Genomic DNA, 230,002 nt, shown 5'->3' on the forward strand with positions numbered 1-230,002 from the left:
GATGACCTTGTCCCGGGGCAGCATCTCCCCGATCCAGACGACCGGGGCCGCCCCCGCCCCGCGCTCCTCCCGGAGCTGGTCCACCAGGCCGATGACCTCCTGCTCGATCTGCGGGGTGTCCGGAGCCCCCGCCAGCAGCACGATCTGGACGTCGTGGTCCACCGCCCGCAGGGCACGCAGCAGGTAGGGCAGCCCCTTCTGGCGGGTGATCCGCCCCAGGAAGACGACCGTACGGCCCTGGGGGTCCAGCCCTCTCTCCCGCACGAAGGCGGCCGCCGCGTCCGAGGTGTCGCGCTGCCACAGGGAGGAGTCGATGCCGTTGTGCACCACGTGCACCTTCGCCGGGTCGACGGAGGGGTATGCGGCCAGGATGTCCTTGCGCATGCCCGCCGAGACGGCGATGATCCCGGCCGCCCCCTCGTAGGAGACCTTCTCCGCCATGGACGAGATGCCGTAGCCGCCGCCGAGCTGCTCGGCCTTCCAGGGACGCAGCGGCTCCAGGGAATGGGCGCTCACGACGTGCGGGATGCCCGCCAGCAGGCCGCCGAGGTGCCCGCCCAGGTTGGCGTACCAGGTGTGGGAGTGCACGAGGTCCGCACCGCCAGCGGCCACGTCCCGGGCCATGAGCAGGTCCACCCCGAGCGTGCGCAGCGCACCGTTCGCCTCCTCGAGGCCGGGCGGCACGGCATACCCCACCGTGCCCTCCTCCTGCACGGGGTCGTCGAAGGCGCGGACCTGCACCTCGACCCCGTCGGCAGCGCGCAGGGCGCGGGTCAGCTCGGCCACGTGCACCCCCGCCCCGCCGTAGATGTGGGGAGGGTACTCACGGGTCAGGATGTCGATGCGCACGGCTCCAACCTAGACCTGGCCCCGGGTCGGCACCACCTCTCGCCAGGAGGTCAGCGCTCTACTAGGTTGGTGTCATGGCAGCGCAGCGCGGTTCTCGTCTGAAGGTCCTGGCCATCGTCCTGGCCGGCGGCGAGGGGAAACGGCTGATGCCGCTCACCGCCGACCGGGCCAAGCCGGCCGTCCCCTTCGGCGGCATCTACCGGCTCATCGACTTCGCCCTGAGCAACATCGTCAACTCCGGCTTCCTCAAGATCGTCGTGCTGACGCAGTACAAGTCGCACAGCCTGGACGCCCACATCACCAAGACCTGGCGGATGTCCACGCTGCTCGGCAACTACGTCGCCCCCGTCCCGGCCCAGCAGCGCCTCGGCAAGCACTGGTTCTCCGGGTCCGCCGACGCGATCTACCAGAGCCTCAACCTCGTCCACGACGAGAGGCCCGACATCGTCGTGGTCGTGGGCGCCGACCACGTCTACCGCATGGACTTCGCGCAGATGGTCGACCAGCACATCGCCACCGGTGCGGCCTGCACCGTCGCGGCCATCCGGCAGCCGATCAGCCTGGCCGACCAGTTCGGCGTCATCGACGTCGACCCCGAGGACCCCCGCCGCATCCGTGACTTCCTGGAGAAGCCGAACGACCCGCAGGGGCTGCCCGACGCCCCGGACGAGGTCCTCGCGTCGATGGGCAACTACGTCTTCACCGCGTCCGCGCTGGAGGAGGCCGTCCGGGCCGACGCTCAGGATGAGGGGTCCAAGCACGACATGGGCGGCGACATCGTGCCGTCCTTCGTCCGTCAGCAGGACGCCTGGGTCTACGACTTCAAGGACAACGACATCCCCGGCTCGACGGACCGGGACCGGGGCTACTGGCGCGACGTCGGGACGATCGACTCCTACTACGACTCGCACATGGACCTCGTGTCGGTCCACCCGGTCTTCAACCTCTACAACGAGGCCTGGCCGATCTACACCAACTACGGCCCGCACCCGCCCGCAAAGTTCGTGCACGGCTCCGGGGACCGCATCGGCCACGCCGTGAACTCCGCCGTCTCCCCCGGCTCGGTCATCTCCGGTTCGACGGTGTCGGACTCGGTGCTCTCGCCCAGGGTCAAGGTGCACAGCTTCAGCCACGTGACCCGCTCGGTGCTCATGGACCGGGTGGAGATCGGGCGGTCCTGCCAGATCCACCGCGCGATCATCGACAAGGGCGTCTTCGTGCCCGCCGGCGTGCACATCGGCGTCGACCACGAGGCCGACCGGGCGCGCGGCTTCACCGTGACCGACTCCGGCATCGTCGTCGTCGGCAAGGGCACCGTCATCGAGGGCTGACCCCCACCCCGACCCCCTCGCCCCCCTCGACCGGCCGCCCCGTCTGGTTACCCCTACCCCCACCAACCGCGTCGTGTGGTTGCCGTCAGCGCGACTGACCGCGTCGTGTGGTTGCCGTCAGCGCGACCGACCGCGTCGCGTGGTTGCCGTCAGAAACCGGTGGCGTGGTAGCCGCCGTCCACGTGCACGATCTCGCCCGTGGTCGCCGGGAACCAGTCGGACAGCAGCGCCACGCAGGCCTGGGCCGCGGGCACCGCGTCCTTGACGTCCCACCCCAGCGGCGCGTGCTCCCCCCACCGGGCGAACTGCTCGAAGTCGGGGATCGACTTGGCCGCGGTGGTGGCGATGGGCCCGGCGGAGACGAGGTTGGACCGGATCCCGTGCGGGCCGAGGTCGCGGGCCAGGTAGCGGCTGGTCGCCTCGAAGGCGGCCTTGGCCACGCCCATCCAGTCGTACATCGGCCAGGCGTACTGCGCGTCGAAGGTGAGGCCCACCACGCTGCCACCCTGCCCCATCCGCGGCAGGCAGGCCGCGGCGAGCGCCTTGAGGGAGTACGCGCTCACGTGCACCGCCGTGGCCACGTCCTCCCACGGGGCCTGCATGAAGTCGAAGGCGCCCTTCGGGGCGAACCCGATGGAGTGCAGGACCCCGTCGAGGTGGTCGACGTGCTCCCCCAGCCGGTCGGCCAGGGTGTCCAGGTGCTCGGTGTCGGTGACGTCGAGCTCGATCACCGGGGCCGGCTGCGGCAGCCGCTTGGCGATGGTCTGGGTGATCCTGAAGGTCCGGCCGAACGAGGTCAGCACGACCGTCGCGCCCTGCTCCTGCGCCAGGCGCGCGACGTGGAAGGCGATGGAGCTGTCCATGAGGACACCGGTGATGAGGATCTTCTTGCCGTCGAGGAGCATGGGAGGACTCTAGTGCGTGCCTGCTCGCGGACGGCGGAGGCTGCCGGGCTGCGCCGCGCCGCCGGCCCCCGCCCTGGGTGACCGGACGCCCGGTCGGGTCAGTGCCCCATACCGAGGCCGCCGTCGACGGGGATGACGGCGCCGGAGACGTAGGCGGCCTCCGGGCTGGCGAGGAAGCGCACCACGCCCGCCACCTCCTCCGCCGTCGCGAAGCGACCGGCTGGGATGCCGGCCAGGTATGTCGTGCGCAGGTCGTCGGACAGCTGCTCGGTCATCTCGGTCTCGATGAAGCCGGGGGCGACGACGTTGGCGGTGATGCCCCGGCCGCCGAGCTCGCGGGTGATCGACCGGGCCAGCCCGACGAGGGCCGCCTTGGACGCGGCGTAGTTGGTCTGGCCCGCCGAGCCGTAGAGGCCCACGACGGAGGAGATGAGGATGATGCGGCCCTTCCGTGCCCGGATCATGCCCTTGGAGGCCCGGCGCGCGCAGCGGAAGGCCCCGGTGAGGTTGGTGTCGAGGACCGTCTCGAAGTCCTCGTCGCTCATCCGCATGAGCAGGGTGTCCTTGGTGATGCCGGCGTTGGCCACGAGCACCTCGACCGGGCGGCCCAGGATCGCCTCGGCCTCGTCGAAGGCGCGGTCCACGCTCGCGGAGTCGGTGACGTCGCACCGCACGCCCTGCAGACCTTCGGGGGGCTCACCGCTGCGGTGGGTGACGACGACGTCGTGGCCGTCCTGGCGGAAGGCCCGTGCGATGGCCAGGCCGATGCCGCGGTTGCCGCCGGTGACCAGCACGGACAGGGGCGTGGTGGTGGGGTGCGTCTCGCTCACCGCCCCACCGTAGCCGTATCGTGGGGAGGTGCCCACCCACCAGTCCCGCGCGCCGCGGCGCGCCGCGCAGGCGGTGACCGACGCCCGCGCCTCGGTGGAGGAGGACCGGTCCCGGCGGATGCGCCACTACCTCATGGCCATGGGGGTGCGCACCCTGTCCTTCCCGGTGGCCGTCTGGGCCTTCGTGCAGGAGTACTACGTCCTCGCCGGCGTGATGGCGGTCCTGGCCACGATCCTGCCGTCCTTCGCCGTGATGATCGCCAACGCGGCCGACCGCAGGCGGGCACCGGCGAGCGCCGAGGTCCGCTCGCCCGTCCAGGGGCTCGGGCCCTCGACCTCCGCCCCCGCCCCGGCACCGGAGCCGGGGCCTGCGGGCACGGAGGTGGCCCCCGGCTCCGTCGTGATCCCGGGCTCCGTGGTGATCCCCGGCACCGTCGTCCGCCCCGGTGCGCCGACGCCCGAGGCCGGACCCGCCCCGACGCCGGACGAGGACGGTCCCGCCCGGAGGGTCGTGACGGCGGGCTCGACGCCGTCCCTCGTCTGCAGCGCCAAGGGGTGCCGGGCCGTGCCCGAGCACGCCGTGGTGTGGCGCAACCCGCGGCTGCACACCCCCGAGCGCCGTAAGGTGTGGCTGGCCTGCGACGAGCACCGCGACCACCTCCGCGACTTCGTGCAGGTCCGTGGCTTCCTGCTCGAGGTCGTCCCCGTGGCCGACCTGGACGGCGACGGCGAGGACGACCGTGGGTGAGGCCGGGACCTGGCAGGTGCTGCGGCGGCCCCGGTGGCTCCTCTACCTCCTGCTGGCGGCGGTCTTCGCAGCGGTCACCCTCGGGCTGGGGCTGTGGCAGCTGGACCGGCACGAGGGCAAGGTGGAGCGGCGCCAGCTCGTCGAGGCGAACTACTTCGAGGACCCTCGACCCCTGGTTGAGGTGCTTCCCCGGGATGCGACGCTCGCCCCGTCCGCGGAGTGGACGCACGTGAGCGCCCGCGGCACCTACCGCCCCGAGCAGCAGCTGCTGGTGCGCAACCGCCCCTACCAGCGTGTCTACGGCTACGAGGTGCTCGTCCCCCTCGTCCTGGACGACGGCCGGGTCCTGGTCGTCGACCGGGGGTGGGTGCGGAACGCCGCGACCGCAGCCGAGGAGCCGGAGGTCGCGCCTCCACCTCAAGGACAGGTCGAGGTGACCGGCTGGCTCCGCCCCTCGGAGCCGGACCTGGGTCGGGACCTGCCCGCCGGACAGCTGGCCTCCGTCGACCTTCCCCGCGCCGAGCTGGCGGTTGGTGGCCCGGTGGTCGGTGCGTACCTCGTGCTCGGCGCCGAGGACCCCTCACCGGAGCAGGCCCCGGCGCTCCTGCCCGCCCCGGACACCCGCCTGGGCTCGCACTTCGCCTACGCGATCCAGTGGTGGCTGACCGTTCCCGTCGGGTTCGTGCTCGTCCTGGTCATGGCCCGGCGCGAGGCCCAGGACGAGGCGGCCGCCCGCGGCGAGGTCGTCCCCGCCCGGCAGGCCCGGGCCAGGAAGACCCGCATCTGGGACGAGGAGGATGCCTGAGCGACCTGTGCACCTCGACGGGACGTGTGCGCGGGGTATGGCGCGTCAGTGGCGGAACTGGGTGTCGTGCAGCGCGCGGTACAGCCCGCCCGCCGCGAGCAGCTCCTCGTGCGTCCCGCGCTGGACGACGCGTCCCCGGTCGAGCACGAGGATCTGGTCGGCGTCCCGCACGGTCGACAGGCGATGGGCGATGACGAGCGAGGTGCGCCCGGCCAGGGCGGAGTCGAGGGCGCGCTGCACCGCGGCCTCCGAGCCGCTGTCCAGGTGGGCGGTGGCCTCGTCGAGCACCACGACCGCGGGTGACTTCAGCAGCAGCCGGGCGATCGCCAGCCGCTGCTTCTCCCCGCCGGACAGGCGGTGGCCGCGGTCACCGACGACCGTGTCCAGCCCCGCCGGCAGCTGACGCACGAGGTCGGCGATCTGGGCCCCCTCGAGGGCCGCCCACACCTCGTCCTCGGTGGCACCGGGCCGGGCGTAGACGAGGTTGGCGCGCACGGTGTCGTTGAACATGTGCGCCTCCTGGGTCACCACGCCCACCGTGTCGCGCAGCGAGTCGAAGGTCGCCTCCCGCAGGTCGACACCCCCGATCCGCACCTGCCCCTCGGTGGGGTCGTAGAGCCGGGACACGAGCGCCGTGAGGGTGGTCTTTCCGGCCCCGGAGGGACCCACGAGCGCCGTCATCGTGCCGGGCGGCACGACGGCGCTGATCCCGCCGAGCACCGCGTGGCCGTCGGCGACCTCGGCCTCGGGCCGCTGCTCCAGGGAGGCCAGCGACACCTCCTGGGCGGCGGGGTAGGAGAAGCTCACGTCGCGCAGCTCGACCTCGACGGGACCGGACGGGAGGTCGCGGGCCGCGTTCGACTCCGCCACCAGCGGCTGCAGGTCGAGCAGCTCGAAGATCCGCTCGAAGCTGACGAGCGCGGTCATGATGTCGACCCGGACGTTGGACAGAGCGGTGAGGGGTGCGTAGAGCTGGGAGAGCAGCGCCGCCATGGCGACGAGCTCCCCGATGGTCAACTCCCCGCTGATCGCCATCAGCCCGCCCAGCCCGTAGACCAGGGCCGTCGCCAGGGCGGCGACCAGCCCGAGCCCGGCGAGGAAGATGACGCGGTTGACGGCGATCGCGACGCCGGCGTCCCGGACGCCCCGGGCCCGGTCGCCGTACTCCTGCTGTTCCTGGACCGGCCGTCCGAAGAGCCGCACCAGCAGCGCCCCGGCGACGTTGAAGCGCTCGGTCGTGCGGCTCTGCATGTCGGCGTTGAGGCTCATCTGCCGGCGGGTGAGGTCGGACAGGCGGGCCCCCATGAGCCGGGCGGGGACGAGGAAGAGGGGCAGGAGCAGGAGCGCCAGCAGGGTGATCTGCCAGCTCATGGAGACGAGCGCGGCGACGACCAGGACAATCTGGACGATGTTGCCGACCAGCCCGGACAGCACCGACGTGAAGGCCGTCTGGGCCCCGATGACGTCGGAGTTGAGCCGCGAGACCAGGGCTCCGGTCTGGGCCCGGGTGAAGAAGGCGATCGGCTGGCGCAGGACGTGCGCGAAGACCTCGCGCCGCAGGTTGAGGATGAGGCCCTCCCCGATCCGGGCGCTCACCCACCGGCTGAGCACGGTCGTCAGGGAGCTCGCCACCGCGAGCACCGCCACGACCGCACCGAGGGTGATGACCACCTCGCGGTCCCCCGGGGTGACACCGTCGTCGATGATCCGCCGCAGCAGCAGGGGCACGGCCACGCTCATCAACCCGCCGAGGACGGCGAGCGCCAGGTAGCCGGCGATCTCCGGCACGAAGGGCCGGCCGTAGGCCGTCACCCGTCGGGCGGTCTCCCGCCCCACCTTGTGCGAGCGCACCGAGGGGTCCTTGGCGAAGCTGCGCACGCTCCCGCCGCGGGCCATGCCGTGCATCGTCATCCGGAAAGCTCCTCTCCGGCGCCCGGGGGCGCCCGGTGGCCGGGGTCAGGCCAGGGCGATCAGGTCCTGGTAGTCGCGGCCCCACAGGTCCTCGACCCCGTCGGGCAGCAGCAGCACCCGCTCGGGCTCCAGGGCGCTCACCGCTCCCTCGTCGTGGCTGACGAGCACGACCGCTCCCTCGTAGGAGCGCAGGGCCGCCAGCACTTCTTCCCGGGAGGCCGGGTCGAGGTTGTTGGTGGGCTCGTCCAGGAGCAGGACGTTGGCGGCCGAGACCACGAGGATGGCCAGGGCGAGCCTCGTCTTCTCCCCGCCGGAGAGCACACCCGCCGGCTTGTCCACGTCGTCACCGCTGAAGAGGAAGGACCCGAGCACCTTGCGTGTCTCGGTCTCGTCCAGGTCGGGCGCGGCGCTCTTCATGTTCTCCAGGACCGACCGGGTCACGTCCAGGGTCTCGTGCTCCTGCGCGTAGTAGCCGAGCTTGAGCCCGTGCCCCGGGACGACCTCACCGGTGTCCGGTCGGTCGATCCCCGCGAGCAGCCGCAGCAGCGTGGTCTTCCCGGCCCCGTTGAGGCCGAGCACCACGACCTTCGATCCCCGGTCGACCGCCAGGTCGACGTCGGTGAAGATCTCCAGGGAGCCGTAGGAGCGCGACAGCCCCTCCGCCGTCAGCGGGGTGCGGCCGCACGGCGCGGGGGTGGGGAAGCGCAGCTTGGCCACCTTGTCGGCCTGCCGCTCCCCCTCCAGCCCCGCCAGCATCCGTTCGGCACGGCGCGCCATGTTCTGCGCCGCCACGGCCTTGGTCGCCTTGGCCCGCATCTTGTCGGCCTGCGCCAGCAGGGCGGCCGCCTTCTTCTCGGTGTTAGCGCGCTCCCGGTGCCGCCGGCGCTCGTCGGCCTCCCGCTGGACGAGGTAGCTGCGCCACCCCATGTTGTAGATGTCCATGACCTGACGGTTGGCGTCGAGGTAGAACACCTTGTTGACGACGGTCTCGATGAGGTCCACGTCGTGCGAGATGATCATCAGACCACCGGCGTAGCCGCGCAGGTGCTCCCGCAGCCAGACCACGGAGTCGGCGTCCAGGTGGTTGGTGGGCTCGTCCAGCAGCAGCGTGTCGGCCCCGCTGAAGAGGATGCGGGCCAGCTCGATCCGTCGCCGCTGCCCGCCGGAGAGGGTATGCAGCGGCTGGGCGAGCACCCGGTCCGGCAGCCCCAGGCTCGAGGCGATCGAGGCGGCCTCGCTCTCTGCGGCATACCCCCCGCGCGAGGTGAACTCAGCCTCCAGCCGGGAGTAGCGGCGCATCGCCTTCTCGCGTGCCTCCCCCTCCTGGGTCGCCATCGCCTCCTCCGCGGCCCGCATGCCGCGGATGACCTCGTCCAAGCCGCGGGCGGACAGGATCCGGTCGCGGCCCAGGACCTCCAGGTCCCCGGTCCGGGGGTCCTGCGGGAGGTAGCCGATCTGTCCGGTGCGCCCGATCGTCCCGCCGCTCGGCTGACCCTCGCCGGCCAGGATCTTGGTCAGCGTCGTCTTCCCCGCGCCGTTGCGCCCCACCAGGCCGACCCGGTCACCGGCGCCGACGCGGAAGGTGACGTCCTCCATGAGCAACCGGGACCCGACGCGGATCTCGACGGCGCTGGCGGTGATCACGGGTGGCTCCTCCTGGGCGCTCGGGCAGCCCGGACCGGGGCTGCGGGGGAAGGGGGGTGGGACGGCACGCCGGACCGGCGGGTGCACGGTGGTGGGCGGATGACTAGTCTACGCGCTAGACCCCCGGTCACCCGACCGGCGCGGACGCACGCACCAGCGGAGGCATCCATGACGTTCAGGGAGAACGCCAACATCGGCGGCGGCAGGGCCCGTCGCGGTGGCGGCGGAGGCGGCGGCATGGCCGTCGGGGGCGGCATCGGCGCGCTCCTGCTGGCGCTGCTGGTCATGCTCTTCGGCGGCGACCCGGGACAGGTCCTCCAGCCCCAGTCGCAGGGGCAGGACTCCTCGGCCCAGAACGTGGACCTGGCCGAGTGCCGCACCGGGGCCGACGCCAACGAGAACGTCGATTGCCGGATGAAGGGCGGGATGGCCTCGCTGGAGACATACTGGACCGAGGTCTACCCCCGTGCGGCCCCGGCCACCGCCATCCTCTTCTCGGGCGGCGTCAACACCCAGTGCGGCCAGGCCAGCAGCGCCGTCGGACCCTTCTACTGCCCGCTCGACCGGCAGATCTACCTGGACACCAGCTTCTTCCAGCAGCTCGAGGGCCAGCTCGGCGCCGAGGGCGGCTCGCTGGGCGAGCTTTACGTCCTGGCGCACGAGTACGGCCACCACATCCAGAACTACACCGGGGCGCTGCAGGCCTCCCAGCAGTCCCGGCAGGGCGAGGAGTCCGGCGCGGTGCGGGTGGAGCTGCAGGCCGACTGCTTCGCCGGCGCCTGGGTCGGTCACGTCGCCCAGGGCGAGGACGCCCTCCTCGAGCCGCCCACCGAGGAGCAGATCCGCTCCGCCCTGTCGGCCGCCGCGGCCGTGGGTGACGACTCGATCCAGGAGCGTATGCAGGGCCAGGTCACCCCGCACACGTGGACCCACGGCTCCTCCGAGCAGCGGATGGGGTGGTTCATGCGCGGCTACCAGTCGGCGGACGCCAACCAATGCGACGTGCTCAACGCCGCGAGCGTGGACGACTACTGAGCCGCCCGCCACATCGTCGCAGCCGCCGTCCGGTCCGACCGGGCGGCGGCTTCGTCGTGCCGGGTGGTCGCCCGGCCGACGGAGGTGACCGGGATCACACAGGTCCCGCCCCGAGGGGCGGAATGGGCACCCATAACCCGGTGTTGCGACATACCGTGGCTCGCTGTGCGGTCACACCCGACCACGGGGGGACCGACGACGCTGCCCCCGCCCCCACGTCAACGAAAGGGTGCTCCTCGTGCTCTCCAGACTCCCCCGGGTCTCCTTCGGGACCCAGGTGCTCATCGGGCTCGTGCTCGGCGTCGCGCTCGGCCTCGTGGCGCGGGCCACCGGCGCCAGCGCCGACAACCCGACCTGGCTCTCCGAGACCCTGCGCATCATCGGGTCCTCGTTCGTGACCCTGCTGCGCACCATCGTGCCGCCCCTGGTCTTCCTGGCCATCGTGTCCTCGATCGCCAACCTGCGGGAGGTGACCAACGCCGCCCGCCTCGCCTGGCAGACGCTGCTGTGGTTCGCGATCACCGCGCTGATCTCGGTGGGCATCGGCATCGCCACCGGTCTTCTCCTGGACCCGGCCCGCGGCGCCGGTGTCACCGCCGCCGACGCGGCCGAGCCCTCGCGCACCGGCGGCTGGCTCGACTTCCTCACGGGCATCATCCCCGCCAACGCGCTCGGCCTGTCGGCCAGCGCGAACGACGCCGGCGTCAACCTGTCGTTCAACGTCCTGCAGATCCTCATCGTGGCGATCGCCGTCGGGATCGCCGTCGTCAAGGTCGGCGACGCGGCCGAGCCCTTCCTCACCTTCAGCCGCTCCGCGCTCAGCGTGGTGCAGAAGGTCCTGTGGTGGATCATCCTGCTCGCCCCGCTCGCGACCGTCGGTCTGCTCGGGAACGCCATCGTGGCCTACGGCTGGGACACGCTCGGCTCCCTGGGCCGCTTCACCCTGGCGATCTACGTGGGCCTGTTGCTCGTGATCGGCGTGCTCTACCCCGTGCTGCTGCGCGTGCACGGCCTGTCGGTCCGGCAGTTCTTCTCCGGCGCCTGGCCCGCCATCCAGCTGGCCTTCGTCTCGCGGTCCTCCATCGGCACGATGCCGGTCACCCAGGCGGTCACGGAGCGCAACCTCGGCGTCCCCCGCGCGTACTCCTCCTTCGCCGTCCCGCTGGGCGCGACCACCAAGATGGACGGGTGCGCCGCGATCTACCCGGCGATCGCCGCGATCTTCGTCGCGCAGTTCTTCGGGGTCCAGCTGGGCCTCACCGAGTACCTCCTCATCGCCTTCGTGGCGGTCATCGGCTCGGCCGCCACGGCGGGCGTCACCGGGGCTACCGTCATGCTCACCCTCACGCTGTCCACCCTGGGCCTGCCGCTCGAGGGCGTCGGTCTGCTCCTGGCGGTCGACCCGATCCTCGACATGGGCCGCACCGCCACCAACGTGGCCGGCCAGGCACTCATCCCCACGATCGTGGCCAAGCGCGAGGGCATCCTGGACCGGGCCGCCTACGACGCAGCGCGCCGTGGCCTGCCCTGGGCGACCGAGACCCCGGTCGCCCCGGAGGAGCGCCCCGCCCGGGACGCGGAGACCGGAGCCGACACCTCGCCGCCGCGTCAGAACCAGCCGGAGCCGGCTCGCTGAGCCCGAGGCTGAGCCCGACGCCCCCGGCCTGACCGGGACGCGTCAAGGACGCGGCGCCGCCCCCTTCCCGGGGACTGCGCCGCGTCCTTCGGCGTTGTGCACGCGGACCCGGACCGCCCGCCCGCGGCGCACCGCCTCCTCCAGGACGGACCGTCGGGGGTCGGCGAGGTCCGGCAGCTCCCGTCGCGGCAGGTCCGGCACCCGCCGGCGAGGCCCGTGGCCGAGCCCGGCCAGGGCCTGAGCGGTCAGGGAGGGGTCACCTCCCACCACCAGGGCCGCCACCGGCCCGGCCCGGCCCTCCCCCTCCTGCAGCACCCGGACGGCGTGGCCCACGAGCGCGCCGACGAGCTCGTCGGCCTGGTTGGCGCGCCGGCGGGCGAAGCGCTGCTGGCTCCAGCCGCCCGCGGCGGTGCGCGACTGGACGTGACGCGTGCCCACCTTGGAGGCGAGGAGCTCGCCACCGCCCGAGCTGACGGCCACGGCATACCCGCCCCGTCGGACCAGCAGGGTCAGCACCGGGCCGGGTGGTCGCACCCAGGCCGCGGCGGCCGACAGGTCGGGCGGCCGGTCGGCCCCCGAGGGCGAGGCCCAGCCCTGAAGACGGGCCCAGGAGCCGTCGGCGGCCGACAGCAGGTACGCCGACGGGGAGCCTCCCTGGCCCTCGGCGTCGGCGAGCGACCAGGTGACCTCCCCGTGGGAGGTGGTGAACCGCGCGACCCAGCCGGCGATACGCTCGGGGGCGACCTCGACCGGCCGGGGTGCGGTCATCGGCGGGCGGCGGCCGGGAGGCCGCTGCTCAGACGTTGAAGCCGAGGGCGCGCAGCTGCTCACGCCCGTCGTCGGTGATCTTGTCCGGGCCCCACGGCGGCATCCAGACCCAGTTGATGCGGTGGCTGGCCACCAGCCCCTCCAGGGTCTGGGCGATCTGGTCCTCGATGACGTCCGTGAGCGGGCACGCCGCCGAGGTCAGGGTCATGTCGATGACGGCGTGGGACGCGGCGTCGACGGTCACGCCGTAGACGAGCCCGAGGTCCACGACGTTGATGCCGAGCTCGGGGTCGACGACGTCACGCAAGGCCTCCTCGATGTCGGCCACGTTGGGCGGGGTGGTCGTGGTCATCATGCCTCCAGGTGAGATGGTCGGTCAGTGGTCGGGCTGGGTGCTGGCGGCCGAGAGATGTCGACCCCGGCACGGGCCAGGGCGTCCAGGTAGGCCCCCCAGGGCAGGAGGGCGCACTTGATACGCGCAGGATATTTCGCGACGCCGGCGAAGGCGACCGCGTCCCCGACCTGCTCGGGGTCACCGGGGTCCGCGCCCTTGCTGGTGAGCATGGCGTGCACGTGGCGGTAGGTCTGCAGGGTGCTGGCCACGGGGTGCCCCAGGGACTCCTCCGCGAGCACCGAGGCGGCGGCGACCGAGATGGAGCACCCGAGCGCGTCGTAGGACACGTCCTCCAGGACGGCGTCCGCCCCGCTGCCGAGGACCCGGACCCGCAGGCTGATCTCGTCGCCGCAGGTCGGGTTGACGTGGTTGACCTCGACGTCGTAGGGCTCTCGCAGCCCCGCGTGCTGGGGGTGCCGCGCGTGGTCGAGGATGAGCTCGCCGTACAGGTCCATCAGTGCTCCCTCTCCCTCACGCGCTCATCCCGAAGATCTGCGGCACACGGTCCAGCGCGGCGACGAAGGCGTCGATCTCCTCCGGGGAGGTGTAGACCGCGAAGCTCGCCCGGGTCGAGGCCGGCACCCGCAGCCGCCGGTGCAGCGGCCAGGCGCAGTGGTGCCCGGTCCGCACCGCGACGCCCGAGTCGTCCAGGACCTGGCCGACGTCGTGGGGGTGGACCCCGTCGACGACGAAGCTGACACAGCCCACCCGCTCGGTGGAGTCGGTCGGCCCGAGGACCCGCACCCAGGGGCGCTCGGCCAGCAGGTCGAGGGTATGCCGCACCAGCGCCTGGTCGTGCGCGTGCACCCGCTCCAGGCCGCCCTCGACGCCCGACAGGTAGTCCAGGGCCGCGGCCAGCCCGACGGCCTGGGCGGCCATCGGCACGCCCGCCTCGAACTTCTGGGGTGGCGGCGCCCAGGTGGATCCCTCCATGCGGACGACCTCGATCATCGACCCGCCCGTGAGGAACGGCGGCATGGCCTCCAGCAGCTCACGGCGGGCCCACAGGACCCCCACGCCGGAGGGGCCAAGCGTCTTGTGACCGGTGAGGACCAGCGCGTCGACCCCGGACCCGGGTGCGGTGAGCGGGCTCAGGTCGAGGTGCGGGGCCGACTGGCAGGCGTCCACGAGGACGAGCGCGCCGACGGCCCGCGCCGCGCGGACGACCGGGGAGTCGGGCCCCAGGTCGTTCAGGGTGCCCAGGACGTTCGAGACGTGGGTGAGCGAGACGACCTTCGTGCGGGCCGTGACGACCTCGCCGGGGTCCTCCAGGTGGCCGTCGTCGGTCACGCCGATCCAGCGCAGCGTCGCCCCGGTGCGACGGCACAGCTCCTGCCAGGGCACGAGGTTGGCGTGGTGCTCCATCTCGGTCACCACGACCTCGTCGCCCGGCCGCAGCCGCAGGCGGTCGGCCCAGGCCGGGTCTGCGCCGTCCATCGCCCCGGGCGCCGCGGCGTTGGAGAAGGCGTACGCCAGCAGGTTGAGCCCCTCGGTGCCGTTCTTGGTGAAGACGACCTCGTCGGCCGGGGCGCCGAGGAAGCGTGCCACGCCGGCACGGGCCCCCTCGAAGGCCTCGGTCGCCTCCTCGGCGAGCTGGTGCGCCCCGCGGTGCACGGCGGCGTTGTGCTGCTCGTAGAAGGCCCGCTCGGCCTCCAGCACCATCCGCGGCTTCTGCGAGGTCGCCCCGCTGTCGAGGTAGACGAGCGGACGGCCCCGGCGCACCGTGCGCCCCAGGATGGGGAAGTCCCCGCGCAGGCGCGCGAGCTGCTCCCCTCCCAGCGGGGGCGCGGCGGGGGGCCGGCCGGACGTCATACCTCGTCCTCCCGTGACCGCGATCAGAGGGCCGGGGTGAGGAACCGGTCGTAGCCCTCGGCCTCGAGGCGGTCGGCCAGCTCGCGGCCGCCGGACTCGGCGACCCGGCCCGCGACGAAGACGTGCACGAAGTCGGGCTGGATGTAGCGCAGGATCCGGGTGTAGTGGGTGATGAGCATCACGCCGAGGTCGGTGTTGGCCTTGACCCGGTTGACCCCCTCGGACACGACCTTGAGCGCGTCGATGTCCAGACCGGAGTCGGTCTCGTCCAGGATGGCGATCTTGGGCTGGAGGAGCTCCAGCTGCAGGATCTCGTGGCGCTTCTTCTCGCCGCCGGAGAAGCCCTCGTTGACGTTGCGCTCGGCGAAGGAGGAGTCCATCTTCAGCGCGTCCATGGCGCCCTTGACGTCCTTGACCCAGTGCCGCAGCTTGGGCGCCTCGCCGTCGATGGCGGTCTTGGCGGTCCGCAGGAAGTTGGACACGGACACGCCCGGCACCTCGACGGGGTACTGCATCGCCAGGAAGAGCCCGGCCTGCGCCCGCTCGTCGACGCCCATGTCCAGGACGTTCTCGCCGTCGAGGAGGACCTCGCCACCGGTGACGGTGTACTTGGGGTGGCCGGCGATGGCGTAGGCGAGCGTGGACTTGCCGGAGCCGTTCGGGCCCATGATGGCGTGCGTCTCGCCGGAGTTGATGGTCAGGTCGACGCCGCGCAGGATCTCCTTGGCGGTGTCGTCGGTCTCGACGCTGACCTGGAGGTTCTTGATCTCAAGGGTGGTCATGCTTGCTCCTTCGTGAGCAGGGTTGTCAAGGGTGTGGGGGTGCCGGTCAGCCGGCGAGCGTGACGTAGACGTCGTCGCCCTCGAGGGTGACGGTGTGGACCTGGACGGGCTGGGTCGCCGGCAGCTGCCGGGGCTGGCCCGTCCGCATGTCGAACTGGGACCCGTGCAGCCAGCACTCGATGAGGTCGCCCTCGACCTCGCCCTCGGCGAGGCTGACGTTGGCGTGCGTGCAGGTGTCGTCGAAGGCATGGATCTCACCGGCGGAGTCCCGCGCGATGGTGACCCGTCGTCCCTCGATCTCGGCGACGGCCGCCCCGACGCGGGGCAGGTCGTCCACCGAGCACACCCGGACGGCCTGGCTGACCTGCACGGGCTCGCTCATGCCTGGCCCTCGGGGAGGGTCACGCCGTCGCCGGGCTCCCCCATGGTGAGGCTGAGCTCGTCGTCGATGGCGACCATGAGCCGCTCCACGACCTCGGGGACGCCGATCTTGGCGATGATGTCGGCGAAGAAGCCGCGCACGACCAGCCGCTTGGCCTCGTCCTGACCGATGCCGCGCGACATCAGGTAGAACAGCTGCTCGTCGTCGAAGCGTCCGGTCGAGCTCGCGTGGCCGGCACCGGCGATCTGGCCGGTCTCGATCTCCAGGTTGGGCACCGAGTCGGCGCGCGCACCGTCGGTGAGCACCAGGTTGCGGTTGAGCTCGTAGGTCTCGATGTCCTCGGCCTCCTTGCGGATGAGGACGTCACCGACCCACACCGTGCGGGCGCTGTCGCCCTGCAGCGCGCCCTTGTAGGTGACCAGCGAGGTGCACCGGGGGGCGTTGTGGTCGACGAACGAGCGGTGCTCGAGGTGCTGGCCGGCGTCGGCGAAGTAGACCCCGAGGAGGGTGGCGTCGCCACCGGGGCCCGCGTAGCGGACGTTGGAGTTCATCCGCACGATGCCGCCGCCCAGGCTGACGGCGATGTGCTTGTAGGTGCCGTCCCGGCCCACGAGGGCCTCGTGCTGGCCCAGGTGCACCGCGTCGTCCTCCCAGCGCTGCAGACTGACGACGGTCAGCTCGGCGCCGTCCCCGACGATGACCTCGAGGTTGCCGGTGTGCTGCACGCTGCCGGTGTGGTCCAGGATGACCAGGGCCTTGCTGTGGGTGCCGGCCTCCAGGACGTAGTGGGCGTTGCTGCGTCGTCCCGCGCCACGGCCCTGCACGCTCACGCGCACCGGACCGTCCAGCTCGGCGTCCGCCGGGATCCGCACGTGGAGGGCCTCGGGGGTGTTGCTGCTGGCGACGGCCGCGCCGCGGTCCTCCGGGACCAGGACGGTGCCGCGGGGGGCCTGGCCCGGGGCGAGGGTGCCGACCTCCACGCCCGACGGGGCCTGCACGTCATACCCGGCTGCGGCGTCGCCCGGCTGGTCGTCGGTGGGGGCGTCGGACAGGACGCCGCCGAGCCGGTCGACGGGGGTGAACCGCCACTCCTCCTCGCGACCGGTCGGGACGGGGAAGGTCTCGACGTCGAAGGAGCGGTGGCGTGCGGCCCGGGACTCGTCCGGGATCCGGTGGTCGCCACCGATCTGGGCCTGGGGGTCCTGGTGCGTCTTGCTCTCGTCGATCAGAAGCGACATCAGCCGACGGCTCCTTCCATCTGCAGCTCGATGAGGCGGTTGAGCTCGAGGGCGTACTCCATGGGCAGCTCGCGGGCGATGGGCTCGACGAACCCGCGCACGATCATCGCCATGGCCTCGGTCTCGGACAGGCCTCGGGACATGAGGTAGAACATCTGGTCCTCGGACACCTTGGAGACGGTCGCCTCGTGACCCATCTGGACGTCGTCCTCGCGGACGTCGACGTAGGGGTAGGTGTCGGAGCGGGAGATCTGGTCGACGAGCAGGGCGTCGCACACCACCGAGGACTTGCTGTGGTGGGCGCCCTCGTTGATCTGGACCAGGCCGCGGTAGGACGAGCGGCCGCCGCCCCGGGCCACCGACTTGCTCACGATGGTCGAGGAGGTGTGGGGCGCGGCGTGGACCATCTTGGAGCCGGCGTCCTGGTGCTGGCCCTCGCCCGCGAAGGCGACAGAGAGGGTCTCACCCTTGGAGTGCTCGCCGAGCAGGAAGACGGCGGGGTACTTCATCGTCACCTTGGACCCGATGTTGCCGTCGATCCACTCCATGGTCGCGCCCTCGTCGCAGGTCGCGCGCTTGGTGACCAGGTTGTAGACGTTGTTCGACCAGTTCTGGATCGTCGTGTAGCGGACGCGTGCGTCCTTCTTGACGATGATCTCGACGACCGCCGAGTGCAGGCTGTCGGTCTTGTAGATCGGGGCGGTGCAGCCCTCGACGTAGTGCACCGAGGAGCCCTCGTCGGCGATGATGAGCGTGCGCTCGAACTGGCCCATGTTCTCGGTGTTGATGCGGAAGTAGGCCTGCAGCGGGATGTCGACGTGGACACCCTTGGGCACGTAGATGAACGAGCCGCCGGACCACACCGCCGTGTTCAGCGCGGAGAACTTGTTGTCACCGGCCGGGATGACCGAGCCGAAGTACTCCCGGAAGAGCTCCTCGTGCTCGCGCAGCGCGGTGTCGGTGTCCAGGAAGAGGACACCCTTCTCCTCCAGGTCCTCGCGGATCTGGTGGTAGACGACCTCGGACTCGTACTGCGCGGCGACGCCGGCGACGAGCCGCTGCTTCTCCGCCTCGGGGATGCCCAGGCGGTCGTAGGTGTTCTTGATGTCCTCGGGCAGGTCCTCCCAGCTGGTGGCCTGCTTCTCGGTGGACCGCACGAAGTACTTGATGTTGTCGAAGTCGATCTCCGACAGGTCGGCGCCCCAGTGCGGCATCGGCTTCTTGCCGAACAGGCGCAGGGCCTTCAGCCGCTGCTCCAGCATCCAGGCCGGCTCGTTCTTCAGCCCGGAGATGCCGCGGACGACCTCCTCGGACAGGCCGCGCCGCGCCGTGGCTCCGGCCAGGTCGCTGTCGGCCCAGCCGTACTCGTACTTCCCCAGGTCTTTCAGGCCTGGGTTGAGCTCCTCGATGTTGGTGCTCATCTCACGTCCTCTCGGCGAGCGTGCAGGGTGGTGGAAGGATCGGTCGGAACGGGGTGGTAGGGGCGCGGCGGGGCCGCCGCCTCCTGGTCGGGCGTCGGCGGGCCCGTGCCGAACGCGCCCGTAGGAACATACGTGGTGCACACGTGCTCGCCACCGGCGAGGGTGGCCAGCCGCTGGACGTGCACGCCCAGGACCCGGGAGATCACGTCGGTCTCGGCGTCGCAGAACTGACGGAACTCGGTCGCCACGGACCGGACGGGGCAGTGCCCCTGGCACAGCTGCAGGCCGGCCAGCCCGGTGCCCAGCCCGACGGGGCGGGTGGAGGCGGCGAACCCCTCCTCGGACAGGGCGCGGGCGAGGGCCGCGGCCCGGGTGTCCAGGTCGTCGACCCCGCTCTCGGCGACGGCCGCGTCCACGGCGACGCGCAACCGCTCCTCGAGCGCGGCCATCTGGTGCTCCGCGAAGCTCTCGACCGCCTGCTCCCCCGCGTGGTCGGCCAGGAAGTGCAGGGCCGCGGTTGCCACGTCGTCGTAGTGCGTCTGGAACTGGTCCTGCCCCAGCGAGGTGAGCACGTAGGCGCGGGCGGGGCGACCCCGGCCCCGGCGGGCGCCCGGGGCGGGCTCGTGCGCGGCGATGAGGCCGGCGTCCTCGAGCGCGTCCAGGTGCGGCGCACCGCCGCGGCGGTCAGCCCGAGGTCCTTGGCCAGGGCCGACGCGCTGATCGGGCCCTGGGCCCCCACGGCCAGACGGACCCGGTCGCGGGTCCGCGACTCGGTGTGCACGTCTGAGATATTCACCATGCCATTGTGACGTATATGTGAGCCCGAATCAAAGCCACACGCGGGGCGACCGGGGTCACACCGACGTGCCGCCGCGGGTGCCCGGTCCCGCCCCGGACCGACCCACCTCCGGCGCGTCCTAGACTGGTGGACCGTGACCACCCCCGCGCTGCGCATGACCGACGTGACCCGTCGGTTCGGCGCCACCGAGGCCCTGCGTGGCCTCTCGTGGACGGCGCGGGCGGGAGAGGTCACCTGCGTCCTCGGACCCAACGGCGCCGGCAAGACCACGGCCGTGGAGGTCGCGACCGGCCTGCAGGCCCCGGACGGCGGCACGGTGCGCGTCCTCGGGACGGACCCGTGGCACGCGCCGGCCGGGCACCGGGCCCGGGTCGGGGTCATGCTGCAGGACGGCGGGCTCCCCCAGGCCGTGCGCCCCGGCCAGCTCCTCTCGCACCTGGCCCGGTTCTGGGCCGATCCCGCCGACGTCCCGGCGCTGGTCACCCGGCTCGGCATCGACGCCTTCCTGGGCACCCCGGTCCGACGGCTGTCCGGCGGGCAGCGCCAGCGCGTGGCGCTCGCCGCCGCCCTCGTGGGCCGGCCGGACGTCGTCTTCCTCGACGAGCCCACCGCGGGCCTGGACCCCCACGCCCGCCGCGAGGTGCACGCCCTCATCCGGGAGGTCGCCGACGCGGGTGCCGCGACCGTCGTGACCTCGCACTCCTTCGAGGAGGCCGAGCGCCTGGCCGACCGCGTCGTCGTCATCGTCGGCGGCCGCGTCGCTGCGGAGGGGACGGTGACCGAGGTGGCCGGTGGCCGGGGGCTCGAGGACGCCTACTTCGCCCTCACCGACGGGGTGGCGCGATGAGCGCCCCGGCCTCCCCCGTCGTCCGGGTGCTCGCCCAGGCCAGGTTCGAGGCCGCCGGTCTGCTCCGGCACGGCGAGCAGCTCATCGTCTCGATGGTGCTGCCCCTGCTGGCCCTGGTCGGGCTGGCGCTGGTCCCCTACCCGGAGCTGGCGGTCGGCCCCTTCGCCGGCGAGGACCGGGTCGACGTGCTCGCCCCGGGGGTCCTCGCGCTCGCCGTGATGTCCACGGCCTTCACCGGGCAGGCGATCCTGCTCGCCTTCGAGCGACGCTGGGGCGTCCTGCGGCTGCTCGGCACCACCCCGCTCGGCCGGGGCGGGCTGCTCACCGCCAAGTCCCTGTCGGTCCTGGTGGTCATCGCCGTCCAGCTCGCCGTCGTCGGTGCCGTCGCGGCCGTCCTGGGCTGGCGGCCCGACCCGGCAGGGATCCTCCCCGCCCTGCTCGCCGTCGTCCTGGGCGCCGTCACCTTCACCGCCCTGGCGGCCTGCGTGGGCGGGGCCCTGCGCGCCGAGGCCACGCTCGCGGTGGCCAACCTGGTCTGGGTGCTCCTGGCCGCCGGAGGCGGTGTCCTGCTGCCCGCCGGCACCTTCCCGGAGCCGGTCGCGAGCGTGGTGGCCCTGCTCCCGTCCGCCGCGCTGGGCGACCTGCTGCGCGCCGCCCTCGTGCAGGGCACCTTGGCCTGGGGTCCGTTGCTCGTGCTGGCGGTATGGGGCGGCCTCGCCCTCGCCCTGGCCCGCCGGCTCCTGCGCTGGTCGGACTGACGTCTCCCGGACTGCGCCCCGCCCGACGCGGCGCGGCGCCAGGCCGCCGGTGGCGGCGGTCAGGAGCGCGTCAGCGCGGAGGTCAGGAGCGCGTCAGGGCGGCGGGCGCCTGACCCGGGGCCAGCGGCTCGTCCGGGACCGGGGCGGAGACGACATACATCTTCTCGACCGCCATGGTGGCCACCGCCGCCAGCGCGGCGGCCCCGGCCATGTGCAGACCGACCGCGAGCTCGGGCACGCCGTTGAAGAACTGGTAGTAGCCGATGAGCGCCTGGACGACGACGAGGGCGGCGAGCACGCCCAGGATCCGCCGCAGCGGGCCCGGCCAGCGGCGGGCGAGGCTGAGGCCCAGCGCGACCGCGGTGGCGGCGACCAGCACGTAGACGGGCACGACGTGCGCCCGGGTGATGAGGTAGGGGTCGAAGGTCAGGCGCGTCACCTCGCCCGCGTCGCCGGAGTGCGGGCCCGTCCCGGTGACCAGCGTGCCCAGGTAGATCGCGAGCGCGGTCGAGACAGCGAGCACCGGGGCGAGCGCGCGGGCCCACCGGCGGTCCGTCCCGCCCATCCGGCCCGGCCGCTCCGCCTGCGCGACGCTCGGCAACGACGCCCGCCTGGTGCGGTTGACCAGGACCGCTGCCAGCGCCACGAGCACCGCCGAGATGACGAAGTGAATCCCCACGACCCACGGGTTGAGGCCGGTACGCACCGTGATCCCGCCGATGACGGCCTGCACGATGATCCCCAGGCCGATCGCCCCCGCGATCAGCACGAAACCGGGGTGGCGACGCCGCGAGCGCCAGACCGCCAGGGCCGTGAGCACCGCGATGATGACCAGCAGGAAGGTGAGCAGGCGGTTTCCGAACTCGATGACGCCGTGCAGGCCCATCTCGGGCGTGTTCGTCCAGGACTCGTCCGTGCACCGCGGCCACGTGGGGCAGCCCAGGCCGCTGCCCGTGAGCCGCACCGCGCCCCCGGTGACGATGAGCAGGGCGTTGGCGAGCACGGAGGCCCAGGCCGTGACCCGCACCCAGCCGTTCACCTCCGTCGGCAGCAGGAAGGTCGTGAGCCGGCGTCCCGCGGAGGGCTGCGCTGGTGCTGGGGTCATGTCTCCTCGGGGCGGCGTGCGCCGGTCACAGGGGCAGCGGGTAGAAGAGCAGGGGGTCGACGGCGACGCCCAGGAAGAGCAGGGTGAGGTAGCTGATCGAGTAGTGGAACAGCCTCATGGCCCCCAGCGCCTTGCCGGTCTCCCCGGCGCGGGCACGGGCCAGCAGCCGGTGCGACTCGAGGATGAAGACGGCCCCGGAGACGACGGCCACCACGCTGTAGAGCCAGCCCATCGGGGCCACCGGGATGAGCCCCAGGGAGGCCAGCACCGTCACCCAGGAGTAGACGACGATCTGGCGCCCCACCGCCGTGTCCTCGGCGACGACGGGCAGCATCGGGACGCCCGCGGCGGCGTAGTCCTCCCGGAACCGCATGGACAGCGGCCAGTAGTGCGGCGGGGTCCAGAAGAAGACGACGAGGAAGAGGATGAGGGCCGCCCAGGACAGCGAGTCGGTGACCGCCGACCAGCCGATGAGCACCGGCATGCAGCCAGCGACCCCGCCCCAGACGATGTTCTGGCTGGTGCGGCGCTTGAGGATCATCGTGTAGAAGACGACGTAGAGCGCGATGGCGCCCAGCGCCAGCCAGGCGGACAGCCAGTTGACGAGCAGCCCCAGCCACAGCACCGCGGCGATCCCGGCAGCACGACGCCGAAGACCACGGCCTGGCGCGGGGAGATCGTCCCCGTCACCAGGGGCCGGTTGGAGGTGCGCTGCATGTGCGCGTCGATGTCCCGGTCCAGCCAGCAGTTGAGCACGTTGGCGGACGCGGCGGCCAGCGTGCGCCCACCAGCGTGGCCACGATGAGCCACACGGCGGGGATGCCGCGCTCGGCGAGGAACATCACCGGGAAGGTCGTGACCAGCAGCAGCTCGATGATGCGGGGCTTGGTCAGGGCGACGTAGTCGCGGAGCACGTCCTTCCAGCCGCGGTGCGCTGGAGGGGAGCCCACCGGTCCTGCGTCCGCTGCGTCGAGCGTGGGCGCGGGTCGGGAGGGGTCACGGTGTCCTTCGGGCGGTGCGGTGGGCTGGGCAGGATGCTCCCCCGATGGTACTCGCTCCGCCCGCGCCCCCCGGACCGGCGCCGGCTCCCCCGTCGCGAGGCAACAGTTGGCGCTCGACGGGTCCGGCCGGGGCGGACGCACTAAGGTCGGGTATGCCGTGCCACGCCCTGGCGCGGAACCCGAGACCGTCCGCACCTCAGGAGAGAACGTGAGCGATTCCACGACCACCTACACCGCGGGCCGGGCCTCGAGCCTGAGCCGCCCGGTCGCCGAGAAGGTCGGGTGGACCGACGCGGACGTCCGGGCCGTCGACACGGCGCGGGTGCTGGCGGCCGACGCGGTCGAGAACGTCGGCAACGGCCACCCCGGGACCGCGATGAGCCTGGCCCCGCTGGCCTACCTGCTCTACCAGAACGTCATGGTCCACGACCCAGCCGACCCCCACTGGCTGGGCCGCGACCGGTTCGTCCTGTCGGCGGGACACTCCAGCCTCACGCAGTACGTCCAGCTCTACCTCAACGGCTACGGCCTGGAGCTGTCGGACCTCCGGGCGCTGCGGACCTGGGGCAGCGCCACCCCCGGCCACCCCGAGGTGCACCACACCACCGGCGTCGAGATCACCACCGGGCCGCTGGGCTCGGGCATGGCCTCCGCCGTGGGCATGGCGATGGCGCAGCGTCGCCAGCGCGGCCTCCTGGACCCGGACGCCGCCCCGGGTGAGTCCCCCTTCGACCACCACGTCTGGGTCATCGCCTCCGACGGCGACATCATGGAGGGCGTCACCTCCGAGGCGTCCTCGCTGGCGGGTCACCAGGAGCTGTCCAACCTCACGGTCGTCTACGACCAGAACTTCATCTCCATCGAGGACGACACCGACATCTCCTTCAGCGAGGACGTCGCCAAGCGCTACGAGGCCTACGGCTGGCACGTCGAGACGATCGACTGGCGCGGCAGCGCGGGCTCGGCCGGCGAGGCGACCGAGGACGTCGAGGGGGTGGAGCAGCGCGAGGGCGCCTACGTCGAGGACGTCGACGCCCTGCACGCCGCGCTGCAGGCCTCGCGGGAGCGCACCGACAGGCCCACCCTGATCGTGCTCCGCACGATCATCGCCTGGCCGGCTCCCGAGGCCCAGGACACCGGCGCCTCGCACGGGTCCGCGCTGGTGCCGACGAGGTCGCTGCGACCAAGAAGCTGCTCGGCTTCGACCCGGAGCAGACCTTCCCGGAGGAGCAGGAGGTGCTCGACCACGTCCGCGCGGTGCGCGACCGGGGCCGGGAGGCGCACGAGGCGTGGCAGCAGCGCTACGACGCCTGGCGCGAGGCGAACCCCGACGGGGCCGCGCTGCTCGACCGGCTCCGCGACAAGACCCTGCCCGAGGGTCTGGACCAGGCGATCCCGTCCTTCGAGGCCGACGAGAAGGGGATGGCGACCCGCAAGGCGTCCGGCGAGGTGCTGACCGCGCTGGCGCCCGTCATGCCCGAGCTGTGGGGCGGCTCCGCCGACCTGGCCGGGTCCAACAACACCACGATGAAGGGCGAGCCGAGCTTCGTGCCCGCCGCGAAGGCGACGGAGATGTTCCCGGGCCACGAGTACGGCCGCACCCTGCACTTCGGCATCCGTGAGCACGCGATGGGCATGATCCTCAACGGGATCGCCCTGGAGGGCCTGACCCGGCCCTACGGCGGCACCTTCCTCGTCTTCTCCGACTACATGCGGCCCGCCGTGCGGCTCGCCTCGGTGCAGCAGCTGCCGGTCGTCTACGTCTGGACCCACGACAGCATCGGGCTGGGCGAGGACGGCCCGACCCACCAGCCGGTCGAGCACCTGGCCGCGCTGCGCGCCATACCCGGTCTGGACGTCGTGCGTCCCGCGGACGCCAACGAGACCGCCGTCGCCTGGCGCACCATCCTGGAGACGGTCGACCACCCCTCGGCGCTGGCCCTGACCCGGCAGAACGTCCCGACCTTCGACCGGGGCGAGGGAGGTATGGCGTCCGCCGAGGGCGTCGCGCGCGGCGCCTACGTGCTGGCCGAGGCCGAGGGCGGTCGCCCCGAGGTGATCCTCGTCGGGACCGGCTCGGAGGTCCAGCTCGCCGTGCGGGCGAGGGCGACGCTGCAGGCCGAGGGTGTCCCGACCCGGGTCGTGTCCATGCCCTGCCGCGAGTGGTTCGACGCCCAGGACGCGGCCTACCAGGAGGAGGTCCTGCCCGCCGACGTCCGCGCCCGGGTGTCGGTGGAGGCCGGCATCGCCATGGGGTGGCGCGAGGTGGTCGGCGACGCCGGCCGCAGCATCAGCATCGAGCACTTCGGTGCCTCCGCCGACTACGAGCGGCTCTACCAGGAGTTCGGCATCACCGCCGAGGCCGTTGTCGCCGCCGCCCGGGAGTCGCTCGCCGCGGCCAAGGGCGACCGGCCCCCGGGCAGGGCGTGCCGGAGGAGCCGGAGGGCGAGGAGAGCACCCTGGGTGACGCCGGCGAGGGCGGCACCCGGTCCACCGACGAGACGCAGCAGTGAGCCAGGAAGCCAAGGAGACCCAGATGAACGACAGCAAGCCGACCCAGGCCCCCACCGAGGGCGCCACCGCCGACCGGTCCGCCACCCGCACGACCCTGCACGAGCTGGCCGAGGCCGGCGTCTCGGTCTGGCTGGACGACCTGAACCGGCCGATGATCACCGACGGCGACCTCCAGGGCTACATCGACCGGGGTGTCCTGGGCGTGACCACCAACCCGACGATCTTCGCCGCCGCGCTGTCCGAGGGCGAGGCGTACGGGACACAGGTGGCCTCCCTCGCCGCCGAGGGCGCCGACGTCGACGCAGCGGTCTTCGCGCTGACGACCCAGGACGTGAGCGACGCCTGCGACATCTTCCTGCCGGTCTACGAGGCCACCGGCGGCCAGGACGGTCGCGTCTCCATCGAGGTCGACCCGCGCCTGGCCAAGGACACCGCCGGCACCGTCGAGATGGCCAAGCAGCTGTGGGCGCAGATCGACCGCCCCAACCTGCTCATCAAGATCCCGGCCACCGTCGAGGGGCTCCCGGCGATCAGCCAGGTGCTGGCCGAGGGGATCAGCGTCAACGTGACGCTCATCTTCAGCCTGGACCGCTACCGCGGGGTGATGAACGCCTACCTGACCGGGCTGGAGCAGGCCCGTGAGCACGGCCGGGACCTGAGCTCGATCCGCTCGGTCGCGAGCTTCTTCGTCTCCCGGGTCGACGGCGAGATCGACCAGCAGCTGGAGAAGATCGGCACCGACGAGGCCCTGTCCCTGCGCGGCAAGGCCGGACTGGCCAACGCACGCCTGGCCTACCAGGCGTTCCAGGAGGTCTTCTCCACCCCCCGCTGGGCCAACCTGGCCGACGACGGGGCGCACGTGCAGCGGCCGCTGTGGGCCTCGACCGGCGTGAAGAACCCGGACTACCCCGACACCCTCTACGTCACCGAGCTCGTCGCCCCGGACACCGTCAACACGATGCCGGCCAAGACGCTCGATGCGACGGTCGACCACGGCGAGATCACCGGTGACACCGTGACCGGTTCCTACGCCGAGGCCCAGCAGGTGCTGGACGACCTGGAGCGGGCCGGCGTGTCCTACACCGACGTGGTGGACCTGCTCGAGACCGAGGGCGTCGACAAGTTCGAGAAGTCCTGGGGCGAGCTGCTGGGCACCGTGCAGGAGGAGCTCAACAAGGCCGGCGGCTCTGCCGGCCCCACGGGGGCCGGCGCGTGAGCTCGTTGCTGGTCACGGCCGTCGGCGCCGCGGCGGACGCGGTCGAGGCCCACCTGCCGACGCTCGTGGAGGAGTCCTTCGCCTCCCGTCTCTTCGCCCAGGACCCGACCCTGTGGGGGCCGGAGGCGCAGGAGGAGGCCTCGGTCCGGCTCTCGTGGGTCGGTCTCCCGCGCAGCTCGCGCCCGCTGGTGGGTGAGGTCGAGGCGCTGGGCGAGCAGCTGCGCGAGCGCGGGGTCTCTCGCATCGTCCTGTGCGGCATGGGCGGCTCCTCGCTGGCCCCCGAGGTCATCTGCGCCACGGCCGGCGTGCCGCTGGTGGTGCTCGACAGCTCCGACCCCGCCATGGTCCGCTCCGTGCTGGAGGAGGACCTGGCGCGGACGGCCGTGGTGGTCTCGTCGAAGTCGGGATCGACCCTGGAGACCGACAGCCAGCGACGGGCCTTCGTGCAGGCCTTCACCGACGCGGGCATCGACCCGACCGAGCGCGTCGTCATCGTGACCGACCCCGGGAGCCCGTTGGACGAGCAGTCCCGCGCGGACGGCTACCGGGTCGTCAACGCCGACCCGGACGTCGGTGGACGCTACTCCGCCCTCACCGCCTTCGGGCTGGTGCCCTCCGGCCTGGCCGGTGTCGACGTGGGCGCGCTGCTGGACGAGGCCGAGGAGGTCGCCGACCTGCTGGCCGAGGACGACGGGGCCAACCCGGGCCTGCGCCTCGGGGCGGCCCTCGGCGGCACCGAGCCGCTGCGGGACAAGCTGCTGTTCACCGACGCCGGGTCCGGCATCGTCGGCCTGGCCGACTGGGCCGAGCAGCTCATCGCGGAGTCCACGGGCAAGAGCGGCACCGGGGTGCTGCCCGTGGTCGTCCCGGCGGGGACCGACCCCCTGGACGGCCTGTCCGACCCCTCGGACTGCACCGTCGTGGTGCTGGCCGGCGACGACGACGAGGAGGACGACGGACCGTCCGCCACGGACACCCGGGCCACGGGCGCGGCGGCCGGGTCGGAGGTGACGGTCTCCGGGTCGCTCGGCGCGCAGCTGCTGCTCTGGGAGGTCGCGACCGCCGTGGCCGGGCGGCTGCTCGGCATCAACCCCTTCGACCAGCCGGACGTCGAGAGCGCCAAGGACGCGGCGCGGCGCATCATGGCCTCGGGGGCCGGCGCGTCCGACGACCCGGACGCGGTCGAGGGCGCGGCGGAGATCCGTGCGCTCGGCGGCCCGTGGCTCCCGGACGGCACCGCCACGCTGCGGGGTGCGGTCGACGCCCTGCTGGAGCAGGTGGACCCGCACCGGGGCTATCTGGCGGTCATGGCCTACCTGGACCGGATCGCCCACGCCGACCTGGCGGACGTCCAGGCCGACCTGGTCGACCGGACCGGGCGACCGGTGACCTTCGGCTGGGGCCCGCGCTTCCTGCACTCCACCGGGCAGTACCACAAGGGCGGCCCCGCCCAGGGCGTCTACCTGCAGGTCACCGCGACGGCCGACGAGGACCTCCCGGTCCCGGGCAAGGACTTCACCTTCGGCGAGTTCATCGCCGCCCAGGCCGCCGGGGACGCCTCCGTCCTCGCTGACCACGACCGCCCCGTCCTGCGCGTGCACCTGACCGACCTGTCCGCAGGCCTGAGCCAGCTGCGCTCCGTCCTCGGCCGCTGAACCCCCCCCCCCCCCCCTGCAACCGGACGCGCGTTCCTGACATTTTTCCACAGGTATGGCGTCGCCCAGCCTGTGGACAACCGTCACGAACGCGCGTCCGGTGTGGCAGGAACGCGCGTCCGGTGTGGCAGGAACGCGCGTCCGGTTGTCGAGGGGGGCTCAGGAGGTCGGGGTGGCGGTGCCGCCGCCGACGCCGCGGGCGCGCATCGACGCCAGGGCCTCGTCGAGCAGGGCCTCGCCGTCCTGCGGGCTGCGCCGCTCCTTGACGTAGGCCAGGTGGGTCTTGTACGGCTCGTTGCGCAACGGCTGGGGCGGGTTGTCACGGTCCTGCCCGGCGGGCAGGCCGCAGCGCGGGCAGTCCCAGACGTCCGGCACCTGGATCTCGTCGTCCTGGGCGAAGCTGGGTCGGGTCTCGTGGCCCCGGCCGCACCAGTAGCTCACGACGATCCGGGGTGCGGTCTCCCCCCGCTCGCTCTCCCCCATCGGCCCGGAGCCCACACGGCTGCCACGGATCGCGTTGGTCCCGACCATCGTTCCTCCTCGAGCTGGAGCCCGCCCCGGGCCGTCCCCCCGGGTCGGGCAGCGGCCGGCACGGAAGGCTTCCCTACGGTGCTCGGGTCAGCCTAACCCGGCTGCGACCTGCGGGGCGAGAGCGACTCAGGAGAATCGCAGCAGCACGCCCAGGGCCACGACGACGCTCCCCCAGATGACCGCCATCGCGACGGTGATGCGGTTGAGGTTGCGCTCGGCGATCGAGGACCCGCCGAGGCTGCTGCTCATACCCCCGCCGAACATGTCCGACATCCCTCCACCCTTGCCCTTGTGCATGAGGATGAGGAGCACGAGGAAGAGGCTGGTGATGACCAGCAGCCCATTGAGGAACCAGCGCACGTACTCCACGCGGCACACAACCTTGTCGTCGATCGTCGGGGGAAGGGGTTCGCCCCGGACCCGTGAGGATCCGGGGCGATGGACAGCCTAACCCAGCACCGGCCGGGGGCCGAAGCGCGCCGGGTCAGGCCGTGCCGTGGTGCTGCTGGAAGCGGCAGATCGCCACGAAGTCGTCCACGCTCAGCGACGCCCCTCCCACGAGGGCGCCGTCGACGTCCTCCTGGGCCATGAGCTCGGCCACGTTGCCCGGCTTCACCGAGCCCCCGTAGAGCACGCGCAGACCGCCGGCCACCTCGTCGCCGACGAGGTCGGAGACGGTGGTGCGGACGGCCCGGCAGACCTCCTGGGCGTCCTCGGCGGTCGCGACCTCACCGGTCCCGATCGCCCAGACCGGCTCGTAGGCGACGACCACGCGCGCCACCTGCTCGCCCTCCAGACCCTCGAGCGCCGCGCGGAGCTGACCCACGACGTGCTCGACGTGCTGGCCGGCCTGCCGCACCTCCAGCGGCTCGCCCACGCACAGGATCGGCGTGAGGTCGTGCCGGAGCGCGGCGCGGACCTTGGCCCCGACCAGCTCGTCGGACTCGGCGTGGTACTCCCGCCGCTCGCTGTGCCCGACGACCACGTAGGAGCAGCCCAGCTTGGCCAGGAAGGCCCCGGAGATCTCCCCGGTGTAGGCCCCGTCGTCGTGCTGGGACAGGTCCTGCCCGCCGTAGCCGAGCTCCAGCTTGTCGCCCTGCACCAGGGTCTGCACCGACCGCAGGTCGGTGAACGGCGGCAGGACGACCACCTCGACGGCGGCGAAGTCGTGCCGCTTGTCCCGCAGGGCCCAGTCGAGCTTCTGGACCAGGTGGGTCGCCTGGAGGTGGTCCAGGTTCATCTTCCAGTTCCCCGCCATCAACGGCGTGCGCGGGGTGACCTTGACGGTTGCCATCAGTCCTCCAGCACCTGGAGTCCGGGAAGGTCCTTGCCCTCGAGATACTCCAGGCTCGCCCCGCCTCCGGTGGAGATGTGCCCGAAGTCGTCGTCGGCATAGCCGAACTCGCGCACCGCCGCGGCGCTGTCGCCGCCGCCCACGACGGTCATCGCGCCGTCGCGGGTGCGCTGGACCAGCGCCTCGGCCACCGCCCGGGTCCCGGCGGCGTAGGGCGCCATCTCGAAGGCGCCCATGGGGCCGTTCCAGAAGACGGTGCGGGCGTCGGCCAGCTGGTCGACGAAGAAAGCGGCGGAGTCGGGACCGATGTCCAGACCCATCATGTCCGCCGGTATGCCGTCCGCCGGCACCACCTCGTGGCGCGCCTCGGCGGAGAAGGCGTCCGCGACCACGATGTCGGTCGGGAGCACGATCTCGACCCCGCGCTCGGCCGCCGCCTCCAGGTAGCCGCGGACCGTGTCGACCTGGTCCTCCTCCAGCAGGCTGGTGCCCACCTCGTGGCCCTGGGCCCTGAGGAAGGTGAAGACCATGCCACCGCCGACGAGCAGCCGGTCGGCGACGGACAGAAGCGACTCGATGACGCCCAGCTTGTCGCTCACCTTGGCCCCGCCGAGGATGACGACGTAGGGACGCTGGGGGTCCTCGCGCAACTGGCGCATCACCTCAACCTCGGATCGCACCAGGCCCCCGGCGGCATGCGGCAGCAGCCGGGCGACGTCGTAGACCGAGGCCTGCGCGCGGTGGACCACGCCGAAACCGTCGGAGACGAAGGCGTCGGCCAGACCGGCCAGCTGCCGGGCGAAGTCGGCCCGCTCCTCGTCGGTCTTGGCGGTCTCCCCGGGGTGGAAGCGCAGGTTCTCCAGCAGGACGACGTCACCGTCGGACATCGCCCGGACGGCAGACGTCGCGCGCTCGCCGACGGTCTCCTCGACGAAGGTGACCTCCTTGCCGAGCAGCTCGGAGAGCCGCTGGGCGACGGGGGCCAGGGAGTAGCGCGCCTCGGGCGCACCCTTGGGACGACCCAGGTGGGCGGTCACGACCACCCGGGCCCCCGCCTCGGCGAGCTCGGTGATCGTGGGGACCGAGGCGCGCACCCGGCCGTCGTCGGTGATGCTCGAGCCGTCCAGCGGCACGTTGAGGTCGGACCGGACCAGGACGGTGCGCCCCGACAGGCCGCCGAGCTGCTCGCTCAGCTGCTCGATCGTCCGCATCAGAGCTTCTCGCCCACCAGGGTGGTGAGGTCGACCAGGCGGCAGGAGTAGCCCCACTCGTTGTCGTACCACCCGACGACCTTCACCTGGTCGCCGATCACCTTGGTCAGGCCGGCGTCGAAGATGCAGGAGTGCGGGTCGGTCTCGATGTCCTTGGAGACGATCGGGTCCTCGGTGTACTTGAGGATGCCCTTCAGGGGGCCTTCGGCGGCCTTGCGCACCGCGGCGTTGACCTCCTCGACCGTCACCTCGCGGCCCGCCTGGAAGGTGAGGTCGGTGGCGGAGCCGGTCGGGGTCGGGACCCGCAGCGCGTACCCGTCGAACTTCCCCTTGAGCTCGGGCAGCACCAGGGCGACGGCCTGGGCGGCACCGGTCTTGGTCGGGACGATGTTGAGGGCGGCGGCGCGGGCGCGGCGCAGGTCCGAGTGCGGGCCGTCCTGGAGGTTCTGGTCCGCGGTGTAGGCGTGGATGGTGGTCATCAGACCCTTGACGATCTCGAACTCCTCGTGCAGCACCTTGGCCATGGGCGCGAGGCAGTTGGTGGTGCAGGAGGCGTTGGAGATGATGGTGTGCGCCTGGGGGTCGTAGTCGCCGTCGTTGACGCCCATGACGACCGTGAAGTCCTCGTTCTTGGCCGGCGCGGAGATGATGACCTTCTTGGCTCCGGCCTCGATGTGCGCCCGGGCCTTGGTCGCGTCCGTGAAGATGCCCGTGGACTCGATGACGACGTCCGCGCCGAGCTCGCCCCAGGGCAGGGCTGCGGGGTCCTTCTCGGCGAAGGCCTTGACGGCCTTGCCGTCCACGGTGATCTCGGTCTCGCTGGAGCTGACCTCCCCCTCCAGGCGGCCCAGGATCGAGTCGTACTTCAGCAGGTGGGCCAGCGTGGCGTTGTCGGTGAGGTCGTTCACCCCCACGATCTCGATGTCGGCGCCGGAGGCCAGCACGGCCCGCATGAAGTTGCGGCCGATGCGCCCGAAACCGTTGATACCAACACGAACGGTCATGTCAGACAACCTTCCCTGGTGGGTGCGGCGCCCCGGTTGGGCACCGCGCAGAAGACTTCCTCGTCTGCGTCCCAACCTACCGAACCGGCCGGGGTCCGGGCGCGTCGGGGCCGGTCGCTCAGTCGTCGAACATGTCGGGCGTGAGGCTCGCCTCGGTCCCGTCGATCCCCAGCTCCTCGGCGCGCTTGTCGGCCATGGCGAGCAGCCGCCGGATCCGGCCGGCGACGGCGTCCTTGGTCATCGGCGGGTCGGCGAGCTGACCCAGCTCCTCCAGGCTCGCCTGCTTGTGCTGGACCCTCAACTCGCCGGCGACCCGCAGGTGCTCGGGGACCTCGTCGGCCAGGATCTCCAGGGCGCGCTCGACGCGGGCACCGGCCGCCACCGCGGCGCGGGCGGAGCGGCGCAGGTTGGCGTCGTCGAAGTTGGCCAGCCGGTTCGCGGTGGCCCGCACCTCCCGGCGCATCCGGCGCTCCTCCCAGGCCAGGACGGCGTCGTGCGCCCCGAGCCGCGTCAGCATCGCTCCGATGGCGTCGCCGTCCCGGATGACCACGCGGTCCACCCCGCGCACCTCCCGCGCCTTGGACTGGATCCCGAGCCGTCGCGCGGCGCCGACGAGCGCCAGGGCCGCCTCGGGGCCCGGGCAGGTCACCTCCAGGGCGGAGGACCGGCCGGGCTCGGTGATGGACCCGTGCGCCAGGAAGGCGCCGCGCCAGGCGGCCTCGGCGTCGCAGACCGCCGCCCCGACCAGCGGGGGGGCAGGCCCCGGACCGGGCGGCCCCGGTGGTCGATGAGCCCGGTCTGGCGGGCGAGCGACTCACCGTCGGAGGTGGCGCGCACGACATACCGGGTGTGCTTGCGCAGCCCGCCCGGGCTCATGACGATCACCTCGCTGGAGGAGCCGTAGACCTCGGCCATGAAGGCCCGCAGGCGGCGCGCGCTCTGCGCGGTGTCGAGCTCGGCCTCGATGACGATGCGTCCTCCGACGATGTGCAGTCCGCCGGCGAAGCGCAGCATCGTGGAGACTTCCGCCTTGCGGCAGCACGTCCTGCCGACCGGGAGCCGACTGAGCTCGTCCTTGACCTTCGCCGTCATCGCCACCGCGCTCATCCTCCTGGTCCGCTCCGGCCTGGGCTCGCGGGACGCCTCCCCTAGGCCCGCGTCCGGCAGGCTACCCTGCGCCGGTCGGGACGGGGACGGTCATCCGTGGCTCCCGGCCATGATGTCCCGGTATGCCGCGGCGAGCCGCAGCGTGTCGTGCTGGCCGGGTCTGCGCACGGTCCCCACGGGGGTCACGAGGAGCTGGCCCCCGACCGTGGCGACCGCGGCCTCCAGCGCCGCGCGGTCGGCGGCGGTCCGCAGGACGTGCGGGTCCACGACGACGTGGTCGAGGCGCAGCCCGGGTGCGTGGGCGGCCACGGCCGCGACGTGGTCGGCCACGGTGTAGCCGCTGGCCTCGTCGTCGGTCAGGCTCACGTTGAGGGTGAGGATGCGGGAGGCCGGGGTGTCCCGCAGGGCCTGCAGCAGGTCGGGCACCAGCAGGTGCGGCATCACGGAGGTGAACCAGGAGCCCGGGCCGAGGACGACGAAGTCGGCGAGCTTGATCGACTCCAGCGCCTCGGGGGTCGCGGGCGGGTCCTGGGGCACGAGCTGGACCGAGGAGACGCGCCCGGGGTGGGAGGCGACCGAGGACTGCCCGCGGACGGTCACCTCGACCGGGCCGTCCGTGCCGTCCTCGAGCATGACCGCCTCGATCGACAGGGGGACGGTGGACATGGGCACGACCCGGCCGCGGGTGTTCAGCAGCCTCCCCACCAGGTCCAGGCCGCGCACCTCCTGACCCTCCGGCAGCAGGTCCCACAGCGCCACGATGAGCAGGTTGCCCAGGGCGTGCCCGGCGAGCTCGCCCTCCCCCCGGAAGCGGTGCTGGAGCACGGCGGACCACTGGTGACCCCATGCGGTGTCCTCGCACAGCGCGGCCAGGGCCATCCGCAGGTCGCCCGGGGGCAGGATGTCGAACTGCCGACGCAGGCGTCCGCTGGACCCCCCGTCGTCGGCCACCGTGACCACGGCCGTGATGGCCTCCGTGATGTGCCGCAGCGCCTGGAGGGAGGCCGACAGCCCGTGCCCCCCCCCAGCGCCACGACGCGCGGGGCGCTCACTCCCGCCCCAGGTCCCGGTGGAAGGTGGTGAGCTGGACGCCCGCCTCCTCGAGGTCCTCCAGCCGGCGGGTGAGCTCCTCGGCGGTCGCCACCGAGCGGTGCTTGCCACCAGTGCACCCGACCGCGACGGTGACGTAGCGCCGCCCCTCCTGGAGGTAGCCGCTCACCGCGGTGCGCAGCATCTGCTCGGCGTGGTCGAGGTAGGTGCCGGTGCGTTCCTGCCCCAGGACGAAGTCGCGCACCTGCGGGTCGCGTCCGGTGAAGTCGCGCAGCTCGGGGATCCAGTAAGGGTTGGGCAGGAAGCGCAGGTCGAGGACGACGTCGGCGTCGAGCGGGATGCCGTACTTGTAGCCGAAGGAGACGATGGCGAGACGCAGCTGCACCCGCGCGTCGGTGTTGAGCAGCGCGTCGATCTTGGCGCTGAGCTGGTGGACGTTGTCGTTCGTGGTGTCGATGACGACGTCCGCCGACGAGCGCAGGTCCGCGAGCATCCGGCGCTCGCGGCGGATGCCGTCCAGCAGGAGCCCCTCGCCCTGGAGCGGGTGCGGCCGGCGGACCGACTCGAAGCGCCGCACCAGGGACTCGTCGGAGGAGTCGACGAAGATGATGCGCGGTCGCAGGCCACCACCGGCCAGCTCCTCCAGCGCCCGGTCGAGCTCCCGGGTGAAGTCGCGGGTCCGGACGTCCACGATCGCCGCGATCTTCTGCCGGGCCGGGTCGTCGGCGGTCAGCCGCATGAGCTCGGGGATGAGGGCCGGCGGCAGGTTGTCCACGACGTACCAGCCGCGGTCCTCGATCACCCGGCCGGCGGTGGTGCGGCCGGCCCCGGACATGCCGGTGATGATGGCCACGTGGCCGGACCGGTCCGGGCCGGCCGGCTCCGGAGGGCCCTGCGGCGCCCCGCCGGCGGGAGGTGTCGTCACGCGTGCTCCGTCCGTCCACGGGGGGTGCCGCCCGGTCGGGACGGCCGGGTCAGTCGAGCACCTCGCCCGTGCTCAGGTTAACCGCCGGGGTGGTCTCCTCGCCCCCGAGGCGCTCCACCAGCACCTCTGCCAGGGCCGGGCCGACCCCCGGCACCTCCTGGAGCTCCTCGACCGTGGCCGCCCGCACCGACCTGACCGAGCCGAAGTGCCGCAGGAGAGCCTGCTGACGGGCCGGGCCCAGGCCGGGTATGCCGTCCAGCGCGCTGGTCGTCATGCTGCGGGAGCGACGCTGCCGGTGGAAGGCGTTCGCGAAACGGTGGGCCTCGTCCCGAACCCGCTGCAGGAGGTAGAGCGCCTCGCTCGTGCGCGGGAGGACGACGGGGAACTCCTCGTCCGGCAGCCAGACCTCCTCCAGCCGCTTGGCGAGCCCGACGACGGCGACGTCGTTGACACCCACCTGCAGCAGGGCGGCCTGCGCGGCCCTGACCTGGGGCTGCCCGCCGTCGACGACCACGAGGTTGGGCGGGTAGGCGAACTTCGCCGGCCGGCTGTCGTCCTGCCCGGCCGGCGGGGCGTCGACGAGGTGCCGGAAGCGCCGGGTCAGGACCTCGTGCATGGCGGCGGTGTCGTCCGCCGTGCCCTGCCGGACGATGAACCGCCGGTACTCCCCCTTGCGGGCCAGCCCGTCCTCGAAGACCACCATGGACCCGACGACGTCGCTGCCCTGCACGTGGCTGATGTCGAAGGACTCGATCCGCAGCGGCGCCTCCTCCAGACCCAGCACCTCCTGCAGCTCCTGCAGCGCCTGGGAGCGCAGGGTGAGGTCGCCGGAGCGAGCCACCTTGTGGCGGGCCAGCGCCTGCTCGGCGTTGCGGTGCACGGTCTCGGCGAGCGTGCGTTTGTCGCCGCGCTGCGGCACGCGCACCCGGACCCGCGAGCCGCGCAGGCCGCTGAGCCACTCCTCGACGTCCTCAACGTCCGTGGGCAGGACCGGCACGAGGACCTCGCGCGGGACGTCGTCGCCGTGCTCGCCGCCGTAGACCTGCTGGAGCAGGTGCTGCACGATCGAGCCCAGGTCCTCCGCGCCCTTCTCGCTCACCCATCCCCGCTGCCCCCGCACGCGGCCTCCCCGCACCAGGAAGACCTGGACGGCCACCTCGAGCTCGTCGTCGGCGAGCGCGTAGACGTCGGCGTCGGTGGCGTCCGGCAGCACGACGGCGGACCGCTCCAGCGCCCGGGTCAGCGCCCCCACGTCGTCGCGCAGGCGCGCCGCCGTCTCGAAGTCGAGCGCGGTCGCGGCGGCCCGCATCTCCCGCTCGAGCCGACGCACGAAACGCTGGGTGTCACCGGCCATGAAGTCGCAGAAGTCCTGGGCGATCTCCCGGTGCTCCTCGGGGCTGACCCGTCCCACGCATGGTGCCGAGCACTTGTCGATGTACCCCAGCAGGCACGGCCGGCCCACCTGCCCGGCGCGCCGGAAGACGCCGTTGCTGCAGGTGCGCAGCGGGAAGACCCGCAGCAGGGTGTCCAGGGTCTCGCGGATGGCCCACGCGTGCGTGTACGGCCCGAAGTAGCGGGTGCCCGGCCGCTTGCGGCCGCGCATCACCTGCGCCCGGGGGAACTCCTCCCCCATCGTCACCGCCAGGTAGGGGTAGGACTTGTCGTCGCGGTACTTGACGTTGAAGCGGGGGTCGAACTCCTTGATCCAGGAGTACTCGAGCTGCAGGGCCTCGACCTCGTTGCGGACGACGGTCCACTCCACACTCGCCCCGGTGGTGACCATCTGCCGGGTGCGGGGGTGCAGCGCCCCGAGGTCCTGGAAGTAGGACGTGAGCCGGGGCCGGAGGCTGCGTGCCTTGCCGACGTAGATGACGCGCCCGTGCTGGTCCCGGAAACGGTAGACCCCCGGGTCGGTCGGGATCTGGCCGGGAGCCGGACGGTAGGTGGCCGGGTCAGCCACGGATCACGAGGTCGGCGCCCTCGACGCTGACGGGCAGCACGGTGAGGCCCGACGTCGCCGGGCCGGAGACGACCTCCCCGGTCGCGGGGTCGAAGGCGCTGTTGTGGCAGGGGCAGACCAGCTCTCCGTCCGGGCCGAGGGAGGAGGTCTGGCACCCCTGGTGCGGGCAGGTCGCGTCGAAGGCGGTGAACGAGCCCTCCTGCGGCTGGCTGACGATGACGTCCGCGCCCCGGTAGTAGGTCGAGCCCCCGACGGGCGTGTCCACCGCGGGCACCCGCACCGAGCCGTCGCCCGCCGTCTCGGCGCTCCTGGTGTCCTCGCCGCCGCAGGCCGAGACCAGGCCGGTGGCGCCGACGCCGCACCCTCCTCCCAGGACGGCGCGACGGGTCACGTCGCGGTGGGCCGGGGCGACGGGGCGGGGGCGGCTCATGCGGTCGACCTCCTGTTGACCTCGAGGACCGGGGCCAGGAAGCGACCGGTGTAGCTCTGGGTGGTGGCGGCCACGTGCTCGGGCGTGCCCTCCACGACGACGGTCCCTCCGCCGCGCCCACCCTCGGGGCCCATGTCGATGATCCAGTCGGCCGACTTGATCACGTCGAGGTTGTGCTCGATGACGAGCACGGTGTTGCCCTTGTCCACCAGCCCCTGCAGGACGCCGAGCAGGCGGCTGATGTCCTCGAAGTGCAGGCCGGTGGTCGGCTCGTCGAGCACGTAGATCGTCCGGCCGGTCGACCTCTTCTGCAGCTCCGCGGCGAGCTTGACCCGCTGGGCCTCGCCGCCGGACAAGGTGGTGGCCGGCTGGCCCAGCCGCACGTAGCCCAGGCCGACCTGGTTGAGGGTGGTCAGGTGGCGGCTGATGACGGGCACGGCGGAGAAGAACTCGGCGGCCTCCTCGATCGGCATGTCGAGGACGTCGGCGATGGTGCGGCCCTTGAAGTGCACCTCCAGGGTCTCGCGGTTGTAGCGGCGCCCGTGGCACACCTCGCAGGGCACGTAGACGTCCGGCAGGAAGTTCATCTCGATCTTCAGCGTCCCGTCGCCCGAGCAGGCCTCGCACCGGCCGCCCTTGACGTTGAAGGAGAACCGGCCCGGCTGGTAGCCGCGCACCTTGGCCTCGGTGGTGCCGGCGAACAGCTTGCGGATGTGGTCGAAGAGCCCGGTGTAGGTGGCGGGGTTGCTGCGCGGGGTGCGCCCGATGGGGCTCTGGTCGACGTGGACCACCTTGTCCAGGTGCTCCAGCCCCTCCACCTTGCGGTGCCGGCCGGGCACGCGCCGGGCGCCGTTGAGCTGGTTGGCCAGGACCTGGTAGAGGATGTCGTTGACGAGGGTCGACTTGCCTGACCCGGAAACGCCCGTGACCGCCACGAGGTTGCCCAGCGGGAAGCTGACGTCCAGGCCCTGCAGGTTGTGCTCACGGGCCCCCTTCACCGTGACCCGGCGGCCGTCCTGGGGGCGGCGGCGCTCCGGGACGGGGATCGCCTTGCGCCCGGACAGGTAGGCCCCGGTGAGGGAGGTCGGGTGGGTCAGCAGGTCGGCGACCGATCCGCTGTGGACCACCTCGCCACCGTGCTCACCGGCCCCGGGGCCGATGTCGACGACCCAGTCGGCGGTGGCGATGGTGTCCTCGTCGTGCTCGACGACGATGAGGGTGTTGCCCAGGTCCCGCAGCCGGGTCAGCGTCTCGATGAGCCGGTGGTTGTCCCGCTGGTGCAGCCCGATGCTGGGCTCGTCGAGGACGTAGAGCACCCCCACCAGGCCGGACCCGATCTGGGTGGCCAGCCGGATGCGCTGGGCCTCCCCGCCGGAGAGCGTGCCGGCGGGGCGGTCCAGGGACAGGTAGTCGAGACCGACGTCGAGGAGGAACCCCAGACGGGCCGCGATCTCGCGCTGCACCTGCGCCGCGATGGCCGCCTCCCGCTCGCTCAGCTCCACCTCCGACAGGAAGGCCAGGCACTGGTCGATCGGCAGGTTGCACACGTCGGCGATGTTGCGCCCGCCCACGAGGATCGCCAGGATCTCGGGCTTGAGCCGGGCCCCCTTGCACACGGGGCAGGGCACCTCCCGCATGTAGCCCTCGTAGCGCTCCCGGCTGCTCTCCGACTCGGTCTCTGAGTGCTTGCGCTTGACGTAGGGAATGACTCCCTCAAAGCCCGTGGAATAGCTCCGCTCGCGGCCGAAGCGGTTGCGGTAGCGGACGTGGACCTTGTGCTTGTAGCCGTGCAGGATGGCGTCCTTGGCGCGGCCGGGCAGGCTCCCCCACGGCACGTCCATCCGGAAGTCGAGGTCCTCGGCCAGCCCGCCGAGCACCCGCAGGAAGTAGTCGCTGAGACCCGAGGCGGTCGACCAGGGGACGAGCGCGCCGCCCAGGATGCTCTGGTCCTCCCGCACGACGAGCTCGGGGTCGACCTCCAGCTCCACCCCGATCCCCGTGCACTCCGGGCAGGCGCCGAACGGGCTGTTGAAGGAGAAGCTGCGCGGCTCGACCTCGTCGATCGTGAGCGGGTGGTCGTTGGGGCAGGCCATCCGCTCGGAGAAGCGACGCTCCCGGGGCAGCGGCTCGCCGTCGGCCCCCTGCGGGTGGGGCCGGCCCCCCTCGGCCGCCCCGTCCGGCTGCGCCGGGACGTCCACGAACTCGACGACCACGATGCCGCCGGCCAGGGCCAGGGCCGTCTCCACCGAGTCGGTCAGCCGGCGGGCGTAGGACCGGTCGACGGTGGCCTCGCCGTCCTCACCGGTCTCGCCGGCCTTGCTCACGAGCCGGTCCACGACCACCTCGATGCTGTGCTTCACCTGCTTGAGCAGGGTGGGCGGGTCGCTCAGCTGGACCAGCTCGCCGTCCACCCTCGCCCGGGCGAACCCCTTGGACTGGAGCTCGGCGAAGAGGTCGACGAACTCCCCCTTGCGGCCCCGGACCACGGGCGCGAGCAGCTGGTAGCGGGTGCCCGGGGGCAGCTCCAGCATCTGGTCCACGATCTGCTGGGGCGTCTGGCGACCCACCGCCTCGCCGCAGACGGGGCAGTGGGGCCGGCCCACCCGGGCGAAGAGGAGGCGGAGGTAGTCGTAGACCTCGGTGATGGTCCCGACGGTCGAGCGAGGGTTGCGGTTGGTCGACTTCTGGTCGATCGAGACCGCCGGCGACAGCCCCTCGATGAAGTCCACGTCCGGCTTGTCCATCTGGCCGAGGAACATCCGGGCGTAGGCGGACAGCGACTCGACGTAGCGACGCTGACCCTCGGCGAAGATGGTGTCGAAGGCCAGGGAGGACTTGCCGGACCCCGACAGGCCGGTGAAGACGACGAGCGCGTCGCGCGGGATGTCCACGGAGACGTTGCGGAGGTTGTGCTCGCGGGCCCCCTGGACGAAGAGCCGGTCGTGGCGGGGCGCCGGAGGGACGGGGGCGACGGACGGAGACTGCACACCTCCACTGTAAGTGGCGCCGCCGACACACCCGGCCGCGAACAGGCTTCCGCACAGCGGCATGCATAGGTATGCTGCACCCCACATATTTCCTCGCCCGGGTCGCCGATGCCCCGTGCACCCGTCCGGCGACCTCCCCCGGTGAGCCCTGTCCAGATCGGTGATCCCATGACCGAGACCACCACCCGACCCTGGTCCCCGCTGCGCCCCGTCCCCGGCGCCACCCCCCAGGGCCTCTACGACGGACGCCACGAGCACGACGCCTGCGGGGTGGCCTTCGTCGCGACCCTGGACGGGGTTCCCCGGCACTCGACGGTGGCCCAGGCGCTCACGGCGCTGGCCAACCTCGACCACCGCGGCGCCGTCGGTGCCGAGGAGAACACCGGCGACGGCGCAGGCATCCTCACCCAGATCCCGGACGGCTTCCTCCGGTCGGTGCTCCCCTTCGAGCTCCCGGCCCCGGGGCGGTATGCGGTGGGCATCGTCTTCCTCCCGGGCGACGGCTCGGCGGACGCGGTGGCCGAGGAGATCGAGCAGATCGTGACGCGCTGCGGCCTGCGGGTGCTGGGCTGGCGCGAGGTGCCCGTCGTCAGCGACATGGTCGGGCCCACGGCGCTGGCGGTGATGCCGGTCATGCGGCAGCTCGTCGTGGCCGCGGGCGAGGCGGCTCCGGACGAGGAGGGGCTCGTGCTGGAGCGCCGGGTCTGGTGGTGCCGCAAGCAGATCGAGCGCCGCACCGCGGCCTACCCCTGCTCGCTGTCCACCCGGACCATCACCTACAAGGGGATGCTCACCACCGAGCAGCTGCCCCGATACTTCCCCGACCTGCTGGACGAGCGCTACGCCAGCGCCCTGGCGGTCGTGCACTCGCGGTTCTCGACCAACACCTTCCCCTCCTGGCCGCTGGCCCACCCCTACCGGCTCGTGGCCCACAACGGGGAGATCAACACCGTCAAGGGCAACCGCAACTGGATGAACGCCCGGGAGTCCGCGCTGCGCAGCGACCTCTTCCCCGGGGACCTGGCGGAGACCTTCCCCATCTGCACCCCCGACGCCAGCGACTCCGCGACCTTCGACGAGGTGCTGGAGCTGCTGCACCTCGGCGGGCGCTCGCTCCCGCACGCGGTCCTCATGATGATCCCGGAGGCGTGGGAGAACAACCCCGCGATGGACCCGCGGCGACGGGCCTTCTACGAGTACCACTCCCAGCTCATGGAGCCGTGGGACGGCCCGGCCAACCTGGTCTTCACCGACGGGACCCGGGTCGGGGCGGTCCTCGACCGCAACGGCCTGCGGCCCTCCCGCTACTGGGTCACCGCCGACGGGCTGGTCGTCCTGGGGTCCGAGACCGGGCTGCTGGACCTGCCCGCGGACCGGGTGGTCCGCAAGGGCCGGGTCGCCCCGGGACGGATGTTCCTCGTCGACCTCGAGCTGGGGCGGATCGTGGAGGACGAGGAGATCAAGGGTGAGCTGGCCTCCCGCCGGCCCTACCAGGAGTGGCTCGACACCCATCTCGTCCACATGAGCGACCTGCCCGAGCAGGTGCACGTGCGGCACACCCACGCCTCGGTGACGCGGCGCCAGCAGATCTTCGGCTACACCGAGGAGGAGCTGCGCATCATCCTGGCCCCCATGGCCCAGACGGGCATCGAGCCGATCGGCGCGATGGGCACGGACACCCCGATCGCGGTCCTCTCCGACCGCCCGCGCCTGCTGTTCGACTACTTCGTCGAGGCGTTCGCCCAGGTCACCAACCCCCCGCTCGACGCCATCCGGGAGGAGATCGTCACCTCGCTGGCCGGCTCCACCGGGCCGGAGCCCAACCTGCTCGCGGAGACCCCGGAGCACGCCCGGCAGGTGGTGCTCCCCTTCCCCGTCCTCGACAACGACCAGCTGGCGCAGCTGCGACGGATCAACCTCGAGGGTCAGCACCCGGACTTCGCCCCGGTGGTCGTGCGAGGCCTCTACCGCGTCGACGGTGGTGCCCCGGCCCTCGAGCGACGGCTCGAGGAGATCTGCGCCGAGGTCGACGAGGCCGTCGCCCGAGGCGCCTTCTTCGTCGTCCTGTCCGACCGGCACACCGACCGCGAGCACGCCCCCATCCCCTCCCTGCTGCTCACCAGCGCGGTCCACCACCACCTGGTCCGCAACCACACCCGCACCCGGGTCGGTCTGCTCGTCGAGGCCGGTGACGTGCGGGAGACCCACCACGTCGCGACCCTCGTCGCCTACGGGGCGGCCGCCGTCAACCCCTACCTCGCCATGGAGACCGTGGAGCACCTGTGCACCGCGGGCCAGGTCCTGGACGGCCTGGACCCCGACGTCGCGATCGCCCACCTCATCAAGGCGCTCGGCAAGGGCGTCCTGAAGGTCATGTCGAAGATGGGCATCTCGACCATCGCGTCCTACCGCGGGTCCCAGACCTTCGAGGCGGTCGGGCTGTCACGGGAGCTCGTGGACCGGTGGTTCACCGGCACGACGAGCCAGATCGACGGCGTGGGCCTGGACGTGATCGCCGAGGAGGTGGCCCGCCGGCACGCCCGCGCCTACCCCCTGTCCGGGATCCCGCCCTACCACCGCGAGCTCGAGGTGGGCGGGGAGTACCAGTGGCGGCGTGAGGGACCGCCCCACCTCTTCAGCCCCGAGGCCGTCTTCCGGCTGCAGCACGCCACCAGGGAGGGGCGCTACGACGTCTTCCGGCAGTACACCGACCTCGTCGACGACCAGTCCGAGAGCCTGAAGACGCTGCGCGGGCTCTTCGCCCTGCGACCCGACCGGGAGCCGGTGAGCATCGACGAGGTCGAGCCGGTCAGCGCGATCGTCAGGCGCTTCGCCACCGGCGCCATGTCCTACGGGTCGATCTCCCAGGAGGCGCACGAGACGCTCGCCGTGGCCATGAACCGGCTGGGCGGCAAGTCCAACACCGGCGAGGGCGGTGAGGACGTCGACCGGCTCCTGGACCCGGCACGACGCTCGGCGATCAAGCAGGTCGCCTCGGGCCGTTTCGGCGTCACCTCCGCCTACCTCGTCCACGCCGAGGACATCCAGATCAAGATGGCCCAGGGCGCCAAGCCCGGCGAGGGCGGCCAGCTGCCCCCGGGCAAGGTCTACCCGTGGGTGGCCCGCACCCGGCACTCGACGCCGGGGGTGGGGCTCATCTCGCCCCCGCCGCACCACGACATCTACTCCATCGAGGACATCAAGCAGCTCATCCACGACCTCAAGAACGCCAACCCCCGGGCCCGCATCCACGTCAAGCTCGTCAGCCAGGTGGGCGTCGGCACGGTCGCTGCGGGGGTCGCCAAGGCCAAGTCCGACGTCGTCCTGATCTCCGGGCACGACGGGGGCACCGGGGCCAGCCCGCTCACCTCGCTCAAGCACGCCGGCACGCCTTGGGAGCTCGGGCTCGCGGAGACCCAGCAGACCCTGCTGCTCAACGGGCTGCGCGACCGCATCGTGGTCCAGTGCGACGGACAGCTCAAGACCGGGCGGGACGTCCTGGTCGCCGCCCTGCTCGGTGCCGAGGAGTTCGGCTCTCGCGACCGCCCCCCTCGTCGTCTCGGCTGCGTCATGATGCGTGTCTGCCACCTCGACACCTGCCCGGTGGGCGTCGCGACCAGAACCCGAGCTGCGCGAGCGCTACACCGGAAGGCCGAGTTCGTCATCACCTTCTTCGAGTTCATCGCCCAGCAGGTGCGCGAGCTGCTCGCCGGGCTGGGTTACCGGAGCCTGGACGAGGTGGTGGGGACGCACCGACCTGCTCGACACCAGCGCGGCGGTGTCCCACTGGAAGGCGACGGTCTGGACCTGCGCCGATCCTGCACCGCCCGGACCTGCCGGAGGGCACGTCACTGCGGTCCACCACCACCCAGGACCACGGGCTCGACGTGGCCCTGGACAACGAGCTGGTGGCGCTGGCCGCACCCGCCCTGACGGACGGCACCCCGGTGCGTGCCACCGTGCCCATCACCAACGTCAACCGCACGGTGGGCACGCTCCTGGGCCACCACGTCACCGTGGCCGCAGGGCCCGACGGGCTCGCGGACGGCACGATCGACCTCACCCTCACCGGATCGGCCGGACAGTCCCTCGGTGCCTTCCTCCCCCGCGGCGTCACCCTGCGCCTGGTCGGGGACGCGAACGACTTCGTCGGCAAGGGCCTCTCGGGCGGCCGGATCGTCGTGGTCCCGCCGCAGGACGCCCCCTTCGAGGCCGCGGACCAGGTCATCGCCGGCAACGTCATCTGCTACGGCGCGACGTCCGGCCAGGTCAACCTGCGCGGCACGGTGGGCGAGCGCTTCTGCGTCCGCAACTCCGGCGCCACCGCCGTCGTCGAGGGCGTCGGCGACCACGCGCTCGAGTACATGACCGGGGGCAGGGCGCTCATCCTGGGACCCACCGGCCGCAACGTCGGGGCAGGGATGTCGGGAGGGACCGCCTTCGTGCTCGATCTCGACAGCTCCCGGCTCAACCCCCTGGCCACCTCGTCCGGTGACCTGCACCTCGCCCCGCTGCGGGAGACCGAGCACCGTGACGAGGTGCACCGGCTGCTCGAGGAGCACCTGGAGCTCACTGGCAGCCCGGTGGCCCGCGACCTGCTGGCCGACCCCGGATGGGTCGACCGGTTCACCGTCATCACCCCCCGCCAGTACGCCAGCGTGCTGCGCATCCGCGCCGAGGCCGAGGCCCGCGGCGACGACCCAACGGCCCGCACGCCTGGTCGCTCATCCTGGAGGACTCCCATGGCTGACCCGCACGGCTTCCTGACCCACCGCGAGCGGGAGAACCGGCCCAGCCGCCCCGTCCCGGTCCGCATCCGCGACTGGAAGGAGGTGCACGACGAGCAGGACACCAAGGTGCTCCAGCGCCAGGCGAGCCGCTGCATGGACTGCGGCATCCCGTTCTGCCACCAGGGGTGCCCGCTGGGCAACCTCATCCCGGAGTGGAACGACCACACCCGGCGCGCCAACTTCGCCGACGCCATCGAGCGGTTGCACGCCACCAACAACTTCCCGGAGTTCACCGGGCGCCTCTGTCCCGCGCCCTGCGAGACGGCCTGCGTCCTGGGCATCAACCAGCCGCCGGTGACGATCAAGCAGATCGAGGTCTCCATCATCGACCGGGCCTTCTCCAACGGCCGGGTCACGCCGCAGGAGCCGGAGTGGCTGTCCGGGCGGACGGTGGCCGTCGTGGGCTCCGGCCCCGCCGGGCTCGCCGCGGCCCAGCAGCTGGGACGCGCCGGTCACACGGTCGTGGTCTACGAGCGGTCCGACGCGGTCGGCGGGCTGGCGCTACGGCATACCGGAGTTCAAGATGGAGAAGGCGGTGCTGGACCGCCGGCTGGTCCAGCTGCGCGGGGAGGGCATCCGCTTCCGGACCGGTGTCACCGTCGGCGGCGACGGACCGGACGACCTGTCGCTGGCCGAGCTGCGCGAGCGCTTCGACGCCGTGGTCCTGGCGACCGGGTCCACCGTGCCCCGCACCCTGCAGGTGCCCGGGGCGCACCTGGACGGTGTGCACCCCGCCATGGACTACCTGGTCCCGGCGAACAAGGAGGCCCTGGGCGGACCCCGCGGGCTGGACGCCGAGGGCAAGGACGTGGTCATCATCGGGGGTGGGGACACCGGCGCGGACTGCCTGGGCACCGCCCACCGCCAGGGTGCGCGCTCCGTGCTCCAGCTCGAAATCATGCCCACGCCCCCGTCGGAGCGGCCGCAGCACCAGCCCTGGCCCACCTACCCCATGCTCTACAAGGTCACCGAGGCGCACGAGGAGGGGGGCGAGCGCACCTACGGCGTCTCGACGGTCGAGGTGCTCGGGGACGACGAGGGACGGGTGCGGGCCCTCACGATGGTCGAGGGCGCCTTCGTGGACGGCCGCTTCGTGCCGACCGAGGGCACCGAGCGGGAGATCCCCGCCCAGCTGGTCCTGCTGGCCATGGGCTTCGTCGGCCCGGACGAGTCGGCGGCCCCGGCGGAGGCGTTGCCTCGCACCAGGGCGAACACCTACGAGCGGGACGCGTCCTTCGCCACCCCGTTGGAGGGGGTCTTCGCCGCCGGTGACTGCGGGCGGGGCCAGTCGCTCATCGTGTGGGCGATCGCCGAGGGCCGGGCGTGCGCCGCCGCCGTCGACCGCTTCCTCACCGGGTCCACCACCCTGCCGGCCCCCGTCCGGCCGACCGACCGCGCCCTGACGGTCTGAGACCGTGCGGGTCCGGGACCTCCGGGCGGTCGTCCGCGACCGGTCCCTAGACTCGGGGCCATGACCAGCAGCGACCCCGCCGCCCCGGGCGCCCCGGGCGACCCCGCCGGGCACGTCTCCCCCGGAGGACCTGCCTGGATCCTGCCCTTGCCAGGGGCCGTCGTGCGGAAGTTCAGCGTCTCGGACATGGACAACAACGTCTACCTGCTCACCTGCGGGGCGACCTCCGAGCACCTGCTCGTCGACGCGGCCGACGATGCCGACCGCATCCTGGCCGAGCTCGACCTCGCGGGGGCGGCCTGGGTCAGGTGGTGACCACGCACCGCCACTGGGACCACTCCCGGGCCCTCGAGGAGGTCGTCCGGCGCACCGGTGCCGCACCCTCGCCGGTGACGCCGACGCCGACGAGCTGCCGGTGCCGACCGGCACCAGGCTGACGCAGGGCGACACCGTGCAGGTGGGACGTCTGACCCTGGACGTTCTCGCCCTGCGGGGGCACACACCGGGCTCGGTCGCGCTCGCCCTCACGGTGCCGGACCACCCCGTCGTGCTTCTCACGGGCGACAGCCTCTTCCCCGGCGGGCCGGGCAGGACGGGTGGCGCGGAGGACTTCGCCAGCCTCATGGACGACCTCGAGAAGCGGGTCTTCGCGGTCTACGACGACGCCACGCTGGTCCTGCCCGGGCACGGTGACAACACGACCCTGGGGGCCGAGCGTCCCCAGCTGGCCGGCTGGCGTGAGCGGGGCTGGTGACCGGCCCCTCCGCCCCGGCCGCTCCGCCCCGGGTGCACCCGGTCGTCCTGGTCCTGCTGGCCGTCGTCTCGGTCCAGTTCGGGGGCGCCCTCGCGGCGACCCTGCTCCCGCTCGTCGGGGTCTTCGGCTCCGTGGCGCTCCGCCTGGGCCTGGCCGCGGCGATCCTGTGGCTCGCGGTCCGACCGCGGCTGCGGGGGCGGACCCGGCAGGACTGGGCGGTGGTGAGTCTCTTCGCCCTGGCGCTGACCGCGATGAACCTCAGCTTCTACGGCAGCCTGAACCCGGCTGCCGATCGGGGTCGCCGTCACCATCGAATTCCTGGACCCCTCGCCCTGGCCGCCGTCCTGTCCCGCCGGGGCGGGACCTGCTCGCGGTGGCGGCGGCCCTCGTCGGGGTACTGCTCATCTCCCAGGCCCTCACCACCCCCTGGGCCGAGCTGGACCTGGTCGGATCGGTCGGCGGCCACCGCCGGTGCCTGCTGGGCTGCCTACATCGTCCTGAGCCGGCGCACCGGGGCCCGGTTCTCCGGCTGGACGGGATCGCGATCTGCATGGCGATGGGCGCCGTCGTGACCCTCCCGCTGGGCCTGCTCACCGCGGGGTCCGCCTGTGGTCGCCGGACGCGCTGGCGCGCGGGCTGGGATCGCCCTGCTCAGCTCCGCGATCCCCTACAGCCTGGAGCTCATGGCGCTGCGCCACCCTCACCTCGGGAACCTTCGGCGTGCTCCTCAGCCTGGAGCCCGCAGCCGCGGCGCTGGCCGGGCTCCTCGTGCTGGGTCAGGTCCTCGAGCCGCTGCAGCTGGCCGGTATGACGCTCGTCGTCGTCGCCAGCATCCTGGTGCTGGCCGACCGTCCCGGCGGGCAGCGCCGGCCTGACCCCGGTCAGTCCCCCTCGCGCGGTCGCGGATCGACGGGCCCGTGCCCTCCGGCGCGCTGTCCTGCACCTCGTGGTCCCGCTTCGGGTGGTAGTCGTGGATGGAGACCTCGTCGAGGTTGAGGTTGGCCTTGTCGTAGTCCTCGGCCGCGCTCCCGCTGACCTCCGGCAGGCCCTTCCTCCGGTCGCTGGCCGTCTTGAGCAGGCTCGCCACCGCGGTGACCCCGAGGATGACGACGATCGCGCCGAGCGAGAACCAGATGGGGATGTCCCAGACCGGGACGTGCTCCCCCCCGTTGATGAAGGGCAGCTCGTTCTCGTGCAGGGCGTGCAGGATGAGCTTGACGCCGATGAAGGCCAGGAGCACGGCCAGCCCCAACCCGAGGAAGACCAGCCGCTTGAGCAGGTCGCCGAGCAGGAAGTAGAGCTGACGCAGGCCCATGAGGGCGAAGACGTTGGCCATGAGGACGAGGTACGGCTCCTGCGTCAGGCCGAAGATCGCCGGGATGGAGTCGAGGGCGAAGAGCAGGTCCGTGGTGCCGAGCGCCAGGATGACGATGAACATCGGGGTGAGGACCTTCTTGCCGTTCTCCACCACCCGCAGCTTCGTGCCGCCGTCCCAGGACTGGGTGACGGGGAACCGCTTCTCGACGGCCCGCAGCAGGGCGTTCTCCTCGAACTCCTCCTCACCCTCCTCGTCGTGGCCGAGGTTCTCCTTGGCCAGCTTGACGGCGGTGTAGATGAGGAAGGCGCCGAAGAGGTAGAACACCCACGACCACTGGTTGATCGCGGCCGCCCCGACGAGGATGAAGATCGCCCGCATGACCAGGGCCATGACGATGCCCACCATCAGCGCGAACTGCTGGTACTTCCGAGGCACGCCGAACTTGGCCATGATGATGAGGAAGATGAACAGGTTGTCGATGGACAACGAGTACTCGGTCAGCCATCCGGCGAAGAACTCACCGGCCAGCTGGCCGCCGGCCGCGACGAGGACCCCGAGCCCGAAGAGGACGGCCAGGCTGACGTAGATCGTCAGCGCCACCGTCACCTCCTTGCGGGAGGGCTCGTGGGGGCGACGACCCAGCACCAGCAGGTCGAAGGCGAAGATCACAGTGATGATGAGCAGGGTCGTGATCCAGACCCAGCCGGGGACGTCCATGCAGAACTTTCACTTTCGCTAGCCGGACACGTGCGCCGCCGTCCGTGCGGGGACGCAGCAGGCGGGGGCTGCCCCCCTCGTCGATGAACCTCACCATGATGCCACGTCAGCCGGTGGCCTCCCGCATCTGGCGCAGCTCCTTCTTCAGGTCCGAGATCTCGTCGCGCAGCCGGGCCGCCAGCTCGAAGTGCAGGTCGGTCGCGGCCTGGTGCATCTGCTCGGTGAGCTCGTGGATCAGGGTCGCGAGCTCGGTGGCCGGCATGTCGTCGCTCACCCGCCGCTGACCGGCAGGAAGACCGGCGGCGACCGCGGCACCGGCGCCCCGACCCCGGCCCTTGCCGCGGGACTGCGACCGGCCGCTGCCCATCAACGCCTCGGTGTCGGCATCCTCCCGCTCCAGCAGGTCGGTGATGTCCGCGATGCGCTTGCGCAGCGGTGTGGGGTCGATGCCGTGCTCCCGGTTGTAGGCCAGCTGCTTGTCCCTGCGGCGGTTGGTCTCCTCGATGGCCGCATCCATGGAAGGGGTGACGGTGTCGGCATACATGTGCACCTGGCCGGAGACGTTGCGGGCCGCTCGGCCGATGGTCTGGACCAGCGACCTGGTGGAGCGCAGGAAGCCCTCCTTGTCGGCGTCCAGGATGCTGACCAGCGAGACCTCGGGAAGGTCCAGGCCCTCCCGCAGCAGGTTGATGCCGACCAGGACGTCGTACTCCCCCAGGCGCAGCTCCCGGAGCAGCTCCACCCGGCGCAGCGTGTCGACCTCCGAGTGCAGGTAGCGCACCCGCACCCCCTTGTCGAGCAGGTAGTCGGTGAGGTCCTCGGCCATCTTCTTGGTGAGGGTGGTCACCAGCACCCGCTCGTCGCGGGCCGTGCGCAGCCCGATCTCGTGCAGCAGGTCGTCGATCTGGCCCCGGGTCGGCTTGAGCACGATCTCGGGGTCCACCAGCCCGGTCGGGCGGATGATCTGCTCGACCACCCCGTCGGCCTTGGCCATCTCGTAGTCTCCCGGCGTCGCCGACAGGTAGACGGTCTGCCCGATCCGCTCCAGGAACTCCTCCCACTTCAGCGGCCGGTTGTCCATCGCGCTGGGGAGCCGGAAGCCGTGCTCGACGAGGGTCCGCTTGCGTGACATGTCCCCTTCGTACATGGCGCCGATCTGCGGCACCGTGACGTGGGACTCGTCGAGCACGAGCAGGAAGTCCTCGGGGAAGTAGTCGAGCAGGCAGTGGGGGGCCGTCCCGGGGCCCCGCCCGTCGATGTGCCGCGAGTAGTTCTCGATCCCGGAGCAGGAGCCGACCTGGCGCATCATCTCGATGTCGTAGGTCGTGCGCATCCGCAGGCGCTGGGCCTCGAGCAGCTTGCCCTGCCGCTCGAAGGTCTCCAGCTGGGCGGCCAGCTCCGCCTCGATGCCCCCGATCGCCCGCTCCATCCGCTCCGGACCGGCCACGTAGTGCGAGGCAGGAAAGACATACATCTCCTGCTCCTCGCGGACGATCTCACCGGTCACGGGGTGCAGGGTGTAAAGGCGGTCTACCTCGTCCCCGAAGAGCTCGATCCGCACGGCCAGCTCCTCGTACTGCGGGATGATCTCGACCGTGTCGCCCCGGACCCGGAACGTGCCGCGGGTGAACGACATGTCGTTCCGGGTGTACTGCATGGTCACGAACTGGCGCAGCAGCTGGTCACGGTCGACCACGTCCCCGACGCGCAGCTTGACCATCCGGTCGACGTACTCCTGGGGGGTGCCCAGGCCGTAGATGCAGGACACGGAGGCGACCACGACCACGTCCCTGCGGGTGAGGAGGCTGTTGGTCGCCGAGTGCCGCAGCCGCTCCACCTCGTCGTTGATCGAGGAGTCCTTCTCGATGTAGGTGTCGGTCTGCGGGACGTAGGCCTCGGGCTGGTAGTAGTCGTAGTAGCTCACGAAGTACTCGACCGCGTTGTGCGGCAGGAGCTCGCGGAACTCGTTGGCCAGCTGGGCGGCGAGCGTCTTGTTGGGCGCCATCACCAGGGTGGGGCGCTGCACCTGCTCGATGAGCCAGGCGGTCGTCGCCGATTTGCCGGTGCCGGTGGCACCGAGCAGGACGAGGTCCTCCTCGCCGGCGTTGATCCGCCGGGCCAGCTCGGCGATCGCGGCGGGCTGGTCCCCGCTGGGGCGGAAGTCCGACTCGACGCGGAACGGCGCGACCGTGCGCTGGAGGTCGGTGACTGGTCTCATACCCCCACGCTAACGCCGCAGACCCACAGACCCTTCCCGTCGCTCAGGGCCGACCGGCAGGCGACGTCCCCGGCGGGAGCAGGCCCTGGTCGTGCGCCAGGTCGGCCCAGGCCCGGGCCAGGGCGGGCGGCAGACCGTCGGCCTGCGCCGCCTCCCGCAGCGCGGCGAGCTGCTCAGGGAGCAGACGGAAGGACGGCGCCGACCGGCCGGCCACCAGGGCCATCGCCTGGCCGCGACGGGCCACGCCGGCCATGTCCCTCAGAGAACGCTCGACCAGGGGGTCCACCAGGTGGCGCTGCTCCGCCGACCAGACCCCCCGGGCCAGGGCGAGCACCTCGCGGTTGCTGGTGCGGTCGTCGGCCATCCGGGCCAGCGCCCGCTCCTTGGCCTCGGGCGTGGGCCGGGCCGCCTCGGCCGAGAGCAGGGCCAGCCGCCCCGCGGCCGAGGGGTCCGCGGCGGCCTCCGCCGCCGCCAGCTCCCCGACGTCGGACCCCAGCTCGGCCAGCCGCAGGATCACCTCCCAGCGGTGCGCCTGCGACAGCGGCCCGTGCCCGGCCCCGTCCGCCAGCCACGACCGCAGCAGGGCGGTGTCGTGCAGGGTCGAGACCGCCGCCCCGGTCGCCGTCTGCACCAGGGCCTCCGGCACTCCGGGCCGCCGCAGCAGTGTCAGCGCCACCTGGCCGATGCGCTCCGCGAGCGGCGGCACCTGCGTGGGCAGGCCCACCTGGTGCACGGCCTGGACGGCTCTGGCCAGGACGAGGTCGGGGATGATCTCGGAGGTCTCCCCGGGCAGGTGCCGCTCCAGCGCCGTGACGAGGTCCGGCACCGGCAGGCGCCCCCGTGAGGTCAGCTCCAGGACGGTGGCCCAGAGGACGGCCCGGGGGTGCTCACCCGGCACGGCGCCGAGCACCTCCAGGGCGGTGGCCAGCCCGGCAGGGTCCAGCTCGACGCGGGCGAAGGTGTCACCGTTGCTGTTGGGCAGGACGAGGTCGGCCTCCGGGAGCCCCAGCGTCGGAGCCTCCGGGGACAGGTCGACCACCTCCTCCCACGCCTCGTCGACCACCGGGGCACCGGCGTCCCCGGCGGGCGGGCGCACGGCATACCCCTGCACGCGGAGCCGGTGGGGGCGCTCCCCCGCCAGCTCGAGCGCGGGCCCGGGCCCGTCGCGGCGCACCCGCAGGGTGTCGACCCCCGTGGTGCGCAGCCACCGGTCGGCCCACGCCGTCACGTCGCGGTCGGTCACCGCCTGCAGGCACCCGACCAGGTCACCCAGCTCGGCGGTGCCGAACCGCGCCCGCGTCAGGTGGGCGTTGACACCGGCCAGGAAGGTCTCGTCCCCCAGCCAGAAGGACAGCTGCCGCAGGGCCGAGTTGCCCTTGGCGTAGGAGATCGAGTCGAAGTTCGAGAACGCCGAGTCGACGTCCGGCACGTCCTCGGCGCGCGGCGCCACCGGATGGGTGGAGGGCCGGTCGTCGGCGGCGTACCCCCCGGCCTTGCGACCGAGGTCGAACTCCGCCAGCGAGCCGGGCGCGGCGCCCACCTCCCCGGCCACCCGGAAGCCCAGGAGGTCGGCGAAGGACTCGTTCAGCCAGGTGTCCTCCCACCAGCGGAAGGTGACCAGGTCGCCGAACCACATGTGCGCCATCTCGTGGGCGATCGTCATCGACCGGCGCCGGGCCAGCGCCCTCGGCGTGGTGCCGGCAGGCAGCAGCTCGTCGCGGTACGTGACGCACCCGGGCGTCTCCATCGCCCCCCAGTTGTGCCCGGGCACGAAGACCTGGTCGTAGGAGTCGAAGGCGTAGGGCTCGTCGAACCGCGCGGTGTACCAGTCGAAGGCGCCCTCGGTCACCGCACGCAACCCGGGCAGGTCGCGGTCCAGGTCGTCCGCGAGGGAGGCGCGGGCGTGCCACCCGAAGGGCAGTCCGGCGTGCTCCCAGGTGCGCGACGCCCACGGCCCGGCGCAGACCGTCACGAGGTAGGTGGACAGACGGGGCGTGGTGGCGAAGGTCCAGGTGGCCGCACCCCCGTCCGGGTCGGGTCGTCCCTCCGGTCGCCCGTTGGACAGGACGGTCCACCCCTCCCGCGCCGTCACCGACACGGTGAAGGGCGCCTTGAGGTCGGGCTGGTCGAAGCACGCGAAGACCCGCCGGTTGACGTCCATGCCGCCGTAGCAGCCGAGGTAGACCTCCCCGTCCGCCGGGTCCTCGAACCGGTGCATGCCGTCCCCGTCGGTCACGTAGGGCAGCCGGGCCGTGACGACCGCCGTGCTCCGGTGACGCAGCGAGGGCAGCACCACCCGGTCGTCCCGGTGCACCTCGGCGGGGTCGAGCACGACCCCGTCCAGGACGACCTCGACCTCGAGCGCGTGCTGCAGGTCCAGGAAGGTGCTCTCCCCCGGGACCGCGGTGAAGGTCACGGTCGTCGTGGCGGTGAGGTCGTGGTCCCTCGTCAGGTCCAGGTGGAGGGCGTAGGCCTCCACCTCCTGCACGACGCGGGAACGCTCACGGGCCTGGGCAAGGGTCAGGGACGGCACGAGCACCGACCCTACGGGACGCCAGGAGGGGCACGACACCGTGGTGTCGTGCCCCTCCTGGCGATCACGGCGCGGGAGCGCCGGTCACCGTCCGCTCAGTTGCCGGTGAGCTTCTCGCGCAGCGCGGCGAGCGCCTCGTCCGAGGCGAGCGTGCCGGCGGCCTCGTCACCCTCGGAGGAGTAGCTCGCGGTCGCCGGGGCGACCTCGACGCCGACGGTGGAGTCGGCCTCCTCGGCGGCCTCGACCTGAGCCTTGTGGGCCTCCCAGCGGGAGTGGGCGTCGGCGTACTCCTTCTCCCACTTCTCCCGCTGCGTCTCGAAGCCCTCGAGCCACTCGTTGGTCTCGGGGTCGAAGCCCTCGGGGTACTTGTAGTTGCCCTGCTCGTCGTACTCCGCCGCCATGCCGTACAGCGTGGGGTCGAACTCGGCGGTGACGGCCTCGTTCGCCTGCTTCAGCGACAGGGAGATCCGGCGACGGTCCAGGTCGATGTCGATGACCTTGACGAAGACCTCACCCCCGACGGTGACGATCTGCTCCGGCAGCTCCACGTGACGCTCGGCGAGCTCGGAGATGTGGACCAGGCCCTCGATGCCGTCCTCGACGCGCACGAACGCACCGAAGGGGACCAGCTTGGTGACCTTGCCCGGCACGACCTGGCCGATGGCGTGGGTGCGGGCGAAGGTCTGCCACGGGTCCTCCAGCGTCGCCTTGAGCGACAGGGAGACACGCTCGCGGTCCATGTCGACGTCCAGGACCTCGACGGTGACCTCGTCGCCGACCTCGACGACCTCACCCGGGTGGTCGATGTGCTTCCACGACAGCTCGGAGACGTGCACCAGGCCGTCCACGCCGCCACCGAGGTCCACGAAGGCGCCGAAGTTGACGATGCTGCTGACGACGCCGGAGCGGACCTGACCCTTCTGCAGCTCCTTGAGGAAGGTGGTGCGGACCTCGGACTGGGTCTGCTCGAGCCAGGCGCGGCGGGACAGGACCACGTTGTTGCGGTTCTTGTCCAGCTCGATGATCTTGGCCTCGATCTGCTTGCCGACGTAGGGCTGCAGGTCGCGGACGCGACGCATCTCGACGAGGGAGGCCGGCAGGAAGCCGCGCAGGCCGATGTCGAGGATGAGGCCGCCCTTGACGACCTCGATGACGGTGCCGGTGACGACGCCGTCCTCCTCCTTGACCTTCTCGATCGAGCCCCAGGCGCGCTCGTACTGCGCGCGCTTCTTGGACAGGATCAGGCGGCCCTCCTTGTCCTCCTTCTGGAGGACCAGGGCCTCGACCTCGTCGCCGACCGAGACAACCTCGGAGGGGTCGACGTCGTGCTTGATGGCCAGCTCGCGCGAGGGGATGACGCCCTCGGTCTTGTAGCCGATGTCGAGCAGGACCTCGTCGCGGTCGACCTTGACGATGACCCCCTCGACGATGTCGCCGTCGTTGAAGTTCTTGATCGTCGCGTCGATCGCTGCGAGCAGCTCCTCCTCAGACCCGATGTCGTTGACAGCGATCTGGGAGATGGCCTTGTCGGCCGTGGTGGCAGTCATGTAGTAGGGGCTCCGATTGTGGACAAAGAGTATGGACGAGTGGTGGACTGTGCTTGCCCGTCACCGCGAGGAACCCGCCCCTGTCCAGGGGCACGGCACAGCGCACGCGACGCGCCGAATCAGCCTACCGGCGCGGGCGGACCAGGTCAAAGCCGGCCCGGGTCGCCGCGTGCGGCAGACTCGCGACGTGAGCACTCCTCCCCCGCCGTCCCCGGACCGCGTCTCCCGCCGGGTCGCCGACCACGACGAGACGGTCCGTGCCGACCGCGCCTGGTGGGACGCCGAGGCCGAGGGCTACTACCGCGACCACGGGCCGTTCCTCGGTGACGAAGACCTGGTCTGGGGGCCGGAGGGGTGGACCGAGGCCCAGCTGGGGCTGCTGGGGCCGGTGGCGGGGCGCGACGTCCTGGAGGTGGGTGCCGGTGCGGCCCAGGGCGGCCGGTGGTGCGCCTCCGCGGGGGCGCAGGTGCTCTCGACCGACCTGTCGGCGGGGATGCTGCGCGTGGCCCGCCGGGTGGACGCAGCCGCAGACGGGGGGTCCGGACGCACCGGCGGCCCGGCCTACGTGCAGTGCGACGGCGCCCGCCTGCCCCTGGCCGACGCGTCCTTCGACCTCGTCTTCACCGCCCACGGGGTGCTGGCCTTCGTCCCCGACGCGACCGCCTGCCTCTCCGAGTGGGCCCGGGTGCTCCGTCCGGGCGGACGGTGCGTCTTCTCCCTCCCCCACCCCTTCCGCTGGTGCCTGCCCGACGTCCCCACGGAGGCGGGGCTGGTGGTGCGCCACTCCTACTACGACCGGCGGGCCTACGTCGAGGAGACCTCGGACGGGCGGGCCACGTATGCCGAGCACCACCGGACCGTCGGCGACCTCGTCCGGTCGGTCGTGGGGGCGGGGCTCCGGCTGGTCGACCTCGTCGAACCCGAGTGGCCCCCGGGCCGGCAGCACGTATGGGGCGGATGGAGCCCGGTGCGGGGCGAGCTGGTGCCCGGCACCGCCGTCCTGGTCTGCGAACGACCTCAAGGTCACGATCTGGACACGGTCCCGCCGCCCTCTCCGTGGAGCCTCTGAGCGTCCTTTATGCTCACCCCAGCCATGTGGCCCCCCGGTCGCATGAACTCTCACCCGTGATCCAGGCTGGAGGAGCAGTGCCGCCCACCACCCCCTACCGGGAGCGCCGCCGCGTCCGGAGCCCCCTGCATGTCCTGGGGCTCCTGCTGGCGACGCTCTTCGCCTTCCAGGTGCTCGCCCCGGCAGCCTCGCTGGCCCAGGCCCCGGACGATCCGTCACAGGTCAACGTCGAGGAGCACGACCAGAACATCGCGGTCAACCTCCGCTACGACAACGAGCCGGTGGAGGGCGTGCGCATCGTGGTCTCCGGTGGCGACTACGAGGCCGAGGCGACCACCAACGACCGTGGTCAGGCCCGCATCGGCGTGCCCACCACCGACCCCTACGAGGTGCTCGTCGACGAGGAGACCCTGCCCGAGGGTGTGACCGTCACCGGTGACAACCCCATCACGGTCACCTACGGGTCCCAGTTCTTCCAGCCGGCCAACTTCTTCCTGGGTGAGGGTGAGCGCCAGACCACGGGGATGCTCGCCCAGTTCACCGAGCGGCTCATGAACGGCATCAACTTCGGCCTCATGCTGGCGCTGGCCTCGATCGGACTGTCGTTGATCTTCGGCACCACCGGGCTCACCAACTTCGCCCACGCCGAGATGGTCACCTTCGGCGCGGTGATGGCCTGGTTCCTCGGCGTGCAGCTCGGCCTGCCGATCTGGATCGCCATCATCCTGGCCGTCGCCCTCAGCGGGGTGCTCGGCCTGGCGGTCGACGCCTCGATCTGGCGGCCGCTGCGACGCCGTGGGCTGGGGCTGGTCCAGCTGATGATCCTCACCATCGGTCTGTCGCTCGCCGGACGCTACGTCTTCCAGCTCTTCATCGGTGGCGGCACCGAGCAGCTGCCCGGTGCCGGCGGGACCCGCCACCAGATCATCGGCCCCATCCGGCTCAGCACGGTGGACATGGTGAGCATGGGCATCAGCCTGGTCGTCCTCGGCCTGGTCGCCTTCTGGCTGCTGCGGACCCGCACCGGCAAGGCCACCCGCGCGGTCGCCGACAACCGCTCCCTGGCCTCGGCCAGCGGCATCGACGTCGAGGCCGTCACCCGCATCGTCTGGGTCGCCGGCGGCGCGCTGGCCGGTCTCTCCGGCATCCTGTGGGCCTACTTCCGCCCGGGCATCAAGTGGGACATGGGTGTGCAGATCCTGCTGCTCATCTTCGCGGCCGTCGTCCTGGGCGGGCTGGGCACGGCCTTCGGCGCCCTCGTGGGCGCCCTGGCGATCGGCATCCTCGTCGAGGTGTCCACCCTGTGGATCCCCTCCGACATCAAGTACGTCGGTGCCCTCGGCGTCCTCATCCTCATCCTCCTCGTCCGGCCGCAGGGGCTCCTCGGCCGACGTGAACGCATCGGTTAACGAAGGGACCCGCGATGGACTGGGGTCAGATCCTCAACAACACGGCGAGCTTCATGCTCTCGCCGGAGACCATCGGCTTCATGCTGGCCGCCATCGGGCTGTCGATCCACTTCGGGTACGCCGGCCTGCTCAACTTCGGCATGGCCGGGTTCATGGCCATCGGCGCCTACAGCTACGCCATCTCGATCCTCAGCTTCGGCCTGCCGTGGTGGGTCGCGATCCTGGTGAGCATGGTCGCCGCCGTGGTCTTCGCCATGATCCTGGGGATCCCGACGCTGCGACTGCGGGGCGACTACCTCGCGATCGTCACGATCGCGGCGGCCGAGATCGTCCGGCTGCTCTTCCAGACCCAGCTCTTCGACCGGTGGACCAACTCCGCCGACGGTCTCGGCGGCTACCACACGGGCTTCCGCGGGGCCAACCCGCTGCCCGACGGCACCTACGGGCTCGGGCCGTGGACCTACAACGAGACCGGCTGGTGGATCCGCCTCTTCGGGCTGCTGCTGGTGGCCGTCGCGGTCGTCTTCACCTGGCTGCTCATGCGCAGCCCGTGGGGCCGCGTGCTCAAGGGCATCCGGGAGGACGAGGACGCCGTGCGCTCGCTGGGCAAGAACGTCTTCCTCTACAAGATGCAGGCACTCATCATCGGCGGGGTCTTCGGGGCCCTGGGAGGCGTGGTCATCGCGCTGCCCTCCGCGGTCATCCCGCAGTACTACCTGCCCAGCCTGACCTTCTTCGTCTGGACCGCCCTCCTGCTCGGTGGTGCGGCCACGATCCTGGGGCCGGTCCTGGGCGCGGTCCTCTACTGGGCGCTCATGGCCTTCCTGGCCGGCGTCCTGCCGGCCCTGGCCAACGAGGGATGGCTACCCCTCAGCTCGAGCCAGGCCGGCAACGCGCGGTTCATCGTCGCGGGCGTGGCGCTGATGCTCCTCGTGGCCTTCCGGCCCCAGGGCATCCTCGGCAACAAGAAGGAGATGACCTTTGTCAAGTGACCAGCGCAGCAGCGACGCCGACGAAGACACCGGTGTCGAGACCCTGGAGGTCGTCCCGACGCACGAGACGCACATCGACCACGACCTGGCCACCGGGCCGGCCGTCCCGGGCGTCTCCAAGAAGGACCCGATCCTGGTCGCCGACCACATCTCGCGCAGCTTCGGCGGCGTCAAGGCGGTCGACGTCGACCACCTGGAGATCCCCCGCAACGCCATCACGGCCCTCATCGGCCCCAACGGTGCCGGCAAGACGACCCTGTTCAACCTGCTGTCGGGCTTCGACCAGCCGGACAGCGGCGAGTGGTCCTTCAACGGACGCTCGCTCGCCGGGGTCCCCGCCTGGAAGGCCGCGCGTCGTGGTCAGGTGCGGACCTTCCAGCTGACCAAGGTGCTGCAGAAGCTGACGGTCCTCGACAGCATGAAGCTGGGCGCGACGGGCCAGACCGGCGAGCGCATGCTCGCCAGCATCTTCCCCTTCCTGTGGCGTGCCCAGGAGAAGAAGATCGAGGCGCGGGCCCTCGAGCTGCTGACGAAGTTCAAGCTCTACGACAAGCGCCAGGACTACTCCGCCAGCCTCTCGGGCGGGCAGCGCAAGCTGCTGGAGATGGCGCGGGCCCTCATGACCGACCCGGAGTTCGTGCTGCTCGACGAGCCGATGGCCGGCGTCAACCCCGCCCTGGTCCAGTCCCTGCTGGACCACGTCATCGACCTCAAGAGCGAGGGGATGACCGTGCTCTTCGTCGAGCACGACATGCACATGGTCCGGCACATCGCCGACTGGGTCGTCGTCATGGCCGAGGGCCGGATCGTCGCCGAGGGGCCGCCGAAGGACGTCATGCAGGACCCCGCCGTCATCGACGCCTACCTGGGCAGCCACCTGGACGACGACCTGGGTGTCATCACGGGCCGGTACGACCAGGAGGGCCAGCGCATCTCATGAGCACCGCAGAGACCACCCCCACGACCGAGCGTGGCTCGGACCCCCGGGGCCGTTCGCTCGTCGTCGACGTCCACGACGTCACGGCGGGCTACCTCCCGGGATCGACATCCTCACCGACACCAACCTGCAGGCCTACGACGGTGAGCTCATCGGCATCATCGGGCCCAACGGGGCGGGCAAGTCGACCCTGCTCAAGGCGATCTTCGGCCTGGTCACCGTTCGTTCGGGCACCATCACCCTGCGCGGGGACGACATCACCAACCTCAAGGCCAACAAGCTGGTGGCCAAGGGCGTCGGCCTCGTCCCCAGACCGAGAACGTCTTCCCCACGCTCACCATCCGGGAGAACCTGGAGATGGGGGCCTACCAGCGCCCGTCCCAGCTCCAGGACGGGTTGGACTTCGTGGTCGACATCTTCCCGGCCCTCCGGGACCGCATGAACCAGGTCGCAGGATCGCTGAGCGGGGGCGAGCGGCAGATGGTCGCGATGTCCCGGGCCCTCATGATGCGCCCCGAGGTCCTCCTGCTGGACGAGCCCTCCGCGGGCCTGTCCCCCGTGCGCCAGGACGACGCGTTCATGCGGGTCTCCTCGATCAACCAGGCCGGTGTGACGGTGATCATGGTCGAGCAGAACGCCCGCCGCTGCCTGCAGATCTGCGACCGCGCCTACGTCCTGGACCAGGGCCGCGACGCGCACACGGGCACCGGCCGTGAGCTGCTGGGCGACGAGAAGGTGATCGGGCTCTACCTCGGCACGCTCGGCCAGGACGCCGGCTGAGCCTCGCGCGCGAGAAGAGCTCGAGCACGAGGAAGGCCCCCGGGACGATCGTCCCGGGGGCCTTCCTGCGTGGCCTTGCCGGGCCACCCGGTGAGGTGGCCCGGCTCGACGTCAGTTCTGACGGACCAGCTTGTTCTCGCCGTCGTACTCGAAGATGCCGATGGTCGCCTCGGTCGGGTCACCGTTCTCGTCGAACGAGATGGGGCCGGAGGGACCGTCGTAGTCCACGACCTCGCCGTCGATGATGGCCTGGGCCGCGTCGGCGAAGGTGTCGTACTTGTCGCCGCCGCCGGAGCCACCGGAGACCTCCTGCATCTTGGCGGCCATGTCCGGACCCTCGACCGAGTTCGCGGCCAGGGCGGCCAGCGCGGCCAGGATCACCGCGTCGTAGGACTCGGCGGCGTAGTTCCAGTTCGCCAGCTCCTCGTTGCCCGCCGCGGTCCAGACCTCGTTGAGCTGGTCGCGGAAGTCGTCGCCCAGGTCGGGGCCGGGCTGGGTGCCCTTGGAGCCCTCGAGCAGGCCCGGGTCGAAGTCCTCGCTGTAGTCGGCGATGTTGCCGTCGACGAAGTACAGGCTGCTGGTGTCGAACCCGGCGGCGTCCAGCGCCGGCAGGATGGTCTTGACCTCCTCGAAGGTGATGAGGACGATCGCGTCCGGGTTCTGCGCCATGACCGAACTGATCTGCGCGTCGAAGGTCGTGTCGCCGGCGTTGTAGGACTCGCTGGCCACCACGGTGCCGTTGGCCGCCTCGAAGGTCTCGGTGAGGACCCGCTCCAGGCCGGTGCCGTAGGCGTCGTTGAGGTAGATGATCCCCAGGTTGGCCACGCCGTCCTGCGCGATGAGGTTGCCGAGCACCTCGCCCTGGAGCAGGTCCGAGGGCGCGGTGCGCCAGTAGAGGTTGTCGTCCTCCCAGTCGGTGAAGTCCGGGGAGGTGTTGGCCGGGGAGATCATCAGACGCTCGGCGGCCACCACGTCGTCGATGAACAGCTTGGACACGCCCGAGGACGCGGCACCGACGATGACGTTGTTGCCGGCGTTGAGCAGCTGCGGGACGGTGGTCGCGTAGGCGCGGTTGTCCGGGTCGCCGGAGTCACCCAGGGTGACCTCGACGGTGATCCCCAGGTCGGCGTCGTTGATGTGCTTCTCGGCGAGCAGCACGCCCGCCTCCTCCGGGGGGCCGAGGAAGGCCAGCGACCCGGTCTGCGGCAGCACGGTGCCGACCTTCAGCGTCAGGTCGCGCTCGCCGGCCTCGCCGGTGGACTGCGCCTCGGTCTCGCCGGCGTCGTCGCCGTCGGCAGGGGCATCTCCTCCGTCGCCGCAGGCCGCCAGCATCAGGGTGGCAGCAGCAACGGCGGCGATCCCACGGGCGGTCACGGACGCTCGAGAGCGAAGAGAGGTTGGGCTCATGGTGCTCCTCGTGTCGGGATGTGGCGGCGACTGTGCCGCCACGGGTGCACTGAACCTAGGTCGGGGCACCGGGTTAGACAAGGGTGACGTGCGTGATCGTGTCCGATCGTTCCCACATCGTTATCAAGGGCGGCGCCGCGTCAGTGTGCGGCCTCGTGCCAGGTGCGTCCGAGACCGACACTGACGTCCAGAGGCACCGAGAGGTCGGCGGCCGCGCCCATCTGCTCCCGCAGCAGGGTCTCCACCTGCCCCCGCTCCCCCGGGGCGATCTCGAGCACCAGCTCGTCGTGGACCTGCAGCAGCATGCGCGAGGCGAGCCCCTGCTCCCGCAGGGCCTCCTCGGTCCGCAGCATGGCCACCTTGATCAGGTCGGCCGCGGAGCCCTGGATCGGGGCGTTGAGAGCCATCCGCTCGGCCATCTCGCGGCGCTGGCGGTTGTCGCTCAGCAGGTCGGGGAGGTGCCGACGGCGTCCCAGGATCGTCTCTGTGAAACCGGTCCTGCGGGCCTCGGCCACGACGTCCCGGAGGTAGTCACGCACGCCGCCGAAGCGCTCGAAGTACTCCTCCATGAGGCCCTTGGCCTCCCCCGTGGAGATGCCCAGCTGCTTGGACAGCCCGAAAGCGGACAGGCCGTAGGCGAGGCCGTAGCTCATCGCCTTGACCTTGGAGCGCATCTCGGGGGTGACCTCCTCCGGGGACACCCCGAAGACGCGGGAGCCGACGAAGCGGTGAAGGTCCTCCCCGCTGCGGAAGGCCTCGATGAGCCCCTCGTCGCCGGACAGGTGCGCCATGATCCGCATCTCGATCTGGCTGTAGTCGGCGGACATGAGGCAGTCGTAGTCGATCCCGGCGGACGGGTCGCGGCCCACGACGAAGATCTCCCGGATCCGGCGTCCCTCCTCGGTCCGGATCGGGATGTTCTGGAGGTTGGGCTCGGTCGAGCTGAGCCGTCCGGTGGCGGCGATCGTCTGCTGGTAGGTGGTGTGGATCCGGCCGTCGTCGGCCACCGACCTGATCAGGCCCTCGGCCGTGACCCGCAGCCGGGCCGTGTCCCGGTGGCGCAGGACCGCCTCCAGGAAAGGATGCTCGGTCTGAGCGTAGAGCCCGACGAGCGCGTCGGCGTCCGTGGTGTAGCCCGTCTTGGTCCGCCTGGTCTTGGGCAGACCGAGCGTCTCGAACAGGACCACCTGGAGCTGCTTGGGCGAGCCGAGGTTGATGCTGTCGTCGCCGATCGCGTCCCAGGCGTCCTGCTGGGCCCGCTCCATGGCGTCGGCGAACTGCGCCTCCAGCCCCTGCAGGCCGGGCAGGTCGACCGCGATGCCGGCCTGCTCCATCCTGCGGAGCACCCCGACCAGGGGCAGCTCGACCTCCCGGAGGAGTCGCTGCTCGTGATCGTCGTCCAGCTCCTCGTCCAGGGCCACCGACAGGTCGTGGACGGCGCGCGCGTGCACCATGGCGGCGCGGGCGGCCGAGCGCCGCGCCTCGGCGGCCGCGTCGACCTCGTCCCCGAAGCCGAGCTCGAGCTGCCCCTCCGACGCCTCGTCGTCCTCCTCCAGGCGCAGCTCCCGGCGCAGGTAGCGCAGGGACAGGTCCGCCAGGTCGTAGGAGCGCTGGTCGGGACGGGCGAGGTAGGCGGCCAGTGCGGTGTCGCTCACCAGGCCGGCGACCCGCAGGCCCCGGGTCTCCAGCGAGGCCGTCTGGGCCTTGGCGTCGTGCAGGACCTTTCCCCGGTCGGCGTCGGCCAACCAGCCCGCCAGCACCTGCTCGTCCTGCGGGTCGATCGTGGTCAGGTCCAGGTAGGCGGCCTGCGCGGCACCGGCCAGGCCGAGACCGGTCGCCTCCCCCTCCCCCGCGGCGGTGCGCGGCGCGGCCTGGACGACCAGGGCCGTGCGCGTCCCCGGGCCCGCGTGCTCCGCCAGCCAGTCCCGCAGCGCCCCGGGTGCGAGCTCGGCGCCCTCGACCTCGATGCCCTCCTCGGCCTCGGTCTCGGCCGACTCCAGGGTCGCGAAGAGCCGCTCGCGCAGGACGCGGAACTCCAGGCCGTCGAAGACGCGGTGCACCTCCTCCCGGTCCCAGCCCCGGGCCTCGAGGTCGGCCACCGTGACCGGCAGCGGCACGTCGGCCACCAGCTGGTTGAGCTTGCGGTTGCGCAGCACCTGGTCGAGGTGGTCGCGGAAGGCCTGCCCCGCCTTGCCCGTCAGCTGGTCCGCCGCCGCCACGATGCCGGTGAGGTCCCCGTGCTGGGCCAGCCACTTCGCCGCGGTCTTGGGCCCCACGCCGGGCACCCCCGGCAGGTTGTCCGAGCTCTCCCCCACCATGGCGGCGAGGTCGCTGTAGCGGTCGGGCCGCACGAGGTACTTCTCCTCCACCTTCTCCGGGGTCATCCGCCAGGTCTCGGAGACACCCCGCACGGGGTAGAGGAGCAGGGTGCGCTGGTCGACCAGCTGCAGGGCGTCGCGGTCACCGGAGAGGATGACCACCTCCATCCCCTCCTCGCGCGCCTGGGTGGTCAGCGTGGCGATGATGTCGTCGGCCTCGTAGCCCTCCACCTCGACATGGGTGATGCGCAGGGCGTCCAGCACCTGCTTGACCAGGTCGACCTGGCCGGCGAACTCGCTGGGGGTCACCGCCCGACCCGCCTTGTACTCGGCGTACTCCTGGGTCCGGAAGGTCTGGCGGGAGACGTCGAAGGCGACGCCCACGTGGGTCGGCGCCTCGTCGCGCAGCACGTTGATGAGCATCGAGGTGAACCCGTAGACGGCGTTGGTGCTCTGACCCGTCGTCGTCGAGAAGTTCTCGACCGGCAGCGCGTAGAACGCGCGGTAGGCCAACGAGTGTCCGTCCAGGAGAAGCAGTCGACTCACGCATGGCAGCCTATGTCCCATGACCGACGCACCGCGCCCCGCCTCTCCCGACCTGCCGTTCCGGACCGAGGGCACCCTGGTGGACCGGATGGGCATCGAGTTCCTCGAGCTCGGTGCCGGGCGGACGGTGGCCCGGATGCCCGTCGCCGGCAACACCCAGCCCTACGGGTTGCTGCACGGCGGCGCGTCCGCCGCCCTGGCGGAGACCGTGGGATCGGTGGCCGCCGCCCTGCACGCCGGTGCCGACCGGGTGGCGGTGGGGGTCGACCTCAACGCCACCCACCACCGGGGGGTCCGGTCCGGCCACGTCATCGGCGAGGCGACCGCCCTGTCCCTGGGCAGGTCCGTGGCCGCCTTCGAGATCGTCGTCCGCGACGACGAGGGCGCGCGGGTGTGCAGCGCCCGGCTGACCTGCGTGCTGCGCGACCGCGCCCCCGGCACCTGAGCACCTGCCCGCACACCCGCGACCCGGCGGGGCGGGCGCTCCGGGCACCACATACCCTCCCCTGCATGGACGGACCGGTCCCGGGCGCGGGCACCCTCATCAACGTCGTCGCCGTGACCGCCGGCGCCCTCATCGGCATCCTCGCCGGCAACCGGCTGCCGGACCGTGTGCGGGACGTCGTCACCAGCTGTCTCGGACTGGTGACCCTGCTCATGGCCATCCTGTCCGCCCTGGACGTCACCGCCCCCGAGCTCGAGGCTGCCGTGGGTCGCGGGGCCCCCATCCTCGTGGTCCTGGCAGCCCTGCTCCTGGGTGGCATCGTGGGGGCTTACCTGCGGATCGAGGAACGGCTGGAGGCCCTCGCCGGCGTGGTGCAGCGTCAGGTCGGGAGGCTGGTCCGTGACCGTGGCGCCGCGCACGGCAGCGCCCACGAGGCCCGGGAACGGTTCATCGAGGGGTGGCTGACCGCATCCCTGCTCTTCTGCGTCGGGCCGCTGACGATCCTGGGGTCGTTGTCCGACGGCCTGGGGCGTGGCATCGACCAGCTGGTGCTGAAGTCGGCGCTGGACTTCTTCGCCGCCATCGCCTTCGCCTCGACCTTCGGGATCGGGGTGCTCCTGTCCGCCGTGTCGGTGGCCGTCGTCCAGGGCGCGCTCACGCTGGTCGGGGTGACCCTGGGCTCGGTGGTCCCGGACGCGCACGTCGCCGCCCTCACCGCCACCGGGGGGCTGCTGCTCGTGGGCATCGCCTTCCGGCTGCTGGGCATCAAGCAGGTGCCCGTCGGTGACCTGCTGCCGGCACTGCTGCTCGCACCGCTCCTGGTCAGCCTGGTCTCGGCGCTGCGGTGAGGCCTACTTCTCCTTCTTGCCGGGCATGCCGGCGATGACGGCGTCCGCCACCTCGCGCATCGACAGCCGACGGTCCATCGCGGCCTTCTGGATCCACCGGAAGGCGTCGGCCTCGGACAGCTTGAGCTGGGTCATGAGCAGGCCCTTGGCACGGTCGACCCGCTTGCGCGTCTCGAACCGCTCGCCCAGGTCCGCGACCTCGGCCTCCAACGCCTTCCGCTCGGCCCAGCGCGCCCGGGCGATGTCGATCGCCGGGAGGACGTCGGCGCTGCTGAAAGGCTTCACCACGTAGGACATGACACCGGCGTCGCGCGCCCGCTCGACGAGGTTCTTGTCGCTGAACGCGGTGAGCATGACGACCGGGGCGAGGGCGTCGCGACCGATCTGCTCGGCCGCCGAGATGCCGTCCATGCCGGGCATCTTGATGTCCATCACCACCAGGTCAGGCTCGGTCTCCCGGGCCAGGGCCACCGCCTGCTCGCCGTCGCCGGCCTGGCCGACGATCTGGTGCCCGGCCTCGGTGAGCATCTCGGCCAGGTCCATCCGGATCAGGGCCTCGTCCTCGGCCAGCAGGATGCGCAGCCCACCCTCGGGGGCCTCGGCCCCGGCGTGGTGGTCCGGAGCCTCGCCCGTCGCCGCGGGAGCGGGCCCGGAGCCCGACCCGGCCGGTGGTGCCGGCCGGGGTGCCGCGCCGTCCTGGGTCGGCTCGGACCCGGGGGCCCCCTCGACGGGTATGGTGCTCCGCTCGTCTGCCTCGATCACGTCGCTCACCCTATCCCGAACGGGCCTCGGGGCGACAGCGGTCCCCACGCCGGTCAGGGTGGTGGTGCCGGGAGCGGGACTTGAACCCGCACGCCCTCGCGGGCAGAGCATTTTGAGTGCCCCGTGTCTGCCATTCCACCACCCCGGCGGGGACGCGGGCCGGGCCCGCGCTGGTCGAACCGGGACAGCATACCCGGCCCCGGTGCGACCACCTGCTCAGACCAGCGGCTCCTCGACATAGGCGGGCACGTTGCCGACGATGGGGTCGCCGACCCGGTGCAGACGCAGCGCGTTGGTCGTGCCGGACACCCCGGGCGGGGAACCGGCGACGATGACGACCAGGTCGCCCTTGACGCACCGTTCCTCGCGCAGGAGGGCGTCCTCGACCTGCTGGACCATCTGGTCGGTGTGCCAGACGAAGGGGACGAGGAAGGTCTCCACCCCCCACGTCAGGGCCAAGCGGGAACGGGTGGACTGCTCGGTGGTGAAGGCCAGCATCGGGGTGCGGGGGCGGACCCGGGCCATCCGGGTGGTCGTGTCACCGGACTGGGTGAAGGTCACGAGGTACTTGACCTGGTCCTCCAGGGCGTCGGCCAGCGTGATCGCCGCCCGGGTCACCGCCCCCCCGGGGGTGCGGGGCTTGGTCGCGATCGGCGCGATGCGGTGCAGCGCGTGCTCCTCCGTGCTCTCGATGATGGTCGCCATCGTCTCCACGGCCCGGATCGGCCAGGCACCCACCGAGGTCTCGCCCGAGAGCATGATGGCGTCGGCCCCGTCCAGCACGGCGTTGGCGCAGTCGCTGGCCTCGGCCCGCGTGGGGCGGGGGTTCTCCACCATCGACTCGAGCACCTGGGTGGCCACGATGACGGGCTTGGCCTTCTCCCGGCACAGCTGGATGGCGTCCTTCTGCACCAGCGGGACCTGCTCCAGGGGCAGCTCGACCCCCAGGTCGCCGCGGGCGACCATGATCCCGTCGAAGGCGTCGACGATCTCCGCGAGGTTCTCCACGGCCTGGGGCTTCTCGATCTTGGCGATGACCGGCAGCCGACGGCCCTCCTCGTCCATGATCCGGTGGACGCCCTCGATGTCCTTGCCGCTGCGGACGAAGGACAGGGCCACGAAGTCGGCGCCGGAGCGGACGGCCCACCGCAGGTCGTCCTCGTCCTTGTCGGACATGGCGGGCACGCTGACCGCCGCGCCGGGCAGGTTGATCCCCTTGTGGTTGGAGACCAGCCCTCCGACCTCCACCTCGGTGACGACGTCGGTGTCGGTGACCTGCGTGGCCCGCAGAAGGACCTTGCCGTCGTCGATGAGGAGCTGGTCGCCGACCTTCACGTCGCCCGGGAGCCCGTGGTAGGTGGTGCCAACCTCCGCCTGACCGCCGGCGACGTCCCGGTTGCTGATGGTGAAGATGTCGCCGGGGGCCAGGGTGACCGGGCCCGAGGCGAAGGCCGCGGTGCGGATCTTGGGGCCCTGCAGGTCGACGAGCACGGCGACCGCACGACCGGCCTGGTCACTGGCCTCCCGCACGCGCAGGTAACGCTCGTAGTGCTCCTCGTGGGAGCCGTGGGACAGGTTGAGCCGGGCGACATCCATGCCGGCGTGGACCAGGGCCTCGATCTGTTCGGAGGAGTCGGTCGCAGGACCGAGGGTGCAGACGATCTTGGCTCGACGCATGGGTCAAGCGTAAGGGAGTCTCAGGAGTGGTTGGCGATCACGGCGTCCAGCGTGGAGGCGTCCTCCATCAGCCCCTGCATCTCCTGGTCGCTGATCTGCGTGCCGTCGACGAACAGCCGCGGGGTGCCGCTGACCCCGTCGCGGTTGGCCCGCTCCTGCATGGCGTCGACGTAGCCGTCGTGCGGCCGGTCCGTCACGCACCGGTCGAAGCTCGACAGGTCCTCGCCCGAGATGCCGGCCTGCTCGCCGATCGCCACCAGCTCCTCGTCGGTCCAGCCACCGCCCTCCTCCGGCTGGGCGGCGTACATCCCCTGGTAGAAGGGCAGGAAGGCCCCGGCGTCGTCGGCGCAGAGGGCGGCGTTCGCGGCGCGCGCGGAGTTCTCCCCCTGGATGCGCCCGTCGAGGAAGGACATGAGCGTCACGGTGAGGTTGACCTCATCGGCCGAGACCAGCTCGTCGACGGCGCCCCCGATGGAGTTCTCCAGGACGCCGCACCACGGGCACTGAGGGTCCCCGTACACGTGCAGCTGGGGCACGTCGGCGTCGGTGCCCGGCCCTATGCTGACCCCGCCGCCGTCCGGCAGCGCGTTGGCGGACCCGGTGGCGACCGAGTCATCGGCCCCCCGGGTCGCCGCCCAGAACACCAGGGCCCCGATGAGGGCCACCACGAGCACGACGACACCGCCGATCAGCACGCCGGGCGGGCCCTTGCTGGACACCGGCTTGATCTCGGGGGCGGGGGGACGGGGCATGTCAGCGACCTCTCGTGAGCAGCTGGTCCAGCGACCAGGGGGTGCGGGGACGGACGGTGAGCCAGACCGCCAGGGCGAGGAAGAGGACGTCCCGGACGATCGAGGTGACGTAGGTGGTGTCCTCCGGGTCGACCGGCCCACCGGTGCCGAAGCACCCGCAGTCGATGGCCAGGCCTCGGGCCCAGGCGGACACGATCCCCGCCACGAAGACGAGCATGAGCACCCCGGTGAGGGCAGCCGCCGAACGGGTGAGCAGGCCCAGGATCAGCAGGACGCCGAGCGCAACCTCCGCCACGGGCAGGAGGATCCCGATCGCGCGCGACACCTCGTAGCCGAAGAGCTCATAGGCCAGGACGTTCTGGATCGAGGCGGTGCGGTCCAGCAGCTTGGGCACGCCGGCGGCGATCATCACCCCGCCGAGGGCGAGGCGGGCCAGCAGCCCGACCCAGTCGGCGCCGTGCCGCCGGGACGTGCCGCGGTGGTCCCCGACCTGCTCCCGCTGAGCCGGCTCCGCCACGGCGGGACGCCGGGCCGTTCCGCGGTCATCGACGCCGCACCCCGGCGGCCAGCTCCCGGGTGAGGGCTCGCAGACCCTCCAGGGAAGGGTCGGCGGTGAGCGCCCGGACCAGGGCGGAGCCGACGATGACCCCGTCCGCGAACCGGGCGACCTGGGCGGCCTGGTCACCGGTGCTCACGCCCAGCCCCACGGCCAGCGGCAGGTCGGTCACCGCCCGGGTCCGCTCGACGAGGACCTGGGCGCTGTCACCCACGCTCTCGCGCACGCCGGTCACCCCCATCGTGGAGGCGACGTAGACGAACCCGCGGCACGCGCCGGTGGTCATCGCCAGCCGCTCGGTCGTCGAGCTGGGGGCGACCAGGAAGATCGGGGACAGACCCTGGTCCTGCGCCGCCGTGATCCAGGCCGCGGCCTCGTCCGGGACGAGGTCGGGGGTGATCATCCCCGCGCCGCCGGCGGCCGCCAGGTCGGCGGCGAAGCGGTCGGGGCCGTAGCGCAGCACGGGGTTCCAGTAGCCCATGACGACGGGCACCGCTCCGGCCTCCTGCACGGCCTGCACCACGTCGAAGACCTGGGGCAGGCGGAAACCGGCCGCCAGGGCCGCGCTCGCCGCCTGCTCCACCACCGGACCGTCCATGAGCGGGTCGGTGTAGGGGACGCCCACCTCGACCACGTCGGCCCCCTCCTCGGCGAGCGCGCGGACCGCCGCCCGGGAGGTCTCGAGGTCGGGATAGCCGGCCGGCAGGTAGCAGATCAGCGCGGCCCGCTCCTGCGCCCGAGCCCGGGCGAAGACCTCCTCGAGCGCGTTCACCAGCCGCTCCCCTCGGCCTCGGCGACCGGCTCGGAGGCCTTGAGCTCCTCCGCCTCCACCAGCTCCTGGCCGTCGACGAGGCCGAACCAGCGGGCCGCCGTGTCCACGTCCTTGTCCCCCCGGCCGGACAGGTTGACGAGCACGACCGGCATCCGGTCGGTCGCCGACGCGGCGAGCGAGCGGCCCACCCGCAGGGCCCCGGCGAGGGCGTGCGCGCTCTCGATGGCAGGGATGATGCCCTCGGTGCGGCAGAGCAGGGCGAAGGCCTCCATGGCCTCGGCGTCGGTGACCGGCTCGTAGGTGGCCCGTCCGCTGTCGTGCAGGAAGGCGTGCTCGGGACCCACCGAGGGGTAGTCCAGCCCGGCGGAGACCGAGTGGGTCTCCAGGGTCTGTCCGTCCTCGTCCTGCAGGACGTAGGTGGCGGCCCCGTGCAGGACGCCCGGGACACCCCCGGAGAAGCGGGCGGAGTGCCGCCCGGAGGCGACCCCCTCGCCGCCGGCCTCGAAGCCCCACAGCGCCACCGTCTCGTCCTCGCGGAAGGCGTGGAAGATCCCCATGGCGTTGGACCCGCCACCCACGCAGGCGCAGACGGCGTCGGGCAGCCCGCCGGTGACGGCCAGGACCTGCTCCCGCGCCTCCTGGCCGATGACGGCGTGGAAGTCGCGGACCATCGTGGGGAAGGGGTGGGGACCGGTGACCGTCCCCAGCAGGTAGTGGGTGTGGTCGACGTTCGTCACCCAGTCGCGCATGGCCTCGTTGATGGCGTCCTTGAGGGTCGCGCTCCCGGTGGCCACGGGGACGACCTCCGCACCCAGGAGCCGCATCCGGGCCACGTTGAGCGCCTGGCGACGGGTGTCGACCTCGCCCATGTAGACCGTGCAGTCGAGCCCGAGCAGCGCGGCCGCCGTCGCGGTGGCCACACCGTGCTGGCCGGCGCCGGTCTCGGCGATCACCCGCTTCTTGCCCATGCGGGCCGTGAGCAGCGCCTGGCCGAGGACGTTGTTGATCTTGTGGGAGCCGGTGTGGTTGAGGTCCTCCCGCTTGAGGAAGACGCGTGCGCCGCCCGCGTGCTCGGCGAAGCGGGGCACCTCGGTCAGCGGGCTGGGCCGTCCGGTGTAGTCGCGCTGGAGACGGTCGAGCTCGGCGAGGAAGTCGGGGTCGGTCATGGCCTTCCCCCACGCCTCCTCGAGCTCCTCCAGCGCCGCGACGAGCGCCTCGGGGACGTAGCGGCCGCCGAAGCCGCCGAACCGGCCGGCCGGGGACGTGGTGGACGTCATACGGAGGGTCCTCCTTCGTGGTTCCGGCGCACGCCGGAGCCGTGCTGGCCCGACCCGTGCAGGGCCGGGTGCGTCCCGGCCGCGATGAGCTCGGCGACCGCCTCGCGCGGCGAGGCCCCGGTGACCAGCGCCTCGCCGACGAGGACGGCGTTGGCGCCGGCCTCGGCGTAGCGCATGGCGTCCAGCGGCCCCCGGACCCCGGACTCGGCGACGGCGACGCGGTCGTCGGGGACCTGCGGAGCCAGCCGGGCGAAGGTGTCGCGGTCGACCTCGAGCGTGCGCAGGTCGCGGTTGTTGACGCCGATGATCCGGGCCCCGGCCCCGACGGCCCGCGCGAGCTCCTCCTCGTCGTGCACCTCGACCAGCGCGTGCATCCCCAGCGACTCGACCCGCTCCAGCAGCCCCTGCAGGACGTCCTGGGCCAGGGCGGCCACGATGAGCAGGACCAGGTCGGCCCCGTGCGCCCGGGCCTCCCACACCTGGTAAGGATCGACGACGAAGTCCTTGCGCAGCAGCGGCACGTCGACCCGGGCCCGCACGGCGTCGAGGTCCGCGAGCGACCCCCCGAAGCGTCGCCGCTCGGTGAGGACGCTGATGACGCTGGCCCCTCCTGCGGCGTAGTCGGCGGCCAGGGCGGCCGGGTCGGCGTTGGCCGCGAGCGCGCCCTTGGAGGGACTGCTGCGCTTGACCTCGGCGATGACGTGAAGGCCGGGACGCCCCGTCAGCGCGGCCAGCCCGTCACGGGGGGACGGGGCCCGGAGGGCCTGCTCCCTGACGGTCTCCAGCGGCACGCCGGCTCGTCGCTGCGCGAGGTCCTCGCGCACCCCCTCGATGATCTCGTCCAGCACGGTGCTCACCCGGCAAGCCTAAGCCGCGTGCACGGGTGGTCCGTCCCGTGGGGTGGCGAGCCGGGGTGCTCCCGTCGCCCGGGGCCGACCCGGAGCGGCGCGGGCTCGCGTGACCCTCGCCCCTCAGTCGGTCGCCTCGGTGCGCTGGCCGCCGCGGGCGCCGGCGGGGGGCGTGATGGGGTGCCCCGTGCGGGCCGGCTCGTCCCCGCCCTGGCTCGCGCGATCCATGAGGTACCACACCAGGGCGCCGACGACGAAGGCCCCCAGCCCGACGTAGAGCAGGAGCTCCGGGCCGAAGAAGACGCCCCAGCAGGCCACGGCCGCCGCGACGAGCATGATGGCCGTCCCGGTCCAGGCGGCCCTGCTGTGGCCGTGGTTGTCGTGCTGCTCCATCACGCGCTCCTCGTGGATCTGCTCGTCGGTCTGTCCTGGCGGCGCACCTCAGGTCGGCGCCCTGCCGGACATTGTGCCAGCCCGGGCGGGCGGGGACATCTCACCCCGCCTGCTGCGCCGCCCAGGATTCGTGCATCCGGCTGTAGACACCGCCGGCCCCGACGAGGTCGCGGTGGTGACCGAGCTCGACGATACGGCCCCGGTCCACGACGACCACCAGGTCCGCGGCCTCGGCGGTGGACAGCCGGTGCGCGATGGCGACCGACGTGCGCCCGCTGGTCAGGCCCTCCAGCGCCCGCTGGACGCGCACCTCGGTGGCGGGGTCCACCGCGCTCGTCGCCTCGTCGAGCACGAGCAGGTCCGGGTCGGCGAGGTAGGCGCGGGCGATGGCGACCAGCTGCCGCTCCCCCGCCGACATCGACTCGCCGCGCTGCCCCACCTTGGTGGCGAGCCCGTGCGGCAGGCCGTCCACCCAGGCGTCCAGCCCGAGCTCGGTGATGGCCAGGCGGATGTCCTCGTCGCTGGCCTCAGGCTTGCCGAACCTGATGTTGGTCATCAGATCGGCGTCGAAGAGGAAGCCCTCCTGCGGCACCAGCACCATCCGTCGACGCAGGCTCGAGAAGGGGATGCGGCGCACGTCGGTGCCGTCGAGGAGCACCCGCCCCCGACTGGGGTCCATGAGGCGGGTGAGCAGCTTGGCCAGGGTGGTCTTGCCGGAGCCGGTCTCGCCGACGACCGCCACCCGGGTGTGCGGCTCGATGTGCAGGTCGACGTCGCGCAGGACGGGCTCGCCGCCCGGGTAGGAGAACCAGACGCCCTCGAAGTCGACGGTGATGGGCCCCCGGTCCTGGTCCACGCCGTCCTCCCCCGGGTCGGACACGTCGGCGGGCGTGTCGATGACCCCGATGACCCGCCGCCAGCCGGCCACGGCGTTCTGCAGCTCGTTGAGGATCTCGGTGGCCATGAGCACGGGCTGGGTGAAGAGGTTGACCAGGAAGAGGAAGGCGAGCAGCTGGCCCAGCGTCAGCTCGCCCCGGGCGGCCAGGACGGTCCCGACGACGAGGACCACGGCCGTGGTGATGCCCGCGAACGCCTGCCCCGAGACGAAGGCCATGACCGAGCGCACCTGGGCCCGCACGGCCGAGCGGCGGTGGTCCTCGATGGCCCGGTCGATGCGGGCCGCCGTGCGCTCCTCCACACCGAAGGCGCGGATCGTCGTCGCCCCCACGATCGACTCGCTGATGGCACCGAGCATGTCGCCCACGCGGGTCCGGACGGCGCCGTAGGCGCGGCCCAGCATCGGCTGGAAGCGGCGGACCAGCACGGCCAGCGGCACCAGGCACAGGTACACCACCAGGGCCAGGACCGGGCTGTAGACCAGCATGAGGATGGTCGCCAGCATGATCTGCGCCGTGCTGATGAGCAGCATCAGGCCGCCGAACTGCACGAACATCGAGATGGTGTCCACGTCGCTGGTCACCCGGGAGACCAGGGCCCCCCGGCGCTCCGTGCTCTGGGTGAGCATCGACAGGTCGTGGATGTGGCGGAAGGCCTTCATCCTCAGGGTGGCCAGCCCGGACTCGGCCGCCGTGAACAGCCGGATGTTGACGGCGTATTGCGCGAAGGAGGTGATGAGGACCACGCCCGCCGCGAGCGCGATGGCCCGCACGACGAAGCCGACGTCGGGGCCCCCGTCGGCCATGATCCCGTTGTCGGTGGTCTGCTGGACGACGAAGGGGATGACGACCCGGCCCAGGGTGGCCAGGACCGCCAGGCCGGCGGTGAGCCACAGCCCCCTGGACAGCTCCGGGGAGAGCTGGAAGCCCCGGCGCAGGGTCGCCAGCGTCCCCAGGTCGCTCTGGGCCTCGATCCGGCTGCTGGCCTGCTCGTGCGGGGTGCTCACGGGGTCTCCTCCTCGTGCCGCGCCACGACGGCTCGGTCCGCGGCGTCCCGCGCGTAGGCCTGGACCAGGTCGCCGTATCCCCCGCACCGGGAGAGCAGCTCGGCGTGGGTGCCCTGGTCGACGACCCGGCCCTGCTCCACGTAGACGATGTGGTCGGCGAGCATGATGGTGGCGAGCCGGTAGGCGACGACCAGGACGGTCATCCCCTCCCGGGTCTCCCGGAGGCCGGTGAGGATGGCCTGCTCGACCGTGGGGTCGACCGCGCTGGTGGCGTCGTCGAGGACGAGCAGGCGGGGGCGCCGCCAGATCGCCCGGGCCAGGGAGACCCGCTGCCGCTGCCCGCCGGACAGGCTGCCGCCCCGCTCGCCGATGACGGTGTCGAGACCGTCCGGCAGGGCACGGACGAAGGCGTCGGCCTGCGCCACGCGCAGCGACTCCCACACGCTCGCGTCGGTGGCGTCCTCGCCCAGGGTGACGTTGCCCCGGACGGTGTCGTCGAACATGAAGGTCTGCTGCGCCACGAGGGTGGCCACCCCGGGGATCTCGCCCCGGGCCAGCTCGGGGGCCCGGACACCGTCGATGGTCACCGTCCCGGAGTCCGGGTCGACGAGCCGCAGGGCCACGTTGGCCAGGGTGGTCTTGCCCGAGCCCGTCGGTCCGACCAGGGCCGTCGTCGTGCCGGCCGGCACCTCCAGGGTCACACCCCGGATGGTGGGCCGGTCCTCCCCCGCGTGGGTGTAGACCACGTCGGTGAGCCGCGACGCGGCGGGCTCCTCCCGTGGAGGGAGGGTCCGGTCGCCGTACGGCATACCCCCGGAGGCCCGCAGCACGTGCTGCACGCGGTCGAAGCCGACCACCGAGCGCGGGAGCTCGGCGAGCACCCACCCCAGGGCGCGGACGGGGAAGGCGAGGATGGAGAAGAGGTAGGCCATCTGCACGACCTCGGCCGCGCCGAGCTCCCCGCGCGAGACCTGCCAGGTGCCCGCACCGAGCACGGCGAGGGTTCCCAGGGTCGGGATGCCCTCGATGACCGGCTCGAAGGTCCCCCGGGTCCGCCCCACCTCGATGAGGGCGTCCCGCAGCTCGTGGGTGCGCACGCGGAAACGCTCGGCCTCCTCGTCCTCGCGCCCCATCGCCTTGACGACCATGCCCGCCTCGAAGGACTCGTGGGCCACCTCGGCGACCTCGGCCCGCAGCTGCTGGGCCTTGGTGATGCGGGGGGACATGAAGCGCTGGAAGACGAGGTTGGCCGCGAACAGGCCCGGGAAGACGAGCAGCCCGATGAAGGCCAGGAAGGGGTCGACCAGGACCATCATCACCCCGGCGATGACGAGCATGACGATGACCCCGATCGCCATCGGCAGGGGGTTGAACACCTGCCAGGTGGCCTCGACGTCGGCGTGCGCGTTGGACAGCAGCTGACCCGACGGGTGCGCGTGGTGCCAGGAGAGGGGGAGCCTGAGGTACTGCCGGGTGACGTCCCGGCGGTAGCGGGCCTGCAGGTTGAAGCCGGCGATGGTGGCCCAGACCCGGCGCAGGATGACGCCGACGACGTTGACGGCCAGGACGCCCAGCAGGACCCCCAGGATCGTCCACAGCCCGACGGCCTCGACCCGCCGCGCGGCGACGGCCGGCGCGATCACGCCGTCGGTGACCCACCCGATCGCCCACGCCGTGCCCACGGTGGCACCGGCCCACAGGACGGACCCGACCACCGCCACGACGACCGGCCGTGGCTCGGCCTTCATGCCGCCCCAGATGACGCCCAGCCCGCGACGCAGCACGGCGCGGGTGGGGGCCGGACGGGGGACGGGCGGACTGGTCGTGGACATCGTGAGGTCGGCCTCCGGGGTCGCGGGTGGGGGTGGCTGACCCCGGTGGCAGACGACGTCCGATCATAGGGTCCCCGCACCAGTCTCCCACGGCCGGCCTGCCGCCCGGCCGTCGAGGAGGCCCCCGCCGCGTGGTGAGATAGGTGCATGTCCTCCCCCGCCGCCCCGCTCCGCCAGCTCATCGCCGAGACCGCGACCCGCCTGGGCCCGGACGCTCCCACGCTGTGCGACCCGTGGGACGTGCGCGCGCTGCTCGCCCACCTGGTCGTGCGCGAGTCCCGCCCCGACGCCCTGCCGGGGATCGGTCTCCCGGTGCCGGCGCTGCAACGGCACACCGCGTCGGTGCAGGAGTCGGTGGCCGCGGGGAGCTTCCCCCGGCTGGTCGCGACGTTCGGCGCCGGCCCGGCGCCCTGGTGGCCGACCCGGCTGCCCGTGCTGGACGGTCTGGTCAACACCGCCGAGCTGGCCGTCCACCTCGAGGACATGGTGCGGGCGCAGCCGGGCTGGGAGCCCACCGAGCTCCCGCCGGAGGTCCAGGCGGCCCTGTGGCGCACGCTGCGCGGCGCCGGCCGGATGCTCTACGCCTCGGCACCCACCGGGGTGGTGGCGGTGGCCGAGGGACACGGGCGGGTCGCCCTGCGCCGTCCCCCGGGTGAGTCCGGCACGGTCGTGCTGCGCGGCACCCCCCTGGAGCTGCTGCTCCACGCATTCGGCCGGGACGGTGTGGCCCGGGTGACCGTGGAGGGCGAGGAGGAGGACGTCGCCGCGCTGGCGGCCCACCGGCGCGGCGCCTGAGGGTATGCCGTCCTCCGCCCGACGCGGTCCGGCGCGGCCCTTCGTGCTGGCGCTGGACGGGCGCAGCGGGGCGGGCAAGACCGAGCTCGCGGCGCGGCTGTCGGCCGAGCTCGCGCTCCGGGACCGTCGGTGCGTGGTGGTCCACCTCGACGACCTCTACCCGGGGTGGGACGGCCTGGCCGACGCCCTCCCCGGACTCTGCTCGGACGTGCTCGGCCCGCTGCGGGCGGGGAGCCCGGGACGGTACCGGTCCTGGGACTGGCACGCCGGACGACCGGGACCGGTCCGGACGGTCCGGCCCGCCCCGGTGGTGCTGGTCGAGGGCGTCGGCGCCGGGGCGGTGCCCTGCGCGGACCTGGTCGACCTGCGCGTGTGGCTCGAGGTCGAGGAGGAGGTGCGCCGGCGGCGGGCCCTGGAACGTGACGGCGACGTCCTCGCCCCCCACTGGCAGGACTGGGCGGCCCAGGAGGAGCGGCTCTTCGCCCGTCGGGGCGGGCGGGACCGTGCCGACGTGGTGCTGCGGGACGGGGGGCCGGTGGCGGTGACCACCCTGGCCGCCCGGGTGGACCGGGAGGCGGGCCCGGCGCGAGAAGGGCCCGGGACTCCCCCCGGGGAGGATCAGCCCAGGCCCCCGGGGCTCTCCTGACGGGAGGAGTGGTGCTGGATGAGGGCCGCGAGGCGGGCCGCGTCGCGACGGGCCCGCTCACCGTCGGCCCGCTGGATCGCCATCACGGCGACCTCCTCGGTATCGGTCAGCTCCAGCACCGCCCACGGCCCACCCTGCGCGAAGCCGACCCGGAGGATCTGCGACCACTCGAGGTCCCGGCTCCGCACGAGGTTGACCACCCGCAGCCCCTGCGGCGAGGGGAGGGCACGGATCAGGGCGTACCTCCAGAGGAACCCGCCCATCACCAGGCCGACGAGGAAGATGAGGACGCGGTTGAGCGTGTCCAGCTCCGCGGGGGCGTTGATGTGGGCCGGGGCCAGGATCGCGACGAGGCCGAAGACGAGGACCGAGAGCACCGCCATGACCCGACCCACCCAGGCCCCGACGACGGGGCGGAAGGGGGCGTAGGGCTCCGGAGGGCGCGGCGCGCGCTGCTGCTCGCTCACCGGACCAGGGTACGTGCCCCGTCCTCCGGGGCGGGCCCGGCCCCGGTGATCGAGGGCTCGGCCTCCTCGTCCCGGGCCGCCCTGCGCCAGACGACGAATCCCCACAGGACGAAGGCGCCGTAGACGGCGTACAGGACGGCCGACGGGTAGTAGCCCGAGCTCCACAGCAGGGGCACCCCCACGATGTCGACGGCGATCCAGACCAACCAGAAGTCGACCCAGCCCCGGGCCATCGCGAAGGTGGCGAGGATCGAGCCGACGAAGATCCAGGCGTCGGTCCAGTAGTACCACCGCGGGGCCGGCCAGCCGGCGCCCACCTGGGCGAAGATCCACTGGCACAGCACGAGCAGGACGAGGGCGAGCAGCAGGTAGAGGGCCCGCTCCCGGCCGGTCGCCCACCGGGGCGTGATGGCCGGCGCCCCGTGCTCGCGGTGCCGCCGCGAGCGGTTCCACCGCCACCAGCCGTAGACGCTGGTGGCGATGAAGAAGACCTGGCGCGAGGCCTGTCCGAAGAGGCTGTGCTCCTGCGGGTTGGAGAACCACACCCCCATGAAGACGGTGAAGAGCAGGGCGTTGCCGATGATGCCCACCGGCCAGGCCCAGACGGTGCGTCGCATGCCGAGGACGGCCGAGGCCAGCCCGAAGGCGTTGCCGACCACCTCCCGCCACGCGATGGTGTGGCCGGCCACGGTGAGCTCGGCGTAGAAGATGTCGTTCCAGACGTCCACGTCCGTCCTTCCGGATCAGGACGAGACGGGGGACCCCCGCTCGTCGGGTGCGGGCGCCGTGGTCGTGCTGCGGCCGGGTCGCGGACTGTCACCGCCGGCTCGGACTTTCACCCACCCCGGAGCACGTGTGCACCCACGAGGGTACTCCTCCCGCGGCGATCAGCCGCAGCGGTGGCGCGCGGCGATGCTCCGCAGCTCGGCGATGCGCCCGGCGACGTCGTCGGCGCCGTAGACCGCCGACCCGGCGACGAAGACGTCGGCCCCCGCCTCGACGCACTGCCCGATGGTGTCGGCCGACACGCCGCCGTCCACCTGGACCCAGATCTCCCCTCCCCGCCGTCGCACCGCCTCGCGCACCGCCCGCACCTTCGGCATCTGGTCGGCCATGAAGGATTGACCACCGAAACCCGGCTCCACGGTCATGACGAGCACCATGTCCACCTCGTCCAGCAGCTCCTCGTAGGGCTCGAAGGGGGTGCCCGGCTTGAGGGCGATGGCGGCGCGGGCACCCTCGGCACGGATGGCCCGGGCCACCGCCACGGGGTCGCCCGCCGCCTCGACGTGGAAGGTCACCGACCGGGCTCCTGCCTCGGCGTACCCCGGCGCCCAGCGCTCCGGCTCGGCGATCATGAGGTGCGCGTCGATGGGCACCGGGCTCACCCGGGCGAGCGCCTCCACGACCGGTCGACCCAGGGTCAGGTTGGGCACGAAGTGGTTGTCCATGACGTCCACGTGCGCCCAGTCGGCGCTCTCGATGGCCCGCAGCTCGGCCTCCAGGTTGGCGAAGTCCGCGGCCAGGATCGACGGGCTGATCTGCAGCTGGGAGGTCATGGTGGCCAGCCTAACGAGCGTCGACCGGCCTGCTCCTGCGCCTCACCGGCGGCGCAGGAGGGCGACGAACATGCCGTCGGTGCCGTGGCGGTGGGGCCACAGCTGGGCCCACGGCTCGGCGTCGGTGCCACCGGTCCCGGTCAGCGGGGCCCCCTCGCGGTCCCGCAGCAGCGGCCGGACGTCGACCAGCTCGACGTCGTCGCGACGCCTGAGGGTGTCGCGCACCACCAGCTGGGTCTCGGCCAGGTGCGGCGAGCAGGTGGCGTAGGCGACCAGACCCCCCACCCGGGTGGCGTCGAGGGCGGAGGCCAGGAGGTCCCGCTGGAGCGGACCGAGCGTGGTGAGGTCGCTGGGCGAGCGCCGCCAGCGAGCCTCGGGTCGACGACGCAGGGCACCCAGCCCGGTGCAGGGGGCGTCGACGAGGACGCGGTCGTAGCCGCCCGGCTCGTCCCTCCCCACCTCGCGGCCGTCACCCACGCTGATCTCGACCCGCGCCCCCGCCCGCAGCGCCTCCGCCACGGTGTGCCGCACCAGCTCGGCACGGTGGGGACTGACCTCGTTGGCGCGCAGGCCGGCGCCGCGCTGCAGCGCCACCGCGGCCAGCAGACCGGCCTTGCCCCCCGGGCCGGCGCACAGGTCCAGCCACCGCTCGTCCCGGCCCGGCAGGGGGGTCTGCGCGAGGGCGAGGGTGAGCAGCTGGGAGCCGGCGTCCTGCACGGCGGCTCCGCCCTCGCGCACGGCTGCGAGACGGCCCGGGTCCCCCTGGGCGAGGGTCCAGGCCGTCGGGGCCAGCGGCGAGGGCTCGGCCCCGGCACGCAGGAGATCGTCCTCCGCCACCAGACCGGGCCGGGCGGCTAGGGTCAGCGGGCCGGGGGCGTTGTGGGCCGCGAGCAGGTCGGGCAGCTCGGACTCCGGTATGCCGCCGGCCAGCAGGGACCCGCGCAGGGCCCGCACCACCCAGACCGGGTGGGAGTGCTCCGCCGCGAGGCGCTCCAGGGGGTCGCTGAGACCCTCGGTGACCCGGTCGACCCACGCCTGGCGGTCCTGCTCGCTCACCCGGCGCAGCACGGCGTTGACGAAGCCTCCCGCGCCCTGGCTGACGTGCTGGCGGGCCAGGGCGACGGTGGCGCTCACCGCCGCGTGGGCCGGCACCCGCATCCCCAGCAGCTGGTGGACACCCAGGCGCATCACGTCGCGCACCGGCGGGTCGATCCGGTCGACGGGGCGGTCGGCCGCCACCGCGATCACGCGGTCGTAGAGTCCCTGCATCCGCAGCGTGCCGTAGGTCAGCTCGGTGGCGAAGGCGGCGTCGCGCCCGGCGACCTGGGCCCGGCGCAGCGCGGCGGGCAGCTCGAGGTTGGCGAACGCCTCCTGGGTCTCCACCGCCCGCAGCACCTGGAAGGCCACCTCCCGGGCCGGGTCCCCGCTGCGCTGACGCTGCGCGGGCGCCTGGGCCGAGCGGCGACGAGGCCCACGCCGGGACCGGTCCGGTCCGCTCCCGCGACGCTCCTCACCGGGTCGCTCAGCCATCGAACCGCTCCCCCGTCCCCGGTCGCACACCACGGGCCCAGTCCGCCGCCGCCATCTCCCTGCGGCCGTGGGGCTGCACACGGTCCAGCCGCACCGCACCGCCACCCGTGCCCACGAGCACGTCCTGCCGTCCGGCCAGGAGCTCACCTGGGGCCAGCTCCCGGTCGGACGGCGCGGGGGTCGGGCGCACCGGGCCCAGCTTGAGCCGCTCACCGCGCCAGGTCGTCCAGGCGCCCGGGGCCGGCGTGCAGGCCCGCACGAGCCGGTCGACGGCGTAGGACGGGCGGGCCCAGTCGACCCGCGCGTCGTCCACCCCCAGCTTCGGGGCGAGGCTGACCCCGTCCGCCGGCTGCGGCTCGGGGACGAGCATCCCCTGCTCGAGCCCGTCCATCGTCGCCACGAGCAGGTCCGCCCCGGCCAGCGCCAGGCGGTCCAGGAGGGCACCGCTGGTGTCCTCCGGGCGGATGGGCTCGGTGAGCCGACCCAGGACCGGGCCGGTGTCCAGCCCCTGCTCGAGTCGGAAGGTCACCGCTCCGGTGATGTCGTCGCCCGCGCGCACCGCGTGCTGGACGGGCGCCGCCCCGCGCCAGGCGGGCAGCAGCGAGAAGTGCAGGTTGACCCAGCCGTGCGCCGGCAGGGCGAGCAGGTGCGGGGGGACGAGAAGGCCGTAGGCGACGACCGCGCACGCGTCCGGCCCCCACTCCCGCAGGCGGTCGGCCATCTCGTCCCCGCGCAGGGTGTCCGGAGTCAGCACGGGCAGACCCGCCTGCTCGGCGACGCCACGGACCGGTGAGGGGCGCAGGGCACGCCCCCGCCCGGCCCTCGCGTCCGGCCGGGTCAGCACGCCGACGACCTCGTGCCGGGACGCGAGCAGCGCCCGCAGGCTCGGCACCGCCGCCTCCGGTGTCCCCGCGAAGACGACCCTCACCGCATACCTCCGACCCTCACCGGACGATCCTCACACACCGACCGGGCAGGTCCGCACCGTCCGACCCGCGGGCCGGGTCGCGTCGGCCCACGGCCACCCGACCTGCTCAGCGCCGGTCGGTGTCCGGCTCCCCGGCCTCCTCGGGTGAGACCTCGTCGTGCGCGGTGTAGGCGCTGTGGAAGGCACCCGCGTCGGTGTGCAGCTCCACGACCTCCTCGCCCTGCTCGCGCAGCAGCTCGTGGCGCTCGCGGCGGCGCCGGGCCTGCTCGATCGGGTCGGGGACGGGCGCGGCGGCGATGAGACGCTGGGTGTACTCCTCCCGGGGGTCCTCCATGATCTGGGCCCGCGGTCCGGCCTCGACGACCTTGCCGTTCTGCAGCACGACCACCTGGTGGGCGAGCAGGTCGATGACGGCCAGGTCGTGGGAGATGAAGAGGCAGGCGAAGCCGAACTGCTCCTGCAGGTCCGCGAAGATGCGCAGGACACGGGCCTGCACGGAGACGTCCAGCGCGGAGGTGGGCTCGTCGGCGACCAGCAGCTCGGGGTCCAGGACCAGCGCCCGGGCGACGGAGATGCGCTGACGCTGGCCGCCGGAGACCTCGTGGGGGTAGCGGTTGTAGACCTCGCGGGGCAGTTCGACGGCGTCCAGCAGCTCGTAGACCTTGTTCTCCCGGGCCTTGCGGTCACCGACCTTGTGCACCACCATCGGCTCGGCGATGCAGTCGCCGATCGGCAGGCGGGGGTTGAGCGAGGCCGCCGGGTCCTGGAAGATGACGCCGATGCGCTTGCGCAGCGCCTTCTTCTCGGCCCGCGACATCGAGGTCATGTCCTGGCCCAGGAGCCGGAACTCGCCGCCGGCGGCCGGGATGAGCCCGAGGGCGCAGCGCCCGATGGTCGACTTGCCCGAGCCGGATTCCCCGACCAGGCCGACGATCTCGCCCTGCCGCACCTGGAAGCTCACGTCGTCGACCGCCCGGAACGGCGGCTTGCCCAGGCGTTGGTACTCGATGACGAGGTTCTTCAGGTCGATGGCCAGGGGGGCGTCCGCGGCGACGTCCTCCTTGACGTGTATGCCCATCTGACCCCGGCCGTGACCCATGCGCGGCACCGAGTCGAGGAGCATCCGGGTGTAGTCGTGCTGGGGTCGGAGCAGGACCTCCTCCACGGTGCCGCGCTCGACGATCTCACCCTTGAACATCACGGCCACACGGTCCGCCATGTCGGCGACGACACCCATGTTGTGGGTGATGAGCAGGATGCCCGTGTTGAGCTTGTCCTTGAGGGAGCGCAGCAGGTCCAGGATGTCGGCCTGGACCGTGACGTCCAGGGCTGTGGTCGGCTCGTCGGCGATGATGACCTTGGGGTCGCAGCTGATGGCGATGGCGATGACCACACGCTGACGCTGACCGCCGGACAGCTCGTGCGGGTACTTCTTCATCTGCCGCTCGGGCTCGGGGATGCCGACCATGGTGAGCAGCTCGACGGCCCGGTCCCAGGCGGCCTGGCCGCGGGCGACGCCGTGCAGCTCCATGGACTCCATCATCTGGGTGGCGATGGTCAGCACCGGGTTGAGCGCGGTCATCGGCTCCTGGAAGACCATGGCGATGTCGTTGCCGCGCAGTCGACGCATGCTCGCCTCGGGAAGCCGGCCCACCTCCTTCCCGGCCACGTCCACCAGGCCACCGATGGTGGCGTTGCTCGGCAGCAGCCGCATCGCGGTCATCGAGGTGACCGACTTGCCCGACCCGGACTCGCCCACGAGGGCGACGACCTCCCCCGGTCGCACCCGCAGGTCCACGCCCTTGACCGCGTGGACGCTGCCGAACTCGGTCCGGAACCGGACGTCGACGTCGCTGAAGGCGAGGACGACCTCCTCCCCCTCGGTGGGGGTCCCGGACCCGGAGAAGGTGGGGCCGTCGTAGTTCTCGGTCGTGGTCGTCATCAGTCAGCAGTCCTGTTCTGACGGGGGTCGAAGGCGTCCCGGAGGCCGTCGCCCAGGAAGTTCACGGCCAGGGCGATGGCGAGGATCATCATGCCGGGCCACCAGAAGAGCCAGGGACGGGTGAGGAAGGCGTTCTGATAGGTCGAGATCAGCAGCCCCAGGGAGGTGTCGGGGGCCTTGACGCCCCAGCCCAGGAAGGACAGCGCCGACTCGGTGAGGATGGTCGCGGCGATCGCCAGCGTCGCGCTGACGATGATGGTCCCGATCGTGTTGGGCAGGATGTGCTTGAAGATGATCCGGCCGGAGTTGGTGCCGATCGCCTCCGCGGCGGTGACGAACTCCCGCTCCCGCAGGGAGAGCACCTCGCCCCGGACCAGGCGTGCCAGGCCGGTCCACCCGATCACGCTCAGCAGCAGCGCCAGCGACCAGATGCCACCGCCGGACATCTGCCCGAGGACTGCGGCCAGGACCAGGGCCGGGATGACGATGAACAGGTCGGTGACCCGCATGAGGATCGCCTCGACCCAGCCGCGGTAGAACCCGGCGATGGCGCCGATGAGGGTGCCGATGATCGTGGAGAGGATGCCGACGGTGAAGGCCACCACGAGGGAGCGCTGCGTGCCCCGCATGGTGAGCGCGAAGTAGTCCTTGCCGATGGTGTCCTGGCCGAACGGGTGCTCGCCCACCTGGAAGGGCCACAGCCGCAGCGTGGGTCGGCCACCGTCGACCTGGGGGTTCATCTGGGTGAAGTTCTTGTCCCACCAACCGGGGATGATGCCGTAGCCGATGGAGGTGAAGGCCATGACGGTGATGAAGACCAGCGCCGCCAGGGAGATCATGGCCCCCTTGTGCCGGAAGAACCGGCGGCGGACAAGCTGGCCCTGGGAGTAGGACTTCTGCGAGAGGTCGATCTGCTTCTCGACGGAGTACTTCTGCTGCAGGTCCCGGGGCGACCCGAGGTCCTCGGGGCGCTCGCCGTCGGGGCGGTTCTGGTCGGTCATCGGATGCTCCTGGGGGCGACGTGGTTCGTCAGGGCGACGGGCAGGGTCAGCATGCGCGTCACCTCCGGATCCGCGGGTCGAGGAAGGCGTAGGCGATGTCCGCCAGCATGTTCATCATCACCGCGGCGCCGCCGGCCACGAGGTAGTACCCCATGACCGGGTTGGGGTCGACGGTGTTCAGGCCCTGTGCGAACATCGCCCCCAGCCCCTTCCAGCCGAAGATGGTCTCGGTGATGACCGCGCCGCCCAGCAGGCTGGCGAAGTCGAAGGCCACGATCGTGGTGATCGGGATGAGCGCGTTGCGCAGGGCGTGCTTGGTGTAGACGACACGGTCCGACAGACCCTTGGAGCGGGCGGTGCGGATGTAGTCCTGGTTGATCGTCTCCAGCATCGAGGCACGGGTGTAGCGGCTGTAGGCCGCGATCGAGATGATGGTCAGGACGATCGTCGGCAGGATCAGCTGGATCCCCCAGTTGTAGATGTTCTCCCAGAAGGTGCCCGTGAACCGGGCGGGGTCGATCCGGGTGTCACCGATCGTGGCGATCTGCCGTCCGGGGGTGAGCTCGAGGAAGCCGCTCCAGGCCCGCAGCAGGTAGTCCATGAAGGCGAAGAACCCCAGACCCAACCCGGTCATGGCGGTCACCCACATGGCGATCTTGCGCTCGAAGCCCCCCATGAGCCAGCCGATGGCGCCCGACACGACGACCGTCGTCAGGGCCAGCCCCAGGACGACCCACCAGCTGGACGGGTTCTCCATGAGCGGCCGGGTGACGAAGTAGCCGACGATCCCCACCGCGATGGTGATGAGCCCGGCATACATGATCTTGCGGTTCTGCAGGCCCACGGTCATGACCAGCATGAAGGCCAGGGCCACGAGACCCCCGACGATGATCAGCGGGAGCCCGAGCGCGGGGCGCTGCCACCAGTTGACCGAGTCGAAGTAGTAGACGGCGCCGAAGACGACCAGGAAGGTGACCAGGAAGGTGAGGGCCTGCCGTCGGATCGGTCCACCCAGGACGGAGGTGACCAGGATCGCGAAGACCAGACCCACGGCCGCGATCATCACCAGCGAGAGGTTCGGGTCGGCCATCCAGCGGTTGAAGCGGATCGCGCCGTACTCCTTGAGCAGCACGGCCGCCCAGAAGACGGGCAGGGAGTAGAAGAGGAAGGCGAGGAAGGTGATCCCGTAGTCGAACCCGGAGTACTGCCGGATCGCGGACAGGATGCCCAGGGTGATGCCGATGAAGAGGGCCAGGAAGGTCGCCAGCGTGACCAGTCGCAGGCTCGCGCCGGCCGACTGGATCAGCATGTTGTTGACCGAGCTGCCGCTCATCGTGGTGCCGAGGTCGCACTGCAGGACCAGGCACTTGCTGGCCCCGGTGAGCCAGCCCAGGTAGCGCTGCCACCAGGGGACGTCGAGGTTCATGATCTCGGCACGCGCCTCCATGAGCTGCTCGCGGTTGCGGGCGTTGCTCTCGCGGAGGTCCTCGAGCGGGTCGCCGGAGTTGATCGTGGCGACGTAGAGCACGAAGGATCCGAGCAGCAGGATCAGGCCTGAGACGGCGATCCTGCGGATGATGAACTGGAGCACGGGTTGACCTTCCTGAGGGGTCACGGCGGTGTGACCGGCTAACGGGGACTCTAGCCCGCGTGGGCCGGCCTGACCATGCGCGCAGCGGTGGTGTCGCAGCAGGGCGTAGGGGGTGGGCGGGGCACGCGCCGGGACGACACTGTCCCGGGCACGCGCGACGGGGCGGGAGGGCGCTGGGCCCTCCCGCCCCGGTGCGTGGGTGCCACGGTCAGGGTGAGGTGATCACCGGTCGACCGGGCGGTGGAGCATCAGCTGCTGCGGACCCACTGCTCGGCGTTCCACGACACACCGGTCTGGACCGCGGTGTCGCGGACGTTCTCCAGCGTGGCGTCGTAGCCGACCATGCTCGGGTGGGCGAACAGCGGGATGCCGTACAGGTTGTCCCACAGGAGCTTCTCGATGATCTTCACCTGCTCCAGGTGGACCTCCGGGTCCACGGAGGAGGCGAGGGTCTCCCAGGCTGCGTCGACCTCAGCGTTGCTGAAGCCACCGTAGTTCTGGTTGCCGTCGGTCTCGTAGATGCCCTTGCCGGACGCGATCTGGCCCGAGCCGGCCCAGGCGAACAGCGCGACCTCCCAGTCGCCGACCTCGAGCGGGCCGCCGGCCTGGAAGAAGGTGGAGTCGCCGGCGTCGACGATGTTGAAGCCGACCTCGTCGCAGGAGGCCTTGATCGCGGCGACCTCCTCGGTGCGGCGCTGGTTGGGGGCCGAGTAGCCGATGCGGATCTCGACGCCCTCCTCCAGACCGGCCTCGGCGAACTTGGCCTTCGCCTCCTCGATGTTGACCTCGTCGTAGCGACCGTCGTAGGCGGCCTCCACGACCTCGTCGTAGTCGGGCATGAAGGGGAACTTCTCGCGGAGGTTGAGGACCTCGGCGTTCTCGTTGATCGGCTTGATCAGCGAGTCGACGATGCCCTGACGCGGCACGCACAGGGCGAACGCCTCGCGGGCGGCCAGGCCGCCTGCGTCCTCGGCGAAGGGGCTGCCCTCGCCGAAGTTGTAGTCGAGGTGCTCCCACGTCATCGCGTCACCGGTCTCGATCGCGATGCTGTCACCGGCGTTCTCAAGCTGCTGCTTGGTGTCGACGGTGGCCTGCGGGTCGATGACGTTGATGTCGCCGTTGAGCAGACCCTGGACGTGCGTCTCGGGAGCCGCGAAGCGGAACATCAGGTTGCCGGTGGCCGGCGGCGGGCCCCAGAAGGTCTCGTTCGGGACCAGCGTGAGCTGGGTGCCGGACTGCCAGGAGGCGCCCTCGAGCGTGTAGGGGCCCGAGGAGGGGACGAGGGACTCGTCCTCGACCTGGAAGTTCGGGAACAGCCAGCCCTCGTTCCAGAACTGCGCCACGCCGTTGACGGTCTCGCCGTCACCGTCGAGGATCGCCTGGGCGAGCTCGTCGCCGGTGAGGCCGGCCTGCTCGGCGGCCACGTGCGAGGGCAGCGCGCCGCTGACGGCGATCTCCCAGTCCGGGTAGGGCTCGTCGTAGGTGACGGTGAAGGTCTTGCCGCTCGGGTCCGCCTCCGGCGGCTGGGTCACGTAGGTGCTCCAGTCGCTGACGGGGTTGAACTCGCCGGTGTTCTCGGCCTCCTCCTCGCCCTCGGCCGGGGCGGAGGTGGCGGACGCGTCGTCGCCACCGGCCTCGGCACCGAAGAGGTAGTCGGGGTTGGTCGACGCCCAGGTGAGCAGGTAGTCGTTGGCGGTGATCGGCGTCCCGTCGGACCAGGTGGCCTCGTCGGAGATGGTGTACTCGACGGTCAGCGGCTCGTCCGAGGTCTTCTCGTAGGAACCGAACCACTCGTTCGGGTAGACCGTACCGTCGGTGCCCCAGTACCAGAAGCCCGAGGACAGCTGGTTGTTGACGACGGCGTTGTAGGTCGAGTTGGTGCCGGCGGTGTCACCGTTGTAGGCGTTGTACTCCTCCGCGCCGCTGGAGAAGGACACGGTGTCGGAGTTGGTGGTGATGTCACCCAGGTCAGCCTTGGCGGTGTCGCCGGAGGCGGTCCCCTCGTCGTCGCCAGCGCCCGTGGTCTCACCGGCGTCGTCGCCGGCGGCCGCGGTGTCGTCCGCGCTGTCGTCCGCAGCATCGTCAGCAGCGGAGTCCGCCGTGGGGGTCTCGGTGTCGTCAGCGGTGTCCGACGTGCAGCCGGCCAGCGCCAGGGCACCGGCCGCCACGACAGCCATGGTCGCGCGCCTGATCTTCAATGTTCCTCCTAGTGGACGGTCGCCGTCCGGATGGGGCCAATGTTGGCCCGCACCCTTGTTCACGGTCGGCGAACCTGGGGGTTGCGTGTCGAAGATAGGCAGACGAACCCCCTCGACGCCACTCGCGGGACCAAACGGTGACTGGATCGTTACGTATTTGAGACTTCGTCGAGGGCCCGCGCGGACACGGCCCGCGGTGGGTCTCAGGCCGTCGCGTCCACGTCGTCGAGGGCGATCCGGACGGCGTCGCGGGCCTTCCGCGCGCTGCGCGCCGCGCGGACCACGTGGACCGCCGCGGCGAGGGAGGACGGCGCCTGCGGGGACTCGCGGACCGTGGCGCTCGCGCGGCCACCGGCGCCCTTCCCGTCCGTGAGGTCCTCCCGGATGCCGACGAGGTCGTGGCCGGCCGCGGACAGCTCCTGCGCCGCCTCGGTCACACCCTGCGGGGGACCGGTGAGCGTGGCGTAGCGCCGGGCCGGCGGCAGCCCGAGCTGGGTGCGTTCCCCCAGCTCCCGCGTCGCCAGCCAGGCCGGGTCCCACCTCACGAGGGCCTCGACCGCGGGGAGCCCTGCGTGCGGAGGCACCCCGCACAGCACCACGGGCGGGCCGTCCCCCCGCCCGGAGCCGACCGGGGAGGCGGCCAGCGCCGCTGCCGCGCACCACCGCCGCAGGGCCTCGGCCTGGGCGTCGATGCTGGCCCGCTCGAGCAGGCGCCACCCGTCCAGGAGGGCCACCGCGGCATACCCCGACCGGCACCAGGGCTCCGCCCCCGGGGTGGCGACGACCAGGGACGGCTCCGGCCCGACCTCCGCCAGGACGCGGTCACCGCCCGAGGTGCGCACCAGCACCCCGGGGAAGGCCCGCCCGAGCTCCTCGGCCGTGCGCCGCTCCCCCACCCCGGTGGCCCGGCGCCGCCGCGACCCGCAGCGGGCGCACGGGAGGTCGACGGGGGCGGCCACGCCGCACCACCGGCAGCGGGCCAGGGCTCCCGCTGCCGGTGCGCCCGTCGGGCCGCCGCAGGCCGGGCACGGCACGGGGGCCCGGCAGTCCTGGCACGCGAGCGCCACGACATACCCCTGCCGCGGCACCTGCACCAGCACGGGTCCGTGCTGGAGACCCTCCTTCAGGGCGCGCCACGCCAGGGTGGGGATGCGCGCGGTGCGGGCGCCCTCGTCCCGCGCCTCCTGCCACCCCTCGCCGGCCACGGTGACCGCCGGGGTCGCGGAACGCACGGTGGCCGGGGCGGCCGCGACGGACGCGACGAGACCCTCCCGCACCCACCCCTGGACGACGACGCTGCGGGTGAACCCGCCCAGCAGCAGGGCCGCGCGCTCGTGGGCAGCGCGCACCCGGAGGATCTCGCGGACGTGGGGGTAGGGCGCCCGGGGCTCCTGGTGCAGGTCGTCCCCCTCGTCCCAGCAGACGAGCAGACCCAGGTCCTGGACGGGGGCGAAGGAGGCCGACCGGGTGCCGACCACCACCCGCGCGTGTCCCCGCAGGACGCGGAGGAAGGCGGTGTAACGGGCCTCCGGCCCCAGGTCTGCGGTGAGCTGCACGACGGTGTCCGCGCCGACGGCGGCGACGACCGGCTCGAGGACGCGCTGCACGTCCCGGTGATCGGGCACCACGACCAGGGCCCCCCGACCCGCACCGACCGCTGCGCCCACGGCCTGCGCCACGGCGTCCGGCCAGTCCCGCCCCGGGGGCCGGCCCGGCAGGGCGAGCCAGGAGGCGGCCGGGGAGGAGCCGGACGCCACCCGGCGCAGGAACGCGGCCCCGGCGGGATAGTCGGCCCACGCAGCAGCCGGAGCCAGGCCGGCCGGAGCCACGCCGGCCGGAGCCACGCCGAGCGGCCCCGGCCCGACCGGTCCCGGGTCCTGCCGGGGTCGCTCCTGAGCACGCGGAGGCACCGACCGCTCAGCCCGCGCGTGACGCGGGGGGACGGCAAGGCGCAGGACGTCGGCGGCGGTGCCGCCGTAGTGGTCGGCCACCCGTCGGATCTCGGCGGCCACCTGCGGGCTGAGGACGGGCTCTGGGCTGACGACCGTGCGCAACGGCGACAACCGCCCGGTGTGGTCGGCCTCGCCCACGCGCTCCAGGACGACACCGTCACGGTCCCGGCCCGCGAGCCGGACCCGCACCCGCGCACCCGGGCGGGCGTCGTCGGCCAGCTCGGCGGGGACCAGGTAGTCGAAGGGACGGTCGAGGTGGGCCAGGGGGGTCTCCACCAGCACCCGGGCGACCGGCTGCTCCGGCGCCACCTCCATGTCGGCGGCCGGCGAGGCGGGCCGGCGCCGGACACCCTCGGGCTCCGGGACCAGCGCCAGCTGCTCGCTCATCGCGGTCGGGGTCAGACCGCGGCCCGCAGCTCGTCCACCCGGTCCAGGCGCTCCCAGGTGAAGGCGTCCTCGACCCCCGGCGCCTGCGTCCGACCGAAGTGGCCGTAGGCGGCCGTGGGCCGGTAGATCGGCCGGAGCAGGTCCAGCTCGGCCACGATGGCCGCCGGACGAAGGTCGAAGACCGTGGTCACGGCCTGCTGGATGCGGTCGACGGGCACGGTCTCGGTGCCGAAGGTCTCGACGTAGAGGCCCACCGGCTGCGCGGTGCCGATGGCGTAGGCCACCTGGATCTCGCAGCGCCTCGCCAGCCCGGCGGCGACGACGTGCTTGGCGACGCGGCGCATGGCGTACGCGGCGGACCGGTCCACCTTGGAGGGGTCCTTGCCCGAGAACGCGCCTCCCCCGTGCCGCGCCATCCCGCCGTAGGTGTCGACGATGATCTTGCGCCCGGTCAGCCCGGCGTCCCCCATGGGTCCGCCGATGGTGAAGATGCCGGTGGGGTTGACCAGCATCCGGTAGCCCTCGGTCTGCAGCTCCAGACCCGCCTCCCGGGCCTCCGCGAGGACCGGGGCGATGACCCGCTCGCGGATGTCCGGCGAGAGCTGGTCGCTCAGGGAGATGTCGGCGGCGTGCTGGGTGGACAGGACCACGGTGTCCAGCCGCACGGCCCGGTCGCCCTCGTAGGCGATGGTCACCTGGGTCTTGCCGTCCGGCCGCAGGTAGTCCAGCTCCCCGCTCTTGCGGACGGCGGTCAGCCGCTCGGCCAGGCGGTGGGCCAGGAAGATCGGCAGCGGCATGAGGTCGGGCGTGTCGTCGCACGCGTAGCCGAACATGAGGCCCTGGTCACCGGCGCCCTGCTGGTCCAGGGGGTCGGCCTGCTCCGCCCCGCGGCTGGCGACCGCGTCGTCCACGCCGGTCGCGATGTCGGCGGACTGGTCACCGATGGAGACCTCCACGCCGCAGGTGCGCCCGTCGAACCCCTTGTGGGAATTGTCGTAGCCGATCTCCAGGATCGTCTCGCGCACGATCTGCGGGATGTTGGCGTACCCCTCCGTCCGGACCTCCCCGGCGACGTGCACCAGCCCGGTCGTCACCAGCGTCTCGACCGCGACCCGCGAGTGCGGGTCCTGGCGCAGCAGGTCGTCGAGGATGGCGTCGGAGATCTGATCGCAGATCTTGTCGGGGTGTCCCTCGGTGACGGACTCGGACGTGAACAGGCGGGCCATGCGGTCTCCCTCGCGGTGGGCAGCGGCTGCTGGCTGACGCTGGGCAGTCTATGCCGGGCCGCCGACACGCCCCGGGGCCCGGTCGGGGGTCAGTCGGCCGTCCCCCGGTCGGCGAGGGCCGGGACCACGACGTCCCAGACGGCCCCGGCCACCACGTCCTTGCCGACCGGCCCCACCGTGCGCACCTCGTCGCTGCCGGGCACGAGCAGGTGCACCGTGCTCTCGTCCTGGCCGAAGGTCTTGCCCACCCCGACCTCGTTGGCGACGAGCAGGTCGCACCCCTTGCGGGCCAGCTTGGCCCGGGCGTGGTGGACGACGTCCCCCGACTCGTCCCCCGTCTCCGCCGCGAAGCCGACGATGTAGGGCGAAGCGGCCCCGGCGCGGTCCGCGACGAGGCCGGCGAGGATGTCGGGGTTGCGCACCAGCTCGATCGTGGGGGCGCTCCGGTCATCCTCGCCGTGCGTCTTCTTGATCTTGGAGGAGGCGTAGCGGGCCGGCCGGAAGTCGGCGACCGCGGCCGTCATGACGACCACGTCCGTCCACTCCGCCACGGCGGCCCGGACCGCCTCCTGCAGCTCCAGGGCGGTCTCGACGGGCACGACCCGGCACCCCGCCGGCGGGGGGAGGGTCACGTTCGCGCTCACGAGGGTGACCTCGGCGCCCCGCGCCACGGCGGCGGCGGCCACGGCATACCCCTGCTTGCCGGAGGAACGGTTGCCCAGGAAGCGGACCGGGTCCAGCGGCTCACGCGTGCCGCCGGCCGACACCACCACCCGGCGTCCGGCCAGGTCGCCGGCGCTCGCCCCCGGCCGGATCCGGCGCCGCGCCGAGCCGGGCCCGGTCCGGGAGTGCGCGGCCAGGGCCTGCGCCACGATGTCCTCCGGGTCGGGCAGCCGCCCCGGACCGCTGTCCTTGCCCGTGAGACGGCCGGAGGCCGGCTCGACCACGGTCACGCCCCGCCCGCGCAGCATCTCGACGTTGGCGACGGTCGCGGGGTGGGACCACATCTCGGTGTGCATGGCCGGCGCCAGGACCACCGGGCAGCGCGCCGTGAGCAGGGTGTTGGTGAGCAGGTCGTCGGCCAGGCCGTGGGCGGCCCTGGCCAGCAGGTCCGCGGTGGCGGGGGCGACGAGCACGAGGTCGGCCTCCTGGCCCAGGCGCACGTGCCGGACCTCGGGCACGCCGTCGAAGACGTCGGCCGACACCGGCCGCCCGCTGAGCGCCTCCCACGTCGGGGCCCCGACGAACCGCAGCGCGGCGGCCGTGGGCACCACGGTCACCTCGTGCCCGGCCTCGGTGAGCAGCCGCAGGACCGAGCAGGCCTTGTAGGCCGCGATGCCGCCGGCCACACCCAGGACGACGCGCACCGGGCCCGGACCCGTCAGCTCTCGGGGGAGCTGGTATGCAACTTGCCCTGGTCGATCTCGTGCAGGGCGATGGACAGCGGCTTGTCGGTGGCGTCGGCCTCGACGAGAGGCCCGACGTACTCGAGCAGCCCCTCGGACAGCTGGGCGTAGTAGGCGTTGATCTGGCGGGCCCGCTTGGCGGCGTAGATCACCAGGGCGTACTTGGAGTCCGCGCGCTCCAGCAGGGAGTCGATCGGCGGGTTGGTGATGCCGTCGGGGTGGGCGATGGTGCCGGTCACGTGATGCCTCAGTCCTTCTCGGGGGTGGGGTCAACCATCCATGATACGAGTTCCTCGGCCGCCCTGGCGACATCGTCGTTGACGATGCTGTGGTCGAACTCGCCGCGGGCCGCCAGCTCGGCGCGGGCCGTGCCGAGCCGGGCCGCCCGTTCCTCCTCGTCCTCGGTCCCCCGGCCCACCAGCCGCTGCACGAGCTCCTCCCACGACGGGGGCTCGAGGAAGACGAAGCGTGCCTCCGGCATCGCCTCCCGGACCTGCCGGGCCCCCTGCAGGTCGATCTCGAGCAGGGCCGGCCGGCCCTCGTCGAGGACCTGCTCGACGGGGGTCCTGGGCGTGCCGTACCGGGCGCGGCCGTGCACGACCGCCCACTCGAGCAGCTGGCCCTCCCGCTCGAGCCGGTCGAACTCCCGGTCGTCGACGAAAAAGTAGTGCTGGCCCTCGACCTCCCCGGGACGGGGCGGACGGGTGGTCACGGAGACGGACAGCCAGACCTCGGGGTGGTGCTGCCGCACGTAGCTGGCGACGGTCCCCTTGCCCACGGCCGTGGGCCCCGCCAGCACGACCAGACGACGCCGGCCGGCCGTCGAGGACGACCCGGGCGCCGCGTGCGCGCTCAGCGGTCGCCGAACCGGTCGAGGAGCTGGGCCACCTGGTTGGCCCCCAGCCCGCGCACGCGGCGGCTCTCGGAGATGCCGATCTCCTCCATGACCTGCCGGGCCCGCACCCGACCGACGCCCGGCAGCGACTCGAGCAGGGCCGAGACCTTCATCTTGCCGACGACGTCGTTCTCCTTGCCCTCGGCGATGACCTCCTTGAGGGAGCCCTCGGCGTTCTTCAGCCGGTTCTTCACCGCGGCACGCTCGCGGCGTGCGGCCGCGGCCTTGGCGAGCGCGTCGGCCCGCTGCTCAGGTGTCAGCTCAGGAAGTGCCACGATCCGTCTCCTCCTACGTCCGATGGGCAGGAATCCCTGCCACCAGCGAACCTATCCACACCGACGGGTCCCTGCCAACCCGTCCCTGCGCCCCCGGGTCAGTTCCGGCGGGCGATCGGCCCGGGACCGTCCGGCGCGAGCGCCGAGCGCAGCCGGTCGGCCCACCGCGTGGCGGCCTGCCGCAGGGCGGCGACGTCGGGCCCGGCGGCCAGGACCCCCCGGCTGACCGGCACCAGGAGACGGTCCGTCACCCCGGCGAACGTGCGGGCGACGTCGTGCTCGTCCGCCCCCTGGGCGCCGACCCCCGGGGTGAGCAAGGGCGCCCCCGCGCCGACCAGGTCCAGCCCGAGCTCCGCCGGGGGCCGGGGCAGCGTGGCGCCCATGACCAGGCCGACGGATCCGCACGGGAGGACCCCCGCGTTGTCCAGGGCGACCTGCTCGACGATGCGCGCCGCCACGGAGGGGGTCCCGGCCAGCTGGACCTCCGCCCCCTCGGGGTTGGACGTCATCCCCAGCACCCAGACCCCCCGGCCCGTGCTGACCGCCAGGTCGATCGCCGGACGCAGGGAGCCGTACCCCAGGTAGGGGCTCAGCGTCACCGAGTCCGCGGCCAGGGGGGACCCCTCGCCGAGGTACGCCTGCGCATACCCGTCCATGGTCGAGCCGATGTCGCCGCGCTTCACGTCCAGCACCGTCAGCAGGCCCCGCTCCCGGCACCCCGCGAGGACCTCCTCCAGGACGGCCACGCCCGCCGCGCCGTGGCGCTCGTAGAAGGCCGACTGCGGCTTGACCGCGGCGCAGCGACCGGCCACGGCGTCGATCACCCTGAGGCTGAAGGTCCGCACGCCCTCCGCGGTGTCCGGCAGCCCCCAGTCGGCGAGCAGGTGGGCATGCGGGTCCAGCCCGACGCACAGCGGGCCCCGATCGGTGGTCGCCGCCAGCAACCTGGCTCCGAAGGGTGGGGGGGTCGTGCTCACGGTGGCTCCTCAGCGTCCGGTCGGGTCGGGTCGGGGTGGTGGCGGGTCGCCGGCGAGCGCGTCGCGGACGGTCCACAGCAGGGTCGGGTCGGCCCAGAGCGCCGTGCCCAGCTGGACGGCGGCCGCGCCCTCCGCCAGGGCCGCCCGGGCGGACCCCACGTCGTGCACGCCACCCGCGGCGACGACCGGCACGGGGGGCCACCGCCGCTCGGCGGCCGCCGCGCTCAGCCTGCGCACCCCGGCCCGGGACACCGCCGCGGTCGAGGGCCCGGACCACCACCGCCCCTCCCCCAGCCGCACCGAGCCGCACACCACGACCGCCCCCGCCCCGCCGGCCACGGCACCGCGGGCCGCTGCGACCAGGTCCGGCTGGAGAGCGGACAGGCGCGCCAGCAGCAGCAGGTCGCGCGGCGTCGTCTCCCGCACCCGGGCCAGGCACTTCAGGGCCGTCTGGTCGTCCGCCCCGCGCAGGTCGACCTCCACGGCCCCGAGGGCGTCCGCGTCCAGGCTGCGCCGCACCTGCCCGACGACGTCCGCCAGCTCGCCCGAGGTCCGGCCCCGGACGGCCAGGACGGCGTGCAGCCCCCGGGTCCCGCACCAGCGCAGCAGGTCGAGCGCCTCGGGGACGGCATACCCGGGGTGGTCGGGGTGCTCCACCCCGCCGACCCCCGTCGCGTGCACGAGCGGCACCGGCTCGGGCACGCCCGCCACCACGGGCCCGAGGGTGAGGGGTATGTCGTGCAGCGGGCCGAACCGCAGGAGCCCCCGGGGGTCGCTGACGGCCCCCGGCGCGAGCCAGACGAGGGGAAGCGGCTCACCGCGCTGCACGACGCGCCTCCGACCGGGCCGAGAGCAGCCACTCCCCGGGGAGGACCGGACCCTCCAGGCAGGGCCGGACCCGCCGGGCCCCCGCGGCGTCGTCGACCACCACGTCGCAGCACCCGCACACGCCGGTCCCGCAGACCGGACCGGTGTCGGGGTCGAGGGCGGTGACGCGCACGACACGGCCCCGGGGGGCGGAGAGGCTGGCCACGACCCGCACGAGGTCGCGCGGACCGGCGGCCAGCACCAGCGCCGGGTCCGTGCCCGGGTCGTCCAGCCGGGCGGACAGCTCCGTGGGGAGGTCCTCGGGCCGGGTGAGGACCACCGATGCGGCCTGCCGCCGCAGGCCGCCCGGGTCCAGGTGACGGTCCGGGTCGCCCGCGCTGAGCAGGACGTGCACGGCGCAGCCCCGCTCGCGCAGCAGGGAGACCAGCCAGCGCACCGGGGCCGCCGACCGCTCGTGCGCCACCACGAGCGCCGAGACCGGCCGGCTCGGCAGCGGGAAGCCTCGTCCCAGCGGCCCCAGGAGGCGCACCTCCTCCCCCACCTGGTGGGCGTCCATCGCGACGACCAGCTGGACGGTGGTGCCGTGGACGGGGTCGGAGACCACCTCGGCCAGCCAGTGCACCGCGGGCAGCACCGAGCCGCGCGCCGGGTCGGCGGGGAGGACGACGAGCTGGCCCGGCCGCGCCCGGTCCCAGCCGGGCGCGGACGGGACCGTCAGGCTCACCACGTCGTAGGAGCCGAGGGCACGGACCGCACTCACCACCGCCTGCACGGCCGGGCCGGGGGTCACGGGGTCAGCCTCCGGGCGCGGTGTCGCCGCCCTCACCGGCGGGGGGACGCCCGTAGAGGTCCAGGGCCCGGGCGTGCTCCTGCAGGCTGGCCACCTCGAGCCGGCCCGCGCGCATCGCCTCGATGCCCAGCACCGCCACCGACAGCTGCTGCACCGTGGTGATGATCGGCTTGTCCATCGACGTGGTCGCCGCCCGGATGGCGTAACCGTCGGCACGGGCGTCCCGGCCGGACGGGGTGTTGATGACCATGTCGACCTCCCCGGCGGTGATGCGGTCCACGACGGTCGGCGCGTGCCCCTCGGCACCGGCGGGCGCACCACGCTGGCTCACCTTGCGCACCACCTCGGCGGTGATGCCGTTGCGCCGCAGCACGTCCGCGGTGCCCGCGGTGGCCATGACGGTGAACCCCAGGTCGACCAGGCGCTTGACCGGGAAGATCATCGAGCGCTTGTCCCGGTTGGCGACGGAGACGAAGACGGTGCCCTCGGTGGGCAGGCTGGAGCCCGCCCGGAGCTGGCTCTTGGCGAAGGCCGCACCGAAGCTCGCGTCGATGCCCATGACCTCACCGGTCGACCGCATCTCCGGACCCAGGATGGAGTCGATCGCCTGGCCCGTCTGGGTGCGGAAGCGACGGAACGGCAGGATCGCCTCCTTGACGGAGAACGGCGCGTCGCCGGGCATGGCGCCACCGTCCACGTGACGGGGCAGCAGCCCCTCGTCCCGCAGCTGGGCGATGGAGGTGCCGAGCATGACGCGAGCGGCCGCGCTGGCCAGCGGCACGCCGGTCGCCTTCGCGACGAAGGGCACCGTCCGGCTGGCCCGGGGGTTGGCCTCCAGGACGTAGAGGACGTCCTGGGCGAGGGCGAACTGCACGTTGATCAGGCCGCGGACGCCGATCGCCTCGGCGAGGGCCCGGGTGGCCTCGCGGACCGCCTCCAGCTCCGATCGCCCCAGCGTGAAGGGTGGGAGCACGCAGGCGGAGTCGCCGGAGTGGATCCCTGCCTCCTCGATGTGCTCCATGATGCCGCCGACGTAGAGGTCGGTGCCGTCGTAGAGGGCGTCGACGTCGATCTCGACCGCGGTGTCCAGGAAGCGGTCGACCAGCACCGGGTGCTCCGGGGCCGAGCGGGTGGCCCGGCCGACGTAGGCGGCGAGGGTCTCGTCGTCGTAGACGATCTCCATACCCCTGCCCCCCAGCACGTAGGAGGGGCGGACCAGGACGGGGTAGCCGATCTCGCGCGCCACCTCCAGGGCGTCCTCGACGGAGTATGCGGTGCCGTGGCGCGGGGCGACCAGCCCCGTCTCGTGCAGGATCCGGCCGAACGCCCCCCGGTCCTCGGCCAGGTGAATCGCCTCCGGGGAGGTCCCGACCACGGGCACACCCTCGGCCTTGAGCGCGGCGGCCAGCCCCAGCGGGGTCTGGCCGCCCAGCTGCACGATGACGCCCGCCACCGGGCCGGCCCGGCGCTCGGCGTGCACCACCTCGAGGACGTCCTCCAGGGTCAGCGGCTCGAAGTAGAGACGGCTCGAGGTGTCGTAGTCGGTGGACACCGTCTCGGGGTTGCAGTTGACCATCACCGTGTCGAAGCCGTGCTCGCGCAGCGTGAGCGAGGCGTGGACGCAGGAGTAGTCGAACTCGATGCCCTGCCCGATGCGGTTGGGCCCCGAGCCCAGGATGAGGACAGCCGGTCGCTCCCGGGGGGCGACCTCGGTCTCCTCGTCGTAGGAGGAGTAGTGGTAGGGGGTCAGCGCGACGAACTCCCCGGCGCAGGTGTCGACCGTCTTGTACACGGGCCGCACCCCGAGAGCCTGCCGCACCCCGCGGACCACCGCCTCGGTGAGACCGGTGAGCTCGGCGAGCTGGGCGTCGGAGAAGCCGTGCCGCTTGGCCAGCCGCAGCAGCTCGGGCGTCAGCCGGCCGCCGGAGGCCGCCCGCGCCTGGCCGCGCACCTGCTCGGCGATCGTGTTGAGCAGGACGATCTGGTCCAGGAACCACGGGTCGATCCGGGTGTGCTCGTGCGCCTCCTCGACGCTGACCCCGCCGCGCAGCGCCTGCTGGACGAGCACGAGCCGACCGTCGGTGGGCGTGGCGGCCTGCTCGATGAGCGCCCGCGCCATCTCGGCGTTGGGCCGCTCGTCCTCCCGCCAGTGGAAGCTGGTGTGCGACGCCTCGGTCGAGCGCAGCGCCTTCTGCAGGGCCTCGGTGAAGTTGCGGCCCAGCGCCATCGCCTCCCCTACCGACTTCATGGTCGTCGTCAGCGTCGGGTCGGCGGCCGGGAACTTCTCGAAGGCGAAGCGGGGGACCTTGACCACGACGTAGTCCAGCGTCGGCTCGAAGCTGGCCGGGGTCCCGCCGGTGATGTCGTTGGGGACCTCGTCGAGGGTGTACCCCAGGGCCATCTTGGCGGCGATCTTGGCGATCGGGAAGCCGGTGGCCTTCGAGGCCAGGGCCGAGGAGCGGGAGACCCGCGGGTTCATCTCGATGACGATGACCCGACCGTCGGCGGGGTTGACGGCGAACTGGATGTTGCACCCGCCGGTGTCGACCCCGACCTCGCGGATCACGGCGATCCCGATGTCCCGCAGCTCCTGGTATTCCCGGTCGGTGAGGGTCATCGCGGGCGCCACGGTGATGGAGTCGCCGGTGTGGACACCCATGGGGTCGAGGTTCTCGATGGAGCACACGACCACCACGTTGTCGGCCCGGTCGCGCATCACCTCCAGCTCGTACTCCTTCCAGCCCATGATCGACTCCTCGAGCAGCACCTCGGTCGTCGGGCTGTCCTGCAGGCCGGCCCCGGCGATGCGCCGCAGGCTCTCCTCGTCGTGGGCAAAGCCGGAGCCCAGCCCGCCCATGGTGAAGGAGGGCCGGACGACGACGGGGTACCCCAGCTCCTCCGCGGCGGCGAGGACCTCGTCCATCGTGTGGCACACCGCCGACCGGGCCACCTCCGCCCCGCAGCGCTCCACGACGCCCTTGAACAGCTGCCGGTCCTCGCCGAGCTGGATCGCCTCCACGTTGGCGCCGATGAGCGGGCAGCCGTACCTCTCCAGGACACCCGCCTCGTGCAGGGCGATCGCGGTGTTGAGCGCGGTCTGGCCGCCCAGGGTCGCCAGCACGGCGTCCGGCCGCTCCTTGGCGATGATGGCCTCGACGATCTCCGGGGTGATCGGCTCCACGTACGTGGCGTCGGCCACCCCCGGGTCGGTCATGATCGTCGCGGGGTTGGAGTTGACCAGGATGACGCGCACCCCCTCCTCGCGCAGCACCCGGCACGCCTGGGTGCCCGAGTAGTCGAACTCCGCGGCCTGACCGATGACGATCGGCCCGGAGCCGATGACCAGGACGCTGTCGATGTCCTTGCGCCTGGGCACGCTCAGGCCTCCTTGGTGTTCTGGGCGTCCTCGAGGAGGGCGACGAAGCGGTCGAAGAGGTACTCGGCGTCGTGCGGACCGGCCGCGGCCTCGGGGTGGTACTGCACGCTGAACGCGGGCACGTCCTGGCAGCTGAGGCCCTCGACGACGTCGTCGTTGAGGGCGATGTGGGAGCAGCGCACCGGGCCGTAGGGCGTCGGGGCGGGGTCCTGGGTGGCGACCCCCTCCGGCCAGGCGATCGCGAAGCCGTGGTTGTGGCTGGTCACCTCGACCTTGCCGGTCTCCCGGTCCAGGACGGGCTGGTTGATGCCGCGGTGGCCGAAGGTGAGCTTGTAGGTCTCCAGCCCCAGCGCACGGCCGAGCAGCTGGTTGCCGAAGCAGATGCCGAAGAACGGTATGCGGCGCTCCAGCACCGTGCGCAACAGGTCGACCTCGTGGTCGGCCGTGGCCGGGTCACCCGGGCCGTTGGAGAAGAAGACCCCGTCCGGCTCCCGGGAGGCGAGCTCCTCGAAGGTCGTCGTGCTCGGCAGGACGTGCACCTCGATGCCGCGCCGGGCCATCAGCGCCGGCGTCATCCCCTTGATGCCGAGGTCGAGCGCCGCGACGCGGAAGCGGGTCGGGACGCCCTCGGGCGGGGACACGACGTACGGCTCGGCGGTGGTGACCTCGGCGGCCAGGGCGGCGCCGGTCATCGTCGGCGAGTCCCGCACCACCCCGAGCAGCTCCTCGACGGGGCGAGCGGCGTCGTCCCCGGAGAAGATGCCCACGCGCATGGCACCCTCGTCGCGCAGGTGTCGGGTGAGGGCGCGGGTGTCCACACCGCTGATCCCCACCACGCCGGCCGCCCGCAGGGCCTCGCCCAGGTCGCCCTGGGACCGCCAGTTGGACGGCCGCAGGGCCGGGTCGCGGACGACGAAGCCCGCCACCCAGATGCGGGAGCTCTCCATGTCGGTGGCGTTGACCCCGGTGTTGCCGATGTGCGGCGCCGTCATGACCACGACCTGCCGGTGGTAGGAGGGGTCGGTGAGGGTCTCCTGGTAGCCCGTCATCCCGGTGCTGAACACGGCCTCGCCCACGGTCCGGCCCACCGCGCCGTAGGCCTCGCCGCGGAAGGTGCGGCCGTCCTCGAGGACCAGGACCGCCGGCCGGGGAGCGGGGATCGTGCCGTCCACGCTCATGCCTCGCCACCCCAGACCAGACCCTCGCGGGCCGTGACGCGCCCTCGCAGGAGCGTCAGGTGCGGGGCCCCCACCAGCTCACGGCCGTGCCAGGGGTTGTTGCGGGACAAGGACTTGGACAGGGCGCGGTCCACGGTTCCCTTCCGGGTGGGGTCGACGAGGGTGAGGTTGGCGGGCGCACCGGGGGTGATCCCCTGGCCCTGGGTGGAGAGCCGGGCGATGCGGGCGGGTGCGGTCGACATCACGCGGGCCACGTCGGCCCAGCCCATCCGGCCCGGCTGGACCATGAGGGTGGACACGACGCCGAGGGCCGTCTCCAGGCCGAGCATCCCGAAGGCGGCGTCGACGAAGGCGTGCTCCTTGTCCTGCCGGGCGTGGGGGGCGTGGTCGGTCGCGACGATGTCGATGGTGCCGTCGGCCAGCGCTTCCTGGAGGACCAGCGCGTCCTCCGTGGGCCGCAGCGGCGGGTTGACCTTGAAGGTCGGGTCGTAGCCGGCGAGCAGGTCCTGGGTGAGCATGAGGTGGTGGGGCGTCACCTCGGCGGTGACGTCGATCCCCTGCTTCTTGGCCCACCGGACCACCTCGACGCTGCCGGCCGTCGAGACGTGGGCGATGTGGACCCGCGACCCGGTGTGGCGGGCCAGCATGACGTCCCGGGCGACGACGACCTCCTCGGCGACCGCCGGCCAGCCGGGCAGCCCGAGCCGGCCGGAGAGCTCCCCCTCGTGGCAGCAGGCGGTGCCGTCGGCCAGGCGCGGGTCCTGGGCGTGCTGGGACACGACGCCGTCGAAGGCCTTGACGTACTCGAGCGCGCGGCGCATGAGGCGCGCGTCGTGCACGCAGCGTCCGTCGTCGGAGAAGACGGTGACCCGGGCGCGGGACCGGTGCATGAGGCCCAGCTCGGCCAGCTCCTCCCCCGCCAGGCCCTTGGTGACCGCCCCCACGGGGTGCACGTCGACGTACCCCGCCCGGCGTCCCAGGTCGAGCACCGTCTCGGCGATCTCGGCGGTGTCGGTGACCGGCGAGGTGTTGGCCATCGCGAGGACCGCGGTGAAACCGCCCGCGGCCGCGGCCTGCGAGCCGCTCTCGACCGTCTCGGCGTCCTCGCGACCCGGCTCGCGCAGGTGGGTGTGCAGGTCGACCAGGCCGGGCAGCAGCACCAGACCCTCGGCGTGCAGGGTGCCGGTGCCGGTGGGGGCGTCGTCCCGGGCCTGCGTCCCCACGGCGGCGATGCGGCCGTCGACCAGCAGGACGTCCTGGGTGCCCTCACCGAGCACGTCGGCGCCGCGGATGAGCAGGGGCGGGGTGGTGGTCCGTTTCACTGGGCGTTCCCTTCCCCGGCGAGCAGGTGGTAGAGGATGGACATCCGCACGGCGACCCCGGCGCTCACCTGGTCGAGCACCAGCGACCGGGCCGCGTCCGCGGCGTCCGCGGAGATCTCCAGACCCCGGTTCATGGGGCCGGGGTGGGCGATGACGGCGTGGGCGGGCAGCCGGGCCAGCCGGCCGGAGGTGAGGCCGTAGGTGACGGCATACTCCTTGGCCGTCGGGAAGTAGCCGCCGCTCATCCGCTCCCGCTGCACGCGGAGCATCATCACGGCGTCCACCGTGGGCAGGACCGCGTCGAGGTCGTAGGAGACGGCGAACCCGTCGGCCGCCGCCCAGGAGGCGATGCCGCTGGGCATGAGGGTCGGCGGGGCCACGACGGTGACGGCGGCCCCCAGCTTGCGCAGGCAGAGCAGGTTGGAGCGCAGCACCCGGGAGTGCGTGAGGTCGCCGACGATGGCCACGTGCCGGTCGGTCAGCTCCCCCAGCGCCCGCCGCAGGGAGTAGGCGTCCAGGAGCGCCTGGGAGGGGTGCTCGTGGGTGCCGTCCCCGGCGTTGACGATCGAGCAGTCGACCCACTGGGCGATCTGCTGCGGGGCGCCGCTGGCGGGGTGGCGGACGATCATCATGTCCACCCCCATGGCGGCGATCGTCAGGACCGTGTCGCGCAAGCTCTCACCTTTGGACACCGACGTCCCCTTGCCGGTGAGGTTGATCGTGTCGGCGCTCATCCACTTGCCCGCGATCTCGAAGCTGCTGCGGGTGCGGGTCGAGTCCTCGAAGAAGAAGTTGATGATGGTGCGACCCCGCAGGGTGGGGAGCTTCTTGACGTCCCGGTCCTGGACCTCGTGCATGGAGACCGCGGTGTCGAGGATCGAGGTGATCTCCTGCGCGCTGAGGTCGGCGATCGACAGCAGGTGCTTCACCGGCCCTCCTCCGGGGCCGGGCCGGCGATGCGCACGCCCTCGGCTCCTCCGTCGCTCTCGCCGAGCTGCACCATGACGCGCTCGCTGTGCGAGGTCGGCAGGTTCTTGCCCACGTAGTCGGCCCGGATCGGCAGCTCGCGGTGGCCCCGGTCGACGAGCACGGCCAGCCGCACGGCACGGGGGCGGCCCAGGTCGGCGAGCGCGTCCAGCGCGCTGCGGACCGTGCGCCCGGAGTAGAGGACGTCGTCCACGAGGACCACGACCCGGTCGTCGATGCCCGGGGCGGGGATGAGGGTGGGCTCCACGGCCCGCGTGGGCTGGGTGCGCAGGTCGTCCCGGTACATCGTGACGTCCAGCGAGCCGACGGGGACGTCGACGCCCTCCACCTCGTGCAGCGTCCGCGCGAGCCGTCTGGCCAGCGGGGCCCCCCGGGTCGGTATGCCGAGCAGCACGAGACCGTCGGGGCCCTTGTTGCCCTCGAGGATCTCGTGCGCGATGCGCCGCAGCGCCCTGCTGATGTCGTCGCCGGTCAGGACCTCCCGACCGGTCCCGGGCTGCGGATGGGCAGCGCTCACGTCCGTCTCCTTCCCCGCCTCACAGGACGGTGGTTAAAGGATGGTGCTCGGGCGCCACTGTACTCCAGCCGTCCCGACCCTCCGCACGACCCTGGGGCGGATCGACTACCGTCGAGAGCGTGAGCCTCCTGCCGGGCGTGGGCGTCCTGCGCGGCTACCAGCGGTCCTGGTGGCGACCCGACCTGATGGCGGGCCTCACGGTCGGCGCGATGCTCATCCCCCAGTCGATGGCCTACGCCGAGCTGGCCGGGCTCCCGCCCCAGTACGGCTTCTACGCCGTCCTCGGACCGCTGCTGCTCTACCCTCTCGTCGGCACCAGCCGGCACCTCGGCGTCGGGCCCGAGCCGGGCACGGCCATCCTGGCCGCCACCGGCGTGGGCGTGCTGGCCGCCGGGGACCCGGGCCGCTACCTCACCCTGATGGCCGCCCTCGCCCTCGTGGTCGGGGCCCTGGCGGTCCTCGGCTCGGTGGCCCGGCTGGGGTTCATCGCCTCCGTCCTGTCCACGCCGGTGCTGGTGGGATACATCACCGGTGTGGGGCTCACCCTCCTGTCCAGCCAGATCGCCGCGTTCACCGGGGTGCCCGTCGAGGCGGACCGCTTCCTCCCCAGGATCGGCGAGCTGCTGCAGGGTCTGGGGTCGGTCCACCTGCCCACGCTGGCCGTGGGCGTCCTGTCCCTCGCGGTGGTCCTCGGGCTGCGGCGGGTCGCGCCGCGGGTGCCCGGTGCGCTGGTCGCCGTGGGCGTCGCCACCCTGCTGGTGTGGCTGCTGCCGTCGGCCGGGGTGCCGGTGGTCGGCGCCGTCCCCGAGGGTCTCCCCGCGCCGGTCCTGCCCGACGTCACCGTCGCCGACCTGACGGCGCTGCTCCCGGTCGCGGCGGGCGTCCTGCTGGTGGGCTTCACCGACAACGTGCTCACCGCCCGGTCGATCGCGACCCGCCAGGGCTACCGCATCGACCCCAACCAGGAGCTGCTCGCCCTGGGGGTGACCAACCTGTCCGCCGGCGCCCTGCAGGGCTTCCCCGTCTCCTCCAGCGCCAGCCGCACCGCGGTCCCGGCCGCGCTGGGCAGCCGCACCCAGGCCGTCTCCCTCGTCGCCCTCGCCCTGGTCGTCGCCACCCTGCTGGTCCTGGGCCCCGCACTGGCGCTCATCCCCCGGGCCGCCCTGGCCGCCGTGATCGTGGCCGCCGCGATCGCCATCATCGACCTGCCGGGCTACCGCGCCCTGTGGCGGGTCAGCCGCCCCGAGGCCCTGCTGGCGGTGGCGGCCGCCCTGGGGGTGGTCCTCGTGGACGTCCTGGTCGGGGTCCTGGTGGCGGTGGCGCTGTCCGTCCTGGTCGCGCTGGCCCGGATGGCCAGGCCGCACGACGCGGTGCTCGGCGACCAGCCGGAGCTGGACGGCTGGGTGGAGGTGGACGCCTACCCCGGGGCCCGGGTCGAGCCGGGGCTGCTCGTCTACCGCTTCGACGCCCCGCTGTTCTTCCTCAACGTCGACCGGTTCCGCAGCCGGGTCCTCGACACGCTCGAGCACAACCCCGGTCAGGAGGAATGGCTGGTGCTCGACTTCGAGGGGGTGGGCGGTCTGGACGCCACGGCGCTGGCCGGGCTGGCCGAGCTGGTCGACACGCTGCCGGAGCGCGGGATCGAGCGGATCGCCGTGGCCAGGGCCAACGCCGGGGTCGTGGACCGCCTCCGGCGGGTCGCGCTGCTCGCGCCCGAGGGGCCGCTGCACCACTACCCCACGATCAACGCGGCCGTCCGGGACTTCCGGGCCAGCCGTGGCCCCGGCTGACCGCTGGGCTCAGACGAGGGTGGCCTTCACCTCGGAGACCCGCCCCAGCATGCCGTTGACGAACTTCGGGGAGTCGTCGGTCGACATCGACTCCACCAGCGCGATGGCCTCGGAGATGGCGACCTGGTCGGGGACCTCGTCGTTCCAGACGATCTCCCAGGTGCCCAGCCGGAGGGCGGCCCGGTCCACCGCCGCCATCCGCTCCAGTGTCCAGCCCTGGGAGTAGGTGGTCAGCGTCTCGTTGATCTCGCCCCAGTGGGCCAGGACACCCCGGACCAGCTCCACGGCATACTCCGGCAGCGGGTGCTGGGTGGTGGGTGCCGCCAGGCGCTGCTCGAGCAGGTCACCGACGTTGACGCCGCGCTGCTCGGCCTCGAAGAGCAGCTCCAGGGCACGCTTGCGTGCCTTGGTGCGTGCGGGCACGTCAGCTCACGCGGCCGAGGTAGGACCCGTCACGGGTGTCGACCTTGACCTTGGTGCCGGCCTCGAGGAACAGGGGGACCTGGATCTCGGCCCCCGTCTCGACGGTCGCCGGCTTGGTGCCGCCGGTGGAACGGTCACCCTGGAGCCCGGGCTCGGTGTGGGTGATCTCCAGCACGACCGAGGGGGGCAGCTCGACGTAGAGGACCTGGCCCTCGTGCTGGGCGATCATCGCCCGGCCGTTCTCGAGGAGGTACCGGGAGGCGTCTCCCATCACCTCGGCGCTCACCGGCACCTGCTCGTAGGTCTTCTCGTCCATGAAGATGTAGTCGGCGCCGTCGTTGTACAGGTACTGGTAGTCCGACCGGTCGACCGTCGCGGTCTCCACCTTGGTGCCGGCGTTGAAGGTCTTGTCGACGATCTTGCCGGAGAGGACGTTCTTCAGCTTGGTGCGCACGAAGGCCGGGCCCTTGCCGGGCTTGACGTGCTGGAACTCCAGCACCTGCCACAGACCGTGGTCCATCGCCAGGACCATGCCGTTCTTCAGGTCGTTCGTCGTTGCCACAGCGTGCTTCCTTCGCGGGTCGGGAGAGTGGTCGGGGGGCAGACCGGGGCGGACACGGCCTGAACCCGGGCAAGTCTACCGGTGCCGGGGCGTCCTCCCGGCACCGTCTGCGCCCACCCCGGGGCCGCGGAGCGGTCAGCGCAGGGCGTCGTAGGCCGCCCGGAGCTCCTCCTCGGCCGGGCCCTCCAGCCGTCCCGGCCGGGCGAGCCCCTCGAGGACCACGAACCTCAGCGTCGAGCCCCGCGTCTTCTTGTCCCGGCCCATGGCGACCCGCAGCTCCGGCCACCGGCCACCGGGGTAGGCCGTGGGCAGGCCCACGGCCGACAGCACCCGGCGGTGCCGGGCCAGCAGGTCCTCGTCGATGAGGCCTCGTCCGGAGGCCAGCTCGGCCACGTAGACCATCCCTACGGCGACGGCGTCCCCGTGCCGCCAGGTGTACCCCTCGACCTGCTCGACCGCGTGGGCGAAGGTGTGCCCGTAGTTGAGGATCTCCCGCAGCGAGGACTCCCTCAGGTCGGCGGCCACCACCTCGGCCTTGACCCCCACCGCCCGGACGACGAGCTCGACCGCCAGGTCGGGGTGGGCGACCGGGTCCACGGCGGCGGCCGGGTCGGCCTCCACGAGGTCGAGGATGACCGGGTCGGCGACGAACCCGCACTTGATCACCTCGGCGAGGCCTGAGACGTAGTCGGCGCGCGGCATACCGGAGAACCAGGAGGGGTCGCACAGCACGGCGGCCGGGGGGTGGAAGGCGCCCACGAGGTTCTTGCCCTCCGCGGTGTTGATGCCGGTCTTGCCACCGACCGCGGCGTCCACCACCCCGAGCAGCGACGTCGGCAGGTGCACGACCTCCACCCCCCGCAGCCAGGTGGCCGCCGCGAAGCCGGCCAGGTCGGTGGTCGCCCCGCCCCCGACGCCCACGACGAGGTCGTCCCGGGTGAAGCCCTCCCGTCCCAGCCGGTTCCAGAGCCCGGTGAGCACCTCGGCCGTCTTGGCGTCCTCGGCGTCCGGCACGACCACGCGCACCGGGTCGGCCCCGGTGTCGCGGAGCGTCCGCTCGGCCTCGTCGGCCACGGCCTCCCGGCCGGGCTGCACGACGAGCAGCACCCGTCGGCCCTCCCGGCCGTGGCGTGCCAGCAGTCCTGCCGCCCCGGCACCCACGTGCACCGGGTAGGGGGCCGCTCCCCCCACCTGCACCGTGCGCGTCGCCGCGGTCACAGGGCCGCCGCGATCTCGTCGGCGATCTCCTCGGGGGTGCGCCCCCCGGTGGCCACCCGCAGGGTCGCCAGCGACTCGTAGGTCGGCCGACGGGCGTCCATCAGCCGGGTCCAGGAGGCGCGGGGGTTGACCAGGAGCAGGGGACGGGAGGCGTCGAAGCCGACCCGTCGCGAGGCGTCGGCGATGGTGACGTCCAGGAAGACCACGGTGTGGCCCTCCTCGCGGAGCGCGCGGGCGACCGCCTCCTGCATCACCGCTCCCCCGCCGAGGGCCACCACCCCGGTCTCCTCGCGCAGCGCGCGCAGCACCTCCTCCCGCTCCAGCCGCCGGAACGCCTCCTCGCCGTCCTGGACGAAGATGTCGCTGATGGACCGACCCGTCGCGCTCTCGACGGCCCGGTCCGTGTCGTGGAGGGTGAGGCCCAGACGCTCGGCGAGCAGCCCGCCGACCGTCGTCTTGCCGGCCCCCGGCGGGCCGACGAGCACCGCCCGCGGGCGGCTCACCGGTGGCCCCCGCCGGACGGGGGGCCCTCGGGGTCCACCGTGGCGGGGGCGGCCTCGGTGAACGAGCCGGCCTCGGTGGCGGGGGTGCGCAGGTGCTCACCGACGGCCGCGAGGTAGGCCGCGTGGTTGCGGGCCACCTCCGGCACGGAGTCCCCGCCGAACTTCTCCAGCACCGCGTCGGCGAGCACGAGCGCGACCATCGCCTCCGCCACCACGCCGGCCGCGGGGACGGCGCACACGTCCGAGCTCTGGTGGATCGCGGTGGCCGCCTCGCCGCTGGTCGTGTCGACCGTGCGCAGCGCCCTGGGCACCGTGGAGATGGGCTTCATCGCCGCGCGCACCCTGAGCACCTCACCGGTCGACATGCCGCCCTCGGTCCCGCCGCTGCGCAGGGCCGCGCGGCGGATGAGACCGTCGTCACCCCGGTCGAGCTCGTCGTGGGCCCGGCTGCCCCGGCGGGCCGCCGTGCGGAAGCCCTCGCCGACCTCGACCCCCTTGATCGCCTGGATGCCCATGAGCGCGGCAGCCAGCCGCGCGTCCAGACGACGGTCCCAGTGCACGTGCGAGCCCAGGCCCGGCGGCAGGCCGTAGGCGAGCACCTCCACGACACCACCCACCGTGTCGCCGTCCGCCCGGGCGGCGTCGATCTCGGCCACCATCGCGGCCGAGAGGCTGGGGTCCAGGGTCCGCACCGGGTCGGCGTCGACGCGCCCCACGTCGTCGGGGCGCGGCAGCGAGACCGGGTCGGGGGCGTCGTCGTCCCAGGACGGCACCCCGGCCCGCCCGATGCTCACGGTGTGGGAGACCAGGCGAGCGCCGACCGTCTGCTCCAGGAAGGCCGCGGCGACGGCGCCCAGCGCCACCCGTGCGGCGGTCTCGCGCGCCGAGGCCCGCTCCAGGACGGGTCGGGCCTCGTCGAAGCCGTACTTGGTCATGCCGACGAGGTCGGCGTGCCCGGGCCGGGGCCGGGTGAGCGGTCGGTTGCGGGCCAGCTCCTGGGGCGCGCCCACGTCGTCGGCCCGACGCAGGGCCGCGTCCTCCACGGGCTCGGGGGCCATCACCGCCTGCCACTTCGGCCACTCGGTGTTCTCGATCTGCAGGGCCAGCGGGGAGCCGAGGGTGAGCCCGTGCCGCAGGCCTCCCAGGAAGTGCAGCCGGTCGGCCTCAAAGGACATGCGGGCCCCCCGTCCGTGCCCGAGCCGGCGGCGGGCCAGGGCGGCCTCGACGTCGGCCCGCTCCACCCGGACGCCGGCGGGCAGGCCCTCCAGGACGGCCGTCAGGGCGGGGCCGTGCGACTCGCCCGCGGTCAACCAACGCAGCATGACCCCAGATCCTCCCACGCCCGGCGCCCCGGGCCGACCGGTGGGGTGCCGGCCCTCACCCCAGGCCGGGCATGAGCGAGGGCCCCAGCAGCAGGCCGAGCAGGGCCCCGACCATCATCGGCGGGCCGTAGGCGAAGTGACCCTTCCAGCTGACCCGGCGACCCACCAGGAGGGCGAGGCCGAAGAGGCCACCCACGAGGAAACCTCCGTAGATCCCCAGCACCACCTCGGGCCAGCCGAACCAGCCGAGCGCCCCGCCGAGGACGACGGCCAGCTTGACGTCCCCCAGGCCGAGCGCCAGCGACCCCCGGGCCAGCGACACGAGGGCGATGAGCAGGTAGAGCCCACCGGCCCCGACGGCTCCGAGCAGCGCCCGCACCAGGGGCTGGGGGCCGCCGCCGACGAGCGCCGCCAGCAGCAGGCCTGCGCCCAGCGTGCCCATCGTGGGCCACATGATCCGGTCCGGGAGCCGGTGCACGTCGAAGTCCATCGCGGCGAGGCAGACGGCCGCCAGCGACACGACCGCCAGGGTCGCCGTGAGCACCGCCGCCACCGCGGCCCCCGGCACCGCGGGGTCCTCGACGAACCAGATACGGTGCACCAGCAGCCCCACGACGACCCCCAGGGTGGGCGGCACCCACCACCGACGCCCTGGGTAGGGCTCCTCGACCTCGTCCGGCTTGCGGTAGGTGGTCTGCTCCAGCCAGCGAGCCACCGGGATGCCGAGCAGGGCGGTGACCACGCCGACGACGACCGGCACGTACGTCCCGTTCACCCTGCCTCCTCCTCCAGGGCCGCCGCGAGCGCGGTCGACATCTCCCGCACCGGAGCCGGGCACCCGGTCATGAGCTCGACCTGCCGGGCCGCCTGGTGCAGCAGCATGGTCGTTCCCCTCACGGCGACGACCCTACCCGCCGTGGCGGACGCGACCGCGTCGGCCAACGGGGTCGGCCAGGGGGAGTAGACGACGTCGAGCACGACCGGCGGGCGGTCGCCACCGGGGGTGAGGTCGGGTGCCGGTGCACCGGCGGGGAGAGTGCCGACGACGACGTCGGCCCGCTCCCGGTCCAGCGGTATGCCGTCCGCGAGCGCCCGGACGTGGAACCGCGGCCCCGAGGGCTCGCCGGCGAGCCGGGCCAGGAGCTCCCGGGTGGCGGGCCGGACCGCGTCGCGCACCAGCAGGTCGATCTCCCCGGCACCGAGGCGGCGCAGGGCCAGGACCGCCGACCGTGCGGTCGCCCCTCCCCCAAGGACCACGGCCCGCCGCACCTGGCCCGCACCGGCCTGCTCGAGCGCGACGGCGAGGCCGTGGACGTCGGTGTTGTCGGCATACCAGCCGCCGTCCCGCCGCAGGAGGGTGTTGGCCGCACCGGCGAGCTCCGCCTCGCTGCTGGCCCGGTCGGCGAGGACGAGCGCCTCCTCCTTGCCCGGCATGGTGACCGAGAGCCCGACCCACTCGGGGCCGAGCCCGGCGACGTGCCGGGCAAGCGCGCCGGCCGGCACCTCCTCGCGACCGTAGCGCCACCCCGTCAGGCCGAGCGCCGCGTAGGCCGCGCCGTGCAGGACCGGGGACAGCGAGTGGGCCATCGGCGACCCCACGACCCCGGCCCGTCGGCCCGTGGGGACCGGCCGGCTCAGCACTGGTCGGGGTTCTCCTGGCACCACTGCTGGAACAGGGCGACGTTCTCCTGGTGCCCGGCGAAGTCGGTGGCGAACCGTGTCTCCCCGGTCGAGGGGTCGACGGTGACGAAGTAGAGCCAGTCGCCGGGCTCGGGGTTCAGGACCGCGCGGATCGCCTCCTCGCCCGGGCTGTTGATGGGGCCGGCCGGCAGCCCGGGGTAGGCGTAGGTGTTGTGGGGGTCGTCGTTGGCACGCTGCTCGTCCGTGGTGCCGGCCAGCCCGCGCTCCTGGTAGATGAAGTGGACCGTGGAGTCCATCTGCAGGTAGCCGTTGGTCTCCGGGTTGGGGTCCAGGCGGTTCTCGACGACCCGGGCCACCTTGGGCAGGTCCTCGGAGAAGGCACCCTCACCCTGGACGATGCTGGCCTTGATGATGACCTCGCGCAGCTCGGGGCCGTCGGACAGACCGAGCTGCTCGTAGGTGCGCAGACCGGTGTCGATGAGCGTCTGCAGCTGCTGCTGGGGGGTGGTGTCCGGGCCGAACTCGTAGGTGCTGGGGTAGAGGAAGCCCTCGAGCTCCCCCTCGGCCGCGTCGGGCAGGTCGAGCGTGGCCGGGTCGACGGCCTCGTAGTCGGCGACGTCGTGGCCCGTGGCCTCGGCGAGCACGGCGAAGGTCTCGGCGACCCACAGGCCCTCCCGGACGGTGACGCCGTTGATCTCGCGGTAGTTGCCGTCGAGCAGCCGGGCCAGGGCCGCGGAGGCGCTCATCTGGTTGGCCATCCGGTAGGTGCCAGGCTGGATCGACGCGCCCGCCGGGTCCGCGGCCAGGGCCGCGGTGAAGGCGGACGCGGAGGCCACGACGTCCTCCTGCGCCAGCAGCTCGGCGATCTGCCCGCCGGCCGCCCCTTGGGGGATCTCGATCAGGATCTCGCCGGTGCCCGAGCCCTCGTAGTCCGCGGCGCTCGGCTCCGAGGAGCCGATGGACAGGTCGGGCAGCAGCGAGCTCACGGCACCGAAGGAGTAGATGCCGCCCACGACGACCGCGGCGGTGGCCAGCAGCAGGGCGAGGACCTTGAGCACCGGGTTGCGGCGCTGCCGGCGCCGGGGACGGAAGGTCTCGTGGACCGGCGCGGGCTCGAGCATCTCGTCCGCGAGGGAGGCGTCGTGCTCCCGCACGCCGCGCAGGCCGAGCACGTCGTCGTCGTAGTGCGCCCCCGCGCCGCGGACGTCGTGCTCGTCCCAGTCGTCGTGGGGTGGCTGACTCATGTGCCGTCCTTCGTGTCCGGGCCCGCGGACCGGGCAGTCCTGGGCTTCCTGGCCTTCAACGGCTCGCCGGGGCGGCGGCCGGCACTACGGGCCTCGAGGGCTCCCTGGAGGATAAGGGTGGCGGCCGCCTGATCGACGATGCCACGCTGGTCCCGGCCGCGGACGCCGCTGTCGCGCAGCGACCGGTGGGCGTCGACGGTGGTGAGCCGCTCGTCCCACAGGCGGACCGGCACCTCCAGGCGCCTCTGCAGCGTCCGAGCGTACCGTCGGGCCCGGCCCGCCGCCACACCCTCCTCCCCGGACAGGCTGCGCGGCAGGCCCACCACGACGCCGACGGCACCCCGCTCGACCACCTCGCGGACGATCCGGTCCAGGTCGGTCCCGTCCTGTTCGTCCCGCGCCAGGGTGGCCACGGGGAGGGCGAGCACGCCCCCGGGGTCGGACGCGGCCAGGCCCACGCGGACCTCACCCACGTCCACCCCCAGCAGCACGCCGCCCTCGTCCCCGGACGGCCCGTCCTGGGTCGTCACCGGCCCAGCGAGGCCTCGACCCGGGCCAGCGCCTCCCCCGTACGTGACGGGTCCTGCCCACCGCCCTGCGCGAGGTCCGCCTTGCCGCCGCCCCCTCCGCCGAGGGTCTCGGCCGCCACCTTGACCAGCGCGCCGGCCTGGATGCCTCGGCCTCGCGCCGCCTCGTTCGTCGCGACCACCACCGCGGGTCGTCCGTCCTTGACCCCGGTGAGGGCGACGACGACCGGGCGGTCGGTCCCGAGCCGTGCACGCAGGTCGGTGACCAGGCGTCGCAGGTCGTCCGCCGCCACGCCCTCGCCCAGGTCGTGGCCCAGGTAGGTCGTGCCGGAGACGTCCCGGGCGTGCTCGGTCAGCCCGGAGGCCGACGCCAGCACCTGCGCCGCCCGGGCCTGGGCGATCTCCCGCTCGGCCTCCTTCAGGCGGGTGACGAGCTGGGAGACCCGGTCGGGCAGCTCGTCGGGGCGCACCTTGAGGCTGTCCGTGAGCTGGTTGACGATGACGTTCTCCCGCGCGAGGTGCTGGTAGGCGTCCGCACCCACCAGGGCCTCGACGCGGCGGACACCGGAGCCGATGGAGGACTCACCCATGATCTTGACCAGGGACAGCTGGGCGGAGTTCAGCACGTGGGTGCCGCCGCACAGCTCCAGGCTCCACGGCCCTCCCACCGAGACCACCCGGACCACGTCGGGGTAGCGCTCGCCGAAGAGCGCCATGGCCCCCATCTCGCGCGCCTGGGCGAAGGGCATCTCGGCCGCGCTGACCTGGAGGTCGGCCATGAGGCGTTCGTTGATGCGCTCCTCCACGGCCCGGAGCTCGTCCGCGTCCAGCCCGCGGGTGGCCCGGAAGTCGAAGCGCAACCGGCCCGGGGCGTTCTCCGAGCCCGCCTGGGTCGCCGAGTCACCGAGCGCCTCGCGCAGCACCTTGTGCACGATGTGGGTGGCGGTGTGGGCCCGGGAGACCGCTGCGCGCCGGACGACGTCGATCGTCGCGTGCGCGGTGTCGCCGGCGGCGACCATGCCCTCGACCAGACGGCCGCGGTGCACGGTCAGCCCCGGCACGGGACGCTGGACGTCAGTCACCTGGAAGACACCGCCACCGCCCAGCCGGATGGTGCCGTGGTCGGCGAGCTGCCCGCCGGCCTCGGCGTAGAAGGGGGTGGTGCGGAGCACGAGCTCGAGCTCGGTGCCCTCCTCGGCGGCGCCCCCGCCGGGGTGCTCGACGCGGTCCACCTCCTCGCCACCGGAGACCACCGCCAGGACGGGTGACTCCCCCTCGGTCCGGTCGTAGCCCGTGAACTCCACGGCTCCCCCGAGCCGGTCGGCGATCGCCCGGTACGACGTGGCGCCGGCGTGACCTAGCTTCTTGGCCCGGGCGTCGGCCTTGGCGCGCTCACGCTGCTGGGTCATGAGCGAGCGGAAGCCCGCCTCGTCCACCTGCAGACCCTGCTCGGCCGCCATCTCCAGGGTGAGGTCGATGGGGAAGCCGTAGGTGTCGTGCAGGGCGAAGGCCTCCGCCCCGGCCAGGGTGCGCGACCCGGTCGAGCGCGCCTTCGCCACCGCGGTGTCCAGGATCGTGGTGCCGCTGGCCAGGGTGCGACGGAAGGCGTCCTCCTCGGTGTAGGCCACCTCGCTGATCCGCGACCAGTCACGCTCGAGCTCGGGGTAGGAGGCGGCCATGACGTCCTTGCTCACCGGCAGCAGGTCGGGCAGCGCGGCCCGGGAGGGGTCGACACCGAGCAGTCGCATCGACCGCACGGCCCGCCGGAGCAGGCGTCGCAGGACGTACCCGCGGCCCTCGTTGCCCGGGACCACCCCGTCCCCCATGAGCATGAGGCCGGAGCGCACGTGGTCGGCGACGACGCGGAACCGGACGTCGTCCTCCTCGGAGACGCCGTAGCTGCGGCCGGTGAGGTCCTCGGCGCGCTCGATGACGGGATACACCTCGTCGATCTCGTAGAGGTTGTCCACACCCTGGAGCAGGTAGGCCACCCGCTCCAGGCCCATGCCCGTGTCGATGTTCTTGCGGGGCAGCTCCGAGGCGATGTCGAAGTCGGTCTTGGACCGGACCGCGGACAGCTCCTCCTGCATGAAGACGAGGTTCCAGATCTCCAGGAAGCGGTCCTCGTCGACCACCGGACCACCGTCCGGGCCGTGCTCCGGGCCGCGGTCGACGTAGATCTCGCTGCACGGCCCGCCCGGACCGGGCACCCCCATCGACCAGTAGTTGTCCTCGTGGCCCCGTCGCTGGATGCGCTCGCGGGGCAGGCCCGCCACCCGGTGCCACAGGTCCGCCGCCTCGTCGTCCCCGTCGAGGACCGTGACCCAGATCGTGTCGGGATCGAACCCGAGGAAACCCTCGTCCTGGTTGCCGGTCACCAGCTCCCAGGCGTAGCCGATCGCCCCCTCCTTGAAGTAGTCGCCGAAGGAGAAGTTGCCGTTCATCTGGAAGAACGTGCCGTGCCGGGTCGTCCTGCCGACCTCCTCGATGTCGAGGGTCCGCACACACTTCTGGACGCTCGTCGCCCGATCCCACGGAGGCGTCTGCTGCCCCAGGAAGTACGGCTTGAACGGGACCATGCCGGCGTTGACGAACAGGAGGTTGGGGTCGTCGTAGACCAGCGGGGCGCTCGGCACCACCGCGTGACCCCGGCTCTCGAAGAACGACAGCCAGCGGCGACGGATCTCGGCGGTTTCCATGATCTCCTCGAAGAACGGTGCAGGGGGAGGCGCGCCGACGGCGGGGCGGCCACCGACCAAGTCTAGTCGCTGCTGCTCATCGCTCCCTGCGCCCCCGGACGAGGCGTCGCAGCTCGGCCCAGCGCGGTCCGAGGCGCTCCTCCCAGCCCCGCCCGGTCGGGCGGTAGTAGTCCACGTCCGCCTCGAGCAGGTCGTCGGGGAGGAACTGCTGGCTCCCCACCCCCGCCGGCTCGTCGTGGCTGTACCGGTAGCCCGCGCCGTGACCCAGCCGCTCGGCTCCCGCATACCCCGTCCCCCGCAGGTGGGGCGGGACCGGACCGCCCCGGCCGGCCCGCACGTCGGCGATGGCGGCGTTCACCGCCACGTAGACGGCGTTCGACTTCGGGGCCAGGGCATTGTGCACGACCGCCTGGGCCAGGATGATGCGCGCCTCCGGCATGCCGATCTGGGCCACGGCGTGCATGGCCGCCACCGCGGTCTGGAGGGCGGTGGGATCGCCGAGCCCGACGTCCTCCGAGGCCGCGATGACGATCCGGCGGGCGATGAAGCGAGGGTCCTCCCCCGCCTCGAGCTGCCGGGCGAGGTAGTGCAGCGCGGCATCCACGTCCGATCCGCGCATCGACTTGATGAAGGCGCTCGCCACGTCGTAGTGCTGGTCACCGGCCCGGTCGTAGCGGACCGCGGCGTGGGCCACCGCCTGCTCCACGTGCTGCAGCCGGATCGGGATGACCTCACCCTCCCGGCCCGCCGCCCGCTCGTCGGTCGCCACCCCCGCCGCGGCCTCCAGCGTCGTCAGGGCCCGCCGGGCGTCGCCGCCCGCCATCCGCACGACGTGCTCCCTCGCCTCCTCCTCCAGCGTGAACTCCCCGGCCAGACCACGCTCGTCCACCAGGGCCCGTTCGACCACGCCGCGGACGTCATCGTCGTCCAGCGAGGTGAGCGTGACCAGGACCGACCTGGACAGCAGGGGGGCGATGACGGAGAACGACGGGTTCTCGGTCGTGGCGGCCACGAGGATGACCAACCGGTTCTCGACCCCCGGGAGCAGGGCGTCCTGCTGGGCCTTGCTGAAGCGGTGGATCTCGTCCAGGAAGAGGACGGTCTGCCGCCCGTAGAGGCTCCGGTCCTGGGTCGCCCGGTCCATGACGGCGCGCACGTCCTTGACCCCGGCGGTGACCGCCGAGAGCTCCACGAACCGACGGTCCGCGGACCGGGCGACGAGATGGGCCAGGGTGGTCTTGCCCGTCCCCGGGGGCCCCCAGAGGATCGCGGACAGGGGTCCGGCCGCGCCGCCCTGGCCCTCGATGAGCCGCCTCAGGGGTGAGCCCGGTCGCAGCGCCGGCTGCTGCCCCGCCACCTCGTCCACCGTGCGTGGTCGCATCCGGACCGCCAGCGGCGGACGCAGGTCACCCTCACCGGCACCGGGCGCAGCGGCGTCGAACAGGTCCGTACCACCAGTTGCCACGGTCGCGAGGCTACCCGCAGCGGCGTCGGGGCGACGTCTGCACAGGTGACCTACGACTCCCCGAGGTCGGGACCTCGGCACTACTACTTACTGTCGTACTTAGGCCACGATGAATCCATCGAGCTCCACCACCGGGGCTCAACGACCGGTCGTCCCCGACCGGCCACCCCACGATCCGGGTCGACCCGGAGAAGGACACTCTCATGACACAGCGTCTGCGCCTCGTCGGGATCATGCTCATGGTCTTCGGCCTGGTGTTCCTCGGCGGCGCCGCCGTCGCCTTCAGCATGTACCAGGACGGTCGGCACTCGCTGCAGAGCTTCAGCGAGGTGCAGGGCGTCGAGCTCAGCTACAACGACCAGGGCCAGCTCGTGGACCGGGGCGACCCCGCCGCGGCCGAGGCCATCATGACCATGCTCACCGACGAGTGGGGCTACCCCGTCTCGGACCGTGAGATGGACCCGGCCGACCCGCTGGTCAACACCGCGAGCGAGTACATGTACCAGATGGCCGTCATCACCCACCACGTCATCTACGGCACCTACCCCGTCACCCTGACCGAGGACCAGCTCGTCGACGCCGACGGCAACGCGCTGACCGAGGTCGTCGTCAACGGGGAGACCATCGCCATCCCGGCCACGATCCCGGCCGAGGGCCTGACCTTCGACGTCAACGGCGAGGGCCGCTACTGGAACGACTTCGACCGCACCAACCCGGTCGACGCCGCCGCCCGTCCCCTCATCTGGACCGGCACCGTCCACGGCCTGGTCGGCGAGCTCGGCGTCGGCACCGTCACCGCCTCCGCCCTCAAGCTGGCCCTGGGCCTCACCGCCCTGATCGCCGGCCTGGGTGTCATCAACCTGCTGACCGGCGCGGGCCTGTACTGGGCCGCCGGACCGCGCAGGACGGCCGAGCTGCCCCCGGCCCCGGTCGAGCAGCCCGAGCTGGAGCGCATCGGCTGAGCCCCGCCTGACCTGTCCCCGAGAGGGCCGGGTGCGAGTCCCCTCGCACCCGGCCCTCATCCGTGCCCGGAGTGTGGGGCGCACTACGCTGACGCCCGTGCCGTCCACCCTGCTGCGCGAGGTCACCCGGGCCTACCTGCTGAGATCCGCGGGACAGGACCCGTGGGTGCGCTGGGCCCTCGCCGACCCCCTGCCCGGCTCGGCCGTCGTGCACGAGGTCGTCGCCGTCGTCCAGCGGCTCGGTCACCGGCCGGGGCTCTGGGTGCTCCCGCTGCGACCGGGTATGCCGCCGGGCCGGACCCCCACCGACCTCACCGAGGAGGCCGGCCGGGTCGCCTCGACCCTCCGGGCCGTCCGCGCGGCAGGTCTGCTGGACGCCTGGGGCGCGATGTCGGCGTCGGTCCCCCAGGAGCACGCGGTGGTGGGGCAGGCCGAGCTGCCGCTCACGGACCGCGGCGGGGACTGGGAGTGGATGTGGACGACGACCGCTCCCCCGCCACGACCCGGGGAGGAGCGGCTCGTCCTGCTCGACGACCAGGACGACGCCGAGGAGCTCACCGCCTTCGCCCGGGAGCACAACCCCCGCGTGTGGACCCGGATCGGGGAGGGCGAGGTCGTCCGGTGGGTGGGGGTCCGGGACCGCCGCGGCGAGCTGGTCGCGGTCGGCGGCGCCGAGCTGGAGGGCTCGGGCGTCCCCCACCTCGCGGGCATCCTCACGGCGGTGCCGGCCCGTGGGCAGGGCTGGGGCGAGACGGTCTCCAGCGCCCTGACGCGCTGGTCGGTGGCCCGCCACGGCGTCTGCACCCTCGGCATGTTCTCCGACAACGACGTCGCCCGGCGCCTCTACCACCGCCTCGGCTACCGGACGGCCAGGCGCTGGCACTCCCGGCACCTGGCCGACCGCTGACCGCGCACAGGTCGGGTGGGGGGCTGCGCTCAGCCCTCCCGGGGGTTCACCTCCTCGGCGCCCTGCGGTGCGGGCGCCGGCGCCTGGGGTCGGGCGTCGATCCCGGCCTCCTTGCGCTGCTGGGAGGTGATCGGCGCCGGTGCCTCGGTGAGGGGGTCCAGGCCGCCGCCGGTCTTGGGGAAGGCGATGACGTCGCGGATCGAGTCGGTGCCGGCCAGCAGCGCCACGATCCGGTCCCAGCCGAAGGCGATCCCGCCGTGCGGGGGCGCGCCGTACTTGAACGCCTCGAGGAGGAAGCCGAACTTCTCCTGCGCCTGATCCTCGTCCAGGCCCATGATCGCGAAGACCCGCTCCTGCACGTCGCGGCGGTGGATACGGATCGACCCGCCCCCGATCTCGTTGCCGTTGCACACCAGGTCGTAGGCGTAGGCGAGGGCGGCACCGGGGTCGGACTCCAGGGAGTCGAGGAACTGCTCCTGCGGGGAGGTGAAGGCGTGGTGCACCGCGGTCCACGCTCCGGCGCCCACCGCGACGTCGCCGGCCGCGACGGCCTCACCGGCGGGCTCGAAGAGCGGCGCGTCGACGACCCACAGGAAGCTCCAGGCCGACTCGTCGATCAGCCCGACGCGCCGGCCGATCTCCAGCCGGGCGGCACCGAGGAGCGCTCGTGAGGCCTTGACCGGGCCGGCGGCGAAGAAGATCGCGTCGCCCGGCGCCGCACCCACGTGCGCCGCGAGACCGGCCTTCTCCTGCTCGGAGATGTTCTTGGCGACCGGGCCGCCGAGCTCGCCGTCCTCACCGACGGTGACGTAGGCCAGGCCCTTGGCGCCGCGCTGCTTGGCCCACTCCTGCCAGGCGTCGAACTGGCGGCGCGGCTGGCTGCCGCCACCGGGCATGACGACCGCGCCGACGTACTCCGCCTGGAAGACCCGGAAGGGCGTGCCGGCGAAGAAGTCGGTGCAGTCGGTGAGCTCGAGGTCGAAGCGCAGGTCGGGCTTGTCCGTGCCGTAGCGGGCCATCGCCTCGGCGTAGGTCATCCGCGGGAAGGGGGTGGTCAGCTCGACCCCCCTGACCGCCCAGACCGCCCGCGCGACCGCCTCGCCGAGCTCGATGACGTCGTCCTGCTCGACGAAGCTCATCTCGATGTCGAGCTGGGTGAACTCGGGCTGCCGGTCGGCCCGGAAGTCCTCGTCGCGGTAGCAGCGGGCGATCTGGTAGTAGCGCTCCATACCGGAGACCATGAGCAGCTGCTTGAACAGCTGCGGGCTCTGCGGGAGGGCGTACCAGCTGCCCGGCTGCAGCCGGGCCGGCACGAGGAAGTCGCGCGCCCCCTCCGGGGTCGAGCGGGTCAGGGTCGGGGTCTCGATCTCGACGAAGTCGCGCTCCGCGAGCACGGCGCGGGCCGCGGCGTTGACCTTGGAGCGCAGCCGCAGGTTCTGCCCCGCCGAGCTGGCGCCCGGGCGGCGCAGGTCCAGGTAGCGGTGCCGCAGCCGGGCCTCCTCGCCCACGCTGACCCGCTCGTCGATCTGGAAGGGCAGCGGGGCGGACTCGCTGAGCACCTCGATGCCGGTGGCGATGACGTCCACGGCACCGGTCTGCAGGTCGGGGTTGACGTCCTTGTCCGCGCGGGCGGTCACGGTGCCCACGACCTTGACGCAGTACTCGTTGCGCAGGTCGTGCGCGGTGCCGGTCAGCACCTCGTCGCGGGCGACGACCTGGACCACGCCGCTGGCGTCGCGCAGGTCGAGGAAGGCGACACCGCCGTGGTCGCGGCGGCGCGCGATCCAGCCGGTCAGGGTCACGGTGGTGCCCACGTGCTCCGGGCGCAGGGTCCCGGCCTCATGGGTGCGAAGCATGGTTGTCTCCTCTCGGTCGTGACACGTCGAGGATCCACGGTGGATCCCCGACGCAGCCCTGACAGGTGTGGGCGGGGGCCAGGTCGCGGTGCCACCACACCTTCGCCGAGGATCTCGGCCTCTCGTCGGTCCACCGGACGCGCGGTGCACGGGTGCGGCGGCCGGTCCCCTCCGGGACCGCGCGCCGCGGGCGGGTCGTCACTCCGCCCCGGGCACGAGGGCAGTCTATTCGCTCGCGCGGCGGCGCTGGACGCTACGGTTCACCCATGACCTCCGCCGTCGCGCCCCGCGTGAGCACCGTCGCTCCCGCCCGGCCCCGGCTGGCCCTCGTGGCCGCCGCCGTCCTGATCCTGCTCTGGACCGTCCACACCGTCGCCTCCTGGGCGGGAGGTTACGAGCGGGTCCCCTGGGCGACGCTGGAGCACGAGCAGGGCCGGATGACCGCGGTCACGCTTGCCGCTGCCCACCCCTCTCCGCCCGGCCCCTGGTGGACGGCCGGTGAGCCGGACCCGGTCGTGTCGGGAGCCACCGAGGGCCAGCCGGTCGTCGTCGTCTACACGGTGGCCGACGGGCAGCGGGTCCGGGTCGCCGACCCGGCCTACGGTGCCTACGGCCCGCCCAGCCTCACCCGGGGCGCCAGCTCCCTGGACCCCGGCACCGACCTGGAGTCGATCGGCCGCGGTCTGCCGGAGGTGGGCGGACCGGGAGCCCCGATCGCGTGGTGGGTCAGCGCGGTCACCGGAGGGGTCCTGGCGCTGGGGACCCTGCTGCTCGTCGTCTCCGGTCCCCGGCCCGTCCACGGCAACCGCTGGTTCTGGTTCTGGATCCTCCAGGCCCCCGCGGGTCTGGGTGTGCTGGCCTACGCCGTCTACGAGCTGGGCGGGAGGGGCCGACGCCGGGCGCTGGCCGCTCCGGAGCGACGGGAGGGGGGCGGGTGGGGCTTCGTCCGTCTCATCAGCGCGTATGTCGTGCTGTCCGTCGTCGGCGGGCTGCTGGCGATGCTGCTGGGGGTGAGCGTCACCCCGCTGTGAGCTGTCCTCCCGGGGCCGCCGCGCGACGGGCGGCCAGGGACAGGACACCGATGAGCAGCGGGCCGTTACGCACCTGACCGGCCAGCACAGCGGCCACGGCGTCGGACAGATCGACCCAGGCGGTCGGCATACCCGCCTCCTCGTGCGCGCGGGCGTGGCGCTCGTGCTCGGGGACGTCGGACAGGTCGGTGGCGACGAACACGGTGATGACCTCGCCGAGGCTGCCCGGCGACGGCGTGAACGTCAGCAGCTGCTCCCAGGTCGAGGCCACCAGGTCGGCCTCCTCGGCCAGCTCACGGGCGGCGGTGACCACCGGCGCCTCCCCCGGCATGTCGCACAGCCCGGCGGGCAGCTCCCAGTCCTCGGCACCGACGGGGTGGCGGTACTGCCGCACCACGAGGATCTCGGCCTCGCCCCGGTCCTCGCGCACGGCCAGGACCGCCACGGCCCCGGTGTGCTCGACCCAGTCCCGCGCCACCACGCCGCCCTCCCCCAGGTCGACGCGGTCCCGACGCACGTCCCAGACGGCACCGTCGTAGACCACCTCGCTGCGCAGCACGGGGCGACGACCCGGCTCGTCGCGCAGCTCGGCTCGGCTCATCCGCGGGGCGTCCAGGCTCATGACCCCACGGTATGGGGTGCCCGTCACCCGCTCCCGCCGGACTACTCCGGGAGCTCGTGCTGGTGGTGGCGTGCCTCCACCTCGACGAGCCGCTGGCTGCGCTGCACGTCGAGGGCGGCCCGCACGAGCCCGGCGAACAACGGGTGCGCGTGGTCGGGGCGGGACTTGAACTCCGGGTGCGCCTGCGTGGCGACGTAGTAGGGGTGCACGTCGCGCGGGAGCTCGACGAACTCCACGAGGTCCCCCTCGGGCCATGTCCCGGAGACGACCAGGCCCGCGTCGGTGAGACGGTCCCGGTAGGCGTTGTTCACCTCGTAGCGGTGCCGATGACGCTCGGTGACCTCGGTCTCGCCGTAGGCCTCCGCCACCACGGAGCCGGGGAGCAGGGTCGCGGGGTAGGACCCGAGGCGCATGGTGCCGCCCAGGTCCCCGGCTCCCTCCACGATGGCCTCCTGCTCCTTCATCGTGGCGATGACGGGGTCGGGGGTCCGCGGGTCGAACTCGGTCGAGCTGGCCCCCGGGATCCCGGCGACGTTGCGGGCGTGCTCGATGACCATGGCCTGCAGACCCAGGCAGATGCCCAGGGTCGGCACCTGCCGCTCCCGGGCCCAGCGCAGGGCCCCGATCTTGCCCTCGATCCCCCGCACGCCGAAGCCGCCCGGCACGAGCACGGCGTCCACGCCGCCCAGGGCCCGGGTGGCGCCCACCTCGGTCTGGCACTCGTCGGAAGGGACCCATCGGATGTCCACCCTGGCGTCGTGCCGGAAGCCGCCGGCGCGCAGGGCCTCGGTGACCGACAGGTAGGCGTCGGGCAGGTCGACGTACTTGCCCACGAGGGCGATCTCGACGCGGTGCTCCGGCTCGTGGACCCGCTCGAGCAGGGCGTCCCACGCGGACCAGTCGACGTCCTTGAAGACCATCCCCAGGTGCCGGACGACGTAGGCGTCGAGCATCTCCCGGTGCAGGATCTTGGGGATGTCGTAGATGGACGGCGCGTCCACGCAGGCGGCGACCGCCTGCTGGTCGACGTCGCACATCATCGAGATCTTGCGCTTGATGCCCTCCGGGATCTCGCGGTCGGCGCGCAGGACGAGGGCGTCGGGGGTGATGCCTGCCTGCCGCAGGGCTGCGACGGAGTGCTGCGTCGGCTTGGTCTTCAGCTCGCCGCTGGGAGCGAGGTAGGGCACCAGCGAGACGTGAACGAAGAAGCTGTTGGCACGGCCGATCGCGTGCCGGACCTGGCGGGCCGCCTCGAGGAAGGGCAGGCTCTCGATGTCGCCGACGGTGCCGCCCACCTCGGTGATGATGATGTCCGGGCGCTCCCCGTCGGGCAGGTCCGCGTCGGCGCGCATCCGGGCGATGATCTCGTTGGTGATGTGGGGGATGACCTGGACCGTGTCGCCGAGATACTCCCCGCGGCGCTCCTTGGCGATCACGTCGTTGTAGACCTGGCCGGTGGTGACGTTGGCGCGGCCGGTGAGGTTGCGGTCCAGGAACCGCTCGTAGTGGCCGATGTCGAGGTCGCACTCCGCCCCGTCGTCGGTGACGAAGACCTCGCCGTGCTGGAACGGGTTCATCGTGCCCGGGTCCACGTTGATGTACGGGTCCAGCTTCTGCATCGTCACCCGCAGGCCGCGCGACCTGAGCAGGAACCCCAGGCTGGAGGCCGTCAGGCCCTTCCCGAGCGAGGAGGCGACGCCTCCGGTCACAAAGATGTGCTTCGTCGTCTCCGCCACGGGCTTTGATCCTACGCCACGGCCGGGCCGGGCCTCGGGGCGGGTGGGGTATGCCGCCGCTCAGCGGCCGGGGCGGAGGCACCGGTAGGCCTCCAGCGCGGCTGCGACGGCCTCCTCGACGGTCGGCAGCTCGGCGGCGCGCGCCAGGGAGCGGGTGCGGAGGTCCTCCGCGAGGCCGGGCTCCTGGAGCACCCGTCGCACGGCGCCCGCGAGCGCCTCGGCCACACGGCCCTCGCCGGGGACCAGCAGCCCGGCCCCGCCGAGGACGAGACCGGTCCCACCGACGTCCGTCGCGACCACGGGGGTCCCGGCGGCCAGCGCCTCCTGGAGGAACAGGGGTTGTCCCTCCCACACCGCGGCGGACACGGCCACGTCGGCCCCGGCCAGCAGGGTGGGCACGTCGTCCCGCTGGCCGAGCAGACGCACGTCACCCGGGCCCTGACCGGCCAGGCGCTCCAGCTCGGCCCGTTCGGGGCCGTCGCCGGCCAGGACGAGGACGGGGGGCGGGTGCCGGTCGACCGTCGCCAGGAGCCGGTGGTAGGCCTCCAGGACCAGGCCCGTGCGCTTCTGCGCGCCGAGCCGACCGGCCGAGACGATCACCGGTGGGCCCCCCTCCGTCGGGAGCCCCAGCTCGGTGCGCACCGCCCACCTGGCGGCCCGTCGCTCCTCCGGCCCCGACACGGGGGTGTCGTCGGCCGGGACCACCGCCAGCCCGACGGCCGCGGCACCGCGGCGCCGCGCGCGCGCCACGAGGTCGGGCGAGACGCCGAGGACGAGGTCGCCGCGGCGGCACACGACCTCCTCCAGCACGCGGTAGACGACCCCGGCCCGGCCGGCTGGCGGGGCGTTGTGCGTGGTCACCACCAGGGGCGTGCTGGACCTCCGTCGGGCCAGGGCGGCGTAGGCGCCGGCGCGCACCCCGTGGGCGTGGACGACGTCGGCGCGGCCCACGAGCGCGGCGAGCCGACCGGTCTGGCGAGGGCCGGGGAGGGGCAGCCGCCCCGCGCCGATCTCCACCGTCTCGACGTGGACGCCGTGCTCGGCGAGACGGAACTGCTCGGCCACGGCCGTCGGGCAGGCGACGACGACCGCGTGACCCTGCCGGGCGAGTCCGCGTGCGAGCTGGCGCACGTGCCGTCCGACCCCGCCGGCGACCACCGCGGTGACGAGCAGGATGTTCACGCCAGACCCCTTCGTCTCAGGACCGGGTCCCCCGGCTGCGGGCGATTCTCGCACGGACGACCCGCCAGGCCTCCGGCGCCAGCGTCGCCGTCACCGCCCCGACCAGCACCGGTGCGGCGAGGGTGGTCAGGGCCCCCCACCCCAGCGCGGAGACCCAGCCGTCGGGGGCCGGCAGGGCCAGTCGCAGCAGGACCACGAGGGTGGCTCCTGCCAGGGCGGCGGCGGCCGCCCTGCCGAGACCGCGTAGGGAGTCCTGGCCCCAGGCCGCGCGGGTGAGGAGCAGGAGCACGGCCGCGGCCAGGGTCATGCCCGTCGAGGAGGACGCGGCCAGGAGCGCGAGCACACCGGTGATCCCTGCCTGGCCCGCCGCCCAGGGGGCGAGCACGAGCGCGAGCAGCCCGGCGACGGCCCAGCCCAGGACCGTGCCGGCGGCGGCGTCCCAGGCCCGGTTCGCGGCATACAGGGCCCGGGTGAGAACGGCGATCACGGCCATGCCGAGCAGGCCGGGGGCCAGCAGCGCCAGGGTCGTCGGCAGGGCCTCCAGGCTCTCCCGCCCGGGCCCGTCGGCCCCGGCGTCGAGGGCGAGGAAGACCTGCCCGACGTCGTGCCGGGTGGCGGCCAGCACGGCCGCACCCGTCGCCGCGGCGACCACCGCAGCCGTCAGGGTCCGGCGCAGGGTCCGACGGGCCTGGTCGGGGGCGTCGGTCAGCCTCGGGAAGGCGGCCGTGGCCAGCGGCACCACCAGGACGGCGAAGGGAAGCAGGTAGACGGTCTGTGCGTAGTTCCACACCGTGATACCCGCCACCCCGGTGCGGCCGGTGAGCAGGAGCACGACCACCACGAAGACCTGCTGGGCCCCGACGGCGAGCACGCCGGCGCCGGCCAGGGCCCCCGCCGTCCGCCCGGAGCCGGCGGGGAAGCGCAGCGTCGGACGCCACCGCACCCCGAGCCGGGCCGCCGGCAGCAGCAGGGGCAGGCTCAGCACCGCCACACCGAGCGTGGTGCCCCCGGCGAGCAGGACCAGGGCGGAGCGGGGCAGCTCGGCCAGCGGCTGGTCGGGGTCGTGCAGCACCCCGAAGGTGAGGTAGACACCGATGACGACCAGGCTCGACAGCAGCGGGGCCAGGGCGGCCGCGAGGAAGCGGCGGTGCGCCTGCAGCACCCCGGTGAGCATGATGCCGACGCCGTAGAGCACGACCTGCGGGGCGAAGAGCAGCAGCATGAACCGGCCGAGGTCGACGGCCGCGCGGGGCTCGCAGCCCCGCTCGAGGTCCCCCCCACCCAGGAGCAGGGCCGCCACGGGGCCGGCCGTCAGCGCGACCAGCAGCGCCAGCGGCAGCAGCACGAGCAGGGTCCACCCCAGCAGGGCCGAGGCGGTGCGGTCGGCCGTCTCCTCATCCCCCCGCTGCAGGTGCCGAGCGACGAGCGGCACCGCGACGGCCGCCAGGGCACCGCCCGCCGCGACCTCGAAGAGGACGTTCGGCACCTGGTTGACGGTGGCGTAGACCTGACCCACGCACGTGGCCCCCACCGCGTGGGAGAACGCCGCCCAGCGGGCCAGCCCGACCGCTCGGGCCAGGATCGTGACGACGGCGATGAGTCCGGCCGCCGCCACCAGCCCCTGCCCTCCGAGGCGGGCGCTGGGCGTCGCCGTCACGCCCGGCCCCACCGGTCCACCGCACGCAGCACCGGTGTCCTGTCGATGACGGCGCTGAAGCTCACCCTCTCGCTCGCCAGCACGAGCCCGGTGACCACGCCCAGGGCCATCCACCGGCCACGGTCCGGCAGCAGCTGGGCCGCGGCCAGCCCGACCGCCGCCCCCAGCGGGTTGGCCCCCGTGTCACCGAGCATGGAGCGCCCCCGGAGGTCGTCGGGCAGAACGACCAGACCGGCACCCACGACCGCGGCGGCGGCCGGCCGGCCGGCCGCCGCGAGCGGCAGTCCGCAGGCCAGGAAGACCTTGAGCGCCCGCCCGGGGCGCAGGTCGAAGAGGTTCGCCAGGTTGGCGGCACCCGCCACCAGACCGGCCCCGGCCAGGGTGTGGGCACCGAGGCCACGACCGCTCCTCCGGTCGGACCACGCGACCGAGACCGCCCCCGCCTCGACGAGGGCGAGGATCTTGACGACGCCGCTGGTCAGCTCGCCGTTCCGCAGGAGGCGCAGGTGCCCCCGCAGGCCCTTGACGTCGGTGCGGCCGTCCACGTCGTCCAGGGCACCGGCGACGGCGCTCTCCCCCACCGCCCAGGCCGCGGCGGGGTCGACCAGCAGGAGCGGGGCGACGGCGCCGACGGCCAGGCTCAGTCCCTCAGTGAGGGTCACGGGGTCACCGGCGTGGTTGGTCCTCTCCCAGCGCTCCGACCCACCGGGGAGCCACCCACGCCGGGAGGCGACCCGCACGCCCAGGGCCGCGGAGGCGGCAGCCGCGGCCACGGCGAGCGGGTGCGTCACGGGGTCGCCGTGGCGGTCGCGTCGTCCGGGGCGGAGGTCGGGGCGGGGACGGGCTGGGGGTCCTCCTCGACGGCCTCGGTCCCCGGAGCGTCCTCGGGCTCGGGGACGGGGCCGGTGATCTCGGCCTGGTCCGGGTCAGGACCGGGAGGGGTGATGATCCGCACCGGCGCGGGTGCCGGGACCGCGGCGTCCACCGACCCGCCCTCGCCGTAGCTCCCGCTGCGACCCTCCAGCTCCCACGCGAGCGCCAGGACGGCGGAGAGCTGCCCGGCGGCGCTCTCCAGGTTGTCGACCGTGGAGGTCTCCTCCCTCAGGTCGCGCCGGTCGCGGACCACGCCCACCAGCGGGCTCACCCCGCCGCCCGGGGAGAGGGCCCGCGACTCGGCACCGGACCCGGCCACGACGGCCGCCGCGCCACCCTCGGCCAGCCGCTCGACCAGCGAGGAGCGCTCCTGGAGCGCGGCGACCGAGGCACGGGTGGGCTGGTCGTCCTCGTCCGTCGCCAGCTCCCCGTCCAGCACGAGCAGGGCGTCGGGTGGTCGTCGGTCGAGCACCGAGCCCTGGGCCTCACCCCGCCAGTCGAGATCGACATACCCCTCCAGCTCGAGCCGCTCCAGGGTGGCGAGCCAGGCCCCCGTCTGCCCGACGGCGTCGGCCCCGAGGAGCGCGGCGGCGAGCACAGGGGCCAGACCGGGCTGCACCTCCTCCGGTGCGGCCTCGTCGCCCGGCGCGGACCTGTCCTCGATGTCGAGCCCGCTGCGGAGCTCGCGGGCCAGGGCCCCACGCCCCTCCGGGGCCTCCAGCGCCTCCAGGTCGCTGGACACCTCGAGCGCGAGCACCACCTCTCCCCCCGCGGCCTCCACGCCGTCCTGGACCCGGGCGACGTGGTTGCGGTCAGCCTCGGGGAGCACCACCACGGCGACGCGCGCCCCGCTCAGGGTGCCGGCCACCACCCGGTCGGCGACCGACCCCAGGGCGGCGTCCTTGTCACCGGCCAGGGCCTGCGCGGCGCCCAGCTCGGTGCGCAGGTCGGAGCGCTCGGCGCGCAGCTGCTCCACCTCCCCCTCGAGGGTGTCGGAGATGCCCTCCCGGAGCGGCCCGGCACCCAGCACGATTCCCACCGCGAGGGCGATGAAGACCGCGACCAGGGACACGACGTGGTAACGGAAGTCGATCACGGCTCAGAACAGCCCCTCGATCCAGGCCCAGGCATCGTCCCATCGTACGGCCACGACGCCGAAGAGGGCCCGACCTCCCGGGGTCGCGCCCAGCGCGGCGAGGACGGCGAACAGGCCCGCCAGCGCGAGCCACACCACGGACCAGGTCGAGATCCTGGACCGGTAGAGCAGGCTGACGCCCTTGGCGTCCACGAGCTTGCTCCCGACCCGCAGCCGCGTGAGGAAGGTGCTGGCCATCCCCTGACGTCCCTTGTCGAGGAACTCCACCAGCGTGTCGTGGGTGCCGACGGCGACGATGAGCTCGGCCCCCAGCTCGTCCGCGACCAGCATCGCGATGTCCTCGCTCGTCCCGGGGGCGGGCAGGACGACGGCGTCCTGGATGCCCAGCTCCTGCACCCGGTCGAGTCCCGGGGCCCGTCCGTCACGGTAGGCGTGCACGACCAGCTCGGCGCCGCTGCGCAACGCCGCGTCGGAGACGGAGTCCATGTCACCCACGATGAGGTCGGGCCGGTAGCCGAGCTCCAGCAGGGCGTCCGCGCCACCGTCCACCCCGATGAGCACCGGCCGGGCCTCCCGCAGGAACGGCCGCAGGGTCTGCAGGTCCTCCTTGTAGTGGTAGCCCCGCACCACGACGAGGGCGTAGCGGCCGGCGAACGAGGTCCGCAGCTCCGGGACCCCGATCCCGTCGAGCAGGAGGGCCCGTTCCTGCCGGAGGTAATCCATGGTGTTGTGCGAGAACGCCTCGATCTGGGAGGACAGGTTGGACCGTGCCGCGTCGTGCTGGGCGGCGACGAGGTCCGGCGTCAGACGCGTCCCGCTCGTCACCAGACGCCCGTCGACCCACAGCTCGCTGCCGGTGACCGTCCCGGTCGAGCCCTCCACCAGCTCCATCACCTCGGCCCCGACCCGGTCCAGCACCGGGATGCCCGCGTCCACGAGGATCTGGGGACCCATGTTGGGGTAGGCCCCGCTCGTGGACGGGGCGGCGTTGACCACCGCGGCCGGCTGGCAGGCCGCAAGCGCGTGCGCGCTGACCTGGTCGAGGTCCTCGTGGTCGATGACGGCGATCTCACCGGGCCGCAGTCGGCCGGTGAGCTTCTTGGTGCGGGGGTCCACCCGCACCCTGCCGGTGACCGGGGCGGCCAGGTCCGGCTGGCGGTCCCGGCGACGAGGTGGGCTCACGGCCCGCTCCCCGTGGTGCGACGGGCCAGCAGCTCACGCGCGTGCTCCCGGGCGGCGTCGGACTCGGCGACGCCACCCAGCATCCGGGCCAGCTCGGCCTCCCGCTCGGAGCCCTCGACCGCCACCACGCCGCTGCGCGTCACCTGGCCGTCGGTGCTCTTGCGGACGACCAGGTGCCGGTCGGCGTGAGCGGCCACCTGGCCGAGGTGGGTGACCACCACGACCTGGCTGTGCCGGGCCAGGCGCGCCAGCCGGGCACCCAGGTCCAGCGCCGCCGCGCCACCGACCCCGGCATCGACCTCGTCGAAGACGTAGGTGGGGACCGAACCGGTCCCCGCACCGCAGACCAGCTCCAGCGCCAGCATCACCCGGGACAGCTCTCCCCCCGACGCCGCGCGGGTGACCGACCGCGCGGGCGCACCGGGGTTGGCGGCCAGCCGGATCTCGACCAGGTCGAGGCCGTGGCTCGCGGGCCGGGCCAGCCGCCCGCCCTCCAGGGGGACGGTGCCGCTCGTCGCCTCGACGCCGGGCTCCTCGTCCGGCGCCAAGCGCGGGGAGACGTCCACGGTCACGGTGGCCGAGCCCATGGCCAGGTGGGCCAGCTCCTCGCTGACCCTCGCACCGACCCGCTGACCCACCCGGGACCGCGCGGCGGTGAGGGCGGCACCGGCGCGCCCGACCGCACGGCGCAGCTCCGCGACCTCGGTGCGCAGATCCTCCAGCTGCTCGTCGGACAGGTCGATGCCGGCGAGCTCCCCCGCCGCCTCCTCGGCGAAGTGCAGGACGTCCGCGGTCCCGGGGCCGTACCGCCGCAGCAGCCCGCCCAGCGCCGCGCGACGCGTCTGGACCGTCTCGAGCCGCGCCGGGTCGACCTCGACCCCACCGGCGTAGGACGCCAGGTCGGAGGCCAGGTCGGAGGTGAGGTAGGCGAGCTCCTCCGTCCGGGTCCGCAGCCCGGCCAGCTCCGGGTCGTGCTCGGCGGCAGGCCCGAGGCCGGCCATCGCGGCGGCGAGCAGTCCGCTGACGGACGGCTGGTCGTCCAGGTCGTCCCCGGCGAGGGCGTCGTGCGCCGTCTGGGCACCGGCCCGCAGCTCCTCGGCGTGGGACAGCCGCACCGCCTCGGCTCTCAGCTCGTCCTCCTCCCCCTCGACGGGGGCGACCGCCTCGATCTCCTCCAGCGCGGTCCGCAGCGCGGCGACCCTCACCGACCGCTCGGCGGAGGACCGGGTCAGGCCCTCCAACCGCTCCCGGGCGCCCTGCCACCGCGCCCACACCTGCTGGTAGGCGGCCAGGGCGTCGGCCACCTCCTCGCCCCCGGCGGCGTCGAGCAGGACGCGGTGCTGCTCGGCGTCCCGCAACCGCCACTGGTCGGCCTGACCGTGGACCGCCACGAGGTGCCTGCCGACGTCGGTCAGCACCGAGACAGGGGCGCTGCGTCCTCCGACGGACGCCCTCGACCGCCCCTCGGCGGCGACGGTGCGGACCAGGATGAGACCGTCGTCGACATCACCTCCGGCCTCGGCGACGCGCAGGGAGGCCGGGTGGTCGGCGGGGACGTCCACCTCGCCCTCCACCACCGCGCGCCCCGAGCCGGCGCGGACCAGCCCGGCGTCGGCACGGTCACCCAGCAGCAGGCCCAGCCCGCTGACGACCATGGTCTTCCCGGCCCCCGTCTCCCCGGTGATGACGTTCAGGCCGTCGCTCAGGTCCAGCTCGGCGTCGTCGATGACTCCGAGCCCCTGGATCCGGATGCGTCGCAGGGTCACGCGCCGGCCACCGCCGGCCGGGTGGCGGCCGGGCCACGCCAGCCGGTGACCGGCAGGGCGAACTTGTGGACGAGCCGGTCGGTGAACGGGTCGTCGCTCAGCCGAGCGATGAGGACGGGGGTGTCGGACCGGCGCACCTCCACCCGGGCACCGGGCGGCAGCTCGATGGTGCGCCGTCCGTCGCACCACATCACGCCGGTGACGTGGGAGTGCGGGACCACCTCGACGGCCAGGTGCGTGTCGGGCCCCAGCACCACGGGCCGCGCGAAGAGCGCGTGCGCGGAGATGGGGACGAGGAGCAGGGCTTCGACGTCCGGCCACACGACCGGGCCCCCGCCGGAGAAGGCGTAGGCGGTCGAGCCGGTGGGGGTGGAGATGACGACCCCGTCGCAGCCCCAGGTGGACAGCGGCCGACCGTCGACCTCCACCGCCAGCTCGAGCATGCGCTCGCGCGCCGACTTCTCGACGCTGGCCTCGTTGAGGGCCCAGTTGGACCCCACGACCCGCCCCTCGTTGAGCACGTCGACCTCAAGGGTCATCCGACGCTCGACCCGGTAGTCCCCCCGGACGATCCGCGCGACGATGTGGTCCACGTCGTCCCGCTCCGCCTCGGCGAGGAACCCCACGCGACCCAGGTTGACGCCCAGCAGGGGGATCCCGGCCGGGCGGGCGACCTCGGCCCCGCGCAGGATGGTCCCGTCACCGCCGAAGACCACGACCAGCTCGCACCCGCTGGCGTCCACGTGGGCCGGGATCGGGCTCTTCACGGTGGTGGAGGACGTCCCCGCCCCCGGGGAGGTGTCCTGGCCGGCGAGCATCCTGGTGGGCTCGGCCTCCGGCACGATCTCCACCCCGACGCCGTGGGCGGCCAGCCGCTCCCCCAGGGTCTGCGCGAGCTCCACCGCCTCGGGGCGCGTCGGGTGGGTGACGAGCATCACTCGACGGCTCATGGCTCCTCCTGTCCTCGCAGCTCCCGGCGACGGGCCGCAAGCTCGTCGGGTGGCCGGCCACAGTCCATCATGCCGTCCGGACAGACCCGCAACCACCAGAGGTACTCGATGTTGCCGCTGCTGCCGGTGACCGGGGACCGCTCCAGGTCGACCGGGGTCAGCCCCGCAGCCCGGGCCTCCGCGTCCAGCCGCTCCAGCACCTCGGCACGTCCCGTCCGCGACCGCACGACCCCGCCCGCCCGAGGGAGCCTCGCCCCACCTCGAACTGCGGCTTGACCAGCACCACGACGTGCCCGCCGACCGCCGTGAGCGCGGCGAGAGCGGGCAGGACGAGGAGAGGGAGATGAAGGACAGGTCGGCCACCACCACGTCGAAGGGTCCGCCGAGGTCCCCCGGCACCACGTCCCGGACCGACGTCCGAGACAGGTCGGTCACCCGAGGGTCCTCACGGAGCCGGGTATGCAGCTGGTCCCGGCCGACGTCCAACGCCACGACGTGGTCGGCGCCGTGCTCCAGGAGCACCTGCGTGAACCCGCCCGTCGACGCCCCCACGTCCAGGCACCGGGCCCCTGCCACCGTGAGCCCCGCGCGGCCCCATACCTCGAGGGCGTGCTCCAGCTTGAGCGCACCCCGGCCGACCCAGCCCCGCAGGATCCAGGCTGCGGCGCCGGGGTCGTCCGCGCCCGGTGACCCCTCCGCGGGGACGAGCGCGACGTCGTCGTCGTGGCCGACCGGCAGGGACGGCTTGAGGACCACGACCCCGTCGACCGTGACCAGGCCCGAGCGGATCAGCTGCTGAGCCTGGCTGCGGCTGGGGGCCAGGCCGCGAGCCACCACCTCGTGGTCCAGTCGTCGATCGCTCACCGAGGACCCGGGCGCGCCTGGCCCGGTGGCGCGGGCGGCGCCGGGGAGGTCAACCGCGCCTGGAGCAGCCGGTGGGCCTCGGTGACCAGGCCCACCTGGTCCTCCGGGGCCGACGCGAGGCCGTCGTCCAGGTCCTCCAGGACGCGGTCGACCGCCGGGTCCCCGGTCGACGGACGCGGTGGTGCCTGCCCGTCGCTCACGAGTCCCCCCACAGGAAGCCGAGCTCCGGGATGGTCCCCACCACGTGGTCGGGTCGCAGCTCCTCCGGGGCGGCGTCCGCGTCCTCGCGCGAGGCCACACCGGTCAGGACGAGAGCCGTGCGCAACCCGGCCGCCCGCGCTCCCCCGATGTCCGTCTCCAGCCGGTCCCCGATCATCAGGCACCGCCCGGGGGCGAGCCCCAGCCGCTGGAGCGCCACGTCGTAGGCCGCACGGTGTGGCTTGCCCACGACCTCCGGGGTCGCCCCGGTCGCGTGGGCGACGGCCGCCACCAGGGCGCCGTTCCCCGGGGCGAGTCCCCGTTGCGTGGGCAGGGTCGCGTCGTCGTTCGTGGCGATCCAGGCCGCGCCCGCCCCGATGGCGTAGGCCGCCTCGGCGAGATCCAGGGCCGTCACCTCCGCGCCGTATCCCTGGACGACCGTGTCCACGGTCAGCGGCGCCCCGCCCTCGGCCGCCGCCCGCGTCCGCTCCGGGAGAACGGCCGGCAGGCCGACCGCCTCGAGGGCGAGCGCCACGCCGGGGCCGCCGACGGCCAGGACGACCCCGGGGTCACCCGCGCGGTCCCCGGCGTCCAGCTCCACTTTCCGCGTGGCCAGCACGGACGCAGCGACCTGGGAGGCTCCCAGGACGTCGGCGGCGGACGTGGGCAGACCCAGGTCGCTGAGGTGGTCGGCCACAGCCTGCGGCGGCCGGCTGGCGTTGTTGGTCATGTAGAGGACTCGGACACCGGCGCGACGAGCGGCGGTCAGACCCTCGACCGCACCCGGGCACGCCTCGGACCCCCGGTAGACCACGCCGTCCAGGTCGCAGAGGAGACCCTCGATCGTCATCGACCCGCTCCTTCCTCCGGCTCCGAGGAGCGGGAGGGACGACCGTCGCGGTCGCCGTCGTGCGGGGCGGGCGGGGCCGGAGCGTCGACCTCGTCGTCCTCGTCGTCACCCAAGTCCAGGATGAGTGGCTCCGCCTCCCCGCCCAACAGCTCGGCGGCGTCGGTCTCACCATGGGTGTCGGCCTCGGCGGCACGCTGGAACCAGGCACGGGCCTCGGCCGACTGCCCGTCACCCTCCAGAGCGGCCGCGTAGGCGTAGCGCAGGCGGGCCAACCAGGGGTCGGAGTCCCTGGTCCGCGCCAGCAGGTCCCGCAGGTGCAGCACCGCGGCCGCGGTCTGACCCATGTCCGCCCGGGCGCCGGCCACCACGATCCCCAGCTCGACCTGCTCATCCGCGCCCAGCGTCCTGGCCTCGGGCGAGGCCGCCAGCTCCAGAGCCCGCTCCGGGCGACCGAGACCCCGCTCGGCGTCCGCCATGAGGGGGATGAGGTGGTGCGTCCCGGACAGCCGGCGCGCCGTCCGGAACTCCGCCAGGGCCTTGGCCCACTCCCCGCGCCGGTAGTGCACGACCCCGAGGGTCTCGCGCACGCCGGCCACCCGGCCCGCCCGTCGCGAGGCGGCCTCGGCGTGGGCCAGGGCCAGGTCGAAGTCCTCCGCGTCCAGGGCCCGACCGACCATGACCAGATGCCCACCCACGCCCTCGGCGTTCTCCTTGCTCAGGGTGCGCAGCTCCTGACGCAGGCTGCGGTCGATCCCTCCCGCGTCGACGCCTTCAGGGATCTCCGGGTCCCGCGGGCGAGGCTCACGGTAGGGGCGGTCCCTGTAGCGGTCCTGGTCACGGTCACGGTCACGGTCACGGGACACCCCGCCCCGCCGGTCCGACTGCCCGCCGGCTCCCGGACGGTCACCACCGCGTCGGTCGAATGCACCCGCGCCTCCACGACCGTCACCACCGCGGCGGTCGCCAGCTGAGCCTCCCCGCCGGTCGCCTCCCCGCCGGTCCGCAGGACCCGCACCTCCGCGCCGGTCCCCACCGCGCCGGTCGGAGGACGATGCACCCCCGCGCGCCCCGCCGGTGTCCCGGCGGGCCCGGTCGTCCCGTCGACGCGGATCGGATCCCTCGCGCCGCGGACGGTCCTGCCGGCCGTCGCCGGCGCGGTCCTCGCCTCGTCGCTCACCGTCGTCGTTCACAGGGATCCATCCTCTCGGGACTGGTCCTCGACCAGCGGACTGGGCCGTCGCACGACCACGCAGACATGACAGTAGGCCCTGGTCGGCACGAAACGTGCTGACCAGGGCCTACTGTAAAGGTAAGTCCGGCGGTGTCCTACTCTCCCACACCGTTCCCGGTGCAGTACCATCGGCGCTGTCAGGCTTAGCTTCCGGGTTCGGAATGTGACCGGGCGTTTCCCTGACGCTATGACCGCCGTAACACTATCAACCTCTATCAACCGACCAGGGGTTGGTTGTGGGTCGGGAACCGTACAGTGGACGCGCTTTTGCTAACATGGGGGTCCACGGGGGGCGAAGCCCCCGAGGGTTTGTTAAGTTGTCGGCTTATTAGTACCGGTCAGCTCCGCACATTACTGTGCTTCCACATCCGGCCTATCAACCCAGTAGTCTAGCTGGGAGCCTCTCACACCCGAGGGTGCATGGAAACCTCATCTTGAAGTGTGCTTCCCGCTTAGATGCTTTCAGCGGTTATCACGTCCGAACGTAGCTAATCAGCGGTGCCCTTGGCAGGACAACTGACACACCAGAGGTTCGTCCATCCCGGTCCTCTCGTACTAGGGACAGCTCTTCTCAAGTTTCCTCCGCGCGCAGCGGATAGGGACCGAACTGTCTCACGACGTTCTAAACCCAGCTCGCGTACCGCTTTAATGGGCGAACAGCCCAACCCTTGGGACCGACTCCAGCCCCAGGATGCGACGAGCCGACATCGAGGTGCCAAACCATGCCGTCGATATGAGCTCTTGGGCAGGATCAGCCTGTTATCCCCGGGGTACCTTTTATCCGTTGAGCGACGGCGCTTCCACAAGCCACCGTCGGGTCACTAGTCCCGACTTTCGTCTCTGCTCGACATGTCTGTCTCACAGTCAAGCTCCCTTGTGCACTTACACTCGACACCTGATTACCAACCAGGCTGAGGGAACCTTTGGGCGCCTCCGTTACCTTTTAGGAGGCAACCGCCCCAGTTAAACTACCCACCAGGCACTGTCCCTGATCCGGATCACGGACCGAGGTTAGATATCCAGAACGACCAGAGTGGTATTTCAACGATGACTCCACGACCACTGGCGTGGCCGCTTCACAGTCTCCCACCTATCCTACACAAGCCGTACCGAACACCAATACCAAGCTATAGTAAAGGTCCCGGGGTCTTTCCGTCCTGCTGCGCGTAACGAGCATCTTTACTCGTAGTGCAATTTCGCCGAGTTCGTGGTTGAGACAGTGGAGAAGTCGTTACGCCATTCGTGCAGGTCGGAACTTACCCGACAAGGAATTTCGCTACCTTAGGATGGTTATAGTTACCACCGCCGTTTACTGGCGCTTAAGTTCAGAGCTTCGCCGTGAGGCTAACCCGTCCCCTTAACGTTCCAGCACCGGGCAGGCGTCAGTCCGTATACATCGTCTTGCGACTTCGCACGGACCTGTGTTTTTAGTAAACAGTCGCTTCTCCCTGGTCTCTGCGGCCATCAGCGCTAACCCGCAAGGGGTTTCACGCGTCCGGCCCCCCTTCTCCCGAAGTTACGGGGGCATTTTGCCGAGTTCCTTAACCACGATTCACTCGATCGCCTTAGTATTCTCTACCTGACCACCTGAGTCGGTTTGGGGTACGGGCGGCTAGAACCTCGCTAGGAACTTTTCTTGGCAGCATAGGATCACCCTGCTTCCCGCATACGCGGTCACGGTCAAGCCTCGGGCACTGATGGGGCGGATTTACCACTCCCCGGCCCTGCGCTCTTCAACGTGGACAACCATCGCCACGCGGGGCTACCTTCCTGCGTCCTTCCATCGCTTACCTACTACCAGCTCGGGTCACGCGCTCACTCCCGACCGGGAACCCCACCCGAAGGTAGGACTCCGTCTGCCGGAAGCTCGGGCGCTTAGCATCACAAGATTCGGTACTGGGCGGTTCTTCGCCGGTTCCGGAATATCAACCGGATGTCCATCGACTACGCCTGTCGGCCTCGCCTTAGGTCCCGACTTACCCAGGGCAGATTAGCTTGACCCTGGAAACCTTGGTCATTCGGCGGAAGAGTTTCTCGCTCTTCTTTCGCTACTCATGCCTGCATTCTCACTCGTGCCGGATCCACACCTCGATCACTCGGATGCTTCACTCCCGGCACGACGCTCCCCTACCCACCAACACGCCTGGACCCACCCCACGAGGGGACGGGCCGAGCAAAATGTCAGTGCCACAGCTTCGGTGGTGTGCTTGAGCCCCGCTACATTGTCGGCGCGGAATCACTTGACCAGTGAGCTATTACGCACTCTTTCAAGGGTGGCTGCTTCTAAGCCAACCTCCTGGTTGTCTTCGCAACTCCACATCCTTTCCCACTTAGCACACGCTTAGGGACCTTAGCTGGTGATCTGGGCTGTTTCCCTCTCGACTACGAAGCTTATCCCCCGCAGTCTCACTGCCATGCTCTCACTTACCGGCATTCGGAGTTTGGCTGACGTCAGTAACCTGGTGAGGCCCATCAGCCATCCAGTAGCTCTACCTCCGGCAAGAAACACATGACGCTGCACCTAAATGCATTTCGGGGAGAACCAGCTATCACGGAGTTTGATTGGCCTTTCACCCCTACCCACAGCTCATCCCCTCAGTTTTCAACCTAAGTGGGTTCGGGCCTCCACGCGGTCTTACCCGCGCTTCACCCTGGCCATGGGTAGATCACTCCGCTTCGGGTCTAGACCCAGCGACTATGATCGCCCTGTTCGGACTCGCTTTCGCTACGGCTACCCCACACGGGTTAACCTCGCCACTGAGCACTAACTCGCAGGCTCATTCTTCAAAAGGCACGCCGTCACCAGACCGCAGCCCGGCTCCGACGGATTGTAGGCACACGGTTTCAGGAACTATTTCACTCCCCTCCCGGGGTACTTTTCACCTTTCCCTCACGGTACTTGTCCGCTATCGGTCACTAGGGAATATTTAGGCTTAGCAGGTGGTCCTGCCAGATTCGTACGGGATTTCTCGGGCCCCGTACTACTCGGGTGGCACGCAACACAGTCCACGATGTTTCGGCTACCGGGGTCTCACCGTCTACGCCAGGCCTTTCCAGACCCTTCACCTACACCGCGAATTTCTTACTGTGCACCAGACCGGTAGACCTGGTACGCGCACTCCCACAACCCCGCCCCTGCAACCCCTACCGGGTATCACACAGAAACGGTTTAGCCTCATCCGCTTTCGCTCGCCACTACTCACGGAATCACATGTTGTTTTCTCTTCCTGTGGGTACTGAGATGTTTCACTTCCCCACGTTCCCTCCACACACCCTATATATTCAGGTGCGGGTGACCAGTGATGAAACTGGCCGGGTTTCCCCATTCGGACACCCTCGGATCACAGTCTGGTTATCGACTCCCCGAGGCTTATCGCAGATTCCTACGTCCTTCTTCGGTTCCTAGTGCCAAGGCATCCACCGTGCGCCCTTAAAAACTTAACAAGCCACAAAGATGCTCGCGTCCACTGTACAGTTCTCAACCAACAACCAGGACAACCACCCACCCCACCACCAGACACCCACCCGCACACCAGAGGTGAACGCGATGAGCCGGTCCGGTGAGACCGACGGCCCCAGCCAAGACACCCGACACCCCCACCAACCGGTAGGGGAAGCCCGATCCCTCAGGACCCAACAGCGTGCCAGCACCACCCACCCGTCGACCAGGCACCCTTTCCACACCCCACGAAGAGGCCGTACTCGAACCACCCGACCAACCAGCCGGCAGCGACAGTCCATCGATGTTCCACCCGTAGCAAAACCCCGGGCACCACGAACGGGTGCACCACGAGGCCGCAGGCCCCGACCCCCAAAGGGGCCAGAACCGTTGATGCTCCTTAGAAAGGAGGTGATCCAGCCGCACCTTCCGGTACGGCTACCTTGTTACGACTTAGTCCCAATCACCAGTCCCACCTTCGACAGCTCCCTCCCACAAGGGGTTGGGCCACCGGCTTCGGGTGTTACCGACTTTCGTGACTTGACGGGCGGTGTGTACAAGGCCCGGGAACGTATTCACCGCAGCGTTGCTGATCTGCGATTACTAGCGACTCCGACTTCATGGGGTCGAGTTGCAGACCCCAATCCGAACTGAGACCGGCTTTCTGGGATTCGCTCCCCCTCACGGGATCGCAGCCCTTTGTACCGGCCATTGTAGCATGCGTGAAGCCCAAGACGTAAGGGGCATGATGATTTGACGTCATCCCCACCTTCCTCCGAGTTGACCCCGGCAGTCTCCTATGAGTCCCCGGCCGAACCGCTGGCAACATAGAACGAGGGTTGCGCTCGTTGCGGGACTTAACCCAACATCTCACGACACGAGCTGACGACAACCATGCACCACCTGTACACCAGCCACAAAGGGGGCTCCCATCTCTGGAAGTTTCCGGTGTATGTCAAGCCTTGGTAAGGTTCTTCGCGTTGCATCGAATTAATCCGCATGCTCCGCCGCTTGTGCGGGCCCCCGTCAATTCCTTTGAGTTTTAGCCTTGCGGCCGTACTCCCCAGGCGGGGCGCTTAATGCGTTAGCTGCGGCACGGACCCCGTGGAATGGGACCCACACCTAGCGCCCAACGTTTACGGCGTGGACTACCAGGGTATCTAATCCTGTTCGCTCCCCACGCTTTCGCTTCTCAGCGTCAGTAATGGCCCAGAGACCTGCCTTCGCCATCGGTGTTCCTCCTGATATCTGCGCATTCCACCGCTACACCAGGAATTCCAGTCTCCCCTACCACACTCTAGCCTGCCCGTACCCACTGCAGACCCAGGGTTAAGCCCCGGGCTTTCACAGCAGACGCGACAAACCGCCTACAAGCTCTTTACGCCCAATAATTCCGGACAACGCTCGCACCCTACGTATTACCGCGGCTGCTGGCACGTAGTTAGCCGGTGCTTCTTCTGTAGGTACCGTCACAAAAGCTTCGTCCCTACTGAAAGCGGTTTACAACCCGAAGGCCGTCATCCCGCACGCGGCGTCGCTGCATCAGGCTTCCGCCCATTGTGCAATATTCCCCACTGCTGCCTCCCGTAGGAGTCTGGGCCGTGTCTCAGTCCCAGTGTGGCCGGTCACCCTCTCAGGCCGGCTACCCGTCGTCGCCTTGGTAGGCCATTACCCCACCAACAAGCTGATAGGCCGCGAGTCCATCCTCCACCGATAAATCTTTCCACCCCCACCCATGCAGGCAGGAGTCCTATCCAGTATTAGCACCGGTTTCCCGGAGTTATCCCAGAGTGAAGGGCAGGTTACTCACGTGTTACTCACCCGTTCGCCACTCATCCACCCAGCAAGCTGGGCTTCAGCGTTCGACTTGCATGTGTTAAGCACGCCGCCAGCGTTCGTCCTGAGCCAGGATCAAACTCTCCGATAAAAACCAAAACTCTTATCCAGAGCCGATCACCAGCAAACACCCTGCCACCCACGGGGGTGGACGACACGGTGCAAAACCACACCACCCCACAAAAAAGGCGGTGCAGCAACAAACAATTGGCATCAATAAACTGACACGCTGTTGAGTTCTCAAGAATCGGACACACACCGCACTCGGGCATCGTGGTGATGCTCTCGCTCGGGGTGCTTTTCCACTTTACTCTCTCGTGACCTGGGCAGTCAAACCCGCCCGCGTCCGTTGGACGGCGTGGTCAGAGGGAGTGTCACGCACCCGGGACCGGCCACCTTCCGGTGTCCGTGCCTCCCTGTCGGTGCGGCGAGACGTAACTTTAGGTCACGTCTGTCGGCCGACGCAAATCCCCAGGTCAGGACGGGTTTCGGGCCGCGGCGAGGCTCTTGCGCCCCCGCCGCAGCAGGGCCACCTGACCGTGCAGGAAGTCGTCGGCACGCAGGACTCGCTCCAGGTCGTCCACCTTGGTGTTGTTCAGGCTCACGCCACCCTCGGCCAGGAGCCGACGGGCAGCTCCCTTGCTGTCCGCCAGGCCCGTGAGGACCAACGCCTCGAGCATCGGGGTGCCGGCGGCCACGTCCGCGCCCGGGAGCTCCCCGGTCGCGTCCCGCAGCGTGCCGGGCTCGAGCTGGCCGGGGTCCCCCCGCCCGAAGAGCACCTGGCTCGCGGTCTCCACCTGTGCCGTGGCCGCGGCGCCGTGCACCAGGGTGGTGACGTCCGACGCGAGCGCGCGCTGCGCCTCCCGCAGGTGGGGTCGCTCCGCGGCCGCGGTCTCGAGGGCGGCGATCTCCTCCCTCCCCCTGTCGGTGAAGATCCGCAGCAGCTTCCCCACCTCGGAGTCGGCCACGTTGATCCAGTACTGGTAGAAGGCGTAGGGACTGGTCATCTCCGGGTCGAGCCACACGGCGTTGCCGGCCGACTTGCCGTACTTCTCGCCGTTCTCGTCCGTGACCAGGGGCGTGGTGAGCAGGTGCGCGGTCCCCCCCTCCGCCCGGTGGATGAGGTCGACGCCCGCCGTGAGGTTGCCCCACTGGTCCTGGCCCCCCGTCTGCAGGGTGCAGCCGTACTCGCGGTAGAGGTGGAGGTAGTCCATGCCCTGCAGGAGCTGGTAGCTGAACTCGGTGTAGGAGATGCCCTCCTGGCTCTCCAACCGGGCGGCGATCGCGTCCTTCCTGATCATCTGGTTGACGCGGAAGTGCTTGCCGATGTCCCGCAGGAAGTCAAGCGCGCTCAGCGGCGCGGTCCAGTCGAGGTTGTTGACGAGCAGGGCGGGGTTCTCCCCCTCGAAGGACAGGAAGGGCTGCACCTGCTCCTGGATGCGGCTGACGTACTCCGCGGTGAGCTCGGGCGTCTTGAGCACCCGCTCGGAGGTGGGTCTCGGATCGCCGATGAGACCGGTCGACCCCCCGACCAGGGCGAGCACCCGGTGGCCCGCACGCTGGAAGTGGCGCAGGACGACCAGCTGGACCAGGTTGCCGAAGTGCAGCGAGCGCGCGGTGGGGTCGAAGCCGCAGTAGAGGGTGATCGGGCCTGCGTCCAGAGCCGACCGGAGGGCGTTCAGGTCGGTGGTCTGCGCCACCAGCCCTCGCCACTGCAGCTCGTCGAGAATGTTCGTCACCGGTCGGTCCTTCCGTGCCTGCGGGTATGCCGCTCCCCACCGTCGGGAGCCGGCCGGCCCAGCCTACGTGCCGACGGCCGGTAGGCCGAGACGGTCTCCTCCCCCTCGATCCAGAACCGCCAGGGGTATACCGAGCCGTCCCCGCCCACCCCGCTGACGCCGACCCGTGGCCCCGTCCGGATCACACCGGGGTCCAGCGGCTCCCCCGCCACGAGATGGACCGGGGAGCCTGCGTCGGTGAGGTCCAGCCCGTCGTGGGCGGCCTCGAGCGCCAGGGCCTGGGTCAACACACCGGGCCCCCGTGCGAGGTCCCGGTCCCGCACCGGTGTGCGGCGGGCGGCCAGGCGGCGTGCCCGGGCCTCCTCGACCCCCGCGACCACCTCGCCGGCCCGCAGCAGCACGGCGGAGGCCCGGCCGGCGGTGCCGGTGACGATGTTGACGCAGCGGTGCATCCCGTAGGACAGGTAGACGTACAGGTGCGCAGCCGGGCCGAACATCACCTCCGTCCGAGGGGTAGGCCCGCGAAAGGCGTGCGACCCGGGATCGTCGGTCCCGGCGTAGGCCTCGACCTCGGTGAGGCGGACCGTCACCCCGTCATGGGTCAGGAAGCAGCCGAGAAGACGCGGAGCGACCTCCAGGACCGGACCCTCCAGGGCAGCGCGGCCCAGGGCGGTGCCGGGTTCGAAGAGCGGGGCAGTCATGGGTCCTGTCGGTCGGTCCGGTGGGGCCGGGCGGCGGGTGGGACGGTGGGTGATGGGGTCAGCTGCGCAGGACAGGCAGGTCCTCGACCCAGTGCCGCAGCCTGGCCTGCTCCTTGAGCAGGTGGGCCCGCTGCTCCGTGACCCGCACGGGTGCGGTGCCGCTGAGGGCGCTGCGCGAGGCGAGGGAGCCCTGTACGGTGAGCACGGACCGCACACCGGGGTGCAGGTGCTCGCTGACGGCGGCGAGGTCCTCGTCGCTCATCTCCTCCAGGCCGATGCCGCGCTCCTCGCACCGACGGACGCAGGCACCCGCGACCTCGTGCGCCACCCGGAAGGCCACCCCCTCGCGGACCAACCACTCGGCGATGTCCGTGGCGAGGGAGAAACCCTGCGGCGCCAGGGCCTCCATCCGGTCGGGGTGGAAGGTCAGCGTGGCCACCATCCCGGCGACGGCCGGGAGCAGCACCTCCAGGGTGTCCACGGCGTCGAAAACGGGCTCCTTGTCCTCCTGGAGGTCGCGGTTGTAGGCCAGCGGCAGACCCTTCAGGGTCGCCATCAGCCCGGCCAGGTCACCGATGAGACGCCCCGCCTTGCCCCGCGCCAGCTCGGCGACGTCCGGGTTCTTCTTCTGCGGCATGATGCTGGACCCCGTCGAGTAGGCGTCGTCGAGCGTGACGAAGCCGAACTCGGCGGTGGCCCACAGGATGACCTCCTCGGCGAGCCGCGAGAGATCCACGGCCGTCATCGCCATCACGAAGGAGAACTCGGCGGCGAAGTCCCGGGAGGCGGTGCCGTCGATGGAGTTCTCCACCGCGCGCGGCATCCCCAGGTCGTGGGCCACCGACTCCGGGTCCAGGCCCAGGGAGGAGCCGGCCAGGGCGCCGGACCCGTAGGGCGAAACCGCTGCGCGGCGGTCCCAGTCGGTCAGCCGCTCCACGTCGCGCAGCAGCGCCCAGGCATGGGCCTGCAGGTGGTGGGCCAGCAGGACGGGCTGGGCGTGCTGCAGGTGGGTCCGCCCCGGCATGGCGACCCCCGCGTGCCGCTCGGCCTGCTCGCACAGGGCCCGCACCACGTCGAGCACCTTGGCCCCGAGGAGCCGTGCCTGGTCGCGGAGGTACATCCGGAACTGGGCGGCGACCTGGTCGTTGCGCGACCGCCCGGCGCGCAACCGGCCGCCGACGTCCGGGCCGACGCGCTCGATGAGCCCGCGCTCGAGGGCGGTGTGGACGTCCTCGTCGGTCTCGGCGGGGGTGAAGGCGCCGCTGCGCACGTCGTCCAGCAGCCGCCCCAGCCCTTCCAGCATGAGGTGCAGGTGCTCGTCGGAGAGCAGCCGGGCGCGGTGCAGGACCCGCGCGTGGGCACGGGAGCCCGCCAGGTCGTAGGGCGCCAGCCGCCAGTCGAAGTGCGTGCTCTTGCTCAGGGCGGCGAGGGCGTCGCTGGGGCCGCCGGTGAAACGACCTCCCCACAGGCTCACAGTCATGGGGTCATTGTCCCTCTACGCCGGGTCGTGGTCGTCGGCCAGGGCCAGGAGACGCTGCGCCGTCGCCTCTCCCCCGTCCGGGGCGGTGGTGATGACCAGGATGGTGTCGTCCCCGGCGATGGTGCCCAGGATGTCGGTGGCGTCGCTCCGGTCGATCGCGGAGGCGAGGAACTGGGCCGCACCGGGAGGCGTCCTGAGCACCACCTGGTTGCCCACGTAGCGGGCGCTGACGAGCAGCTCCTCGCACAGCCGGGCCAGCCGGGCGCTCACCTCCCCCGCGTCCTGCGCGGGCCGGGGGGTGGCGTCCCCGCCCTGACCCGGCACGGCATACACCAGCTGGCGTCCCCGGCGCACCTTGACGGCGTCCAGGTCCACCAGGTCCCGGGAGAGGGTGGCCTGGGTGACGGTGATGCCGTCCTCGGACAGCAGGTCCAGCAGGTGGCCCTGCGAGCCGACGGCGTGCCGCTCGAGGAGCTCCGCGATGCGCTGGTGCCGCGCGGCACGGGTCATGGGGATCGAGCTCACGCTGCAGGACTATACCTAACCCTGCATGAGTATGCGGTTCGCTACCCCTGCAGTTCGCGCAGCAACCGTACGGTCGCCTCGGCCTGGGACGCCTGGAACGCCCGAAGGGTGGGCAGACCGGCCTTGGTGGGTCGACGCGACGCGTCCAGGAGAAAGCCGCCCAGGCCGGCCAGGACCCCGACCACGTCGGTCTCCCCTGCTCCGAGCTCGGCCAGTCGTGACAGGTGGGGACGGACGTCGAGCTCGCCCGACCAGCGCACGTTCACCAGCAGACTCGCGGCGTCGAACCAGGGGGCGCCACGGCTCGCCCACGGCCAGTCCACGACGCGCACGCCTCCGTGCGCGTCGACCAGCAGGTTGTCGGCGCGCAGGTCCGTGTGCGTCACCGCCTCGCCCGCCAGCCGGGGGAGGGTGCGGCGGGCCAGGTCGTCCAGCTCGCGCAGCCGCCCGGCCACCCAGGGGTCCAGCCCCGGCGGCGGGTCGTCGGCGATCCGTCGCCAGCACGAGAACTCACCCTCCAGCTCCTGCTCCAGCGCAGGCCACGACGCCGGGGCCCTCACGGTCGCCAGGTCCGAGAGGGTGTCGAGGGTGCGGACCAGGTCGTCCCGGGTCCATGGCAGCCGGGGGTGACGCCCCTCGACGTCCTCGACCACCAGCGCCACCCACTCCCCGTCGTCATGGACCGCCAGCAGGTGTGGCACGGCCGCCACGTCGGCCAGGTCCGTCAGCACGACGGCCTCGCGGCGGTGCAGGGCCGGGGTGTCCGGGTTCTGGGCCGTGCTGACCGCCTTGACGAAGGCACGCCTCCCCGTCCCCGTGACGACCCGGTCCGCCGACCCCGGGGAGAAGCCCGCCGGTTGCGACCGGGCGCTCACGACCGGTGACCCCAGGGCCTCGGCGACGAAGACGTGCACCGGCTCGGGAAGGTCCTTCCAGGACAGGCGGACGCCGAACACCGAGCTCAGGCGACCGGGTCGTCGTCGCCCCAGGGGCGCAGCCGCAGCATCCGGGCCCCGTCGCCGAGCCCCTCCCGGGAACGGCGGCGCAACTCTTCCAGGTCGTCGGTGCCGGCCCGCAGGAAGCGGCCGCTGAAGCCGTCCAGCTCCCCGTCGGCGAGAGCCAGCACGAGCGCGGTGACGTCCTTCGGGTCGGTCCACTCGGTGCGGCCGCGGTGCAGCTCCATCGAGTGCGTCATGTCGGACTCGACCACCCCGGGGGCCAGGTCGAAGGCGCGCACGCCGTGCGGGGCACCGGCCAGAGCCACCCCGCCGGTGAGGCGGGCCAGGGCCGACTTGGAGGCGTGGTATGCGGTCAGCACGTCGCTCTCCCGCGTGCCGGACCCCGAGTTGAGGTTGATGACCCGGCCGCCCCCGGCCTCGATCATGTGGGGGACCACCGCGCGGGTGAGCAGGAAGGGCCCCCGGACGTTGGTGACCATCACCTGCCACCACTCGTCCACGTCGGCGTCCCACAGCGGCTGCTCGGTCTCGATGAGCCCGGCGTTGTTGACCAGCAGGTCGATCCGTCCGTGGGTCCCGACGACGTGGTTGACCGCCGTCCCGACCGCCTCGGCGTCGGTGACGTCGCAGCTCAGGCCCTCGGCACCCTCAGCCACCCGGCCCGAACGGGACAGCCCGACGACGACCCAGCCTGCGCCCAGCAGGGCGCGGACGACGTGGTCGCCGATCCCGCGCGAGGCCCCGGTCACCAGGGCGACCCGGCTCATCGCTGCACCGCCCCGTGATCGCGCGCGGCCCGGGCCACGGCCGCGTCGCGGGCGGCGTTGACCTCCTCGGTCGTCAGCGTCCGGTCCGGGGCGCGGAAGTGCATCCGGAAGGCCAGCGACTGCTGGTCGGCGCCGATCTGGTCGCCCACGTAGACGTCGAAGAGGGCGATGCTCTCGAGCAGGTCGCCGGCGCCGGCACGCAGCGACTCCTCGACGTCGGCGTAGCGCACCGGGAGCGGGACGACGAGGGCCACGTCGGAGGCCGCCATCGGCTGGGTGGACAGGAGACCCACCTGGGTGCGGTGGTCGCTGGCCCGGACCAGGACCTCCAGGTCCAGCTCGGCGGCGCTGGTGCGCTCGGGCAGGCCGAGCCGCTGGTTGACCTTGGGGTGCAGCTCACCGGCCCAGCCCACGGTCGTGCCGTCGACCAGGGTCAGCTCGACGCAGCGGCCGGGGTGGAAGGGCGCGCGCCCGGCCGGCCGTCGGCGCAGCTCCACCCCCAGGGTGTCGGCCACCGCGTGTGCCCACGCGGCGACGTCGGTGACGTCGAGGGAACGGCCGCTGCCCCACCACCCGGCCCGGTCGGCCAGCCCCGCGGCGACGAGGGCGACGTGCCACGGCTGTGCCGGGACCGCCGCACGGATCGTCTCCAGCGTCCCGTCGTCGGGCCGCTGCCCGACGTCGGGGACCGGCGCGCTCGCCGAGTGGTCCGGCAGGGTGACGGTGTCGATCTCGAAGAGCGCGACGTCCCGCGTCCCGCGCGAGATGTTGCGCCGCAGCGCCTCGGGCAGCGTCTGCAGCAGCTCGGTGCGCATCAGCGGCGCCTCGTCCGACAACGGGTTGGCCAGCCGCAGGGCGGCACGCCGCGGGTCGTCGGCGGCCAGACTGAGCTCGTCGAACCGGGGAGCACCGATGAACGGGTAGGTCAGCACCTCGTGCAGGCCCTGCCCCGCCAGGGCTCCCGCGACGGCGCGGCGCGAGCGCTGGGCGTGCGTGAGACCCCGCCCGCCGATCGCCCGGGGCACCACCGAGGGGATCTTGTCGTAGCCGTCGATCCGCGCGACCTCCTCCACCAGGGTCGGGGCGTCGGTGAGGTCCGGGCGCCAGGTCGGCGGGACGACACTGACGGTCCCGGGCAGCGTCGCGTCCTCCGGCGTGACCTCGCAGCCGATCATGGTGAGCACCTCGACGACCCGTGCCGGGCCGTAGTCGACGCCGACGTAGGCGGTGGGCATGCCCAGGTCGAGCTGGATCGCCGGCATCGTCGTGCTCACCCGCTCGTCGCGGTCGGTGATCGCCGGGTCGGCGGTGCCGCCGCCGTGCTCGACCAGCAGGTCGACGGCCAGCTGCGCGGCCGCCGCGGCGACGGCAGGGTCGACCCCGCGCTCGAAGCGCTTGGCCGCCTCGCTCGACAGCCTGTCCGACGGGAGGTGCGCGCCACGGTGCGGGCGTCGAAGTGGGCCGACTCGACCAGCACGTCGGTCGTCCGCCCGGGCGTGACCTCGCCGTCCTCGCCGCCCATGACGCCGGCGAGCGCCAGGATGCGCTCGCCGTCGGGGCCGCAGGTGATGAGCAGGTCCTCGGGGTGCAGCTCGCGGTCGACGTCGTCGAGGGTGCGCAGCCGCTCCCCCGCCCGTGCCCGCCGCACCACGATCGGCGCTCCAGCGTGGCCAGGTCGAAGGCGTGCAGCGGCTGCCCCAGGGCGAGCATGACGTAGTTGGTGACGTCGACGGCCAGCCCGATCGGGCGCATCCCCGCCTCGGTCAGCCTGCGGGCCATCCACTCCGGCGTCTGCCGGGTCGGTCGATGCCGCGCACGATCCGCGCCACGTAACGGGTCGCAGCCGGCGACACCGCGGGGGGCGCCTCGTCGCGCAGCTCCACGGCATACCCGTCGGCCGTGGCCGGGTCCACCTCCAGGTCGGCGGGGTCGCGGTATGCGGCCCCCGTCGAGTGGGAGTACTCCCGGGCGATGCCGCGGATGCTGAAGCAGTAGCCGCGGTCCGGGGTGACGTTGACCTCGACGACCTCGCGGTCCAGGCCCAGGACGCCGACCAGGTCGTCGCCGGGGGTCAGGCCCAGCTGCTGCACCCGGTCCGGCCCGAGCAGGTGGGGCAGCACGATGATGCCGTCGTGGTCGTCCCCGATGCCGAGCTCGCGCACGGAGCAGATCATCCCGGCGGAGACGTGCCCGTAGGTCTTGCGCGCCGAGATGGTCAGCGGACCCTGGGGCGTCGGCAGGACACCACCGGGCAGGATGACCGCCACGAGGTCGCCGACCTCGAAGTTGTGCGCGCCGCACACGACACCCTGCGGCTCGCCGCTGCCGTTCGCGTGGCCGACGTCCACCTGGCACCAGTTGATCGTCCTGCCGTTCTTCTGCGGCTCAGGGTGCTTCTCGAGCACGCGGCCGACGACGAGGGGCCCGCCGACGCCGCTGGTGTGCAGCCCCTCCTCCTCCAGCCCCACGGCCACGAGGTCGGCGGCGATCTGCGCACCGGTCACCCCCTCCGGCAGCTCGACGTACTCGCCCAGCCAGTCGACCGGAACCCGCATCAGATCTCCATCCCGAACTGCGCGTTGAAGCGCACGTCTCCCTCGATCATCTCCCGCATGTCGGTGATGCCGTGGCGGAACATCGCGGTGCGCTCCACGCCCATCCCGAAGGCGAAGCCCTGGTAGCGCTCGGGGTCGACGCCACAGGCGCGCAGGACGTTGTGGTGGACCATGCCGCACCCGCCCCACTCGATCCAGCCGGTGCCACCGCACGTCCGGCACCCCTGGTCGTCCCCGCGGCAGACGAAGCACTGGAAGTCCATCTCCGCGCTCGGCTCGGTGAAGGGGAAGTAGGCCGGGCGCAGCCGGCTGACGATCCCCTCGCCGAACATCGCCTCGGCGAGCCGGTCCAGGGTGCCCTTGAGGTGTGCCATCGTCAGCCCCTCGTCGACCGCCAGACCCTCCAGCTGGTGGAACACCGGCGTGTGCGTGGCGTCCAGCTCGTCGGTCCGGAAGGTCTTGCCCGGCACCGCGACGTAGAGCGGCACGCCGCGCTCGAGCAGGGAGCGGGCCTGGACCGGAGAGGTGTGCGTGCGCAGCACGAGACCGGCGTCCCCGGGGTCGACGAAGAAGGTGTCCTGCATCTGGCGCGCGGGGTGGTCCTTGTCGAAGTTCAGCGCGTCGAAGTTGAACCACTCGGCCTCGACGGCGGGACCCTCGGCGATCTCCCACCCCAGACCGACCATGACGTCGGCCATCCGCTCGGCGGTGACGGTGAGGACGTGCCGGCGACCGAGGGGACGGCGCGCCGGGAGCGCCGTGAGATCCAGCGCCTCCTCCACCAGGATCCGCTCGTCCCGCTCGGCCTCGAGCTCGGCCTGGCGGGCGGTCAACGCCCCGCCGACCCGACCCCGGGCCTGGCCGACGCGTCGGCCCGCCTCGGCCTTGGCGCTGGGCGGGAGGGCGCCGATCTCGCGGTTCGCCAGGGCCAGGGCGGACCTCTCCCCCTGGTGCGCCAGCCGCGCAACCTTGAGCTCCTCGAGCGTGCTGGCGGCCGCGATCGCGCTCAGGGCGTCGCTGACGGCGGCCTCGATAGCCTCGGGCGCGAGGGCAGCGACCTCGACCGGGTCGTAGTTGCTGTTGGGTCCGGACACCCGAGCAAGTCTAGGCAGCGACCGGTGCCGACCTCGACCGGGTTTGTCCGTCGGCCTGGCGCGAGCGTCACCGACCCCTGGGAGCACCGCCTAACCTTGGGGCCATGCCATCCCCCCTCACGCCCGTGATCCACGCTGCCCGGGGTGCCGCGATCGGTCTGTCCGAGGTGGTGCCCGGCATCAGCGGCGGCACCGTGGCGCTCATCGTCGGTGTCTACGAACGGCTCATCACCTCGGCGGGGCACCTCGTCGGTGCCGCCCGCCTCGTGCTGACCGACCGCGCGGCCGCACGCGCCGAGCTCGCCCAGGTGCGCTGGGACGTCGTCGTGCCCGTCCTGCTCGGGATGGTCCCGGCCGTGCTCGTCGGGGCGCGCGTCCTCGGCCCCCTCGTGGAGGACCACCCCGTGCCCACCCTCGCCCTCTTCCTCGGCATGAGCATCGCCGCGATCACGGTGCCGGCGGGGATGGTGGGACCGGCGTGGACCTGGCCGCGGGCCGGCCTGGCCGCGGCCGTCGCCGCGGGCACCTTCCTGCTGGTCGGCCTGCCGCCGCAGGAGCTGCCGGTCTCCCTGCCCCTGGTCTTCCTCGCCGCCGCGGTAGCGGTCTGCGCCCTGGCCCTGCCCGGGTTGTCCGGCTCGTTCCTGCTCCTGACCCTCGGGCTCTACACCCCCACCATCACCGCCCTCAACGAACGTCAGTGGGCCTACCTGCTCGTCTTCGGAGCCGGCCTCGTCCTCGGCCTCGCCCTCTTCGTGCGGGTGCTGGAGCACCTCCTGGAGCACCACCACGTGACGACCCTGGTCGTGGTGACCGGGGTGATGGCCGGGGCGGTCCGTGCGCTGTGGCCCTGGCAGGACGAGGACCGCGGCCTCCTGCCCCCGGGCCCGGACCTGGCGCTGCCGTTCGGTCTCTTCCTGGCCGGGGCCGCCCTGGTGCTCGGACTGGGGTGGCTGGGTCGCCGGGGCGAGGAGTACCAGCACGCCCTCGAGGACGCCCGGCACGTGGCCGAGGACGAGGACGACCGGGAGCCGACGCCCGGGCGGTGACCCCCGAGGGGCTCGCGGTCAGGCCGTGGCGGAGCGCGCGGCGGCCGAGGCGTGCAGGCAGACCGTCGCCGCCATGGCCAGGTTGAGCGACTCGGCGCGCCGGATGGGGATGGCGACCGTCTGGTCGCAGCGCTCGAGCACCTCGCCAGGCAGACCCCACGCCTCGTTGCCCATCACCCACGCGTGCCGACCGGACAGGTCGGCGTCGGGCAGCAGGGTGGTCCCGCTCCCGTCCGCCGCCAGCAGGCGGACCCCGCGGGCCCGGCACGCCCCGAGCAGGTCGTCCACCGGGGTGCCCAGGCTGACCGGGAGGTGGAAGAGGGAGCCCGCGGTCGAGCGCACGACCTTGGGGTTGTAGAGGTCCACGGACGCCGCGCTGACCAGCACCGCACCGGCCCCGAAGGCGTCGGCCCCGCGCAGCACGGTCCCGGCGTTGCCGGGGTCCCGCACGTGGGTGAGCACGACGGCGAACCCGTCCTCCCCGAGCGCGTCGAGCGCGACCTCGAGGGGGACGTCGACCCGGCGGGCCACGGCCAGCACGCCCTGGGGGGTGCCGGTGTCGGCCATCGCCACGAGGACGGCCTCCGTGCACGACCAGATCGGCACCCCGGCGTCCTGCGCGTGCCGGACCAGATCGGCATACCGGGCGCCGGCCGCCTCGGACAGGTAGAGGGCGACCGCGTCCGCGGCCGCGTGGAGCAGCAGCTCGCGCACGGCCTGCGGCCCCTCCACCAGGAAGGTCCCCGACCGCTCGCGGGCAGCGCGACGCCCCAGCGCCGCGACCTGGCGGACCCGTTCGCTGCGCGGACTGCTCAGCTGCGGGGAGGGCTCGGTCATGCGCCGGGGCGTCGTCGGTGGCGGCTCAGGCCGCGGAGGTCTCGCCCTCGGTGGGGACGTTGACGCGGGCGATCTCGACCAGCGCGGCGAAGGCCGCCTCGTCGTTGACCGCCAGCTCGGCCAGCATGCGGCGGTCGACCTCGACACCGGCGGCCTTGAGGCCCTGGACGAACCGGTTGTAGGTCATGCCGTTGGCGCGGGCGCCGGCGTTGATGCGCTGGATCCAGAGGCGACGGAAGTCACCCTTGCGCTTGCGCCGGTCGTTGTACGAGTAGACCAGCGAGTGGGTGACCTGCTCCTTGGCCTTGCGGTAGAGCCGGCTGCGCTGACCGCGGTAGCCGCTGGCGCGCTCCAGGACGACCCGGCGCTTCTTGTGGGCGTTGACCGCCCGCTTCACGCGTGCCACGTGAGTTCTCCTTGACTAGTTACGTGCGAGAAAGGGGGATGAGGATCTGCCGGAGGCTCGGGCCTACAGGCCGAGCATCTTCTTGACCTTGCGGACGTCGGCGGGGGCCACCGTCTTGTCGTTGGCCAGGCGACGGGCGGCCTGGGAGGTCCGCTCCTGGAACTTGTGCACGTGGCGGGCGCGCTGGTGCATGATCTTGCCGGTGCCGGTGACGCGGAAGCGCTTCTTGGCACCGCTGTGGGTCTTCATCTTCGGCATGAGCCGGTCTCCTTCGTGCGGTGTCCGCCCGGCGCTGGCCGGGCGAGGTGGGTGCGGTGGTCTGCGGGGGTCCAGGGCTCCTGCCCTGGACTCAGGAGGCGTCCGTCGCCTCGGTCGGTGCCGGGGCGTCCGTCACGCTGGTCGCGGTGTCGGCCTGCGGCTCGGCGGCCTGCGGCTCGGCGGCCTGCGCCTCCGCGCGCTCGACGTCGCGCTTCTTCTCCTGACGGACAGCGGTCTTCTTCTTGGTCGGGCCCAGCACCATGACCATGTTGCGGCCGTCCTGCTTGGGGGAGCTCTCGACGAAGCCCAGCTCTGCGACGTCCTCGGCCAGGCGCTGCAGGAGACGGAAGCCCAGCTCCGGGCGGGACTGCTCGCGGCCACGGAACATGATGGTGACCTTGACCTTGTCCCCGGCCTTGAGGAAGCGCTCGACGTGGCCCTTCTTGGTGCCGTAGTCGTGGCTGTCGATCTTGGGCCGGAGCTTGATCTCCTTGATGACCGTGTTGATCTGGTTCTTCCGGGCCTCCCGGGCCTTCATGGCGGCTTCGTACTTGAACTTGCCGAAGTCCATGAGCTTGGCGACCGGCGGACGCGCCTGCGGGGCGACCTCGACCAGGTCGAGATCGGCCTCGGCCGCCAGTCGCAGCGCGTCCTCCACGCGCACGATGCCGACCTGCTCCCCGTTGGGGCCGACCAGCCGCACCTCGGGAACTCGGATGCGGTCGTTGATGCGAGGCTCGCTGATGTGCATGCTCCTTCGTCGTTCTTCCAGGCCCTCGGGCACCAGAAAGGCCTCCTGGCACCAGGTGCGCAAGAGGCCTCCACCACCGGCCCGTCCACTCCGGCGGACCGGGCGGGGTATGCCGTGGCTGCCCACGTCATACACTCACCACGGTCGGCGGACCGAGGTGCGGGACCAGGGACCCGGCGACCCTGAGGTCGACGCGGGTGGGGGCCAAGGCCCCTCTTGCACGTCAGGCACCCGGGGGCGCCCAACTGGTCAAGGATCGATGGTAGCAGAACGGGCGGTGCCCCGCCGACCGGTCGGTCGACGGGGCACCACGTGTGCGGGGCGGGGCTGGTCAGTCGCGCAGACCTCGCAGCTCCTCCACCACGTCCTCGGACACCGCGACCTCGCCACCGAGCACCACGACCCGGTCAGGGTCGAGACGGTGCAGCGCGTCCACGATGACCTGCGGCAGGCTGTGCTGACGGGTGATCAGCAGCGGCTCGTGGTCCGAGCCCGCCTTCGCCCCGCCGGCCAGCGCGTCCGGCCAGTTCTGGCCCGAGGCGACGTACACCGTCTCGGCGGACACGACCTCGGCGAAGAGCCGGGCCGAGGTGACGTACCGGTTCAGGCCACCCACCCGCTGGGTCGGAGCCCACGAACGCAGCTCCTCCACCACCGACTGGTCGACCGCACCCTCACCACCGAGGACGGTGATCTGCGAGGGGTCCAGGGCGTCCAGCGCCGCCGCCGTCGTGGACGGGATCGAGTCCCGCCGCACCAGCAGCACCGGAGAGTCCACAGCACCGGCACGGGCCGCCGCGGACAACGCGTCCGGGTAGTCCACACCAGTAGCCACGAACACCCGCTCCGCGGTCCCGAACTCGCCCGCCACCGCAGCCGCGGTGCCGTACCTGTTCGACCCGTAGACCCGCTCGGCCTGCACCCCGGCCGCCGCGCCGGCCTGCGCCAGCACCACGTCCGAGACCGCACCCGGACCACCGAGCACCACGACCCGCTGCGGGTCCAGACGCTCCAGCTCGGCCGCCGTCGCCGACGGCAACCCGCCCGGGCGGGTCAGCAGCACCGGGGAGTCCATCGACCCCGCCAGCGCCGAACCGCTCAGCGCGTCCGGGTAGTCCACGCCCGTGGCGATGAACACCACCGGCACACCCGGCTCGTACGTGCCCGAGATCACCGCGGCCGTGCCGTACCGGTTCGCACCGGCCCACCGCTGCACCTCCACCGGCTCCACCGGAGCCTCCAGGACCGTCAGGGTCACAGGGATCGGCGCCAGGTCCTGGTCGGTGTCGGTGGTGATGTCCACCTCCGTGGTGTAGGTGCCGGCCTCCAGGCCCGCGGCGTCCGTGGTGAAGGCCACGTCCACCGCGTTCCCGGCCGCCACGTCGAACGCGCCCGGGTCCAGGCTCAACCAGTCCGCGTCCTCCGACAGGACCACCTCGGCGCTCCCGTCACCGGTGTTGGAGAAGGTCACCTCACTGGTCTGCGAGCCACCGGGCTCCACCTCGTGCTCCACCGACGTCGGGTCGACCTCGATGAAGCCCTCGGGGACCGGCACGGCCTCCTCGACCGTCATGGTCACCGGCACCTGCACCAGCGGGGTGCTGGTGTCGTCGCTGGTGACGCACAGCTGCGCCTCGTACGCGCCCGGTGCCAGACCGGTCGCGTCCAGGGTGACCGTGACCGTGCTCGTCCCACCGGCAGCCGTCGTGCCGCTGGCCGGGTCCACCGACAGCCACTCCACGTCCGTCGGCGTCTCGCACTGCGACGGGGGCGGCGGCGGGGTGTCGTCCGCAGCCTCGTAGCTGACCGTGTCGATGCCGATGTAGTCGGAGTTGATCCCCACCGGTCCCCCGTCGGGGACGTGGTACCGGAAGGCGAGACGGCCGGTGGTCGAGGCCTCCAGACCCTCGACCTCCACCGTGTACTGGGTCCACACGGCGGGGTAGTCGGAGCCGAGACCCTCGTTGATGACCAGCAGCCGCTCGGTGAAGTCACCCACACCGGAGTAGCCGCTGCCCGCGTCGGTGCTGGCACCGGCGGTCGACATCCGGACCTCGAGCCGGTCGGGCCACTGCCCGCCGGCCGCCCGGGTCCAGAAGGAGAGCTCGGAGCCGTTCACCAGGTCCAGCTCCGGGGTCATCAGCCAGTTGCTGATGTTGCCCGGGGAGTCGCCGGCGCTGTTGAAGTTGGCACCGACGTACTCCTCCGGGGAGCCCTGGTGGGCCGGGAAGACGTCCGGGTTGCCCTGGAACCAGCTGGTCAGGCCGACCGGCTCGCTGTTGTTGGTCATCGCCCAACCGGCGCCGGGCAGACCCTCGATGTTCTCGAAGCCCTCCACCAGCGTGCTGGTCGCCGCCGGTGAGGCCAACGGCGCCACCACGGCCGGAGCCTGTCCGTCGACCTGCTGGCCGGCGGCGCGGTCGGCGCCCCGGGGCAGTGTCGGCGACGCGCCCGGGCTGACGCCCGCGTCGGCCTCGGCCTCGTCGATCGACCAGGTCAGCTCGGCGGTGCCGGTGTTGGCGATCGTGAGCTCGTGGTCGGTGACCTCACCCTGGTCCTGGGTGGAGTCCAGCGACTCCGGGGTCACCTCGATCGCCGGCGTCCCGGGCAGGTCGCCCGTGACGGTCATGGTGACCGGGACGTCCCCGACGGACTGCGGGGTGTCGCTGCGGACGCGGAGCGCCGCGGTGTAGGTCCCCGGGTCCAGCGCGGTGGAGTCGGTGGTGACCGTCACCTCGACGGACTCACCGGCCGGCACCGTGAAGGCCTGGGGGTCGGCGTCCATCCAGTCGACCTCCGTCACCTGCCCGCAGTCGTCGAGACCGGGCAGGTGCTCGGCCGCGGCGACGGGGGTGAACCCACCGGTGGAGCCACCGACCTTGGCGACGCCGCAGGCGATCGACCCGCGGTAGACCCCGACGGCGGCCGGGGGCAGGCTGACCCAGGCGTCGGTGGCGGTGTCGAAGGCGTGGGTCGCGTTGCTGACCGCCGCCCCCTGAACACCGCCCTGGACGACGAGCATGCCGTTCGCGCCCGCCGAGCCGGCCGCCCAGTGGGCCACCGGCGCCGCGGGGAGAGCGGTCCAGGTGTCGGCCGCCGGGTCGTAGGCGTAGCTCGCCGTGATCCCACCCGAACCGGGGTTGCCGCCCGAGCAGAGGACCTGGCCGTCGACCGCCCCGCACGCGGCGAAGGCCACGGCGGTGGGGTAGCTGGCCAGCGTCTGCCAGGTGTCGGCCGCGACGTCGTAGGCCATCACCGTGCTGCTCATCGGCGTGCAGTCGCTCGTGGTGCAGCCACCGACCGAGTAGAGCGTGCCGTCGACCACCGCGGTGCCCGCGGCGGACCGTCCGGCCGGTGCCGAGGCGCCCGTGCTCCAGCTGTCGGCGGAGGGGTCGTAGATCAACGTCCCCGTCGACACGCCGGCACCGACCCAGCCGCCCGCGACGACGATCCGGCCGTCGACGGCGCCCGCCGTCACGGCGGACCGGGCCTCGGGCATCGGGGTGGCGGCCGCCCACGTACCCACCTCGGGGTCGAGGTAGTTCACGTCGGCGAAGCTGGCCGTCCCGGTGGTGCCACCCAGGGAGTAGTAGACCCCGTCCAGGTTGACCACCCGGTTGTCCATCACGACGCGCGGGTGGTCCGGCAGGGCCTCCCACGGGTCGTTGGCGGACCCGACGGCGGGCGCGGTGCCGACCTCGTCCGAGGACCCGGCCTGCGCCGCGAAGGAGGTCGGGACCTCCCGGGTGACGACGGCGGCCTCGCTGCTGCCCGCGGGGGCGATATAACCTCCGCCGCGCTCCAGGAGCTCGACCTCGGCGTCAGCGGTGCCGTCGTTGGTGACCGTCAGCGTGTGCTCGACGACCTCGTCCTGCTCCTGCGTCGACTCGATCTGCGTCGGGTCGACGCTCAGCAGGCCGGAACCCAGCACGAAGTCGGCACGGACGGCGTCGCCGTCCTCGACCACCACGTCCTGGGTCTGGGTCTCGTAGTCGCCGGCCGAGGCCTCGAAGGTGTTCTCCCCCGGGGTGTCGGAGAAGATCGAGTAGAAGCCGTCGTCGAGGTTCTCGTCCGCGGGGGTGGCGACGGTGGTCGCCGTCTGGTCCCCCGCCTCGAGGTTGGTCACCGTGGCACCGACGATGCCGGTGTCGGCGCCGTCGTAGACGTTGCCCACGACATACCCGCCCTCTCCGGCCGGGACGCAGGCACGCTCGCCGACGAAGACGTCGTCGAGCTGCCACCACCAGTGCCAGCCCGGCGCGTCGTAGGTGAACCCGACGCGCACGTCACTCTCGCCCGCCGCCTGCGGCAGCGGGACCAGCTCCTCGCGCGGTCCCCGGGCGCTCGCGGTCCACTGCTGGACCGTCTCCCAGGTCTCCCCACCGTCGAGGCTGACCTTCACGGCCGCCGAGCTGGTGGACAGGTGACGGTAGTCCATCCTGAAGCCCACGGCGGGGGTCTCGTCGCCGGACAGGTCCAGCGGCGGCGTCACCAGGGTGGTGGACGTCTGCGTGCCGGACCCGTAGGCGTCGGAGTTGGCGATGGCGAAGCCACCGGTCCCTCCGGTGAGGTTGCCCTCGCCACCGTGGTCGTCGAAGCGCCACACGTGGCCGTTGCCGAGGTGGTCGACGTTCTCCCAGCCCGCGGGCAGGGTGGGCTCGTCGAAGGTCTCCCAGAGCCCGTCCGTCTCGACCTGGTAGCCGGGGGCGGAGCAGGTGACCGAGTCGACGGGGACCGCGAAGTCCTCCGTGGTGTCACCCTCGACGGTCACCTCGCGTGCGGGCGTGGTGTACCCGTCGTACTGCACCTGGACCGTCAGGGTGTAGGTGGCTCCCGACGGGATGTCGAGGGAGTAGGCACCGGTCTCCGGGTCGGAGTAGGTGGCCTCCGGCGTCCCGTCCACCGAGATCCGGGCGTACAGCGGGAAGCCGTAGCCGGAACCGTCGGTGATCACGCCGCTGACCGTGGCCACCTCGGCCGGGTCGAGGGCCACGTCGACCGTGACCGTCTCCTCGGCCGGGACGGTGACGTTCTGGGTGTGGGTCTCGTAGCCGAACGAGCTCACGGTCATCGCGTAGTCGCCGGCCGACAGCAGGGCGTTGTAGGCGCCCTCGTCGTTGGTGACCAGGGTCCGCTCGAGCGGACCCACGAGCTGCACCTGGGCCCCGGCGATCGCCGAGTCGTCGGCCGCGTCGGTGACCACGCCGTTCAGGGTGCCCACGTCGTCCATGGGCGCGTCGGACAGCAGCGCGAGGGCGTCGAGCCGTCCCTCGCCGAAGACGTTGTTGTTCTCCGGCGTGCCGCCGCACTGGGCGTTCGCCGTGTCGATGGCGGTGCCGTCGAGCAGGTCGCGGGTCGCCTGGACGTCCCCGGCCAGCGCCGGTGAACCGGACCACAGGAGGGCCACCGCACCCGCCACGTGCGGCGAGGCCATGGAGGTCCCGGTGTAGGACGCGTAGCCGTTGCCGGGCACCGCGGAGCGGACCGACGAGCCCGGGGCGGAGATGTCGGGCTTGATCGTGCCGTCCTGGCCCGCGCCCCGGCCGGAGCTGGAGGCGATGACGTGGCTGCTGTTGTAGTTGCCCACGGAGTAGGCGATGGTGCGGCTGCCCGGCGACCCGGAGGTGTTGCAGGCCGGGCCGGAGTTGCCGTTGGCGAAGACGCCGAACTGACCCGCGGCCGCCCAGGCCTCGATGATGTCCTCCATGAAGGGGTCGTTCGACGGCGCCGTCGTCCCCCAGGAGTTGTTGATGATGTGCGGGCGCTTGCTCACGTCCGGGTTCTGCCCGGCCAGGTCCCGGGGCGCCAGCATCCACTCGCCGGAGGCGATGAGCGCGGCGTCGGAGGGGCAGCAGCCGTTGGCCGCGATCCACCTGGCACCCGGGGCGACCCCGATCTGGTTGGCGCCACCGTCGGTGCCGACCATCGTGCCGGTGACGTGGGTCCCGTGACCGTTCGTGTCGTTGGGCACCGTGGGTGAGGTGCCCGCCGCGTCGAACCAGCTGTAGTTGTGGTCGAAGGTGCCGTCGCCGTTGTTGCCCCGGTACTGGTTCACCAGGGCCGGGTGGTTGAACTGCACGCCGGTGTCGATCGAGGCGACGACGATGCCGTCGCCGAGGACGCCGAGGTCGTCCCAGACCTCGGGGGCGTTGATGTCTCCCACGCCCCACTCGATCGCGGCCGGCGCCTTCTCCAGCTCGGCCGGCCGGGTCTCGGGGACCTCGATCTGCATCGTCGGGTAGATGCCCTCGATCTCGGCCTCGCGGGCGAGCTCGGTCACCAGACCGCTGTCGGCGGCCGAGACCCGGATGGAGTTGGTGGCCCAGAAAGCCTGGTAGGTGACGCCCTCCTCATCCAGACGGTCGCGCACGTCGTCCTGGCTGGCCTCGGCCGTCGCCGTGAGGGCATCGACCACCGCCTGCCCTCGTGCGTCCCAGTCTGCGATCCCCTCGAACTGCGTCATGTCGGGCCGGTCGGCGAAACGGACCCAGACGTCCGTCCGGCCCTCGGCCTCCATCTGCGCCGAGACCTCGGAGTCGATCTTGTCTCCGGAGCTCGGCCCTGCGGGATCGGTGGGGGCAGCCGTTGCGGGCGCCATCGCCAACCCCGAGGTCACCAGCGACGTGGCGGCCAGGGTGGCCCACCAGCGTCGTCGACCTGTCGGTTCCATGGAATTCCTCTCCCTTGAGGTGGGTGACGGACGTCACCCACGCCGAGGCTAGGCACGGGTCGGGAGGGATACAACGACAGAACGTGCACAATCCGTGCACAAGATGGGCATTCGGTGCACACCGGGCCCCGACCGTCGTCGAGGCGCCCGCTCAGCTCCCGGCCGCGGCGATCCCGACCGTGTCGTCGTCGTCACCGCCATCGCCGTGGACGGCGCCGTCCTCGTCAGCGGCGCTGTCACGGCCCAGCCGGAAACCGACGCCCCGGACGGCCTCGAGCTCGACGGGCGCACCGACGGCCTCGAGCTTGCGCCGGAGCCGGCGCACGAGGGCGTGGAGCGAGGAGGTGTCCCCGGTGTAGTGGACCCCCCACACGGTGCGGGTGAGCTCGGCGTACCGATGCACGCGGCCAGGGGAACGGAGCAGGACCTCCAGGACGCCGTACTCCAGGGGGGTGAGGCGCTGCACCGACGTCCCGTGGGCGACCAGCCGCCGGTCTGCGTCAAGGACCATCCCTGCGGCCTCCTGCGGTGCCGCCGCCACCGGGGCGGGTGGTGTGCCGACCGCGTGGACCGGGCGGAGCGGGGCCCCGGAGAGCACCTGCTGGGCCTCGGTCACCGAGCCCACCACGAGCACCGGCCCCGGCCAGCCGGAGCCGGCGATCATCTCGACGTGCTCGGCGGTCCTCGGTGACAGGACGACCACCATGACAGCCGTCGTTCGTCCGGTCACCCCTGCGCCTTCCCCGAGCGCGGGACCCCCCGGAGGCCCCGTCGTCCATCCACCCTAGGGGACGAGCAGGCTGGTCAGGGCCGTCTTGACCAACTCCTTACCGAGTCGTGACCTCGGTGGTCGGGTACGGCCACGGACGGGCGGGGCACCCTAATCTTGAAGGGTTCAAGAGAAGTGGTAGCGTCGTGGCATGCCGACCCTGCCGCCGACGGACCTGCTGCGCAGCGCGGGCCTGCGCGTGACGGCGCCGAGGGTGGCGGTCCTGGAGGTGCTGGACCAGCACCCCCACTCCGACGCGACCGCGATCCTGCAGCTCACCCGTCAGCGGAGCACCGGTATCTCCGTCCAGGGCGTCTACGACGTGCTGAGCTCGTTGACCGACCGTGGTCTGCTCCGGCGCATCCAGCCCGCCCACTCCGTCGCGCGCTACGAGGTGGACCAGGGGGACAACCACCACCACGTCGTCTGCCGCGACTGCCACACCATCGTCGACGTGCCGTGCGACGGCGCCGCGGCGCCCTGCCTCGACCCCGGCCAGGCCGAGGCGCTCGGGTTCGCCGTCGACGAGGCCGAGGTCATCTACTGGGGGGCCTGCTCCACGTGCCGCACGGCCGCGGACCCCGGCGGCCGACCCGGCACCTCACCTCATACCTCCCGGACCATCACGCAACCCACGAAGAAGGAGAAGGCATGACCGACACCCTCCACGGCTACGTCAACGCCGAGCACAGCGGCACCGGCGGCTCCCCCACCGGCTCGACCACGAGCAACGGAGCCCCGAACGACTCCGACCGCAACAGCCTGTCCGTCGGCGCCGACGGACCGCTGCTGCTCCACGACGTCGCCCTCATCGAGTCCCTGGCCAGCTTCGACCGCGAGAAGGTGCCGGAGCGACTGCCGCACGCCAAGGGCTCGGGTGCCTTCGGCACCTTCCAGGTCACCCAGGACGTCTCCCGGTGGACCAAGGCCGCCGTCTTCCAGCCCGGCGCGACGGCCGAGACGATCACGCGGTTCTCCACCGTCGCGGGCGAGCAGGGCTCCCCCGACACCTGGCGGGACGTGCGCGGCTTCGCCGTCCGCTTCTACACCGACGAGGGCAACCTCGACATCGTCGGCAACAACACGCCGGTCTTCTTCGTGCGGGACCCCATGAAGTTCCCCAACTTCATCCGCTCCCAGCGTCGGCTGCCCGACTCGGGCCTGCGCTCGGCCACCATGCAGTGGGACTTCTGGACCCACAACCCGGAGTCGGCGCACCAGGTCACCTACCTCATGGGTGACCGCGGCCTGCCGAAGACCTGGCGTCACATGAACGGCTACTCCTCGCACACCTACATGTGGGTCAACGGCGACGGCGAGCGGTTCTTCGTGAAGTACCACTGGCACTCCGACCAGGGCGTGGAGACGCTGACCAACGAGGAGGCCGAGCAGCTCGCGGGCCAGGACGCCGACTACCACCGTCGGGACCTGTTCGACGCCATCGAGCGCGGTGACCACCCGTCGTGGAAGCTGTCGGTGCAGGTCATGCCCTACGAGGAGGCCAGGACCTACCGCTATAACCCGTTCGACCTGACCAAGGTCTGGCCGCACGCCGACTACCCGCTGCACGAGGTCGGCCGGATGACGCTGGACCGCAACCCGCAGAACTGGTTCGCCCAGATCGAGCAGGTCGCGTTCAGCCCCTCCAACATGGTCCCGGGCACCGGGGTCTCCCCCGACAAGATGTTGCTGGCGCGCGTCTTCTCCTACCCGGACGCCCAGCGGCACCGCATCGGCGCCAACTTCACCCACCTGCCGGTGAACCAGCCGAAGACCCAGGTGAACGCCTACCAGTTCGACGGTCCGATGGCCTACCTGCACTCCGGGAGCCAGCCGACCTACGTCACGAACTCCTACGGCCGCCCCTGGGCGGACCAGCAGGGTCCGGTCGAGAACGGCTGGGAGGCCGACGGTCAGCTCGTCCGGGCCGCCTACCAGCTCCGCCAGGACGACGACGACTTCGGTCAGGCCGGCACGCTGGTGCGCGAGGTCTTCGACGACGGCGCCCGCGAGCGCCTGGTCCGGACCGTGGCCGGGATGATGGGCGACGTGGAGCCGCAGATCCGCTCCCGGGTCTACGACTACTGGCGCAACGTGGACCAGGAGATCGGCGAGCGCATCCGCGCGGCCGCCGAGGCGGACGCCGGGTCCGACCACGTCCCGGGCGCCGAGGCCCCGCAGGACGTCCCCGCCGGGCTGCGCGAGGAGGCCGGCGACACCTACGCCGGCCACCGCTGAGCACCTCCGACGCTGCCCCCGCCACCGCGGTGGGAGCAGGACGGCCCCGCACCCACCGGGTGCGGGGCCGTCCTGCTTGCCTCAGGCGGTGGTGAGCCGGAAGGTGAGGGCGTCGATCCGCTCGCGGCAGTCGTCCTCCCCCGCCAACCGCTCCCCCACGCCGGCGAGGACGTCCCGGACCTGCTCCTGCCGGAGACCGGGTCGGAGCGCCAGGGTCACCTGCAGGGCGCCCTCGGGCCCGGGGTCCAGCCGGTGCCCGGCCACGGCGGGCTGCTCGGCGACCGCCTCCGCCAGGGTGGCGGCCACCACCGGGTCCTGGTGCGACGGGACCCACTCGCGGCCGCGGGCCAGGGCCCACACCATGGACGGACGCAGGGTCCAGGCCGCCGGCCCCGGGGGCGGTGCCAGGTCGAGGGGCATGACGTGGCAGCCCTCCTGCGCCGCGGCGAGCGCCGCCCGTTGCGCGGTGACCGGCACGGGACGGGCCTGGGGGTCCCAGGCCGCCAGGGCGGCGGTGCTCGTGAAGGCCGGCATGGCCTGCTGGCCGTCGGGGGCGACGAGGGTCACCGCGGCCATGTCGCTCACGGCGTCGACGGGTATGCCGCTGCTCTCGTCGACCTCGCTCGGCACCGCGACGATCGGCACGATCAGGCGGGCGGTGGCGAGGACCGCGACCAGCTCGCGCTCGTCGCGGTCATCGTCGGGCCGCGCGAGGAGGGCGGCCAGCCGCGGGTCGGCCGCACCCTGGTCGCCGTCGAAGCCGGTGCCCGTGAGCGTCCGCCCGGACCAGGGGACACCCCCGGTGTCGTGGCCGGCGGCGGGCCGGTGACCGGTGAACCGGTGCCGACCTGAGCTCACCGGCACACCTCCAGGGCCTGCTCCAGGGTGAACGCGGAGTGGTAGAGCGCCGACCCCAGGACCACCTCGCCCACGCGGGGGTGGAGCCGGGCGAGCGCCTGCAGGTCGGTCAACGAGGACACCCCGCCGGAGGCGATCACCCGTGCCTGGACGAGGTCGGCGACCTGTGCGAAGAGGTCGAGGTCGCTCCCGGTGCGGGTGCCGTCGCGGGAGGCGTCGGCCACCAGGAGGTGGCGGACGGCCGGACCGGAGACCGGGTGGTCGCGCAGCAGCTCGCCCACCGGCCCGAGGTCCAGGTCGGTGCCCCGGCTGACGACCCGTCCGTCCCGGACGTCCACCGCCACGACCACCCGGTCCCCGTGGTCGGCCACGGCCCGGGAGACCATCTCCCGGTCCGCGAGGGCCGCGGCGGCCAGGACGACCCGTGCGGCGCCCGTCCCCAGGGCCCAGTCCAGGGTCGGCAGGTCGGCGATCCCGCCCGAGAGCTGGACGGGCACCGGGAGCCTCCTCACCAGGTCCTCGAGCAGGACGGCGTTGTCACCGCGACCGAACGCGCGGTCGAGGTCGACCAGGTGGATCCACCCCGCACCCTCCCGCACCCAGCGCATCGCCGCGGCCCAGGCGTCCGTGGGGCCCTCGACGACCTGGCTCGCCCGACCGTCGGCCACGTCGACGGCCGGCAGCAGCGTCAGACCGCTCACGGCAGGGCCCCCAGCTCACGGCGCAGCCGGACCGTGTCCCTGACGGCGTCGTCGAACCAGCCCACCTGCCGGGGGTCCGGTGCGTGGTGCGCGACCTCCTGGAGCCCGTCGGCGTGCTCCGGCTCCTCGACGAGCCGGGTGCCGGGCAGCTCCAGCGTGGCCATGACCGCCTGCAGCATGCGGTGCGGACGCACGCTGGTCTCGTGCAGCAGCTCCACCAGCTCCTCCCGCACCGAGGGTGCGCAGCCGGCCACGGCGACGATCTCACCCGGTCCGGCCAGGTCGAGCCCGGGTGGCCGGAGCAGTCCCGCGTCCGGGGCCCAGACGACCCACCGCACCGCCCGTCGCCGCCCGGGCGCGTGGACGGTGATGACGGCCCGGCCGTCGAGGACGAAGAAGCCCAGCCCCGGCCCCGCCCTGGGGCCCAGCGACCGGGCCGCCAGGACCAACCCCCCGTCGTCGTAGGGTGCCCCCGCCCGGGACCGGCCCCGACCGATCACCGCGGTCCACCGGTCCAGGGGCACGACGGTGACGGGCACCACGCCGGCCTGCACCCACGCGTCCACCTCCGGGCGGGGGCCGGCGGCCAGGACGATCGCGACGTCGGTCTGGTCGGGGGCGCTCACCCGGCCATCCTACGAAGACCCGGGGTCCGGCCCGGGCCCGCCCGGCCGGGGATGCCGACGAGGCGGGACGACCCGGGGGCGGCCGAAGGCGTCGGCACCGCCCCGAGGGGGGACGGTCCGGGGGCGCGTCGCGCCGAACCGACGGGGACCCGCACCGCCGACCGAGCCCGGTCCGGAGCGGGGCGCCCGACCGCCGTAGAGCAAGCGCTCGACCACCACCCGCGCGTGCCGGGCCGCGCGTCGCCACTCCTGCGCCCGGTCCGCGCCCCGCCCCGGAGGATGCCCGAGGATGCGGGAGATCCCCTCCGCGTCCCGCACGTCGCTGGGGACGCTGTCGACCGGGCGGCCCCGCCAGATGACCCCTGCGTCCCGCAGCCGCGAGGCCAGGACCCACGCCGTGCGCAGCGCTCCGGCGTCCTCCTCGGACAGCAGGCCTGCCTCCACCGCCGCGTCCATCGCCTCCAGGGTGCTCGTGGTCCGCAGGCCGGGGTGCTCGTGGGCGTGCTGCATCTGGAGCAGCTGCACGACCCACTCGACGTCCGACAACCCTCCCAGACCCAGCTTGAGGTGGGTGCGCGGGTCGGCCCCCCGGGGGAGGCGCTCGGCCTCCATGCGCGCCTTGAGGGTGCGGATCTCCCGCACGGCCTGCGGGGCGATGCCCCCCTCGGGCCAGCGCAGGGGCTCGATCAGCGCCACGAACCGCTCGGCCAGGCCCGGGTCCCCGGCCACCGGCCTGGCCCGCAGGAGGGCCTGCGACTCCCACCCGGCCGACCAGCGGGCGTAGTAGGTGCGGTAGCTGTCCAGGGTGCGCACCAACGGACCCGACCGTCCCTCCGGCCGCAGGTCGGCGTCCAGGCCCAGCGTCGGGTCCGGCCCGCTGCCCGCGAGCCCCCGCCGCAGCTCGGCCACGACGTCCGCGGCCTGGGCCGCGGCCACGTCGGGGTCGACCCCGGGCAGGGGGTCGTGGACGAACATCACGTCCGCGTCGCTGGCGTACCCCATCTCCCCGCCACCGAGGCGCCCCATGCCCACCACGAGCAGGGCGGTGGCCGGCTCCTCCCCCCGCTGCTCGAGGACGCGCCGGTGCGCCAGCTCGAGGGCCGCCTCGAGGTAGGCGTCGGCGAGCTCGCTCAGGGCGCGGCGCACGGTCCCGCTGTCCCAGTCGGCGCCGAGGTGGCCCAGGGTGATCCGCACCAGCTCCCGCGCCCGCACCGAGCGGATGGCGGTGAACGCCTCCTCCCCCTTGGCCTGCCGGCCGGCGGCGGCCGCCATCCGGCGCTGGAGGGACTCCCTGTCCGGCGGGACCAGACCGGTCCGGTCCCCCAGCAGCGCCACCGTCTCGGGGTTGCGCAGGAGCAGGTCCACGGCATACCTGCTCGAGGAAAGGACCCGGGCCAGGCGCTGCGCGGCGGTGCCCTCGTCCCGGAGCATGCCGAGGTACCAGTGCGTGCCGCCGAGGGCGTCGCTGATCTGCCGGAAGGCCAGCAGCCCGGCGTCCGGGTCGGCGCCGTCGGCGAACCAGGAGAGCATCACCGGCAGCAGGTGGCGCTGGATGGTGGCCCGCCGGCTCACCCCGTCGGTGAGCGACTCCAGGTGCCGCATCGCCCCGGCCGGGTCCCGGAAGCCCAGGGCCGCCAGCCGGGCCCGCGCCGCCTCCGGGGAGAGGCGCGCCTCGTCCGTGGACAGGCGGGCCACGGCGGACAGCAGCGGCCGGTAGAACAGGCGCTCGTGCAGTCTGCGCACGTCCCTGCGCACCTCCCGCCAGCGCTGCAGGACTGCCCGGTCGGCCTCGCCGCGCTCCCCCAGCGACCGACCCAGCCGGCGCAGCTCGGCCGGTGAGGTCGGGATGAGGTGCGTGCGGCGCAGGCGGTGCAGCTGGACGCGGTGCTCCATCGCGCGCAGCAGCCGGTACGCCCCGTCGAGAACCTTCGCGTCCTCGCGCCCGACGTAGCCTCCTGCGGTGAGGGCGTGCAGGGCCTCCAGCGTGGTGCCCGAGCGCAGGGTCTCGTCGGCGCGGCCGTGGACGAGCTGGAGCAGCTGCACGCTGAACTCGATGTCGCGCAGCCCTCCGGGACCCAGCTTGATCTGCCGCTCGGCCTCGTCCTTGCGGACGTGCTCCTCCACCCGTCGGCGCATCGCCTGCACCTCGTCGACGAAGTCCTCGCGCCCCGACGCCTCCCAGACCATGGGCCGCACCAGCTCGAGCCACTCCTCCCCCAACCCGGTGTCCCCGGCCACGATGCGGGCCTTGAGCAGGGCCTGGAACTCCCACGTCTTCGCCCACCGCTGGTAGTACTCGCGGTGCGAGTGCAGGGACCGGACCAGCGGGCCGCGCTTGCCCTCGGGCCGCAGCGCGGCGTCGACCTGCCAGAGGGTCCCCTCCCCGGTCGACTGCCCGCAGATGCGCATGACCGCGCTGGCCAGCCGGGCCCCGACGGCCAGGGCGTCCGCCTCGTCCCCACCCTCGTGCGGGGCGGCGAGGAAGATGACGTCGACGTCGCTGAGGTAGTTGAGCTCCCGGCCGCCGGTCTTGCCCATGCCCACCACGGCGAAGGTGCAGCCCTCCTCGCCCTCGGTCTCCGCCCGGGCCAGCAGCACCGCACCCTCCAGCGCCGCCGCCGCCAGGTCGGCCAGCGCCGCCCCCACCGTCGGCACCAGCGCGACGGGGTCCGGTGAGGTCAGGTCCGCCGCGGCGACCCTGACCAGCTGGCGGCGGTAGGCCACGCGGAGGGCGTCCGCCCCCTCCCGGCCCTCCAGACCACGCACCGCCTCCACGACCGCCCACGGCTCCGGTGCGAGCCCCTCCCCCACCTCGGTCACGTGCTCGGGGTGGCTGAGCAGGTGGTCACCCAGCGCGACGGACCCGCCGAGCACGGACAGGAGCCGCCGACGCGGCTCCCCCCCGTCCCGCACGAGCGGCAGCGCCGGCCGGGCGGACGGACGGCCGTCGCGCCCGGTGCTCCGGGGATCCAGCAGGCGCGCGAGGGCCAGCAGGGCGGCGTCGGGGTCGGCCACCGCACCCAGGTCCCCCACCAGCGCGGGCACGTCGACGCCCGGTGCGGCGCCGTCCCCGTCGTCGGCCAGCCGGCCGCGCACCTCGGCCAGCAGCTGGGCGGCGCGGCGGCCGTCGGCGAACCCCGCGCGTGCGAGCTCCGCGACACCGACCGTGTCGTTCCCGGCGGAGCGGTCCCGCCCCCCGCGGGGGCGGCGCGCGGTGGGGTCGTGCGTCACGGCCTGCCGTGCCTGCTCAGAGCTGCAGGAGGTAGCGGTCGAGCTCGAACTGCGTGACCTGGGAGCGGTACTCGCTCCACTCCTGCCACTTGTTGCGCAGGTAGAAGTCGTAGGCCTGCTCGCCCAGGACCTCGGCCACCAGCTCGGACTCCTCCATGACGGCGACCGCCTCGCCCAGGCTCTGCGGCAGCGGGTCGATGCCCATCGCGCGTCGCTCGGCCTCGGTGAGCGCCCACACGTCGTCCTCGGCCTCCGGGGGCAGGTCGTAACCCTCCCGGACACCGCGCAGCCCGGCCGCGAGGATGACGGCGAAGGTGAGGTAGGGGTTGCACGCGGAGTCCAGCGAGCGGATCTCGACGCGCTTGGAGTGCCCCTTGCCGATGGAGTACATCGGCACGCGCACCAGCGCCGAGCGGTTGTTGTGGCCCCAGCACACGTAGGCCGGTGCCTCCCCGCCGCCCCAGATCCGCTTGTAGGAGTTGACCCACTGGTTGGTGACGGCGCTGATCTCCCGGCTGTGGGCCAGGACGCCGGCGGTGAACCGACGGCCGGTCTGGGACAGCTCGTAGGGGGCACCGGGCTCGTAGAAGGCGTTGGTGTCACCCTCGAAGAGGGAGACGTGCGTGTGCATGCCCGAGCCCGGGTGCAGCGCCAGGGGCTTGGGCATGAAGCTGGCGAAAGCCTTCTCCTGCATGGCGACCTCGCGGACCACGGTCCGGAAGGTCATGATGTTGTCGGCCATCGACAGCGCGTCGGCGTAGCGCAGGTCGATCTCCTGCTGGCCCGGCCCGCCCTCGTGGTGGCTGAACTCCACCGAGATGCCCATCTGCTCCAGCATCTCGATCGCGGCTTTGCGGAAGTCGTGCCCGTCCCCCCGCGCCACGTGGTCGAAGTAGCCCGCCTGGTCCACGGGCACCGGCCCGGCGCCGGCGTCGTAGGGCTCCTTGAACAGGTAGAACTCGATCTCCGGGTGGGTGTAGAAGGTGAAGCCCTCCTGCGCGGCCGCGCCCAGCGTGCGACGCAGGATGTGGCGGGAGTCGGTGGCGGAGGGGCTGCCGTCGGGCATGTTCAGGTCGCAGTACATCCGGGCGGTGCGCTCCCGCCAGGGCAGGACCTGGAAGGTGTCGGCGTCGGGCTGGACGACCATGTCCGCCTCGTAGACGCGCGTGAACCCCTCGATGACGCTGCCGTCGATGCCGATGCCCTCGACGAAGGCCTGCTCGAGTTCGGCGGGAGCCACGGCCACCGACTTCAGCGTCCCGAGGATGTCGGTGAACCAGAGCCGGACGAACCGGATGTCCCTCTCCTCGATGCTGCGGAGGACGTATTCCTGCTGGCGGTTCATGGCCTCATCCTGCCCTACCGGGCAGGTCAGCGGCCGCCCGGGCGTAGTCGCCCGCCAGCCGCTCCAGGTCCGCGCGGTGGTCGGCGATGCGGCAGCCCAGCCCGTTGGGCTTGACGGGGATCCCCTCCTCGTCCCAGTGCGGACGGGCCCGCGACAGCAGGTCGCCGCCGAGGTCCCCGGCGTGGCTCACGACCCGCCACCAGGGCACGTTCTCGCCCCAGTGGCGCATGATCGAGCCGACCTGCCGGGGGCCGATGCCGACGAGCTCGGCCACGTCGCCGTAGGACACGACGCGGCCCGGCGGCACCTGCTCGACCGCCCGCAGGACGCGCTCGACGACGACCTCGTCCACTCAGTCGTTGAGAGGGTTGTTGTCCCAGTCGGAGGCCTGCGGGTCACCGCTCCTCCACTCCTGCTCGGCGCGCTCCTCCTCGTCCCACTGCGCGGTGCGCTGCGCGGCGATCTCGTAGGCGCGGGCCGCGTCGTCCTCGGTGTCGTAGGGACCCATGAGGTCCCCGCTGCGGGCCCGTGCGGGATCGTCGTGCGACTCGACCTGGCTGGTGCGGGTGTTGAACCAGAACGGCATACGTCCTCCTCGTGCGTCCGGTCGCCCGCCGGGCGACACCTAGACTGAAGCCTATGCCCCGCCCCTCCCCCCTCGCCCCCGGAAGGGTCAGCCCGCGTCTGCCCGTCCCCGCCTCGATCGACCGTCCCGAGTATGTCGACCGGCCAGCTCCCCGGCCCTTCTCCGGCTCCGAGGTCAAGGACGCCGAGACCATCGAACGGATGCGGGTCGCCGGTCGGCTCGCCGCGCAGGCCCTCGAGCTCTGCGGGTCGATGGTGCGCCCGGGGGTCACGACGGACGCGATCGACCGGGCCGGCCACGAGTTCCTCCTCGACCACGGGGCCTATCCCTCCACGCTGGGCTACCGGGGCTTCCCCAAGTCGTTGTGCACGTCCGTCAACGAGGTCGTGTGCCACGGCATCCCCGACGACCGTGAGCTGCAGGACGGGGACATCTGCAACATCGACGTCACCGCCTACATCGGTGGCGTCCACGGCGACAACAACGCGACCTTCCTCAGCGGCGAGGTGGAGGAGGACGTGCGCCTGCTGGTGGAACGCACCCGGGAGGCCCTCATGCGGGGCATCCGCGCGGCCCGCCCCGGACGGGAGATCAACGTCATCGGGCGCGTGATCGAGGCCTACGCCGACCGCTTCGGCTACGGGGTCGTCCGGGAGTACACCGGTCACGGCGTCGGCGAGGCGTTCCACTCCGGTCTGGTCATCCCCCACTACGACGCGGCGCCGGACTACGGCACGATCATCGAGCCCGGCATGACCTTCACCATCGAGCCGATGCTCAACCTCGGGACGCCCCGCTGGTCGGAGTGGGACGACGGCTGGACCGTCGTGACCGCTGACGGCCGAGCCTCGGCCCAGTTCGAGCACACCATCCTCATCACCGAGGACGGCGCGGAGATCCTCACCCAGCCCTGAGGACCGCATACCCTGTCGACCATGGCTTCCCAGACGATCCTCGGCATCGATATCGGCGGCAGCGGCATCAAGGGGGCTCCGGTCGACCTGCAGCGGGGCGAGCTGGCCGCCGACCGGTTGCGCATCCCCACCCCCGAGGGCGCGACGCCCGAGGCCGTCGCGGACGTCGTCGCCGAGCTGGTCGAGCACTTCAGCGACGAGGTGGGCTCGGACTCCCCCGTCGGCATCACCGTCCCCGCCGTGGTCCACCACGGGGTGGTCCGCTCGGCGGCGAACATCGACCGGGCCTGGATCGGCTTCGACGCGGACACGATGTTCACCGAGCGGCTCGGGCGCCCGGTCCACCTGGTCAACGACGCCGACGCCGCCGGGGTGGCCGAGGTGCACTACGGCGCCGGGCGGGACCAGCAGGGGGTCGTCCTGCTCACCACCCTCGGGACCGGCATCGGCTCGGCCCTCTTCCTCGGCGGGGAGCTGCTGCCCAACACCGAGCTGGGGCACCTGGAGATCGACGGGCACGACGCGGAGAGCCGGGCCGCCAGCAGCGCCCGCGAGCGCGAGGACCTGTCCTGGGAGGAGTGGGCCGAGCGGCTGCAGCGCTACTACTCGGTGGTCGAGGCGCTGCTCTGGCCGGACCTGATCATCGTGGGTGGGGGCGTCTCCAAGAAGGCGAAGAAGTTCCTGCCGCTGCTCTCCCTGCGGGCCCCGATCGTCCCGGCCGAGCTGCGGAACGAGGCGGGGATCATCGGGGCCGCTTGGCACGCGCAGCACATCGGCTGAGCGGCGGCCGGGCCGGTGCCCCGGCCCTTGCCGCTACCAGGAGGTCGGGCGGGGACGCCCCTCCTCGTAGCCCGCCGCGCCCTGGATGCCGACCACGGCCCGCGTGTGGAACTCCCCGATGGTGCGCGCACCGGCGTAGGTGAAGGCCGACCGGACCCCCGAGACGATCTGGTCCAGCAGGTCCTCCACGCCCTGGCGGGCCGGGTCGAGGAACATCCTGGAGGAGGAGATGCCCTCCTCGAAGAGCGCCGAGCGGGCCCGGTCGAAGGCGGACAGGTCCCGGGTGCGGTTCTTGACCGCGCGGGCCGACGCCATACCGAACGACTCCTTGTAGAGGCGTCCGTCGGCGTCCCGGATGAGGTCGCCCGGCGACTCCAGGGTGCCGGCGAACCAGGAGCCCACCATGACCGAGGCCGCGCCTGCCGCCAGGGCCAGCGCCACGTCACGCGGGTGCTTGACCCCACCGTCGGCCCACACCTGCGCGCCCAGCTCACGCGCGGCGTCGGCGCACTCGAGCACGGCCGAGAACTGCGGCCGGCCCACGCCCGTCATCATCCGCGTCGTGCACATGGCACCGGGCCCGACCCCGACCTTGAGGATGTCGGCCCCCGCCGCGACCAGGTCCTCCACCCCGGCCCTGCTGACCACGTTGCCGGCCGCGACCGGGACGCGCACACCCGTCGCCGCCTCGTGGGTGTCCCGGGCGGCGACCACCTGCGGGAGCGCGGAGAGCATCTTCTCCTGGTGACCGTGGGCGGTGTCCACGACGAGCACGTCCACCCCGGAGGCGAGCAGGGTCGCGGCCTTGCCGGGGACGTCACCGTTGATCCCGACGGCGGCGCCCACCCGGAGCCGGCCGTCGCGGTCCAGGGCCGGGCGGTAGATCCCCGAGCGCACGATGCCCTGGCGCGTCACCACCCCCCGCAGCAGCCCGCCCGCCACCACCGGGGCCAGCCCTGCCCGGGTGACCTCGAGCTGGTCGAAGGCCTCCCGGAGGTCGACCCCGTCCTCGAGGACCAGGCGGGGCGCGACCATGACGTCGGCCACCGCCGCGAACCGGTCGACCTCCTCGCAGTCGTGCTCGGTGACGATGCCGATCGGCGCACCGCCCTCGACGACCACGGCGGCGTGGTGCGCCCGCTTGTGCATGACCGAGAGCACCTGGGCGACCGGCGCCGAGGGCTCCACGACGATCGGCGTCTCGTAGACCGGATGGCTGGCCTTGACCCGCTCCACCGTCCGGCGCACCTCGGGCAGCGGGATGTCCTGGGGCAGCACCGCCACCGCGCCCCGACGGGCCACCGTCTCCGCCATGCGTCGTCCGGAGACCGCCGTCATGTTGGCGACGACGAGCGGGACGGTGGTGCCGACCCCGTCGGGGGTGGCGAGGTCCACGTCCATCCGGGAGGCGACGTCGGAGCGTGACGGCACCATGAAGACGTCGTCGTAGGTGAGGTCGTGCGTGGGCTGCAGGCCGTTGAGGAACTCCACGAGCCCCAAGGGTACGGCCAGCCCCTACGGTGGAGGGATGGAGATCACGCACCTCGGCCACGCCTGCCTCCTCGTTGCCGCCGGAGGACGCCGGGTCCTGGTGGACCCGGGCACCTTCTCCGACCTGGAGGGGGTGCACGACCTCGACGCCGTCGTCATCACGCATCAGCACCCCGACCACTGCGACCCCGCCCGGGTCCCGGACCTGCTGGGGGCCAACCCTCGGGCGCAGGTCCTCGTGGAGCCGCAGACGGCGGAGGTGCTGGCGCGCGCCGGCCTCGGATCCCGGACCGAGTCGATGACCGCGGGAGGCGTCGTGGACCTCGGGGGTCTGACGCTCACCCCCGTCGGCGACCTGCACGCGGTCATCCACCCCTACGTGGCCCGGGTCGGCAACCTGGGGGTCGTCCTGCGGGCCGAGGATGAGCCGAGCCTGTTCCACCCCGGTGACGCCCTCGACGGGGACCCGGGCGAGGTGGACCTGCTCGGCGTCGCCGTCAACGCCCCCTGGGCGAAGGTGGTGGAGACCATCGAGTTCGTCCGCAGGGTGGGCCCCCGGCGGGGCGTGGTGCCCATCCACGACGGACTGCTGTCGGAGGCCGGCCGAGGGCTCTACGTGAGCCACATCGGCGACCACGGCGCCGAGGGTGGCGTCGAGGTCCTCGACCTCAGGGGTGCGGGCACCACCACGGTATGACGCTGCAGGCAGCCGGGGACCACCTCGGTCCTGACGTTGGCCGGCCTCCGCTAGCATGGTGGGTCGTGGATGAGTCGGCCAGGCGGCCGCGTCGGGCCCCGCGAGGGGATCCCGCCGAGGAACGTCCGGGCTCCACAGGGCAAGGTGATGGCTAACGGCCACCCGGGGTGACCCGCGGGACAGTGCCACAGAGAGCAGTCCGCCCACCGCTCGCGGTGGGTCAGGGTGAAACGGTGGTGTAAGAGACCACCAGCACGCCGGGCGACCGGCGTGGCTAGGTAAACCCCACCTGGAGCAAGACCAGACAGTGCGCGCCCGAGGGCTGCCCGCCCGAGCGCACGGGTAGGTCGCTGGAGGTATGCGGCAACGCATGCCCGAGATGGATGGCCGCCACCCCCGCAGTGCCGGTGACGGCGCGGGGGGACAGAACCCGGCGTACCGGCCGACTCATCCACACCAGACCCGTTGACCTGCACCGATTTGGCAGCGGGTCGCGCTGGTCCTCAGCCCGTCCTCAGCGCCCAGCACCGCATCCACGGCCGCGCGCGCTCGGTCTTCCGAGTCCGGCCTCAGATGGCTGTAGGTGTCCAGCGTCTCCGCGGCCGTCGCGTGGCCCAGGCGGCTCTGCACAACCTTGACGCTCTCCCCGTGCCGGATCAGCAGCGAGGCGTAGTAGTGCCTCAGCGAGTGAATGGTGACACTGGGCGGGCTGCCCGTCGCTTCGCGCGCCTTCGTCCAGTGCTCGGAGAAGGCCGAGCGCTTCCAGGGCCGCCCGCTGGGCCGGGTGAACACGAGACCGTCGTCACCGGCAGGGAACGCCTGCAGATGAGCAGCGAGCGCGTCCACGATGGTCTGCGGAAGGGGAATGGTCCTCACCGAGCTCGCCGTCTTCGGAGGGTTCGATAGTGAGGGTGGCCACCGGTACGGTCGCCACGTGAGCAGAGACACCTGGACCACCCGCGACTACCCCGTGCTGGTCGCCGTCGCTGACCAACTCGAGGAGACCCGCGGCCAGCCATTCGTCAGCCACCAGCTCGCCAAGCGACTGCCTGACCTCGAGCCGCGCGACGTCGCCCACTCGCTCACCACCCTGGTTGGCCCCTACCTGCAGGGCGAGGTGCACCGGAGCCTGGCCGGCGACACGGACGTCATCATCACCGGACTGACCGAACGCGGTCGCCGGGCCGCGCACCTGTGGCCCGCCGAGGAGACGCATACGGAGGCGCTGGTCGCCGCCATCCTCGCCGCTGCCGAGCAGGTCGAGAGTGAGGACGAGCGCAGCCGCCTCCGCAAGGCCGCCGACGCGCTCAGGGCGAGCAGCGGACGGATCCTCGAGGGCGCCGTCTCGGCGGTCATCGCGGGAGTCGTCGGCGGGAGCATGTAGCTGCCCGCTATGGTGGCGAGGCATGGGGATTCTTGACTGGCTGCTGGGGCGCAAGCCGGAGACTGCGATTGCCGAGCGGCCTCGAGAGGCAGCGACACCGCGCGTTGCGGTGCGGCTCGAGTACAATCCCGACATACCGCCGCGGCCGCGTGAGAGTCGTTGGTACGTGCCCTCCGAGGGTGACGTAGACCGCTTCGTCCCTGAGCTGGGCCATATGCCGCCACTGCACCTCATCCCGTACACGACGGCCGGAGACGAGGACGTTCTCACCCTTTGCGAGGACAGCACCGGCCTGCTGGTCGGGCCCAAGGACCGCCGCCTGCAGCGTGCCGGCATCTTCGCCATCGCCGCCCGAGGTGAGGCCTACCACAAGGCGGCGTGCCAGGCTGGGGACTTCTCCCCCGGCGCCTCCGTCCGCCTGGTCCGTGAGCCGGACAACGAGCACGACCCGAACGCGGTCGCCATACTCGCCGAGGGTCACCGGACCAGGGCTGCCTACGTCAACAAGGGCAAGGCGCGCTCGCTGGCGAAGATCCTCGACAAGGGCATCGAGCTGCGAGCGATCAGCCTGCGCGGCACGGCCTCCGGCCGGGTCTGCGACCAGATCACGGTCCTGGCCGCGGCTCCCGAGGTGGTCGAGCATCTGCTCTCGCCCCGCCCCGACCACCTCCCGCGGCCGGCGCACCTGGGATAAGGCCGGGGGGCTTCTCTGCATCCCCCGCCACACCAGGGGAGAAATGGTCGATGCCGCACACCGACATGGGGCAAGATCGACCTATGCCCCGCTCCATCCCCGCGCTGGTCGAACCCAGCGTCTTGCGCTGGGCACGCCTCACCATCGATCTCACCGAGGTTGCCGCCTCCCGGAAACTGGACCTCCCAGACGACCGCGTGGCCGCTTGGGAGTCCGGCGAGGAGCGCCCGACCATCGCGCAGCTCCGGAAGGCCGCGGAGCTCTACAAGCGGCCGCTGGCCGTCTTCTTCCTTCCCGAGCCGCCGAAGGACTTCGACACGCTCCGCGACTTCCGCCGACTCGCGGGCTCGGATGAGGGCGCGTGGTCGCCCGCGCTTCACGATGACTTCCGCCGCGCGCACGCTCAGCGAGAAGCCGCCCTGGAGTTGGCCGACCTGGACGACACCGAGCCGCCGACCACGTGGCACCTCGCGCCGCTCCCCGACTCGGACGAGGCCATAGCCAGCGCGGCCCGCGCCCTACTCCTCCGCGCCAGCCCGCTGGCTCTGCCCGGCGGGGGTGACCGGCCCTACGACCACCTCAACACGTGGGTGGCGGCGCTGGAGGCGGCAGGCGTCCTAGTGATGGCGACGGCCGGAGGCCGTGTCCCCTTGAACGAAATGCGGGCCTTCTCGCTCTACTTCGACACCCTCCCGGTCATCGTGGTTAACGGCGCCGACAGTCCGCGTGGCCGCCTCTTCTCCCTTCTCCACGAGTACGCGCACCTTTTGCTCCACACGGAGGGCCTCTGCGACATGGTGACGGACCGGCGCGCGGTCTCACCGGATCGGCGGCTAGAGGCGCGATGCAACGCGCTGGCCGCGGGGATGCTCCTCCCTGCCTCGGAGGTGCTGGCCCAGTCGGTGGTCCGACGGAAGGCCGCGGACGGTACGCCCTGGACCTACGAGGACCTCCGAGCCGCCGCGGCCCCGTTCGGGGTGAGCGCCGAGGCCCTCCTCCGGCGTCTCGTGACCCTCGGCCGCGTCTCCGAGGGTTTCTACTCGGACATGCGGGAGGAGTTCCTGGCCGCCTACGAAGCCGACGCCGCCCGCGACCGCGCTTCCGGCGGGAACTGGTACCGGAACACTGTCCGCGACCTCGGCAAGGGCTACGTGCGCCAGGTCACGGACGCCCACCGCCGCCGCGTCATCGACACCTACACCGCCGCGACCTTCCTCAACGTCAAGGCTAGCCAACTACCCCGCCTTGCCGAAACTGCCGCTCTGTCCAACGCCAGCGCGGTGTAGCGACGGATGGGCCTGTACTCCTTCGATACGAGCGCGCTCATCAACGGGCGCCGCGACCTCCTCCCCCCGGCCACGTTCCCGAGCGTCTGGGAGCGGATTGAGGGCATGATTGCGAGCAAGGAAATCTTCTGCGTGGACGAGGTAGAGAAGGAACTCGCCAAGCGCGACGGAGACGCCATCCACACGTGGGCCCGCTCCCAGAATGGCCTCTTCGTGCCTCTGGACGAGGACGTCCAGGTCGCCACGACGGAGGTCCTCGCCGCCCATCCGAAGCTCCTCGGCGCTGGCAAGGGTCGCAACGCCGCGGACCCCTTCGTCGTCGGACTGGCACGGGTGAAGGGCGGGGCTGTCGTCACTGAGGAGCGGGCCGCCAACCTCAACAAGCCCAAGATTCCCGACGTCTGCGCCGCCATGGGCGTCCCCTGCGTGACCCTCGTGGAGTTCATCTCGGACCAGGGCTGGACTTTCTAGGCCGACGGCTTCGTCCCGGGCGTGTTGCTGAGCACTTGGCGTTTCCACGCCCCGACCCGGCATATCCGTATCACGCTGCTGATAATCCTGGGAAGACCGCTGTTTAGTGCAATGAGCAGGTCCAGGCTCTCGGCCTGACGAACCTTGCCAACGACGATCCGGCCGGGGCGTATTCGCGGCGCCTTCGTGTCGAAGCGCCACAGCGGGACCTCGCCGGCCACGGGAGGTCCGAGCGCAGAGCAGTCATCCTCAATTCGTCCTCAGAAGGTCCGCTAAGACCCCACCATGACCAACTACTGACCAACGACGTTTCCCCAGGTCAAATACGTTGTGCATCTCTGGTCCAGCGGTGATCAAGCCCTGCGGCCCCTTCCCGGCGTGCCGGCCGACTCATCCACACCATCCCTTGCGCCCCTCACCCCGGGCCGCCCGGGCCGTGCCATGATGAGCCGCGTGCCAGGCCGACCGACGCCGCTCGGCGCCGCGGCACGGGTGGACCCCAGCGAGCACGGCGGGGCGGCCGACGGGCGGGACTGGTTGGTCGACCTGGCGCGGATCGTCGCGGTCGGGGTCGTCGTGGTCATGCACTGGCTCTTCCTCCGGGTCACCGTGGTCGACGGGGCGATGCGGACCGACCCCGCCCTGTCCGGCCCGGTGGTGCTCGCCCTGACCTGGGTCCTGATGGTGCTGCCCCTCTTCCTCCTGGCGGCCGGGTTCGCCGGCACCCGCCTCGCCGACCGCCACCGCGCCGAGGGCACCGGCTACCCGGCATACCTCGCGCCCCGGTTGCTCCGGGTCACCAGCCCCGTGCTGGTGCTCGTCACCGTCACGATGGGGGTTGTCCTCCTGGTCGCGGCGGTCGACCCGGGGTCGGCGCGGAGGCTCACCGCGGTCACCGGCAACCACCTGTGGTTCCTCGTCGTCTACCTGCTGTGCCTGGTCGTGGCTCCCGCCGTGGTGGCGCTCCACGACCGGCACGGGTGGTGGGTGGTGCCGGGGGTGCTGCTGGGCGGTGCGCTGCTGGTGGACCTGGCGTGGTTCTCAGGAGCCGTCGGTTACGAGCCGGCGCGGTGGGCCAACCTGGTGCTGGTCTGGCTCTTCTGCCACCAGCTGGGTGTGCTGCACGCCCGGGGCACGCTGCGCTCCCGGTCCGCTCGGGTGCCCGTGCTGGTGCTGCTGGCCGCCGTCGGCGCCCTGCTGGCGATGGTCGTGGCCGGGCCCTACGCGCCGGCCAACATCGGGATGGCCGACCGGCCGACCTCCAACCTGACCCCGCCCAACGCGGCCCTGGCGCTGGTGGGGGTCGCGCAGCTGGCCGTCCTGACCCTGCTCGCCCGGGTCGTCGGTGACCGGGTGCCCCCGCCGGCGGTGCGGGCCGCGGTGCGCTGGCTCAATCCCCGCCTGGTGCTGATCTACCTGTGGCACGTCCCCGCGCTGGGTGCGGTGACCTTCGTGGGGCTGCTCGCCCCCGAGGTGCTGCTGCCCGCGGGGACGGGGGCGTGGCTGGCCCTGCGGCCTCTCTACCTGGTGCTGGCCGTCGGCCTGCTGTGGCTGGTGATGGTGCCGGCCGGCGCCTGGGAGCTGCGGATGCACCGCCGCCGGGTCAGCACGCGTACGGCGGTGGTGCTGCCGTCGGCCGGCCTGGCGGTGGGCGGCACCGCCCTGGCCTGGCACTGGGGCATCGGTCCTGCGCCGCTACCTCTGCTGGCGCTGGCCCTCCTGCTGTCAGCCGTGGTCCTCCTAGTGCGTCCTCCGGTCCCCGGGACACGCGGCTGACCCCAGGGGATCAGAGGTGGCCGTTGACGAGGTCGAGCAGCACGAACAGGACGGCGAAGGCGGCGAAGGTCCCGATGCCGTAGAGCAGCACGGTGTTCATGCTCCGGGGGTCCTTCTGCCCGACGGGCACGGTGCGAGCGGTCGTGGCGGGCGTGGAGGAGTCCTGGTGCGGGGTGGCCATGCGGGTCAGTCTACGGGAGGGTGGTCCAGCAACCGACCGGCGAGCGTGCGCGCCACGCCGTCCTCCCCGTTGGCGGGCACGTGGTGGTCAGCCATTGCCAGGACGTCGGGGTGCGCGTTGGCCACGGCGAAGGACGTGCCGGCCCAGTCCAGCATGGGCAGGTCGTTGGGCATGTCACCGAAGGCCCACACGCTGCCGGCCGGCACGCTGGGCGCCTGCTCGGCGCACCAGTGCGCGAGCGCGAGCGCCTTGGTCACCCCGAGCGGGGTGATCTCGCCGAGCCGGACCGCCCCCGAGTGCGCCACCTCGGCACGCCCGTCGACGACCCGGGCGACGCGCGCGGAGATGACCTCGGTGGACCAGTCGGGGTGGGTCACGAGGATCTTGCCGGCAGGCTCCTGGGCCAGCTCACGGATCTCCCCCACCAACCACTGCCCCGTGCTGCGCCCGGTCGGGCGCATGAACCCCGGCTCGCGGGCGAACCCGCGCAAGGACTCCGTCGCGAGGGTCACACCGGGCAGCTCCCGCCGCAGGTCCTCCAGCAGCTCACCGAGCAGCTCGCGGGCCATGAGCCGGCTGGCGACGATCTGCCTCGCGGCGAGGTCGTAGGTGAAGGCGCCGTTGCCACACAGCGCCAGGCCGGTCACCCCGAGGTCGGCCAGCTCGTCCATCCACCGAGGGGGTCGCGCCGTCACGAGGACCACCCGCACGCCCAGGTCGGCCACTTGGTCCAGGACGTCCCTGGTGTAGGCGGAGACGGACCCGTCCGGTCTCAGCAGCGTGCCGTCGCAGTCGGTGGCGACGACGCTCGGAGCCGCGGGTGCGGGCCGCTGGGAGGCGGTCACGGCGCGGGGGTCTCCTCCTCGACGATGCTCAGCTCGACGCGACGGGCCAGGATGTCGGCCTCGTCCACCCGGACGCTGACCTGGCTGCCGAGCTCGGCGCTGCCTCGCGCCACCTCGCTCACCGGGGGGTTGTCGAGGTGGACGATGACGTCACCCCGCGGGAGACCGTCGACGACCACCGCCCGGAAGGTGTGCCCCACCCTGTCCGCCAGGACGGCGGCCTCGACGGCGTCGATGCAGGCGCGGTCGACGGCCCTGGTGCGCTGGCCGGTCTGCGCCATCACCTCCGGCAGACGGGGCAACGCCTCGCGGGCCCACGCCGGCACCTCGTCCCCCGACGACAGGGCCTCGCACACGGCCAGCCCGAAGCGGTCGACCAGTCGGCGCAAGGGGGCCGTCACGTGCGCGTACGGCGCGGCCAGCGCGGCCTGCACCCGCTCCCCCTCGTCCGGGAGCTCCCCGTCGAAGGCGGTGTAGCCGGCCCCGCGGAAGAGCGCGGTCGCCGCGCTGACGATCGCGAGGTGGGCGGGGTCCGCCCTGTCCAGCGTGCGGAGGAAGTCGCCGTACGCCATACCCTGCGGCCACTCCCGCCCCAGGGCCCGCGCCTCCCGGCGGAACCGGGCGACCGCCTCGTCGGTCGGCACCGGCATGGTCCGCAGGATGCCCACACCGCCCTCGAGCATCATCTCCGCCGCCACCATGCCGGTGAGCAGCGAGATCTGCGCGTTCCAGTCCTCGGCCGGCAGGAGCGGACGCAGCCGCAGCTCGTAGTCGCAGTCCGCCCCGACCTGCACCTCCTGCTGGGGCATGGGCAGGCTGGCGCCGCCCCGGTCGGACTCCCGCTGGATCCGCAGCTCCCCCACCTCGCGCAGGAGCATCAGCGTCTCCTCGGCCTCTCCCCCGTCGACCAGCTCCTGCACCTGCTCGTAGTCGTACCGCCGCCGCGAACGGACCATCGCCCGGTACAGCTCCGCACTCTCGCGCTGGCCCGTCGCCGTCAGCCGGATGTCCCACACGTAGGCCGGGCGGACCACGTCCGGCAGCAGGCTGGCCGCGTCCTCGCTGAGCTCCGGGGGATGGAGGGGGACGCGCCGGTCGGGGCAGTAGACGGTCTGGCCCCGCAGCCAGGTCTCGGTGTCCAGCGCACCCCCGGGCCGCAGGAAGGCCGGCACGTCGGCGATCGCGTAGCGCACCCGGAACCCCTCCCCGTGCCGCTCTATGTGCATCGCCTGGTCGAGGTCCATGGAGCCGGGCGGGTCGATGGTCACCAGCTCCACGGCGGTCTCGTCGCGCTCGGGCAGGTCGGGTGCGGCGACACCGGCGGCCACCTCCTGGCGCACCTCGGGCGAGAACTCCTCCGGCACCTCCTGCTCGGCCCGGACCTGCTCGAAGGCCTGCTCCAGCAGCCGCCCCGTCGACGTCTCGGTCGGGTCGCAGGCCAGGGACGTCGCTCGCTGCAGCATGGCCCACACCTTACGGGGGTCGATGACCTACCCTCCTGTGGTGCTCATCCTGCTGCCGCCCTCGGAGTCCAAGGCCACCCGGGCCCGTGGTGCCAGCCTGCGGTGGGACCGGCTGTCCTCTCCCGAGCTGACGGAGCCCCGGCAGCAGGTGGCGCGGGCGCTGGCCGCGGCGAGCGCCCGGATCGACGCGCCGGTCGTCCTGTCGGTCAGCGCGACGCTGGGAGAGGACGTCGCCCGGAACCTCCGGCTCGGGAGCGCCCCGACGCTGCCGGCCCGCGAGCTCTACACCGGTGTCCTCTACGACGCGCTCGACCTGGCGGGCCTGGACCCGGCGTCGTCACGCAGGGCCACGGCGCGCCTGCGGGTGGTGTCGGCGCTCTACGGCCTGGTGCGGATGACCGACCGGCTGGCGCCCTACCGGCTCGCCATGGGGGTCAACCTGCCCGGGGTGGGTCCGCTCGCCTCCTTCTGGCGCCCGCACCTGGCCCCGGTGCTGACCGGCGCCGCCGGTCGGGGCCTCGTGGTCGACACCCGCTCCAGCACGTATGCCGCCGCCTGGAGCCCCCGCGGGAGCCTCGCCGAGCGCTGGGTGCAGGTCAAGGTGCCCGGTGCCACCCACATGGCCAAGCACACCCGCGGCCTGGTGGCCCGCGCCCTGGTCGGGGCCCCGTCCGACCCTCGGACGCCCCAGGACCTGGTGACGGCGCTCGAGGATCGGTTCCGGCTGCGGCTGGAGCAGAACCGTGGCGGCGGCTGGTCGCTCGAGGCGACGGCCCGCTGATGGCCCCCGTGCGGCAGCGCACCCTGGGATGGATCGGGGCCGGCCTGCTCGGCACGGCCCTGCTCGCCGCCGTCCTCGGCGGGGACCGCGACGAGCGGGTCCGGCCCGAGCTGGTCGCGGCCTACGTCGGTGCCGTGGAGCGACTGCCGCAGGAGGTGCCGGGGTGCGAGGGTCTGACCTGGCAGGTGCTCGCCGGCATCGGGAGGGTGGAGTCCGGGCACGCCCGCGGGAGCGAGGTCGACGCCGTGGGCCGCACCGACCCCCAGATCCTCGGTCCCCTCCTCGACGGCTCGGGTGCCGGGGGCAACACCACGCCGGTCGAGGACTCCGACCTGGGCCGCCTCGACGGCGACACGCAGTTCGACCGCGCGGTCGGGCCGATGCAGTTCATCCCCACGAGCTGGGAGCTCTACGGGCGGGACGCGAGCGGCGACGGCGTCGCCGACCCCCACAACGTCCACGACGCGGCGCTGTCCGCGGCGGTCCACCTGTGCGGCTTCACCCCCGTCGACCTGTCCGACCGGGGCGAGCTGCGGAGAGCGGTCCTGCGCTACAACCAGTCCGGGCGCTACGCCGACGAGGTCCTCGAGCACGCGGACCGCTACGCAGAGCGCTACGGCCCGGACGGCACGCGGCTGGACTGAGCGACTCGCGCGTCAGTCCAGCGAAGAGTCGAGGATCCGCATGGCGACCGGCGCCGGCCCGGGGTCGAGGGCGGGGTCGTAGAGGTGGTGGGTGTCGTTGACGAAAGCCACCTGCACGCCACCGTCCGGCCACACCTCGACGGCCGACAGCGAGGCCGGCGCGGTGGCGATCGACCACGCTCGCTCGTGGTCGACCCCGAGCAGCCGGGCCAGGACGGACATGAGCACGATCCGGTGCGTGGCCACGACGACGGTCCCGCCCCGGGCCGTGGCCCGGGACAGTGCGGCCGCGACCCGCCGGTCCAGCTCCCGCCGGCTCTCCCCGCCCGGGCGTCGGTAGTCGGGGTCCGCACGCAGCCGCCGCAGGTCTTGGCCGTACCGGGACAGCAGCTCGGGCATGGCGCGCCCGTCCCAGTCCCCGAACCCCTGCTCGTCCCAGTCGGCGTCCTCCTCCCGCTCGACCCCCAGCGCGTCGGCGATGGCCTGACCGGTCTGCCGGGCCCGCTGCAACGAGGAGCTCACGACGGTGACCGGGCCCGGCTCGGACCTCCCCACGAGGGCCTCGACGGCCCGCGCGGCCGCGCGGGCCTGGGCCAGCCCGGTGGTGTTGAGGGAGGGGTCGGCCCCGCCCCGGCCGTCGAGCCGGTGCTCGACCGTGAAGTCCGTGACGCCGTGGCGCACCAGGACCAACCTGGTCTGGCCCTCCAGCACCGGCACCGTCTCGTCGGAGAGCAGCAGGTCGCTCACGGGGGCCTTCGCCTCGCCGAACGTCGGCCGGACCAGCTGCCGGTCGTGGTAGGCCCGACCCCCGCCCCGCGCCGTCCCCTCGTCCTCCTCGAGCTCGGACCAGGGGTCCGGGTCGTCGTCCGCCCCGCTCTGGCCAGCGGCGGCCCGGACGTGGTCACGGTGGACGGTCCGCCCGTCCATGCCGTCGTTGGACAGGGCGTCGGCGGCACCGTTGCGCTCCCGCGGGATCCAGGTGAACTCGACGGACCCGTCCTGGCTCTGCACCTCGTCGACCAGACGGCGGGCGTCCAGCGCCAACCGACGCATGTCGGCGTGCTTGATCTTCCACCGCCCGGTCATCTGCTCCACCACGAGCTTGGAGTCCATGCGGACCTCGACGGTCGCCCCCTGCGCGAGCCCCAGGTCCAGGACGGCGCGCAGGCCCTCGACGAGACCGGTGTACTCGGCCACGTTGTTGGAGACCTTGCCCAGGGGCCCGGCACGCTCCGCCAGCAGCCGACCGGTCCGCGCGTCCCGCACCAGCGCGCCGAAGCCCCCCACCCCGGGGTTGCCTCGGGAGCCGCCGTCAGCCTCGACGACCAGGGCCCGGCGCAGGGTCACAGCCCGGACTCCGGCGTCCGCACCAGGATGCGACCGCACTCCTCGCAGCGCAGCACCTCGTCCTCCGCCGCGGCCCGGATCCGGCCCAGGTCCACCGCGTTGATGTCCAGGCGGCACCCGCCGCACCGCCGCTGCTGCAGCGCTGCCGCCCCGCTGCCCAGCTGGGCCCGCAGCCGTTCGTAGAGCGCCAGGAGGTCCGCCGGGAGCTCTGCGGTCAGGGCGGTCCGTCCACCCTCGACCTCAGCCTTCTCGGCCTCGATCGCCGCGGCCTTCTCGTCCCGCACCGCCCTCAGCTCGGCGAGCCGGGCGGAGTGCTCGTCCAGCGCGCCGCGGGCCTCGCGCTCGGCCGCCTCCGCCGACTCCGCCCGCTCCATGACCTCGAGCTCCTCGTCCTCGAGCACACCCTGACGGCGCCCCAGGGACTCCAGCTCGTGCTGCAGGGCTTGCAGGTCCTTGGCGCTGCCCGTCCCCGACTCCAGCCGTTGCCGGTCCCTCGCGGCCCGGTCCCGCACCAGCTGCACGGCCGCCTCCGCCCGCGCGACCTCGCGCTGCAGGTCGCTGACCTCGGTGCCGGTGCGGACGACGGCCTCCTGCAGGGCGGGCAGACGCGCCTCCATCCGGTCGATGTCGGTCTGCTCGGGCAGCGTCCGGAGCCGGTGCGCGAGCTGGTTGACGGTCGTGTCCAGATCGACGAGGTCGAGCAGTCTGGCCTGCATCTGCGGGGACGCCTTCACGGCATACCTCCTGTGGTGGTGCGGTCGGCGGACGGGTCTGGCACGTGCTCGCGAGGACCCCTGGCACCGACGACGAAGTCCCAGGGGTCGGTGCGCACGGAGGAGATCCGCAGGCTCACGCTATCCCCCAGCCGGGCGGCGAGCAGGTCCCGCAGGCCGGGCAGCCACAGCCACTCGCTGGCCCAGTGGCCGGCGTCGACGAGGTATGGGGTGCCGTCCCCGCCCGCGCGCTCCCTCGCGCGGGACTCCTCCCTCGCCTCGAGCGCGGGGTGGTGCCGCAGGTCAGCCGTCACGTAGACGTCCGCACCGCTGCTGCGCACGGCGTCGAAGGCGGAGTCGCCCGCACCGCCCAGGAGGGCGACGGTGCGCACCTCGGCGTCCGCGGGGCCGCTGACCCGCACCCCGACCGCGCTCGGCGGCAGCGCCGCGGCCAGACGGGAGGCGAAGTCCGCCAGGGAGACCGGCCGGTCCAGCTCCCCCACCCGACCCAGCTCCTGGTCCTCGACCACCGAGAGGGGACGGGTGGCCGCGAGCCCGCAGGCGGCGGCCAGGGCGTGGCCCACGCCGGGGTCGGCGACGTCGGCGTTGGTGTGGGCGCAGTAGAGCGCCACGTCGTTCACGAGGAGGTCGTGGATCGTGGCCCCCTTGGCGCTGGTGGTCGCCACCGAGTGGATCCCGCGGAGCAGGAGCGGGTGGTGGGCGACGATGAGGTCCGCCCCGGTCCGCACCGCCTCGGCCACCACGTCCAGGGTGGGGTCCACGGCGAGCAGGACGGTCGTCACCGGCTGGTCGGGGTCACCGGCCGCCAGCCCGACCCGGTCCCAGGACTGGGCGGTGCCCGGCGGGTAGAGCTCCTCCAGGACCGCCACGACGTCCCGCAGCCGCGGCGCCGACGATGTCGCTCTGCTGTTGTCCACGTGGGCCCGGCCGGGCTCGAACCGACGACCTACGCGGTGTAAACGCGGCGCTCTACCAGCTGAGCTACAGGCCCCTTCGGCCGACCATTCTTACAGGTCGCGCACGGCCTCGTGCAGCACGCCGATCTCGCGTGCCTCGCCCGGCCCGTGAAGCAGGCTCCACCGCACCTCCATCGAGAGGGTCACCAGGAAGGTTCCCCGCACCGACATGCCGGAGCTCTCGTCGAAGACGCCGTACGCCCGGCTGGCCTCACCGTGCGGCCAGAAGTCGGACAGCAGGGGGAACCGGTACCCCTCGTGCGCCGCCCAGGCCCGCAGCGCGTGGGGCGGGTCGCAGGAGACGCCGTAGACCTGGACGCGGTCGTTGACAAACTCGTCGATGTTCAGCTGGATCTCCAGCAGCTCCCCCGTGCAGATCGAGGAGAAGGCAAAGGGGTAGAAGACCAGCAGGGCGTGCCGGTCCGCCACCGCCTCGGACAGGCGCACCATCCCGCCGTGCTGGTCCGGCAGGCACAGCTCCGGAGCCCGTCCCCCCACCGCCGGCGGAGCCGGCTGACGCACGGGGGTGGTCACCGTCGGCCCACCAGCCGCTGACCCACCCATCCGCCCAGGGGGACCGCCCCCGAGGCGGAGAGCGAGCAGACGGTGCACGCCTCCTGCACGTCGTGGGCCGGGACCCTGTCCCCCCGGCCGGGGCCGGGGGTGAGCAGCGCGATCGAGCCGCCCTCCTCCAGACCGGTCAGCGCGTCGACCAGCTCGTCGGCCAGGTCCCCGTCCCCGTCGCGCCACCACAGCAGCACCACGTCGACGACGCCGTCGTAGTCGTCCTCCTCGATCGCGCTCCCGGCGAGCGCCTCGGCGGCCTCCCGGACGTCCTCGTCCACGTCGTCGTCGTAGCCGAACTCGACGACGACCTGCCCCGGCCGCAGCCCCAACCTGCGCAGCCCCGACAGCAGGGGGCCGTCGGCCACCCCGTCGACCTGCTCGTGATCTTTCGTATGCCCTTTCATGGTGCGACTAGCCAACCACCCATGGGTGCCGCAGGACAACCGGCCACCCCGAGCACCGGGGCCGACTCCGGCCCACCCGCCATGACAGACTGAGCGGGTCATCCACGTCGGAAAGGATCCATCCTGATGGTCTTCCAGCGCCCCACCGGCCCGATCCTCAACGGTCTACCGAGTCAGGTCCCGGACACCGACCCCGAGGAGACCCAGGAGTGGCTCGACTCCCTGGACTCCGCGATCGAGAGCGGCGGGCGCCAGCGGGCCCGCTACCTCATGCTGCGGATGCTGGAGCGGGCGCGCGACTCCCAGGTGGGTCTTCCCTCCCTCACCACGACGGACTACATCAACACGATCCCGCCGGAGCGTGAGCCGTGGTTCCCGGGTGACGAGGACATGGAGCGCCGCTACCGGGCCTGGATGCGCTGGAACGCCGCGGTCATGGTCCACCGGGCCCAGCACCCCGACATCTCCGTGGGTGGCCACATCTCCTCCTACGCGTCCATGTCGACGCTGTGGGAGGTCGGCTTCAACCACTTCTGGCGCGGTCGGGACCACGAGGGCGGCGGCGACCAGCTCTTCTTCCAGGGTCACGCGTCCCCCGGCATCTACGCCCGGGCCTTCCTGGAGGGCCGGCTCACCGAGGCCGACCTGGACGGGTTCCGGCAGGAGAAGAGCAAGGGCCTGCTCCCCGACCACAGGACGATGCCGTCCTACCCCCACCCGCGGGCCATGCCGGACTTCTGGCAGTTCCCGACGGTGTCGATGGGCCTGGGCCCGATGAACGCGATCTACCAGGCGGCCTTCAACAAGTACCTCCACAACCGGGGCATCAGCGACACCAGCCAGCAGCACGTGTGGGCCTTCCTCGGCGACGGCGAGATGGACGAGCCGGAGTCGCGCGGCCTGCTCCAGGTGGCGGCCAACGACGAGCTCGACAACCTCACCTTCGTCGTCAACTGCAACCTGCAGCGGCTCGACGGGCCGGTCCGCGGCAACGGCAAGATCGTCCAGGAGCTGGAGAGCTTCTTCCGGGGCGCGGGCTGGAACGTCATCAAGGTCCTGTGGGGCCGAGGGTGGGACGACCTGATCGCCAAGGACACCTCCGGCGCCCTCGTCAACCTCATGAACTCCACGCCCGACGGTGACTTCCAGACCTTCCGCGCCAACGACGGCGCCTTCATCCGCGACCACTTCTTCGGGCGCGACCCGCGCACCAAGGAGCTCGTCAAGGACTGGAGCGACGAGGACATCTGGTGGAAGCTCAAGCGGGGCGGGCACGACTACCGCAAGGTCTACGCCGCCTACCAGGCCGCGATGGCCCACACGGGTCAGCCGACGGTGATCCTGGCCCACACCATCAAGGGCTACTCGCTGGGCTCCCACTTCGCGGGTCGGAACGCCACGCACCAGATGAAGAAGATGACGCTGGATGACCTCAAGGGCTTCCGCGACAACCTGCGCATCCCGATCACCGACGAGCAGCTCGAGGCCGACCCCTACAAGCCGCCGTTCTACCACCCGGGTGAGGACGACGAGGCGATCCGCTACATGAAGGACCGCCGGCGCCAGCTCGGGGGCTACCTGCCCAAGCGGGAGCCGGAGAAGGCGGCGCCCCTCGCGCTGCCTGACCGCAAGGTCTACGACGTCGCGAAGAAGGGCTCGGGCAAGCAGAACGTCGCGACCACGATGGCCCTGGTCCGGATCTTCAAGGAGTGGATCCGCGACAAGGAGTTCGGCAAGCACCTCGTGCCGATCATCCCGGACGAGGCCCGCACCTTCGGGATGGACAGCTTCTTCCCCACGGCGAAGATCTACAACGTCCACGGGCAGAACTACACCTCGGTCGACGCCGACCTCATGCTCGCCTACAAGGAGTCCACGGCCGGCCAGATCTGGCACCTGGGGATCAACGAGGGCGGCTCGGTGGCGGCGTTCACCGCCGCCGGCACCTCCTACGACACCCACGGCGTGCAGATGGTGCCGTTCTACATCTTCTACTCGATGTTCGGCTTCCAGCGCACCGGTGACGGCATCTGGGCCGCGGCCGACCAGCTGACCCGCGGGTTCCTCATCGGGGCCACCGCGGGGCGGACCACGCTGGCCGGTGAGGGTCTGCAGCACGCGGACGGCCACTCGCAGCTGCTCTCGCGGCGACCAACCCGGCGTGCGTGGCCTACGACCCCGCCTACGCCTACGAGCTGGCCCACATCCTGCCCGACGCCCTGGAGCGGATGTACGGCTCGGACCCCGAGGACGTCTTCTACTACATCACCGTCTACAACGAGCCGATGATCCAGCCGGCCGAGCCGGAGGACGTGGACGCCGAGGGCATCGTCAGGGGCATGCACAAGGTCTCCGGTATGGAGCCGGCCGGCGAGGGCCGGCACGTGCGCCTGCTCGGGTCCGGCGTGGGCGTGCCGTGGGCCCTGGAGGCCCAGGCGCTGCTGCGGGACGACTGGGGCGTGAGCTCCGACGTCTGGTCGGTCACGTCCTGGAGCGAGCTGCGCCGAGAGGCCATGGCCTGCGACGACGAAGCCTTCCTGCACCCGGAGAAGGAGCGGCGCGTGCCCTACGTCACGCAGCGGCTCTCGGAGGCGAGCGGCCCGGTCATCGCCACCAGCGACTGGATGCGCCAGGTCCAGGACCAGATCGCCGGCTGGGTCCCCGAGGACTACTACGCGCTCGGCGCCGACGGATTCGGCTTCGCAGACACCCGCCCGGCGGCCCGTCGCTTCTTCCACATCGACGGCCCGTCGATGGCGGTCAAGGCCCTGCAGATGCTGGCCGACCGGGGGGAGCTGGACCCCGGTGTGCCCCAGGAGGCCGCGAAGAAGTACCGGCTCCTCGACGTCACCGCCGGCACCTCCGGCAACACCGGGGGCGACGCCTGACCCGGGACAGCCTCGCCCGCCGTGCCGGGAGCCTGGCGACCAGGGCGACCCAGCGGATGGAGGCCGACCACGACTGGTTCCGCCAGCTGTCGGCCGACGACCGCTCCTGGGTCGCCCTGGTCGCCCAGGCCGGGCTCAACGCGCTGCTCACCTGGTACGACGAGGGTGCTCCGTCCGGACCGCCCCCTGCGCAGGCCTTCTCGGCCGCACCCTCCAGCCTGACCTCGGCGATCTCGCTGGCGCACGCGCTCGACCTGACCCGGACGGCCATCGTCACCGTCGAAGAGGCCATCCCCGAGCTCGTGCCCGGCAGCGAGGTGCCGGCCCTGCGCGAGGCGGTCCTGCGCTACTCGCGCGACCTGGCCTTCGCCGCGGCCGAGGTCTACGCGCGGGCCGCCGAGCAGCGCGGCGGCTGGGACGCCCGTCTGGAGTCGCTCGTCGTGCACTCGGTGATCCGCGGTGAGGCCGACGACTCGCTGGCCTCCCGGGCCGCGGAGCTCGGCTGGGAGGACGTGACCGACGTCGCCGTGGTCGTGGGACGCCTGCCCGAGGGGCAGTCCGCACCGGCCCTGGGCGACCTGCGCCTGGCCGCGAGGCGCCTGGGGCGCGAGGCCCTCACCGCCGTCCAGGGGACCCGGCTGGTCTGCGTGCTGGGGGGGTCGACCGACCCCCTCGCCGACGCGGAGCGGCTGACGCCGGCCTTCGGCGACGGCCCCGTGGTGGTGGGTCCGCGGGTCCCCCACCTGTTCGCCGCGGGTCGCAGCGCCCGGGCGGCCCTGTCCGGGGTGGACGCGGCGCCCGCGTGGCCCGGCGCCCCCCGTCCCGTCGCGGCCGACGAGCTCCTCCCGGAGCGGGCGCTGCTGGGCGAGACCCCGGCGCGGCGCATGCTGGTGGACCGCGTCTACCTCCCGCTGCGGGACCACGCGTCCGACCTCCTGGACACGACCCAGGCCTACCTCGACAACGGCCAGGTCCTGGAGGCGACGGCGCGGCTGCTCTTCCTGCACCCCAACACCGTCCGGTACCGGCTGCGGCGCGTGGCGGACACCGTCGGGCTGGACCCGCAGAACGCCCGGGACGCCTGGGTCCTGCAGGTCGCCCTGGCCCTGGGACGGACCAGCCGACCGGTGCGCGGACCCCGCCGACCGGCCTCCCCGACCCCCTGAGCGCGGCACCGCGACCTTGTAGGAATCCTACAAAGCGGCGCCGGTCTTCTGGTGGGGAACGGTGGAGAGTTCGCGGGGAAATGGGAGGCAGAGTGGTGGGGTGCTCGCGATCGTCGCGCCCGGACAGGGCTCACAGACCCCCGGTTTTCTCTCCCCCTGGCTGGAGCTCCCAGGTCTGCGGGACCGGCTGGAGTGGCTCTCCGCCGTCGCCGGGATCGACCTGGTCGCCCACGGCACGACCTCGGACGCGGACACCATCAAGGACACCGCGGTCGCCCAGCCCCTCATCGTGGCCGCCGGGCTGGCCTGCCTGCCCGCCCTGCTCCCCGACCCGGGCGACCTCGTCCGCCGGGTCGGAGCCACCGCCGGCCACTCCGTCGGCGAGATCACGGTCGCCGCGGCCGCCGGCGTGCTGAGCCAGGAGCAGGCCATGGTGTTCGTCCGGGAGCGGGGGCGCGGGATGGCGATGGCCTCGGCGGCCGCTCCCACGGGCATGAGCGCCGTCGTCGGTGGCGACGCGCAGGAGGTCGCGGCCGCCCTCGAACGCCACGGCCTCACCCCCGCCAACATGAACGGCGCGGGCCAGGTGGTCGCCGCGGGCACCCTCGAGCAGCTCGAGGGACTCGCCCAGGAGCCCCCGGCCCGGGCGCGGGTGATCCCGCTGGCCGTGGCCGGGGCCTTCCACACCCGGCACATGCAGCCCGCCGTCGACCGCCTCGCGGGCTACGCCCGGGTGATCGAGCCCGGGGCCCCCCGGCTCCCCCTGCTGTCCAACGCGGACGGGGGCGTCGTCCGGGACGGCACCGAGGTGCTGCGCAGGCTGGTGACCCAGGTCTCCAGCCCGGTGCGCTGGGACCTGACGATGCAGACCCTGGCCGACCTGGGGGTGACCGGCCTCATCGAGATCCCCCCGGCCGGCACCCTGGTGGGTCTCGCCAAGCGCGGACTCAAGGGTGTGGATACCCTCGCCCTGAAGAGCCCGGACGACCTCGAGGCAGCCGCGAGGATGATCCGCGAGCACGGTGCCGGCGACCGCGACGACACCGGTCCGTCGCACCACCTTCCGGAGGAGGACTCCCTGTGAGCACCCGCCCGTCCCTGACCGCGCCGGACGTCCTGCGGCACGCCCGCATCCACGGCGTCGGCGGCTACCGCCCCGAGCGGGTGGTGACCAACGAGGAGATCTGCCGCACCATCGACTCCTCCGACGAGTGGATCCGGCAGCGCTCGGGCATCGTCACCCGCAGGTTCGCCCGGGAGGACGAGTCGGTCATCGACATGTCCGAGGTCGCGGCCCGTCGGGCGCTCGAGAACGCCGGGGTCTCCCCCGAGCAGGTGGGGGTGGTCATCATGGCGACCGTCACCCACCCCTACCAGACCCCGGCGGCCGCCCCGGAGCTCGCCCACCGGCTCGCCATCCCGAACCCCGCCGCCTTCGACATCTCGGCCGCCTGCGCGGGCTACTGCCACGCCATCTCCCTGGCCAACGACATGGTGCGGGTCGGGACGGCCGACTACGTCCTGGTCGTCGGCGTCGAGAAGCTGTCCGACTTCACCGACCCCTACGACCGCAGCACCGCCTTCATCTTCGGGGACGGGGCCGGTGCCGCCGTGGTCGGCGTCTCCGACGTCCCCGGCATCGGCCCCACCCTGTGGGGCAGCCTGGGCGAGCAGCGCGACGTCATCACCCAGCGCGAGCCCTGGACCGGGCTGCGCGAGCAGATGGAGCAGCCGGACCAAAGCGACCCCACCCCGTGGCCCTCCTTCGTCATGCAGGGCCAGACCGTCTTCCGTTGGGCCGTCTTCTCCATGGCGCAGGTGGCGCAGGAGGCGGTCAGCGCCGCCGGCCTCACCCCGGCCGACCTGGACGCCTTCGTCCCCCCAGGCGAACATGCGCATCACCGACGCGATGATCAAGGCCCTCAAGCTGCCCGACCACGTGCCGGTGGCCCGCGACATCGCCGAGACCGGCAACACCTCCGCCGCCTCGATCCCGCTGGCGATGAGCCGGATGCTGGAGGAGGGCGAGGCCCCGCACGGGGGCGCCGCCCTGCAGATCGGGTTCGGCGCCGGGCTCGTGTATGCCGCCCAGGTGGTCCTCATGCCCTGACCGGCACCCCCAGACCCCCGGGGCCCGGCGGGAGCACCACGACCGGGTCAGCTGTGACCACATACCGAAGGAGACAACCCATGGCACTGAGCGAGCAGGAAATCCTCGAGGGTCTCGCCGAGATCGTCAACGAGGAGACGGGTCTGGAGGCCGAGGAGGTCCAGATGGACAAGTCCTTCACCGAGGACCTGGACATCGACTCGCTGTCGATGATGACCATCGTCGTCAACGCCGAGGACAAGTTCGGCGTCCGGATCCCGGACGACGAGGTCAAGAACCTCACGCACGTCCGCGACGCGGTCACCTACATCAACAACAACCAGGGCTGACCCCCCCGGTCGCGTCCGGCCCCCGGGCCGGGCGCGGCCACCCGGCCCCCGCCATACCCGTCCCACCCGCGCCACACCCGCCCGACCCCGCGCCAGGAGGCAGCGACCATGTCCGCCAGCACGAAGACCCCCCGCCGCGTCGCCGTGACCGGCCTCGGTGCCACCACCCCCGTCGGCGGCACCGCCCCCGAGACCTGGGAGGGCATCCTGGCCGGTCGCTCGGGTGTGCGCCGCCTCCCCGAGGAGTGGATCGAGCGGCACGAGCTCCCGGTGACCTTCGCGGCCCAGCTGCACACCAGCCCGGCCGAGGTGCTCGCCAAGGTCGAGGTCCGCCGCAACGACCCCTCGGGCCAGTACGCCCTCATCGCCTCCCGCGAGGCCTGGGCCGACGCGGGTGCCCCCGAGCTGGAGCCCGAGCGCCTCGGCGTGGCCATCGGCTCCGGCATCGGCGGGGTCTGGACGCTGCTGGACCAGTGGGAGGTCCTTAAGGAGAAGGGCCCCCGCCGCGTCTTCCCCCTCACCGTGCCCATGCTCATGCCCAACGGGTCCGCCGCCGCCGTCAGCCTCGACCTGACCGCCCGCGCCGGCGCCCACTGCCCCGTCAGCGCCTGCGCCTCCGGCGCCGAGGGTATGGGGCTCGGGGTGCAGATGATCCGCTCCGGGCGGGCTGACGTCGTCGTGGCGGGCGGCACCGAGGCCGCGATCCACCCGCTGCCCGTGGCCGCCTTCGCCTCCATGACCGCCCTGTCCACCCGGAACGACGACCCGCAGGGGGCCTCGCGCCCCTACGACGTGGGCCGGGACGGCTTCGTCATGGGCGAGGGGGCCGGCGTCATGGTGCTGGAGGCCGAGGAGCACGCCAAGGCCCGCGGGGCCCGGATCTACGCCTACCTGGACGGCGTGGGGATGTCCTCGGACGCCTACCACATCACCGCCGGCGAGCCCGAGGGCAAGGGCGCCGCGCGGGCGATGCTGGAGACCGTCGCGGACGCCGGGCTGTCCGTCACCGACATCTCGCACATCAACGCCCACGCCACCTCGACCCCGGTGGGGGACGCCGCGGAGGCCCGCGCGATCCGACGCGCGTTCGGGGACCACACCGGCAACATCTGCGTCACCGGCACCAAGTCCATGACCGGTCACCTGCTCGGCGCCGCCGGAGCGCTGGAGGCCGTGCTCACGGTGCTGTCGCTGCACCACCGCCGGGTCCCCGCCACCATCAACATCGAGACCATGGATCCCGAGATCGACCTCGACGTCGTCCGCGACGCCGCGCGCGAGCTGCCGGCGGGCGACCTGGCTGCCCTCAACAACTCCTTCGGCTTCGGCGGGGTCAACGTGGCCCTCACCTTCGCCAGCGCCGGGTGAGCCCCAGGCTCCGGCCGACGGTCAGACGGCAGGGCTAGGCTGCGCCGGGACATGCACATCCTTCGCGTCGCCAACTTCGTCAGCCCCACCTCCGGGGGGATCAAGACCGCCCTGCGGGCCTGGGGCCAGCACTACCAGGATCTCGGTCACCGGGCCTCGCTCATCATCCCCGGTCCCGGCCCGGAGATCAGCGAGGAGGCCCAGGGCACCGTCTACCGCGTGCCCGCCACCCCCGTCCCGGGCACCGGCTACTCGCTCATGTGGAGCCGCGTCGGCCTGTCCCGTCTCATGGACGCCATCGCCCCGGACGCCCTCGAGGTCTCCGACCGCGCCACGACCCGGTGGATGGGTCGGTGGGCGGCGCGCAGGGGCATCGGGTCGGTCATGCTCAGCCATGAGAACATGACCGGGATCCTCGTCCGACGGACCCCGATGCCGGTCGGGGTCGCCCACCTGTCGGCCGACCTGGTCAACCGGCTGTCGGCCCACGACTACGACGCCATCGTGTGCCCGAGCCGGTTCGCCGCCGAGGAGTTCCACCGCAACGGCATCCCGGCGCACGTCGTGCCGCTGGGGGTCGACCTGGATACCTTCTCGCCCACCGGGGACCTGCAGGACTACGCCCCACCGGCCCCGGGGCAGCGCATCCAGATCGTGCACTGCGGCCGCCTGTCCCCGGAGAAGAACCCGGGGCTGTCGATCGAGACGGTGCGCGAGCTCCTCCGCAGGGGGCACGACGTGCAGATGACCGTCTTCGGCGAGGGGCCCATGCTGCCCAGGCTGGTCCGGCGGGCCCAGAACCTGCCGGTGGTCTTCCACTCCTACATCACCGACCGCGCCGAGCTCGCGGCCCGGATGGGTCGGGCGGACGTGGCGATCGCCCCGGGCCCGCTGGAGACCTTCGGGCTCGCTGCGCTGGAGGTGCTCGCGGTCGGGGTGCCGGCCGTGTGCTGCGACGAGGGGGCGCTGCAGGAGGTCGTCGGGCCCGGCGGGGTGGTCAAGCCCTCCACGCCGGAGGCCTTCGCCGACGGGGTCGAGGAGCTCCTGGCCCGCCCCGGGGCCCACCTCCTGGCCCGCGAGCAGGCCGAGACCTTCAGCTGGCGCACCTCGGCCGAGCGGATGCTCGCGGTGCATCAGGACGTCCGGGCCACGCTCGCAACCTAGCCCCAGGTCTCACAGGCGACCCGGGCGCGAGCTCGTGTCCTCGCGAGGCTGTCAGCCGACCTTGTGCAGCCAGGTCACCGGCGCGCCCTCACCGGCGTGCCGGAAGTGCTCCAGCTCGGCGTCCCACGCCGCACCCAGGGCCCGGTCAAGCTCCGCGGTGATCGTGGCCGCGCTGCCGGCCGAGGCCTCGAGGATGGCGCGGATGCGGTCCTCGTTGACGACGACGTCACCGTTGGCCGACAGCCGGGCGGTGTGGACCCCGAGGGCGGGGGTGTGGGTCCAGCGGACACCGTCGCTCCCGCGGCTGGCTTCCTCGACGACCTCGTACCGCAGGCCGTCCCAGCCGCGCATGGCGCTGGCGATCGTGGCACCCGTCCCGGCCTCACCGGTCCACGCGAACTCGGTGCGCATGGTGCCGCTCTGCGCCGGCTGAGGCATCCAGTCCAGGCTGACGCGGGTGTCGAGGACACCCTCGAGCGCCCAGGCGATGTGCGGGCACAGCGCGATGGGCGTGGAGTGGATGAACACCACCCCTCGGGTCATGACTCTGGGCATGACAGCGGACATCCTGGGCCTCCTGTGTGGTGAGGGACGTCTTCCCCAACGCTCTCGACCACGGGTGCAGGCACGGATGACGGCGGCGTGTCATCGCCTCTGTGCGGTTGTGCGTCACATTGTGCTCGCAAATCACTCCAGGAGCAAGTGCCCCGCGCGCCACATCCCCACCGTGCTAGTTTCAAACATGCGCGTCGCAGACCTCATCAAGAAGAAGGGCAGCTCGGTCGTCACCCTGCCGTCCTCCGCGTCCGTCGCGGAGCTGCTGGAGACGCTCGACGACAACAAGATCGGTGCCGTGGTCGTGCTGGACGGGGACCGGGTGGTCGGCATCGCCTCCGAGCGGGACGTCGTGCACCACCTACGCGGTGGCGCGGACCCGGCTCGCACCCTGGAGCAGGTGATGACCAGGGAGGTCCAGACCTGCACCCCCGAGGACGACGTCGTGGACCTCGCCCGGACCATGACCGAGGGCCGCTTCCGACACCTGCCGGTGGTCGGTGACGAGGGGCTGCAGGGCATCGTGTCCATCGGCGACGTGGTCAAGGCCCGGCTCGACGCCCTGGAGGCCGAGCGCGACCACCTGGAGTCCTACCTCCGGCAGTGAGCCGGCCGTGCCCCTCGTGGCACGTCCGTGCGCCCCGGTAGGATTCCTGGGTCCGGGGCCAGTAGCTCAGCCGGTTAGAGCAGCGGACTCATAATCCGCCGGTCCAGGGTTCAAGCCCCTGCTGGCCCACCCCGTCCTGCCCGCCCGCCCTCCAAAGGTCACAATGCGGTGACAACCGGCGGAGATGCCTGCTCAACAGCGCCCCCCGGCGTTAGGGTGCCCGACATGAGCGACACCGCCGCGTCACCGGGGACCGGCCTGGGCCAACCCCTGGTCGTCCTGAAGGACGTCAACAAGCACTTCGGCGACCTGCACGTCCTCAAGGACATCAACCTCACCGTGCACGAGGGTGAGGTGGTCGTCGTCATCGGCCCCTCCGGCTCGGGCAAGTCGACCCTGTGCCGCACCATCAACCGGCTCGAGTCCTTCGAGTCCGGCTCGATCAGCATCCACGGTGACGAGCTGCCGGAGGAGGGCAAGGCCCTGGCCCGGCTCCGCGCCGACGTCGGCATGGTCTTCCAGAGCTTCAACCTCTTCAGCCACAAGACGATCCTGGAGAACGTGACGATGGGGCCCGTCAAGGCCCGCGGGGTCAAGCCCGCCGCGGCCCGCGCCAAGGCCATGGAGCTGCTGGAGCGGGTCGGTGTGGACCACCAGGCCGAGAAGTACCCCGCGCAGCTGTCCGGCGGTCAGCAGCAGCGGGTGGCGATCGCCCGGTCCCTGGCGATGGAGCCCTCCGTCATGCTCTTCGACGAGCCGACCTCGGCCCTGGACCCCGAGATGATCAACGAGGTCCTCGACGTCATGACGCAGCTGGCCCGCAGCGGCATGACGATGATCGTGGTGACCCACGAGATGGGCTTCGCCCGCAAGGCCGCCGACCGGGTGGTCTTCATGTCCGACGGCGCCATCGTCGAGGAGAACACCCCCGAGGAGTTCTTCACCAACCCGCAGTCCTCGCGAGCCAAGGACTTCCTGGGCAAGATCCTGACCCACTGACCACGACCGCCGACCTGCTCACCTGCATACCCACGTAACCCGAACGAAGGAGAACCCTATGCGCACCACGAGCTTCCGGATCGCCGCGGTGGTCGCTGCCGCCGCTCTCACCCTGTCCGCCTGCGGTGACGACGGCGGCGACGCCGACACCACCGAGGACCAGGCCGCCGGCGACGACACCGCCACCGAGGACGCCGCCGCGGGCGACGGTGACGGCATCATCATCGGCACCAAGTTCGACCAGCCCGGTCTCGGTCTGATGGGCAGCGACGGCACCCCCACCGGTATGGACGTGGACGTCGCGAAGGCCATCGCGGAGAAGCTGGGCTACTCCGAGGACCAGATCGAGTGGAAGGAGTCCATCTCCAGCGCCCGCGAGGACCTGCTGGAGTCCGGCCAGGTCGACATGATCGTCGCGACCTACTCCATCACCGACGAGCGCAAGCAGCGGGTGCAGTTCGCCGGTCCCTACTTCGTCGCCGGCCAGGACCTGCTGGTCGCCGCGGACAGCGACATCACCGGGCCCGACGACATGGGTGACGCGATCCTGTGCTCGGTCACCGGCTCGACCTCCGCGGCACGCGTCAACGAGGAGTACGGCGTCGCGCTGCAGGAGTACGGCTCCTACTCCGAGTGCATGGAGGCCCTGTCCTCGGGCACGATCGACGCCCTCACCACCGACGACACGATCCTGGCCGGCTTCGCCGCCCACGCCGGGGACTTCAAGGTCGTCGGGAACCCCTTCTCCGAGGAGAACTACGGCATCGGCCTGTCCAAGGAGTCCGAGGACTGCGAGGCCATCAACGAGGCCATCACCGAGCTGTGGGAGGACGGCACGATGGAGCAGATCATCGAGGACAACCTCGGTGCTGCCGACTACACCGCCAACGCCGACCTGAACCCGCCGGAGGCCGGCGGGCACTGCGGCTGAGGCACACGGTGACGGGACGCGCCGGGGCTCCCTCCCCGGCGCGTCCCGTCAGCCCGTCCACCACGTGCTGAGGAAGGAGACCCTGTGCTGGAGCTGATCGAGCAGTTCAACCTCGTCGGGGCGTTCTGGCTCACCATCCGGCTCGCGGCCGTCTCGTTCGTCGTCGCGCTCCTGCTGGGGACGTTCGTCGCGGTCCTGAGGCTGGCCCCTGTCGGTGTGCTCAACTGGTTCGGTGCCACCTACGTGACGATCCTGCGCAACACCCCGCTCACCCTCATCATCGTCTTCGCCAACCTCGGCCTGTGGGCCCAGCTCGGCATCGAACTCGCGGACCGGGGCCCCAACTTCATCCTCGAGAACAACTTCCGGCTGGCCGTGCTCGGCCTGGCCGTCTACCACGCGGCTTTCATCTGCGAGGCGATCCGCAGCGGCGTCAACACCATCCCGGTGGGTCAGTCCGAGGCGGCGCGGTCCATCGGGCTGACCTTCCCCCAGTCCCTCCGCGAGGTCATCCTGCCCCAGGCCTTCCGGGGGGCGATCACCCCGATCGGCAACGTCCTCATCGCGCTCATCAAGAACACCACGGTCGCCGTGGCGATCGGCAACCGCGAGGTGGCCTACGCCATGCGCAACATGATCGAGTTCCGCCCGGACGCCGGCCTGCTCATCTTCCTCGTCATCGCCCTCGGCTTCGTGGCCCTCACCCTGCCGGTGGGCCTGGCGACCAGCTGGCTGTCCAGCAGGCTGGCGGTGAAGCGATGAGCGCCCAGCAGGTCCTCTTCGACATCCCCGGTCCCCGTGCCCGTCGTCGGCACCTCGTGCTGGGCATCATCGGCAGCGCCCTGCTCCTGGGGCTGCTGGTGGTGGCGCTGGTGCGGGTCTACGCGCAGGGCCAGTTCGAGGCGGGCAAGTGGACGCCCTTCCTGGAGCCGGCCTCGTGGACGTTCTACCTGCTCCCCGGCCTGTGGAACACCCTCAAGGCGGCGGCGGTGGCGATCGTCCTGTCGATGGTCCTCGGCACCGCCCTGGCGATGCTCCGGATGTCGGACATCGCCCCGGTGCGCTGGGCCTCGGGCGTCTTCGTCGAGTTCTTCCGCGCGGTCCCCGTCCTCATCATGATGATCTTCACCTGGGTGATGCTCGTGAAGGACCCCAACCTGGTGCGGCTCACCAGGTCGGTCGGCATCAGTGCGGCCGACGTCACCTTCGTGGCCGTGGTCACCGGCCTGGTCCTCTACAACGCCTCGGTCATCTGCGAGATCCTGCGCAACGGCGTCTTCTCGCTGCCGGCCGGCCAGCGCGAGGCCGGGCTGTCGATCGGCCTGTCCCCCAGCCAGGTGCGGCGCGCGATCCTGCTCCCCCAGGCGTTCACGGCGATGCTCCCGGTGCTGATCAGCCAGGTCGTCGTCATCACGAAGGACTCCGCCCTCGGCTACATCATCACCTACCCCGAGCTGCTCAGCCGGACCCGGCAGCTCGGCTCCGCGAACGCCAACACCTTCGTCGCCTACCTGGTGGTGGCGGCCATCTTCATCCTGCTGAACTACGCCATCACCAAGCTGGCGGAGTGGATCGAGTCACGCAACCGCCGGACCCGTCGCTCGGCGGTCGGCAGGGGCGCCCCGGAGAAGGCCGCGCCGACCTACGGCCCGTCGATGGACGCCACCTCCCGGGTGGGTCCTGGACGTGGCCCGGACGACACGTAGGTGCCTCCCCGCGGTGGTCCCGGGGGGGGTGGCCACCGTTCGAAAGAAGAAAGGCCTCCGAACTCACGTTTCCGCAGTTCAGAGGCCTTCTCGCGATGCTCCCCCGGTTGGACTCGAACCAACAACCTGCCGGTTAACAGCCGGCTGCTCTGCCAATTGAGCTACAGGGGAATGTGCAGCGAGGACAGACTCTAGCAAAGGGTCGCACCGCGCTGAAATCCGTCCTGGGCGGGTAGGCGGGTGCCCTCCACCGGCCGGGCCTCCGCGCCCCGGCCGGCTGCTCAGTCCGGTGGCTCGGGCGGCATACCGACCTGATCCCGCACCTCGAAACGGGCGGCTCGGACCCGTCGGGCGAGCTCCTCGTCGTCCCGTCGTGAACCCCGCCCCCACAGCACCTGCTCGACCAGCTCCCGGGTGTCCAGCACCTTGCGCACCGAGACACGCGCCGAGCGGCGGGACCCGAGGTCGACCGAGCGGGTGAGCACGACGCTGGCCTGGGTGCGCTCGCGGAAGACCTGCGGAACCTGCCCGGGACCGGTCTGGGTCTTCAGCTGCCACTGGCGTCCGCCCAGGCCGTCGACGAAGGACACGGCGAGGACCCACAGGTCGGGGTTCCAGGCCCCGGCGTCGACCTCGTGCCAAGGACGTTCCAGGACGGTGTCCCCGTCCGTCGTGCGCTCCAGGAGCCGGTATGACGTGAGGACCAGCCAGTGCCCGCCCGCGTCCTCCTGGGCCACGGCGAGCAGGCGCTCCCCCGCGCCCAGGCGAGGACGGGCCTGGGTGGGCAGGTCGGCGGGGGTGCGCTCCGGGGGCGGCAGCGCCCCGATGACCTTCTTGGGACCGCGGAAGAGGGGCACGGGATCTACTCCATCCTGGACCGCAGCGCGGCCCGTTGCCGATGCAGGGCGTTGAGCTGCTCACCGATGAGACGTTCGTCCGGCGTGCCGGGGGTGGCCCGGGCCAGGGCGCTCAGCTGCTCGGCGATCTGCTGCTCCACGGCCGCCAGCCGGACGCGGAGCACGAGGGAGTCGACGAACGCCTGCACGGGATAGCCGGTCTCGGGGTCGGACCGCGTGGGCAGCGGGGCGACGGCGAGCTCGTGGACGAGGGGGTGGGCCGGCGGGGGGTCTGGCCCAGCACCGCCCGGACCCAGGCGCCGGCCGACATCGTGGCTGCCGCCTCCACCCCCCCGGCGGTCCGGACGCCGTGCCACAGCGCACGGTGCATCGGCGCCCGCATCAGTGCCGGGTCCAGGCTCTCCATGTCCTCGAGGTAGATGGCCAGGGGATACTGCAGCGCCACCTGCAGGAGGTGCCGCTCGGCCACCTGCACCGGGTCACGCAGGTCCGGCGGCGGGAGGCTGGGGGCGGGGGTGGAGGCGCCCGTCGCCGGGTCGGCCGGGGGCTGCGGGCCGGCTGGGCCGCCCTGACCCGGGCGCCCGGCGGGGGCCCGGGCCGCCCGCTGCACCTCGACCGTCAGGCTCGCGGGGTCGACCCCCATCCACCCCGCGACGTCCCGGACCACCTCCGGCCGGAGGCTGGGGTCCTTGATGCCGGCGATCACCGGGGCCACCGCCCGCATCGCCTGGACGCGCTGGGCCGCCTCCCCCAGGTCGTAGGGCTCCAGGGTCGTCCGGACGACGAACTCGAAGAGCGGCACGGCCGAGGCGACCAGGTCGCGCACCCCCTGTCCCCTGTCCTCGTCGCTGTCGCCCGTGCCCTGGACCCACAGGTCGTTGGGGTCGGCACCGTCGGCGGCCACGGCCACGTAGGAGTGCGCCGCCCACCGCTGGTCCTGCTCGAAGGCCTTCATCGCCGCCTTCTGCCCGGCGGCGTCCCCGTCGAAGGTGAAGATCACCCGGGCGGGGGCCCGGCCGGCCTCGTCGCGCAGGATGCGTCGCAGGATGGTGATGTGGTCGGCGCCGAAGGCGGTGCCGCAGGTCGCCACGGCCGTGCCCACCCCGGCGAGGTGCGCCGCCATGACGTCGGTGTAGCCCTCCACGATCACCGCGGTCCGCTCGCCGGCGATCGCCTTCTTCGCCAGGTCGAGGCCGTAGAGGACCCCCGTCTTCTTGTAGATCGGCGTCTCGGCGGTGTTAAGGTACTTCGCCGGGGACCAGTCGTCCTCGTAGAGCCGCCGCGCCCCGAAGCCGACCGTGTCACCCGTGATGGCCCGGATCGGCCACAGCACGCGGCCCTGGAAGCGGTCCGACAGCCCCCTGCCCCGGCGGTTCGCCAGGCCCCCCAGGACGAGCTCGTCGTCGGTGAACCCCTTGAGCGCAGATGGTCCACCAGCGCCGTGCCGGCCCGCGGGGCATACCCCACCATGAACCTCGTCGAGTGCTCCCCGTGAACCCCTTCTCGCGCAGGAAGTCGCGCCCCTTGCGTCCCTCGGGCGAGGCGAGGAGCTGCTCGTGGTAGAACTCCTCGGCGACCCGGTGCGCCTCCATCAGCCTCGTCCGCTGCCCGGCCGGAGCCTGGTCGCGCGGCCCCCGCCCGCCGGCCCGGTCTCCTCGTAGCGCAGCGTGATGCCGAGCTGGTCCGCGAGGCGCTCGACGGACTCGGCGAAGGTGAGGTGGTCGATCGCCTGGAGGAAGGCGATGACGTCGCCGCCCTCCCCGCAGCCGAAGCAGTGGTAGGTGCCCACCGCGGGGCGGACGTGGAAGCTGGGCGTCTTCTCGTCGTGGAAGGGCACAGCACAGTCCCTTGAGCGACCCCACCCCGGCGCCCCGCAGCGTCACGTGCTCGCGCACCACCGCCTCGATGGAGGCGCGCTCCTTGACCGCCTGGACGTCCTCCGCCTTGATCCGGGCCACGGTGCACCTCCTCTTCCCCGGGCAGTCTAGGCGTCGGGCGTCGACGTGCCGCACCCTCGTCCCCAGCCCCGTCGTCGGACGACCTGCACCCCCGGCACGCGTACCCTGGGGTGGTGCCGCAGCGGCGGCCTCCCCCTCCCTGACTCCCCCCGCCCCGCGCGCACCCACCCCACGGAGCCCTCCTTGACCCACGCCGTGAGCCCGTCCCTGCCCCGGACGGACGCGTCGACGCCCGCGCCCACCGACCCGGCCAGGGTCGCCCTGGTGCTGCGCCTGCTGACGGTGGCCGCCTTCGTCGTGATCCTCAACGAGACGTTGATGCTCAACGCCCTGCCGTCCCTGATGGAGATCTTCGCCATCGACGCGGCTACCGGCCAGTGGCTCACGACCGGCTTCATGCTCACCATGGCCGTCGTCATACCCATGACGGGCTGGCTCCTGCAGCGGTTGAGCCTGCGGACGGCCTACGCGACGGCCATGGGCATGTTCATCGTCGGGACCGTGGTGTGCGCGGCCGCTCCCACCTTCTCGGTGCTGCTGGTGGGGCGGGTCGTGCAGGCCTCCGGCACGGCGGTGATGATGCCGCTGCTCATGACCTCGATCATGACCCTGGTCGAGCCCCAGCGCGCGGCCGGGTGATGGGCAACCTCACCCTGGCCATGTCGGTGGCCCCCGCCCTGGGGCCCACGGTGTCCGGCATCGTCCTGGAGCTGGGCTCCTGGCGCTGGCTCTTCGGCCTGGTCCTGCCGATCGCGGTGCTGGTCACCGTGGTCGGGGTGCGGATGCTGGGCGGTGGCGCCCCGGGCCGTCCCGCCCGGCTGGACCTGGTGTCCGTCGTCCTGACCGCCGTCGGCTTCGGCGGCCTGGTCTACGGGCTGTCGGCCTTCGGCAAGGGGTCGGGCGGCGGGTCCGGCGCCACCCCGCTCCTGGTGCTGCTCGTGGGGCTGGTCACGCTGGCCTCTTCGTCCGGCGCCAGGTGGTGCTGCAGCGTCGCGGCGAGCCCTTCCTGGACTGCGCACCCTGAAGGTCCGGCGCTACGTCGTCGCCCTCGTCCTGCTCTGCCTGGCCTTCATGGCGCTCATCGGGACGATGATGCTGCTGCCGATCGCGTTCCAGGACGTCCGCGGGATGACGACCCTCCAGTCAGGGCTCATGCTCCTGCCCGGGGCCCTGACGATGGGGCTGCTCGGGCCGGCCGTGGGCCGGCTCTACGACCGGTTCGGGCCCCGTCCGCTCGTGGTGCCCGGTGCCGTGGTGGTCGCCGGTCGCTGCTGGGTATGGCGCTCACCGTCCAGCAGGCGCCCTGGTGGGCTCTCGTGGGCTGCACAGCCTGATGAGCCTCGGCCTCTCCTTCCTGTTCACCCCCGCCTTCACCGCCGGGCTCGGTCGCTGCCGACCCGGCTCAGCTCGCACGGCAGCGCCCTCCTGGGGGCGGGGCAGCAGGTCGCAGGGGCGGCGGGCGCCGCCCTCGTCGTGACCGTCATGCAGGTCACCGCGGCGGCCCTCGCCACGGACGGGTGGGGGCCACCGACGCGACCGGCGGTGGCATCCGTGCCGGTCTGCTCGTGGGCAGCGCGCTCGCGGCGGGGCTGGTCGTCCTGTCCCTCCTGGTGCGCCGGCCCGAGCACACGTCATACCCCAGCCCCTAACCTGGGGCCATGGTCAAGGCGAGCAGCCCCGCGACCGAGCTAGAGGTCGGCGGGCGCACGGTGCGGATCTCCAATCCGGACCGGGTCTATTCCCCGAGCCCGGCCTGACCAAGATCGACCTCGTCCGCTACTACCTGGACGTGGGTGACGGCATCGTCAAACGCGCTGCGGGAGCGGCCGTGCATGCTGCACCGCTTCCCGGACGGCACGACCGGGGAAACGGGTCCACCAGAAGCGGCTCCCGCGCGGCGCGCCGGAGTGGATGGAGACGGTCCGGTTGCACTTCCCCCGCTACGACCTGCACGCCGACGAGCTGTGCGTGACCGAGCTGGCGCAGGTCATCGGTGCGTGCAGATGTCGACCGTGGAGTTCCACCGTGGAACAGCCGGCGGGGCACGTCGAGGAGCCGGACGAGTGGCGGATCGACCTCGACCCGGGGACCGGTGCGACTTCGCCACCGTCCGCCGGGTCGCCGGCGTGGCCAAGGACGTGCTCGAGGAGCTGGGGGCCACAGGCTGGCCGAAGACCACCGGGTCCAAGGGCATCCACGTCTACGTGCGCATCCGGCCCGACCACGGCTTCCGCGACGTACGCCGGGCCGCTCTCGCCTTCGCCCGGGAGGTCGAGCGCCGCACCGAGGAGGCGACCACCGTGTGGTGGCGCAAGGACCGTGACCCGGCCAAGGTCTTCGTCGACTTCAACCAGAACGCGCGCGACCACACCATCGCCGCGGCCTACTCGATCCGGGCCACCCCCGACGCCCGGGTCTCCGCCCCACTGCGCTGGGACGAGGTGCCCGACTGCGACCCCCGCGACTTCACGGTGCTCACCATGCCCGGGCGCTTCGCCGACCTCGGCGACCTGCACGCCGGCATCGACGACGCGGTGTTCGACATCGCCCCGCTGCTGGAGTGGGCGCAGCGTGACGAGGCGGCGGGACAGCCGACCCCCGAACCGGACTGAGGGACGGGCCGCCGCCGGCGGCACGGCTCGACGAACGGGTCCACGTCACGACAAGGGAAGGACGATCGATGGTGCACGACCGGACAGGTGGGTTCACGGAGGTGGAGCGCGCTGCGATCAAGGAGCGGGCCGCCGAGCTGCGCGCCGAGAAGGGGGCAGGAAGGCGGCGGCCGCGCTGGAGGACCTGCTGACGAGCATCGAGGCGATGCCTGCGGACCAGCGGGCCGTGGCCGAGCGCATCCACGTCATCGTCTCCGAGGTGGCGCCGGACCTCCGGGCGAAGACCTGGTACGGACAACCGGCCTGGACGAACGCCGAGGGCAAGGTCGTGGTGTTCTTCCACTCCGCCGACAAGTACGGCACCAGGTACAACACCCTGGGGTTCGAGGAGGCGTCCCACCTCGACGACGGCGTCATGTGGCCCACGGCCTACGCGATCACCGGTCCCCTCGGTGCTGCCGAGGAGGACAGGATCGCCGAGCTCGTGAGGAGGGCGGCGGGAGCCTGAGGGCCGCGGAGGCTCCCCTCACCCGGCGTGCTGGACGTCGACCACCAGGCGCAGGGGCTCCTGGAGCAGGAAGACGCGGTAGGGCCGTGGGCCGTCCTCCAGCCCGACGAAGAGCTGCAGCTGGCCCTCGAACGGCGTGGTCCGGATCACCTCGTAGACGCCGTCGAGCCGGTGGGTGTCCAGGCCGAAGTCGCCGTCGTCGTAGACCGGGTCACCCGGCTCGGGGTAGGCCATGCCCGTCACCACCAGCTCGAGCACCGAGTCCCCGGCGATCAGCATCGGCAGGCCGGAGCCGTCCCGCACCGGCTCCTCGGTGTACCGCGCCAGCCAGGTGGGAGTCGTGGTGCCGGTGAGGTCGAGCACCACACGGTCGAACCCGTCGTTCAGACCGGCCCGGACGGTGGGCGCGAGCAGGTCACCCCCTGAGCCTGGCCACCCGGGGCTCGTGACCACCACGTCCGGTGCCGTGAACCCGGCCAGGACCTCGTCGGAGCCGGTGCTGGTGGGTGGGTCGGGCACCGCCGGCGGTGGCACGGGTGCTGCGGGGGTGCTCGGGGCGGTCGGGCCGGGGTCGGTGGTGGGAGGGGCCGACGGCTCGGCGGTGGGCGCGGTGGACGGCTCGGTGGTCGGCCCCGTCGGCGGCTCGTCGGTCGGCGTCGCCGGACCCGTCGTGCCCTCGTCCGGGTCGGTGGTCTCCTCCACGAGGGACGGACCGGCCGCCTCGTGCTCCCCGACGTCGACCGACAGCAGCAGCCAGTGCCCGCCCAGCAGGTGGATCGTCCCGCCCTCGGGCAGGACCTCGAGCCAGAAGTCCTCGGCGACCTGGGCCGCCTCCGGGCAGCCCTGGTCGTCGGTCGCCAGCGACGCGCTCCCGTCGAAGGCCCCGCCGAGGTGAGGTCGAGCTCCTCCTGGAACCAGCCCCCGCCGCACCCGTCGGCGAGGAACCCCCAGCCGCGCGCCGTTCCCTGGTCTGCGAAGGTGAAGACGGTCCGGGCACCGGAGCCCACGACGTCGGGAGCGGCGCGGTCGCTGCCGTAGATCTGGTTGGTCAGGGTCCAGCTCGTGCCGGCGAGCTCGTCCTCACCGGGCACCCGCAGCGCGCTGATCGAGGTGGGGTCGGCGTCGGGGGCGTCGGGAGCGGCCAGCACGAAGGTCGTCAGCCCGCTGGGGACGGTGGCGACCTGGGGCTCACGCTCGCCCACCGTCCCGCCGAAGAACCCGGCCTGCCACACGAGGCCTCCCACGGTGAGCGCCGCGGCGGCTGCGACCAGGCCCGCGCCTGCGCGCCGACGGCTGCGGCGGCGACGTCCGTCGGCCCACGACCGGTGCGGCTCGACGGTGCTCTCCCGGTCCGGCCACGACGCGTCCTCGAGCAGCTCGCGGACGAAGTCCGACCCGTGGCCCTCACGCTCGGACGGGGAACGCTGCGTGTCCCACCCGGTCATCGACGACCCTCCTCCTCGGCCTCGACGGCGGCGTGCGCCGCCAGCTCCGTGCGCATCCGGGCGATCGCCTGGTGGGACAGGCTCTTGACGGTGCCGACGGCCACGCCCATGACCTCGGCCGCCTGCGCCTCGGTTAGGTCCTCGAAGTAGCGGAGCACGAGCGCGGCCCGCTGCCGGGGCGGCAGGGCCCGCAGCACGTCGTGCACCTCCGCCTCCCTCGCCCGTCGGTCCGCCCCGTCGTCCTGCCCCCTCTCCGGCAGGTGGTCCACCGTGAGCTCTCGCCGGTTGCGGCGCCACCACGACACCCGCTGCCGGTAGATCACCGTGCGCACGAAGGCGTCCGGGTGCTCCACCTTCTCCCACCGGTCGGCGAGGGCGATGAGGGCCTCCTGGAGGAGGTCCTCGGCCTGGTCGGCGTCTCCACACATGAGGTATGCCGCGCGACGGAGGCGACCCTGCCGGGACAGCACGAACTCGGTGTAGGCAGGGTCGGTCGTCGTCACGGCGCCTCCTCTCCGGACGTCGACGGTGCTGTCACCACTGTGTCGCAGCCGGGGCCCGGATGGTTCAGTCCACGCCGAAGGCGCGCCTCAGGAACCGGACGGAGTCCTCCATCCAGCCCCCCACCACCGGCTCGACCATCTCGGGCCGCCCGCCGGCCGTGTGCCGCCGGGCGAGGCTCAGCCCGTGCACGCCCTCGGGGTAGAGGTGTGCCTCGAAGGGGACACCGTGCCGGTCCAGGGCGGCGAGCAGCTCCAGCGAGTGGCGCACGGGCACGACCTCGTCGGGCACGGTGTGGAAGACGAAGGTCGGCGGCGTCCGTGCGTCCAGCTCGCCCAACACGTCGCCGATCTGCTTGCCCAGGAGGGCCCCCAGCTCCTCCAGGACGACCGGGTAGCCCAGGACGAGGGCGTCCGGAGGGTCGTCCTGCCCGGCCGCGAGGCTGACCGCCAGGTGCCCGCCGGCCGAGAAGCCCGCGACGGCCAGCTGCTCCGGGGCCAGGGCCACCTCGTCCGTGTGCCGACGCAACCAGCGCAGCGCGGCCCGTCCGTCGGCGCGGGAGCGCGCGACCGGGACGTCCGGCCCCACGGCATACCGGAGCACGAAGGCGTTGAAGCCGGCGGCGAGGTAGGCCAGCGCCACCGGCTCCGCCTCCCGGTCCGAGGTCAGCAGATAGCCCCCGCCGGGGAGCACGAGGACACCCGGGCGGCGCCGGACGTCCGGCAGCTCCTCGCTGGGGTCCTGGACGTAGGCGGTCAGGACGGCCTCGTGCTCGCCCACCCGGTGCGTCGTGACCTTCATCGGGAATCCTCTCGCGTGGTGAAGGCGGGGTAGCCGGGCAGCTCCAGCGACCGACCCTCCCGCCAGGTGCGCATCGCCCAGGCCAGCGCCTCCTCGCAGGCGGCGGCCACGTCGGGCAGCTCCTCGGCGCACTCCCGGACGACCCAGCGCCAGCGGCGGACGAGCAGTCCCCGGAAGGGCGGGCCGACGCGGCCTTCCGGGGCCATCGTGCGGTCCGCGAGGGCGCCGTCGAGCAGCCAGAGCGTGCCGCTCAGGACCCAGGCCGCCACCGCGACCCGGACCTGTCGGGGCCACTCGGAATCCTGCGCCAGCCCCGGGAGCTGGGCCTCGGCGCCCGCGGTGAAGGCGGCCAGCATCGAGCTCGTCAGACCCGGCGGCGGGGTGAAGACGCACCAGCACGTCGAGAAGGGCTCGGCCGCGTAGGCCGCCTCGTACGCCGCGTGCCGCACACCGGCCCCCTCCAGGTCCAGGAAGCGGATCCCGTCCGGCGTGGTCACCGCGTTGTCCGGGCAGGTGTCCCCCGGTGCGAGCACGTGACGGTCGGTGTCCTCCTCGAGCCGCTCGACCGCGTCCAGGATCTCCGCGGTCGCGGCGGCCGCGTGCCGGACGCCGGCGACCTCCTGCAGCCGCGACAGCCCCGAGCGCGGGTAGTCCCGGCGGACCTCGCGGTCCTGGATGACGGCGCCGCCGAGCTCCCGCGTCGCCCGGGCCAGCACCTCGGGGGCCGACCGCAGGGTCCGCCCCAACGCCCCCGCCCAGGCGAGCGTCCGCTGGTATGCGGTGTCCGCGTCGCCCCCCAGGAGCACGTCGGCCAGCGTCGGGGAGGTGCCGAGGTCCTCCATGACCAGCGACCGCGTGCGGTCGTCGCTGGCCAGCAGCCGGGGGGCTCCCGGCAGGTGGGCCAGACCGACCTTCTCCCTCGTGTAGCCCATGGCGGCCCGCGACCCGGGGGGCTGCGGCAGGAACCGCTTGGTCACCACCGACGTGCCCCACCCGGCCGGCCCGGCGAGCACCGGGCGCCGCTGCACTTGCGACCGGGTCGAGCCGCCCAGGTCCGTGGCCCCGCCGAGGCGCACCCCGGGCGGCCACCAGGCCTCGGGTGGCGGCACGGGATCCTCCGGTCTGCTCACGGGCGCAGGTCCCGGACGATCTCGCGGGCGGACCGGTCCTGCGCGGCCCGCCACCCCGAGCCGGCCCAGACGTGGATGCCGTGCACGTCACCGGCCTCGGCGGCGGCACGACGGATCGGCCTGGTCACCTGGTCGACGACCGGGAAGGCGGAGGGGACCAGGCCCTCGAGCTCCTCGACCCAGGCGTTGCGGACCGCGCCCGCGACCCGGCCGGTGAAGGCCCGCGTGGTCACCCGGTGGGTGAGGTTGGGGTCGCGCAGGGCGGCCCGGTAGGTCGGCGAGGTCCCCGCCTCCGTCGCCAGCAGGAGCGCCGTCCCGACCTGGACCGCGACCGCCCCGGCGGCCAGCGCCCGGCGGACGTCCCCCGACGTCGTGACGCCCCCGGCGGCGACGAGCGGCAGGTCGACCTGCGGCCCGAGCAGCTCCAGCAGCCCGAGGTGGTCCACCGGGGTGGGTTCCGCCTGCGGGTCGTGCGTCGCGCGGTGCCCGCCCGCCTCCTGACCCTGCACCACGAGCGCGTCGACACCGACCGCCAGGGCGTCCCGCGCCTCGGCCGGCGAGGTGACGGTCGCGTGGACCTCGCACCCGACGGCCTGCCACCGTCGGACCGTCGCGGCGTCGGGCAGGCCGAAGGTGCACGAGACCACCGCCGGCGCGAAGGTCTCCACGAGCTGCACCTTCGCCTCCCAGCCGTCGGTGTCGCCCCAGACCGGGTGCCCCGGCTCGACCCCCAGCGCCGCGGCGCGGGGAGCTAGGCGGGCGCGCAGGTCGGCGACGGCGTCCTCGTGCCTCTCCCGGTCCGGGAGGGCGGGGACGAAGAGGTTGACCCCGAAGGCCCGGTCCGTGAGGTCACGCGTGTGCACCAGGTCGGTGGCCAGCTGCTCGGGGCTGCGGTAGCCGGCGGCCAGCATGCCCAGGCCGCCGGCGTCGCTGACCGCGGCGACCAGCAGGGGGGTGCTGACGCCACCGGCCATCGGCGCCCCGACGACGGGGACCGGCAGGTCGGTCAGGAGGGTCATGCCGGGCCCCCGGGGGCGGTCCGGCCGAGGACCGCGAGGGCGCGGGCGTCGGACAGGGAGGCGACCTGGTCGACGACCGCCCGCAGCAGTGCGGGGTCGTCCCCTCGTCCGGCCGCGTCGTCCCACGCCTCCCGGTGCACCGGGTCGAGCAGCCCGGGGTCGGCCCGGTAGCGCTCCACCAGGGTGGTGAGGACCTCCCGCTCGGTGTCCATGACCATCCGGCGCTCCTCGCTGAGCATGACGAAGTGGGCCGCCACCGCCTTGAGCGCCGAGGCCTGCGCCCGGACCCGGTCGGGCACCACGAGATCGGCGGCGTAGCGGGTGAGCACGCCCGGGCCGTAGCGCTCCCGGGTGGCCAGCTCGACCGTGTGCACGAAGTGCCCGATGAGGCGGCTCGTCATGTCCTTGAGCGCGGCGAGGTCGGCCCGGGTCCCGGTATGCCGGTGCGGCACCGCGCCGCTGCCGACCACCCCGGCGAGCGCCTCCCGGAGCAGCTCGACCTCCAGGTCGGGGGCGTACCACGCGTGCGCCACCTCGGCCACGACCCGCTGGACCTCGGTGTCGCGCAACGCCTCCGGTGGGACGCGGCCGGAGGCGATCCCGTCCTCCACGTCGTGCACGCAGTAGGCGACGTCGTCCGCCCAGTCCATCACCTGGGCCTCGAGACACCGTCGGAGCGGATCACCCTGCGGCGCCCCGACTCTCAACCAGGCGAAGACGTCGGTGTCGTCGTCGTAGACGCCGAACTTCGGCGACCCGTCCCCCAGCGGGCCGCCGCCCCGGGTCCACGGGTACTTGGTCGCGGCGTCCAGGCTGGCGCGGGTCAGGTTCAGCCCGGCGGAGCGGCCGTCGGCGTGGGTGCGCTTGGCCTCCAGGCGGGTCAGCACCCGCAGCGTCTGCGCGTTGCCCTCGAAGCCACCGATCGACGCGGCCAGCTCGTCCAGCACGGCCTCGCCGTTGTGCCCGAACGGCGGATGACCGATGTCGTGGGCCAGGCAGGCGGTGTCCACGACGTCGGCGTCACACCCGAGGGCGGCGCCGAACTCGCGGCCGATCTGGGCCACCTCCAGGGAGTGCGTCAACCGGTTGCGGACGAAGTCGTCGCTGGTCGGCTGCACCACCTGGGTCGTCGCCGCCAGTCGGCGCAGTGCCGCGCTGTGGAGCACCCGGGCCCGGTCCCGCGCGAAGTCGTGGCGGTCGGCCCGCTTCTGCGCCGGGTCCTCGGCGACCCACCGCTCCCGGTCCGCCGCGGTGTACCCGGTGCCGTCCGGGTCGGGAACCCCCGGCACCTCAGGACGCCCCGGAGCCGAGGTCGGCCCCGGTGTCCAGCCCCCGCCTGCCCGTGACGAGGAGCGTGAGGCGGCGGGTCGCGTCGGCGAGGACCGGCCCCAGGGGCCGGGTCGGGACGTCGGCATACCCACCGGTGTCCAGACCGGCCTGGCGCTCGAAGAAGCTCCTCGCCGCCCGGTCGCCGGTCCGCAACCAGGACCAGGCCATCGAGCCGACGTAGAGCGGGAGGAAGGGCAGTCCGAGGCAGTAGGCCCACTGCCACGAGTGCACCAGCTCGTGGCGCAGCAGGTCCGGGCGGCGGGCGGCCAGCAGGTCCAGGTCGTGCCGCGTGATGATGACGTCCCCCACGGTGAAGGCCCCCGCCGCCGGGAAGGTCCACCGGTAGTAGTCCGCCAGGACCGACCGGCCGGGGCCGCGGCGGAACCGGCAGCCGCCGGCCGCCGCGATGCCCAGCCCCAGGGGCGTGGACAGGTTGGCCCAGTTGAGGACCTGCCGGGCCCGGGCGCCGGCGGGGTCGCCCAGGGCGTCCGGGGTCAGCGTCGGGTTGCGCGGGCCCGGTGCGGCGGGGCGCAGGAAGGGCGACCGGGGGCCGCCCATGCTCAGGCGTACCTCGCCCGGGCCCGGGCGCGGGCCTTGTCCGCCTCGACCTCCCGGTCCTTGGGCGGGGCGGTGGTCACCAGGGCGTCGAGCAGCTGCTGGGTCGCCTCCGCGACGGCGGCGACCGCCACGGCGTACGCCCGCTCGTTGGCCTGGGAGGGCCGGGGCGCGCCGGCCACCTTGCGGACGTACTGGAGCGCGGCCGCCTCGACCTCCTCGCGGGTGGCGGGGGGCTCGAAGTTGAAGAGCGGGCGGATGTTGCGGCACATGGCCTCATGCTGCCACGCACGGCCTCCGGTCGCAGCGGACCGGGCACTAGGGTCTGGGGGATGAGAACCTTCCGTCGGCCCGTCCGCCTCACCTCCCCCAGGACCGTCTGATGGACGTCCTGCTCTCCCCCGCCGACCTCCAGGCCCTGCTGTCGGGGCCGGAGGCGGGGCGGCCGACGCTGGTCGACGTGCGGTGGACCCTCGGCGCGGGCCCGGAGGTGAACCGCTCCGCCTACCTGGAGGCCCACCTCCCGGGCGCGACCTTCCTGGACCTGGAGACCGCGCTCTCGGGCCCGGTCCGCGACGACGGCGTGGGCGGTCGGCACCCGATGCCGTCGCTGGAGGCTGTCGAGACGGCGCTGCGGGCCGCGGGGGTCGGCCAGGACCGTCCTGTCGTCTTCTACGACGGGTCCGTGGGGCTGGGAGCGGCGCGGGCGTGGTGGGTGGCGAGCTACTACGGCGTCGAGGCGGCCGTGCTGGACGGCGGTCTGGACGCCTGGTCGCGGGCCGGCCTGCCGGTCCGCGGCGGCGAGGTCAGCGCCGAGCCGGGCGACGTGCGGCTCGTCCCCGGCGGTCGCGAGCTGCTCGACGCCGACGGGCTGGCCGCCCATCTCGCGGCGGGGCACCAGGTGCTCGACGCGCGGCCGGCCGACCGCTTCCACGGGCGGCACGAGACGATCGACCCCGTCGCCGGCCACGTCCCGGGGGCACTCTCCCTGCCGGCTCTCTCCCTCGTCGACGACGGCCGCCTGGTCGACAGCGAGACCGTGGTCACCCGGCTCACGGAGGCCGGTGGGCGGACCGACACCCCCGCCGCCGTCTACTGCGGGTCCGGTGTGCAGGCGGCGCACCTAGCGCTCGCCCTGGAGGCGCGGGGTGTCGGCCCGCGGCCGGCGGTCTACGTCGGCAGCTGGAGCGACTGGATCAGCGACCCCACGCGGCCGGTGGCCGCGGACTGAGCAGCAGGGTCACGCCGAGGCGAAGGCTTCGACCAGCTCGCGGTTGAAGGCGGGCAGGTCGTCTGGGGTGCGGCTGGAGACGAGGGCCCCGTCGACGTGCACCTCCTCGTCCACCCAGGTCGCCCCGGCGTTGCGCAGGTCGGTCCGCAACGAGGGGTAGGAGGTCAGGGTGCGGCCCCGGAGGACGTCGGCATCCGTGAGGATCCAGGCGCCGTGGCAGATCACCGCGATCGGCTTGCCCTCGCTTCCGAAGTGGCGGGCGAAGGCCACCGCGTCCTCGTCCATCCGGAGCTTGTCCGCGTTGCCGGTGCCCCCGGGCAGGACGAGGGCGTCGTACTCCCCCGGGTCCGCCGCGGAGACCACGCGGTCCACGTCCTGGGTGTGGCCGTTCTTCCCCTCGACCTGACCTTGCGCGGGCGCGAGCAGATGAGCGGTGCCGCCGGCCTCGACGACGGTGTTCCAGGGGCTGGTGAGCTCGCTGTCCTCGAAACCGTCGGTGAGGAGGAAGGCGACCTTCTTGCCGGTGAGTCGTTGCGTCATACCCTCACCGTAGGAAAGACGTCGCGGGTTCGCAGCCCGGAGCCGCGGGGGCCGGCCCGGCGCCGGGGTGTGGTCAGCCCCCGTCGACGTCCAGCTCGGCCTGCGCGATGCTGGCTCGCTGCTCCTCGTCGAGCTCGCGCGAGTCGAGCCAACGGTCGGGGAGGGCGACGACGCGGGAGGAGCCGGCGCGCCCGCGCTGACCGTCGGCGCCGGCGCGGGGCCAGGGCTGGTCCAGGTCGAGGGTGTCGATCAGACGGTCGAGGTCGTCGAGGGTGTCGACGAGGGCCAGCTGGTGGCGCAGCTGGCCGCCGACCCGGAAGCCCTTGGTGTACCAGGCGATGTGCTTGCGGATATCCCGGCAGCCCCTGGCCTCGTCGCGGTGGAAGTCGACGAGGAGCTCCGCGTGCCTGCGCAGGACCCGGCACACCTCCTCCAGCGTCGGCTCCACCCGCACCCTGGAGCCGGCGAAGGCGGCCGCCAGGTCGGTGAACAGCCAGGGACGGCCCAGGCAGCCCCGGCCGACGACCACGCCGTCGCACCCGGTCTCCTCCACCATCCGCAGCGCGTCCTCCGCCGACCAGATGTCCCCGTTGCCCAGGACGGGGATGGTCGTGACGGCTCGCTTCAGCTCGGCGATGCGGGACCAGTCGGCCTGGCCGGAGTAGGCCTGGGAGGCGGTGCGGGCGTGCAGCGCCACGGCGGCGGCGCCCTCCTCCTCCGCGATCCGGCCGGCGTCGAGGAAGGTCTCGTGGTCGGCGTCGATCCCGACCCGCATCTTGACCGTGACGGGGATCTGTGCCGGGGCGGCGTTCTGCACCGCGGCACGGACGATCCCCCGGAACAGGTCGGTCTTCCAGGGCAGTGCCGAGCCCCCGCCCTTGCGGGTGACCTTGGGCACGGGGCAGCCGAAGTTCAGGTCGATGTGGTCCGCGCGGTCCTCGTCGCGCAGCATGCGCACGGCCGCGCCCACGGTCACGGGGTCCACCCCGTAGAGCTGCACCGACCGAGGGTCCTCGCCCGGTCCGTGCTCGATGAGCTTCATCGACACCGGTGTGCGCTCGACCAGCGCGCGGGAGGTGATCATCTCGCTCACGTAGAGCGAGGTCGCCCCGCTGGCTCCCGGTCGACCCGCCGCGGCGGCGACGCCCTCGGCGCCGTACTCCCGGCACAGCTGCCGGAACGCCCGGTTGGTGATGCCGGCCATGGGGGCGAGCACGACCGGGGAGTCGATGGTGTGCGGGCCGATCTGCAGGGGCGGCAGGACGGGCCCCGAGACAGGCGAGGAGGAGGTATGCGGTGCACGGGCGGGAGCGGTGGCGGTCAGGGACATAGCCTCCCCATTCTCCCACGCTCCGCGCGCCCGACCCTGCGGCCGCGTCAGGCCCTGGACAGGGCTCGCCCGGCCTCCTCGCTCACGCACCGTCCCAGCCCCGCCAGGACGCGGGATGGCAGCTTCCACGCCAACCAGTGCAGGTCGACGGACAGGTGCGGTCGGCGGGCGACCGTCACGAGCGTGCCGTCACCGAGGCCCTGCTCCGCCCAGGCGACCGGCACCATGGCCCAGCCCACCCCGAGCCGCACCGCCTCGGCGAACTCCCGGCTCGAGGGCACGAACGTCGTCGGCGGGTCGATGTCGCGGCGCACCCACCGCCGGGCCGCGCGATGCTGCAGCAGGTCCTTGCGGTCGAAGCGCACCAGGGGCGCGCGGTCGAGGTCGGCTGCCCGAGCACCGTCCGGTAGCCACCGTCGCTTGAAGGCGGGGGTGCACGCCGCGACATACCGCAGCGATCCGAGCGTGGTGAGCCTGCACCCCGCCACCGGGGTCGGGTCGGAGGTGACCGCCGCGAGCGCCGCCCCGGACCGGACCAGCGCCGAGGCGTGCTGCTCGTCCTCGCGGATGACGTCGAGGCTGATCCCGAGCTCGTCCTGGGCGCGGGCGAGGGCCGGCAGGATCCACGTGGCCAGCGAGTCCGCGTTGACGACGACCGGCACCAGGGGCCGCCCGACCTGCCCCTCCTGCGGCACCAGCTCCCCCAGCGCCTCGTGCACCAGCAGATCCCAGTGATGCGCGAGGCGCAGCAGCACCTCCCCCGCTGCCGTCGGGGTCACCGGCTTGGTCCGGCTCACCACGACCTGCCCGATGCCGGTCTCCAGAGCCTTGACCCGCTGGCTCACCGCGGACGGGGTGACGTGCAGCCGGGCCGCTGCCCGCTCGAAGGTGCCCTCGCGGACCACCGCAGCCAGCGTGGCGAGCGCGACAGGATCGATCGTCATGCAGTCATGCTAAGGGTTGTGCAGAATCATTCATCACCCTGATGGTGGACGGGGGCCGCCCGCGGCCTACCGTGGTCGCATGTCCTTCCCCGCCGTGCTGCTCGCCGGCTTCCTCACGGGCCTCGGCCTCATCGTCGCCATCGGGGCGCAGAACGCCTACCTGCTGCGGCAGGGGCTGCGCCGCGCCGCGGTGGCCCCGCTCGTCGTCCTCTGCACCGTGGCCGACGCGCTCCTGGCCGCGCTGGCGGTGCTCGGGATCGGGGCGCTCGTGACCGCCTGGCCAGGGTTCCTCGACGTGGCGCGCTGGGGCGGTGGGTTGTTCGTCCTCGGCTACGGACTGCACGCCGCCTGGCGGGCGCTGCACCCCGGCGACGTGCTGGTCGCCGAGGGTGCGGCCGTCGGGTCGGTCCGGCGCTCGCTGGCCACCATGGCCGCCCTGACCTTCCTCAACCCGCACGTCTACCTCGACATCACGCTGGTCGGCAGCATCGCCAACACCCACGGCCCCGAGGGTCGCTGGTGGTTCTACGCCGGCATGGTGACCGCGAGCGCCGTGTGGTTCAGCTCGCTGGGCTTCGGCGCCCGCCGCCTCGCGCCCCTCTTCGCCCGGCCCCGGGCGTGGCAGGTGCTCGACGCCGGCATCGCGGTGGTCATGGGAGCCATCGGGCTCGGGCTCCTCCTCGGGGGGTGAGGACGCGGCCGGGTCGGTGACTCCCGGCCGGGCCGACGGTCAGCAGACCTCTCCCCGCTCGCTGGACGCCGTGACGAGGACGCCGTCCGCGGTCGAGACGACGATCCCGCTGCCCAGCCGGTAGTGAGGCGAGGCGACCGACGGCAGCTCGGTCACGGTGTCCAGCGCCTGCACCTCCTCCAGGGTCATGCCGAGCCTGACGCCGCCAGGCAGGATGACCTCGCTGCTCCGGGTCTCCCACGACCGGGCAGCGCCCGGGCCGTCGGCCCCCCGCACGAAGAGCAGGAAGCCCTCCCAGTTGTAGAGGCTGAAGACCTCCTCGCCGCTGCAGCCGCCGACCACGTCGACCTGCGTGCTGAACGGCTCACCGAACTCCTCGGTGATCAGGGCGACCAGGTCGAACGTCGGTGCCGTCAACGGCAGCTCCCCGATCGTCGTCGCGCTGAGTGCCAGCCCCTCGGGCGCGGAGGGCTCCGTCGAGGTCGGCTCGTCCCCGGTGGGCGGGTCCCCCTCCCCCGTGCTGGGCCCGGGGCTCTCCGTCGAGGTCGGCTCGTCCGTCTCCTCGACCGCGGTGGGCGGCACCGTGGCGTCGGCGGTCTCCTCGACGGTGGGCACCGCCGGCCCGACCTCGGCCTGCGGCTCCAGGAGACCGCCCCCGAGGACGAAGGCCCCGACGAGGACCGCCGCCGCGGCTGCGCCGCCGACGGCCTGCGCCGCGTGCCGGCGGCGCCGCAGGATCCGTCCCCGCGCCCACACCGTCTCCGCCAGGTCGACCTGCGGGTCCCCGCCCGCGGCGCGCTCCAGCGCCCGTCCCAGGTCCTCGTTCATCGCTCTCCTCCTCCCGTGCCGTGGTGGCTGCCGGTCAGGTCCGGCAGCACTGATCTCAGGGTGGCCATGGCCTTGCTGGCCTGGCTCTTGACGGTCCCGGTGCTGCACCCGAGCGCGGAGGCGATCTCCACCTCCGACAGGTCCTCGAAGTAGCGCAGCACGATGACCGCCCGTTGCCTGGGCGGCAGCGCACCGAGGGCCTGCCGGACGGGCGAGCCGTCCACCCACGCGTCCGTCGCCGCGGGGACCGGCTCGGCGTCGAACAGGTCCCGCTCCCCCGGCTGGACGGCATACGGGACCTCACGGCCCCATCTGCGCCAGCGGGAGACGGCGTCGCGGTAGAGGATCCGGCGCACGTAGGCGTCCGGCGACCCGTCGCGCACCGACTCCCACCGGGAGGCGAGCTTGACCAGGGCGTCCTGGACCAGGTCCTCCGCCGCGTGGTGGTCGCCGCAGTAGAGACGTGCGGCCCGGATCAGCTGGTGCTGCCGGGCCCGCACGAAGTCGACGAACTCGGCGTCCGCGGCGGTGGGTCCCATGGGCAGAGAACGCTAGCGGCCCCCTGCGAGGTTGCCTCGGAGGACGACGAAGTGTGCCGGGTCCGGTGCGGGGCGGAGGTATGCCGGTCCGCACCGGACGCTGCGCGGGGTCAGCAGCCGACGAGGCGCTGGGCCAGGTAACCCTCCACCTGGTCCAGCGAGACCCGCTCCTGCGACATCGTGTCGCGGTCGCGGATGGTCACGGCGTGGTCCTCGAGGGTGTCGAAGTCGACGGTGACGCAGTAGGGCGTGCCGATCTCGTCCTGGCGGCGGTAGCGCTTGCCGATGGCCCCGGCGTCGTCGACGTCGATCATCCAGCTCCGGCGCAGCTGGGCCGCGAGCTCCTTGGCCCTGGGGGTGAGGTCCGCGTTGCGCGACAGCGGCAGGACCGCCACCTTGACCGGCGCCAGGCGCGGGTCGAGGCGCAGCACCACGCGCTTGTCGACCCCGCCCTTGGTGTTGGGCGCCTCGTCCTCGGCGTAGGCGTCGACGAGGAAGGTCATGAGCGAGCGCCCCAGGCCTGCAGCCGGCTCGATGACGTAGGGGGTGTAGCGCTCCCCGCTGGTCTGGTCGAAGAAGGACAGGTCCTGGCCCGAGTGCTCGCTGTGGGTGGTGAGGTCGAAGTCGGTCCGGTTCGCCACGCCCTCCAGCTCGCCCCACTCGCTGCCCGCGAAGTTGAAGCGGTACTCCAGGTCCACGGTCCGCTTGGAGTAGTGGGACAGCTTGTCCTGGGGGTGCTCGTACAGCCGGATGTTGGCGGGGTTGATCCCCAGGTCGGTGTACCAGCGCACGCGCTCGTCGATCCAGTACTGGTGCCACTCCTCGTCCTCGCCGGGCTTGACGAAGAACTCCATCTCCATCTGCTCGAACTCGCGGGTGCGGAAGATGAAGTTGCCGGGGGTGATCTCGTTGCGGAAGGACTTGCCGATCTGGGCGATGCCGAACGGCGGCTTCTTGCGGGACGTGCCCAGCACGTGGGCGAAGTTCACGAAGATGCCCTGCGCGGTCTCCGGACGCAGGTAGTGCAGACCGGACTCGTCCTCCACCGGCCCCAGGTAGGTCTTGAGCATCATGTTGAACTCGCGGGGCTCGGTCCACGCCTTGTTGCCGCAGCTGGGGCAGGTGATCTCGGTCAGCGGCACGTCCTCGGGCTCGACCGCACGGCCCTTGCGGGCCAGCTTCTCCGCCTGCGCCTCCTGCAGGTGGTCGGCGCGGTAGCGCTTGTGGCAGGACTGGCACTCGGTCAGGGGGTCGGAGAAGGCACCGACGTGGCCCGAGGCCACCCACGTCTGGCGGGGCAGGATGATCGAGGAGTCCAGGGCGACGACGTCGTCACGGGACTGGACCATGGCGCGCCACCACTGCCGCTTGATGTTCTCCTTCAGGGCGACCCCGAGCGGACCGTAGTCCCACGCCGACCGTGTGCCTCCGTAGATCTCGCCGCTGGGGTAGACGAAGCCACGACGCTTGCACAGGGACACGACCGTATCGACGGTGGAGGTGGGAGCCATGGGGGCAGTCTAGGCCGCGTCGGAGGGCTCCCCGGACGGCCCGTACCCTGGTCGGGTGACCACCCAGCAGCCCTCGTCAGCACCCTCGGCGGCCGGGGGCCCCGGCCCCTTCCGACGCTCGGTCGAGCAGGCCAGCAGGCCGGCCCTCGAGCTGCTGGGGCGGCTCCCCGTCTGGCTGCCCTTCCTCGTCCTGCTCGTCCTGCTCCTCGGCGGCGGCTTCCTCGGAGGCCCCGCAGGATGGGTGCTGGTCGGTGTGGCCATGCTGTTCATCCTGTGGCTGCTCTTCCTGTCCTGGCCCCGCCTGACGCCGGTCGAGCGCGTCATGCGGGTCGCGGTGCTCGTGCTCTTCCTCGCGGTGACGGTCACCCAGCTGGTGCCGCGCGGTTGAGGGGTCCAAACCCGACCCGTTTTGACAATCATTCTCATTCTGACGATCCTGGGTCCATGGCCCGCCTCCCTCACACCCTCCTTCCCCTCCTCCCCCTGACCCTCGCCCTCGCGGCGTGCGGAGGGGCGGAGCCGGTGCCCTCCGGCGCGACGACGACGGCGGGCGCGGCGACGCAGAGCAGCGGCGTGACGGCGGTGGACGAGCCGCTCGCGGTGACCGCCAGCTTCTACCCGCTGGAGTACCTCACGGCGCGGGTCGCCGGGGAGGCCGCCGAGGTGTCGACGCTCACCCGGCCCGGCCTGGACCCCCACGACGTCGAGCTCTCCCCCCGGGAGGTCGGCGCCCTGGGGGCGGCGGACCTGGTCATCTACTCCTCGGGTATACAGCCGGCCGTGGACCGGGCGGTGGAGACCCAGGCCCAGGGCCACGCCCTGGACGTCGCGACGGCGGCGGACCTGCTGGCCCTCGGGGAGAGCGAGGACGAGCACGCCGACCACGGGGACGAGGACCCGCACTTCTGGCTCGACCCCGAGCGGTACGGCGCCGTCGCGCTCGTCATCGCCGACCGGCTGGCACAGCTGGATCCGGCCCGCGCCGCCGCCTACGAGGCGAACGCCGCCGCGGTGGTCTCCGACCTGGAGGAGCTGGACCAGGAGTTCGCGGACGGTCTGGCCCGGTGCGACAGCCGCGAGCTCGTGACGACGCACGAGGCGTTCGGCTACCTGGCGCAGCGCTACGACCTGCACCAGACAGGCATCACCGGGATCTCCCCGGAGTCCGAGCCGTCTGCCGCCCGCCTCGCGGAGATCTCCGCGCAGGTCCGTGAGCAGGGGGTGAGGACCGTCTACGCGGAGCCGCTCCTGAGCGACGCCATCGCGCGCACCGTCGCCCAGGAGACGGGGGCGCGGGTCCTCACGCTCGACCCCGCGGACGGTCTGACGCAGGAGTCGGCGGGCGAGGACTACCTGGAGATCATGCGGGCCAACCTCGCGGCCCTGCAGGAGGGGCTGGGCTGCTCGTGAGCACCGCCCCCGCCACCGTGCCACCCGTGATCCGGCTCCACCGGGCCACCTTCGGCTACCAGGGCCGCCCTGTCGTCAGCGACGTCGACCTCGAGGTCCGTTCCGGGGAGGTGCTGGCCGTGCTGGGCCCCAACGGGTCGGGCAAGACGACGCTGGTCAAGGGCCTGCTCGGGCTGTCCGAGCACCTCTCCGGGGAGGCCTCGGTGCTCGGCACCCCGCTGGCCCGGCTCCGCGACCGGACGCGCATCGGCTACGTCCCGCAGCGGCACACCCTCGTGGGCGGGGTCCGGGCCACGGTCGGCGAGGTCGTCGGGACCGGGCTGCTCGCCACCCGCCCCTGGTGGCGCCCCGCGCGTCGGGCCGACCGCACGGCGGTGCAGGAGGCCCTGGAGGCGGTGGGGCTGGGCGACCGGGCCAGGTTCGACATCGAGACGCTGTCCGGGGGGCAGCAGCGGCGGGTGCTCATCGCCCGGGCCCTGGTCGTGCGTCCCGAGGTCCTCGTCATGGACGAGCCGACCGCCGGGGTGGACCGGGCCAGCCAGGCCGTCCTCGCGGGGGTCCTGCAACGGCTCGGGGAGACCGGCACCACCATGCTCGTCGTCACGCACGAGCTGAGCGCGCTCCGCGGGGTGGTGGACCGCATCCTCGAGGTGGACCTCGGACGGCTGGCCTTCGACGGCCCCCCGGAGGCGTACGCCGACCACCAGGCCGGCCTGGCACGGGCCTCCCGGCGCGGGGGTGCGGCGTGAGCGAGATGCTGTCGCTGGAGTTCATGCGCAACGCCCTGCTGGCCGCCCTGTGCGTCGGCCTCGCCGCCCCCCTGGTCGGGATCTTCCTCGTCCAGCGGCGGCTCTCCCTCATCGGGGACGGCCTGGGTCACGTGGCCCTCGCGGGGGTGGCCGTCGGCGTCGTCACGCAGAACAACCCGGTCTGGACCGCGCTCGTCGCGGCCGTCCTGGCCGCCGTCGCCATCGAGCTGGTGCGGGCCCGCGGCCGCACGTCGGGGGATCTCGCCCTGGCGCTGATGTTCTACGGGGGCATCGCGGCCGGCGTGGTCATCATCAACAGGGCCGACGGGTCGCAGACGACGAACCTCACCGGCTTCCTCTTCGGCTCGATCACCACCACCTCTCGGGAGGACGTGCTCGTCTTCGCCGTCCTGTCCGTCCTCATCGTCGGCATCACCTGGGTGCTGCGGGAGCGCTTCTTCGCCGTCGCGGGGGACGAGGAGCACGCCCGGGCCTCGGGCCTGCCGGTGCTGGGCCTCAACATCCTGCTGGCCGTGCTCACCGCGGTCACGGTGGTCGTGTCCATGCGGGTCATCGGGCTGCTCCTCATCAGCGCCCTGATGATCCTGCCGAACGCCGCCTCCCAGCAGTTCGCCCGCAGTTTCCGGTCGGCGGCCTGGTGGGCGCTGGTGCTGGGCGTGGTCGCCGCGGTCGGCGGGGTGGCCCTCTCCTACTCCGCCGACACCGCCACCGGCGGGACCATCGTGCTCATGTCGATCGGGATCTTCGTGCTCGCCGCGACCGCCAGCTGGGTGCGGCGTGCCGTCGCCGCCGCGCGGCACCGGCACGCCGAGCGGCACCTGCACGAGCACGGGCCCGGGTGCGGCCACGAGGCCGTCCTCCACGAGGACCACGTCGACTACCTGCACGACGGGCACCGGCACGCCGCCCACGAGGGTCACTACGACGAGCACGGTGAGCATCCGCATACCCCCGACGAGACGCCCGTGCGCACGGAGGCGAGCCGATGAGACCGACGACCCGACGACCCACCCGGCAGCAGCTCGCGGTCATGGAGCAGCTGGGCGAGCGGGAGGACTTCACCAGCGCCCAGGAGCTCCACGCGCAGCTGCGGGAGGGCGGGGCCAAGGTGGGCCTGGCCACCGTCTACCGCACCCTGGCCTCGCTCGCCGCCGCCGGCGAGGTGGACACCCTGCGCACGGACGAGGGGGAGGCGGTCTACCGCCGCTGCTCCCGCGGCCACCACCACCACCTGGTCTGCCGGGTGTGCGGCCGGACCGTGGAGATCGACGGGCCCGCCGTGGAGCGGTGGGCGGACACGGTCGCCGCCGAGCACGGCTTCACCCAGGTCGAGCACACGCTGGAGGTCTTCGGCGTGTGCTCCGCCTGCGGGACGACCTGACCCGCGACCTGCCCGATCAGCTCGTCGGGGTGTCCACCGCCCCGCCGTAGCGCCGGTCCCTCGACGCGTACTGCTCGATCGCGGCCCAGAGGTGGCGCCGGTCGTAGTCGGGCCAGAGGACGTCCTGGAAGACCATCTCGGCGTAGGCGCTCTGCCAGAGCAGGAAGTTGGACGTCCGCTGCTCCCCCGAGGACCGCACGAACAGGTCGACGTCCGGCACCTCCGGGTGGTAGAGGTAGCGCCCGATGGTGCGCTCGTCGATCCCGCGGGGGTTGAGCCGTCCGGCCCGGACGTCCTCGCCGATCGCCCGCACCGCGTCCGCGAGCTCGGCCCGGCCTCCGTAGTTGACGCAGAAGTTCAGCGTGATGACGTCGTTGTCCCGGGTGCGCTCCTCGGCGTCACGCAGCTCGGAGATCACCGAGCGCCAGAGCCGGGGCGTCCGGCCCGACCACACGACGCGCACCCCCCAGGAGTCGAGCTCGTCGCGGCGGCGGTGGATGACGTCACGGTTGAAGCCCATGAGGAAGCGGACCTCGTCGGGGCTGCGGCGCCAGTTCTCGGTGGAGAAGGCGTAGGCGCTGATGCACCGGACCCCGATCTCGATCCCGCCGGCGATGACGTCCAGGAGCGA

At 72.6% G+C, this 230,002-nt stretch carries 193 protein-coding genes, 4 tRNA genes, 3 rRNA genes, 1 other RNA gene and 13 pseudogenes (2 of these 214 cut by a window edge); 67 read left to right on the forward strand and 147 right to left on the reverse strand.

Annotation, left to right across the window (positions count from 1 at the left end; all coding sequences use genetic code 11):
• Positions 1-849, reverse strand: the 5' portion of a protein-coding gene (glgA, locus tag E3Z34_RS09840) for a glycogen synthase (protein ID WP_134773446.1). Its footprint begins 402 nt before the window's first position; the window shows 849 of its 1,251 coding nt (coding positions 1-849); it begins with the start codon at positions 847-849; the stop codon falls past the left edge of the window.
• A 74-nt stretch (positions 850-923) separates the two neighbouring features.
• On the opposite strand from glgA, the gene glgC reads away from it, so the two are divergent.
• Positions 924-2,180 carry a glucose-1-phosphate adenylyltransferase gene (glgC, locus tag E3Z34_RS09845; RefSeq protein WP_134773447.1) on the forward strand — a complete coding sequence of 419 codons (1,257 nt, stop codon included), beginning with the start codon at positions 924-926 and terminating at the stop codon, positions 2,178-2,180.
• A 149-nt stretch (positions 2,181-2,329) separates the two neighbouring features.
• On the opposite strand, the gene fabI is transcribed toward glgC, so the two are convergent.
• Positions 2,330-3,085: an enoyl-ACP reductase FabI gene (gene fabI, locus E3Z34_RS09850; protein ID WP_134773448.1), complete on the reverse strand. Its 756-nt coding sequence runs from the start codon at positions 3,083-3,085 to the stop codon at positions 2,330-2,332.
• 98 nt (positions 3,086-3,183) lie between these two features.
• Positions 3,184-3,915, reverse strand: a complete 732-nt coding sequence (gene fabG, locus E3Z34_RS09855) for a beta-ketoacyl-ACP reductase (protein ID WP_170213003.1) — start codon at positions 3,913-3,915, stop codon at positions 3,184-3,186.
• 28 nt (positions 3,916-3,943) lie between these two features.
• Here fabG and E3Z34_RS19825 point away from each other — a divergent pair, with 28 nt between their 5' ends.
• Positions 3,944-4,663 carry a DUF3099 domain-containing protein gene (locus E3Z34_RS19825; RefSeq protein ID WP_134773449.1) on the forward strand — a complete coding sequence of 240 codons (720 nt, stop codon included), beginning with the start codon at positions 3,944-3,946 and terminating at the stop codon, positions 4,661-4,663.
• Positions 4,656-5,468, forward strand: a complete 813-nt coding sequence (locus E3Z34_RS09865; RefSeq protein WP_134773450.1) for an SURF1 family cytochrome oxidase biogenesis protein — start codon at positions 4,656-4,658, stop codon at positions 5,466-5,468. The genes E3Z34_RS19825 and E3Z34_RS09865 overlap by 8 nt, the downstream gene beginning before the upstream one ends.
• 45 nt (positions 5,469-5,513) lie before the next feature.
• Here E3Z34_RS09865 and E3Z34_RS09870 read toward each other — a convergent pair whose 3' ends face one another.
• Together E3Z34_RS09870 and E3Z34_RS09875 are read right to left on the reverse strand one after the other, a co-directional pair.
• Positions 5,514-7,379, reverse strand: coding sequence for an ABC transporter ATP-binding protein (locus tag E3Z34_RS09870; RefSeq protein WP_134773451.1), 1,866 nt, complete (start codon positions 7,377-7,379; stop codon positions 5,514-5,516).
• A 45-nt stretch (positions 7,380-7,424) separates the two neighbouring features.
• Positions 7,425-9,023, reverse strand: coding sequence for an ABC-F family ATP-binding cassette domain-containing protein (locus tag E3Z34_RS09875; RefSeq protein ID WP_134773452.1), 1,599 nt, complete (start codon positions 9,021-9,023; stop codon positions 7,425-7,427).
• Positions 9,024-9,191: 168 nt separating this feature from the next.
• Between E3Z34_RS09875 and ypfJ the strand changes: the two genes are divergently transcribed.
• Together ypfJ and E3Z34_RS09885 are read left to right on the forward strand one after the other, a co-directional pair.
• Positions 9,192-10,058, forward strand: a complete 867-nt coding sequence (ypfJ, locus tag E3Z34_RS09880; RefSeq protein WP_134773453.1) for a KPN_02809 family neutral zinc metallopeptidase — start codon at positions 9,192-9,194, stop codon at positions 10,056-10,058.
• Positions 10,059-10,296: 238 nt separating this feature from the next.
• On the forward strand, positions 10,297-11,694 hold the full coding sequence (locus E3Z34_RS09885; protein ID WP_134773454.1) for a dicarboxylate/amino acid:cation symporter: 1,398 nt from the start codon (positions 10,297-10,299) through the stop codon (positions 11,692-11,694).
• 42 nt (positions 11,695-11,736) lie between these two features.
• On the opposite strand, the gene E3Z34_RS09890 is transcribed toward E3Z34_RS09885, so the two are convergent.
• From E3Z34_RS09890 to E3Z34_RS09930, 9 genes are read right to left on the reverse strand one after another with little or no spacing between them, the layout of a single operon-like run.
• Positions 11,737-12,462, reverse strand: coding sequence for an acVLRF1 family peptidyl-tRNA hydrolase (locus E3Z34_RS09890; protein WP_134773455.1), 726 nt, complete (start codon positions 12,460-12,462; stop codon positions 11,737-11,739).
• A 28-nt stretch (positions 12,463-12,490) separates the two neighbouring features.
• Complete coding sequence (locus E3Z34_RS09895; protein ID WP_134773456.1) at positions 12,491-12,817, reverse strand: metal-sulfur cluster assembly factor; 327 nt, start codon at positions 12,815-12,817, stop codon at positions 12,491-12,493.
• Positions 12,814-13,311 carry a Fe-S cluster assembly sulfur transfer protein SufU gene (sufU, locus tag E3Z34_RS09900; RefSeq protein WP_134773457.1) on the reverse strand — a complete coding sequence of 166 codons (498 nt, stop codon included), beginning with the start codon at positions 13,309-13,311 and terminating at the stop codon, positions 12,814-12,816. Before sufU ends, E3Z34_RS09895 begins: the two co-directional genes overlap by 4 nt.
• A 16-nt stretch (positions 13,312-13,327) precedes the next feature.
• Positions 13,328-14,668: a SufS family cysteine desulfurase gene (locus E3Z34_RS09905; RefSeq protein ID WP_134773458.1), complete on the reverse strand. Its 1,341-nt coding sequence runs from the start codon at positions 14,666-14,668 to the stop codon at positions 13,328-13,330.
• A gap of 23 nt (positions 14,669-14,691) precedes the next feature.
• Positions 14,692-15,450: a Fe-S cluster assembly ATPase SufC gene (gene sufC, locus E3Z34_RS09910; RefSeq protein ID WP_134773459.1), complete on the reverse strand. Its 759-nt coding sequence runs from the start codon at positions 15,448-15,450 to the stop codon at positions 14,692-14,694.
• A 46-nt stretch (positions 15,451-15,496) separates the two neighbouring features.
• Positions 15,497-15,832, reverse strand: coding sequence for a non-heme iron oxygenase ferredoxin subunit (locus tag E3Z34_RS09915; RefSeq protein WP_134773460.1), 336 nt, complete (start codon positions 15,830-15,832; stop codon positions 15,497-15,499).
• Positions 15,829-17,070 carry a Fe-S cluster assembly protein SufD gene (gene sufD, locus E3Z34_RS09920; protein ID WP_134773461.1) on the reverse strand — a complete coding sequence of 414 codons (1,242 nt, stop codon included), beginning with the start codon at positions 17,068-17,070 and terminating at the stop codon, positions 15,829-15,831. The genes E3Z34_RS09915 and sufD overlap by 4 nt, the downstream gene beginning before the upstream one ends.
• A complete protein-coding gene (gene sufB / locus E3Z34_RS09925; protein ID WP_134773462.1) occupies positions 17,070-18,491 on the reverse strand; it encodes a Fe-S cluster assembly protein SufB in 1,422 nt (473 codons plus the stop codon). Before sufB ends, sufD begins: the two co-directional genes overlap by 1 nt.
• Entirely contained in the window at positions 18,488-19,063 is a 576-nt protein-coding gene (locus E3Z34_RS09930; RefSeq protein WP_194092405.1) for a helix-turn-helix transcriptional regulator, read from the reverse strand. The genes sufB and E3Z34_RS09930 overlap by 4 nt, the downstream gene beginning before the upstream one ends.
• A 381-nt stretch (positions 19,064-19,444) precedes the next feature.
• Here E3Z34_RS09930 and E3Z34_RS09935 point away from each other — a divergent pair, with 381 nt between their 5' ends.
• The gene (locus E3Z34_RS09935) at positions 19,445-20,137 is read left to right on the forward strand and encodes an ABC transporter ATP-binding protein (protein ID WP_134774850.1); all 693 of its coding nucleotides are present in this window, start codon (positions 19,445-19,447) and stop codon (positions 20,135-20,137) included.
• A complete protein-coding gene (locus E3Z34_RS09940; RefSeq protein ID WP_134773463.1) occupies positions 20,134-20,895 on the forward strand; it encodes an ABC transporter permease in 762 nt (253 codons plus the stop codon). The genes E3Z34_RS09935 and E3Z34_RS09940 overlap by 4 nt, the downstream gene beginning before the upstream one ends.
• Before the next feature lie 82 nt (positions 20,896-20,977).
• Here the strand turns inward: E3Z34_RS09940 and E3Z34_RS09945 are convergent, their stop codons facing one another.
• Together E3Z34_RS09945 and E3Z34_RS09950 are read right to left on the reverse strand one after the other, a co-directional pair.
• A complete protein-coding gene (locus E3Z34_RS09945) occupies positions 20,978-22,000 on the reverse strand; it encodes a COX15/CtaA family protein (protein ID WP_134773464.1) in 1,023 nt (340 codons plus the stop codon).
• Positions 22,001-22,025: 25 nt separating this feature from the next.
• Positions 22,026-22,950: pseudogene (locus E3Z34_RS09950) on the reverse strand (heme o synthase).
• A 259-nt stretch (positions 22,951-23,209) separates the two neighbouring features.
• Between E3Z34_RS09950 and tkt the strand changes: the two are divergent.
• The 3 genes and pseudogenes from tkt to E3Z34_RS09965 all read left to right on the forward strand — a co-directional run.
• Positions 23,210-25,413: pseudogene (tkt, locus tag E3Z34_RS09955) on the forward strand (transketolase); the annotation flags it as partial.
• Between the two features lie 124 nt (positions 25,414-25,537).
• A complete protein-coding gene (gene tal, locus E3Z34_RS09960; protein ID WP_134773465.1) occupies positions 25,538-26,731 on the forward strand; it encodes a transaldolase in 1,194 nt (397 codons plus the stop codon).
• Positions 26,728-28,386: a glucose-6-phosphate isomerase gene (locus E3Z34_RS09965; protein ID WP_134773466.1), complete on the forward strand. Its 1,659-nt coding sequence runs from the start codon at positions 26,728-26,730 to the stop codon at positions 28,384-28,386. Before tal ends, E3Z34_RS09965 begins: the two co-directional genes overlap by 4 nt.
• Positions 28,387-28,545: 159 nt before the next feature.
• Here the strand turns inward: E3Z34_RS09965 and E3Z34_RS09970 are convergent, their stop codons facing one another.
• The 11 genes and pseudogenes from E3Z34_RS09970 to uvrA all read right to left on the reverse strand — a co-directional run bounded on the left by E3Z34_RS09970 (position 28,546) and on the right by uvrA (position 40,885).
• Positions 28,546-28,917 carry an RNA polymerase-binding protein RbpA gene (locus tag E3Z34_RS09970; protein WP_134773467.1) on the reverse strand — a complete coding sequence of 124 codons (372 nt, stop codon included), beginning with the start codon at positions 28,915-28,917 and terminating at the stop codon, positions 28,546-28,548.
• Between the two features lie 126 nt (positions 28,918-29,043).
• Positions 29,044-29,286 carry a preprotein translocase subunit SecG gene (gene secG / locus E3Z34_RS09975; RefSeq protein WP_134773468.1) on the reverse strand — a complete coding sequence of 81 codons (243 nt, stop codon included), beginning with the start codon at positions 29,284-29,286 and terminating at the stop codon, positions 29,044-29,046.
• A gap of 115 nt (positions 29,287-29,401) precedes the next feature.
• Positions 29,402-30,211: a triose-phosphate isomerase gene (gene tpiA / locus E3Z34_RS09980; protein ID WP_134773469.1), complete on the reverse strand. Its 810-nt coding sequence runs from the start codon at positions 30,209-30,211 to the stop codon at positions 29,402-29,404.
• The gene (locus E3Z34_RS09985) at positions 30,211-31,422 is read right to left on the reverse strand and encodes a phosphoglycerate kinase (RefSeq protein ID WP_134773470.1); all 1,212 of its coding nucleotides are present in this window, start codon (positions 31,420-31,422) and stop codon (positions 30,211-30,213) included. The genes tpiA and E3Z34_RS09985 overlap by 1 nt, the downstream gene beginning before the upstream one ends.
• Positions 31,422-32,426 carry a type I glyceraldehyde-3-phosphate dehydrogenase gene (gene gap / locus E3Z34_RS09990; protein ID WP_134773471.1) on the reverse strand — a complete coding sequence of 335 codons (1,005 nt, stop codon included), beginning with the start codon at positions 32,424-32,426 and terminating at the stop codon, positions 31,422-31,424. Before gap ends, E3Z34_RS09985 begins: the two co-directional genes overlap by 1 nt.
• Positions 32,427-32,544: 118 nt before the next feature.
• Positions 32,545-33,524: pseudogene (gene whiA / locus E3Z34_RS09995) on the reverse strand (DNA-binding protein WhiA).
• Between the two features lie 99 nt (positions 33,525-33,623).
• Positions 33,624-34,544, reverse strand: coding sequence for a gluconeogenesis factor YvcK family protein (locus E3Z34_RS10000; protein WP_134774851.1), 921 nt, complete (start codon positions 34,542-34,544; stop codon positions 33,624-33,626).
• Between the two features lie 37 nt (positions 34,545-34,581).
• Positions 34,582-35,508 carry an RNase adapter RapZ gene (rapZ, locus tag E3Z34_RS10005; protein ID WP_134773472.1) on the reverse strand — a complete coding sequence of 309 codons (927 nt, stop codon included), beginning with the start codon at positions 35,506-35,508 and terminating at the stop codon, positions 34,582-34,584.
• 49 nt (positions 35,509-35,557) lie between these two features.
• Positions 35,558-37,468, reverse strand: a complete 1,911-nt coding sequence (gene uvrC / locus E3Z34_RS10010; protein WP_134773473.1) for an excinuclease ABC subunit UvrC — start codon at positions 37,466-37,468, stop codon at positions 35,558-35,560.
• Positions 37,461-37,898: a Rieske (2Fe-2S) protein gene (locus tag E3Z34_RS10015; RefSeq protein ID WP_134773474.1), complete on the reverse strand. Its 438-nt coding sequence runs from the start codon at positions 37,896-37,898 to the stop codon at positions 37,461-37,463. Before E3Z34_RS10015 ends, uvrC begins: the two co-directional genes overlap by 8 nt.
• Positions 37,895-40,885, reverse strand: a complete 2,991-nt coding sequence (gene uvrA / locus E3Z34_RS10020; protein ID WP_420818948.1) for an excinuclease ABC subunit UvrA — start codon at positions 40,883-40,885, stop codon at positions 37,895-37,897. Before uvrA ends, E3Z34_RS10015 begins: the two co-directional genes overlap by 4 nt.
• A gap of 168 nt (positions 40,886-41,053) precedes the next feature.
• On the opposite strand from uvrA, the gene gltB reads away from it, so the two are divergent.
• The 4 genes and pseudogenes from gltB (at position 41,054) to E3Z34_RS10035 (ending at position 47,840) form a co-directional block, all read left to right on the forward strand.
• A complete protein-coding gene (gene gltB / locus E3Z34_RS10025) occupies positions 41,054-44,818 on the forward strand; it encodes a glutamate synthase large subunit (RefSeq protein ID WP_420818949.1) in 3,765 nt (1,254 codons plus the stop codon).
• 83 nt (positions 44,819-44,901) lie between these two features.
• Positions 44,902-45,288, forward strand: a pseudogene (locus tag E3Z34_RS20275) (GltB/FmdC/FwdC-like GXGXG domain-containing protein); the annotation flags it as partial.
• Between the two features lie 339 nt (positions 45,289-45,627).
• A pseudogene (locus E3Z34_RS10030) lies at positions 45,628-47,086 on the forward strand (glutamate synthase subunit beta).
• Positions 47,087-47,146: 60 nt separating this feature from the next.
• Positions 47,147-47,840, forward strand: a pseudogene (locus tag E3Z34_RS10035) (MBL fold metallo-hydrolase).
• A 1,051-nt stretch (positions 47,841-48,891) separates the two neighbouring features.
• Here the strand turns inward: E3Z34_RS10035 and E3Z34_RS10045 are convergent.
• From E3Z34_RS10045 to rpsA, 4 genes and pseudogenes are all read right to left on the reverse strand, one after another.
• Positions 48,892-49,875 (reverse strand): annotated as a pseudogene (locus E3Z34_RS10045) (TerC/Alx family metal homeostasis membrane protein); the annotation flags it as partial.
• A 106-nt stretch (positions 49,876-49,981) separates the two neighbouring features.
• Positions 49,982-52,093, reverse strand: a complete 2,112-nt coding sequence (gene uvrB / locus E3Z34_RS10050; protein WP_134773476.1) for an excinuclease ABC subunit UvrB — start codon at positions 52,091-52,093, stop codon at positions 49,982-49,984.
• A 43-nt stretch (positions 52,094-52,136) separates the two neighbouring features.
• On the reverse strand, positions 52,137-54,626 hold the full coding sequence (gene pepN / locus E3Z34_RS10055) for an aminopeptidase N (protein WP_158288655.1): 2,490 nt from the start codon (positions 54,624-54,626) through the stop codon (positions 52,137-52,139).
• Between the two features lie 95 nt (positions 54,627-54,721).
• Positions 54,722-56,173 carry a 30S ribosomal protein S1 gene (gene rpsA / locus E3Z34_RS10060; protein ID WP_134773478.1) on the reverse strand — a complete coding sequence of 484 codons (1,452 nt, stop codon included), beginning with the start codon at positions 56,171-56,173 and terminating at the stop codon, positions 54,722-54,724.
• A 187-nt stretch (positions 56,174-56,360) separates the two neighbouring features.
• Here rpsA and E3Z34_RS10065 point away from each other — a divergent pair, with 187 nt between their 5' ends.
• The 5 genes and pseudogenes from E3Z34_RS10065 to E3Z34_RS18940 all read left to right on the forward strand — a co-directional run bounded on the left by E3Z34_RS10065 (position 56,361) and on the right by E3Z34_RS18940 (position 61,360).
• Positions 56,361-57,242: a class I SAM-dependent methyltransferase gene (locus tag E3Z34_RS10065; RefSeq protein ID WP_238695107.1), complete on the forward strand. Its 882-nt coding sequence runs from the start codon at positions 56,361-56,363 to the stop codon at positions 57,240-57,242.
• Between the two features lie 143 nt (positions 57,243-57,385).
• Positions 57,386-58,651, forward strand: coding sequence for a branched-chain amino acid ABC transporter permease (locus E3Z34_RS10070; protein WP_420818997.1), 1,266 nt, complete (start codon positions 57,386-57,388; stop codon positions 58,649-58,651).
• 14 nt (positions 58,652-58,665) lie between these two features.
• Positions 58,666-59,643 (forward strand): branched-chain amino acid ABC transporter permease, encoded by a 978-nt coding sequence (locus tag E3Z34_RS10075; RefSeq protein ID WP_134773480.1) that lies wholly within the window; start codon positions 58,666-58,668, stop codon positions 59,641-59,643.
• A gap of 73 nt (positions 59,644-59,716) precedes the next feature.
• Positions 59,717-60,583 carry an ABC transporter ATP-binding protein gene (locus E3Z34_RS10080; protein WP_202977101.1) on the forward strand — a complete coding sequence of 289 codons (867 nt, stop codon included), beginning with the start codon at positions 59,717-59,719 and terminating at the stop codon, positions 60,581-60,583.
• Positions 60,580-61,360, forward strand: a pseudogene (locus E3Z34_RS18940) (ABC transporter ATP-binding protein). Before E3Z34_RS10080 ends, E3Z34_RS18940 begins: the two are co-directional and overlap by 4 nt.
• Before the next feature lie 111 nt (positions 61,361-61,471).
• On the opposite strand, the gene E3Z34_RS10090 reads toward E3Z34_RS18940, so the two are convergent.
• Together E3Z34_RS10090 and polA are read right to left on the reverse strand one after the other, a co-directional pair.
• Positions 61,472-62,734 (reverse strand): ABC transporter substrate-binding protein, encoded by a 1,263-nt coding sequence (locus tag E3Z34_RS10090; RefSeq protein ID WP_338043712.1) that lies wholly within the window; start codon positions 62,732-62,734, stop codon positions 61,472-61,474.
• Positions 62,735-62,907: 173 nt separating this feature from the next.
• A complete protein-coding gene (gene polA / locus E3Z34_RS10095) occupies positions 62,908-65,631 on the reverse strand; it encodes a DNA polymerase I (protein ID WP_134773482.1) in 2,724 nt (907 codons plus the stop codon).
• 19 nt (positions 65,632-65,650) lie between these two features.
• On the opposite strand from polA, the gene E3Z34_RS10100 reads away from it, so the two are divergent.
• Positions 65,651-66,076 (forward strand): hotdog fold thioesterase, encoded by a 426-nt coding sequence (locus E3Z34_RS10100; protein ID WP_134773483.1) that lies wholly within the window; start codon positions 65,651-65,653, stop codon positions 66,074-66,076.
• A 65-nt stretch (positions 66,077-66,141) separates the two neighbouring features.
• Positions 66,142-66,924: a DUF554 domain-containing protein gene (locus E3Z34_RS10105; protein WP_134773484.1), complete on the forward strand. Its 783-nt coding sequence runs from the start codon at positions 66,142-66,144 to the stop codon at positions 66,922-66,924.
• Positions 66,925-66,927: 3 nt separating this feature from the next.
• On the opposite strand, the gene E3Z34_RS10110 is transcribed toward E3Z34_RS10105, so the two are convergent.
• The 11 genes from E3Z34_RS10110 to E3Z34_RS10160 all read right to left on the reverse strand — a co-directional run bounded on the left by E3Z34_RS10110 (position 66,928) and on the right by E3Z34_RS10160 (position 77,696).
• On the reverse strand, positions 66,928-67,683 hold the full coding sequence (locus E3Z34_RS10110; RefSeq protein ID WP_420818998.1) for an ANTAR domain-containing response regulator: 756 nt from the start codon (positions 67,681-67,683) through the stop codon (positions 66,928-66,930).
• Between the two features lie 65 nt (positions 67,684-67,748).
• Positions 67,749-67,834: transfer RNA gene (locus E3Z34_RS10115), tRNA-Leu, on the reverse strand.
• Between the two features lie 68 nt (positions 67,835-67,902).
• Positions 67,903-69,363 (reverse strand): pyruvate kinase, encoded by a 1,461-nt coding sequence (pyk, locus tag E3Z34_RS10120; protein ID WP_134773485.1) that lies wholly within the window; start codon positions 69,361-69,363, stop codon positions 67,903-67,905.
• 20 nt (positions 69,364-69,383) lie between these two features.
• Positions 69,384-70,115, reverse strand: coding sequence for a DsbA family protein (locus E3Z34_RS10125; protein WP_134773486.1), 732 nt, complete (start codon positions 70,113-70,115; stop codon positions 69,384-69,386).
• A gap of 1 nt (position 70,116) precedes the next feature.
• Positions 70,117-70,632 carry a MauE/DoxX family redox-associated membrane protein gene (locus E3Z34_RS10130; RefSeq protein ID WP_238695109.1) on the reverse strand — a complete coding sequence of 172 codons (516 nt, stop codon included), beginning with the start codon at positions 70,630-70,632 and terminating at the stop codon, positions 70,117-70,119.
• 25 nt (positions 70,633-70,657) lie between these two features.
• Complete coding sequence (gene trpA, locus E3Z34_RS10135; RefSeq protein WP_134773487.1) at positions 70,658-71,443, reverse strand: tryptophan synthase subunit alpha; 786 nt, start codon at positions 71,441-71,443, stop codon at positions 70,658-70,660.
• Positions 71,440-72,720 (reverse strand): tryptophan synthase subunit beta, encoded by a 1,281-nt coding sequence (gene trpB / locus E3Z34_RS10140; RefSeq protein ID WP_134773488.1) that lies wholly within the window; start codon positions 72,718-72,720, stop codon positions 71,440-71,442. The genes trpA and trpB overlap by 4 nt, the downstream gene beginning before the upstream one ends.
• Entirely contained in the window at positions 72,717-73,577 is an 861-nt protein-coding gene (gene trpC, locus E3Z34_RS10145) for an indole-3-glycerol phosphate synthase TrpC (RefSeq protein WP_134773489.1), read from the reverse strand. The genes trpB and trpC overlap by 4 nt, the downstream gene beginning before the upstream one ends.
• A gap of 114 nt (positions 73,578-73,691) precedes the next feature.
• Positions 73,692-73,961, reverse strand: a complete 270-nt coding sequence (locus E3Z34_RS10150) for an HGxxPAAW family protein (RefSeq protein ID WP_134773490.1) — start codon at positions 73,959-73,961, stop codon at positions 73,692-73,694.
• Positions 73,962-74,061: 100 nt separating this feature from the next.
• The gene (locus E3Z34_RS10155; RefSeq protein WP_134773491.1) at positions 74,062-75,864 is read right to left on the reverse strand and encodes an ABC transporter ATP-binding protein; all 1,803 of its coding nucleotides are present in this window, start codon (positions 75,862-75,864) and stop codon (positions 74,062-74,064) included.
• Positions 75,861-77,696 (reverse strand): ABC transporter ATP-binding protein, encoded by a 1,836-nt coding sequence (locus tag E3Z34_RS10160; protein ID WP_170213006.1) that lies wholly within the window; start codon positions 77,694-77,696, stop codon positions 75,861-75,863. The genes E3Z34_RS10155 and E3Z34_RS10160 overlap by 4 nt, the downstream gene beginning before the upstream one ends.
• 147 nt (positions 77,697-77,843) lie before the next feature.
• Here E3Z34_RS10160 and E3Z34_RS10165 point away from each other — a divergent pair, with 147 nt between their 5' ends.
• Complete coding sequence (locus E3Z34_RS10165) at positions 77,844-78,491, forward strand: TIGR03085 family metal-binding protein (RefSeq protein ID WP_134773492.1); 648 nt, start codon at positions 77,844-77,846, stop codon at positions 78,489-78,491.
• 4 nt (positions 78,492-78,495) lie between these two features.
• Entirely contained in the window at positions 78,496-79,137 is a 642-nt protein-coding gene (locus E3Z34_RS10170; RefSeq protein WP_134773493.1) for a nucleoside/nucleotide kinase family protein, read from the forward strand.
• On the opposite strand, the gene E3Z34_RS10175 is transcribed toward E3Z34_RS10170, so the two are convergent.
• The 23 genes from E3Z34_RS10175 to pyrR form a co-directional block, all read right to left on the reverse strand.
• Positions 79,110-79,604 (reverse strand): PH domain-containing protein, encoded by a 495-nt coding sequence (locus E3Z34_RS10175; protein ID WP_134773494.1) that lies wholly within the window; start codon positions 79,602-79,604, stop codon positions 79,110-79,112. The two genes, E3Z34_RS10170 and E3Z34_RS10175, sit on opposite strands and share 28 nt — an antisense overlap.
• Positions 79,601-80,332, reverse strand: coding sequence for a nicotinamide riboside transporter PnuC (gene pnuC, locus E3Z34_RS10180; protein ID WP_134773495.1), 732 nt, complete (start codon positions 80,330-80,332; stop codon positions 79,601-79,603). Before pnuC ends, E3Z34_RS10175 begins: the two co-directional genes overlap by 4 nt.
• A 159-nt stretch (positions 80,333-80,491) precedes the next feature.
• Positions 80,492-81,163, reverse strand: coding sequence for a ribulose-phosphate 3-epimerase (gene rpe, locus E3Z34_RS10185; protein WP_238695110.1), 672 nt, complete (start codon positions 81,161-81,163; stop codon positions 80,492-80,494).
• 42 nt (positions 81,164-81,205) lie between these two features.
• Positions 81,206-82,693, reverse strand: a complete 1,488-nt coding sequence (locus tag E3Z34_RS10190; RefSeq protein ID WP_134773496.1) for an RsmB/NOP family class I SAM-dependent RNA methyltransferase — start codon at positions 82,691-82,693, stop codon at positions 81,206-81,208.
• Entirely contained in the window at positions 82,686-83,621 is a 936-nt protein-coding gene (gene fmt / locus E3Z34_RS10195) for a methionyl-tRNA formyltransferase (protein WP_134773497.1), read from the reverse strand. Before fmt ends, E3Z34_RS10190 begins: the two co-directional genes overlap by 8 nt.
• Before the next feature lie 106 nt (positions 83,622-83,727).
• Positions 83,728-85,563 (reverse strand): ABC transporter ATP-binding protein, encoded by a 1,836-nt coding sequence (locus tag E3Z34_RS10200; protein WP_134773498.1) that lies wholly within the window; start codon positions 85,561-85,563, stop codon positions 83,728-83,730.
• A complete protein-coding gene (locus E3Z34_RS10205) occupies positions 85,563-86,564 on the reverse strand; it encodes an ABC transporter permease (protein WP_134773499.1) in 1,002 nt (333 codons plus the stop codon). The genes E3Z34_RS10200 and E3Z34_RS10205 overlap by 1 nt, the downstream gene beginning before the upstream one ends.
• A 58-nt stretch (positions 86,565-86,622) precedes the next feature.
• Positions 86,623-88,155: an ABC transporter permease gene (locus E3Z34_RS10210; protein ID WP_134773500.1), complete on the reverse strand. Its 1,533-nt coding sequence runs from the start codon at positions 88,153-88,155 to the stop codon at positions 86,623-86,625.
• A 248-nt stretch (positions 88,156-88,403) separates the two neighbouring features.
• A complete protein-coding gene (locus E3Z34_RS10215; RefSeq protein WP_134773501.1) occupies positions 88,404-90,332 on the reverse strand; it encodes an ABC transporter substrate-binding protein in 1,929 nt (642 codons plus the stop codon).
• A gap of 224 nt (positions 90,333-90,556) precedes the next feature.
• Positions 90,557-92,692 carry a primosomal protein N' family DNA-binding protein gene (locus tag E3Z34_RS10220; RefSeq protein ID WP_134773502.1) on the reverse strand — a complete coding sequence of 712 codons (2,136 nt, stop codon included), beginning with the start codon at positions 92,690-92,692 and terminating at the stop codon, positions 90,557-90,559.
• An 11-nt stretch (positions 92,693-92,703) separates the two neighbouring features.
• Positions 92,704-93,918 carry a methionine adenosyltransferase gene (gene metK / locus E3Z34_RS10225; RefSeq protein ID WP_134773503.1) on the reverse strand — a complete coding sequence of 405 codons (1,215 nt, stop codon included), beginning with the start codon at positions 93,916-93,918 and terminating at the stop codon, positions 92,704-92,706.
• An 89-nt stretch (positions 93,919-94,007) separates the two neighbouring features.
• On the reverse strand, positions 94,008-95,285 hold the full coding sequence (gene coaBC / locus E3Z34_RS10230; protein WP_134773504.1) for a bifunctional phosphopantothenoylcysteine decarboxylase/phosphopantothenate--cysteine ligase CoaBC: 1,278 nt from the start codon (positions 95,283-95,285) through the stop codon (positions 94,008-94,010).
• Between the two features lie 14 nt (positions 95,286-95,299).
• Positions 95,300-95,563: a DNA-directed RNA polymerase subunit omega gene (rpoZ, locus tag E3Z34_RS10235; RefSeq protein WP_134773505.1), complete on the reverse strand. Its 264-nt coding sequence runs from the start codon at positions 95,561-95,563 to the stop codon at positions 95,300-95,302.
• Between the two features lie 8 nt (positions 95,564-95,571).
• Entirely contained in the window at positions 95,572-96,123 is a 552-nt protein-coding gene (gene gmk / locus E3Z34_RS10240; RefSeq protein ID WP_338043713.1) for a guanylate kinase, read from the reverse strand.
• Positions 96,124-96,176: 53 nt separating this feature from the next.
• Positions 96,177-96,494, reverse strand: a complete 318-nt coding sequence (gene mihF, locus E3Z34_RS10245; protein WP_134773507.1) for an integration host factor, actinobacterial type — start codon at positions 96,492-96,494, stop codon at positions 96,177-96,179.
• A 98-nt stretch (positions 96,495-96,592) separates the two neighbouring features.
• The gene (gene pyrF / locus E3Z34_RS10250; protein ID WP_134773508.1) at positions 96,593-97,471 is read right to left on the reverse strand and encodes an orotidine-5'-phosphate decarboxylase; all 879 of its coding nucleotides are present in this window, start codon (positions 97,469-97,471) and stop codon (positions 96,593-96,595) included.
• A gap of 9 nt (positions 97,472-97,480) precedes the next feature.
• Positions 97,481-98,299: a nitronate monooxygenase gene (locus E3Z34_RS19490; RefSeq protein WP_134773509.1), complete on the reverse strand. Its 819-nt coding sequence runs from the start codon at positions 98,297-98,299 to the stop codon at positions 97,481-97,483.
• On the reverse strand, positions 98,286-99,089 hold the full coding sequence (locus E3Z34_RS10260) for a ferredoxin reductase domain-containing protein (RefSeq protein ID WP_134773510.1): 804 nt from the start codon (positions 99,087-99,089) through the stop codon (positions 98,286-98,288). Before E3Z34_RS10260 ends, E3Z34_RS19490 begins: the two co-directional genes overlap by 14 nt.
• Positions 99,090-99,093: 4 nt before the next feature.
• Positions 99,094-102,465, reverse strand: a complete 3,372-nt coding sequence (carB, locus tag E3Z34_RS10265) for a carbamoyl-phosphate synthase large subunit (RefSeq protein ID WP_134773511.1) — start codon at positions 102,463-102,465, stop codon at positions 99,094-99,096.
• Between the two features lie 2 nt (positions 102,466-102,467).
• On the reverse strand, positions 102,468-103,643 hold the full coding sequence (gene carA, locus E3Z34_RS10270; RefSeq protein ID WP_134773512.1) for a glutamine-hydrolyzing carbamoyl-phosphate synthase small subunit: 1,176 nt from the start codon (positions 103,641-103,643) through the stop codon (positions 102,468-102,470).
• Positions 103,640-104,965 carry a dihydroorotase gene (locus E3Z34_RS10275; protein ID WP_238695111.1) on the reverse strand — a complete coding sequence of 442 codons (1,326 nt, stop codon included), beginning with the start codon at positions 104,963-104,965 and terminating at the stop codon, positions 103,640-103,642. Before E3Z34_RS10275 ends, carA begins: the two co-directional genes overlap by 4 nt.
• On the reverse strand, positions 104,962-105,894 hold the full coding sequence (locus tag E3Z34_RS10280) for an aspartate carbamoyltransferase catalytic subunit (RefSeq protein WP_134773513.1): 933 nt from the start codon (positions 105,892-105,894) through the stop codon (positions 104,962-104,964). Before E3Z34_RS10280 ends, E3Z34_RS10275 begins: the two co-directional genes overlap by 4 nt.
• Positions 105,891-106,469 (reverse strand): bifunctional pyr operon transcriptional regulator/uracil phosphoribosyltransferase PyrR, encoded by a 579-nt coding sequence (gene pyrR / locus E3Z34_RS10285; RefSeq protein WP_134773514.1) that lies wholly within the window; start codon positions 106,467-106,469, stop codon positions 105,891-105,893. The genes E3Z34_RS10280 and pyrR overlap by 4 nt, the downstream gene beginning before the upstream one ends.
• A 119-nt stretch (positions 106,470-106,588) precedes the next feature.
• Here pyrR and E3Z34_RS10290 point away from each other — a divergent pair, with 119 nt between their 5' ends.
• Complete coding sequence (locus tag E3Z34_RS10290; RefSeq protein WP_158288656.1) at positions 106,589-108,259, forward strand: SulP family inorganic anion transporter; 1,671 nt, start codon at positions 106,589-106,591, stop codon at positions 108,257-108,259.
• A gap of 9 nt (positions 108,260-108,268) precedes the next feature.
• Here the strand turns inward: E3Z34_RS10290 and nusB are convergent, their stop codons facing one another.
• The 11 genes from nusB to E3Z34_RS10345 all read right to left on the reverse strand — a co-directional run bounded on the left by nusB (position 108,269) and on the right by E3Z34_RS10345 (position 119,779).
• A complete protein-coding gene (nusB, locus tag E3Z34_RS10295) occupies positions 108,269-108,682 on the reverse strand; it encodes a transcription antitermination factor NusB (RefSeq protein ID WP_134773516.1) in 414 nt (137 codons plus the stop codon).
• 1 nt (position 108,683) lies between these two features.
• The gene (gene efp / locus E3Z34_RS10300) at positions 108,684-109,244 is read right to left on the reverse strand and encodes an elongation factor P (protein ID WP_134773517.1); all 561 of its coding nucleotides are present in this window, start codon (positions 109,242-109,244) and stop codon (positions 108,684-108,686) included.
• Between the two features lie 135 nt (positions 109,245-109,379).
• Complete coding sequence (aroB, locus tag E3Z34_RS10305) at positions 109,380-110,462, reverse strand: 3-dehydroquinate synthase (protein ID WP_134773518.1); 1,083 nt, start codon at positions 110,460-110,462, stop codon at positions 109,380-109,382.
• On the reverse strand, positions 110,459-110,965 hold the full coding sequence (locus E3Z34_RS10310; RefSeq protein ID WP_134773519.1) for a shikimate kinase: 507 nt from the start codon (positions 110,963-110,965) through the stop codon (positions 110,459-110,461). Before E3Z34_RS10310 ends, aroB begins: the two co-directional genes overlap by 4 nt.
• Positions 110,962-112,287, reverse strand: a complete 1,326-nt coding sequence (gene aroC, locus E3Z34_RS10315; RefSeq protein WP_134773520.1) for a chorismate synthase — start codon at positions 112,285-112,287, stop codon at positions 110,962-110,964. The genes E3Z34_RS10310 and aroC overlap by 4 nt, the downstream gene beginning before the upstream one ends.
• A 55-nt stretch (positions 112,288-112,342) precedes the next feature.
• Entirely contained in the window at positions 112,343-113,062 is a 720-nt protein-coding gene (locus tag E3Z34_RS10320; RefSeq protein WP_134773521.1) for a prepilin peptidase, read from the reverse strand.
• Positions 113,059-113,874: a shikimate dehydrogenase gene (locus E3Z34_RS10325; RefSeq protein WP_134773522.1), complete on the reverse strand. Its 816-nt coding sequence runs from the start codon at positions 113,872-113,874 to the stop codon at positions 113,059-113,061. Before E3Z34_RS10325 ends, E3Z34_RS10320 begins: the two co-directional genes overlap by 4 nt.
• A gap of 47 nt (positions 113,875-113,921) precedes the next feature.
• The gene (gene mltG, locus E3Z34_RS10330; protein WP_134773523.1) at positions 113,922-115,172 is read right to left on the reverse strand and encodes an endolytic transglycosylase MltG; all 1,251 of its coding nucleotides are present in this window, start codon (positions 115,170-115,172) and stop codon (positions 113,922-113,924) included.
• The gene (gene ruvX, locus E3Z34_RS10335) at positions 115,169-115,702 is read right to left on the reverse strand and encodes a Holliday junction resolvase RuvX (protein ID WP_238695112.1); all 534 of its coding nucleotides are present in this window, start codon (positions 115,700-115,702) and stop codon (positions 115,169-115,171) included. The genes mltG and ruvX overlap by 4 nt, the downstream gene beginning before the upstream one ends.
• Positions 115,699-118,398 carry an alanine--tRNA ligase gene (alaS, locus tag E3Z34_RS10340; protein ID WP_134773524.1) on the reverse strand — a complete coding sequence of 900 codons (2,700 nt, stop codon included), beginning with the start codon at positions 118,396-118,398 and terminating at the stop codon, positions 115,699-115,701. The genes ruvX and alaS overlap by 4 nt, the downstream gene beginning before the upstream one ends.
• A 76-nt stretch (positions 118,399-118,474) precedes the next feature.
• Entirely contained in the window at positions 118,475-119,779 is a 1,305-nt protein-coding gene (locus tag E3Z34_RS10345; protein ID WP_134774860.1) for a replication-associated recombination protein A, read from the reverse strand.
• Between the two features lie 287 nt (positions 119,780-120,066).
• Here E3Z34_RS10345 and E3Z34_RS10350 point away from each other — a divergent pair, with 287 nt between their 5' ends.
• Positions 120,067-120,825 carry a hypothetical protein gene (locus E3Z34_RS10350; RefSeq protein ID WP_134773525.1) on the forward strand — a complete coding sequence of 253 codons (759 nt, stop codon included), beginning with the start codon at positions 120,067-120,069 and terminating at the stop codon, positions 120,823-120,825.
• A gap of 97 nt (positions 120,826-120,922) precedes the next feature.
• Positions 120,923-121,732 carry a GNAT family N-acetyltransferase gene (locus tag E3Z34_RS10355; protein WP_134773526.1) on the forward strand — a complete coding sequence of 270 codons (810 nt, stop codon included), beginning with the start codon at positions 120,923-120,925 and terminating at the stop codon, positions 121,730-121,732.
• Positions 121,733-121,761: 29 nt separating this feature from the next.
• Here E3Z34_RS10355 and aspS read toward each other — a convergent pair whose 3' ends face one another.
• The gene (aspS, locus tag E3Z34_RS10360) at positions 121,762-123,588 is read right to left on the reverse strand and encodes an aspartate--tRNA ligase (protein WP_134773527.1); all 1,827 of its coding nucleotides are present in this window, start codon (positions 123,586-123,588) and stop codon (positions 121,762-121,764) included.
• 266 nt (positions 123,589-123,854) lie between these two features.
• On the opposite strand from aspS, the gene E3Z34_RS10365 reads away from it, so the two are divergent.
• Positions 123,855-124,619, forward strand: a complete 765-nt coding sequence (locus E3Z34_RS10365) for a hypothetical protein (protein WP_134773528.1) — start codon at positions 123,855-123,857, stop codon at positions 124,617-124,619.
• Here E3Z34_RS10365 and E3Z34_RS10370 read toward each other — a convergent pair.
• The 23 genes and pseudogenes from E3Z34_RS10370 to pheS all read right to left on the reverse strand — a co-directional run bounded on the left by E3Z34_RS10370 (position 124,606) and on the right by pheS (position 153,921).
• Positions 124,606-125,241, reverse strand: coding sequence for an NUDIX domain-containing protein (locus tag E3Z34_RS10370; protein ID WP_134773529.1), 636 nt, complete (start codon positions 125,239-125,241; stop codon positions 124,606-124,608). The genes E3Z34_RS10365 and E3Z34_RS10370 overlap by 14 nt on opposite strands.
• A 41-nt stretch (positions 125,242-125,282) precedes the next feature.
• A complete protein-coding gene (locus tag E3Z34_RS10375; RefSeq protein WP_134773530.1) occupies positions 125,283-126,977 on the reverse strand; it encodes a CTP synthase in 1,695 nt (564 codons plus the stop codon).
• 60 nt (positions 126,978-127,037) lie between these two features.
• Positions 127,038-128,159, reverse strand: a complete 1,122-nt coding sequence (locus E3Z34_RS10380; RefSeq protein WP_134773531.1) for a glycosyltransferase family 4 protein — start codon at positions 128,157-128,159, stop codon at positions 127,038-127,040.
• Positions 128,160-128,175: 16 nt separating this feature from the next.
• Entirely contained in the window at positions 128,176-129,816 is a 1,641-nt protein-coding gene (locus tag E3Z34_RS10385) for a lipid II flippase MurJ (RefSeq protein ID WP_158288657.1), read from the reverse strand.
• Positions 129,813-130,607: a hypothetical protein gene (locus E3Z34_RS10390; RefSeq protein WP_134773533.1), complete on the reverse strand. Its 795-nt coding sequence runs from the start codon at positions 130,605-130,607 to the stop codon at positions 129,813-129,815. Before E3Z34_RS10390 ends, E3Z34_RS10385 begins: the two co-directional genes overlap by 4 nt.
• Complete coding sequence (locus tag E3Z34_RS10395; RefSeq protein WP_134773534.1) at positions 130,604-131,785, reverse strand: copper transporter; 1,182 nt, start codon at positions 131,783-131,785, stop codon at positions 130,604-130,606. Before E3Z34_RS10395 ends, E3Z34_RS10390 begins: the two co-directional genes overlap by 4 nt.
• Positions 131,786-131,788: 3 nt before the next feature.
• Entirely contained in the window at positions 131,789-132,967 is a 1,179-nt protein-coding gene (gene steA, locus E3Z34_RS10400; RefSeq protein WP_134773535.1) for a putative cytokinetic ring protein SteA, read from the reverse strand.
• Positions 132,964-134,733, reverse strand: coding sequence for a DNA repair protein RecN (recN, locus tag E3Z34_RS10405; protein ID WP_134773536.1), 1,770 nt, complete (start codon positions 134,731-134,733; stop codon positions 132,964-132,966). Before recN ends, steA begins: the two co-directional genes overlap by 4 nt.
• Positions 134,730-136,547 (reverse strand): NAD kinase, encoded by a 1,818-nt coding sequence (locus tag E3Z34_RS19830; RefSeq protein WP_338043714.1) that lies wholly within the window; start codon positions 136,545-136,547, stop codon positions 134,730-134,732. The genes recN and E3Z34_RS19830 overlap by 4 nt, the downstream gene beginning before the upstream one ends.
• Positions 136,544-136,747 (reverse strand): hypothetical protein, encoded by a 204-nt coding sequence (locus E3Z34_RS10420; RefSeq protein WP_134773538.1) that lies wholly within the window; start codon positions 136,745-136,747, stop codon positions 136,544-136,546. The genes E3Z34_RS19830 and E3Z34_RS10420 overlap by 4 nt, the downstream gene beginning before the upstream one ends.
• On the reverse strand, positions 136,744-137,595 hold the full coding sequence (locus tag E3Z34_RS10425; RefSeq protein ID WP_134773539.1) for an HAD-IIA family hydrolase: 852 nt from the start codon (positions 137,593-137,595) through the stop codon (positions 136,744-136,746). Before E3Z34_RS10425 ends, E3Z34_RS10420 begins: the two co-directional genes overlap by 4 nt.
• The gene (locus E3Z34_RS10430; RefSeq protein ID WP_194092407.1) at positions 137,592-138,458 is read right to left on the reverse strand and encodes a tetratricopeptide repeat protein; all 867 of its coding nucleotides are present in this window, start codon (positions 138,456-138,458) and stop codon (positions 137,592-137,594) included. The genes E3Z34_RS10425 and E3Z34_RS10430 overlap by 4 nt, the downstream gene beginning before the upstream one ends.
• A gap of 450 nt (positions 138,459-138,908) precedes the next feature.
• A 5S ribosomal RNA gene (gene rrf, locus E3Z34_RS10435) occupies positions 138,909-139,025 on the reverse strand.
• 109 nt (positions 139,026-139,134) lie between these two features.
• Positions 139,135-142,270: ribosomal RNA gene (locus tag E3Z34_RS10440) — 23S ribosomal RNA — on the reverse strand.
• Between the two features lie 399 nt (positions 142,271-142,669).
• A 16S ribosomal RNA gene (locus E3Z34_RS10445) occupies positions 142,670-144,192 on the reverse strand.
• The 16S, 23S and 5S rRNA genes sit together here, the layout of an rRNA operon.
• Before the next feature lie 385 nt (positions 144,193-144,577).
• Positions 144,578-145,840, reverse strand: a complete 1,263-nt coding sequence (tyrS, locus tag E3Z34_RS10450; RefSeq protein ID WP_134773540.1) for a tyrosine--tRNA ligase — start codon at positions 145,838-145,840, stop codon at positions 144,578-144,580.
• Positions 145,837-146,541: a DNA-3-methyladenine glycosylase gene (locus E3Z34_RS10455; protein WP_134773541.1), complete on the reverse strand. Its 705-nt coding sequence runs from the start codon at positions 146,539-146,541 to the stop codon at positions 145,837-145,839. The genes tyrS and E3Z34_RS10455 overlap by 4 nt, the downstream gene beginning before the upstream one ends.
• Before the next feature lie 58 nt (positions 146,542-146,599).
• A complete protein-coding gene (argH, locus tag E3Z34_RS10460; RefSeq protein WP_134773542.1) occupies positions 146,600-148,021 on the reverse strand; it encodes an argininosuccinate lyase in 1,422 nt (473 codons plus the stop codon).
• Positions 148,022-148,036: 15 nt separating this feature from the next.
• Positions 148,037-148,531: an arginine repressor gene (gene argR / locus E3Z34_RS10465; RefSeq protein ID WP_134774861.1), complete on the reverse strand. Its 495-nt coding sequence runs from the start codon at positions 148,529-148,531 to the stop codon at positions 148,037-148,039.
• Between the two features lie 56 nt (positions 148,532-148,587).
• Positions 148,588-149,502: a phosphotransferase gene (locus E3Z34_RS10470; protein WP_158288658.1), complete on the reverse strand. Its 915-nt coding sequence runs from the start codon at positions 149,500-149,502 to the stop codon at positions 148,588-148,590.
• 5 nt (positions 149,503-149,507) lie between these two features.
• Positions 149,508-150,272: an SDR family NAD(P)-dependent oxidoreductase gene (locus E3Z34_RS10475; protein WP_134773544.1), complete on the reverse strand. Its 765-nt coding sequence runs from the start codon at positions 150,270-150,272 to the stop codon at positions 149,508-149,510.
• Positions 150,269-152,827, reverse strand: a pseudogene (gene pheT / locus E3Z34_RS10480) (phenylalanine--tRNA ligase subunit beta). The gene E3Z34_RS10475 and the pseudogene pheT overlap by 4 nt, the downstream one beginning before the upstream one ends.
• Positions 152,827-153,921 carry a phenylalanine--tRNA ligase subunit alpha gene (gene pheS, locus E3Z34_RS10485; RefSeq protein ID WP_134773545.1) on the reverse strand — a complete coding sequence of 365 codons (1,095 nt, stop codon included), beginning with the start codon at positions 153,919-153,921 and terminating at the stop codon, positions 152,827-152,829. The pseudogene pheT and the gene pheS overlap by 1 nt, the downstream one beginning before the upstream one ends.
• Before the next feature lie 104 nt (positions 153,922-154,025).
• Here pheS and E3Z34_RS10490 point away from each other — a divergent pair, with 104 nt between their 5' ends.
• Positions 154,026-154,967, forward strand: a complete 942-nt coding sequence (locus E3Z34_RS10490) for a DUF368 domain-containing protein (RefSeq protein ID WP_134773546.1) — start codon at positions 154,026-154,028, stop codon at positions 154,965-154,967.
• 18 nt (positions 154,968-154,985) lie between these two features.
• Here the strand turns inward: E3Z34_RS10490 and E3Z34_RS10495 are convergent, their stop codons facing one another.
• The 6 genes from E3Z34_RS10495 to E3Z34_RS10520 form a co-directional block, all read right to left on the reverse strand.
• Positions 154,986-155,804 (reverse strand): TrmH family RNA methyltransferase, encoded by an 819-nt coding sequence (locus E3Z34_RS10495; RefSeq protein ID WP_134773547.1) that lies wholly within the window; start codon positions 155,802-155,804, stop codon positions 154,986-154,988.
• Positions 155,805-155,829: 25 nt separating this feature from the next.
• Positions 155,830-156,210 (reverse strand): 50S ribosomal protein L20, encoded by a 381-nt coding sequence (gene rplT, locus E3Z34_RS10500; protein ID WP_134773548.1) that lies wholly within the window; start codon positions 156,208-156,210, stop codon positions 155,830-155,832.
• Positions 156,211-156,273: 63 nt separating this feature from the next.
• Entirely contained in the window at positions 156,274-156,468 is a 195-nt protein-coding gene (gene rpmI / locus E3Z34_RS10505) for a 50S ribosomal protein L35 (RefSeq protein ID WP_134773549.1), read from the reverse strand.
• A 91-nt stretch (positions 156,469-156,559) separates the two neighbouring features.
• Positions 156,560-157,219, reverse strand: coding sequence for a translation initiation factor IF-3 (gene infC, locus E3Z34_RS10510; protein WP_134773550.1), 660 nt, complete (start codon positions 157,217-157,219; stop codon positions 156,560-156,562).
• 331 nt (positions 157,220-157,550) lie between these two features.
• A complete protein-coding gene (locus E3Z34_RS10515; protein ID WP_134773551.1) occupies positions 157,551-163,889 on the reverse strand; it encodes a choice-of-anchor J domain-containing protein in 6,339 nt (2,112 codons plus the stop codon).
• Between the two features lie 151 nt (positions 163,890-164,040).
• A complete protein-coding gene (locus E3Z34_RS10520) occupies positions 164,041-164,595 on the reverse strand; it encodes a winged helix-turn-helix domain-containing protein (protein WP_134773552.1) in 555 nt (184 codons plus the stop codon).
• Between the two features lie 214 nt (positions 164,596-164,809).
• Here E3Z34_RS10520 and E3Z34_RS10525 point away from each other — a divergent pair, with 214 nt between their 5' ends.
• Positions 164,810-165,313 carry a Fur family transcriptional regulator gene (locus tag E3Z34_RS10525; RefSeq protein ID WP_134773553.1) on the forward strand — a complete coding sequence of 168 codons (504 nt, stop codon included), beginning with the start codon at positions 164,810-164,812 and terminating at the stop codon, positions 165,311-165,313.
• Complete coding sequence (locus E3Z34_RS10530; RefSeq protein ID WP_134773554.1) at positions 165,310-166,896, forward strand: catalase; 1,587 nt, start codon at positions 165,310-165,312, stop codon at positions 166,894-166,896. The genes E3Z34_RS10525 and E3Z34_RS10530 overlap by 4 nt, the downstream gene beginning before the upstream one ends.
• Positions 166,897-166,977: 81 nt before the next feature.
• Here E3Z34_RS10530 and E3Z34_RS19495 read toward each other — a convergent pair whose 3' ends face one another.
• Genes E3Z34_RS19495 through E3Z34_RS10565 form a run of 7 tightly spaced genes read right to left on the reverse strand, consistent with a single transcriptional unit; the run spans position 166,978 to position 174,243 of the window.
• Positions 166,978-167,754: an SseB family protein gene (locus E3Z34_RS19495; RefSeq protein ID WP_170213009.1), complete on the reverse strand. Its 777-nt coding sequence runs from the start codon at positions 167,752-167,754 to the stop codon at positions 166,978-166,980.
• Positions 167,751-168,455: a HisA/HisF-related TIM barrel protein gene (locus E3Z34_RS10540; RefSeq protein ID WP_134773556.1), complete on the reverse strand. Its 705-nt coding sequence runs from the start codon at positions 168,453-168,455 to the stop codon at positions 167,751-167,753. Before E3Z34_RS10540 ends, E3Z34_RS19495 begins: the two co-directional genes overlap by 4 nt.
• Complete coding sequence (locus E3Z34_RS17700; protein ID WP_158288659.1) at positions 168,452-169,081, reverse strand: hypothetical protein; 630 nt, start codon at positions 169,079-169,081, stop codon at positions 168,452-168,454. The genes E3Z34_RS10540 and E3Z34_RS17700 overlap by 4 nt, the downstream gene beginning before the upstream one ends.
• A 9-nt stretch (positions 169,082-169,090) precedes the next feature.
• Positions 169,091-172,312, reverse strand: coding sequence for a bifunctional [glutamine synthetase] adenylyltransferase/[glutamine synthetase]-adenylyl-L-tyrosine phosphorylase (locus E3Z34_RS10550; protein WP_134773557.1), 3,222 nt, complete (start codon positions 172,310-172,312; stop codon positions 169,091-169,093).
• A gap of 16 nt (positions 172,313-172,328) precedes the next feature.
• Complete coding sequence (locus E3Z34_RS10555) at positions 172,329-173,657, reverse strand: glutamine synthetase family protein (RefSeq protein ID WP_134773558.1); 1,329 nt, start codon at positions 173,655-173,657, stop codon at positions 172,329-172,331.
• A 4-nt stretch (positions 173,658-173,661) separates the two neighbouring features.
• A complete protein-coding gene (locus tag E3Z34_RS10560; protein WP_134773559.1) occupies positions 173,662-174,009 on the reverse strand; it encodes an MGMT family protein in 348 nt (115 codons plus the stop codon).
• A complete protein-coding gene (locus tag E3Z34_RS10565; RefSeq protein ID WP_134773560.1) occupies positions 174,010-174,243 on the reverse strand; it encodes a methionine aminopeptidase in 234 nt (77 codons plus the stop codon).
• A 53-nt stretch (positions 174,244-174,296) separates the two neighbouring features.
• On the opposite strand from E3Z34_RS10565, the gene map reads away from it, so the two are divergent.
• Positions 174,297-175,157 carry a type I methionyl aminopeptidase gene (map, locus tag E3Z34_RS10570; protein ID WP_134773561.1) on the forward strand — a complete coding sequence of 287 codons (861 nt, stop codon included), beginning with the start codon at positions 174,297-174,299 and terminating at the stop codon, positions 175,155-175,157.
• Positions 175,158-175,178: 21 nt separating this feature from the next.
• Entirely contained in the window at positions 175,179-175,937 is a 759-nt protein-coding gene (gene ppgK / locus E3Z34_RS10575; RefSeq protein ID WP_134773562.1) for a polyphosphate--glucose phosphotransferase, read from the forward strand.
• Positions 175,938-175,970: 33 nt separating this feature from the next.
• Here the strand turns inward: ppgK and E3Z34_RS10580 are convergent, their stop codons facing one another.
• Complete coding sequence (locus E3Z34_RS10580; RefSeq protein ID WP_134773563.1) at positions 175,971-177,428, reverse strand: GuaB1 family IMP dehydrogenase-related protein; 1,458 nt, start codon at positions 177,426-177,428, stop codon at positions 175,971-175,973.
• A gap of 37 nt (positions 177,429-177,465) precedes the next feature.
• On the opposite strand from E3Z34_RS10580, the gene E3Z34_RS10585 reads away from it, so the two are divergent.
• Together E3Z34_RS10585 and rnpB are read left to right on the forward strand one after the other, a co-directional pair.
• Complete coding sequence (locus E3Z34_RS10585) at positions 177,466-178,125, forward strand: MBL fold metallo-hydrolase (RefSeq protein WP_134773564.1); 660 nt, start codon at positions 177,466-177,468, stop codon at positions 178,123-178,125.
• A gap of 70 nt (positions 178,126-178,195) precedes the next feature.
• Positions 178,196-178,579: RNase P RNA component class A (gene rnpB / locus E3Z34_RS10590), an RNA gene on the forward strand.
• Here the strand turns inward: rnpB and E3Z34_RS10595 are convergent.
• Positions 178,573-179,001, reverse strand: coding sequence for a tyrosine-type recombinase/integrase (locus E3Z34_RS10595; protein WP_238695113.1), 429 nt, complete (start codon positions 178,999-179,001; stop codon positions 178,573-178,575). The genes rnpB and E3Z34_RS10595 overlap by 7 nt on opposite strands.
• A 58-nt stretch (positions 179,002-179,059) precedes the next feature.
• Between E3Z34_RS10595 and E3Z34_RS10600 the strand changes: the two genes are divergently transcribed.
• The 5 genes from E3Z34_RS10600 to E3Z34_RS10620 all read left to right on the forward strand — a co-directional run bounded on the left by E3Z34_RS10600 (position 179,060) and on the right by E3Z34_RS10620 (position 183,736).
• Positions 179,060-179,509, forward strand: a complete 450-nt coding sequence (locus E3Z34_RS10600) for a hypothetical protein (protein WP_134773566.1) — start codon at positions 179,060-179,062, stop codon at positions 179,507-179,509.
• A 214-nt stretch (positions 179,510-179,723) separates the two neighbouring features.
• Entirely contained in the window at positions 179,724-180,203 is a 480-nt protein-coding gene (locus E3Z34_RS10605) for an HIRAN domain-containing protein (RefSeq protein ID WP_158288660.1), read from the forward strand.
• An 83-nt stretch (positions 180,204-180,286) separates the two neighbouring features.
• Positions 180,287-181,489 carry an XRE family transcriptional regulator gene (locus tag E3Z34_RS10610; RefSeq protein ID WP_134773568.1) on the forward strand — a complete coding sequence of 401 codons (1,203 nt, stop codon included), beginning with the start codon at positions 180,287-180,289 and terminating at the stop codon, positions 181,487-181,489.
• A gap of 6 nt (positions 181,490-181,495) precedes the next feature.
• Complete coding sequence (locus E3Z34_RS10615; RefSeq protein ID WP_134773569.1) at positions 181,496-181,960, forward strand: DUF4411 family protein; 465 nt, start codon at positions 181,496-181,498, stop codon at positions 181,958-181,960.
• Between the two features lie 453 nt (positions 181,961-182,413).
• Positions 182,414-183,736 (forward strand): acyltransferase family protein, encoded by a 1,323-nt coding sequence (locus tag E3Z34_RS10620; protein ID WP_158288661.1) that lies wholly within the window; start codon positions 182,414-182,416, stop codon positions 183,734-183,736.
• Positions 183,737-183,746: 10 nt separating this feature from the next.
• Here E3Z34_RS10620 and E3Z34_RS17705 read toward each other — a convergent pair whose 3' ends face one another.
• From E3Z34_RS17705 to E3Z34_RS10630, 3 genes are read right to left on the reverse strand one after another with little or no spacing between them, the layout of a single operon-like run.
• Positions 183,747-183,917: a hypothetical protein gene (locus E3Z34_RS17705; protein ID WP_158288662.1), complete on the reverse strand. Its 171-nt coding sequence runs from the start codon at positions 183,915-183,917 to the stop codon at positions 183,747-183,749.
• Between the two features lie 5 nt (positions 183,918-183,922).
• The gene (locus E3Z34_RS10625) at positions 183,923-184,762 is read right to left on the reverse strand and encodes an HAD family hydrolase (RefSeq protein WP_134773571.1); all 840 of its coding nucleotides are present in this window, start codon (positions 184,760-184,762) and stop codon (positions 183,923-183,925) included.
• Entirely contained in the window at positions 184,759-186,225 is a 1,467-nt protein-coding gene (locus tag E3Z34_RS10630) for an RNB domain-containing ribonuclease (RefSeq protein ID WP_134773572.1), read from the reverse strand. The genes E3Z34_RS10625 and E3Z34_RS10630 overlap by 4 nt, the downstream gene beginning before the upstream one ends.
• A gap of 22 nt (positions 186,226-186,247) precedes the next feature.
• Between E3Z34_RS10630 and E3Z34_RS10635 the strand changes: the two genes are divergently transcribed.
• Positions 186,248-187,006 (forward strand): YaaA family protein, encoded by a 759-nt coding sequence (locus E3Z34_RS10635; RefSeq protein WP_238695114.1) that lies wholly within the window; start codon positions 186,248-186,250, stop codon positions 187,004-187,006.
• Positions 187,006-187,650 (forward strand): lytic transglycosylase domain-containing protein, encoded by a 645-nt coding sequence (locus tag E3Z34_RS10640; protein ID WP_134773573.1) that lies wholly within the window; start codon positions 187,006-187,008, stop codon positions 187,648-187,650. The genes E3Z34_RS10635 and E3Z34_RS10640 overlap by 1 nt, the downstream gene beginning before the upstream one ends.
• Before the next feature lie 12 nt (positions 187,651-187,662).
• On the opposite strand, the gene E3Z34_RS10645 is transcribed toward E3Z34_RS10640, so the two are convergent.
• The 6 genes from E3Z34_RS10645 to E3Z34_RS10670 all read right to left on the reverse strand — a co-directional run bounded on the left by E3Z34_RS10645 (position 187,663) and on the right by E3Z34_RS10670 (position 191,658).
• The gene (locus E3Z34_RS10645; protein ID WP_238695115.1) at positions 187,663-188,997 is read right to left on the reverse strand and encodes a bifunctional RNase H/acid phosphatase; all 1,335 of its coding nucleotides are present in this window, start codon (positions 188,995-188,997) and stop codon (positions 187,663-187,665) included.
• The gene (locus E3Z34_RS10650; protein ID WP_134773574.1) at positions 188,994-189,731 is read right to left on the reverse strand and encodes a zinc ribbon domain-containing protein; all 738 of its coding nucleotides are present in this window, start codon (positions 189,729-189,731) and stop codon (positions 188,994-188,996) included. Before E3Z34_RS10650 ends, E3Z34_RS10645 begins: the two co-directional genes overlap by 4 nt.
• Complete coding sequence (locus E3Z34_RS10655; RefSeq protein WP_134773575.1) at positions 189,728-190,648, reverse strand: Nif3-like dinuclear metal center hexameric protein; 921 nt, start codon at positions 190,646-190,648, stop codon at positions 189,728-189,730. The genes E3Z34_RS10650 and E3Z34_RS10655 overlap by 4 nt, the downstream gene beginning before the upstream one ends.
• Position 190,649: 1 nt before the next feature.
• Positions 190,650-190,722 (reverse strand) — tRNA-Val (locus tag E3Z34_RS10660).
• 16 nt (positions 190,723-190,738) lie between these two features.
• The gene (locus E3Z34_RS10665; protein ID WP_238695116.1) at positions 190,739-191,221 is read right to left on the reverse strand and encodes a peroxiredoxin; all 483 of its coding nucleotides are present in this window, start codon (positions 191,219-191,221) and stop codon (positions 190,739-190,741) included.
• Positions 191,218-191,658: a DUF3052 family protein gene (locus E3Z34_RS10670; protein WP_134773577.1), complete on the reverse strand. Its 441-nt coding sequence runs from the start codon at positions 191,656-191,658 to the stop codon at positions 191,218-191,220. Before E3Z34_RS10670 ends, E3Z34_RS10665 begins: the two co-directional genes overlap by 4 nt.
• 126 nt (positions 191,659-191,784) lie before the next feature.
• On the opposite strand from E3Z34_RS10670, the pseudogene aceE reads away from it, so the two are divergent.
• From aceE to E3Z34_RS10705, 7 genes and pseudogenes are all read left to right on the forward strand, one after another.
• A pseudogene (gene aceE / locus E3Z34_RS10675) lies at positions 191,785-194,546 on the forward strand (pyruvate dehydrogenase (acetyl-transferring), homodimeric type).
• A gap of 56 nt (positions 194,547-194,602) precedes the next feature.
• Positions 194,603-195,712 carry a PucR family transcriptional regulator gene (locus E3Z34_RS10680; RefSeq protein ID WP_134773578.1) on the forward strand — a complete coding sequence of 370 codons (1,110 nt, stop codon included), beginning with the start codon at positions 194,603-194,605 and terminating at the stop codon, positions 195,710-195,712.
• Between the two features lie 100 nt (positions 195,713-195,812).
• Positions 195,813-196,796: an ACP S-malonyltransferase gene (locus E3Z34_RS10685; RefSeq protein WP_134773579.1), complete on the forward strand. Its 984-nt coding sequence runs from the start codon at positions 195,813-195,815 to the stop codon at positions 196,794-196,796.
• Between the two features lie 14 nt (positions 196,797-196,810).
• Positions 196,811-197,822, forward strand: a pseudogene (locus E3Z34_RS10690) (beta-ketoacyl-ACP synthase III).
• Between the two features lie 80 nt (positions 197,823-197,902).
• The gene (locus E3Z34_RS10695) at positions 197,903-198,151 is read left to right on the forward strand and encodes an acyl carrier protein (RefSeq protein ID WP_134773580.1); all 249 of its coding nucleotides are present in this window, start codon (positions 197,903-197,905) and stop codon (positions 198,149-198,151) included.
• Between the two features lie 108 nt (positions 198,152-198,259).
• Positions 198,260-199,519 carry a beta-ketoacyl-ACP synthase II gene (gene fabF, locus E3Z34_RS10700; RefSeq protein ID WP_134773581.1) on the forward strand — a complete coding sequence of 420 codons (1,260 nt, stop codon included), beginning with the start codon at positions 198,260-198,262 and terminating at the stop codon, positions 199,517-199,519.
• 51 nt (positions 199,520-199,570) lie between these two features.
• A complete protein-coding gene (locus E3Z34_RS10705) occupies positions 199,571-200,683 on the forward strand; it encodes a glycosyltransferase (protein WP_134773582.1) in 1,113 nt (370 codons plus the stop codon).
• A 51-nt stretch (positions 200,684-200,734) separates the two neighbouring features.
• Here the strand turns inward: E3Z34_RS10705 and E3Z34_RS10710 are convergent, their stop codons facing one another.
• Positions 200,735-201,250: a DUF3145 domain-containing protein gene (locus tag E3Z34_RS10710; RefSeq protein WP_134773583.1), complete on the reverse strand. Its 516-nt coding sequence runs from the start codon at positions 201,248-201,250 to the stop codon at positions 200,735-200,737.
• Positions 201,251-201,425: 175 nt separating this feature from the next.
• Between E3Z34_RS10710 and E3Z34_RS10715 the strand changes: the two genes are divergently transcribed.
• The 6 genes from E3Z34_RS10715 to E3Z34_RS10740 all read left to right on the forward strand — a co-directional run bounded on the left by E3Z34_RS10715 (position 201,426) and on the right by E3Z34_RS10740 (position 205,481).
• Positions 201,426-201,845, forward strand: coding sequence for a CBS domain-containing protein (locus tag E3Z34_RS10715; protein WP_134773584.1), 420 nt, complete (start codon positions 201,426-201,428; stop codon positions 201,843-201,845).
• 55 nt (positions 201,846-201,900) lie between these two features.
• Positions 201,901-201,974, forward strand: a tRNA-Ile gene (locus tag E3Z34_RS10720).
• 96 nt (positions 201,975-202,070) lie between these two features.
• Entirely contained in the window at positions 202,071-202,844 is a 774-nt protein-coding gene (locus E3Z34_RS10725) for an amino acid ABC transporter ATP-binding protein (protein WP_134773585.1), read from the forward strand.
• A gap of 58 nt (positions 202,845-202,902) precedes the next feature.
• A complete protein-coding gene (locus E3Z34_RS10730) occupies positions 202,903-203,775 on the forward strand; it encodes a glutamate ABC transporter substrate-binding protein (protein ID WP_134773586.1) in 873 nt (290 codons plus the stop codon).
• Between the two features lie 84 nt (positions 203,776-203,859).
• Entirely contained in the window at positions 203,860-204,537 is a 678-nt protein-coding gene (locus E3Z34_RS10735) for an amino acid ABC transporter permease (RefSeq protein WP_134773587.1), read from the forward strand.
• Positions 204,534-205,481 carry an amino acid ABC transporter permease gene (locus E3Z34_RS10740; RefSeq protein WP_134773588.1) on the forward strand — a complete coding sequence of 316 codons (948 nt, stop codon included), beginning with the start codon at positions 204,534-204,536 and terminating at the stop codon, positions 205,479-205,481. Before E3Z34_RS10735 ends, E3Z34_RS10740 begins: the two co-directional genes overlap by 4 nt.
• A 98-nt stretch (positions 205,482-205,579) precedes the next feature.
• Here the strand turns inward: E3Z34_RS10740 and E3Z34_RS10745 are convergent.
• The 5 genes from E3Z34_RS10745 to E3Z34_RS18970 all read right to left on the reverse strand — a co-directional run bounded on the left by E3Z34_RS10745 (position 205,580) and on the right by E3Z34_RS18970 (position 208,175).
• A tRNA-Asn gene (locus E3Z34_RS10745) sits at positions 205,580-205,652 on the reverse strand.
• Positions 205,653-205,762: 110 nt separating this feature from the next.
• Positions 205,763-206,338, reverse strand: coding sequence for a hypothetical protein (locus E3Z34_RS10750; protein WP_134773589.1), 576 nt, complete (start codon positions 206,336-206,338; stop codon positions 205,763-205,765).
• A 5-nt stretch (positions 206,339-206,343) separates the two neighbouring features.
• Entirely contained in the window at positions 206,344-206,478 is a 135-nt protein-coding gene (locus tag E3Z34_RS19500) for a hypothetical protein (RefSeq protein ID WP_275106657.1), read from the reverse strand.
• Entirely contained in the window at positions 206,451-207,728 is a 1,278-nt protein-coding gene (locus E3Z34_RS18965) for a toprim domain-containing protein (RefSeq protein ID WP_338043809.1), read from the reverse strand. The genes E3Z34_RS19500 and E3Z34_RS18965 overlap by 28 nt, the downstream gene beginning before the upstream one ends.
• Positions 207,729-207,929: 201 nt before the next feature.
• Positions 207,930-208,175: a CHC2 zinc finger domain-containing protein gene (locus E3Z34_RS18970; RefSeq protein ID WP_238695117.1), complete on the reverse strand. Its 246-nt coding sequence runs from the start codon at positions 208,173-208,175 to the stop codon at positions 207,930-207,932.
• 304 nt (positions 208,176-208,479) lie between these two features.
• Between E3Z34_RS18970 and E3Z34_RS10760 the strand changes: the two genes are divergently transcribed.
• From E3Z34_RS10760 to E3Z34_RS10775, 6 genes and pseudogenes are all read left to right on the forward strand, one after another.
• Positions 208,480-208,935 carry an MFS transporter gene (locus E3Z34_RS10760; RefSeq protein WP_134773590.1) on the forward strand — a complete coding sequence of 152 codons (456 nt, stop codon included), beginning with the start codon at positions 208,480-208,482 and terminating at the stop codon, positions 208,933-208,935.
• A gap of 381 nt (positions 208,936-209,316) precedes the next feature.
• A pseudogene (locus tag E3Z34_RS19835) lies at positions 209,317-209,529 on the forward strand (MFS transporter); the annotation flags it as partial.
• A gap of 284 nt (positions 209,530-209,813) precedes the next feature.
• Positions 209,814-209,945, forward strand: coding sequence for a hypothetical protein (locus E3Z34_RS19505; RefSeq protein ID WP_275106658.1), 132 nt, complete (start codon positions 209,814-209,816; stop codon positions 209,943-209,945).
• Positions 209,946-210,207: 262 nt separating this feature from the next.
• A pseudogene (locus E3Z34_RS20280) lies at positions 210,208-210,333 on the forward strand (ATP-dependent DNA ligase); the annotation flags it as partial.
• Positions 210,334-210,359: 26 nt separating this feature from the next.
• On the forward strand, positions 210,360-210,908 hold the full coding sequence (gene ligD / locus E3Z34_RS20285; RefSeq protein ID WP_420818950.1) for a non-homologous end-joining DNA ligase LigD: 549 nt from the start codon (positions 210,360-210,362) through the stop codon (positions 210,906-210,908).
• Between the two features lie 205 nt (positions 210,909-211,113).
• Positions 211,114-211,416 (forward strand): hypothetical protein, encoded by a 303-nt coding sequence (locus E3Z34_RS10775; protein ID WP_338043716.1) that lies wholly within the window; start codon positions 211,114-211,116, stop codon positions 211,414-211,416.
• Between the two features lie 18 nt (positions 211,417-211,434).
• Here E3Z34_RS10775 and E3Z34_RS10780 read toward each other — a convergent pair whose 3' ends face one another.
• The 8 genes from E3Z34_RS10780 to E3Z34_RS10815 all read right to left on the reverse strand — a co-directional run bounded on the left by E3Z34_RS10780 (position 211,435) and on the right by E3Z34_RS10815 (position 218,468).
• Entirely contained in the window at positions 211,435-212,346 is a 912-nt protein-coding gene (locus E3Z34_RS10780; protein WP_134773591.1) for an AMIN-like domain-containing (lipo)protein, read from the reverse strand.
• A 511-nt stretch (positions 212,347-212,857) separates the two neighbouring features.
• Positions 212,858-213,364 (reverse strand): SigE family RNA polymerase sigma factor, encoded by a 507-nt coding sequence (locus E3Z34_RS10785; RefSeq protein ID WP_134773592.1) that lies wholly within the window; start codon positions 213,362-213,364, stop codon positions 212,858-212,860.
• Positions 213,365-213,428: 64 nt separating this feature from the next.
• Positions 213,429-214,163, reverse strand: a complete 735-nt coding sequence (locus tag E3Z34_RS10790; protein WP_134773593.1) for an alpha/beta hydrolase — start codon at positions 214,161-214,163, stop codon at positions 213,429-213,431.
• Positions 214,160-215,293 (reverse strand): hypothetical protein, encoded by a 1,134-nt coding sequence (locus E3Z34_RS10795; protein ID WP_134773594.1) that lies wholly within the window; start codon positions 215,291-215,293, stop codon positions 214,160-214,162. Before E3Z34_RS10795 ends, E3Z34_RS10790 begins: the two co-directional genes overlap by 4 nt.
• A complete protein-coding gene (locus tag E3Z34_RS10800; RefSeq protein ID WP_134773595.1) occupies positions 215,290-216,312 on the reverse strand; it encodes an NAD(P)H-dependent flavin oxidoreductase in 1,023 nt (340 codons plus the stop codon). The genes E3Z34_RS10795 and E3Z34_RS10800 overlap by 4 nt, the downstream gene beginning before the upstream one ends.
• Positions 216,309-217,601, reverse strand: a complete 1,293-nt coding sequence (locus E3Z34_RS10805) for a deoxyguanosinetriphosphate triphosphohydrolase (protein WP_238695118.1) — start codon at positions 217,599-217,601, stop codon at positions 216,309-216,311. The genes E3Z34_RS10800 and E3Z34_RS10805 overlap by 4 nt, the downstream gene beginning before the upstream one ends.
• Position 217,602: 1 nt before the next feature.
• On the reverse strand, positions 217,603-218,199 hold the full coding sequence (locus tag E3Z34_RS18270) for a hypothetical protein (protein WP_238695119.1): 597 nt from the start codon (positions 218,197-218,199) through the stop codon (positions 217,603-217,605).
• Between the two features lie 2 nt (positions 218,200-218,201).
• Positions 218,202-218,468, reverse strand: a complete 267-nt coding sequence (locus E3Z34_RS10815; protein ID WP_134773597.1) for a DUF2277 domain-containing protein — start codon at positions 218,466-218,468, stop codon at positions 218,202-218,204.
• 110 nt (positions 218,469-218,578) lie between these two features.
• Here E3Z34_RS10815 and E3Z34_RS10820 point away from each other — a divergent pair, with 110 nt between their 5' ends.
• A complete protein-coding gene (locus E3Z34_RS10820; RefSeq protein WP_134773598.1) occupies positions 218,579-219,427 on the forward strand; it encodes a sulfurtransferase in 849 nt (282 codons plus the stop codon).
• Between the two features lie 9 nt (positions 219,428-219,436).
• Here the strand turns inward: E3Z34_RS10820 and E3Z34_RS10825 are convergent, their stop codons facing one another.
• From E3Z34_RS10825 to E3Z34_RS10835, 3 genes are all read right to left on the reverse strand, one after another.
• Positions 219,437-219,967 carry a type 1 glutamine amidotransferase domain-containing protein gene (locus E3Z34_RS10825; RefSeq protein WP_134773599.1) on the reverse strand — a complete coding sequence of 177 codons (531 nt, stop codon included), beginning with the start codon at positions 219,965-219,967 and terminating at the stop codon, positions 219,437-219,439.
• Between the two features lie 73 nt (positions 219,968-220,040).
• Positions 220,041-221,297: a tRNA dihydrouridine synthase DusB gene (dusB, locus tag E3Z34_RS10830; protein ID WP_134773600.1), complete on the reverse strand. Its 1,257-nt coding sequence runs from the start codon at positions 221,295-221,297 to the stop codon at positions 220,041-220,043.
• A gap of 47 nt (positions 221,298-221,344) precedes the next feature.
• Positions 221,345-222,241 carry a LysR family transcriptional regulator ArgP gene (locus E3Z34_RS10835; RefSeq protein WP_134773601.1) on the reverse strand — a complete coding sequence of 299 codons (897 nt, stop codon included), beginning with the start codon at positions 222,239-222,241 and terminating at the stop codon, positions 221,345-221,347.
• Between the two features lie 79 nt (positions 222,242-222,320).
• On the opposite strand from E3Z34_RS10835, the gene E3Z34_RS10840 reads away from it, so the two are divergent.
• The gene (locus tag E3Z34_RS10840; protein ID WP_134773602.1) at positions 222,321-222,932 is read left to right on the forward strand and encodes a LysE/ArgO family amino acid transporter; all 612 of its coding nucleotides are present in this window, start codon (positions 222,321-222,323) and stop codon (positions 222,930-222,932) included.
• Between the two features lie 39 nt (positions 222,933-222,971).
• Here the strand turns inward: E3Z34_RS10840 and E3Z34_RS10845 are convergent, their stop codons facing one another.
• The 3 genes from E3Z34_RS10845 to E3Z34_RS10855 all read right to left on the reverse strand — a co-directional run bounded on the left by E3Z34_RS10845 (position 222,972) and on the right by E3Z34_RS10855 (position 225,810).
• On the reverse strand, positions 222,972-223,760 hold the full coding sequence (locus E3Z34_RS10845; RefSeq protein WP_134773603.1) for a hypothetical protein: 789 nt from the start codon (positions 223,758-223,760) through the stop codon (positions 222,972-222,974).
• The gene (locus tag E3Z34_RS10850) at positions 223,757-224,299 is read right to left on the reverse strand and encodes a SigE family RNA polymerase sigma factor (RefSeq protein WP_134773604.1); all 543 of its coding nucleotides are present in this window, start codon (positions 224,297-224,299) and stop codon (positions 223,757-223,759) included. The genes E3Z34_RS10845 and E3Z34_RS10850 overlap by 4 nt, the downstream gene beginning before the upstream one ends.
• Positions 224,300-224,409: 110 nt before the next feature.
• Entirely contained in the window at positions 224,410-225,810 is a 1,401-nt protein-coding gene (locus E3Z34_RS10855; protein ID WP_134773605.1) for a glycine--tRNA ligase, read from the reverse strand.
• Positions 225,811-225,865: 55 nt separating this feature from the next.
• Here E3Z34_RS10855 and E3Z34_RS10860 point away from each other — a divergent pair, with 55 nt between their 5' ends.
• The 5 genes from E3Z34_RS10860 to E3Z34_RS10880 are packed head-to-tail and all read left to right on the forward strand — an operon-like array spanning position 225,866 to position 229,371.
• The gene (locus tag E3Z34_RS10860) at positions 225,866-226,198 is read left to right on the forward strand and encodes a DUF6703 family protein (RefSeq protein ID WP_134773606.1); all 333 of its coding nucleotides are present in this window, start codon (positions 225,866-225,868) and stop codon (positions 226,196-226,198) included.
• 56 nt (positions 226,199-226,254) lie between these two features.
• Positions 226,255-227,220 carry a metal ABC transporter substrate-binding protein gene (locus E3Z34_RS10865; RefSeq protein ID WP_134773607.1) on the forward strand — a complete coding sequence of 322 codons (966 nt, stop codon included), beginning with the start codon at positions 226,255-226,257 and terminating at the stop codon, positions 227,218-227,220.
• Positions 227,217-227,969 carry a metal ABC transporter ATP-binding protein gene (locus tag E3Z34_RS10870; protein WP_134773608.1) on the forward strand — a complete coding sequence of 251 codons (753 nt, stop codon included), beginning with the start codon at positions 227,217-227,219 and terminating at the stop codon, positions 227,967-227,969. Before E3Z34_RS10865 ends, E3Z34_RS10870 begins: the two co-directional genes overlap by 4 nt.
• Positions 227,966-228,979, forward strand: coding sequence for a metal ABC transporter permease (locus E3Z34_RS10875; protein WP_134773609.1), 1,014 nt, complete (start codon positions 227,966-227,968; stop codon positions 228,977-228,979). Before E3Z34_RS10870 ends, E3Z34_RS10875 begins: the two co-directional genes overlap by 4 nt.
• The gene (locus tag E3Z34_RS10880) at positions 228,976-229,371 is read left to right on the forward strand and encodes a Fur family transcriptional regulator (RefSeq protein ID WP_134773610.1); all 396 of its coding nucleotides are present in this window, start codon (positions 228,976-228,978) and stop codon (positions 229,369-229,371) included. The genes E3Z34_RS10875 and E3Z34_RS10880 overlap by 4 nt, the downstream gene beginning before the upstream one ends.
• Before the next feature lie 16 nt (positions 229,372-229,387).
• On the opposite strand, the gene E3Z34_RS10885 is transcribed toward E3Z34_RS10880, so the two are convergent.
• Positions 229,388-230,002, reverse strand: the 3' portion of a protein-coding gene (locus tag E3Z34_RS10885) for an isoprenyl transferase (RefSeq protein ID WP_134773611.1). Its footprint extends 174 nt past the window's final position; 615 of the gene's 789 nt are visible here — the last part of the coding sequence; its start codon lies off the right edge, out of view; the stop codon is at positions 229,388-229,390.

The sequence above is a fragment of the Ornithinimicrobium flavum genome (assembly GCF_004526345.1).
Taxonomy (GTDB): domain Bacteria; phylum Actinomycetota; class Actinomycetes; order Actinomycetales; family Dermatophilaceae; genus Ornithinicoccus; species Ornithinicoccus flavus.

Bases quoted from the DNA above. Each gene is read 5' to 3' on its own strand.
- glgC (WP_134773447.1), top strand. From the start codon at position 924: ATGGCAGCGCAGCGCGGTTCTCGTCTGAAGGTCCTGGCCATCGTCCTG.
- fabI (WP_134773448.1), bottom strand. From the start codon at position 3,085: ATGCTCCTCGACGGCAAGAAGATCCTCATCACCGGTGTCCTCATGGAC.
- E3Z34_RS09870 (WP_134773451.1), bottom strand. From the start codon at position 7,379: ATGACGATGCACGGCATGGCCCGCGGCGGGAGCGTGCGCAGCTTCGCC.
- ypfJ (WP_134773453.1), top strand. From the start codon at position 9,192: ATGACGTTCAGGGAGAACGCCAACATCGGCGGCGGCAGGGCCCGTCGC.
- E3Z34_RS09890 (WP_134773455.1), bottom strand. From the start codon at position 12,462: ATGACCGCACCCCGGCCGGTCGAGGTCGCCCCCGAGCGTATCGCCGGC.
- E3Z34_RS09895 (WP_134773456.1), bottom strand. From the start codon at position 12,817: ATGATGACCACGACCACCCCGCCCAACGTGGCCGACATCGAGGAGGCC.
- sufU (WP_134773457.1), bottom strand. From the start codon at position 13,311: ATGGACCTGTACGGCGAGCTCATCCTCGACCACGCGCGGCACCCCCAG.
- E3Z34_RS09905 (WP_134773458.1), bottom strand. From the start codon at position 14,668: ATGACGTCCGGCCGGCCCCCCGCCGCGCCCCCGCTGGGAGGGGAGCAG.
- sufC (WP_134773459.1), bottom strand. From the start codon at position 15,450: ATGACCACCCTTGAGATCAAGAACCTCCAGGTCAGCGTCGAGACCGAC.
- E3Z34_RS09915 (WP_134773460.1), bottom strand. From the start codon at position 15,832: ATGAGCGAGCCCGTGCAGGTCAGCCAGGCCGTCCGGGTGTGCTCGGTG.
- sufD (WP_134773461.1), bottom strand. From the start codon at position 17,070: ATGTCGCTTCTGATCGACGAGAGCAAGACGCACCAGGACCCCCAGGCC.
- sufB (WP_134773462.1), bottom strand. From the start codon at position 18,491: ATGAGCACCAACATCGAGGAGCTCAACCCAGGCCTGAAAGACCTGGGG.
- E3Z34_RS09935 (WP_134774850.1), top strand. From the start codon at position 19,445: ATGACCGACGTGACCCGTCGGTTCGGCGCCACCGAGGCCCTGCGTGGC.
- E3Z34_RS09940 (WP_134773463.1), top strand. From the start codon at position 20,134: ATGAGCGCCCCGGCCTCCCCCGTCGTCCGGGTGCTCGCCCAGGCCAGG.
- E3Z34_RS09945 (WP_134773464.1), bottom strand. From the start codon at position 22,000: ATGACCCCAGCACCAGCGCAGCCCTCCGCGGGACGCCGGCTCACGACC.
- tal (WP_134773465.1), top strand. From the start codon at position 25,538: ATGAACGACAGCAAGCCGACCCAGGCCCCCACCGAGGGCGCCACCGCC.
- E3Z34_RS09970 (WP_134773467.1), bottom strand. From the start codon at position 28,917: ATGGTCGGGACCAACGCGATCCGTGGCAGCCGTGTGGGCTCCGGGCCG.
- tpiA (WP_134773469.1), bottom strand. From the start codon at position 30,211: ATGGCAACCGTCAAGGTCACCCCGCGCACGCCGTTGATGGCGGGGAAC.
- E3Z34_RS09985 (WP_134773470.1), bottom strand. From the start codon at position 31,422: ATGCGGACGATCGAGCAGCTGAGCGAGCAGCTCGGCGGCCTGTCGGGG.
- gap (WP_134773471.1), bottom strand. From the start codon at position 32,426: ATGACCGTTCGTGTTGGTATCAACGGTTTCGGGCGCATCGGCCGCAAC.
- E3Z34_RS10015 (WP_134773474.1), bottom strand. From the start codon at position 37,898: ATGAGCCGCCCCCGCCCCGTCGCCCCGGCCCACCGCGACGTGACCCGT.
- gltB (WP_420818949.1), top strand. From the start codon at position 41,054: ATGACCGAGACCACCACCCGACCCTGGTCCCCGCTGCGCCCCGTCCCC.
- uvrB (WP_134773476.1), bottom strand. From the start codon at position 52,093: ATGAGACCAGTCACCGACCTCCAGCGCACGGTCGCGCCGTTCCGCGTC.
- rpsA (WP_134773478.1), bottom strand. From the start codon at position 56,173: ATGACTGCCACCACGGCCGACAAGGCCATCTCCCAGATCGCTGTCAAC.
- E3Z34_RS10075 (WP_134773480.1), top strand. From the start codon at position 58,666: ATGGACTGGGGTCAGATCCTCAACAACACGGCGAGCTTCATGCTCTCG.
- E3Z34_RS10100 (WP_134773483.1), top strand. From the start codon at position 65,651: ATGACCGACGCACCGCGCCCCGCCTCTCCCGACCTGCCGTTCCGGACC.
- E3Z34_RS10105 (WP_134773484.1), top strand. From the start codon at position 66,142: ATGGACGGACCGGTCCCGGGCGCGGGCACCCTCATCAACGTCGTCGCC.
- pyk (WP_134773485.1), bottom strand. From the start codon at position 69,363: ATGCGTCGAGCCAAGATCGTCTGCACCCTCGGTCCTGCGACCGACTCC.
- E3Z34_RS10125 (WP_134773486.1), bottom strand. From the start codon at position 70,115: ATGCCCCGTCCCCCCGCCCCCGAGATCAAGCCGGTGTCCAGCAAGGGC.
- trpB (WP_134773488.1), bottom strand. From the start codon at position 72,720: ATGACGTCCACCACGTCCCCGGCCGGCCGGTTCGGCGGCTTCGGCGGC.
- E3Z34_RS10150 (WP_134773490.1), bottom strand. From the start codon at position 73,961: ATGGAGCAGCACGACAACCACGGCCACAGCAGGGCCGCCTGGACCGGG.
- E3Z34_RS10160 (WP_170213006.1), bottom strand. From the start codon at position 77,696: ATGTCCACGACCAGTCCGCCCGTCCCCCGTCCGGCCCCCACCCGCGCC.
- E3Z34_RS10165 (WP_134773492.1), top strand. From the start codon at position 77,844: ATGTCCTCCCCCGCCGCCCCGCTCCGCCAGCTCATCGCCGAGACCGCG.
- E3Z34_RS10170 (WP_134773493.1), top strand. From the start codon at position 78,496: ATGCCGTCCTCCGCCCGACGCGGTCCGGCGCGGCCCTTCGTGCTGGCG.
- rpe (WP_238695110.1), bottom strand. From the start codon at position 81,163: ATGACCTCCCAGCTGCAGATCAGCCCGTCGATCCTGGCCGCGGACTTC.
- E3Z34_RS10190 (WP_134773496.1), bottom strand. From the start codon at position 82,693: ATGGCTGAGCGACCCGGTGAGGAGCGTCGCGGGAGCGGACCGGACCGG.
- E3Z34_RS10200 (WP_134773498.1), bottom strand. From the start codon at position 85,563: ATGACGACCACGACCGAGAACTACGACGGCCCCACCTTCTCCGGGTCC.
- E3Z34_RS10205 (WP_134773499.1), bottom strand. From the start codon at position 86,564: ATGACCGACCAGAACCGCCCCGACGGCGAGCGCCCCGAGGACCTCGGG.
- E3Z34_RS10215 (WP_134773501.1), bottom strand. From the start codon at position 90,332: ATGGCTGTCGTGGCGGCCGGTGCCCTGGCGCTGGCCGGCTGCACGTCG.
- E3Z34_RS10220 (WP_134773502.1), bottom strand. From the start codon at position 92,692: ATGAGCGAGCAGCTGGCGCTGGTCCCGGAGCCCGAGGGTGTCCGGCGC.
- metK (WP_134773503.1), bottom strand. From the start codon at position 93,918: ATGGCCCGCCTGTTCACGTCCGAGTCCGTCACCGAGGGACACCCCGAC.
- carA (WP_134773512.1), bottom strand. From the start codon at position 103,643: ATGAGCGTGGACGGCACGATCCCCGCTCCCCGGCCGGCGGTCCTGGTC.
- aroC (WP_134773520.1), bottom strand. From the start codon at position 112,287: ATGCTGCGTTGGTTGACCGCGGGCGAGTCGCACGGCCCCGCCCTGACG.
- E3Z34_RS10325 (WP_134773522.1), bottom strand. From the start codon at position 113,874: ATGGCCCACTCGCTGTCCCCGGTCCTGCACGGCGCGGCCTACGCGGCG.
- mltG (WP_134773523.1), bottom strand. From the start codon at position 115,172: ATGAGTCAGCCACCCCACGACGACTGGGACGAGCACGACGTCCGCGGC.
- alaS (WP_134773524.1), bottom strand. From the start codon at position 118,398: ATGGAAACCGCCGAGATCCGTCGCCGCTGGCTGTCGTTCTTCGAGAGC.
- E3Z34_RS10345 (WP_134774860.1), bottom strand. From the start codon at position 119,779: ATGCGACCACGCACGGTGGACGAGGTGGCGGGGCAGCAGCCGGCGCTG.
- E3Z34_RS10350 (WP_134773525.1), top strand. From the start codon at position 120,067: ATGACACAGCGTCTGCGCCTCGTCGGGATCATGCTCATGGTCTTCGGC.
- aspS (WP_134773527.1), bottom strand. From the start codon at position 123,588: ATGCTTCGCACCCATGAGGCCGGGACCCTGCGCCCGGAGCACGTGGGC.
- E3Z34_RS10365 (WP_134773528.1), top strand. From the start codon at position 123,855: ATGACCTCCGCCGTCGCGCCCCGCGTGAGCACCGTCGCTCCCGCCCGG.
- E3Z34_RS10370 (WP_134773529.1), bottom strand. From the start codon at position 125,241: ATGAGCCTGGACGCCCCGCGGATGAGCCGAGCCGAGCTGCGCGACGAG.
- E3Z34_RS10425 (WP_134773539.1), bottom strand. From the start codon at position 137,595: ATGACGATCGAGGGTCTCCTCTGCGACCTGGACGGCGTGGTCTACCGG.
- E3Z34_RS10455 (WP_134773541.1), bottom strand. From the start codon at position 146,541: ATGACTGCCCCGCTCTTCGAACCCGGCACCGCCCTGGGCCGCGCTGCC.
- argH (WP_134773542.1), bottom strand. From the start codon at position 148,021: ATGACTGTGAGCCTGTGGGGAGGTCGTTTCACCGGCGGCCCCAGCGAC.
- argR (WP_134774861.1), bottom strand. From the start codon at position 148,531: ATGACCCGTGCCGCGCGGCACCAGCGCATCGCGGAGCTCCTCGAGCGG.
- E3Z34_RS10475 (WP_134773544.1), bottom strand. From the start codon at position 150,272: ATGAGCCGGGTCGCCCTGGTGACCGGGGCCTCGCGCGGGATCGGCGAC.
- E3Z34_RS10490 (WP_134773546.1), top strand. From the start codon at position 154,026: ATGCCATCCCCCCTCACGCCCGTGATCCACGCTGCCCGGGGTGCCGCG.
- E3Z34_RS10495 (WP_134773547.1), bottom strand. From the start codon at position 155,804: ATGACCGAGCCCTCCCCGCAGCTGAGCAGTCCGCGCAGCGAACGGGTC.
- rpmI (WP_134773549.1), bottom strand. From the start codon at position 156,468: ATGCCGAAGATGAAGACCCACAGCGGTGCCAAGAAGCGCTTCCGCGTC.
- infC (WP_134773550.1), bottom strand. From the start codon at position 157,219: ATGCACATCAGCGAGCCTCGCATCAACGACCGCATCCGAGTTCCCGAG.
- E3Z34_RS10515 (WP_134773551.1), bottom strand. From the start codon at position 163,889: ATGGAACCGACAGGTCGACGACGCTGGTGGGCCACCCTGGCCGCCACG.
- E3Z34_RS10520 (WP_134773552.1), bottom strand. From the start codon at position 164,595: ATGGTGGTCGTCCTGTCACCGAGGACCGCCGAGCACGTCGAGATGATC.
- E3Z34_RS10525 (WP_134773553.1), top strand. From the start codon at position 164,810: ATGCCGACCCTGCCGCCGACGGACCTGCTGCGCAGCGCGGGCCTGCGC.
- E3Z34_RS10530 (WP_134773554.1), top strand. From the start codon at position 165,310: ATGACCGACACCCTCCACGGCTACGTCAACGCCGAGCACAGCGGCACC.
- E3Z34_RS10555 (WP_134773558.1), bottom strand. From the start codon at position 173,657: ATGAACCGCCAGCAGGAATACGTCCTCCGCAGCATCGAGGAGAGGGAC.
- E3Z34_RS10565 (WP_134773560.1), bottom strand. From the start codon at position 174,243: ATGCCGTTCTGGTTCAACACCCGCACCAGCCAGGTCGAGTCGCACGAC.
- map (WP_134773561.1), top strand. From the start codon at position 174,297: ATGCCCCGCCCCTCCCCCCTCGCCCCCGGAAGGGTCAGCCCGCGTCTG.
- ppgK (WP_134773562.1), top strand. From the start codon at position 175,179: ATGGCTTCCCAGACGATCCTCGGCATCGATATCGGCGGCAGCGGCATC.
- E3Z34_RS10585 (WP_134773564.1), top strand. From the start codon at position 177,466: ATGGAGATCACGCACCTCGGCCACGCCTGCCTCCTCGTTGCCGCCGGA.
- E3Z34_RS10605 (WP_158288660.1), top strand. From the start codon at position 179,724: ATGCCGCCACTGCACCTCATCCCGTACACGACGGCCGGAGACGAGGAC.
- E3Z34_RS10610 (WP_134773568.1), top strand. From the start codon at position 180,287: ATGCCCCGCTCCATCCCCGCGCTGGTCGAACCCAGCGTCTTGCGCTGG.
- E3Z34_RS10615 (WP_134773569.1), top strand. From the start codon at position 181,496: ATGGGCCTGTACTCCTTCGATACGAGCGCGCTCATCAACGGGCGCCGC.
- E3Z34_RS17705 (WP_158288662.1), bottom strand. From the start codon at position 183,917: ATGGCCACCCCGCACCAGGACTCCTCCACGCCCGCCACGACCGCTCGC.
- E3Z34_RS10630 (WP_134773572.1), bottom strand. From the start codon at position 186,225: ATGCTGCAGCGAGCGACGTCCCTGGCCTGCGACCCGACCGAGACGTCG.
- E3Z34_RS10635 (WP_238695114.1), top strand. From the start codon at position 186,248: ATGACCTACCCTCCTGTGGTGCTCATCCTGCTGCCGCCCTCGGAGTCC.
- E3Z34_RS10640 (WP_134773573.1), top strand. From the start codon at position 187,006: ATGGCCCCCGTGCGGCAGCGCACCCTGGGATGGATCGGGGCCGGCCTG.
- E3Z34_RS10670 (WP_134773577.1), bottom strand. From the start codon at position 191,658: ATGAAAGGGCATACGAAAGATCACGAGCAGGTCGACGGGGTGGCCGAC.
- E3Z34_RS10680 (WP_134773578.1), top strand. From the start codon at position 194,603: ATGGAGGCCGACCACGACTGGTTCCGCCAGCTGTCGGCCGACGACCGC.
- E3Z34_RS10695 (WP_134773580.1), top strand. From the start codon at position 197,903: ATGGCACTGAGCGAGCAGGAAATCCTCGAGGGTCTCGCCGAGATCGTC.
- fabF (WP_134773581.1), top strand. From the start codon at position 198,260: ATGTCCGCCAGCACGAAGACCCCCCGCCGCGTCGCCGTGACCGGCCTC.
- E3Z34_RS10705 (WP_134773582.1), top strand. From the start codon at position 199,571: ATGCACATCCTTCGCGTCGCCAACTTCGTCAGCCCCACCTCCGGGGGG.
- E3Z34_RS10710 (WP_134773583.1), bottom strand. From the start codon at position 201,250: ATGTCCGCTGTCATGCCCAGAGTCATGACCCGAGGGGTGGTGTTCATC.
- E3Z34_RS10715 (WP_134773584.1), top strand. From the start codon at position 201,426: ATGCGCGTCGCAGACCTCATCAAGAAGAAGGGCAGCTCGGTCGTCACC.
- E3Z34_RS10725 (WP_134773585.1), top strand. From the start codon at position 202,071: ATGAGCGACACCGCCGCGTCACCGGGGACCGGCCTGGGCCAACCCCTG.
- E3Z34_RS10730 (WP_134773586.1), top strand. From the start codon at position 202,903: ATGCGCACCACGAGCTTCCGGATCGCCGCGGTGGTCGCTGCCGCCGCT.
- E3Z34_RS10740 (WP_134773588.1), top strand. From the start codon at position 204,534: ATGAGCGCCCAGCAGGTCCTCTTCGACATCCCCGGTCCCCGTGCCCGT.
- E3Z34_RS10775 (WP_338043716.1), top strand. From the start codon at position 211,114: ATGCCTGCGGACCAGCGGGCCGTGGCCGAGCGCATCCACGTCATCGTC.
- E3Z34_RS10790 (WP_134773593.1), bottom strand. From the start codon at position 214,163: ATGAAGGTCACGACGCACCGGGTGGGCGAGCACGAGGCCGTCCTGACC.
- E3Z34_RS10800 (WP_134773595.1), bottom strand. From the start codon at position 216,312: ATGACCCTCCTGACCGACCTGCCGGTCCCCGTCGTCGGGGCGCCGATG.
- E3Z34_RS18270 (WP_238695119.1), bottom strand. From the start codon at position 218,199: ATGGGCGGCCCCCGGTCGCCCTTCCTGCGCCCCGCCGCACCGGGCCCG.
- E3Z34_RS10815 (WP_134773597.1), bottom strand. From the start codon at position 218,468: ATGTGCCGCAACATCCGCCCGCTCTTCAACTTCGAGCCCCCCGCCACC.
- E3Z34_RS10820 (WP_134773598.1), top strand. From the start codon at position 218,579: ATGGACGTCCTGCTCTCCCCCGCCGACCTCCAGGCCCTGCTGTCGGGG.
- E3Z34_RS10825 (WP_134773599.1), bottom strand. From the start codon at position 219,967: ATGACGCAACGACTCACCGGCAAGAAGGTCGCCTTCCTCCTCACCGAC.
- dusB (WP_134773600.1), bottom strand. From the start codon at position 221,297: ATGTCCCTGACCGCCACCGCTCCCGCCCGTGCACCGCATACCTCCTCC.
- E3Z34_RS10835 (WP_134773601.1), bottom strand. From the start codon at position 222,241: ATGACGATCGATCCTGTCGCGCTCGCCACGCTGGCTGCGGTGGTCCGC.
- E3Z34_RS10840 (WP_134773602.1), top strand. From the start codon at position 222,321: ATGTCCTTCCCCGCCGTGCTGCTCGCCGGCTTCCTCACGGGCCTCGGC.
- E3Z34_RS10845 (WP_134773603.1), bottom strand. From the start codon at position 223,760: ATGAACGAGGACCTGGGACGGGCGCTGGAGCGCGCCGCGGGCGGGGAC.
- E3Z34_RS10850 (WP_134773604.1), bottom strand. From the start codon at position 224,299: ATGGGACCCACCGCCGCGGACGCCGAGTTCGTCGACTTCGTGCGGGCC.
- E3Z34_RS10855 (WP_134773605.1), bottom strand. From the start codon at position 225,810: ATGGCTCCCACCTCCACCGTCGATACGGTCGTGTCCCTGTGCAAGCGT.
- E3Z34_RS10865 (WP_134773607.1), top strand. From the start codon at position 226,255: ATGGCCCGCCTCCCTCACACCCTCCTTCCCCTCCTCCCCCTGACCCTC.
- E3Z34_RS10880 (WP_134773610.1), top strand. From the start codon at position 228,976: ATGAGACCGACGACCCGACGACCCACCCGGCAGCAGCTCGCGGTCATG.